General features: G+C 55.9%; 113 protein-coding genes, 4 tRNA genes, 1 pseudogene and 1 riboswitch (1 of these 119 only partly in view). Of the genes and pseudogenes, 65 read left to right on the top strand and 53 right to left on the bottom strand.

Going from position 1 to position 168,591, the window contains the following annotated elements; translation table 11 throughout:
- Window positions 1–512: 512 nt before the first annotated feature.
- Window positions 513–965 carry a hypothetical protein gene (locus tag J3U88_RS10735; protein WP_207858750.1) on the top strand — a complete coding sequence of 151 codons (453 nt, stop codon included), beginning with the start codon at window positions 513–515 and terminating at the stop codon, window positions 963–965.
- Window positions 966–1,208: 243 nt separating this feature from the next.
- Here J3U88_RS10735 and J3U88_RS10730 read toward each other — a convergent pair whose 3' ends face one another.
- Window positions 1,209–2,216, bottom strand: a complete 1,008-nt coding sequence (locus tag J3U88_RS10730; RefSeq protein WP_341535176.1) for an integrase core domain-containing protein — start codon at window positions 2,214–2,216, stop codon at window positions 1,209–1,211.
- On the opposite strand from J3U88_RS10730, the gene J3U88_RS10725 reads away from it, so the two are divergent.
- Both J3U88_RS10725 and J3U88_RS10720 read left to right on the top strand, forming a co-directional pair.
- On the top strand, window positions 2,099–2,743 hold the full coding sequence (locus tag J3U88_RS10725; RefSeq protein WP_207858748.1) for a hypothetical protein: 645 nt from the start codon (window positions 2,099–2,101) through the stop codon (window positions 2,741–2,743). The genes J3U88_RS10730 and J3U88_RS10725 overlap by 118 nt on opposite strands.
- Window positions 2,744–4,693: 1,950 nt before the next feature.
- Window positions 4,694–5,404 carry a JmjC domain-containing protein gene (locus tag J3U88_RS10720; protein WP_207858747.1) on the top strand — a complete coding sequence of 237 codons (711 nt, stop codon included), beginning with the start codon at window positions 4,694–4,696 and terminating at the stop codon, window positions 5,402–5,404.
- A gap of 54 nt (window positions 5,405–5,458) precedes the next feature.
- On the opposite strand, the gene J3U88_RS10715 is transcribed toward J3U88_RS10720, so the two are convergent.
- From J3U88_RS10715 to J3U88_RS10680, 8 genes are all read right to left on the bottom strand, one after another.
- The gene (locus J3U88_RS10715) at window positions 5,459–6,862 is read right to left on the bottom strand and encodes a glucodextranase DOMON-like domain-containing protein (RefSeq protein ID WP_207858753.1); all 1,404 of its coding nucleotides are present in this window, start codon (window positions 6,860–6,862) and stop codon (window positions 5,459–5,461) included.
- A 158-nt stretch (window positions 6,863–7,020) separates the two neighbouring features.
- Window positions 7,021–9,033, bottom strand: coding sequence for a hypothetical protein (locus tag J3U88_RS10710; RefSeq protein ID WP_207858746.1), 2,013 nt, complete (start codon window positions 9,031–9,033; stop codon window positions 7,021–7,023).
- A gap of 36 nt (window positions 9,034–9,069) precedes the next feature.
- Window positions 9,070–9,861, bottom strand: a complete 792-nt coding sequence (locus J3U88_RS10705) for a glucodextranase DOMON-like domain-containing protein (protein ID WP_207858745.1) — start codon at window positions 9,859–9,861, stop codon at window positions 9,070–9,072.
- A 112-nt stretch (window positions 9,862–9,973) separates the two neighbouring features.
- Window positions 9,974–10,855, bottom strand: a complete 882-nt coding sequence (locus J3U88_RS10700; RefSeq protein ID WP_207858744.1) for a sugar ABC transporter permease — start codon at window positions 10,853–10,855, stop codon at window positions 9,974–9,976.
- A complete protein-coding gene (locus J3U88_RS10695) occupies window positions 10,852–12,840 on the bottom strand; it encodes a carbohydrate ABC transporter permease (protein WP_207858743.1) in 1,989 nt (662 codons plus the stop codon). The genes J3U88_RS10700 and J3U88_RS10695 overlap by 4 nt, the downstream gene beginning before the upstream one ends.
- A gap of 43 nt (window positions 12,841–12,883) precedes the next feature.
- Window positions 12,884–14,101, bottom strand: a complete 1,218-nt coding sequence (locus tag J3U88_RS10690) for an extracellular solute-binding protein (protein ID WP_207858742.1) — start codon at window positions 14,099–14,101, stop codon at window positions 12,884–12,886.
- An 87-nt stretch (window positions 14,102–14,188) separates the two neighbouring features.
- Window positions 14,189–15,277, bottom strand: coding sequence for an ABC transporter ATP-binding protein (locus J3U88_RS10685; RefSeq protein ID WP_207858741.1), 1,089 nt, complete (start codon window positions 15,275–15,277; stop codon window positions 14,189–14,191).
- Between the two features lie 115 nt (window positions 15,278–15,392).
- Window positions 15,393–16,940: an alpha-amylase family glycosyl hydrolase gene (locus J3U88_RS10680; protein WP_207858740.1), complete on the bottom strand. Its 1,548-nt coding sequence runs from the start codon at window positions 16,938–16,940 to the stop codon at window positions 15,393–15,395.
- 547 nt (window positions 16,941–17,487) lie between these two features.
- Between J3U88_RS10680 and J3U88_RS35295 the strand changes: the two are divergent.
- The 3 genes and pseudogenes from J3U88_RS35295 to J3U88_RS10665 all read left to right on the top strand — a co-directional run.
- Window positions 17,488–17,556: pseudogene (locus J3U88_RS35295) on the top strand (pentapeptide repeat-containing protein); the annotation flags it as partial.
- A 211-nt stretch (window positions 17,557–17,767) separates the two neighbouring features.
- A complete protein-coding gene (locus tag J3U88_RS10670) occupies window positions 17,768–19,219 on the top strand; it encodes a glycogen synthase (protein ID WP_207858739.1) in 1,452 nt (483 codons plus the stop codon).
- Window positions 19,220–19,261: 42 nt separating this feature from the next.
- Window positions 19,262–20,527: a sugar phosphate nucleotidyltransferase gene (locus J3U88_RS10665; RefSeq protein WP_207858738.1), complete on the top strand. Its 1,266-nt coding sequence runs from the start codon at window positions 19,262–19,264 to the stop codon at window positions 20,525–20,527.
- Window positions 20,528–20,986: 459 nt separating this feature from the next.
- Here the strand turns inward: J3U88_RS10665 and J3U88_RS10660 are convergent, their stop codons facing one another.
- On the bottom strand, window positions 20,987–22,486 hold the full coding sequence (locus J3U88_RS10660) for an endonuclease (protein WP_207858737.1): 1,500 nt from the start codon (window positions 22,484–22,486) through the stop codon (window positions 20,987–20,989).
- A gap of 1,102 nt (window positions 22,487–23,588) precedes the next feature.
- On the opposite strand from J3U88_RS10660, the gene J3U88_RS10655 reads away from it, so the two are divergent.
- The gene (locus tag J3U88_RS10655) at window positions 23,589–25,874 is read left to right on the top strand and encodes a hypothetical protein (RefSeq protein WP_207858736.1); all 2,286 of its coding nucleotides are present in this window, start codon (window positions 23,589–23,591) and stop codon (window positions 25,872–25,874) included.
- A gap of 116 nt (window positions 25,875–25,990) precedes the next feature.
- Here J3U88_RS10655 and J3U88_RS10650 read toward each other — a convergent pair whose 3' ends face one another.
- From J3U88_RS10650 to ybeY, 4 genes are all read right to left on the bottom strand, one after another.
- Complete coding sequence (locus J3U88_RS10650; protein WP_207858735.1) at window positions 25,991–27,763, bottom strand: acyl-CoA dehydrogenase family protein; 1,773 nt, start codon at window positions 27,761–27,763, stop codon at window positions 25,991–25,993.
- A 347-nt stretch (window positions 27,764–28,110) separates the two neighbouring features.
- A complete protein-coding gene (locus tag J3U88_RS10645) occupies window positions 28,111–29,211 on the bottom strand; it encodes an enolase C-terminal domain-like protein (RefSeq protein WP_207858734.1) in 1,101 nt (366 codons plus the stop codon).
- 207 nt (window positions 29,212–29,418) lie between these two features.
- Window positions 29,419–30,708 carry a transporter associated domain-containing protein gene (locus tag J3U88_RS34965; protein WP_207858733.1) on the bottom strand — a complete coding sequence of 430 codons (1,290 nt, stop codon included), beginning with the start codon at window positions 30,706–30,708 and terminating at the stop codon, window positions 29,419–29,421.
- 171 nt (window positions 30,709–30,879) lie between these two features.
- On the bottom strand, window positions 30,880–31,326 hold the full coding sequence (gene ybeY, locus J3U88_RS10635) for an rRNA maturation RNase YbeY (protein WP_207858732.1): 447 nt from the start codon (window positions 31,324–31,326) through the stop codon (window positions 30,880–30,882).
- Window positions 31,327–31,744: 418 nt separating this feature from the next.
- Here ybeY and J3U88_RS10630 point away from each other — a divergent pair, with 418 nt between their 5' ends.
- The 8 genes from J3U88_RS10630 to J3U88_RS10595 all read left to right on the top strand — a co-directional run bounded on the left by J3U88_RS10630 (window position 31,745) and on the right by J3U88_RS10595 (window position 41,273).
- A complete protein-coding gene (locus J3U88_RS10630; protein WP_207858731.1) occupies window positions 31,745–32,803 on the top strand; it encodes a PQQ-like beta-propeller repeat protein in 1,059 nt (352 codons plus the stop codon).
- A 473-nt stretch (window positions 32,804–33,276) separates the two neighbouring features.
- Complete coding sequence (locus J3U88_RS10625) at window positions 33,277–34,608, top strand: hypothetical protein (RefSeq protein ID WP_207858730.1); 1,332 nt, start codon at window positions 33,277–33,279, stop codon at window positions 34,606–34,608.
- Between the two features lie 536 nt (window positions 34,609–35,144).
- On the top strand, window positions 35,145–35,537 hold the full coding sequence (locus J3U88_RS10620; RefSeq protein WP_207858729.1) for a PTS sugar transporter subunit IIA: 393 nt from the start codon (window positions 35,145–35,147) through the stop codon (window positions 35,535–35,537).
- Window positions 35,538–35,545: 8 nt separating this feature from the next.
- Entirely contained in the window at window positions 35,546–35,815 is a 270-nt protein-coding gene (locus tag J3U88_RS10615) for an HPr family phosphocarrier protein (protein WP_207858728.1), read from the top strand.
- Between the two features lie 3 nt (window positions 35,816–35,818).
- A complete protein-coding gene (gene ptsP, locus J3U88_RS10610) occupies window positions 35,819–37,615 on the top strand; it encodes a phosphoenolpyruvate--protein phosphotransferase (protein WP_207858727.1) in 1,797 nt (598 codons plus the stop codon).
- A gap of 197 nt (window positions 37,616–37,812) precedes the next feature.
- On the top strand, window positions 37,813–39,054 hold the full coding sequence (locus J3U88_RS10605; protein ID WP_207858726.1) for an alkaline phosphatase family protein: 1,242 nt from the start codon (window positions 37,813–37,815) through the stop codon (window positions 39,052–39,054).
- Window positions 39,047–39,925 carry a prepilin peptidase gene (locus J3U88_RS10600; RefSeq protein WP_207858725.1) on the top strand — a complete coding sequence of 293 codons (879 nt, stop codon included), beginning with the start codon at window positions 39,047–39,049 and terminating at the stop codon, window positions 39,923–39,925. Before J3U88_RS10605 ends, J3U88_RS10600 begins: the two co-directional genes overlap by 8 nt.
- Before the next feature lies 1 nt (window position 39,926).
- On the top strand, window positions 39,927–41,273 hold the full coding sequence (locus tag J3U88_RS10595) for an MATE family efflux transporter (protein WP_207858724.1): 1,347 nt from the start codon (window positions 39,927–39,929) through the stop codon (window positions 41,271–41,273).
- A gap of 135 nt (window positions 41,274–41,408) precedes the next feature.
- Here the strand turns inward: J3U88_RS10595 and J3U88_RS10590 are convergent, their stop codons facing one another.
- Complete coding sequence (locus tag J3U88_RS10590; protein WP_207858723.1) at window positions 41,409–42,242, bottom strand: class I SAM-dependent methyltransferase; 834 nt, start codon at window positions 42,240–42,242, stop codon at window positions 41,409–41,411.
- A gap of 700 nt (window positions 42,243–42,942) precedes the next feature.
- Here J3U88_RS10590 and J3U88_RS10585 point away from each other — a divergent pair.
- A complete protein-coding gene (locus J3U88_RS10585; RefSeq protein WP_207858722.1) occupies window positions 42,943–43,404 on the top strand; it encodes a hypothetical protein in 462 nt (153 codons plus the stop codon).
- A 19-nt stretch (window positions 43,405–43,423) separates the two neighbouring features.
- Here the strand turns inward: J3U88_RS10585 and J3U88_RS10580 are convergent, their stop codons facing one another.
- Together J3U88_RS10580 and J3U88_RS10575 are read right to left on the bottom strand one after the other, a co-directional pair.
- Entirely contained in the window at window positions 43,424–48,202 is a 4,779-nt protein-coding gene (locus J3U88_RS10580) for an ATP-binding protein (protein WP_207858721.1), read from the bottom strand.
- A gap of 273 nt (window positions 48,203–48,475) precedes the next feature.
- Window positions 48,476–51,787 carry a WD40/YVTN/BNR-like repeat-containing protein gene (locus J3U88_RS10575; RefSeq protein ID WP_207858720.1) on the bottom strand — a complete coding sequence of 1,104 codons (3,312 nt, stop codon included), beginning with the start codon at window positions 51,785–51,787 and terminating at the stop codon, window positions 48,476–48,478.
- Window positions 51,788–52,375: 588 nt separating this feature from the next.
- Between J3U88_RS10575 and J3U88_RS10570 the strand changes: the two genes are divergently transcribed.
- From J3U88_RS10570 to J3U88_RS10555, 4 genes are read left to right on the top strand one after another with little or no spacing between them, the layout of a single operon-like run.
- Complete coding sequence (locus J3U88_RS10570; protein ID WP_207858719.1) at window positions 52,376–53,875, top strand: hypothetical protein; 1,500 nt, start codon at window positions 52,376–52,378, stop codon at window positions 53,873–53,875.
- 8 nt (window positions 53,876–53,883) lie between these two features.
- Complete coding sequence (locus tag J3U88_RS10565; RefSeq protein ID WP_207858718.1) at window positions 53,884–54,672, top strand: hypothetical protein; 789 nt, start codon at window positions 53,884–53,886, stop codon at window positions 54,670–54,672.
- A 33-nt stretch (window positions 54,673–54,705) separates the two neighbouring features.
- Window positions 54,706–59,169 carry a hypothetical protein gene (locus tag J3U88_RS10560; protein WP_207858717.1) on the top strand — a complete coding sequence of 1,488 codons (4,464 nt, stop codon included), beginning with the start codon at window positions 54,706–54,708 and terminating at the stop codon, window positions 59,167–59,169.
- 6 nt (window positions 59,170–59,175) lie between these two features.
- Window positions 59,176–59,457, top strand: a complete 282-nt coding sequence (locus J3U88_RS10555) for a hypothetical protein (RefSeq protein WP_207858716.1) — start codon at window positions 59,176–59,178, stop codon at window positions 59,455–59,457.
- 469 nt (window positions 59,458–59,926) lie between these two features.
- Here J3U88_RS10555 and J3U88_RS10550 read toward each other — a convergent pair whose 3' ends face one another.
- From J3U88_RS10550 to J3U88_RS10540, 3 genes are all read right to left on the bottom strand, one after another.
- Complete coding sequence (locus tag J3U88_RS10550) at window positions 59,927–60,214, bottom strand: hypothetical protein (RefSeq protein ID WP_207858715.1); 288 nt, start codon at window positions 60,212–60,214, stop codon at window positions 59,927–59,929.
- Window positions 60,215–60,684: 470 nt separating this feature from the next.
- Window positions 60,685–61,656 (bottom strand): SDR family oxidoreductase, encoded by a 972-nt coding sequence (locus J3U88_RS10545; RefSeq protein ID WP_207858714.1) that lies wholly within the window; start codon window positions 61,654–61,656, stop codon window positions 60,685–60,687.
- Window positions 61,653–62,468: a lysophospholipid acyltransferase family protein gene (locus tag J3U88_RS10540; RefSeq protein WP_207858713.1), complete on the bottom strand. Its 816-nt coding sequence runs from the start codon at window positions 62,466–62,468 to the stop codon at window positions 61,653–61,655. Before J3U88_RS10540 ends, J3U88_RS10545 begins: the two co-directional genes overlap by 4 nt.
- A gap of 893 nt (window positions 62,469–63,361) precedes the next feature.
- On the opposite strand from J3U88_RS10540, the gene J3U88_RS10535 reads away from it, so the two are divergent.
- Window positions 63,362–63,754, top strand: a complete 393-nt coding sequence (locus tag J3U88_RS10535) for a response regulator (protein ID WP_207858712.1) — start codon at window positions 63,362–63,364, stop codon at window positions 63,752–63,754.
- A gap of 75 nt (window positions 63,755–63,829) precedes the next feature.
- Complete coding sequence (locus J3U88_RS10530) at window positions 63,830–64,849, top strand: hypothetical protein (protein WP_207858711.1); 1,020 nt, start codon at window positions 63,830–63,832, stop codon at window positions 64,847–64,849.
- 489 nt (window positions 64,850–65,338) lie between these two features.
- Here J3U88_RS10530 and J3U88_RS10525 read toward each other — a convergent pair whose 3' ends face one another.
- Window positions 65,339–66,928: a 2-isopropylmalate synthase gene (locus tag J3U88_RS10525; RefSeq protein WP_207858710.1), complete on the bottom strand. Its 1,590-nt coding sequence runs from the start codon at window positions 66,926–66,928 to the stop codon at window positions 65,339–65,341.
- Between the two features lie 1,286 nt (window positions 66,929–68,214).
- On the opposite strand from J3U88_RS10525, the gene leuC reads away from it, so the two are divergent.
- The 6 genes from leuC (at window position 68,215) to J3U88_RS10495 (ending at window position 75,233) form a co-directional block, all read left to right on the top strand.
- Window positions 68,215–69,663, top strand: coding sequence for a 3-isopropylmalate dehydratase large subunit (gene leuC, locus J3U88_RS10520; protein ID WP_243435872.1), 1,449 nt, complete (start codon window positions 68,215–68,217; stop codon window positions 69,661–69,663).
- Window positions 69,663–70,241: a 3-isopropylmalate dehydratase small subunit gene (leuD, locus tag J3U88_RS10515; protein ID WP_207858708.1), complete on the top strand. Its 579-nt coding sequence runs from the start codon at window positions 69,663–69,665 to the stop codon at window positions 70,239–70,241. The genes leuC and leuD overlap by 1 nt, the downstream gene beginning before the upstream one ends.
- Entirely contained in the window at window positions 70,238–71,350 is a 1,113-nt protein-coding gene (gene leuB / locus J3U88_RS10510; RefSeq protein ID WP_207858707.1) for a 3-isopropylmalate dehydrogenase, read from the top strand. The genes leuD and leuB overlap by 4 nt, the downstream gene beginning before the upstream one ends.
- 140 nt (window positions 71,351–71,490) lie before the next feature.
- The gene (locus tag J3U88_RS10505; protein ID WP_207858706.1) at window positions 71,491–72,324 is read left to right on the top strand and encodes a hypothetical protein; all 834 of its coding nucleotides are present in this window, start codon (window positions 71,491–71,493) and stop codon (window positions 72,322–72,324) included.
- A 149-nt stretch (window positions 72,325–72,473) separates the two neighbouring features.
- On the top strand, window positions 72,474–74,033 hold the full coding sequence (locus tag J3U88_RS10500) for a peptide ligase PGM1-related protein (protein WP_207858705.1): 1,560 nt from the start codon (window positions 72,474–72,476) through the stop codon (window positions 74,031–74,033).
- A 222-nt stretch (window positions 74,034–74,255) separates the two neighbouring features.
- On the top strand, window positions 74,256–75,233 hold the full coding sequence (locus J3U88_RS10495) for an RpnC/YadD family protein (RefSeq protein WP_207858704.1): 978 nt from the start codon (window positions 74,256–74,258) through the stop codon (window positions 75,231–75,233).
- Between the two features lie 36 nt (window positions 75,234–75,269).
- Here the strand turns inward: J3U88_RS10495 and J3U88_RS10490 are convergent, their stop codons facing one another.
- The 4 genes from J3U88_RS10490 to J3U88_RS10475 are packed head-to-tail and all read right to left on the bottom strand — an operon-like array spanning window position 75,270 to window position 79,261.
- A complete protein-coding gene (locus tag J3U88_RS10490) occupies window positions 75,270–76,496 on the bottom strand; it encodes a beta-ketoacyl-ACP synthase (protein WP_207858703.1) in 1,227 nt (408 codons plus the stop codon).
- The gene (fabG, locus tag J3U88_RS10485; protein WP_207858702.1) at window positions 76,493–77,218 is read right to left on the bottom strand and encodes a 3-oxoacyl-ACP reductase FabG; all 726 of its coding nucleotides are present in this window, start codon (window positions 77,216–77,218) and stop codon (window positions 76,493–76,495) included. Before fabG ends, J3U88_RS10490 begins: the two co-directional genes overlap by 4 nt.
- Window positions 77,218–77,712, bottom strand: coding sequence for an acyl-CoA thioesterase (locus tag J3U88_RS10480; protein ID WP_207858701.1), 495 nt, complete (start codon window positions 77,710–77,712; stop codon window positions 77,218–77,220). The genes fabG and J3U88_RS10480 overlap by 1 nt, the downstream gene beginning before the upstream one ends.
- Window positions 77,705–79,261, bottom strand: coding sequence for an HAL/PAL/TAL family ammonia-lyase (locus tag J3U88_RS10475; protein WP_207858700.1), 1,557 nt, complete (start codon window positions 79,259–79,261; stop codon window positions 77,705–77,707). Before J3U88_RS10475 ends, J3U88_RS10480 begins: the two co-directional genes overlap by 8 nt.
- Before the next feature lie 271 nt (window positions 79,262–79,532).
- Between J3U88_RS10475 and J3U88_RS10470 the strand changes: the two genes are divergently transcribed.
- A complete protein-coding gene (locus J3U88_RS10470; RefSeq protein ID WP_207858699.1) occupies window positions 79,533–79,961 on the top strand; it encodes a response regulator in 429 nt (142 codons plus the stop codon).
- A gap of 24 nt (window positions 79,962–79,985) precedes the next feature.
- Here J3U88_RS10470 and J3U88_RS10465 read toward each other — a convergent pair whose 3' ends face one another.
- Window positions 79,986–80,795 carry a lysophospholipid acyltransferase family protein gene (locus J3U88_RS10465; protein WP_207858698.1) on the bottom strand — a complete coding sequence of 270 codons (810 nt, stop codon included), beginning with the start codon at window positions 80,793–80,795 and terminating at the stop codon, window positions 79,986–79,988.
- A gap of 42 nt (window positions 80,796–80,837) precedes the next feature.
- The gene (locus J3U88_RS34960; protein ID WP_207858697.1) at window positions 80,838–81,548 is read right to left on the bottom strand and encodes an alpha/beta fold hydrolase; all 711 of its coding nucleotides are present in this window, start codon (window positions 81,546–81,548) and stop codon (window positions 80,838–80,840) included.
- Between the two features lie 242 nt (window positions 81,549–81,790).
- Between J3U88_RS34960 and J3U88_RS10455 the strand changes: the two genes are divergently transcribed.
- The 7 genes from J3U88_RS10455 to J3U88_RS10425 all read left to right on the top strand — a co-directional run bounded on the left by J3U88_RS10455 (window position 81,791) and on the right by J3U88_RS10425 (window position 93,434).
- Window positions 81,791–83,482, top strand: a complete 1,692-nt coding sequence (locus J3U88_RS10455) for an ApeI family dehydratase (RefSeq protein ID WP_207858696.1) — start codon at window positions 81,791–81,793, stop codon at window positions 83,480–83,482.
- A 436-nt stretch (window positions 83,483–83,918) separates the two neighbouring features.
- The gene (locus J3U88_RS10450) at window positions 83,919–84,419 is read left to right on the top strand and encodes an Lrp/AsnC family transcriptional regulator (protein ID WP_207858695.1); all 501 of its coding nucleotides are present in this window, start codon (window positions 83,919–83,921) and stop codon (window positions 84,417–84,419) included.
- 153 nt (window positions 84,420–84,572) lie between these two features.
- Complete coding sequence (gene hppD, locus J3U88_RS10445) at window positions 84,573–85,667, top strand: 4-hydroxyphenylpyruvate dioxygenase (RefSeq protein WP_207858694.1); 1,095 nt, start codon at window positions 84,573–84,575, stop codon at window positions 85,665–85,667.
- A 9-nt stretch (window positions 85,668–85,676) separates the two neighbouring features.
- Window positions 85,677–86,831 carry a homogentisate 1,2-dioxygenase gene (locus J3U88_RS10440; RefSeq protein WP_207858693.1) on the top strand — a complete coding sequence of 385 codons (1,155 nt, stop codon included), beginning with the start codon at window positions 85,677–85,679 and terminating at the stop codon, window positions 86,829–86,831.
- 90 nt (window positions 86,832–86,921) lie between these two features.
- Window positions 86,922–88,961, top strand: coding sequence for an AMP-binding protein (locus J3U88_RS10435; protein WP_207858692.1), 2,040 nt, complete (start codon window positions 86,922–86,924; stop codon window positions 88,959–88,961).
- A gap of 532 nt (window positions 88,962–89,493) precedes the next feature.
- Entirely contained in the window at window positions 89,494–91,503 is a 2,010-nt protein-coding gene (locus J3U88_RS10430) for a DUF3858 domain-containing protein (RefSeq protein ID WP_207858691.1), read from the top strand.
- Window positions 91,503–93,434 (top strand): hypothetical protein, encoded by a 1,932-nt coding sequence (locus J3U88_RS10425; RefSeq protein ID WP_207858690.1) that lies wholly within the window; start codon window positions 91,503–91,505, stop codon window positions 93,432–93,434. Before J3U88_RS10430 ends, J3U88_RS10425 begins: the two co-directional genes overlap by 1 nt.
- A 221-nt stretch (window positions 93,435–93,655) precedes the next feature.
- Here the strand turns inward: J3U88_RS10425 and J3U88_RS10420 are convergent, their stop codons facing one another.
- On the bottom strand, window positions 93,656–93,895 hold the full coding sequence (locus tag J3U88_RS10420; protein WP_207858689.1) for a hypothetical protein: 240 nt from the start codon (window positions 93,893–93,895) through the stop codon (window positions 93,656–93,658).
- A 769-nt stretch (window positions 93,896–94,664) separates the two neighbouring features.
- On the opposite strand from J3U88_RS10420, the gene J3U88_RS10415 reads away from it, so the two are divergent.
- Window positions 94,665–98,765 carry a hybrid sensor histidine kinase/response regulator gene (locus tag J3U88_RS10415; protein WP_207858688.1) on the top strand — a complete coding sequence of 1,367 codons (4,101 nt, stop codon included), beginning with the start codon at window positions 94,665–94,667 and terminating at the stop codon, window positions 98,763–98,765.
- 184 nt (window positions 98,766–98,949) lie between these two features.
- On the opposite strand, the gene J3U88_RS10410 is transcribed toward J3U88_RS10415, so the two are convergent.
- Window positions 98,950–99,870, bottom strand: coding sequence for a serine/threonine protein kinase (locus tag J3U88_RS10410; RefSeq protein ID WP_207858687.1), 921 nt, complete (start codon window positions 99,868–99,870; stop codon window positions 98,950–98,952).
- A 256-nt stretch (window positions 99,871–100,126) separates the two neighbouring features.
- On the bottom strand, window positions 100,127–101,281 hold the full coding sequence (gene metX, locus J3U88_RS10405) for a homoserine O-acetyltransferase MetX (RefSeq protein ID WP_207858686.1): 1,155 nt from the start codon (window positions 101,279–101,281) through the stop codon (window positions 100,127–100,129).
- Window positions 101,282–101,683: 402 nt separating this feature from the next.
- Window positions 101,684–101,786, bottom strand: a riboswitch (SAM riboswitch).
- A 525-nt stretch (window positions 101,787–102,311) separates the two neighbouring features.
- Between metX (J3U88_RS10405) and J3U88_RS10400 the strand changes: the two genes are divergently transcribed.
- Entirely contained in the window at window positions 102,312–103,775 is a 1,464-nt protein-coding gene (locus tag J3U88_RS10400) for an aspartate kinase (RefSeq protein WP_207858685.1), read from the top strand.
- 25 nt (window positions 103,776–103,800) lie between these two features.
- Here the strand turns inward: J3U88_RS10400 and J3U88_RS10395 are convergent, their stop codons facing one another.
- Window positions 103,801–106,641: a SpoIIE family protein phosphatase gene (locus tag J3U88_RS10395; RefSeq protein WP_207858684.1), complete on the bottom strand. Its 2,841-nt coding sequence runs from the start codon at window positions 106,639–106,641 to the stop codon at window positions 103,801–103,803.
- A 4-nt stretch (window positions 106,642–106,645) separates the two neighbouring features.
- A complete protein-coding gene (gene ftcD / locus J3U88_RS10390) occupies window positions 106,646–107,677 on the bottom strand; it encodes a glutamate formimidoyltransferase (protein ID WP_207858683.1) in 1,032 nt (343 codons plus the stop codon).
- 452 nt (window positions 107,678–108,129) lie between these two features.
- Here ftcD and J3U88_RS10385 point away from each other — a divergent pair, with 452 nt between their 5' ends.
- Window positions 108,130–109,269, top strand: coding sequence for a S1C family serine protease (locus tag J3U88_RS10385; RefSeq protein WP_207858682.1), 1,140 nt, complete (start codon window positions 108,130–108,132; stop codon window positions 109,267–109,269).
- Between the two features lie 10 nt (window positions 109,270–109,279).
- Here the strand turns inward: J3U88_RS10385 and J3U88_RS10380 are convergent, their stop codons facing one another.
- Window positions 109,280–110,749, bottom strand: coding sequence for a hypothetical protein (locus tag J3U88_RS10380; protein WP_207858681.1), 1,470 nt, complete (start codon window positions 110,747–110,749; stop codon window positions 109,280–109,282).
- A 309-nt stretch (window positions 110,750–111,058) separates the two neighbouring features.
- Here J3U88_RS10380 and J3U88_RS10375 point away from each other — a divergent pair, with 309 nt between their 5' ends.
- Both J3U88_RS10375 and J3U88_RS10370 read left to right on the top strand, forming a co-directional pair.
- On the top strand, window positions 111,059–112,678 hold the full coding sequence (locus tag J3U88_RS10375) for a hypothetical protein (protein WP_207858680.1): 1,620 nt from the start codon (window positions 111,059–111,061) through the stop codon (window positions 112,676–112,678).
- 866 nt (window positions 112,679–113,544) lie between these two features.
- Complete coding sequence (locus J3U88_RS10370) at window positions 113,545–116,358, top strand: TonB-dependent receptor (RefSeq protein ID WP_207858679.1); 2,814 nt, start codon at window positions 113,545–113,547, stop codon at window positions 116,356–116,358.
- Window positions 116,359–116,446: 88 nt separating this feature from the next.
- On the opposite strand, the gene J3U88_RS10365 is transcribed toward J3U88_RS10370, so the two are convergent.
- From J3U88_RS10365 to J3U88_RS10350, 4 genes are all read right to left on the bottom strand, one after another.
- A complete protein-coding gene (locus J3U88_RS10365) occupies window positions 116,447–117,271 on the bottom strand; it encodes a DUF2797 domain-containing protein (protein WP_207858678.1) in 825 nt (274 codons plus the stop codon).
- Window positions 117,272–117,409: 138 nt separating this feature from the next.
- On the bottom strand, window positions 117,410–118,591 hold the full coding sequence (locus J3U88_RS10360) for a GNAT family N-acetyltransferase (RefSeq protein ID WP_207858677.1): 1,182 nt from the start codon (window positions 118,589–118,591) through the stop codon (window positions 117,410–117,412).
- 6 nt (window positions 118,592–118,597) lie between these two features.
- Window positions 118,598–119,191 carry a DUF938 domain-containing protein gene (locus tag J3U88_RS10355; protein WP_207858676.1) on the bottom strand — a complete coding sequence of 198 codons (594 nt, stop codon included), beginning with the start codon at window positions 119,189–119,191 and terminating at the stop codon, window positions 118,598–118,600.
- Between the two features lie 234 nt (window positions 119,192–119,425).
- A complete protein-coding gene (locus tag J3U88_RS10350; RefSeq protein ID WP_207858675.1) occupies window positions 119,426–120,070 on the bottom strand; it encodes a hypothetical protein in 645 nt (214 codons plus the stop codon).
- Window positions 120,071–120,825: 755 nt separating this feature from the next.
- Here J3U88_RS10350 and J3U88_RS10345 point away from each other — a divergent pair.
- On the top strand, window positions 120,826–122,454 hold the full coding sequence (locus J3U88_RS10345) for a S41 family peptidase (protein ID WP_207858674.1): 1,629 nt from the start codon (window positions 120,826–120,828) through the stop codon (window positions 122,452–122,454).
- Window positions 122,455–122,715: 261 nt separating this feature from the next.
- On the opposite strand, the gene J3U88_RS10340 is transcribed toward J3U88_RS10345, so the two are convergent.
- The 3 genes from J3U88_RS10340 to J3U88_RS10330 form a co-directional block, all read right to left on the bottom strand.
- Window positions 122,716–123,222, bottom strand: a complete 507-nt coding sequence (locus J3U88_RS10340) for a hypothetical protein (protein ID WP_207858673.1) — start codon at window positions 123,220–123,222, stop codon at window positions 122,716–122,718.
- A gap of 136 nt (window positions 123,223–123,358) precedes the next feature.
- Complete coding sequence (locus J3U88_RS10335) at window positions 123,359–124,177, bottom strand: hypothetical protein (protein ID WP_207858672.1); 819 nt, start codon at window positions 124,175–124,177, stop codon at window positions 123,359–123,361.
- A 52-nt stretch (window positions 124,178–124,229) separates the two neighbouring features.
- Window positions 124,230–126,794: a response regulator gene (locus J3U88_RS10330; RefSeq protein ID WP_207858671.1), complete on the bottom strand. Its 2,565-nt coding sequence runs from the start codon at window positions 126,792–126,794 to the stop codon at window positions 124,230–124,232.
- A gap of 1,042 nt (window positions 126,795–127,836) precedes the next feature.
- On the opposite strand from J3U88_RS10330, the gene J3U88_RS10325 reads away from it, so the two are divergent.
- From J3U88_RS10325 to J3U88_RS10295, 7 genes are all read left to right on the top strand, one after another.
- Entirely contained in the window at window positions 127,837–129,390 is a 1,554-nt protein-coding gene (locus J3U88_RS10325; RefSeq protein WP_207858670.1) for a tetratricopeptide repeat protein, read from the top strand.
- Between the two features lie 34 nt (window positions 129,391–129,424).
- The gene (locus tag J3U88_RS10320) at window positions 129,425–129,862 is read left to right on the top strand and encodes a hypothetical protein (protein WP_207858669.1); all 438 of its coding nucleotides are present in this window, start codon (window positions 129,425–129,427) and stop codon (window positions 129,860–129,862) included.
- Between the two features lie 22 nt (window positions 129,863–129,884).
- Window positions 129,885–130,928, top strand: coding sequence for a patatin-like phospholipase family protein (locus tag J3U88_RS10315; protein WP_207858668.1), 1,044 nt, complete (start codon window positions 129,885–129,887; stop codon window positions 130,926–130,928).
- 260 nt (window positions 130,929–131,188) lie between these two features.
- Window positions 131,189–131,264, top strand: a tRNA-Lys gene (locus J3U88_RS10310).
- Window positions 131,265–131,271: 7 nt separating this feature from the next.
- Window positions 131,272–131,344 (top strand) — tRNA-Glu (locus J3U88_RS10305).
- A gap of 27 nt (window positions 131,345–131,371) precedes the next feature.
- Window positions 131,372–131,444 (top strand) — tRNA-Glu (locus tag J3U88_RS10300).
- Between the two features lie 55 nt (window positions 131,445–131,499).
- A tRNA-Lys gene (locus J3U88_RS10295) sits at window positions 131,500–131,572 on the top strand.
- Window positions 131,573–132,146: 574 nt separating this feature from the next.
- Here the strand turns inward: J3U88_RS10295 and ileS are convergent.
- On the bottom strand, window positions 132,147–135,272 hold the full coding sequence (gene ileS, locus J3U88_RS10290; protein WP_207858667.1) for an isoleucine--tRNA ligase: 3,126 nt from the start codon (window positions 135,270–135,272) through the stop codon (window positions 132,147–132,149).
- Between the two features lie 448 nt (window positions 135,273–135,720).
- Between ileS and J3U88_RS10285 the strand changes: the two genes are divergently transcribed.
- A complete protein-coding gene (locus J3U88_RS10285; RefSeq protein ID WP_207858666.1) occupies window positions 135,721–139,212 on the top strand; it encodes a serine/threonine-protein kinase in 3,492 nt (1,163 codons plus the stop codon).
- 157 nt (window positions 139,213–139,369) lie between these two features.
- Window positions 139,370–140,008 (top strand): pentapeptide repeat-containing protein, encoded by a 639-nt coding sequence (locus J3U88_RS10280; protein WP_207858665.1) that lies wholly within the window; start codon window positions 139,370–139,372, stop codon window positions 140,006–140,008.
- A 333-nt stretch (window positions 140,009–140,341) separates the two neighbouring features.
- Here J3U88_RS10280 and J3U88_RS10275 read toward each other — a convergent pair whose 3' ends face one another.
- On the bottom strand, window positions 140,342–140,992 hold the full coding sequence (locus tag J3U88_RS10275) for a GNAT family N-acetyltransferase (RefSeq protein WP_341535179.1): 651 nt from the start codon (window positions 140,990–140,992) through the stop codon (window positions 140,342–140,344).
- Window positions 140,993–141,361: 369 nt separating this feature from the next.
- Here J3U88_RS10275 and J3U88_RS10270 point away from each other — a divergent pair, with 369 nt between their 5' ends.
- The gene (locus tag J3U88_RS10270) at window positions 141,362–143,536 is read left to right on the top strand and encodes a TonB-dependent receptor plug domain-containing protein (RefSeq protein ID WP_279382510.1); all 2,175 of its coding nucleotides are present in this window, start codon (window positions 141,362–141,364) and stop codon (window positions 143,534–143,536) included.
- An 80-nt stretch (window positions 143,537–143,616) separates the two neighbouring features.
- On the opposite strand, the gene J3U88_RS10265 is transcribed toward J3U88_RS10270, so the two are convergent.
- The 9 genes from J3U88_RS10265 to metX (J3U88_RS10225) all read right to left on the bottom strand — a co-directional run bounded on the left by J3U88_RS10265 (window position 143,617) and on the right by metX (J3U88_RS10225) (window position 153,376).
- Entirely contained in the window at window positions 143,617–144,933 is a 1,317-nt protein-coding gene (locus J3U88_RS10265) for a cytochrome P450 (protein ID WP_207858662.1), read from the bottom strand.
- Between the two features lie 280 nt (window positions 144,934–145,213).
- Window positions 145,214–145,834: a hypothetical protein gene (locus J3U88_RS10260; RefSeq protein WP_207858658.1), complete on the bottom strand. Its 621-nt coding sequence runs from the start codon at window positions 145,832–145,834 to the stop codon at window positions 145,214–145,216.
- 276 nt (window positions 145,835–146,110) lie between these two features.
- A complete protein-coding gene (locus tag J3U88_RS10255) occupies window positions 146,111–147,043 on the bottom strand; it encodes an FHA domain-containing protein (RefSeq protein ID WP_207858656.1) in 933 nt (310 codons plus the stop codon).
- 417 nt (window positions 147,044–147,460) lie between these two features.
- Entirely contained in the window at window positions 147,461–147,910 is a 450-nt protein-coding gene (locus tag J3U88_RS10250) for a hypothetical protein (protein ID WP_207858649.1), read from the bottom strand.
- Window positions 147,911–147,936: 26 nt separating this feature from the next.
- Window positions 147,937–148,947, bottom strand: a complete 1,011-nt coding sequence (gene floA, locus J3U88_RS10245) for a flotillin-like protein FloA (RefSeq protein WP_207858647.1) — start codon at window positions 148,945–148,947, stop codon at window positions 147,937–147,939.
- A gap of 157 nt (window positions 148,948–149,104) precedes the next feature.
- Window positions 149,105–149,566, bottom strand: a complete 462-nt coding sequence (locus J3U88_RS10240; RefSeq protein WP_207858639.1) for an NfeD family protein — start codon at window positions 149,564–149,566, stop codon at window positions 149,105–149,107.
- Window positions 149,567–149,888: 322 nt separating this feature from the next.
- A complete protein-coding gene (locus J3U88_RS10235) occupies window positions 149,889–151,403 on the bottom strand; it encodes an NfeD family protein (protein ID WP_207858637.1) in 1,515 nt (504 codons plus the stop codon).
- 396 nt (window positions 151,404–151,799) lie between these two features.
- Window positions 151,800–152,213 carry a hypothetical protein gene (locus tag J3U88_RS10230; RefSeq protein WP_207858635.1) on the bottom strand — a complete coding sequence of 138 codons (414 nt, stop codon included), beginning with the start codon at window positions 152,211–152,213 and terminating at the stop codon, window positions 151,800–151,802.
- Window positions 152,214–152,290: 77 nt separating this feature from the next.
- Window positions 152,291–153,376, bottom strand: a complete 1,086-nt coding sequence (gene metX, locus J3U88_RS10225; RefSeq protein ID WP_207858634.1) for a homoserine O-acetyltransferase MetX — start codon at window positions 153,374–153,376, stop codon at window positions 152,291–152,293.
- A 282-nt stretch (window positions 153,377–153,658) separates the two neighbouring features.
- Here metX (J3U88_RS10225) and J3U88_RS10220 point away from each other — a divergent pair, with 282 nt between their 5' ends.
- Window positions 153,659–154,906, top strand: coding sequence for a CCA tRNA nucleotidyltransferase (locus J3U88_RS10220; RefSeq protein ID WP_207858633.1), 1,248 nt, complete (start codon window positions 153,659–153,661; stop codon window positions 154,904–154,906).
- Between the two features lie 33 nt (window positions 154,907–154,939).
- Window positions 154,940–156,349 carry a glutamate-cysteine ligase family protein gene (locus J3U88_RS10215; RefSeq protein ID WP_207858631.1) on the top strand — a complete coding sequence of 470 codons (1,410 nt, stop codon included), beginning with the start codon at window positions 154,940–154,942 and terminating at the stop codon, window positions 156,347–156,349.
- Window positions 156,350–156,420: 71 nt separating this feature from the next.
- Here the strand turns inward: J3U88_RS10215 and J3U88_RS10210 are convergent, their stop codons facing one another.
- Window positions 156,421–157,407, bottom strand: coding sequence for a transglutaminase domain-containing protein (locus J3U88_RS10210; RefSeq protein ID WP_207858629.1), 987 nt, complete (start codon window positions 157,405–157,407; stop codon window positions 156,421–156,423).
- 395 nt (window positions 157,408–157,802) lie between these two features.
- Here J3U88_RS10210 and rpsT point away from each other — a divergent pair, with 395 nt between their 5' ends.
- The 11 genes from rpsT to J3U88_RS10155 all read left to right on the top strand — a co-directional run bounded on the left by rpsT (window position 157,803) and on the right by J3U88_RS10155 (window position 167,508).
- Window positions 157,803–158,054: a 30S ribosomal protein S20 gene (rpsT, locus tag J3U88_RS10205; protein WP_207858627.1), complete on the top strand. Its 252-nt coding sequence runs from the start codon at window positions 157,803–157,805 to the stop codon at window positions 158,052–158,054.
- A 93-nt stretch (window positions 158,055–158,147) separates the two neighbouring features.
- Window positions 158,148–158,897, top strand: a complete 750-nt coding sequence (locus J3U88_RS10200; protein ID WP_207858625.1) for a PASTA domain-containing protein — start codon at window positions 158,148–158,150, stop codon at window positions 158,895–158,897.
- A 46-nt stretch (window positions 158,898–158,943) separates the two neighbouring features.
- Window positions 158,944–159,612, top strand: coding sequence for a ribulose-phosphate 3-epimerase (gene rpe / locus J3U88_RS10195; RefSeq protein ID WP_207858624.1), 669 nt, complete (start codon window positions 158,944–158,946; stop codon window positions 159,610–159,612).
- The gene (locus tag J3U88_RS10190; RefSeq protein ID WP_207858622.1) at window positions 159,605–160,471 is read left to right on the top strand and encodes an outer membrane protein assembly factor BamD; all 867 of its coding nucleotides are present in this window, start codon (window positions 159,605–159,607) and stop codon (window positions 160,469–160,471) included. Before rpe ends, J3U88_RS10190 begins: the two co-directional genes overlap by 8 nt.
- Window positions 160,472–160,751: 280 nt before the next feature.
- Window positions 160,752–161,924 carry an acyl-CoA dehydrogenase family protein gene (locus J3U88_RS10185; RefSeq protein WP_207858618.1) on the top strand — a complete coding sequence of 391 codons (1,173 nt, stop codon included), beginning with the start codon at window positions 160,752–160,754 and terminating at the stop codon, window positions 161,922–161,924.
- A 78-nt stretch (window positions 161,925–162,002) separates the two neighbouring features.
- The gene (locus J3U88_RS10180) at window positions 162,003–162,755 is read left to right on the top strand and encodes a lipopolysaccharide kinase InaA family protein (protein WP_207858610.1); all 753 of its coding nucleotides are present in this window, start codon (window positions 162,003–162,005) and stop codon (window positions 162,753–162,755) included.
- A gap of 124 nt (window positions 162,756–162,879) precedes the next feature.
- A complete protein-coding gene (locus tag J3U88_RS10175) occupies window positions 162,880–163,719 on the top strand; it encodes a CheR family methyltransferase (protein ID WP_207858608.1) in 840 nt (279 codons plus the stop codon).
- A 37-nt stretch (window positions 163,720–163,756) separates the two neighbouring features.
- Window positions 163,757–164,617 (top strand): HDOD domain-containing protein, encoded by an 861-nt coding sequence (locus tag J3U88_RS10170; protein ID WP_207858607.1) that lies wholly within the window; start codon window positions 163,757–163,759, stop codon window positions 164,615–164,617.
- Between the two features lie 66 nt (window positions 164,618–164,683).
- Window positions 164,684–165,556 carry an HDOD domain-containing protein gene (locus J3U88_RS10165; protein ID WP_207858605.1) on the top strand — a complete coding sequence of 291 codons (873 nt, stop codon included), beginning with the start codon at window positions 164,684–164,686 and terminating at the stop codon, window positions 165,554–165,556.
- 1 nt (window position 165,557) lies between these two features.
- Window positions 165,558–166,067: a Z-ring associated ZapG family protein gene (locus J3U88_RS10160; RefSeq protein WP_207858603.1), complete on the top strand. Its 510-nt coding sequence runs from the start codon at window positions 165,558–165,560 to the stop codon at window positions 166,065–166,067.
- Window positions 166,068–166,071: 4 nt separating this feature from the next.
- Window positions 166,072–167,508: a tetratricopeptide repeat protein gene (locus J3U88_RS10155; protein WP_207858601.1), complete on the top strand. Its 1,437-nt coding sequence runs from the start codon at window positions 166,072–166,074 to the stop codon at window positions 167,506–167,508.
- Between the two features lie 780 nt (window positions 167,509–168,288).
- Here the strand turns inward: J3U88_RS10155 and J3U88_RS10150 are convergent.
- On the bottom strand, window positions 168,289–168,591 hold the final stretch of the coding sequence (locus J3U88_RS10150) for a hypothetical protein (protein WP_207858599.1). Its footprint extends 1,779 nt past the window's final position; only the last 303 of its 2,082 coding nucleotides appear in the window; its start codon lies off the right edge, out of view; it ends in the stop codon at window positions 168,289–168,291.

The raw sequence follows: 168,591 nt of genomic DNA, 5'->3' as shown, positions 1-168,591 counted from the left end.
AAAAAAGCTTGGAAAAACTGGTCGAGCTCGTCTTGGAGAGAGCCTTTTAAGAAGTTGGCAAGAAAAAGGACCAAAATCGGGAAGCTGAGTTTACGGCAGCGCGTGAAAGCCGTGGGGGAAAGCCGGTACTTTTCCTTAAAGTCCTGGGAAAAAATAACTTCCTTGGTTTGCTCGAGCAAAGCAACGTTGAACGACTTCGTCTATAAGAGAAGATTTCACGCGAGACGACTTTTTGACCTTTTCTGGTTTTAAATCAGCGATTAATTAACCTCTCCTCCTGTCATAAAAACCTCATTTGAGAATAAATTTCGGTGGGCTTATCAATCAAGCCCGCCAGAGCATGTCTCATGCCGCAATTTTACCATAAATACTTAGTTACAAACAGGTTAATCTGTAATTTTCTCTCTTAACTTAACGGCATTGACCATTTGCTATGGAGTCAATTTGGAGGCAGAAAGTGAGAATAGTCATTCACAACATGCAGCGCTATGAAATTCTGGAGGTCGGCCCAATTGAACAAAAACAAAGATAAGCCGCTGGGAACTATTGGATTCTACATCTCTCTAATGACACCAACCTTAATCATTGACTATTACTTAGTAGAGCAGTATACGACATATAAAAACCAGTTCATCTATCTATTCTTTCATGATCCTCTCATCTACATCTTCCATCCGGCAAAGATAATAGTCATTGCTATTTTAGCAATGCAGATAAAGAATGGTTCCAAACTGATCATCACGGGGAGTTTTCTGGAGCTAGGCCTTGCCTACTACTTCTTTGAGATAGCTTATTCGACAGGATTTAAAACCGCCGGAACATACAAAGGAATTAACATTATTCTGAATTGCACATGGATATTAGCTTGCCTCATCCTGCATCGCCGTAAATATTTCTCAACCCCTTTAAGTTACTACAAAAATAACCTGAAAAAATTCAATCACAAACCATCAAAAAAGTCGTAGTGTCCCAAAAATATACAGGCCGCCCAATCACCCTGAATTCCCGGTCGCGCAACAAGAACCCGTAGTGTCCCAAAAATAAACACGTCGCCCAATTCCCTCGAAACTCAAGCAGTGCAACAAGAACCGACCTTCCGTTTTCTGGATATTCGCCAAAAACTTTGCCCGAGAGAGGTATTTTTTTGATGCAAAGGCTTCATTTGGGCGTACTTTGGCCTTGGATTTCGCTCCGAATCCACCCTTTTCCTAACCAGAAACGCGATCATAGAAACTGAGCAAGCCGCCCAAACGGGTTCGTCGCCGGATTCTTCCCGCTGACTTCCCCTGCTTGCCGGAGATCAGCTGGTTTCCAAGGCTTTGATGGGGACGCTCCTCATGGTAATGCGCCACATATTCACGCAAAAGGTATTCAAGTTGTCCTTTCGAGAAAATCACAAATCGGTCCAAACATTCTTCACGAATGCTTCGAATCACACGCTCCACATGTGCGTTCAGGTTGGGCGAACGGGCCGGCAATTTGACCGTGGTCACACCAGTTGCCGCCAAGGTGGCCTTAAACGTTTCGCCAAAAACCGCCGCTCGATCATGAATCAAAAACGATCCCTCTTTCAAGAAGCCATGTTCCTCGTCCGTTTCGTTGCGTGCGATTTGAACCATCCATGCCTGCGTCGGCTCGTTCACAATGCCGGCAATGTGGATTCTTCGCGTTGCCAAGTGCATCATGACCAAAACATGCACCCGCTGAATCCCCCAACCACGTGTCAGTTCCACCGTAAAGAAATCGGCGGCGACCATGCTCGACCACTGCTGCTCCAAGAAACAACGCCATGAGCGCGTGCGTTTCGGGGCCGGAGGCAAACCCGCATCTTCCAAAATCCGAGCCACGGTATTTTTTGAAAGCGTTACCCCGAGATGCTTCAGCGCCCCGACAATCCGTCGGTAACCCCAACTTGGGTTGTCTTCGGCCAAACGCCGCACCAAGGCAACCGTCTCAGGAGAATTTGCCGGCCGTCCTTGCCCCCGACGCGGTTCGGGCGTATATTTTTGATGCACCAACCTTCGATACCAACGCAAAAACGTGTCCGGGCTGTAACTCAGCGCCGCGATGCTTTGCAAAAAATCATTAGGAACGGCCCTTGCCAGGATCGCAAGCCGGCGCCGCTGCTGATCGGTCAAACGTTTATCCCTACCTTTATTTAATGAATGAATCGTTTCCCGCTGAACCTGAATCAGACAAAAAAGAAAATCAAGCACGGCCTTTTGCCGCGTTTCCACCTTCCCCAAGAAACAGGACCAACCACAAAACGTTCAGCCAGGACATTGACATCACTCACTATGTCAATAGTAAATCCAGATCACAAATGCTATATGATTACGTTCACAAAAGAATCTACCTCAACAGACACCAAAAGGAAAGCATTATAATTGAGAACCTTAAAACAAAAATAATCTCATTTATCTCCGTCTTTTTGATAACCCCTTTGATAATTAGCTGCAATCAAGAACCTTTAGCAATCCGTTTCATCAACAACACAAAAGAAAGTATACTAATCACCAAGGTCGACAAAATCCATCTACCAGGAAACTCAGTAGCCTTGAATCCGGGACAACGCAGAATTTACGCTGATGCTATATTCACACCTCCGAAGGAGATCAACATTCAATGGATTGCAAACAATGCAAAAAACACAGAAACCATAACTATAAATCAAAAAAACAATAGCCAAATAGTGCTTTCAATCTGTGTGGATGAAAACAACGTCACTGCACAATGGGAATAAACGTGTAGTGTCCAAAAATAAACAGGTTGCTCAATCACCCAAAAATCCAAGTCGCGCAACAGTAGCCGAGCTTCCCTTTGCGGAAAGATGGCCAAAAACCTGGATGAAAAGAAGGCTTTTGATATAAACGCTTTATTTCGGCGCAACTCGGCCTTGGATTTCATCCCGAATCCACCGTGCTCTTAACCTGAAACGCGGTCATAGAAACTGAGCAAGCCGCCCAAACGGGCTCGTCGCCGAATTCTCCCCTCTGACATTCCCTGCTTGCCGGAGATCAGCCGATTTTAAAGACATTGGCGGGGAAGCTCCTCACCGATGTGCGCTACATATGCACGCAAAAGTTAATCGAGTTGTCTTTTCGCCGAAAATCACTACCCAATCACGAATCAAGTAGGTGTCTTCCAGAAAACCCTCCAAGCCAGACACATGCATCAGACTGCCCTCCTCCTCTTTGGTCAAGATAATAGGGTCGAATTTCCTTCATCGCAATTAGCATTCCGGGTTCTTTTGTTTTTTGAACGAAACGCAGAAGACATTGTACACTGGTATTACAACTTAAAACCCCAAAAGGCAGACGGAGATGAAAAGGTTCTTTTTTGAGATTGACTTGCAAAGAATTGTTCCAATTTTTGGCATCGTATTGCTAACATGGCCTTTTGAGTTAATTCGAAGGCCCGATGCAACTCTCTTTTTTGTGTGGCCTTTTTTTTTAATAGGCCAACCTATGATTCTCACAAAGGGATTCAGCAGGGAGATGAGAAAAAGAAGGTCAGTTTATCTTGTAACAAATGAGACAGCACTATTTATCGGTGTTTCAGTAATGTTATGGATCCAATATGGCTTTTATGTCGGCTTTAATTGAAGAAAAGTGAGAGCCAACCTTATCCAAGAAGCCTTGGTCCGTGGCGGTTTAACAGCAGTGTATGTCGATATATCCTTATCCCTGAAAATGTTTTTCTTCCACGGCGGTGTCTCAAAATCACCGAACAATTAACTCACCCTTAAACCTAAGAAGCGCGACAACTCACGGTGATTTTGGTTAAATCTCTGTGCTGCAACAGTTTGCAAAAATGTTCAACGCGCGCAACGGGTACGGTCGTACGCGACCTCGGCCCGCTCTCCCCAGGTCGTTTCGCTCCAGACCTTTAGCGCCCCCTCCTATTTCATTGCTTCTTTGGTTTAAATCAGATCTAATTCTTAGCCCGCATTTCACCCAAGGAATTCTGCTACGAAGCCAAAAGCCATGCGATTACTTCGGTCACTCGGTCGAGCCGCCTTCGCCTCAGCTGCTTCGCCGATAGGTCGGACCCCGAATGGTCGGATCCCTGCGCCGTGGCTTGGTTGTAATCTTCGTACTCACAAGGCTTTCAACTTCTCGCGACGAATCCTTGTGAGCAGTGCGGGTTAGAATAGGTTGATTTTGGATAGAAACCTGCTCCCCATGGGCGGTTCACCCACTCCCCCACTTCTCATTCCTCGTTTCCTTGCTTAAGCGCTCCTTGCGACTGGTCGGCTGCCGCAAATTAACGAAGCCCTCGTTTTTTTTACGAAATAAACCTTGCGGGAACCCTGTCCTCTACGCCAGAATTGTCGCAATACACCATAGATTCGGGTCCCAAATAGGCACAAGTGACCCATTTTCACTTTATGGTTTTGAGGCCCTTGGGCCATTGAGACGCATGATCGTTTGTCCCAACGCTTAAGCTGAATCAAAGCGAGCAATGCCCAGTCAAGCACCCAACCACCGCGCGGGCGGGTGTTTGCAGCCCGAGCCATTACCGGTCGGGCCGAGACCGTGAGTTCAGCCGCAACATCTGTATTAAAACGTGATCTCTATGCCCTATACGCCTCTTCCCTGCCGCTTACCGGCGGTTTCTTCCCGCACCTTTCCGGTCCAGGCTTCAGCAGAGCCCGTCGAAGGTGCCGCATCTTTCCGGTGGAGGTTTTTCCATGTCAACCCAAGTTACTGTCAATCGTTTTAGCGCCATGGTGGCGCCAACCGAGCTGGACGCCTTTCTCAATGACGTCTGGCCTTATCAATCCCACTTTTCCCAAGCGGTCGAACCACCCATGCAAGAGCTGATGACCCTGCCCGGCTTGCAAAGCATCGAAGGCTTGGTCGCGATTCCCCGCCGCGCCAAATGCCGGATTCACTACACCCACGAAAAAGGGCGTAACCCGGAGACCAACGTCCCCCACGATGAAATGGTCCGTGCGTTCAATGCTTCGCAGGCGACGATTTATGTGCAGCAACTGCAGGAGCCGACGATTCGCGCCTGGTGCCAGGACGTGGATGCGGCCCTCAAGATCACCCCGGGAACCGCGCGGGTCAATGCCTTCACATCACCTCCGGGCCGCGGTTTGGGCTGGCACTGGGACGATCACGAGATTTTTATCATTCAGGTACGCGGCACCAAACGCTGGTACCTGGCCCCGGAAGATTGGCCGCGTGGCAAAGGTTTGACCGCGGAGGGGGACGACCTGATTCTCACCCATGAAAACGGTGAACAGGCGCGGCGCGACATTGGGGAATGCCGTATTTTTGACTTAACCCCCGGCTCGGTGCTGTTTGTGCCCAGCGACGTGTGGCACACCACCGAAACCAAGGAAGAATCCCTGCACTTGGTGATGAATGTGGGTCGCAATGTTCCGATGAACTAAATGGTTAGGGGCCGGGCCGACCTAAGCCGGCCGGTCCCCCACCCTTTTGATTTTTTAGAGATCGGCGAGGATCTTTTTGCGTAAGTTGTTGTATTCGTCTTGGTCAATCAGGCCCTCGTCCAACAACTGCTTGAGTTCGCGCAAGCGTTCGGCCACGGAACGCGCCGGCTTTTCTTCTTCACCCGATTGGCTGTCCAAGAGGCGATCCACCTGGGTCTTGGGTTTTTCGGTGTCCTTCACAACGTGGTCGGAACGGGTATGCGGCGTTTTATCACCGGTAATCACGGGCTTAATGGGTTGCGGGGCCGGTGGCTTAATATTTTGTTTGACGACGTCGGAACGGGTGATGACGGGTTTGCCGGCGCCGCGTTCCGCTTGTTGGCTTTGGTTTTCACGGGTCTCGCGGGTCGGCGCCTCACCTGCCATGCGGTTGGCCACGGCGACCCGTTCTTTAACATGCAAGCTGATGGTTTCCCTTGCCGGCGTTGCGAGATAAGCGGCGGTCAGGCTTTGGTTCCAAGGGACCAGGGGTAAGGCGGGCAAAGCGGCGAACTGCTTTTCGTTGACATCGAAACTCGAAAGCATGCGCTTTTGGAAATCGACGGTGGGGTAAAGCACGTCCACGATGGGTGGCTGCTCGATGTCGGCGTCCAGTTCCAGGCCGAACTGTTCAATGGCGCGACCGCGGGCAAGGGGCATAATCATCAAACCGCCGGCGATGCCGTCGTAACCCATGAAACTCCAGTCCAAACGTTGCTCGGGATCGGCACCGCTGACAACGACGAGGTACCGCCAATCCGGTTGGGCTTTGCCGCCCAGGAAGAGGTTGGGTACCAGAAACTCAATCGAATTGCCGCGCACGCGGATGCGGCGAGGGAAGAAAAATTCGTTGTCGAGCAATTGCTCAACCTCGCCTTTGAGGGCGCGCGCGGCCTCGCGACTGAGGTTGCCGCTACGGCGACGCTCTTGTTTGCGGCGCGCTTTTAGCAGGTAATCTTTGAGCAGGGAACGTGCCTCGGGCGGGCGTGGGGTCAGGCAAATGGTTTTTTCCCAACGGGTATGGTCATGCAATTGAATGCGGCGACCGGGAAGCGTGGTCGCGCTGCCGGAGTTGGGCACGCCGTCGGTGTCGATGTAAATGTCGACGTTGAGGTTAAAGAAATCATGGCGCAGGAAGTTGCTCAGCGGTTCCGGCGAATCGCGCGAGGTGCGGTTGCCGACGGTACGCACTTTGTTGGCAAAGACGACGCGAAACAGGGTGCCCTTGCGGTCGGCACGCGCCTCAAAACGCACCAGGTCGAGATCGCCCTTGGCGAAATCGGCGTTGGCGGGGTAAAGAATCCCGCCGCTTCCGAAGTCGTCCCCGCGGGGATCGTTCACGGAAAAAAGCACATCTTTGGCGAACAATCCGCCGGCGGCAACCGACAACAAGCAAAAAAACAAAGCGAAACGCAGCATGCAACCACCTGAACTGTCTAATCTGTAATCTGTTAGCGGCAGTTTACCCCAGACCCGTCAAAAAGAGGTGAGACAAAACACGCCTGGAGAAAAACCCTCTCCAATCGAGGGGGGTCGATCAAAGAGGGTTTTCCGGGGGGGGTTCCAAGACACAAAGCTTAGAATTGGACCTTCATGAAGGCTTTCATGCGGTAGTGGTCGAAATCAACGGATGCGGTTGAGATCGGTACATGCACATGAGGCACATCGATTTGCGGGCTCGTGGGTGTGAACTCAACCACTTGGCCGTTTTCGCCGCGGTAGAAACGGGGATCGTAGTTGCCGTCAATCCACTGGGCGTTAAGGCCGAACTCCATACCGGACAAGAAGTACTTGAGGACAACAGCCACTTTGTCGCGCTCGTGGTCACCGGTCATGTAGTTGATCCAACCGAACTCGGGTTCCCAGGACTCCATCCACGCGGGGGTGACGTCGAGGGTGCCGTCGAACAGGTCAACCTCGTAACGCTCGAGCCATAGCTCGACGTAGAGGTCCTCGGTGGCTTGGGTGCCCAAGCTCAAGGACATGGTGGTGTAGTCGGCCTCGCGGTCGTCGTAGTTAACGCTGTCCACGGTGCTGATGCGGTAGGCGTCAGCCAAGAATTGCGCGTCGGTGACGCGTTTGTCCTCGTCGTCGATGGTTTTGTACTTGAACTTCAGTTCCAAACCTTCGCCGACATCAAAGATGTAGCTGCCTTTCACCAACATGATGGTGGTTTCTTTTTCCTGGTATGGCGAGAAAGGTGAGCGCCAGTCGCCGCCGACACCCCAGGAACGGACACCGTCCATGGTGGGGTACAAGCAAGGCTCGCCGCCGCAGTTCTGCCAGTTGGAGTTGTAGTCGACGTAGGTGTATTCGGCTTCCATTTCCAACTCACCGATGGACCACTTGGGCACAATGGTGAAACCCTTCCAGCCAACCACGGATTCAGCCATGGACTCGTCGAAGTCGGTGAAATCGTTGTCGGCCATGATGGACACAACCTGGTGGGCGTGACTGTCCCAACCACCGTAACCGATGCCGGCGCGGGAACTGCCGCGTCCGTTGGAACCAAGGTTGTAGTCGGGACGGCTCCAACCCCAGGCGCCGTCGTGACCCTCGGTCAGCAAGACGTCGGATTCGCGGCGGGCGGCCATGACGGATTGGTAACCGGCACCAAAGTCGAAGTATTCGATGTTGATGGTCACGGTGTCGAACAGATCGTTGAGATCGAGGTTCAACTTCATCGCGGTGTCGCTTTCGTCGTCGATCAGCGTGGGGGTGAAGCGAACGAAGTTGACGGAACCGTCGTCGTTGTTGGCGAAGGTGGTGGCAAAGTCGGAAGCATAGTAGGCACCGGCGAAGTCGACGGTGTCGTTGGGCGACCAGTTAAACTTCACACCCAAAACGGCGTTGCGGTAGCGCTGGGTCAGGTCGACGCCGTCGCGGTTGTCGATGTCCTGAACGTCGATTTCTTCATCACGGATGTACTGGGCAATCCCGGTGATGTTGAAGTTGCTGCCGGAATCGTAGTTGAGTTGCAATGCATAAGCGGCGTCCATCTGGTGCAGGTCGCCGGTAGAAAAGCCGGGACCGGCGTACAGCTTGGGCAAGCTCACGCGGGCGAAGTCCCAGCGGAACTTTTTCTCCTCGGGTTCGGAACCCTGCAGCAGAATGCCGCTGACGTTGTCGCGGTCGATGTAGCGGATTTTACCAATGGTGAAGGCGTCGAACTGGCCCCAGTCGTTGGAGCCAATGACGGCTGAGTCAAACCAGCGGTAGCCGGGCGTGACGCGAACATAAGCGCCGCGAAACTTCATGTACTGCGCGGCACGGGGTTCGTTTTCATCGTCGGCGAAACCGCCGCCGTTGGTCCAAAAGTTACGGTCGAAACGGGCCTTAAGACGGCCACCAATTTCAATTTGACGAGAGACTTTGGAGCGAAACATCAACTCGAATTCGGTACCTTGACCTTGGTCGCCGTTCCCGAACTCGGCGTTGTTATAAAGCGCGTCGTTGACACGGCGGTTGCCGTCCAAAAACTTGGTGTAAATGTTGCCAAAAAACTCAATACCCTTGTTGTCTTGGGCATGGCAAAGCGGCGCCGCGAGTACGACGATCAAAAAAACATAAAAAAGCCGGCGTCCATTCATGAACCTACTCCTTGCTGTTCGAAAAAAAAGAGGGAATTACTTCGCGCGCACCATGGTCAGAACGGCCTGTTTGCCGTTGCCTTCCTCGTCACACGCGTACTTGAGCATGTCGTACTGCGCCTGCTTCTCGCTGTCTTCACCTTTGCCGGCGCCGGCGAGAATGTCGGCCACGTGGGGATCACAATCGCCGTCGTTGCCGCCGCCAAAACGGTGCTGACCTTCAAACTCGTTGACCTTGCGGGTCAGGAGGTCGGTTTTGCCGGGGAAACCTTCGTTGGACTGAACCACAACTTGGTAACCCCAGGTGGTGGGATCGCCTTCGCCGAGGTCCTTGAGCTTTACGGAACCGCTGATGGACTTACCTTTGCCGTTGGTGCGGGTGGGCACCACAATGTCGCCGATGATGTCGGCGGCTTTCTCTTTGGCCTCGGAGGTAACGCGGGATTTGGATTGGGGTGAAAGAATCACCACCTTATCCCAAGCGCTGTCCTTTGCAAAAGTCACGTTGGTACCGGGCACGCCTTGGGTGTGGCCGCCTTCCTTGGTGTCGATGAAGATGAACACCATTTGCACGGAGAAACCGGTGCCCATGCCCCAAGGATCGTCCAATTTCTGGGCGACGCTGACTTCAAAATCGACTTTTTTGCCCTTGGCTTTGACGGTCAATTCGGTGAGGTCAAAGGAACCGGGACGGTACACGGCGTCGGTGGGATAGATATAACCGCCGGGACCGTCGTCGTCGCCGGAAGGATCTTTAAAGGTGACTTCGCCGGCCGTCGCCAGGCTGCATAGGCCTGCAAGCAACAGACCAAACCATTGATTTTTCATAGTCTTGATTCTCCTATCGTTGGGTCGTCCCGGCCGGTTGGGTCGCAAAAGGGCCGGGTTGTGGTGACGGTTCGCAACCGCCGTTCGGCAAAAACAAAATCGCGGGTACGAACTACCCTTTGACGCTGCCCGCCGTGAGTCCCGATACCAAATACTTTTGGGTGTACATAAACAGCAGCACCACCGGCACCGACACAATGATTGATCCGGCGGCGAAACTTCCCCATTGGGTGGCGTGTTCACCGACGAAAAACTTGAGCCCCACGGGGGCGGTGTACATTTTTTCTTCCTCCATCAGGAGCGAAGCGATGATGAATTCGTTCCACCCTGCCATGAATGAAAACAGGGCGGTAACTGAGATTGCAGGTTTAGCCAGCGGAAGGATGATTCGGAAAAAAATGACGGTGCGCGAGGCGCCGTCCATAATGGCCGATTCCTCAATTTCGATGGGAATCGTATCGAAGTACCCCTTGAGCATCCAGACACAGAATGGGATGGCAATGGTCGCGTAAACCAAAATCAAACCCCAGTAGGTATTGCCGAGGTTGAGCCACTGAACCACAATAATGTACAGCGGCACCATCATCAAGGTACCTGGAAACATTTGAGATACAAGAAAAGACATCAATCCGGCACGTTGACCGGGAAACTTGAAACGAGAGAAAGCGTAAGCGGCGGTGCAACTCAAAAACACGCCGAGGATGGTGGTCAACAAAGCCACAATGGCGGAGTTGCCCATCCAAATCAGAAAGTTCTGCTCCGTAACCACGTCAATGAAGTTTTTCAAGCTGACGGTTTCGGGAAAGGGAAGAACCGCACGCACCCGATCCAGGGTGGTGGGGTCCTCGGGCAGCAGCGAAATCGCGAGGGATTGCTTGCCGCTGAAGGCGATGGTGAACACCCACAACAAGGGGTAAATGGTCATCAAGGTGAACGCGATGAGCACGATGTGAATCAACACCGGGGAACTTTCGTCTTTGATCTTCTGGCTCATGAGTTGCTCTCCATAGCTCGGCTTACTTTGGTCTGGAAGACCCCATAAATCAGCAGGATCATGAAAATCACGGTTGAATAGGCGGCGGAATAACCGTAGCGATAGTCTTGGAAGGCGAGTTTGTAGGCTTTGGTAATTAAAATCTCGTTGGAGCCGCCTGGCTGACCACCACTCACCAGGTAAATGACGTTAAACATGTTGAAGGTCCATACGACGGACAGGATAATCGCGGGAATTAAGGTGGGTTTCAGCGAAGGTAAGGTAATGTAGCGGAACTGTTGCCAGCGGTTGGCACCGTCGAGGCGGGCGGCCTCGTACATGTCGGCGCTGATCGATTGCAAACCGCCCAAACAGATGACCATCATGAACGGAAAACTGAGCCAACCGTTGACGGTAATCCCGGTGAGAAAGGAGGTAAACACGGAATCGAACCAAGCGATGGGTTCCAAGCCTAAGATGCCCAGTGTGTGGTTGATCGGTCCGAATTCCCGGTTAAACATGCCTTTCCAAATCAAGGCGGTTACGTAGCTGGGAACGGCCCAAGGCAGGATCAGGAGGCCGCGGTAGACGGCCTTGAACTTGAGGTTTTTGTTGTTCAGCAACAGGGCAAGGACGAGACCGACGCTCACGCCGATGGTGACGTTCACGACGGTCCAGGCCACGGTAATGAACAAGGTCCAGTAGAAGTTTTCGTAGTTAAACGACCAACCCGCTTCGGTGGTTTGAATGAGGTTGAAGTCGCCGATGATTTCAATGTAGTTGCTGAGACCGGCCCAAATATCGAGCAAGGGTTTTTCGGTGTTGTACAGCGTTTGGTCGGTGAAACTCAGCGCGATGCCGTAGCTGAAGGGAAAAAACACCAGCACCAACATACCGATCATGGCAGGCAGGGTGTAAACGTAGGCCTCGCGGTAGTCGACGATGGTGCGCCACAAGCGCGCGGCCCCACCCAACCCGAAAAACACAAGCAGGGCGACGGCCAACAACGAACAGGCAAAAAAGGCCATGCCCAGTCGGTTGGCGACGGAGTCTTGGGCGGTGCCGACACCGATGTACAGTTCGCCGTCAAAGCTGATGAAGCGCAACGGCTGCCGGAATTCGTTAACGTCCCAATCGTTGCTAAACCCAATTTGGTAGTCCAGGTTGAATTCAGCGGCGCCTTCCTCGGCGGAAGTACGGGTCGCGGTGTAGAGTTCGGCCAGTTCTTGTTGGAAGCGTACGTTTTCTTGCCCGAGGTCTATTAAATAATAGTTACCAAAGCCGAGCAGGCCGAAGATGAGGAGCAGTACGGCGGTGGTCATGGAACTCCACACCACGGATTCGGGGTGTTCGAGCTTCACTACACGACCGAGGATCAAGCTTCCGAAGAAAAACAAAAGGGCGGGCACCAGGGCCAGAACCAGGACGGGCTGGAAGGCGGGATCCTTGGTTTGGATGGTCGGGGAAATTTCGAGTTGGACGAAACCGGCGGCCTTGTCCGGGCTTTTGGCGGTAAACCAAGGAACAGCGACCCGCAAGCGACCGTTGGCGAGTTCACCGCCCATGACCTCGGGCTCGCGGGGGTTGCCTTCCTCGCGATTGGTGTCGACGTTGGCGCGCAGCAATTGACCCATGTCGTAGATTGCTTTTTCGCTGCGCTTCAACCGCCGCGGCGGGGTGCCGTTTTCCAGGTCGTCGCTAAAGCTGGAAGCGAGGAGGCGCGCGCCGGAGAGGCGCATGACGCGAACGGCGTCGATGTCCTGATGGCGTTGTTGCCAGAACTGAATAAGGGCGCCGGGCGTTTGCTTGTCCTTTTCAGTGCGGCTCTGCTCGGCGTGAACGAGGTCGGCGAGGGCCATGGCGCGGATGGTGCCTTGCCGCATCCGGGTTTCGGCGACTTTCTCGCGCAGGGCGCCCTCGGCGAACCAATAGCCTAAAAAAGCTGAGATCAGTCCGCCGACAAAAAGCCCGAGCGTAACGCGAATGATGTTGTGGGAAATATGCATGAAAAACCCCAGTGCTGAGGGTGTGCGAACACACCCGGCGTGGTTACTGTTTGCGCAGCTTGGCGACGGCTTTTTCCACTTGAACCTGCGCCTTGTCGAGCGCGGCTTTGGGCGTGGCGGTACCGCGAATGATGGTGTTCATGGCGGTGGTGGCGGGCGACCAGAACATGGACATCTCGGCCAGGTTCGGCATGGGCACGGCCACCTTGCTCTGCGCAACAAAGGCCTGCATGACGGGGTCTTTTTTCACTTCGTCAATGGCATAAACGGCTTTGTTGGCAGGCAGTTGACGACCCTGAAGCGCCATTACTTTACCGGCTTCCAGGCTGGTCAGGTAGTTGACCAGGTCAAAAGCTTCGTCCTTGTTTTTGGAAGGCGCGGAAACGTAAACCCCTTCAATGGTCATCCAGGGTTTCATGGGGGTACCGCCGGCCTCGTCAAGGGTGGGCAGTGGGGCCAGGGCGTAGTCGATGGATGAATCGATTTCGCCGAGGAACCAGGGGCCGTTGAAGATCATGGCCGCTTTGCCTTTGTTGAACAGCGAGGTGATCAAGGCGGTAGAAGGTTCGGCGGGCACAATGCCGTCTTGCTTGTACCACTTGAGGATGAGTTCAATGGATTTTACGTTTTCGGCGCGGTTGAGGGTGGGTTTGGGGCCGGGCGCAAAGACGCCGCCGCCGAAACCGTTCATCAGGGCGGCGTGGAAGAAGAAATCGCTGTAGGAATATGCCAAACCGTACTGACCGGCGGCGGCGTTGGTGTGTTTCTTGGCAAGTGCCACCAACTCGCTCGAGGTTTTGGGCGGGGCATCGATCATCTTTTTGTTGTAGATCAAGGCAATGCATTTGAAGTTAAGCGGCAACCCGTAAACGATGTCGCGGTAGGTCAAGGCGTCGAGGGTGCGGTCCAAAAAGCGCGCGCGCATTTCGTCGTCGACGTAGAAGTCGATGGGTTCAACGGTGTTGCCGGCTTCGATCCAGCCGCCTAGGCGGTCTTGGGCGAAGATGAACACATCGGGGCCCTTGCCACGAGGCACGGCGGCGGTGATTTTATCGGCGTAGGCGTCGTAAGGAACGGCCAGCGTTTTGACGGTGATGCCGTCGGACTGTTTGCTGAACTGGTCAACGACGGCCTGGAACGCTTCTTTTTCGGCGCCGCGATAGGCGTGCCAAACCACCAATTCAGTTGCCGCGAGGGGCGCACTCATGCAGCAAGCGAGCGCGGCGAGCAGCAGCGAGCGCTTGATCCGGTTGTGTATCATGTTCGACTCTCCCAAGGTTTCCCTTTTCGTATGTTGTTGGGTTAAAAGGCCCGTACGAGTAGCGCGTATGCCGATTCGGCAACCACCTTAATCCAACCGAAGTTCGGTTTCGTGGTGGAATAAATGGAGCTTGTCACAACGACAATGAAGTTGTACCTCTTCACCGCTGCTAGGAATGTGGTGCGGATGAAGTTTGGCCACGATGCGGCTTTCACCGCTGCGACCGTGAAGAATAACCTCGTGACCCAAGGGCTCAACGACCTCAACGGTGGTCGCCAAGGGGGTGGTGGGTTTACCGGGTTCGGGTTCGGAGGTGATGTGTTCGGGGCGAATCCCCAGGACGACTTTTTTGCCGCGGTAGCGTTTCCCCAATTCCTCGACCTCACCGCTAAGGGGCAGGGTCAAAGCCGGGGTTTCGATCTGAGAACCGCTTTCGCTAATCTGTCCTTCGAGCACGTTCATGGGCGGGGTGCCGATGAACCTGGCCACAAACAGGTTGCGCGGCGTTTCGTAAAGTTCGAGTGGTGAGCCGACCTGCTGAACCACGCCGGCGTTAAGCACGGTAATGCGATGGCCCATGGTCATAGCTTCGACCTGGTCGTGGGTCACGTAGACGGAGGTGATCTCCAGCCGTTTCTGCAAGCTGCTGATTTCAGCGCGCATTTGCACACGCAGTTCGGCGTCGAGGTTGGAGAGGGGCTCGTCAAAAAGGAAGACGCTGGGTTGACGCACGATGGCACGACCCAGGGCGACGCGCTGGCGTTGACCACCGGACAAGGCCTTGGGTTTGCGTTCGAGCAAGTGGCTGAGTCCGAGGGATTGCGCGGCGTCGTTCACCAGTTTATCGATTTGATCCTTGGGCATTTTGCGAACCTTAAGCCCGAAGGAAATGTTTTCGCGCACGCTCATGTGGGGGTAAAGCGCGTAACTCTGGAAAACCATGGCCACATCGCGGTCCTTGGGATGGACCTCGTTGACGACGCGGTCGCCGATCTTCATTTCACCGTCGGAGATTTCCTCCAGACCGGCGATCATGCGGAGGATCGTCGATTTGCCGCAGCCGGAAGGCCCGACCAAAACCATGAATTCTTTGTCGCGAATTTCTAAATTCAAACCTTCGATAACGGACGTGGAACCGTAGCGTTTGCAAAGGTTGCTCATTGTGATGCCGGCCATAATTTCACCTGTCTTTGTCGTTCACCTGGGCATGAAGTTGCTGCCGGCAGGTGTTGGAAACCTGCCGAGGCGGCAAGGGCGGCGCGATGCCGAGCGCGTGGACACGCGGCATTGCTTAGGGTCGGGCGATAATCTGAACTGCTTGCCCGCCAACCACAAGCTGGACACCCGCGGCGGACGAAGCGACGGGGGCGTCGCCGAGCAAATCCTTCAAGGGACCCTCGCTCAGGCCCTTGGGGAAAGGCACGGTGACCTCGAGTGGTTCGGCGCCGCGGTTAACGGCGACGATCACGGTTTTCCCGGCGGCTGCGTGCCGCGCAAAAACCAGAAGTTCACCGTCGGTATGCAGTTCCTGATAATCGCCGAGGGCGAGCACAGGATGTTGTTTGCGAATTTGAATCAACTTACGGTAGTAAGCATACATCGCCTCGTCACGGGGCAGGCCTTTTCCCGGTGGAATCGGTCGATCACCCCAAGGCATGTCGGATCGGTTGTCGGGCCAGTCGCCGCCGAGGCGGCCGACCTCTTCACCGTAGTAAATGGTGGGAATACCGGCGCTGGTAAATTTCAGCGCGGCTGCCAACTTAAATTTGGTTTTGTCACCTTTTAATTGGTACAGAAAACCGGGCACATCGTGGCTTGAAAGGTAGTGGGCGAGGTGAAAACCGTCGCGAACCCGGTGGCGCTTCAAAAGATAGCGGCTGAAGGCAATGGTCCGGCCGCGGCCGTTGACAAAACCGAGCACGTTGCCGGCAAAACTAAAATCAAAGCCGGCATCCATTTCATCGTTTTCAAAATAGGGGTCGAGCACCTTGTAATCGCCGCCCCAGACTTCGCCCAGCAGGAAAAACGAGGGGCCGAGTTCTTTGTCGGCGCGGGCACGGTGTTTTTGCCAGAATTCATGCTCAACGTGTTTGACGGTATCGAGGCGAAACCCGTCAAGACCGACCCGTTTGGCCAAACCAAGGTGCGCCTTAAACAGGTATTCAACAACCTCGTCATTGTCGGTTTTGAAGTCGGGCAAACCGGAGAGACATTGGGTGATGGGATCGTCGCCACAAGGACTTTGACGACGCCCGGTACGAAACCATTCGTTGGCATGGTCTTGCTTGAGGTAGGCGGCGCCGTAACCGGCATGGTTGTAAACCACGTCGAGCAAAATCTTGATGCCGCGCTTGTGGGCTTCGTCGACCAAGGTTTTCAGCTCGGCCTCGGTACCGAAGCGATCATCGATTTTGTGAAAGTCGTCGGCCCAATAACCGTGGTAACCCCAGTCGGGAAAGCCGACACCGTCGACGTAATGGTCGATGTTTTTGACAACCGGGGTCAGCCATACGGCGGTAACACCCAGGTCTTGCAGATCGTCCAAACGCTGGGTCAGCCCAAGGAGATCGCCGCCGTGGAAGGTCCCCTTGGCCTTGATGTCCACGTCACGGTTGTTGCGTGGATCACCGTCGGCAAACCGATCCAGCACCACGAAGTAAAGCACCTCGTCGGCCCAATCGTCGGCACCGCGCTCTTTGGGTTCCAGGGCAAAAGCAAAACCACTGATGAGAAGGGTGATAAGGAATACTGCTCGGATAACGGCGGGAAAGGTAGGATGAGGAGAAACCACGTTCCGGTTCAACCCGGAATCCTCCCCGAGGTCGCAGGTACAAGTCATGTAGGGCGTCCAAACTTATGCTTGAAAAGCGTACGAATTCCGTTCACGGCGGAAGACCGTACGAAGCATTGTGAGATTGTCCAACCTGATTGAGAGAGCAGCATGTTCATCAATGAATGTAAAATAGGCCCAGAAAAAGAAAAGGAATAAGGGCGAATGTTGATGAACGTTCAAGTAACACTTGAATGAATTGGGCTAAGTTTTATCACGACCGACGGGGTTCCGCAACACTTTGATTTTGGTTTTTTTACGAAAATCGCATCTTTTCCCGGCCAAACAGCAAGCGTACCCCGGAAATTTTCAGAGGCGCCGCGGGTTTTTATCCGAGATCGGCCGGGCGCAACAAGATCGCAACCACAGCCCCTAAATACTTTGGGAATAAAGGAAAAACAGGGCGCGGGCCAAGCCCGAAGAACGCGGCATGGTTGCATTCGCCGTCCGATTGGCGCATGATGAACAACGATTCTCCAACCCGCATTTCTCACAAGGATTCCTCGTGAGAAGCTAAAAGCCTTGTGAGTACGAAGATTACGACCAAGCCACGGCGCAGGGGTCCGACCATTCGGGGTCCGACCTATCGGGGTCCGACCTATCGGGGTCCGACCTATCGGCGTAGCAGCTGAAGCGAAGGCGACTCGACCGAGTAAGGCGGAAGGCCGCCCCCTCGTAATCGCACGGCTTTTAGCTTCGCAGCAGAATTCCTCGTGAGAAATGCGGGCTAACCCCAATCGACGCTAACCGATGGTTGCCGGCTCTGGTGCCGCGACCTCGGCGGGTAGACCGAAGCCAACCCGGGCGGATTCGGTCGACCGGCTAGTGAGGCCTTCATGAACGTACTCATCGCAGCAGCAGAAGCTGTACCTTTTGTCAAAGTCGGCGGCATGGGCGATGTCATTGGATCGCTGCCCAAATCGCTGATTCGCGACGGCGTCTCTTGCCGTGTGATCCTCCCCGGCTATGGTTTTTTGGACCACGACCGCTTCGGCCTGCGCCAATGCACCCAGTTCACCTTTCCTTACCGAGAAGAACGGCTCACGGCAACGGTGTACCAAACCGAAAGTGAAGGCGTGCCCTTTTATTTCATCGTCGCCAAACCCTACTTCGGCGACCAAACCACGGTTTACTCGGCCGACGCCGAATGGGACGTGCCCCGCTTTACCCTGTTCAATAAGCTGGTCATGGAACTGGCGGTGTGGTTCAGCCGCGAGCAGGGCTGGACGCCGGAACTGTTGCAGGTCAACGACTGGCACATGGGTTTGCTCCCTTTTCTGCTCCATCAAGCGCGCCGCGACGGACGCCACCCACTGGCAAACACGGCGAGTTTGGTGACAATCCACAACTCGGCCTACCAAGGCGAAGGCGGCGGCGCCTATATCAAGGATCTGATCGAACCACGTCGCCAAATCGACCTGTTGGATTTGAATTTAGAAGATAACTTTTTGGCCGTCGCGGTAGCATACGCGACCCGGATCAATACGGTCAGTCCCGGTTTCGCACGACAAATCGTCGAGGAACCGAAGCCCACCCCGCTCGAAAAATTACTACAACGCAAGCAAGCCCGTTTCTCCGGGATCCTCAACGGTCTCGACTTTCAGAGCTGGGACCCGGAACAAGATCCCTGCTTAGATCGTAACTTCCACGTAAACAATGTCGTTCAACAACGAATCTTTAACAAACGCGCGCTACAATCCGAACTTGGTTTACCGGTAGACGATGGGGCGATGCTGATCGCCATGGTCACCCGCTTGGTTCCCCAAAAAGGCGTGGATCTCGCGCTGGAAGCCCTCGACCAATTGCCCTGTGACGGCAGTTGGCAGGCGGTGATCCTGGGGACCGGCTTCGAAGCGCTTGAGACCCAGCTCTCCGCCATCGCCGCGGCCAAACCCAGTCATGTTCATGCGTTGCTCACATTTAATGAACAGCGCGCCCGCCAGATTTACGCGAGTTGTGACGTATTCCTGATGCCCAGCCGCTTCGAACCCTGCGGCATGGGTCAACTGATGGCGATGCGTTACGGCGCCCTGCCTCTCGTTCATTTCACCGGCGGATTGGCCGACACGGTCACCCGCTTCGACCAAGATCCCGAACGCGCTACCGGTTTTGGATTCGACACCCCCAACGCCCAACCCCTGCATCAAACCCTCATCGATGCGAGCCGCCTCTTCCACGACGACACGGCCACCTGGCGACGCCTCCAGCAAAACGCGATGTCGGCCGACTTCTCTTGGCAACGCAGCGCGGCGGCCTACCGCGATCTCTACATGCAATGCCTCAACTAACCGGGCGCCCCACCCGGCCGGTCCTCTCTATCGGAGCCACTTGTGAAAGTTAAAACCATTCTACTCGCCGGCGGTCGCGGTACCCGATTGGCGCCACTCACGCTCAAACGTGCCAAACCGGCGGTCCCCTTTGCGGGCAAGTACCGCGTCATCGACTTCACGCTCAGCAATTGCGTGAATTCCAACCTGTTCGATATATTGGTCATCACCCAGTACCGCCCCCACAGCCTCAACGAACACATTCGCAACGGGCGCCCCTGGGATCTCGACCGCGGCTTCACCGGCGGCGTTCACCTGCTCCACCCGTTCCAAGGCGTCAAAAACACGGATTGGTTTTCAGGCACGGCCGACGCGGTACTGCGCAACATCAACTTCGTTCGCCACGGCTCACCCGACTTGGTGCTGGTTCTCTCAGGCGACCACGTCTACAAAATGGACTACAGCCATTTAATTAAGTACCACTGCAAAACGGGCGCGGACGCCACGCTATGTACAACGCGGGTCCCGATGGAACACGCCTGCCATTACGGTATTGTCAAAACCAACGAGAACCAGTCGATTACCGGTTTTCTTGAAAAACCCAAAAAGCCACCCAGCAATGTGGCCAGCATGGGTGTGTATATCTTTAATTATGAAGCGCTGGAACGCGTGCTTTCCGAGGACGCGATCAAAGATGTGGAAAAATTGGACTTCGGCCGTCACTTAATGCCCTACATGCTGGAGAAGGGTTATTCGCTGTTTGCGTATCCGTTCTCCGGTTACTGGGTCGACATCGGTTTGATCGATTCCTACTGGCAGGCCCACATGGATTTACTGCTTGAGAATCCCCCGATGGACCTCAACGACCGACGCTGGGTGATTCACACCCGAAGTGAGGAACGTCCCTCAACCCGGGTCCTGCAAAACGCCCACATCCACAACAGCCTGATCGCCAACGGGGTGGTCATCAGTGAGAACGCGGTGGTTGAGGATTCGGTGCTCTCGCCCGGGGTGTTTGTCGGGCCGGGCGCGCAAATCCGCCAATCGGTGATCCTCAATGATTCGGTGATTTGTCAAGGCAGCCGGATAAATCGGTGCTTGATTGACAAGATGGTGGTGGCCGGACGGCATTCGCAAATCGGGCGCGTGGAAGACCGTCACGATCTGGGGATTACCTGCGTCGGGAAAAACACCCACCTCACCGAAAACCTATCGGTCGGGCGCGGCGTCAAGCTGGGCACCGACCTGCGCGCGGAGGATTTCAATACATTCGGCAACCTAATCGTGCCGGACAACACCAGCTTCCGCGTGGACCTGAGTAAATATTAACAAGGCAACCCACCGACAGAAGGGTGCACCTTCAAGCCAGGCGAGGCCGCGGCCCAACCCGGCGCGCTTCAAACAATGTGGGTCGGCAATCTGACCCGGTTCGCATTAAATCCATGCAGGGATGCGATCTAACTCGCCTCGCATTCACACCCTGTTTGGATGCGACCTAACTCGCCTCGCATTAAATCCATGCGGGGATACGACCTAACTTGCCTCGCATTAAATCCATGCGGGGATGCGACCCGATCCGGCGAACCCCGAAGCGGGTCGCACAACCCCATTTATGGACCATGCTTTGAATGAACGCGAGGCGAAGCCGAGCCACTCTGGACGCACCCCACCGGGGTGCACTAATTCAGCCCCGGGTACGACCATTGAAAATGGTCGCACCCTGGGTGCCGGGCGTTCACGAAGGGTAAAACGCTGAAGGCGTTGACACCAGAGACGCCAAAAAAAAACCTAATTCCGATAGGCGGCACGGTCGATGCTAATGCCCCAATCGGTCACACTGTAATCGGTCACCAACTCAATGCGAATGGTATCCCCGTCAACCACGGCCCACCCGTCGTTGGCGCCGAAGGCATTCCCGGAACCACCGTTGATCAAGTTTCCAGACACGCTGAACACACGGGTGCCGCTCGCGTTGTAGATGTTGACAAAGTCGTAGTTGGTTTCGGTGTCGAGACGGTCAAAGTGAACCGAAACCTGAGAAGCGCCGGCTTTGGTGTAGGTGTAGCTGTAAGTTTGATTGTTGCTGTAGTTGTGCGGCGATTGCGCCGAAAACGTTTCCTCAACCCATTCAGAGCCACCGCCGCCGGTGCTCCAAGTCGCGGTAATCGTGCCGGTAGAAGCGTCGTAACCATTCACCAAAACGTTCCAAGTACCGGAGGCCGGGTTGGAAAAGGTAACGGATTCGGAAGAACCGTTCAGGTAAGGCGCTTTGAATTCAGCTTCGTTGTGGGAACCTTGATCGCTCGGCCAGTTAATCGCGGCACGCTTGACATACAGGTCGGCGTCGCCGCTGCCGCTCATCGCCACGGTCAAGGAAGTGACCCCACTGGGCAAAGAGATCGTCCAGGTTTGATTGGCCCCGGTCGCAACGGAATAAGCGGTGGCCACGCCGTTGGCGAGCACATCGCCGCCACTGCCACCGTCGCCGCCGTCACCGCCGTCACCACCATCGGTGCCGCCGCCGAAGCCCCAGGCACGACCTACCCAGGCGGGGTTGTCGATGTAGGGGTTGCGATTGCCTTGGTAGGATTCAATGGCCGCGTTACGCGCCAATTCTTCACTGTCGACGGGATCGTCCAGGTGCCACTGGTACAAGGTTGAAGCCTCGCCGACACGGGTAATGTCGTAGCTGGGATACATGGTGTAGAAGTAGAAAACAGCGCGCGCGATGTTGCCCTTGTGAGCTTCACGTGGCTCGAAGCGACCGTTGACCCCTTCGCTGTACGCGTCGATGTTGCTGGTGGGAATGCCGGACTGAACGCGATCTTGAATCATCCAATTGTCGGTGCTGCTGTCGGCAATTTCGTCAAAGGGATAGTTGGAACGACGGCTGTTGATGGTGTTGTAGGTAGGAAACAGGTGGTGAATGTCGGAACGCATGGGTTCGGACTTCCCAAAGAAGGACTGAGGCACCACGTGCTCGGCGTTAATCGGCCAAGGATTGGTGCCGGTGCCGCCGGCCTGCCAGGAAACAACAAAACCACCGTAAACACAGGTGATGCTGTTGTTTTGGTTGTCGATGTCGTTGTACATGTAACGACGGGCGGTGCTGTAGCCCAAGCCATTGTGTTGGCCGTCGTAGAAGTTATCTTTTAGCCAGGTACGAAAGGCGGCACCTTCGAGCCCGCCGGGGGGCGTTTGCGCTGATACAACGGTAAGCGAGCAAAGAAACAGAACAGAAATGGCCGCGGCGCCGCGACGAGCGCCGGCAAAGAAACGAGAAAACATGGTGTATCTCCTGAATGAACCATCGGTAGAACGAGGCACACACAACCACGCGAAGTCACGCCGAACCGAGCACAGTCCGGCCAGGCCCCAAAAACGGGACATCTCATATGAACGTGGCGGTGTAAAAACAAAATTCGGTCTGGATTAAGCCGCCCCGGAAAACACCAACACCCGCATCGCGAACGAAAACTGATAGCGATAAAAGGACAGGTCGCGCGCGGAGACCAACCGATACAGTTAGCACCACGGTAGAAAGGGCAAGCACCCATTCGTTAAAACGAAATCTGTTCGCGGCGTTAGATGCGTCAGCGGTGGGTTTAAAAACGGATCCAGTTCGACGCCTCGCGGCAATGCGATACCAGGCCGTGTGTGGACAGCGGCGACAACCTTACCAAACTTTTACAACAAACTTTGTTAAATTTCCATGACTTTCTCGGGCAAAAATTTTCTTAACCCAAACAAAACATTATCCAACACAGACCAAACAACGGATCACCAACAACTTACACCCAATTCATCATGATTCACTTTGCTCTGGCCGCGGCCGGGCAAAACCCATTCAAAACCAACCACACAACATTTCCTTAACATTACCTTTACAATCAACACACCGAACACGGACTTCACAAAACCCTCACACATACCACCAAACCAGCTCTAGCAGATTAAAAAGAAGACACCTTCAACTTTGGGTAAACAATGCCGCAACGCGGAACAACCCAGTAAAAAAACCGACCGAACAGGATTTACCCCATTTATGAAAACTTATTCAGTTTAGCCTGACATAATCGCTATTTTCCTCACACAAAGCTAACGTTACTTTTGAAAAGAGCGACCAAACACTTGGTAAAATTCCGAAAAACCAGACGCCAGTGGCATCATTTCAAACAACTTACCGCTCAACCAGGGTTTATCTCCACTTTTCTTGGGTTTCTCATTATTCCTCAATCTTTTCTCACACACTTCACACCCCACGAAAAAACACCAACCAACGTAAACACCTGGCTTCGCTCTGGTCTGACAAGTTGGCCCGACACTTGATTAACAGACGCCTGCCCATGATAGCCCTTCCGCTCTTGGGTAATTTCCGAGGAGTTCGTTAATGATCAGATCTAAGATCCTTTCGTTTTTGTTCATGTCTCTTTTTATGGCATCTTCCGCCACCGCCCTTTTCGCAGCCTCCCTTGCCGACCGCGTTCCCGCGGTTCAAGTCGGCGACCGCTGGGTGATTTCCGTCGCTCAGTACCACTTACAAGGCGCCGATTCCAACCTCAAAGCACCCACGTTCTTCCAGTTCCACGCCACCGCGGCCGCTCAAGTTGACGACCGCGCGGCGGTCGTTATCGCCATTCGCGAAAACGGCGAAAGCTACGGCACCCTGTTCCTTGACCGCGAAACCCGTCAGGTTCTGCGCTGGGAAAAACAAACCGGCCAACGCACCACCTTTAACTATGTCGCCACCGACGGCGGCGATCTGCTGGCCCCGATTCTGGCCGAAAACAGTCGCGCACCCTTCGACCTCCCCAATTTCGCGCAAGAATCCGACAAAGCCGCCTACCAATACGTCCCCGCCCTGGAAGGCGATTGGGGCTTCCCGCTGGCGGTTCAGCAAACCCAAGAACAGCACGGCGAAAACATCATCGTGCGTTTGACCCAAGGCAATCGCCGCATCAGCCAAACCTGGTCCAGCGAACACCCCTGGTGGAAAAACGCCCAACAGCCCGGCTTTTTCGTGGCGAAACTGGTGTCTTACGAGCACAACCACTTCGTTTCGAAACGCGCCAAATCCGCCAAAACCGTGGAACGTCGCGTCAACCGCCCCGTGGGTCGCTGGGCCTATCCCCTCAGCGGTAACGCCCAAAACCCCATGGCACCCGCGCCACAAGCACACCACAAGCTGGAAAGCCACAATGCCGAATCCGAACACTACGTTTGGTCCGGCTATTGGTGGCCCTCCGCCCGCGACGGTGAGCCCACCCCTGAAACACGCACTTATGCCGACGGCGGCCTGCTGGAGAAGTACGACCGCTACCACGAGATCGTAAACGGCGAACCCGCCAACCCCACTTCCAAGCAATGGGAACTGGACAACTACAGCACCGGCCAAGCCTGGTTCGGCCACTGCAACGGCTACGCTGCCGCGGCCGTTCTCCACAATGAACCCGTCCGCCCCATCACCGCCGAGGGCGTCACCTTCACCATCGGCGATCTCAAGGGTTTGCTTTCCGAGGCCTACTACGATATCGGCGTATCCGCCTTTGTCGGCGACCGCTACAACTACGAAAGCGATCCCGAGGAAGATCCCACCGCTTATGAAGTTCACCGCACCTTCGTCACCTACCTCGGCCAACAAAAACAACCCATGGTTCTGGATATCGACCGTCGCGCCGAGGTTTGGAACTTCCCCATGTACCGTTATGAAATGACGGTTACCCCCGACACGGCAAACGCCAACCGCGTCAACGTGGTTTGCGAAGCCTTCTTCGCTTCCGCTTCCGTGGGCGCCAATTTCACCGGCCGCAAAAGCTTCAAAGTCGTGTACCGTTACTGGTTGACCGTCGACGGCGACGGCAATCCCACCAACGGGCCCAGCGGCTGGACCAAGGTTTCCGGGCAGAACGACAAACAAGTCAACCCCGACTTCATCTGGATTCCCGAGGGCAATCCCCCCAGTGGCCGCCGTCGCTCTCACAACCCCGGGCTCGACTGGAACACGATCAGCAGCTTGTTCAACACCCGTCCCGCGGCAACCGCGATGTTCGTTGGCGAAACCTACCAAGAATCCCTGCCCGCGGGCGGCGAGGTGTGGTTCCGCTTTAACGTGACCGAAAGCGCTGCATACCGCTTAACCACGGCAGGTGGCGAGGTCACCGACACGACCCTCGAACTGTTCGCAAACCCCAACGATCGTCGCCTGGCCTTCAACGACGACGCCAACGACACCTACTACTCTGAAATCCGGCAGCAACTGACGCCGGGTACCTATTTCGCCCGTGTTGCCGGCTACGACAGTTCTCAGGCAGGCACCTTCAGCCTGACGGTCGCCTGCGACGGCTGCAACGGCACACCTGACTACCCACTGCTCGAACAGGACGCGGCACCCACCACCGGTTCCGTTAGCGCGGAACAACGCGAGGCGTGGTTCATGATCGAGATTCGCGAGGCAGGCACCTACAAGGTCGAAACCTTCCTGGGCAGCCTCAAGGACACGGTCCTGTCGCTCCACGACAACCCGAACGCCCCGGCACTTATCGAGAACGACGACAAACCCGCGGGCGGTTACGCCTCCGCGATCACCCGCCGTCTTGAAGCCGGCACCTACTTCGTCAAAGTCCGTGCGTACAACCGCGACCAACCGGGTGATTTCACCATTCAGTTCGGCCGCTAAAGACGCCCCCACCGGTCGCCCCCTTAGCGGGGCGGCCTTTTGGGTAAATAAAAAACCCCGGCAGATCATTCGATCTGCCGGGGTTTTTCTTTTTTAGGGTGCCAAGCCTTTTTGGATTAAACGAAAACGGCGTCGCCGCCGGGAAATTCGACCAGCTCGTAGTGGCTCAAGGAGGCTTGCGCTTGGACCATAATGTCGCGGATGAAGTAGTTCGCGGTGACCAACTTCTGCTCGTAAAAGACCTTGTCCGCGGTGCTCACTTCACCCGCTAATTTGTCTTGCGCGTAACCCGCTTGCGCGAGCAAGAAGTAGCCGGCCATGATGTGCCCGAAACTTTCTTGGAACTCGGTCGCGCGGTACTGAATTGCGTCGGCCTTGCCGCTCATCATCCAACCACCAAAGGTTTTCGCGGTTTGGGCAACGGTTTGCGCACCGGCCCCGACCAAATCGGCCAAACCTTCGAGTTTGGTACCTTTCAACTTACCAACCAAAGCGGCGACGTCGGCGAGCCAGTATTTGAGGTACGCACCTTGGTTGCTCAAAATCTTGCGGAACACCAAGTCCAAGGCTTGAATGCCGTTGGTGCCCTCGTAAAGGGAGGCAATTTTGAGATCACGCATGTACTGCTCAACCGGATATTCTTGACAGAAGCCGTAACCGCCATAGGTCTGGATCGCCATTTCGGCAACGCGGAACCCTTGGTCGGAACCGTAGCTTTTGCAAATCGGGGTCATGAGTTCGCACAAGGCGCTGTATTTCTCCACATCGTTTTTACCTTTGTGGGACAAATCGGTGTAAAGCGCCTGGGAATACACCATGGCGCGAGAAGCCTCGGACAAGGCACGCATACGCAACATCATGCGACGCACATCGGGGTGCTCGATGATTTTGGCGGCATGCACACCGGACGCATCCTTGCGCACACCTTGAACACGCTCTTGGGCATAAGCCAAAGCGGAACGGTAGGCGGCGGAGGCCTGGGCGGAGCCTTGCAAGCCCACTTCCAGACGCGCATCGTTCATCATCTGGAACATTTGCGCCATGCCCTGGTTCGGCTGACCGACCAACCAACCCGTGGATTCGTCAAAATTGATGACACAGGTCGGCGAGGCTTTAATACCCATCTTGTGCTCAATGTTGCTGCAAGAAACGGCGTTCTCGCGGACGAAGTTATCGTCGCCGTCGTAGATCTTTTTGGGAACAACAAACAACGAAAGACCTTTGCTGCCCTTGGGCGCATCGGGCGTGCGTGCGAGGACCAGGTGAATGATGTTCTCGGTCAGATCGTGGTCGCCCCAAGTGATAAAAATCTTGGTACCGGTAATTTTGTAGGCATCGCCGTCGGGAACGGCCTTGGTCAGACCCGCGCCCACATCGGAACCCGCGCCAGGCTCGGTCAAGCACATGGTCCCCGACCAATCGCCGGAATACATTTTCTCAAGGTAAAACTCTTTGAGCTCGGTGGTTCCAAAACTTTCGATCAAACGTGCGGAACCCCGGGTGAGCAACGGCAACATGGAAAACGCAACGTTGGCACCGCACTCCAACTCGGCAACGGGAATCGAAAAAAGGTGGGGCAAATTCGCGCCACCGTACTCGGAATCGGCGGTGATACCAACGACACCCAGCTCTTTGTATTGCGCCCACAATTCGTCAAAACCCGTCGGGGTCTGGACCTTGCCGTCTACCAGGGTGCACCCCTCGCGGTCACCCACGGCAAACAAAGCGGAAAGACGCTCAACCGCAAATTTCTTGGCCTGATCCCAAAGCAGATCAAAGGTCTCCTCGGAAGTATCTTCAAAACCTTCGGTATTTTCTAAATGGGCTAGGCCGGGGAATTCTTTTACATTGAACAAGATGTCGCGTTCGTCAATGTTGTAGTGGGTCATACAAAAGCTCCTTTCAAGGGTATGGCGTTTCTGAATCGTCATTCATTTATGACGCCTATTGTAACGCAAATGAAACCCTTTTGCACCGAGGAGGGCACCGAAAGAGCGATTTTTTGCCAAAGCGCGGCAAGACTTACTTGCGCAATTGCCGGCTATCTTGGTTATTTTCCAAGCGGAACCATTGCATGACGCGCGGCGCCGTTTCTCTTCGACACAAGCGCGGATTTGCTTGGGGAGAACTTCCCCCTGAGACCTCGTGACCGCCACCACCCATCAGGATCGCTATCTCGATTGATGAAAACGAAATGCCCTATCCAGTTGCATCCTTACAGGGTCGCCTGGGTTGCTTACCCGATGGTGGCAATGGGCCGTGCATCACCCTCGGTGGTCCCATTGAGCGCGCGCCATTCCAGGTTTTCCAAAATTTCCGGCTTAAGCGAAACGCCGAGACCCGGTTGATCGGAAAGTTGGATCTGGCTGTTTTTAAGCACAAGCCCCTCACAGGGATCCTCGGCCAATAAGAGGTTCCCGTCCAAATCGGTCCAATCCACCATGGGCGCCAGTTGTGCCGCGGCGGCAATACCGAGCCCGGATTCGATCATACATCCCAACATGGTTTGCATGCCGAGCAGGCGCGCGGTTTCCAGTGCGCGCCTGGCCTCGGCGAGACCGCCCACTTTCATGATTTTGACATTGATCCCGTGAAAGGCCTCGGCGAGCCGTACCACATCGCGAGGCTCGGTGAGTGATTCGTCCGCAAAAAGCGGCAGCGGGGAGCGTGGCTTTAACCAAACCAAATCCTCAAAGGATGCGGACGGCATCGGCTGTTCGATCAACATGACCCCCTGATCGGCCAGCCAATATATTTCGTTTAAAGCCGACTTGGGGTCGTTCCACGCCTCGTTCACATCGACCAAAAGCGGTTGTTGGGTCACTTGGCGCAGGGCCCGGACCATCTCACGGTCTTTTTCAACTTCACCGGATAATTTGATTTTTAGAAAGGGAAATTCGGAACCTTTGCGTGCTTTTTCTTGGATTTTGTCCGGCTCGGCAATACCGAGGGTGAAGCTGGTGGCGGGCACCATGGCGGGATCGAAACCAAAATAGCGATGCACCGGTAGCGACAAGGTTTTGCCCAACCAATCAAAAAGCGCCATGTCCAGGGCGGCTTTCACCGCGCCTTGCCCAGCCAAACAATGCTGCATCAATTCGAGGCGATGGTAAAAATGCTCAGGGCGGTCCCCCAGAGTTTTTGACAAAATCGGCAAGGCTTGCTGTGCCGATTGTAACGATTCGCCGTAACGTCGATTGGGTGCGGCTTCCCCGTAACCGACCACACCCTGGTGGCGAATACGCAGAACCAGATTCTCACGGGTTTCGTAATGCCAACGCGAAATGGCAAAGGTGTCCTCGAGATTCAAAGACAAAACAGCGTATTCAACGTGCACGACCACCTCCAGGAGCACAACGCGGTCAAGAACAGGGCAGCGACGCAAAAACGCAAAATAAGGTTATCCCATTAAACCAAGACCTAAAGCAAAGATAACTTTTATACTCTACCAGTTATTGGTAGCGCTAAGAAATTACTTTATCATCAATTCTCGCGGAACCCTCTATTTACAGGTAGTTATATAACGCGAAAATCTTGCTCGGTCTTAGGCTGACAAGGGCTTGGATTCGTACCCACTGCTATTCGGCGAAAATACAATGGGTTTTGGCGGGGTAATTTTTATTTTGTAAATCCGTCGATCATCGGCTTTATCAATTTCGGCCAAAATATCCCCAATCTTTAGCTTCTCACCAGGCTTGGGTATATGTCCTTCCCGGTAAAAAATAAAACCCCCCAAGGTGTCGATATCTTCCTGATCTACGTCAACAGCAAACATCTCGCAAAATTCCTCCAGCAAGAGCCGACCGTCAACCAGGTAGGTTCCTTGGCCCACGGGAACGATCCAATCTTCATCCGGTGTTTCGTGTTCGTCGTGGATCTCCCCGACCAACTCTTCCACCACGTCCTCCAGCGTGATCAAACCGCTGGTGCCGCCGTATTCGTCAATCACAATCGCCATCTGCATACGTGACATCAGCATTTCTTGGAGCAGTTCATTCAGCGGGCGACGGTCGTGGACGAACACCGGTTCCATGACCAGGGATTGCAGGGTTTGGGTGTCGTCGTCGATCACAGCCATGAGGTCCTTGAAGCGCAACACACCTTCGATGTGGTCGATGTTGCCGCGGTAGACCGGCAATCGCGAGAATTTCGTGCGCTTGAAGACTTCCAACACCGCGCTTTTATCCTGTGACATCTCCACACATTCCATGTCGGTGCGTGGGGTCATCACCTCTCGCACGATGGTTTCATCGAACTGCAACACGTTTTTGAGCAAACTGCTTTCGTCCTCGGTGATAATACCTTCGTCGGCGCCGGCCTTGATAAAGGCCGCGATATCCTCGGGCGCGTCTTCCTCGTCTTCCTCATTTTCCTCGGTCGCCTCAAAGGAACCGGCCGCATCCAAGGTCAGCTTGGTCACGATCCAAAAAGTAGAGTAGAAGGGGAACATCACCGGGAACAGGTAGGTGATGATCGATTCAGACCATCGCGCGGCGATCATGGTGGTCAAGACAGAGTCAAACAACACCAAATACACGATAAAAGCCGGGAATCCCCAGACAGGTAGCGGCATGGGCACCAGCGCAAGGAGGGCGCCGGCAACAATCACCAGAGAAACTTTGTCGAATATTTGAGCGGCAAGGGCGAGACGATGCGGCGGTGTGAGGTACGCCTGTAAGCGATTGTTTTCGCGTGATTTTTCGGTTAGGGCAAGCAGCGAGATACTGCCGAGCGAAATGAAAGCCGCTTTGAGCAAATTATTCAAAAAGCGCAGGACCATAAAAACAATCGCGGTGGCGATAAGCGAAATGCTCCAATAACTACCGTCTTCCACGGTGATCTATCCCCTTCGATGAAAAATGTGGCTGTCGCCGGGAGCGGCGAACCCAAGAACGGAACCAAACATCAAACAACAGAATGACAACCGATCCACAAGCCAACCGCGCATCGCCGCAAAGCGACGACACGGCCGGTAACCATGCATTGCAGTTGATCGATCGTCCTATCATGAGAAAAACTGCCCCAACTCACCTTTGAGTTGGTCCTGAAGGGCCAGCATTTCGCCGTCGTCGGTTTCGTGATCGTAACCGAGTAGGTGCAAAAAGCCGTGCAGGATAAGGAAACGCAATTCAACAGCCGCGGGTTGCCCAATTTCTTCGGCCTGGCGTTTACATTGACCGGCGGCAATCACGATATCGCCGTAATGGCGCGGGCCGTCGCCCAATGGGGCCGGCGCGGGAAAGGACAGAACATCGGTGGTACGGTCTTTGTTGCGGTATGCGACATTAAGGCGGTGTACGGACGCGTCGTCCGTCACGAGAATCGAAAGCTCTCCGGTGTCAAGAGACAACCGGTCAAAAAGGGCGTGGACAAAGGGTAAAACACGCGCATCGGGCGGTTCGGAATCGTCCGCCTCCCATTGGTAATCAATTTGTCTCGCTTCCGTGATCATGGGTTAAGTATCGCACCTTAAAAATAGCGCTTGAGCCGCGAATATATCAGTTTTGCCGAGCTATCTCCATTAAATATGTGGAACCGTGAGAAAATATGCAAGCGACGTACCCAATTCCCTGACAAACGGGCGGCGAAACGAGGCGGTCAACCGGCCACAAAGTGTCGCGAAAGGACAAACGGCAAAATTGCCCAAAGGACCGAACCCGCCCCCACCAAGCCACTCCATTTAAAAGACCTAACCACAGCCCAACCGCATCACACCCCCCGGTGCCTCTTTGTCAAAACCAGGCGGTGCCCGATCTTTGACAAAAATGATCCTCATGGTTCGAGCCTTTTAGGTATGATGCCCATGCGTTCACAACGCACTGACCCCGGCGAGGCGACAGCCCGCCCCACCGGCCATGGAGCTAGCCCCAATGACCCCCATTTCCCTGCTTTTGCTCGCCTTCCTGTTCCGTCCCGCGGAAAAATCGGCGCCGTTAACGGTTCCCGAACCGGTCAGTACTTGGGAATTGGCGTTCCAATCAAACCGCTCGCTCCTGCGCGAAAACGGGGAAAGCTTGGTCTTTCGCGGGGCCGGCGTCTTTATTTTCGACGCCAAGGGCAACCCGCTGGTCAACTATACCTTGGCCTTTGAACCGGTCTGGGCCTTCCTCGGGCCGGAACAAAAACTTTGGGTTCACGACGGCAAACAGCGCCTGGGACGGGTCGACGACCGGGGCGACTTCACCTGGCAACAAGAAGTACCGCCCCCGACCCTGGCCCCGGTGGTTTTTGGTGATTCGATGGTTTACGTGCGCGACGCACTCCTCGAACTGCGCGACGCTCAGGCCGGTGTTGCCGAATACAGCAGCAGCCGACCCAGCACCATCGCCCATACGGAACCCTGGGGTGACCGCATTTTGATCGCCCAGGAAAACGGCGAAATTATGCTGTGGAACCCCGCCAAGGAAAACAAACGCATTTTTCTAGAGCCGAAGCAGCGCATTCTCCAGGCGGTTAGCCTGGGACCGGGCGGCGAGTGGGCCCTGGCCTATCGCGGCGGGAACCTCACCATTCTCAGCAACGCACGCACCCAACAGTGGTCGCGCGAGTTCTACATCGACATCAACACCAAACCGCTGTGGCTGACCCAAAATTTCGCCAAACGCACGCGCGACCTCTTGGTCGTCGCCACCCAGGGCCGCCGCCTCTACGCTTACGGCCCAAGGGGCCGCCAGCTCAAGGCCTTGCGCCTTAAAGGCCGTCCCATGGCACTGGTTCGCTGGTCCGATCACGCCTGCCTGCTGGTCCCCTCCCTTACCGAAGACATTATTTACTTCGACAGCAACCGCAACCAGGTCGCCCGCCAAAACCTCGGCGAAGCCCAAAGTCAAGTCATTGAAGCCGGCGACTGGTTGCTCCTGGTTAGCAGCAACGGCATCATGCGCTTGTACAACCGAGGAATGGATCAAACACGCGCCTCAGAGGAATAGAGATTGCGATCTCAGATCCCCAAACCGTTCCGCACCAAAACATCCGGTCGTTCACCAATGCGCGAAATCAGGCCACACCGAGCAGCCCCCCCCCCATCGCTCCGCCCCGTATTGATCCCGTTTTCTAAAAAACGAGGGCCGTCACACGGCATCCCAGCATGGAAAAACCGGGTTCATCCTTACTCTCCACGGCTTGAAAGCAATGGTACCTCCATAAGTTCCTAGTGCTATAATGCGCCCACCCAACGCGCGACGAATGCTCTGCTCCAGTCCTGATCTTCAGAATTCCCCCTCCTCCGGCCGGTCGATTCGGCAAACGCCCGGAAGCGACAAGCCTCCGGTCCTAGGACGCCTGGAAAGCGTTCCCCCACCTTCCCGTGGTGTTCCATGGTGCGGCCAGACCGCGCAACTGCCAAAAAACCCGTCCCTGCTTCGTCCCGTTGATCACCCCAACTTTGCAGCGAGGACCTGTTATGAACCCATCTCACTTTGTGGCCGTCGTCGGCGGCGCTTGCGCGGGCTCCGAAATCGCCCACGGCTTGGCCGAACTCGGCATGGAAGTCGCCGTTTTTGAACAAAACCCTCTGCCCTACGGAAAAATTGAAGACGGCCTGCCCATTTGGCACGAGAAACTTCAAATCCGCGAGAAAAAGAACATCGACACCAAACTCAGCCATCCCAACATCCATTTCGTCCCCTCTTGCAAACTCGGCGAGGATGTCACCCTGGTGAAACTGCGCGGCGACCTCGGTTTACCCCTGGTCGTGCTCGCGACGGGCGCCTGGCGCGACCGCGGGCTGCGCGTCGACGGCATCGACGCGGTGACCGACGATTCCTTCCTCTACCAAAACCCTTTGGTTTATTGGTTTAACCACCAACACGAGGCCAATTTCTCCGGCAGAACCTACCGCATTGAACCCGGCGCGGCCGTCATCGGCGGCGGGCTCGCCTCCATCGATGTCGCCAAAATTTGCATGTTCGAACTCACCAAACGCGCCGCCGCCGAACACGGCGTGACCTGCGATTTGCTGCACATGGAGCACAAGGGCATTTTTTCCGAACTGGAACGCCACGGCCTTGATTTCGCGCAACTCGGCATCCAACCCGCGCGCCTGTTCTACCGCAAACGGATCATCGACATGCCGCTGGTCCCCATGCCCGACAACCCCAGCGAAGACAAGCTGGCCAAAGCCGAAAAAGTCCGCATCAAGCTGATCGACAACTGCCGCCGCAAATACGGCTTTGAGGTTCACGAACTGCGTTCACCTACCGCGGTCGAGGTCGTGGACGGCGGCATCCGCAAACTCACCCTGGGTGTGAACCAGTATAAAGACGGTCGTTTTTCGGCTACCGGCGAAACCGAAACCATCGCGTGCCGGCAAATCATCAGCAGTATCGGCAGCATCCCGGAAGAAATCAAGGGAGTGGCCATGCGGGGTGAGTTGTACGACACGGACAATGCCTTCACCGGTGAGTTGGCCGCCGATCCAGGCGTCTACTTGGTGGGCAACGCCATCACCGGACGCGGCAATATCAAGGATTCGATGAAAAACGCCCAGCGTTTATCGAAAGTGGTCACCGCGAATATCAACGGCGATGCCGTTGATTTCGAGCAGCTTTTTAAAAGCCAAGCGGAATTGGCCAAAGAAAGCGTCGCCAAACTGGAAGCTTACTTAAAAGGGATCAGCCCCCAAAGTGAGGAACAACAGGCGACAGCCCGAGACGCGGTGAAAAAACTGCAGGAAGAACGCGGCTACGGCGGCGACTTCGCTACCTGGCGCGACCAAGTACTGGCGGCCCGTTAAGCAGACTCATCCACCAATTCGGGGCGATCACAAGCGATGATCGCCCCACCTAGCTCACCCAAAAAGAGCGGAAACAGCGCTTTTCGCTAAAAAGCCGGCCCAGGGGATATGAAAACTTCACTTAAGAAAAGCGGCCCGCCTTGAACCCCCGTTTTTGGAAATTCCTCCCTTGCCGCCTCAGTATAAGCCGCCTCCTTCACAGGGGGACCCGACCGCGAAATCTGCGAAAAACAACGAAATTCGATCTTTTTCGGCCCAGACACCAACTCATCGGTTCAGAATTTGGACTGTATGACTTAGAATAAGGCGGGAAGCTGAGGCGTGCGGCCCCTTGACCGAGTAAATTGATCCCGTTATGATGCAGATTACTCATGTGTTCAACGCCATTCAAAAACTTGCCTCCTCCCTGCGTTTCAACGCAATCGGCCGCCGGGTCGAACTGCACCTGCACGAACACCCGGGATCCACGTTCTCACGCAACCTAAAAATTCGGAAACCAGACTCGAATTCCCCACAGAAAGGCACGAAATAGACATATGGTTAGTACGCTTGTGGTGACTCATGGCGAAGTCGCCAAACACTTAATTGAGGCTGCCGAAAAGATCATTGGCAAGTCCGACGCGGTTGGTTTTTTCTGCGTGGACTGGGATCAAGACTTAGAAGCGGCAAAACTCCACCTAAAGCAGCGGATTGAGCAAGTAGATCGCGGCGAAGGTGTTCTGTTGCTCACCGATATTTTCGGCGGCACGCCCACCAATATCGCGCTCACCTACCACAATCCCCACCATGTGGAGGTTGTAACCGGTGTCAATCTCCCGATGATTGTGAAGGCGATGACCTTGCCACAAGGCATTACCATTGCCGATGCCGGTCGCCAGTTGCGAAACCAGGCGCAGAAGTCGATTTACATTGCAAGCGAATTACTGTAGGTGGGTAAATGATTAGTCAACAAATCGAGATTACCAACAAAAAGGGGCTTCACGCTCGAGCCGCGGCCAAGTTGATCAACCTAACCCACCGTTTCGAAGCAGAAATCATGGTGGCCAAGGGGGACAACGAGGTAAACGGCAAAAGCATCCTCGGTTTGTTAATGTTGGCCGCCCATCAGGGTTCGTGGATTACGGTTAAGGCCCACGGCAAAGATGAAACCGAAGCCATTGACCGCATCAAACAATTGATTGAATCAAAATTTGAGGAATCGGAATAGCTTATGGAAACGCTCAAGGGTGTCGGTGTTTCCAACGGAATCGTCATCGGGAAAGCGCTGGTGATTCTGGATGAGGAAACGGTAACAATTGAGGAAACCATTTCCGCCGATCAGGTCGAGGAAGAGATCCAGCGTTTTTTAAGTGCGCTGGATAGCGCCAAAGGCCAGATCCGCACGATTAAGGATCAGATCAAAGATCGGATCGGCGAAGAACACGCGTTTATTTTCGACACCCACATCCTGCTGTTGGACGACGGCACCCTCAAAAATGAAACGATCAAATTCATTCGCACGAATTCCTGCAGTTGCGAATGGGCGTTCAGCCAAGTGCTGATGCGCGTCCTGCGCGAGTTCAGCTCGCTGGGCGACACCTATTTTGTCGAGCGCGGCAACGACCTCAAAGACGTCGGCAAACGCGTGCTTCAGGTGTTGATGGGCGAACGCAACAAACACTTTGGTTTTGACAACTTAAGCCAAGACGTCATCGTCATTGGCAGCGAGTTCGGGCCCAGCAACATCACCAATTTCGACAATCCCCGCATCCATGGGTTCGCCACCGACTTCGGCGGCCAAACCACCCATACGGCGATTATCGCCAAGGCGCTGGACTTACCCGCCGTGGTCGGCCTACACGACATTACCAAAAGAGTAAAAAGCGGTCAGACCGTCATTCTCGACAGCTTTAGCGGCAAGGTGATTGTGAACCCCAACGAGCAAACCCTCCAGAAGTACCGCAAGCTGATTCACCTCTACAAACAAGAAGAGGAAAACTACCGCGCCGAATTGAGCGAACCGGCCACCAGTGTCGACGGTTTGGAAATCGAACTGCTTGCCAACATCGAGCTGGCCACGGAAATGAACGGCGCCATCGCCAACGGCGCGCGCGGCGTCGGCCTGTACCGCACCGAATTCCTCTTTTTAGCCTGCGACCCCGCCCTCCCCACGGAAGAAACCCACTACGACACCTATTGTCAAATCGCCAAACAAGTCGGCGACGACATCGTCACCATCCGCACGCTGGACCTCGGCGGCGAGAAGTTCTTTAACCGCGCATTTGTGCGCGAGAAAGAAGTGAACCCGGTGATGGGCGTCCGTGGGGTGCGCTTGTGCTTGATCCGCAAGGATATATTCCGTACCCAGTTGCGCGCCATTTTGCGTGCCGCCAAAGAATACAAAAACATTCGCATTATGTTCCCGCTCATCAGCGGCGTACGCGAATGGCGCGTCACCCGCGACTTTTTGAACGAGGTCATGGATGAGTTACGCGCCGAGGGCATTCCCTTTGAAGAGAACCCCACCCTCGGTGTGATGATTGAGGTCCCCTCCGCCGCGATGGTCGCCGACCTCCTCGCCGAGGAGGTTTCCTTCTTCAGCATCGGCACCAACGACTTGATTCAGTACTTCCTAGCAATCGACCGGGCCAACGACGATGTCAGTTACCTTTACGATCCGCTCCACCCCGGCTTCGTGCGTTTGTTGTCCTCGGTCATTGAGGCCGCCAACAAAAAAGGCATCGACGTAAGCTGCTGCGGCGAAATGGCGTCGTCCCCACTTTACGCCTGTTTGTTAATCCTGCTGGGCCTGCGCAAGCTTTCCATGAACCCGTCTTCCCTGCCGATCATCCACCACATGATCCGTGTCATGGATTTCAAGAAGCTTTCCACCCTGATCAGCGACCCCGCCGGGGGACCCACGGGCGATCACACCCGCGAGGCCTTCCTCAAGGCATTCCGCCAACTGCTGCAACCCAATGATTACACCCATCTGATCGGCGAGGATGATGACGAGGACGAGGCTTAATCTCCGCCAAGCCGACCCCGAACCATTCCCAAAACCTGATCGGCGCGCTTTAAGCCGATCCGCCGCCCCCTGCTTGAACGGGCCTTGATTCCGTCGCCGCAACCATCGCCCGCCACAATCTCCTATCGCATCCCCGGTCGTTCTTGGCTAAGCTGGATGCGACCGCGAACCCGATCCCCTCGCGTAGGAGTACGTTTTTGAAGGTCCTAAAACTCTGTTTGCACCTTTTCCTTGTTTCAGCCCTCCCCTGTTTCGCCGCCAAAACCATCATCGTCAGCTTCGATGGTTTTCGCTGGGATTACCTGCAGCGTCATCCCACCCCCAATATGGACCGCGTCATTGCCGAGGGTTTTCGCGTTCACAAGGTACGTCCCGCCTATCCATCCCTGACCTTTCCCAACCACGTCACCCTCATCACCGGCCTGACGCCCGCCCAACACGGTATCGCGGCCAATCAAATGGTTGACCGGAAAAGCGGGAAAACCTTCGATACCTCGCCGCCCCAAGGGGTTGACGACCCTTATTGGTACCAGGCGCCCATGCTCTGGGAACTGGCCCGCAAGGACAACCGCAAAACCGCCGTCTATTACTGGGTTGGCTCAGAGGTGCGCGGCCGCCATCCCGACCGTTTTTTTAACTACAAAAGCAACACGCCCATCGAAACCCGCCTCAACCGACTCCGGCGTTGGCTCGATGAGAAACGCCACCCCAGCCCCGAGCTCATGCTGCTTTATTTCCCCAATGCCGACAAAGCGGGCCATATGCATGGACCCAACAGCAAAGAAGTCGCCGCGGAAATCGCGGTACTCGACAAGGTGGTCGGCGACATTCTGGCTCTGCCCCAAGTGAAAGCCAACCAGGTCAATTTTTTGATCGTGTCCGATCACGGCATGGCCGACCTCTTCGGCAAAGGCATCAACATCAAGGAAATCGAAAAAAGCATCGCGCCCGCGCTGCTGGAACACCTGGTTCATAACTGGACCCAAACCAATATTTTCCTCAAAAAAAACGATGCCACAACGGTGAAGCAGGTGATGGCCGGCCTGCCGAAACGGCCTTTTCTCACCTGGTACGCGCGCGCCGATTTCCCGCACCCTTTGCACCCCACGCGAACCGGCGACATCATCGGAATTTTTGACAAGGGTTACCAAGTGTTGGTGGACGGCGGCGCCCGTGTTTACGGCGCCCACGGTTACCCCATCGACGATCCCGACATGGCGACCATCTGTCTCGGTCGCGGGCCCGCGTTCAAACCCGGCACAACCATCGCCAAAACCGACATGGTCGATTTTTTCCCTTTGGTGGCATATCTCATGAAATTGGAGCATGGTCCGGTGGCCGGCAAACTCGAGGTATGGCAAGATATCCTGATTGACCCGCCGCCCAAGGCAGCCCCCGCCTCGGCCGACCCACCCAAGGAGACTTCTGCCCATGAATAACGTGGTTTTGATCGTCACGCTGATCGCCGGCGCCCTCGTCGGACACGGCATTCGTTACCTGGTCCCGCGTGCGCTCAAGCTCAAAGACAAGAAACCGGTTTTTATGTTTCCTTGGGTCGAACTGGTCACGGCCGGCTTGTTCCTGCTGGTCGCGTGGCGACTGGGTTACGGCATCGCCCAGCTCAAATGGTTTTTCCTAACCTCCGTATTTGTCGCGATCGCGGTCAGTGACTACGCCACCAAATACATTCCCGACAGCTTCACCCTTTACACCGCACCGGTCGGCATGGCCTGCACGATTTTGTTCCCGCAAGACGTCATCGCGATGTTGGGCCACGAACGGTTGCTGCTCATGTTCGGCGTACCGCCCCACCAGGAACTTACCGCGGGCATCATGCTGGCGATCACCGGCGCCGCCGCCGGTTTTATGATGATGGAAGTCATCCGGCGCATTTTTTCGAGCTTGCTCCAAATGGAGGCCATGGGCCTGGGCGACGCGTACCTCATGCTCACCGCCGGCGCCTTCCTCGGACCGCAAATGGTGTGTTTCTCCCTGTTGCCCGCCTGCCTGATCGGCGTCATCACCGGGCTGATCTGGAAGCTGTTGTTCAAAACGCCGCACGCGCCGTTTGGGCCGGCCCTGGGTATGGGTTGCTTTAGCATGCTGCTCTTCCGTGATGAGCTCATCAATGGGTTCATCCACTACAACGAAGCATTGTATGACCTGCCGCCACAAGCTCTGATGGCGATCTCCCTGGTCCTGATCGGCGTTGTGTTTTTCCTCGTGATTCGCATGAAACGCCGCGCGGCCCAATACGAGGCCGAAATCGAAGAGGACTACGACCAAATGAACGACAAATTCGAATCCTGACATGGCGCAACCCGAACCCGTGCTCGCCTTCGCCCGCCAGCGCAAGGTATGGCACCTGGCCGCCCCTATCATTCTCGCGCTCAGTTCCCAAAACCTCATGAACCTGGTCGATACGGCCATGGTCGGCACCTTAGGCAAAACAGCGCTGGCCGGTGTCGGCTTCGCGGGCATGATGTTGTGGGCGGTGGTCGCCGTCTTCCAGGGCTTAAGCCCGGCGGTCCAGACCCAAACGGCCCGACGGCTCGGCGAGGGCGATAGCGCACGCCTGCATCAATCCATGGTCAACAGTCTCTACCTCGCGGTTGGGTTCGGCATCCCCTACACCTGGCTCTTGTTTACATCGGCCGCTCCCCTCTTTCATTTTTTTAACGACGACCCCGCGGTCTGCACCCTCGGCGGCGAATACTTTCAAATCCGTGCGCTCAGCTTGGTGTTCATGGGTGTCAACTTTGGCTTCCGCGGTTTTTTCAACGGTATCAAGAAACCCAACCTCTACATGCAAACGCTGCTGATGATGCACCCAATCAACATCCTACTCAACTACTTGCTCATTTTCGGCATCGCGGGGCTACCGCGCCTCGAAACCAACGGGGCCGCTCTGGGCACGCTTATCGCGACCATCCTGGGCACGCTGAACTACATCCGCCTGTTCCTCAAGCACCGCGAGCCAGGAGCGACCTTGCATTGGAAAGCAGTTGATTTAGGCGGCATGAAAAGCTTGCTTCGCCAGGCGATTCCTAACTGTTTCCAGTCATTTAGCCTCGCCCTGGGCTTCATGCTGTACTTCGTCATCGCGGGCAAAATCAGCACGGACGCACTGGCCGCAACCAGCGTGCTCATCCGCTTGGCTCTGCTCTGCACCTTAATCGGGCTCGGCTTCGGCATTGCCACCCTCACCCTGGTGGGCCACGCCGTCGGCGAAGGACAACCCGATGAGGCTAGGCGTTGGGTACACACCGCTTTATTTATGACCTGCACCACCCTGACCCTCATCGGCGCCTGTTTCGCCCTTTTTCCCGCCTTTTTCCTGGATTGGTTCATCCAAGAACCGGCCGTCATTCACATTGCGCTGACACCGATGGTGCTGATGGGCCTCAGCCAGAGCTACGATGCGGCGGCCATCGTCCTGATGCACGCCCACCTGGGCGGCGGTAGCGCGCGCCGCGTGCTGGTCATTTCCTTCGTCAACCAATGGTTGCTTTTCCTGCCCGCGAGTTATGCCGCGGTTACTTGGGGCGGCTTCGACCTCACGGGTCTCTGGGTTTGCATGATCAGTTATCGGTTCTTACTGTTCCTCACCTTCGTGGCCAGCCTCACCCAAGGAAACTGGATCCGCGCCCAGGTTTAGCCCGCATTGCTCACGAGGATTCGTCGCGAGAAGCTGAAAGCCTTGTGAGCATTGCAGGCTGGATCCTCATCGCTCCAAAAACAGAAAACGCGCCGCCTCTTGCGAGACGACGCGCATTTCATGCTTCGTGTTTTCTTAGTTCGGTTTCACGAACTTGAGCGTCATGCGATCAGACTCGCCGATGGCTTTGTACTTGTCGGCGTCCTTTTCACCCAGCGCCAAGGTGGGCGGCAGCGTCCAAACACCTTGAGGGTGATCCGCTTTATCCTTGGCGTTGGCGTTCACCTCGGAAGAACCGGCCAACTTGAAACCAACTTTTTTGGCGATTTCAATCACGTAGTCTTGGTTCATGTAACCGTTTTCGGCCTTGGGATCTTGCTCGGCTTGGGTACGGTGCTCGACCACACCCAAAACCCCACCGGGTTTAAGGTTGTCGTAAAAAGCTTGGAACGACTTTTCCAGGCCGGGCATCCAGTTGTGAAGATTGCGGAAGGTCAGGATCATGTCGGTTTTGCCGGCGGGCCCCAACTCCCACAGATCGTTTTCGGGGAAGTACTGGGCCATGGTGACGTTGCCGTAAACCGCTTTGTCTTTTTCCAATTTTTCAGCCAGCTTCTTGTTGGCTTTTTTGAAGTATTCGGCGTATTTGTGCTCGGGATTTTTGGGGAAAGCAGCCGCGATGTACTGACCTTTGCCGTTGACATACGGTGCCAAAACCTCGGTGTACCAACCGCCGCCGGGCCAAATTTCGACCACGGTCATGTCGGGCTTTAACCCGAAAAAGGCCAGCGTTTCCGCGGGATTGCGGCTGTCGTTACGCGCTTTATTCGCATCGGAACGGTGTTCACCCTCGGCGATTTTTTTCAGCTTCTTTTCGCTTTGATGACCGTCGCCGGCCATTGCCGCGGCGGACAAGGCCGCGAGCACGCACAGGCAAAGGACCTTGGCGAACTTAGAGAATTGATTCATCACTACCCTACCTAAGTAAAAGATGGTTTTGAGTGCATTCAGGTGGTGCCAAAGCGAGATTTGGACGAATAGCCGGATCGAACACGTACGTGGGGAAAAGGCTGTATTGATTGCCGCCAAATCATGAAGGTATAGGTTTTCTTTGGGCACGCGACCACATTGAGTGCAGTATACATGCCTTTTTACGCCAATAAACACGGAAGGTTTCCCGGCAGATCCACGCCACCTCAAAATCGACACCCCCACCAATTCAAACAACCGCTATTTTGTGCCCGTCAAAATCTTTTCACACCGCACTTCAAATCCTCGCCGCTCCTTTAAAAAAGAAGATAGGACGACGATGGTCGCACCGGCCGTGATTTGTTAGAATCTTCAACAGATTTTGTCGGCCTATTTCCATCGATACCCTTTAACCTAAAAAGCGCGATAACTCGCGGAGATTTTGGCTAAACCTCTGGGCTGCAACGGCCTGTAAAAGTGCTTATCGCACCGACCGGGTGCGCGTCTTGCGCGACCCCGGTCCGCTTTTTCCAAGCCATTTCGCTCCAGATCTTTAGCCAAAATCTCCCACTCTTATCGCGCCGCTTAGGTTTAACTCTGAAAAATCACCTGCTTCCCCGTGAGTTCGTCCAGTCTTAACCTCCATGAGCAGGACCTACCGTCGACACAGAAACCCGCGTTCTCGTTGAGGAGGATACCGATGGCGAAAGCAAGCTCCGATTTAATTGCCGCGTTGCGCGAGACGGCCGAAAGGCTGATGACCGGCGACGCCTATGGCTGGACCCACATGGGCAAGTGCAACTGTGGGCATTTGGCCCAAACCGTCACCAAGCTGACCCATGCCGAAATTCATCAATACGCGCTCCAAAAACCCGGCGACTGGGCGGAGCAAGCGGTGGCCTATTGTCCCGGCAGCAAATACCCGATTGATGTGGTCATCGAGACGTTGCTCGGATTGGGCCTGAGCAAAGACGACCTGGTCCACTTGGAACGGTTGTCAGACCGCGCGGTGCAGGCCCAATTACCGATCCAAGATCGCAACCTCGATTACCGCCGCCGCGACGATGTGGTGTTGTATTTTCAATTGTGGGCCAACCATCTGGAAGCCGAATTGGAAACGCCGCCGACCGTCACCGTGAAACGAGCGGCGGCCGTCCTTTAACCCTGCTTGGTTGCAGCCCTTAAGGGTTTCCTATTTCCGCGGGTTGGTGTTCGGGTGTGTTTTCGCGAGCCTTATTTCGGCGAACCGGTCGCGCAACGGGGGGACCGTCTTCATGAAGACGTTGCTCCTCGTCCAAGGTACCCTCATCCGCGCCGTCGTCCACCGGTAACCAAAGGCGAACCCGCGCTCCACGTTCCACCCCGGGGCTGAAAATCTCAATGCGACCGCCTAATTCCTGCATGGTGTTGCCGCAGTAATGGAGCCCAAACCCCAGATGGTTCTCTTTGGTGGAGTAACCTTCCTGATAAATGTGCTGGAGTTGCTCGGCATCCATCCCGATACCGTTGTCCTCCACGGTAATCACACAGCCGTTTTCTTCCCGCTTGGTTTCCACCGAAATCCAACGGGTACTCAGCGAGGCGTGTTGCAGCAAGGCCTCGGCGGCGTTTTTCAAAACAAACAACAGCACGTGGCACAGGCGCGGTTTTTCGAGGGATAAGGCGGGAACGGGATTTAACGAACTCCGTACAAAAATGCCTTGGTTCTTAAAGTAGGTCTCTTCCATCTCGAGCATTTCGGACACGATTTGGTTGATGTCGGTTTGGGTTTTGAATCGCGGCACCTGCAGGAATTGTTCCTGGGCCCGCAGCACCTCGCCGAGGCGATCCACCTGGGTGGCCAATTGGGTTGATTCACCGTGAATTTCCTCACGCCATTCATCCAGGTGCTCGGCCAACTGTCGCAGGGCGTCGGGGAACTTGCGACCGCGCGGGTCCTCGCTCATAAAGGTACCCAGATCGTCACGATGTTGTTCTAACAATCCGTGGAGGCGGCGCAACAGATGGACGGGTTCGTCACCCCCGGCGAGGAGCACCACCTGTTCCGCGGAACTGACCATGTTGTTTAGGTTGTTGCCGACCTGATGCATGAGGTTGGCGGCCATCTCGGCCATGCCGGCGTCGTGCGCTTGATCCAACAAACGCCGCTGGGCCTCGACCAATTTCAGCAAGGTCTCGCGCAGTTCGGCGGTGCGGGTGCGCACCTTGCTCTCCAGCAGGCGCGAACCTTCTAGCAGGGAAAGGTGGTGTTTGACGCGTGCCAAGAGTTCGCTTTTGATAATGGGTTTGTTGAGGTAATCGCTGCCGCCGGCGTCGAACCCGGTTGCCAAATCCTTAGCCTGGTTGCGTGCCGACAAAAACAGAATAGGTAAGTCTTGTTCCGGGTGCACTTTGCGAATCTGACGACACACTTCGTAACCGGAAATGCCAGGCATCATGATGTCGAGAATAATGAGGTCGACATCGGGCGCCTCGCGGGTTTCCGGCGGGATGTCTTCGTGGTTCAGGTTAAAGCGGGCCAAGGTGTCCTGACCATTGGCCAGTTCCTCAATCTCGTAGCCGGCCAAAAGCAAATGACTGCCGAGCACCTGGCGGTTCACGGGTTCGTCGTCGATAATCAGAATCCGTCCGCGACGACCACCCCCCTGTTCCGCGGGGGTCGGCAAGGGAATATGGGGATCGCTTCCGTCGGGCTGGGTGGACGCCGGCACCGCCGCGGCAACGGGTTGGGAGCGCTGTGTGACCACGGGTTTGAGCGGTAGCGAAAAGCTAAAGGTCGAGCCGGCGCCCGGCGAGGAGTCCACCCAAATGGTGCCGCCGTGACGCTCGACAATTTCGCGACAAATGGCGAGACCCAACCCGGTGCCGCCCTGTCCCCCGTTTTCCGGCATGGACAACTGTTCGAACGACTCAAAAATCCGTTTCTGATCGGCGTCGGCGATACCGACCCCGGTATCGGCCACGGAAAGCGTGAGGAAGTTTTTGCGAATTTCGGCTCCCACCTCAATGCGGCCCTCGTCGGTAAATTTAACGGCATTCCCAATTAGGTTAAAAAGCACCTGCTCCAAACGTTGTTCGTCGCCCCAGATCAAGGGGGTTCGCGGTGATACATTATTAATGAGTTTGATTTTTTTGCGGTTAATCAGCGGCGCGGCTACTTGGAACACCTGGTCCACCAGAACATGTAAATCGACCGGCTGGCAATTGAGTTCCAGTTGGTGATGGCGTAATTTGGCGAAATCGAGAATGTCGTTGACCAGATTCGACAAGCGCCGTCCAAAGGCAACGATGGTTCCCAACTGTTTGTTGGCCTCGGCGGGAAGGGGGCCGGCCACGCCGTCACGCAGGGTTTCCGCCAGGCCGATGATCCCATTGAGCGGGGTGCGCAATTCGTGCGAGGTATTGGCCAAGAACTGATCCTTCAGGGCGTTAACCTGCAACAGCGATTCGTTTATTTGACGCTGTCGGTCGCTCAGGGCACGTGCCAAAGCCAGCTTGCGCCTTTGATTTTGGTACAACAACGCCAGCAGGGAAAGAAGCACAACGATGTAGAGGATCTGGGCCGGGTAGGAACGCCACCAAGGCGGTGCGATGTGGATGGGAATGGATTTCCCGGTCCGGTTCCAGACACCGTCGCGGTTGCCCGCGATGACGCGGAACCGATAACTGCCGGGATCCAAGTTGGTATAAGTGGCAAACCGCCGTGAGGCGTCGGTGTAGATCCAGCTTTCGTCGAGCCCTTCCAGCATGTAGGCATATTTGTTTTGGGTCGGGTCGGCGTAATCGAGGGCCGCGAATTCAAACGAAAAGACCCCGTCCTCGTAATCCAGGTTCAGGCTTTTCATGTGATCGATGGGCAGCAACAGGGGCGACGCCTCGCTCTGCCGTCGCAGCGGAACTTCCTGGTTGTAGCGCAAAAAGCGCGTCAACACGACCGGGGGTGCCAGCGGATTGTCCCGTATATCCGTCGGCTGAAAGAGGTTGAACCCGTTAATGCCGCCGAAAAACAGCTCGCCGGAAGGCAAGCGCGCGTAGGCCGTGTTGTTAAATTCATTGTTTTGCAAGCCGTCTTGGGCGCGGTAGTTGCGGAACACCTGGGTTTCGGGGTCAAAGCGCGAAATGCCCAGGTTGGTGCTCATCCACAGGTAGTGTTCGTCGTCCTCAAGAATGCCGTACACCACATCGTTGGCCATGCCGTGGCTTTCGTTGTAACGCACTGCCTTTCCGGTCTCGGGATCAAAGCGGTTGAGACCGCCGCCGAGGGTGCCCAACCAAAGCACCTTCCGTCCCGAATCCACGTAAACCGAAAAAATGCGGTTGTGGCTGATGCTCGCGGGATCGCCGGGCTCGTGATGATAGTTCACAAAGCGTTTGGTATCGGCCGACATGTGGGTTAGGCCGCTAAAGGTGGCGACCCAATAACGATCCTGCCAGTCCTGAACCATGCGCCACACAAAATCGCCCGCCAAAGAGTTGGGTTGATCTGGTCGATGGGTTAACCGCAAGAAGCGTTCGGTTTCGCGATCAAACTGATTCAAACCCTTGTCGGTGCAAATCCAGAACACACCGTTTTTGTCGGAAAATAAACCGCGGATGCGATCCGAACTGATGCTGCGCACATCGTTGGGATCGTGGCGAAAAGCGCGAAACACGCCCTTCTCACGGTCTAAAACATTGAGGCCGCCGCCAATGGTGCCGATCAACAACAACCCCTCGGGATCGAACAAAAGATCGGATACGCGACCGGAAGAAAGCGCACCGGCTCGATTTGGATCGGCGACAAAGCGTTTGACCTGGTCATTTTCACGATCAAAGCGCAACAAACCGGTATCGGTGCCGACCCACAACACCGCGTCCGGCGCATCGGGATCCACGGCGGGCGCCCGAATCCGGTTAATTTGGGCGGAGGTACTGTCGGCGTCACGCGCCGCAAGGAAGCGGTAATGGTTAAAGGCCCGCGATTCGGGATTGTGTTTGTTGAGTCCGCTAAAGGTACCGACCCACAACAAACCACCGCGGTCGATTTGCAGCGACCAAACCACATCGTGACACAAGCTGGTGGCCTCGGTGGGATCGTGGCGGAAAACGCGGCTCTTCCCGGTGGCCAAGTTGAGGTTAATCAAGCCGTCAAAGGTGCCGACCCACAAATCGTGAGGATGGCCGACGGCCAAGGCACGCACGCGGTTGAGACCTTGCCGCGCCGGGGCTAAGTTGATCGGCAGCGGTTCGCCTTTACCCAGCTCGGGATAAAAGCGAAACAAACCCGCGCCCTCGGTCCCCAAAATCAGGTTGCCGTCCGGCAAACGGGCCAAAGCATTGACGCCACCGCCCAGGGTGGCCTCGGGCACCACGACCTGAAAACCGGTACGGTCTTCGTCCAGCAAAGCCAAACCCGCCGGTGTTCCCACCCACAAACCGTGATCCTCATCCAACAGCAAGCTCGAAATGGAATCGGAGGGCAGGCTGTCGGGATCGAGCGACTGGCGACGGTAAAAAAGAAGCGAGTCGCTTTTAGGGCGCAGGTAAGCGAGGCCGGCCTCCTGGGTCGCAATCCACAAACCCCCGTCACGATCCGCCTGCAGCGCGGTAACACGGGGTTCGGCGACAAAATGGCTGTTGCGCAGGGGAACGGGGGTAAATTGTTCCAACCGTTCGTCGAAGTAACACAAACCCGCGTCGGTACCAATCCACAAGCGGCCTTGTTCATCCTCTTCCAGGGCGGTAATCCAGTTGTCGATCAGCCCCCCGGCTTCTGCCTGAGAGCGCTTGAAAATGGTAAAGCGGTAGCCGTCGAAGCGGTTGAGGCCGTCCTGGGTGCCGAACCACATGTAACCACGGCGGTCTTGGAAAATGGTCTGGACGGTACTTTGAGAAAGGCCGTTCTCGAGGGAAAAACGCTCCAAACGAATGTGTTTCTGTTGCGCGGGGAGGGGCGCCGCAAACAGAAACGAAAATAGCAAAACCTGAGTAACCATCCTTCTGAGAAAAACTTCCCAGTCGGGGGCACCCGTTGGAACACCCATGACAGCCTCGGCGTGAGGATTATTCAGCATTGATCGTAATGACTTTTTTAGCACAGATAATGGGCGATTACCAGTTGATCAGACGACTTTCGGTCGTCCCAGCGGGCTTGGTGCCGTCCTCGCCGGGCTGACGACACTGGAATTATTCGACTCCAGAAGAAAACTTTTAGAGCCGGGAAATTGCCCTTTCCCGGCTCGGGTTTTAGCGTTTTACTTTACCCGCTTGAATTGGAAGGCGGTTTCGAGTTGGTGCTTGCCGGCCTCAGCCACAAAAGCTTTCACCGGCCCATCCATAAAGGCCCGGTATTGCGGCAGCCATGCTTCGAATTCTTTTTCCGCCTGGTCCAAGAAACGCAATTGGGCGGGCGTGGGTTCCGACCAAGAACTGAAACACTTGCTCGCGGCTTTCTGAATGGCGGCCACAACATGGGTTCTCGGTTGGATCCCTTTCGAACCCGGCGCCACCCAGAGACCGCGCTCCAGTTCGGTCTGCGCCTCGCGCAGTTTTTTGGCGGCGGCGGTCAGCTCATGATCCTTCGTCTTACGCTGTCGAACCGGCTCAGGGTCGTCAACCCAAGTAGCGGCCAAACGATTTTCAACCAAGGCCACGTCCTTTTTCAGACGCTCGAGATTGCGCAACACGGCCACGGCACGGTTGTTCAGTTTGGTCCAGCGTTCCATCGCCGCGGCCCGTGCGGCCCAGTCGACCTCGCCCGCTTCCAGGTTGGAATCGGCTTCGATCTTTACCTGAGCCGAGGCGGTTTCCTCCACATAAAGCACCTTCACGGTGTAGGTTCCAGGCGCGACTTGGAAACGTCGCGGCTTTGAGGGGAACGGCGCCTCGGGATCAAAAGGCACGGCCGATACGGGATCCATTCGCAAATCCCAAATCACCCGATTCAATCCCTGATGGGCGTCGGCAAAAAACCGTCGAATACGCGTGTCACCGTCGAAGATGTGAATTTCCAGTTGTTTCTCATCATCGTTCGCTTTGTCCTTTGCCGCGGCCGTTTTATCGGGTTTCGCCGCTTTGGCCAACAAGCTGTCGCCTTGGCTCGCCTTGGCTTTCTCCCGTTGGTCACGGCGTTTTTCAGCCTGACGTTTCTTCTCAAGGGATTCATCGTACAAGGGCAAGCGTTCATCGTTGAGAAAGATATCAAACCAAACACCATAGGGTTCGTTGGTGCCCTGGAAATCCCCGTGTCCCATCGAGACACCGCTTTTCATGGGCTGGGGCTGATACTGGCGCGTGGGTTGGGGTTCCAACAGACGCAGGGTTTCCTTATTTTTGTTTTTAACCAGGGCGCGCAACGGATGCACGTCGTCAAGAATATAGATCCCGCGACCGTGGGTTCCGATGACGAGGTCACTTTCCCGTTCCTGAAAAGCCAAATCCATCACCGAGGCGGTGGGGACGCCAAAAGTCCACTTGAACCAAGACTTACCGGCGTCGAGTGAAATGTACAAACCGAATTCGGTGCCCAAATAAAGCAGTTCAGGTACGACGGGATCTTGAATCAGCGAAAGGGCGTACCCGCTCACACTGTCGCCGACAATCAACTCCCAGCGCGCACCGTAGTTGTCGGTACGGTAGACATAGGTCCCGAAATCGGAGCGGCGGTGGTTGTCAAACACGACAAAGGCGGTGCCGGGATCGTGGTTGGAAGCGTGAATGTGGGCGGTCCAGGGATGGGCGGGCAAGTTGCGAATATTGCCTTCCAGGGACTTCCAGGAAGCGCCGCCGTCCCGGGTGATCCACAACCGGCCGTCGTCGGTGCCGACCCACAGCAAACCTTCCTTGATCGGACTTGGCCGCACGGCGGTGATGGTGGTGTAGTTTTCGGCGGCGGTCACGTCCAGGGTCAAACCGCCGCTTTTGTGCTGTTGTTGCCATTCCGGCTTGTTGGTCGTCACGTCTTCGCTAATGGCTTTCCAGGAATGCCCGTAATCGTCCGATTGCATCAAAAATTGCGATCCGTAGTAGATGCGACCTGGCTTGAAGGGGTCGACTGCCACGCCAGCGCTCCAGTTGTAGCGCATTTTGGTGCCGTTCACGACCGGCTGGGGTTCGATCATGGTAGAACGGTTTTTGACCAAATCCCAGCGAATCAGGTTGCCACCTTGGGACATGGAGAAACCGGTGCCGGGATTGTGGGGATCGGGAACGGTGTCGAAACCGTCACCGAAACTCACCAGTTCCCAGAAGTGGTTGCGAATGCCGCCGTTGCGGCGTACTTCGCTCGGACCGCGCCAGGATCCGTTGTCCTGCAAGCCGCCGTAGACGTTGTAGGGTTCCGCGTTGTCGACCGCAATGTGGTAGAACTGCGCCAGCGGCAGGTTGGCCACAAAGCGGAAGGTTTGGCCGTGATCGTGGCTTTCGGCCACACCGCCGTCGTTGCCGAGGTAGAGGTGGCGCGGGTTATTGGGGTTAATCCAAATCGCGTGGTGGTCGACGTGAACCTTGGGCCAGACCGCGCCGCTCAAGGGCGACCAGGTACGCCCGCCGTCGGTGCTCAGGTTGACCAGGGTTTCTTTTTTATAGATGCGGTTGGGATCCTTGGGATCGACCTGAATGCGGCAATAGTAAAAAGGGCGGTCGGCAATATTGGGGTCGCTGTTCACGGTGGTGAAGGTAGTGCCCCCGTCGTCGGAACGCAGGAACACGCTTTGCGCCGCTTCAACCAAAACGTAAACCCGTTGGTTGTCGGAAGGTGCAATCGCCACCGACATGCGACCCAACGCGCCCTTGGGCAAACCGTCCTCGGGCTCAATGCGTTGCCAGGACGCGCCGCCGTCATGGCTGCGGAACAACCCGGAGCCGGGTCCGCCGGATTTGAAGAAGTAGGGCCGCCGTTGGAACTGCCACATGGTGGCGAAAAGTTTGTTGGGGTTGCGCGGGTCAATGTCGATATCGCTGCAACCCGTGCGGGGATCGCTGTAGAGGATGTTTTTCCAGGTTTTGCCACCGTCGGTGGTTTTGTAAAGCCCGCGCTCCTCGCTCTCGCCCCAGAGCTTGCCGAGCACGGCCACGTATACGACGTTGCTGTCGGTGGGGTCCACGACGATGGTGTTGATGCGCTCACTTTGCTTTAAACCCATGTGTTGCCACGTATTGCCACCGTCTTGAGAACGGTACACGCCGTTGCCGATGGAAACGCTGTTGCGCACGTTGCCTTCGCCGCTGCCGACCCAAATGGTTTCGGGCCGTTGCGGGTCAATCGCCAGCGCGCCGACGGCATGCACGGGCTGGTCGTCAAAAATGGGTTCAAAGTTGAGCCCGGCGTTGGTGCTTTTCCAAACACCACCGGTGGCGGTACCGACATAAACGACGCGCGGGTTGTCGGGAACAGCGGCGACGGCGGTTACCCGCCCACTCATACCGGCGGGGCCGATGTGACGGGCTTCAAGGCCGGCCAACTGTTGGGGATCAAACTCGGCGGCAAGGCCTGTGAAAAAAAACGAACAGAACGCGAACAAGACCAGGGCCGGCAAAACCCGTCGAGGAAACGAACCTAACATCATGTGATCATACCTCAATAGAAATTCGTGCCGCGGCACGGTGCTACGAGACGGACGACAATCGGTCATCCATAGAAGTGAGTGAACGAGCGACCCTTGGTAAAAAAAACCACGCTGGATAGTCGGTACCCGCTGAGAGACGATGCGGGTTAAAGGGCGGTTTCCATTTGATCCGGTACGGTTGGCGCGAGAACCTAAGGCGATCTCAACCGAAGCAAGACATCCCGGAGCATGGCGTGGGAACAGACGATACTCTGCATTCTAACGGGACAACGGGGTGTCCACAATGGTTGCCCGCCAGGGCGCTATTAAGAAGGCCGTTCCATTTTGGTAAAAGCGCGGTTTGGTAAGCAAACACACGGGGCAAAACCTTTCTCGACAAGTGCTTATCCTTCGACGCTCGCGACAGTCGGCCGGACCGGTTATAATAGCCGGCTTGAAGGCAGCCACAGGTTTTGGAACCGGGCTTGATCCGGGTCGATCCCGCCCCCTCGTGGGTGACACATACTTGTTTAGCCGCCTTTTCCGCGGGGTTTCGCATTTCCCGAACCGAGCGTTCAACGGCCCCCGACGTTATGCCAAGTGAACACCATGAGCGAACAGCAACAGCCCAGTTTATTCGAAACACGCACCGGCCCCGATCCCAAGGGCGAATCCTGGTCCCAAGTTTTTGCGCGCCGGATGCAAAGCCTGTTGATGGGTTTCCCCATCCACCAAATGGTCGCGCGCGGCGAGTCCGGGCACCGTCCCGATTGGGACAAGCAGAACTTTACCTTTTTGGCGCTTCAGGTGTTTGATTCGGTGTTTGCTCGTATGGCACCCGGTGTCGGCAGCGGCGCAACCCGCGAGGAACTGATCCACGATCTCAAGCCCTACATTATGGGCTTGCAGGCGGATCTGAACGACGATCAAATCGCCGAAATCGTCGACTTCCTGTTGGACAACCTGATGAACGAGGGCCGCGGCAGCTTCGAACGCCAAGCGATTTGGCTTTCGGAAGAAGAAGAGCCGAAACCCTACATGTTCCGCTTTGGCTTGCTCAAGTCCTACCACGATCCCGACAGCGACCAGTTCATCATCCGCGCGACAACCGAGGCCATTCACCTCTACCTGCGCATGCTGGACCAGCCCATCGAAGACGAACAAATTTCCAACCTGTTCATTTTGCACGAGCAGGTGCGGCGCGGGCGCATCAACCGCGCCCGCCGCGAGGTGGAACGCACCATGTTGCTGAGCCTGGAGTACGAACGCTACATCGAAGGCATGTTGCGCGCGGTGCGCCGCGATGTGCGCACGGTGGACTGGGTGCGCGAGGTTACGCCGAAGATTGAAGAAGCCCACCGCCACGTGCGTCGGCTGATCAAAGACCAGGGCACGGTTCTGGCCGAACTCAAAAAAGAGTTGGTGCGCAACAAAGACCGCGAATTGCAACAGGTCATTCGCGACCTGATCGATTATTTGGAAACCTGCCAACGGCGCCACATGGAACTGGAGCGCCACATCCTCGCCGCCGGCCCGGCCTTTCTGGAAGAACAGGCTTACCAGCGCTTCCGCAGCATGGCGCGCTCGCCGATGCCCGACCTCAACGAGCAGGTGTTCCTACCCGCGCTGGAATGTTCCGATACGGTGATGCGCCCCCAACTCAAGGACATCTACCACACCATGCTGGGTCCGCAAATCGAGCGCATCCTCGACCTAAACCTGTTTATCGACAAGCTATTGCGCGAGGAAGGCAACAACGAGGTGTTCCTCGACGCGGAAGAAGACGAAGATCGCCTGCCGATTATGAATTTGTTTAACCCCCTTGAAGACGTCTTCGAGGAGAAGCTCGCGCAAATCGTGAACCGCGTTGATGTGGCGCCGGTCCGCCTGTCCGAACTCCTTGAGGCGGGCCGCCAAATGGAACTGGACGACGAACAACTGGCGGTCCTGGGCGTGTCCTTTTTGCAGAGTTACCACGCCCGCGCCGACCTGCTCGGGCTGCGGGTTTACAAGGACGGCAAACCCCTCGAGGACCCTGATTTCATGGGCGACGATTTGTTGATTCGGCGCGCTTACGATCCCGAATCCCGCGCCGAGCCGCCATCCTAGGAGTGACCATGGCCGAAGAAACGAATTTGAACGAAACAGGATATGCGGCGGGGCGTTTGATTGCGTTCGCGCTCAAGTCGGCGAAACCCCATCGCGACAGCGAGTACAAGCAACTGATCGACCGCTACATTCACGACGAACCCTTCGCGGTGGGTGTCGATGCGGTGCTCGAGGGCATGAGCCTGCGCATTCTCAACGAAACGACCCAATCGCTGCGCGCGGGTTTGGTGCTGGCCTGTACGGCGAGCGCGAGCCCGTTCGCGCCCAACATCGAGAGCCACGCGCGCGGGCTCAACCGCGATCAGCAAATGGCCATGGGCGTGATTCACCTGGCGGTGATGAGTTTTTACTATCCCCAGGTTGACGACGATGACGACGACGAGTTTCGCTCGCGTTCCGGCACGCCCAGTGAAATCGCAAGCGAAATTCGCGAAATTTGCGAGGCGCTGCAAACGGCCCATCAACAGGACGATTCAGCCGGCGACGAGATGCCCAACCAAGTGCGCTTGGCCTACGAATATTACCTGAGCCTGCAGCCGGCGCCGACACGCGCGGGTTACTACGGCAAAACAACCCAAATCGGTTTGGTCCACCACGTGCTCAACGAATTGCACCGCAACGGTTTCCTCGGGTTGGACGGCGGCGACGGCCCCAACACCCGCTACGTCTCGCTGCCCAAGTACCGCATTTACGTGCGCCGCATGAGTTCTCACCACCTGGCCCAAAGCGTGCGTAAAGCACGCCGCGCGATGCACGGCCAAACAGACGCGAACGACGCCGCGGTGATTCAGCGCTAAGGCGCCCCGTTTTTTGAAAAAGAGGTTTTGATTATGGCTTCAGGTGCGAGTATTCCCCATCTTATGCGTGTCCACTTCGCGGGCGTCGGCCACCCCGATGCGCGGCTCTCGCCGCTCACCCTCGATTTCCATCGACGCGACGATCAAGACACCCCCGAAACACTCGACTCCATCATTTGGGCCGAGAACGGGGTTGGTAAATCCAGTATTCGCGCCCTGTTGTTCAGCCTGCTGCACCCCAGCATCAACGACGTCATGCGTTCCGCCAACGGACCGCTGGACAACCGCCGCTACGAGCTTTACTTCGGCGCCAAGGACAGCGGCTACGTGATCACCGAATGGTCGATGCCGCCGGCCCAACAGCAAACCCTGGTCGGCATGGACGAGGAACCCGCCACCTTGATCATCGGTTTTTGCGCCCACTGGCCACACGGGCAGCAGTCCAGCCTCGGCGACCTGGAACGCCACTACTTTATGTTCACGCCCTCCGGCCCGATCAATTTCAACACGCTGCCGATCCGCGGGTTGGCGGCGGGCAGCGAGCCGGCCGCCCACGCCAAGGAATTCATGGAGTGGTTCAAAGCCGAGGCCAAACCCCTCAACGGGCGCCACACCAGCGTCCACCGCGAATGGTCGAATTGGCTGGCCGAGGTCGGTCTCGACCCCATGATTTTCTCCTACCAGTTGCGCATGAACGGCGGGCAGGGCGGCATCCTCGGCCTGTTTAAAAACCGCATCAATACCCCCACCGATTTCGTCCACTTTTTCCTGGAAACCGTCATGAAACCCGATACCGCGGTGGATGTGATTGAGGTCTTGAACGAGAAACGCCGCCACATCGAAAAGCAACCCCAATGGGAAGCCGAGTGTACCTTTGTCGACGAAGCGCTGCCGCTGTTGACCCTGCTCAACGAGGAAAAGGTCGCCTTCCAAACCGCCGAAACCGATCTGCTGGCCGACCGCCAACGCACCGGCGCCATCATCGCCGGGCTGACCCAATCCGCGGCCGCCATTAAAGAAAAGCTGGCCCAGATTGAAATTGAACGGGACGAATTTGCGGCGCAACTGCAGGAACTGCAGGAACAATTTGTCATCCTCCAGGATTACCGTTCCTGGTTGCGGCTCCACGAATGCAAGCAGCGCTTGGCCCAGTGCGAAAAAGATTTGGAACTGAAACGCGCCGAACACAAAAAAGTACGCGCCGAACTGCGTTTGTTGCGCGCGGCGGGCGAATACGAGGTCTGGCGCGTCAAGCAGGACGAATGCAAGGCGATTGAAGAAGAACTGGCCAAACGCCGGGACAGCAACCTCGACGTGGAGAAAGAGCTGCGCGACGCGGGCACCATGTACGCCCAGGTGCTCAACCGCGAAATCAAAAAAGCCGAAAACGAGTTGGAGCAAGCCAAAATCAGCCTGGAAGCCGCGCGCGGCGAGTTGGCCGCCAACCAGGAAGCCTTTAACAATGCCAAGGCCGATTTAGCTCAGGTCAATGAGCAGGTACGCAACATCAACCTGCAAATGCAGAAACGCGAAAAGGCACTGCAACGGTTGATTCTCTCCAAGGCGGTGGGCGCGGAAGAACAACCGCGCGAGGCCTTAACCCGCTTGAAAACGCGCGTGCGCGAAATTAGCGGCGACACGGCGGGCGAACGGGAACAACGCGACCACTTCCAAATGGAACGCGCCGAACTGGACGAACAGGGCCGGGAACGGATCGCCGCCATGACCCGCCTTCAGGGCGAAAAAGCCCAGCTGGAGAAACGCTTCGACAGCGACAGCCAACGCAAGAACCATCTGGAAACCGACCGCGATCTACGGCTGTTGTTGGAACAAGAAAGCATTGATTTGGGCGAGGCCGATTTGGTGGCCCGCACCGCCGAGGGCATTGCCCGCGCCGAGCAGGAGCAGTTCCGCCTGAACCGCATCCTCAGCGAGGAGCGGGAAACGCTGGAAGCGTTAGAGCAAAGCAGCTCGCGTCTGTACCCGCCGCCAAAAGAAGTGGCCAACCTGCTGCGCAGCCTGCGCGAGGATTTGGGCGTACCCGCCTTCCTCGCGTTTGAAAGCTTGGACGAACGTTTTCCCGAGGATCCCGAGCAGGCCGCCAAACTGTGCGCCCAAGACCCGGCCAGGTATTCCGGCATTATGGTGCGCACAGCCGAGGCGCTGGAGCAGATTCGCGCCCAACAAGACAAAATCCAGAAACCCGCCTTCCCGGTACAGGTCTCTTTGGCCGAGGCGCCGGCCGCCGCGTCACCGAGCGATGCGGTCGTGTTGCGACCCGGCCACCACGCGGCCTACAACCGCAATGTCGCCGAATCCATGATTGAACCATTGCGCCGCGATATCAAAGCGAAGGAAATACGCATCACCGAAACGTCGCAGATGGTCGACCGTCTCAAACGCACCAAGGACCGCCTCGCCACCTTTTTGGAAGATTACCCAGACGGCACGCTGCGCGCTTTGGCCGAGCAAATCGACAGCCACCAAACCCTGTTGCAAACCATGGAGCATGAACAGGCCCAGGAAAAAGAGAAGGCGGCCTTTTTTGCGGCGGAAATCGAGCGACTCAGCGAGAGTATTCAGGCCGCGGACAAGGAACGCAACCAATGTGACGCGGCGCTCTCGCGCCTGCGCGATTTCATCGAAGACCACGAACTCCATTACGAGGAGTTAGTAGAAGAGCTGAAGCAGGCACGCGCGCGCTGCCACGATTTAGAGGACGAAAACCTGCGTTTGGAAGCGGTCCTGGAAGAGCAACAACTGGCCGTGGCCCAACGCCAGGAGGCGGTGTTTAACCGCAACGCCGCGCTCGAACACCGCCAGGAGAAACTGGACGCCGTCGCCTTTACCGGCGGGACCTTGGCCGATATCAGCCAAACCACCCTCGTTGGCGCGGAACAAGGTTACCGTCTGAGTTTGGACCGCTTCAACCAGGTCAACGAAAAGGACGAAACCCTGCGCGCCCGTTTGGAAGAAAAACAGGCGATGGCCAAACAGCAGGAAACCCGTTACCGACAATTGCTGGAAGGCGGCACCGAGAAGGATATTTTGGCGGTGCTCCAGGTGGGTCCGGTGGGTGAACGCCTCCAGGACGCGGAACAAGCGGAACAAAACGCGGGCAAGGCGGTCGGCGCGGCCGAGGGCGCCCTGGCCGCGGCGCGCAACGATTTACGCGAGGCGCCCACCTTTGACAACGATTACACGGTGCCGGGCGGCGAGCGCATGCCTGCGACAGTTGAGGAAACCCATGCACGACGCCACGAGTTGGCGGCAGAACTGGAACGGTTACAGGAACGCATCGACAGTACCAAGATGCAGTTGGAGCACGTCCGTGAGGACACGCGTGAATTGGCCGATTCCCGCGCCTACCGCGTGCAGAAATGCGAGGAACTGGCGCGCCACATCCCCGAGTTCACCGAAACGCCGGCGGAACCCCTGCCCGACGACATGCGCGACCTGGAAGATTTGCTAGAAGGTTTTTGGGACGATTACCGCACCCACCGCCACCGTTACTCACGCACCAAAATCAGCTTGGACGGGCGCTTGGACGACCTCAGGGATTTGGCGGGCGACACGCGCTTCCAAGACTTCCCCAACGACAAACGGGAGATCCTCAAGGTCCGCGAATCGCTGTTGAATCTGACCGAGGACATCATCAAAGAATTCACGATTTTCCGCAACGTGATCGCCACCAGCCTGCGCATGTCGGAAGAGTCGGTGGATGCGATTGTGACCCGCATGGACGCCGCGGTCAGCGATGCGTTGCAGATCATCAACATGGCCAAGGTTGCCAGTACCCTGCCGGATGCGATGGAGGGCTGGGCGGGCCGGGCCTTCCTAAAAATGGAAACCCTGGGTTCGATCAGCGACACCTTGGAAGGACGGCGCCCGATATACCAACGGGTGATTCAGGAAGTGCTCAAGGCGGGCAAACCGATTCGCGGCCTGGACTTGGTCAAGCGGGCGCTGGACGCGTTGGTCGGCGAACGCGGTTACCGCGTGGTGATCATGAAGCCGAGTTACAACCTGAAAACCAACTATTTCCCGATCACCGACGTGAAGGGTTGGAGCGACGGGGAGAAAATCACCTCGGTAATCCTGCTGTACTGCACCATGGTGCAGTTGCGAGCCGCCAGCACAGGCGCCGCGGGCGACGAGGCAAGCGAGGGACGCATCGCCTCCAACGGTATGTTGTTTTTGGACAACCCTTTCGGCGAGGCCAACAGCATGACATTTGTGAAAATGCAGTTATCGATGGCGCGTGCGCTGAACATTCAATTGGTCTACACCGCCAGCGGCAACCACAAGCACTTGATGGCGAGGTTCCCGCGGGTGTTGCGACTCAGCCAAGAAACGGGTCAAAACACCAACAAAACCTTCGTGAAGGCGACGGAGGTAAGCAACGAGTTGCGCGCCAACGTCAGCGTGACCCAGGTAACGGCGGCCTCATTCGGGCGTCGCGGCAAAAGCATCGCGGTCACGGGCGGCGTCGACTAGCCCGCATTGCCCGGCGGGTCCCTGACCCGCCCTCCCAACAATTGGCCGATCCTTGATCCTTCGCATCTCAATGCCTGGTCGGTCAACGACCCGGCGCATCTCAATGCCTGGTCGGTCAACGATCCTTCGCATCTCAATGCCTGGTCGGTCAACGATCCTTCGCATCTCAACGCCTGGTCGGTCAACGATCCTTCGCATCTCAATGCCTGGTCGGTCAACGATCCGCACCACCCCTATGCCTGGTCGGTCAACGACCCGGCGCACCTCGATGTGTTGGTCGATCCATGATCCGCACCACCCCTATGCCTGGTCGGTCAATGATCCGGCGCACCTCAATGGGTTGGTCGATTAATGATCCGTACCACCCTAATGCGTGGCCGGTCAATGATCCGGCGCACCCTGTAGGGGCGCGCACACCGCCATGCAGGGACCATAACTGGTTTAAAACGTGGGCCGAAGGCGCACATCTTCCTGTAACGCCGGCGGCGTTTTGGATTTCAGCCCTGATCAAATGGTTGTGGCACAACCATTTGCTCTGGGTCCCCGGGAGTTCCCGTCGTGTAGACGCCGGCGGCGTCGGCACCACAACCAACAAACCGTACCGTCACCCTTCCTTCGCCACCACAACCAACAAACCGTACCGTCACCCTTCCTTCGCCACCACAACCAATAAACCACCCGGCCACGATGAGGTCGTCGCCCCAGGCGTCAAAAGAGGACGGGTGAGCCGTGAGGCTTCACCCATTCCGGTTATTGGTTAGTCACGACAGGTGATGTGATTGGGTTGAACCAACCCGTCGGCGTCGGCCTGTTGCCGGAACAACGCCAATAAATCATTCGCCAAGGTACTCTGATGACTGCCCCGCACCTCAAGGGTCAGGCGCGAATGGGGCTCGGGAACCGTTTCGTCGGAAATGAAGAAGCGATCCAGAAGCTGCCATCGGTCGAGCATCGTGGCAAAAGGTTCGATGAGGTCACGGTGAATTCGTTGTAGGGCTGGATTAACGCCCTCGAAACCGTGATGAATATGAAAATCAATACGCATGCTGTAAACTCCGAAATCATGCCTTTCAATTCGGAATTGTCCTTAGCACGGTATCAAAGCAGATCGCAAAACTCGGAACCATGGCCTGGCTCACGTAAGCTTTAAAAAACGTTCGGCGCCGCTATTTTGCCGCGGCATTTTGATTGAAGACCCCGAAAAAAAATAGACCGTCCGATCAAGGTCATTGGAGGTGAGGGTACAATTCAAAGCTTCCACGAGGGTAAGTTTCGGCTCTGAATCTGTGACGGGCAACCTCGATCGGACGGACCCTACTTGGAGAGGGATTGGAGATGACCCCCGAGGGGGTCCGCGGAATGGCGCTGGGTCGGCGACATTCCATTGCGCGGTCGCTTTGGGTCTTCGTTCGCGCTTATTAGAAGTAGCGAGAAGGGCTTCGAAAACCGGACACGCCAAACCAAAAAAAAATAAAAAAATGTGAGCTATTAACTAAACCTTTTTCCGCAAGCGGTTTAGGCCTCGCGAAACATGCTCAAAAGATCCTCGCGGCGCTTTTTCTCGCGGTAGTAGCGGAAAATTTGATCCAACTTGAAGCGCGGTTTGAAACCGAACTGCTCGGCAAAGGCCGAGCCGTCAATGATGACCGGGTATTTGAAGTAGTTGACCAAATGGCTGGGAAAGGATTTGAGGTTGAGGATCTTGGCAATCTGGTGCGGGATCAAGCCGGGAATCGAAACCAGCGGCACGCGGGTACAGCCGCAAGCGAGCAAAGCATCTTGGTAGCCGACCCAATCCTTGGGTGCCACGTTAAAGATGCCGGGTTTCACCTTGTTCCAGGCCAAGAAAAGCGCCTCGGCCATGTCTTCGACATGGATAAATTGCATCATTGGCGAAAACCCGAGCAAGGTCGGCGCCAAGTGGCTGGAGAGCAAACGACTCATGCTGTTGCGTACACCGGGTCCGGCAATATGGCAGGGCCGCAATACGGTAATGTGCAGCTCGGGGTGCTTCCATAAATAAACGTTACACAGGTTTTCCAACTCAACGGTATCGATCAGATCGTGGGTTAAGCCGGACGCCTTGAGCGGGGCTTCTTCATCCAGCAGGGTCGGGTTTTGTGCGTGGGCACCGTAAACAAAAAACGTGGACAACACCACCACCTGGCGGACCTCGTATTTGACGCACAGATTGAGCAGGCGTTGGGTTCCCAAAACGTTGCTGTTGTAGCGCCCGGTCAGGTTGCTCTCATGGGTACCGATACGGCCGACATGAATCACCCCGTCGATTTGGTGGCGGCGGAACAGATCTTCAAAGCCGCGTTTGTTGAAATCGACCTTGTAGGTGTTGGTCAAACCTTCAATGTCGGCACGCTTGCGAAAGTCGACGGCAACGATGTCGTGATCCGGCAACAAACGGCGAATCACGGCCCGTGCCAGAGCCCCGGCCGCGCCGGTAACCAAAACGGTTTTGCGTTGTTCGCTCATACGAATACTCCCTTGCGTTTCACCAATCCTTTTTGGATGAGGCCGGTGATCGCGGTTTTAACTTGCTCGACTCGGGCGGTTACGGCATCCTCGTCCTCGGCGTCGTTTTCAAAAAAGAGGGGTTCCCCAAATTGGAGGTGCACCTTGGCCGGCAACACCACCGGCAGCGCCAGCGGGAAATACGGCAAGCCCAGCAAATTGGCAAGGGGCTTCAAATTGGCGGCCGAGGGAATGGTTTCCTCACAACCCACAACCCCAACGGGAATAATCGGGGTGCCGGTGGCCATGGCGATGTGCAGGAACCCATTGCCGAAGCGCTTGAGCTGGTAGCGATCCTGCCATAATTTACCGGACCCGCGAATGCCCTCGGGAAACACAATCACCGCTTCCTCGTTCTCAAGCATGCGCACACAGTTGATGGGATCGCCGATGACGGCGCCGGTTTGGTTAAGGAAGTTGCCGACAAAAGGCACGGTCGGGAAAAAACGCTCGACCATGGCACGCGCGAGGCGGGGATTGTCGGCGGTGGCCATGGCGGTTCCAATTAAAATGCCGTCAATCGGCAGTTGGCCGCTGTGGTTGGCGATAATCAGGGCGCGCCCTTCCTTGGGAATGTTCTCGATGCCCTCGGTTTCAACCCGAAAATAATAGTCGAAGAACTGTTTCACCACGGTGAGCGACACCACCGCCGTATCGGGGTGATAACCCCAAGGATCATAGCGGTAACTGCCTAAACTTTTGGGCGTCCGTTCAAACTTCTCTTCAATCTCACGGGGCACAACCCAATCTCGAAGGGTGGAGAAAATGTTCATAACCAATCCTTAAAAACATGGCAAAACCAACCACCCGCGCCTGGCCCAGGCTTGTTTTGCCGATGGGGTCGACCGCGCACCAAACGTCACAGCGCGGCAAAAACCAAACCGACCTTTCCCTAGGTTACCGTCGGGCGTCATGTCACACCGACGATTGTTCCGCACCCGTACCGCGCACCAAAGATCCCACGGCGGAACCCTTGGTGCGCGGCACGGACACGTAAACCAGAGGCGGTAGGCAGGGTAATTCTTTATCATACTCGATCCAACTGTTATTTAAGAGGAGGAAACCCGGAAGCAGCCCCAACTTGATCGCGGCAAAACGTCCAGCCTTGTACACGGAAACCAAGACGATGGGCAAGCCAAGCCCGGCCACCCAGGCAACACGCTTTCCAAAACAAGCGTTTTCTCACAGAAAAACATCTTTCCCGAGCGAACAAAACATCAACATTCAGCAACCCCATGATAAAGTGTCATATTAACGAGACCCCCCAAAACGCCGACAGAGGTGCACCATGCACCCTATTCAGCTAATTCCTCGCGGTTCCCGCGAGAAAAGAGCGCAACGCAAGCTGCGCTTGCCCGCATTTCTCACAAGAATTCGTCACGAGAAGCTGAACGCCTTGTGTGTACGAAGATTACGACCAAGCCACGGCACAGGGGTCCAACCTCCCGCGGGTCCGACCTCTTCCGGGGCCGACCTCTCCCGGGGCCGACCATTCGGCGTAGCAGCTGAGGCGAAGGCGGCTCGACCGAGTAATGCGGAAGGCCTTCCGCGGAAGGCAAACCATCGTAATCGCATGGGTTGCCCCGTAGCAGAATTCCTTGTGAGACATGCAGACTTACGTTAGGAGAGCGAGACGCAAACTGCGCTTGCGTTAGGAGGGACAGCCATGAGTCATCAAATCCTGATTGTCGACGATAACCGCGACCTTGCCGAAATGATCCAAATGGGCCTCAGCCTCAAAGGATTTAAGGTTTGCATCGCCACCAGTCGCAATGCCTACCAAAAGGCCCTGACGACCGATCCACCCGATTTAGTGGTTACTGATATTTTTATGCCGGACCACGAGGGCCTAGGCGTGATTCGTCACTTGCGCGTTTCTCATCCCAACACCAAGATTATTGCGATGAGCGGGACGTCGGCCTGGGGCAGCCACTCGGTCAACTTTTTGGAAATCGCCGCCAAAATCGGCGCGGATCGCGTGATCCCAAAGCCATTTGAAATGAAGGAAATGACCGCTTTGGTACGCGAGCTTCTCGAAGAGGAAGCCGTCGAATCCTAAAAAACCAGGACGGTCCCACCACGCCAAGCTTTTAATGTGTTTTTCAATAAAGTGTACTAGGATGATCGGTTACCCATGGATCAACTCACCAGCTTTACCCGATCACCTTTCCTCAAATTTTTTCCAGTCGCATGGGACTTCTTCTCAGGCGAACCCCCTGTTTACTCGATTACCCGTTCCCACGGGCTGAACGTGCGCTTCCGTTTGTTGCACTCGACGGACCCCATCAACCAGGAGCGAACGGAGGAGAACAAGGTCCTGATTCGTTACGAGGTCATGGGCCGTGAATACGACCTCTACACCCTGGGTGATTTGTTGTGTTCCACCTATCCATTTGATGAAACGGGCATCCCCAACATCAAAGGTGAGATCGCCGAGCGCATCGCGCGCCGGGTCATGAAGCGGTTTTTGCAGCGGTTCGACCAACACCGCGGCAAGTTGGGCGGCCTGTTCGACAAAAGCTTTGATCCCAAGAACTGCACCAACTTCGTGGTGGCCAATACCAAACGTTTCGTTTTAAAGATCGGGCGTTACCCCAACATGATCCTGCTCAAAAAGACCGGGCAGGGCAAGTGGGGTTACCAGCACGTCACCGATTTGGACGGGCTGTTTGATTTTCGTTACCTGGGCAAACGGCACCTGATTATTTTGGAGAGCAAAACCGGGCGCATTGATGTGCAGGCCGAATCGCTGTACGAGTCCTTGATCCTCCCCTTAAAACGTTTGTTCCCAGACGCCACCTTTTCCTACGTGGTTTTTGCCGACCGCCGTCATTTGTTGGACATGCGTTACCCGGAGTACCGCATTTTGCAGGAGGCCCCGGTCCGCATTCACGAGGCGCTGACCAAACACGGCATCGCCAATTTCTTTTTCGAATTCGACGAAAGCGAAAGCGATTTCCAGCAGATGTGCCGCCACCTAATCAACGCATACCGCAATTACCACCACGAGCGGGTTTCGTTTAACGGCAACATCTCAATCACGGATTCGCAGATCGCGATCTTCGAACCAAACCAGCGACGCCCCTATATCGAGCTGGAGCGCGACCCGGTCACGGGATTGTTTCGGGTGATCCGCTCGGTGCGCTCCTTTTAAAGGCGGACGGCGTCGCCCGGCCAAAACGTGGGTTTCTTTATTTCTCAGGAAAGCATGATGATTTGAGGATGCGGCCCTGCTCCTCGGCTCTTTTGCACCCCTACCCGACTTGGATCAAGCCGTTACTTCGTTGGGCTGTTTTTACAGGCGGGTTTGGGTTCCACAATTGGCCATCGATTGGGACGCGTTAGTTCTAACGATTTCAGGGGTGCAGGATGCGGCCCAACGCATAGGCCCTCGGTGACCCCATCCCGATCCGGGCAAAGCCGTTTCTTCGTTTTTGCAGGGCTGTAACCCCTGTCTCGAGGGTTCAATCTACAAACCGAAGTGACGGCACCATCCGCGTCGGGTACCGGCGAAAAAGAGAAAACCCGCTTACCCGCATCCTGATATCCGAATATCCTGAGAAATAAACGAATACCAAGCCCTGCCACAATCAAGATGCACCGTGACACCCGCCAAAAAGCAGGTGCCACGACGCCAATCCGTTTATCCTACACCGACAGCCTCAGCCGCCGTCCGATCCGCCGAGGTCAGATGGAAATTGACCGCATTCAGGAAAGCACGGGCGCTGGCCTGCATGATGTCGGTCCCAACCGCGCGGCCGCGGAAGGTCTGATCCTCAATCGATACCGCCACCGTAATTTCACCCTGGGCGTCTTTGCCACGCGTGACACCGCGGATTTGGTAATCCGTGAGGCGAACCCGAATGCCGACCGCGCGCTCAATTGCCTTGAACAGGGCGTCGACCGGACCGTCGCCACAAGCGGCTTCCTCAGCGCGGCGTTCTTCCGTTTCGTGGGCCAAGGCAACCGTGGCCGTGGCGATGGCGTTGGTACCGGAGCTGATTTGTACCGAATCGATCCGCCAGGGATGATCGTGGCGATGGATGTCGCCCAAAATCAAGGCTTCCAAGTCCGCGTCAAAAACTTCTTTCTTTTGGTCCGCCAGCTTCTTGAAGCGTGTAAACGCGTCTTCCAGACGCTCGTCGGAGAGACGGAAGCCGCGTTCTTCCACCCAGTTGCGGAAGGCATGACGGCCGCTGTGTTTGCCCAAAACCAATTGGGTACTTTTGACCCCGACGTCTTCCGGGCGCATGATTTCATAGGTCGAGGTGTGCTTCAACATGCCGTGTTGGTGAATGCCGGCCTCGTGGGCGAAGGCGTTTTGGCCGACAATCGCTTTGTTGCGCTGCACCTGCAGGCCGGTCACCTTGGAAACCAAACGACTCGCCGCAAAAATGCGTTCGGTTTGGATGCCGGTACTTAAGCCGAAATAGTCGCGGCGGGTGCGCATGGCCATCACCACTTCTTCCAACGAGGCGTTGCCGGCGCGTTCACCGATCCCGTTGATGGTGCATTCAATTTGACGGGCGCCGGCGTGTACCGCGGCCAAGCTGTTGGCGACGGCCAGACCCAGGTCATTGTGGCAATGGACGCTGAGCACGGCCTTATCAATGCCGCGAACGTTGCGGCGCAGATGGGTCATCAAATCGGCAAAAGCCTCGGGCATGGCGTAACCAACGGTGTCGGGAATGTTCACCGTGGTGGCACCGGCCTCAATCACGCGTTCCACCACCTCGGCCAGAAAGTCGGGTTCGGTGCGGGCCGCGTCCTCGGCCGAGAACTCAATGTTGTCGCAATAGGCTTTGGCCATGGCAACGCCTTCGACGGCGCGGCGGATGATTTCCTCCTTGGCCATGTTGAGCTTGAACTCGCGGTGAATCGCCGAGGTGGCCAGGAACACGTGGATGCGGGGGTTGGCCGCATCGCGCAAGGCTTCCCAAGCGCGGTCGATATCGCCGCGTTGGCAACGGGCCAGACCCGCGATTTGGGGACCTTGAATTTGGCGGGCGATGGACTGAACCGCTTCGAAATCGCCGGGTGACGCAATGGGGAAACCGGCTTCGATCACGTCGACGCCTAATTCGCGCAGTGCGCCGGCAATCAACACTTTTTCCTCTAAATTCATGCTGGCGCCGGGTGATTGCTCACCGTCGCGCAGGGTCGTGTCAAAAATGACAACGTGGTTGGGATCGATCGGGGCCTGAGACGGGGTCTTAGGTGCGTCATGCTTCATGGCTTTTGCTCCTCCATTTCGGTATGCAACGACACATGGGGTTGGGGTACACGCCGTGGTCCGGTCGGAAAAGGTGCAGGAAGGCGCCGGCGGCGTGGAAGGGGGTTTTTGGGGGAAAGCGAACCAAAACGTCTCGGGGTAAGACTCAAGAAGGAACGCCGAAAAAGAAAAAGGCCTCATGTTGCTTCGCGCTGAAACGACATGAGGCCCCCATTCGAGTGCGGTAACACTCAACTCGGGGGCCTTAGCGCTAGCAGTAGGTTGGCAAACGCGGGGTCGGAAAAAGAAAAGAAAGCGTTTAAGTGATGATTCACGGTAGGACTCCCTAAGAATGCGTTTGAACCTAAAGTACGGTGCTTCGCTTGAAAGACAGGATATAAAAACACCAAAAAAAGATGCAAGCTTTTTTTTCAAAAATCTACAACATCACTTAATGAGCAGCGTCTCAAAAATTTACGGTTCATCAATCCTATAGTTTAAAAAGAGTGATCTCGAGTCGCCCCTCGCCGACCCATGGCATAAAAAAGTTTTTTTTACTTGACGCATCCCGACCAAGGGTTTTACCATCGGGCAACCTTAAGCTTGGACGGGCTCCAACCGCCCGCAAGGACATCCCATGATTTCCCCAATTACCACCCTGCTAAGCATCAACCTAATTATTCTAGGAATGCCTCAAGGTGGCGTGGGATAGCCGTATACCAAATTTTAAGTTTCAAAAAAACCCGCGTCACTCCCCAAGAGTCGCGGGTTTTTTGTTTTCGGAGGTTCCCCCATGCGCTCCAATCCTTCCTTTTTCAGCCGCTTACACACCATCCCCCTACCCCTAATCCTCGGCAGCGGCTAGCAAAGAAGTCGTTCTCTGCCCTGCACGGCACCCAGGCGGCGGTATCCCCATCCACCGTCCAAGTGAGGTTCCCCGACCTCACGAGGTGAACCTATTAAGAGAACGGTCGAGGTGTATCTAGCCAAAGGAACCTGCTCTCAGAACGCCGTACCTTAGAAGAATCATAGGCGCTTTGGGCAAGATCCCTTTGTTTCTTAATACGCCACTCACTAGTGCCACAATCTATCTTCCCCCCATTTCGACACAAACATACCCCATTTGTGATTTTTCGGTGATAATACCAAAAGTTTTTCACCAAACCCACAATAAGACACCGATTTTGTGTTCGAATCATAGTGTCTCTTCATGAATCGCCCCTGTCCGCTTCAACCCATAGATGACACCCCAGGTTCCGTTTCCATCCCTTTTTGCTTTGCGACATATCCCCCACGGAGGTCTTCTTTTGGAACACCCGTCCCCCACCAATCAGGGTTCGTCCCCACCGAGCCGTCCCCGCACCCTGTTTGAGAAAATCTGGCAACAGCACGAGGTGAAGGCGGCCACCGCCGATCACCCCGCCGTCCTCTACATTGATTTACACCTCATCCACGAGGTCACCTCACCGCAGGCCTTTGACGAACTGCGTCGTCGAGGGTTAAAGGTGCGTCGCCCGGACCGCTGCCTGGCCACGATGGACCACAGCACACCGTCGCTCCCCGCCGATGCCGCGGGTGCGTTCCCCTACGTCGACGACCTGGCCCGCAAGCAGGTCGAAAAACTGGTCGAGAACTGCCGCGCCTTCGGCATTGAGCTCTACGACCTGAACAGCGAGCACCAAGGCATCGTTCACGTGATCGGTCCGGAAATGGGCGCCACCCAACCCGGTAAAACCATTGTCTGCGGTGACAGCCACACCAGCACCCACGGCGCCTTCGGTGCGCTGGCCTTTGGGATCGGCACCAGCGAGGTCGGCCACGTGATGGCCACCCAATGCTTGCTGCAACACCGCCCCAAAACCACCGCGGTTGAATTCACCGGTCGCCTCAAGCCCGGCGTCGGCGCCAAGGATATGATTTTGGCGTTAATCGCGGAAATCGGCGTCGGCGGCGGTACCGGCCAAGTCTTTGAATACCGCGGTGAAGCAGTTGAAGCGCTCTCAATGGAAGAACGCATGACCCTGTGCAACATGTCGATTGAAGCCGGCGCCCGCGCCGGTTTGGTCGCCCCGGATCAAAAAACCTTCGATTACCTGAAAGGCCGTCCCTGGTCACCGCAAGGCCAGGCGTGGGAAAAAGCGGTTGCGCGTTGGCGTGAACTGCCCACCGATGAGGGCGCCGCGTTTGACCGCGTCGTCCACATCGACGCGAGCCGAATCGAACCGATGATCACCTTCGGCACCCACCCCGGTATGGCAATGCCGATTGACGACACGGTCCCTGCCGAAATCCACGGTGAAGCCACGGACAAAGCCTTGAACTACATGCAGTTCAAGGCGGGTGAAACCCTGATCGGCAAAAAAGTGGACGTGGTGTTTATCGGAAGTTGCACCAACTCGCGCATCAGTGACCTGCGCGAGGCGGCGTCCATCTTCCGCGACCGCAACGTGGCCCCGGGTGTGCGGGCCCTGATCGTGCCCGGCTCGAAAAAAGTCAAAGCCATGGCCGAAGCCGAGGGTTTGGACCAAATCTTCCGCGCCGCCGGCGCCGAGTGGCGCGAGCCCAGTTGTTCGATGTGCATCGCCATGAACGGCGACCAAGTCGGTGCCGGCCAGCTGGCGGTCAGCACCAGCAACCGCAACTTCGAGGGTCGCCAAGGTAAAGGCAGTCGCACCCTGCTGGCAGGACCCGCCACCGCGGCGGCGGCAGCCGTGACCGGCGTGGTCACCGACGCGCGTCGTTTGGGAGGTACCTAATGGACGTTTTTCGCCAAGTCACATCACACACCGCGGTGTTGCCGCAAGCCAACATCGACACGGACCAAATCATCCCGGCCCGTTTCCTCAAAATCACCGACAAGCAGGGCTTGGGTGAAAACGCCTTTTACGATTGGCGCTACGACGAGCAAGGCAAACCCAACCCGGCGTTTGTACTCAACCAAAACCCCTTCGATCAAGCCGGGGTCTTGGTGGCAGGCGACAATTTTGGCTGTGGTTCCTCCCGTGAACACGCCCCGTGGGCGTTGCTTGGCAAAGGCTTTCGCGCGGTGATCAGCACGCGTATCGCCGACATTTTCAGCAACAACGCGCTAAAAAACGGCTTGCTCCCGATTGTGGTTGATTCTGCCTTCCATCAAAAACTAACCGCCCAACCGGGCGCCACCGTCAACATCGACCTCGAACAACAAACCGTCACCCTTGCCGAGGACGGCGCGCGCGTGGGCTTCACCATCGATCCCTTCGCCCGCTACTGCATGCTCCACGGTATCGACCATCTCGACTTCTTGCTGCAACAGGAAGAAGCGATCAAAGCCTATGAGGAGGCAGCAGCATGAAAGCCAAGATTGCGGTATTAGCCGGTGACGGCATCGGCCCGGAAGTCACCACCCAAGCCCAACGGGTATTGCAGGTGATCGCGGACAACTGGGACCATACCTTTGAATTTGAAGATGCGCTGGTGGGCGGCGCGGCCATCGACGCGGTCGGCGATCCGCTGCCCGACAGCACCTTAAAGACCTGTCGTGAATCAGACGCGGTTTTATTCGGCGCCATCGGCGGCCCCAAGTGGGACGACCCCAACGCCAAGATCCGCCCCGAGCAAGGCCTGTTGCGGCTGCGCCGCGGCCTGGACGCCTTTGCCAATATTCGTCCGGTCAAACCCCACCCGGACCTGCTGGAAGCGGCCCCCCTCAAGGCGGACCGCTTGGAGAATGTGGACCTGGTGGTGGTGCGCGAGTTAACCGGCGGCATTTACTTCGGAAAGAAAACCCGCGACGCGGATCGCGCCACCGACGAATGCGCTTATTCGGTTCCCGAAATCGAACGCATCGTGCGGGTGGCCGCGCGGATTGCCGCGGACCGGAGCGGGCAATTGACCTCGGTCGACAAAGCCAACGTGCTGGAAACCTCGCGCTTGTGGCGGGCGACCACGGAACGCGTGATTCGCGACGAGTTCCCCCAAGTACGCTTGGAACACGTGCTGGTCGACGCGGCCGCGATGCACTTGCTGCAGAAACCGGCCGCCTTCGACGTGATCGTCACGGAAAACATGTTTGGCGACATCCTCACCGATGAAGCCAGCGTTTTGGCAGGCTCGATGGGCCTGTTGCCCTCGGCGTCTTTGTCTGACGACGGCCCCGGCTTGTATGAGCCGATCCACGGTTCGGCCCCCGACATCGCCGGCCTGGGCATCGCCAATCCCTACGCGGCCATTCTCAGCGCATCCATGTTGCTGCGCCACTCCCTGAAGCTGGAAGAGGAAGCCGATGTGGTGGAACGCGCGGTGTGGCGTGTGATTCACGAGGGCGTGCTGACCACCGATCTCGCCGGCGAAGGCAAACGTTCGGTGAACACCCAAGCCGCCGGTGATGCGGTATGCGAAATCGTCGCCACCAGCACCCCCTGCATGAACATGTGCTCGCGCGAATTCGGCTACCGCTTCTAAGTGTGAAAAACCGAGCCGGTCTTGGCGGATGCCCCCGTCGAGACCGGCTCTTCTGCGTTTGGATTCCAAGCCCGGAACACGCGAACCTAAGTTATGATAACCGCCAAGGGAACAAGGCTCCTTGAAGGCGGTAACGCGGTATGGATCTCCCAGCACAAAAGCAGATCACGGTCGCGGTGGTGATCGAAGCCCTTCGCGGCCTCCTTGACGGCAGCCTGGCGCGCGATGCCGTCGCCGATTGGGCAGAGACCCACCATCCTGATGAACGCGCTTCTTTAACCACATGGGAAACCACTGACCAAAACCCCTGCCTTGAACGCCTCGCAAAAAGCACCTTCCGCCAGTTAAAACATGTCGCTTTGGAAGTTGAATTGAATGCTTCCCGACACTTCTTCCTTCGCGACCAGGACCTTCGGACATACCTAGAAAACCTGACTGATTTTCCCAAACAGCGTCACCTAGGCCCGTTCTCCGAATGGGATCCGCGGACTTCGGGCTCCGGTCGGTTCGCCCCGATCATTAAACTGGAACAAGGTAGGTTTCGCAAAGGTTGGCCCCGACTCTTTTCGGTTCGCTCGCTTTGTGACATGCCTTGTCTTGTCGAAACCGCGTGTTTCACGTATCAAGGGCAAGCCTACAGCCTGGTCAAAAACCTGGACCCAGGTCCAGATCACGGCAGTTTCCACATTGAAGCCGATATCGACCAGGTTTTCGACCAACAGAACCTCGTCTCCCTTTTGCGTCGGCTTGGTTTCGGCATGCAACATCTCACCTACTTCCATAAAGAGAACCAGCCACCTCAACCCCAAAATTTGTTCCGCTACGATGATAATGGCGGAGAATTCCTCATGGCTCAGTTTGACAACTACCTTGAAGCCGAGTTAACCCGCTTGATGTACGAGGATCGCGGGCACAAACAAATTTATTACCTCAAAAAAGGCAATGCGACTGAGAAGCAAAAGCCGGCACTTTAAGCAAAAAGCCTGAAACGACTTGCTTTATCACCGAGCTTCCCCTTAAATGGGATGCAATACCCCTTGCTTTTCGCAATCGGCCTATCATCATCGTCCTTTTTGCCAACCTCTGGATGCGCATCCCGCATCAGCTACCAGGAGGTCTAGCCATGGTTCATCCGTCGTTTCCCGCCCCCGGATCCCCTGCCGAAGCCACCGTCTTCTCCGCCTTGCAACGGCGCCTGACCGATCTCTACCACACCGTTTTCGCCGATCCGATGAAACCGCGCACGGTGCTGATTGTGCCCAGTTTGAGCATGGACGGCGACACCCTGGCCAAAATTACCGGGGTTCACCATTACGAGGAACGCATGCTGTGCATGCTGATGCTCCTGCGCTTGCCACGCACCAAAATTATTTACGTCTCCAGCCAGGCCATTGCACCGACAGTCATTGATTACTTTTTGAACCTGCTCCACGGCGTACCGTTTCACCATGCGCGCGGACGGCTGCGCCTGCTCAACTGCTACGACGCCTCGCCCACCCCGTTGGCCCAAAAGATTTTGCAACGACCGCGGCTTTTACAGCGCATCCGCGACGAAATCGGCGATCCCGGCACGGCACATCTCTCCTGCTTTAATGCGACGGAACTCGAACGCACCCTGGCAGTCCAACTCGGTATTCCCATTTACGGATGCGACCCGGACTTATTGCATTTCGGCTCCAAAAGCGGCGGTCGCGATTGTTTTAAAGAAGCCGGTATTCTTATGGCACGAGGCCACGAAAATTTGCGCGACGCCCAGGATATTTTTGAAGCGCTGGCCGATTTGCGCCGAAACCAACCCGGCCTGCGCAAGGCGGTGGTCAAACTGAACGAGGGTTTTTCCGGTGAAGGCAACGCCCTTTTTCGTTACCAGGACTGCCCAGAGAACGCGCCCGCCGCATGGTTCCGCGACACCGTACCGCAACGGCTCCAGTGCGAAGCAAAAAACGAACACTGGGATTCTTTTGCAGCCAAGTTCCAGCGCATGGGCGGCATTGTCGAGGCCTGGATTGAAGGCGAGGAAAAGTGTTCGCCCTCCGTTCAGTGCCGAATCAATCCACTCGGCGAGGTCGAGGTCGTTTCGACACACGACCAAGTGTTGGGCGGGCCGGGCGGTCAAATCTTCCTCGGTTGCACCTTCCCCGCCGGCGACGCCTACCGGCAATCCATCCAGGAGGCGGGCGCCAAGGTCGGTGCGGTCTTGGCCGAACGAGGTGTGATCGGCCGCTTCGCGTTGGATTTCATCACCGTCAAACAAGGTGATACTTGGTGTAATTACGCGATTGAAATCAACCTGCGCAAAGGCGGCACCACCCATCCATTTATGATGTTGGAATACCTGGCCGACGGCGCCTTCGATGCGGCGAGCGGTCTGTACCGAACCCAAGCCGGGCAGCCCCGGTATTACTACGCCACGGATAACTTGGAAAGCGACGGCTACATCGGCCTTTCACCGGAAGACCTAATCGATATTTCGGTCTGCCGTGATCTACACTTTCATGGGGTTCGTCAGGAAGGCGTGGTTTTCCACCTGATCGGCGCGCTCTCGGAATTCGGCAAATTAGGCGCGGTTTGTATTGGTTCAAGTCCCCAGGAAGCGCGTTCACTTTACGAACGCACCAAAAAGATACTGGCTGAAGAAACGCAACCGGTGACGGAGCCAAACCACGAGAAGGCTCCCGTATAAACGCGCTCCAGATCTGAATTCGTTCCGAACTGAAAAAATCACCCCCCTTGTAATCAATGCACGAAAAGTATCTTCATTTTTGATGTTTCAAATCTTGCGGGCGGCTTTATGGTTGGCCGAAACAGCCCGCTATCACGGCAGACAAAGCAACATCACCCGGTGTGATTTCTTCGCGAATCCACGCTGTCGGCGGCTGTTTTCATCCATTCCCGGAGGGAAAACATGCAAGCCTTCGACAGTCCTTGGAAATACATTGGCGAAACCTATCTCCAACACATGATCAAGTTCTACCATCCCAAAGCGCACAAGGCCATCGACTGGACTCAACCCGTGCGCTGCTTGGACAAAGAACTCCTTCAGCTCACGGCCGACGCCCCGACCGGCCGCCGTGAGGCCGATAAATTGTTCGAGGTCCATCGCAAAAACGGCGACAAACGTTTGGTTTACCTACACATTGAGTTTCAAAACCAGCGCGATCCCGAACTCGCCGAGCGCATGTTCATTTACTACTACCGCATTTTCGACAAGTACCGCACCCCGGTTTGGAGCATGGTCATTCTCGGCGACATGGATCGCCGCTACCGGCCCGATGTTTATCAAACCGAGCTTTGGGACTTAAGCTTGTCTCTGCGTTACCCAACCATTAAATTAAGAGACTACGAAGCGCGGTTGCCCAAACTTTTGCGTTCCCGCAACCCGTTTGCGCTCGTCACCGCCGCCCACTTAATCGCCCAACGGACGCGCCGCAAACCCCGCGAGCGCTTGGAGCAGAAACTTATTCTGACCAAACTGCTGTACAAAAAACGCTTTTCCAAGCAGCAGATCCTCGCCATTTTCAAGTTCATCGACTGGGTCCTACAACTTTCCACCACCCTCACCCAACAGTTCAACCAAGCTCTTGCCAAGTTCGAAGGAGACCAAAACATGACCTACATTACCAGCATCGAACAGCTCGGCTACGACCGCGGCAACAAAGACGGCCAAAAAACAGGTCGCAAGGAAGGCCGCGATGAGAGAGACCGAGAGCTGAAACGCTCAATGGCCCAAGACTTGTTGGAAGTGCTGAAGGAACGATTTGGTTCTCCATCGGCGGCTCAAATGAAAACCATTGATCAAGCTGATTTGGAACACATTCAGCAATGGTTCAAACAAATGTCCATGGGCCAAACCCCGCCAGGATTGTTCGGCGAGAACGACTAAGCCGACAACACACCAGGACGCCCGCTGAAAAGCGGGCTACACCCGCGCAAAAATCAGCGACGTATTTACCCCGCCAAAGGCAAAGTTATTGCTCATCGCGGTTCGCCCGTCAAAATCGCGGGTTTCGGTCAAATAATTCAAATCACCGCAGCGGGGATCCACCGTCGCCAGGTTCAGATTCCCCGCCAACCAACCTTCGTGTAAATGGTAAACCGCGGCCATGGCTTCCAGGGCGCCACAAGCTCCCAGGGTGTGGCCCATGTACCCTTTCAGCGACGACACCGGTGGACGCTTGCCGAACAAGCCGGCCGTCGCGGTGCTCTCGGCAATATCGCCTACTTCCGTCGCGGTCCCGTGGGCCGAGACATAATCGATCTCGCCGGGTTCCAGCGCCGCATCCCGCAGCGCACCCTCCATCACAGCCCGCATGGTCGCCGTGTTGGGATTAACCACATGGGCCCCGTCACAGTTGGTCGCAAAACCCACGACCTCGGCCAATATATTCGCCCCGCGCGCCACCGCATGTTCATAGGCCTCAAGCACCAACACGGCCGCGCCTTCACCAACCACCAACCCATCACGGTCTCGATCAAACGGGCGCGGTTGCTCGTGGGGCGCATCGTTTCGCGTGGATGTCGCATACAGAATATCGAAAACGGCGGTACAGATGACGTGCAACTCTTCCGCACCACCCGCGATCATCACATCCTGCAAACCATGGCGCACGGCTTCGTACGCGAAACCAATTCCCTGACTGCCGGAGGTACAGGCTGAGTTGGTAGGAATGATCCGACCACGCACCGAAAAAAAATGGGCCAGGTTGGCCGCGGTCGTGTGACTCATCAGACGCAAATACTCGCTGGAGGTGATGCCTTGCAGCGACCGGTCCACTGTAACTTTCTCCGCATACGTCTCAATCGCGGGTGGCGAACCGGAGGTCGAGCCAAAACTGATGCCACAACGACCGGACTGCAGTACCGCGTCCCCCAAGAGGCCGGCCTGGGTCAAAGCACCCTCGGCAGCTCGCGCGGACAACAAGGAAACACGACCCATGCCACGCACTTGTTTGCGGCTGTAATGCTTGGGGCGGCGAAAGTCGGGCACAGCCGCGGCCAGTCGTGTTTTTAACCCGCGCACACTCGCCCAGGCCTCCGCCCGGGACACGCCGGATCGCCGATTTTGTAAACCCTCGCGAATGGTCGGCCAATCCCGGCCGAGGGGACATAAGCCGGCCGCTCCGGTGACGACCACCCGTCGGGTCACACCAAACCACCGTTAATGGAAATCACTTGGCCGGTAATATAGGCGGCATCATCGGAAAACAGGAAGTTGACCAAACCGGCGACTTCCTCGGCGGTGCCGAACCGCCGCATGGGAATGTGTCTTTTGATCTCGTCAACCGGTAAGTCGGCCACCATGTCGGTGTGAATAAAACCCGGCGCAACGCTGTTGGCGGTAATTTTCCGTTTGGCCAACTCCTGGGCCAAAGCCTTGGTGGCGCCGATAATACCGGCTTTGGCGGCGGAATAATTGACCTGGCCGCGGTTTCCGGTAATGCCGGCGACGGACGACATACTCACCACGCGCCCGCCTTTTTTGGCGCGAATCATCGGCATCACCAAGGGATTCATGATGTTGTAAAAACCATCGAGATTGGTGTGGATCACGCGATCCCATTCCTCGCCTTTCATGCTGGGCAGCGGATTATCCGCGTGAACCCCGGCGTTAAGCACCACACCCCAATAAACCCCGTTTTCTTCTATGTCCTTTTCCAGCGTGGCGCGGACCAGCTCGCGGTCGCTGATGTCAAAAGGCAACACATACGCCTGCCCGCCGGCAGCTTCAATCTCAGCCAAACAGGATGCAGCGGCTTCTTCGTTACGGCGGTAGTTGATCGCGATGCGAAACCCCGCGCCCGCCAGCCGTAAGGCGACGGCCCTTCCAATGCCGCGCCCGGCACCGGTTACCAACACTGATCGTTCCATTAGCGGTTCCCCTTTGTTTGTTTTTCCCGGGCAACGGGATGGTTGATCGCCAAAGGCCCGACAACGGGTGGCTCCGCCTCGAGCGAACGCGGTTCACGGGCCAGACGTTCCAAAACGGGCTCGGGCGTCACCATACACAATTCACCATTTTCGGCTTTAACCGCTACCTGCACCGTGTGGCCCCGTGCCACCCGTTTCCCGTCACGCACCCGTTCCAGGGCGTAAGCGACCTTCAGCCGGTATTCGGTTTCAACGAACTTGGCGCGTATCAAGGCCTTAGAGCCGTAGAACAAGGGATGAATGTGGCGACATTGACTCTCGATCACCGGAAACACATACCCCAAGTCGCGCATGTCGGCGATATCCAACCAAGAGCCGCGGAACAGCGCGGTCCGCGCCAGTTCGAAATATTTGTAGTAATGGCCGTGCCACACCACATCGAGTGCATCGACATCGTGGAAGGGCACCTCATGAACGATCTCGACCTCATGCATGGTCCGGCCGACTCAAGGGAAACTTCCTTTGGCGCAACGCGGCCAGCAAACCACGCAACTCTTGATCCAGCGGACGATCCTGGGCGACAAAAGGCGAGTACGCGCGCATGGCGTTGGCAAGCTGACGGATTCCCGTCCCAACCTGTTGCGGTTGGTTGAGGTTTTTTTCGCGCAGTTCCAACGCTTGCACCCCGGCCAAGGCGGTCGCCACCAGAACCTGCTCGGTTAACTCGATCACACGCAAGCAATCGCGCGCGGCGATGGTGCCCATGCTGACCTTGTCCTGATTGTGCGATTCGGTGGAGCGCGAAAAGACCGAGGCGGGCATGGTCCCTTTCAAAGCTTCCGCGGCCCAAGCAGAACAGGCAATTTGCAGCGCCTTAAAGGCGTGATTCACGGGCAAGGCGTCTTGTGGCGCGCCACTCAAATTCAGGGGTAGGCCGTGGTTGCGATGGACGTTCAGCAACAACGCCATTTGGCGGTCGGCCAGATCAGCGAGGTTGGCCACCGCGGTTTTCAAGCTGTCGGCGACAAAGGCGGCGTGGCCGCCGTAAAAGTTGCCGCCGTGGAGCACATCGCCGGTCCCTGGATCAATCAAGGGGTTGTCGTTAACGCTGTTTATTTCGGTTTCCATCCAGTCCTTCATCCACGGCAAGGCATCAAGTACCACCCCAATCACGTGGGGCGCGCAACGCAAGGCGTAGGTATCCTGAACCCGTTCAGCGGCGGACCGGCGGTAGGCGTCGTCGAGTTGTAAATCTTCAGCAATCGCTTGCGCGGCACGACGTTGACCGGCGTGGGGCTTGGCGGCAAAAATACGGTCGTCGAAATGGGACTTGTTGCCCAGCAGCGCCGCGGAAACCAAAGCGGTCACCCGCGTGGCCAACATACTCAAGTACTCGGCCCGTTCAATCGCGAGGGCACAGAGCGCGGACATGACACTGGTCCCATTCATCAGCGCCAAACCTTCCTTCGGTTGCAACGCGATGGGATCGATACCGACGGCGTCCAAGGCGGCACGAGCAGGCATGATTTCACCGCGGAAGGTCACCTCTCGTTCGCCGATCATCGCGGCAACCACGTAGGAAAGCGGGGTCAAATCGCCACTGGCACCCACGGACCCCTCGGCGGGAATACGTGGCAAAATATCGTGGCCAAGCAGGGTGCATAAGTGATTGAGCATCGACCAGCGCACCCCTGACCACCCCTTCACCAGCGATGCCAGTCGTACGGCGACCACGGCCCGCGCGGTATGTTCATCAAAGATGCTCCCCAGACCACAACCGTGAAAGCGGCTGAGATTGACACTAAACTGAGGCACAAGTTCCTTGGGAATGCCGCGAGTGCACGATTCCCCCACCCCGGTCGTCACACCGTAAACCACTTCTTGGTTGCGCCATTTCTCGGCAAGCACCGCGGCACCTTGATCGATGGTGCGACGAAAGGCTTCATCGTCACACAGATGGAGGTCGGCTTGTCGGTAACTGATCAAACGAACGGCGCCGGTCGTTAATGAATCCCGACCCAAAACAAATACTGGAAGAGACATGAACACTCCGAAAACAAAGCGAATCGCCCGTGAACCAGCCAGGCGTCACCAAGCAAAAATCCTATTTTAAACAAAAGCCATGGCGAAACAAGCGATATCGCGGCGGGAGCGAGGCCGACGGACCACGGGGGTTCTGCACGGGGGCATAGATTCTTGGCTAAAAGCTGTTTTTCATATTTTAAGTTTTCTCAAACACCATCCGAAACGCATTGCATAACCATTCGACCTGACCATCAATACCCTTGCGGAATTTGCAGCAGACGAGGTTTCCATGGCTTCACTACCGAAAACCAAAGTGCTCATTGTTGACGACAGCCAAACAGAACGTTTTTGGGAAGAAAAAGTGCTTAAAGGCCTCGGCTGTGAGACCTTTACCGCCGGAGACGGAACCGAGGCACTCAAATTCATGTTCCAACAGGAATCAGTCGACCTGATCATGCTGGATCTAAAAATGCCACGTATGGACGGGCATGAATTTTTATCGGAAATCCGCAAAAACTCCGATTTCGACCACGTCAAAGTGATTGTGCTTTCGGCAAAAACGGAAGAAGAGGTCATCCCGGTGCTGGCGGAAGGCGCCACGGACTACTGGCTGAAAGGCTCGAGCGTTGCGGTCCTTAAATCGCGTATCCGCAACATCGTTTACACCATTCACCTGGAAAAGAAACTGGCGGCGTTTAAAGAAATCATAAACGGCTAACAGGTCCCACGACCAAGCTTACCCTCAGGAAGCGGCCGCCTCCGCGCCCTGAGCCCGCTGCCCTATGCCTAAGCGCTGTTCATACTCGGCTTGCAGAAGTTTGGTTAATGCGCGTACCTGTAAGGGGTAACCCTCACAGTTGGTGACCTCGGGTGGAATGGTCACGGGTCGACCGATTTCAATGCGGAAGTCAATCGCCCGATGGGGAATGCGATACCAAGGCTCTTCCTTAGTCAGGGTCGGTGGATCGCAGGTAATGACCACCGGCACAATCGGCACATCGCAACGCAGGGCGATCTGAGCGGCCCCGCGGGTGAACGGGCGCAACCCACCGTGCGGCGAGCGCGTCCCCTCGGGAAAAATGACCAGGGATCGACCGGCTTCAAAACCGGCACGACAGTTCGCCAACAGCGCTTCCGGGTGATTATTGGGAATTAAACCGGCGGCTCGGACGGCGACGGCGGTCACCGGATTCCACCACAAACCCCTTTTAACGACGCACCCGCAATGGGGCACCGCCCCCATGAGGTTCACGATATCGATGAGGGTGGGATGGTTGGCAATGAGCAGACAAGGACCGACCTCGGCCAGGTTCTCGCGGCCGACAACTTGGAACGAACGCATCCCGCCGAGCGCCACCGCCAAGGGCCCAAACAACCTGAAACACCGATGAATCACGGTCAAGGACCAAGCCTGCTTGCGGAGGCGGGCGGCCGGTGACAGGTAGATCAGGGGGAACAGGGTGAGGTTGAGTGCAAAACTCCAAACCATGAAGAGCACAAACATCGCGAGGGTGAGCAGCAGTCGGTAGAGGCGATTCAATCCAGACACCATAGAAAAACGTTATTCCTTCCACTTTAGGGGATGCATGCAAAACTAGGGTGCAACCCCACTTTCTTCGGCTCGCCGGCTGAGGTAATCGGCGAACATCGCACGCCAAACCCGCCACTTGTGACCGCCCGGCGCGGTCTCCACTTTAATCGACGGCGCCCGAGAACGCAAAAGTTCAATCGCGGGCAACAGGCGATCCCGCTCGCCAACGAGGATGGTGACCTTGGGACGCCCTTGCCGCGCGGCCTCGAGCAGAAAGCGCCAATTGGCCACCAGTTCGGCCTCACGCCGGTTTTTGGGTTGGTAACCCGCCGGCCCTTCGTCAATGAGGCGCTTGAGCAAAGCGCGTCGGCCCAAATAAGGCGCGAGCAGGACCACCTCGTCGACACGTTCGGGCACATGCCGCGCCAGGAACAGGGCCCCAAAGCCGCCAAAAGAGGCGCCCACCACGGTCACCGGCACATCGGGAAACTCGGCCAAAACCTCACTTTGGACCCGGCCGGGCATCTGCCCCGCCTGGTAATAACCGACGTGCGCATCCAAGGCCACCCACTGCCAACCCCGCGTCATTTCGCTTTGTCCGGCGGCGATCACGGGAAAGCCATGGGTTCGAAACAAGGTCTCATCGTCGATGTAACCGGGGAGCAATACCACCAAACGGGCAAGATCTTCATCCGAGGGCGGCGGCCAAGAATCGCGGGGAATCGGCGTCTCAAGCGGACGCCGCAAACAGGCGCAGGTTAAGAGAAGCCACACCAGGACCACAACACAAGAGAAACAGCGAGCCACACCGAAAGGAGCCCTGTTTTTCATCCACCGCCTCCGCAACATTTTTATAAAATGATACCTCGCTTCCACCCGCCCTACGTGCTCCGCTTATTGGCAGTGCCCCGATTTTCCCCTAGAATCAGCACGCAAAACCCAGACGGCCGCCGTGCGGACGGGTGGTTTGATTCGCAAAACCGGAGGCGGCATCGTTGATCCCTTTAAGTTTATGTTTGACGGAATCCTACCCCGCTCAGCGCGTTTCCCTTGAACCCGATACCACCTGGGCGGCCTTTCGGGCCGAAGTAGCCGGTTTCATGGATCAGCTCCCTCCCCACGCCGACCACCCGATTTTACTTGCGGTCGACCAGCCGACAACCTTCGCGGCGGCCCTTTTCGCCTGCCTACAACGGGGTCTTCCCGCGGTGGCCTCGACCGATTTACAACCGGGCACGGTAGCAACCCTGACCCCGCAACTCAGCGCGGTTGTCACGGACAAACCCAGCTTTGAAACCAAGCGCCCAATGATTCGCCCCCGTTCCGGTGATCCAAATCGACACTTCCAACCGCTAAACGGTAACCAAACGGCGCTTTACCTCTTCACGTCGGGCAGCAGCGGCACCCGCAAAATGATTGAAAAAAAAGTATGCCAACTGGAAGCGGAAATCGCCACGCTGCAAAAACTCTGGGGATCGGCGGCGGGAAATCGCCTTCGCCTGGCCACGGTCTCCCACCGCCACATCTACGGACTGCTCTTCCGCTTGTTATGGCCCTTGTGTGTTGGTGCACCTTTCAGCAACCGCACCTACTTTTTCTGGGAAGAGCTGGCGGCGGCATCACCGCCCGAAGGCGCGGTGGTTGTTTCCTCACCGACGCATCTCCACCACTTAGGTGCGGCCGCAACCGAACCCGCGCTCAAACCGGATTCACTCCTTTTCTCCTCGGGCGGACCCCTGGCCCAAGCAGCGGCCTTGGCGGTCGCACAAAACCTGGGTCAGGCACCCATCGAGGTATACGGCTCAACGGAAACCGGCGGCATCGGCTATCGTCGCCGCAACGCGGGGGAACCGGAGCCCTGCTGGACGCCCTTTCCCGGCATCGAAACCCGGCAAGATCACGGCCGCCTGTCCATCCGCTCGCCATTTTTAAATGAACCGAACAACTGGTTCGCCACGGATGATTTGGTCGAACGCACCAAAGCGGGTGGCTTTCATTTACGCGGGCGCGGGGATCGTCTGGTGAAAATCGGCGAAAAACGCGTCTCGCTCAACGAAATCGAACAACGCCTGGGGAACCACGAAGATCTTGAAAAGGTGAAATGCCTGCTCCTTGGCGAGGATCGCAAACAGTTGGTCTTGGCGGCGGCGCTAAAAGAAGCGGCCTACTTGCGGCTGCTCCAAGAAGGGCCGCGCCAACAACATCAGCGGCTCAAACGCGTGTTACAGGACTTTCTGGAACCGGCACTGTTGCCCAAACGGGGTCGGTATCCGCGTCAGCTCCCGATGAACAGCGAGAGCAAAACGCCACAATACCTGCTGGAACGTCTGTTCGCGCACGAGGCGGTCGACGCGAGCAAACCGGAAACCATGCCGATCATCACGAGCACCCAACCAACCGAACACGGCCGACAATTCACGGCGCGCGTTCCAGACCAACTTATTTACCTAGACGGCCACTTCCCCCAAGCCGCGGTGGTTGCGGGTGTCGTGCAAATCACCTGGATTGTGCGGCTGATCCAAAGCCTGACGGGTTTCCCACCGGATATCAGCCAAATGGAAGCGGTTAAATTCCGCAACCTGCTCAAACCCGGCGAACCCTTCACCTTGGATCTCATCTTCGACCAAGGCCGGTCAAAATGGCGTTTCAAAATCACAGGCGAAAGCGGCCTCATCTCCTCCGGCCGCTTGTGCCTCAGACAAACATGAAACGCGGCTCGCGCCATTGCTTCCTCTTTGTTCTAAGGATGCGCAGAGGCCGGCGATTTCGCGGCTTTCCCTTTTTGAAGCTGTCCGCCCCGGAGCGCGCCGTTTCATCCTCCTTTCCTGCGAAATAACGGATACCTAGCCCACCCAAAGGCTTCACCCCCATCCCAAAACGCAATTTTTCAGTCCATCCACACGGCCATCTGCGCTTTAATGAGAATGAACGCGCCACAACCAACCCCGTAGCAAACAAAAACAGGCTCACGGCCCCCATTGCTTCCGTAACAAAGAGAAACCCAGAACCAGTTTCAAAGAACACTTCGCGACCAAAAACAATTAGAACCTAATTTTATTTCAACATTCTTCAAGGATCAGAAATATTGTTTTGACAAGCGGGGAGATGATCTTTTATATTTGCTGACATAGAGGAGAATCCAGCATGCCTGCCAATAAGGACCGTGTCAAACTCGACGAAATCGACATCAAAATCCTGCAAATCCTTCAAGTGCGGGGACGCATTACGAATGCCAAATTGGCCTCAGAAGTCGGCTTGTCCGCACCACCCATGTTGGAACGGGTAAAAAAACTGGAACGCTCGGGCGTCATTAAATGCTACCGAGCCATCCTCGAAGCGAACTTGTTGGATCGCAATTTCTTTGTTTTTGTCACGTTGAACCTCAATGTACAACATCTATCCAACGTCGACGAGTTCGAGCTAGAACTGGCCGCCATGAAGGAAGTGCTGGAAGTCCATCACATCGCGGGCGACATCGACTTTCTCCTGAAAGTTAATGTCAAGGACCAGGAAGACTACAAACAATTCGTGGTCGATAACCTTGCGAAAATCAGGGGTATCAGCCGCATTCATTCATGGGTCGTGCTGAGCACCGTTAAAGACACAACCGAGTATCACATCGATGAAACATCGATCAGGAAGTAACAACCGAACGGCATGAAAGAGACAGGGAACCTTCTTTGCGAATGGGGGTTCCGTCCAAGCGGCCCGCACCAGGGCTCCCGTTGCCCGCCGCAATCCAATCGGTTCACACTTCCACCAAAAAAGCTGGGAAAAGACATCTTTTGGGAGGGTTTTATGGGTTACGCATCAACCGATATCAACGGGTTTGATTTCATCCACATGTACGTGGGCAACGCCAAGCACAGCGCGCAGGTTTTCGCCGCGCTTTTCGGCTTTAAAATCGTCGGCTACAAAGGACCGGAAACCGGCTGCCGCGACCACGTCTCTTACATTCTCAATCAGAACCAACTGACGTTCGTCGTATCGGCCGCGATTGTGCCGGAACACGCGATGCACAACTTCGTCAACAAACACGGCGACGGGGTCCACGAGTTAAGCATCCGCGTCAAAGATCCCAAAGAAGCCCTGGATTACGCGGTTGCCAAAGGCGCCAACACCGCGCGCGACTTCTCTGTTTCCGAGGACGAAAACGGCCGCTTTAGCAGCGCTTCCATCGACATCTACGGCGACACCATTATCACCTTCATCAACCGTGAGGAATACAAGGCCTTTTTGCCAGGTTATCAAGCTTATGAGGGTCCCCAGTTCGCGCGCAACGATGTCGGCTTGACCCACATCGACCACATCGTCGGCAACGTCGGCGAAGGCGAAATGAACAAATGGGCCGCGTTCTTCGAGCAAACCATGGACCTGGAAACCTATGTCCACTTCGACAAAGGCGATATCTCCACCCAGTATTCCTCCTTGGTCTCCAAGGTGGTTCGCTCCAAAAACTCCGCGGTGAAGTTCCCCATCAACGAACCCGCCGCGGGCCTCAAGAAATCGCAAATTGAAGAGTACCTGGAAGTGAACTACGACGCGGGTGTTCAGCACATCGCCATCGCCACCGACAACCTGATCCAGGCCATCAGCGCCATGGAGAGCAACGGTGTCACCTTTATCGAAACGCCCGACACCTATTACGAGGTGATCGGTGACCGCGCCGCCGGCATCCACGAGGCGGTGGAAGATCTAAAGAAACTCAACATCCTCATCGACCGCGACGAGGAAGGTTACCTGCTGCAACTGTTCACCCAACCCCTGGGCGACCGCCCCACCCTGTTCTTGGAGTTCATTCAGCGCGAGGGCTGCGAAGGTTTTGGTCAAAACAACTTCCAATCCCTTTTCGAATCCATCGAACGCGAACAAGCCAAACGCGGCAACCTCTAAGGAGCGGTCATGCCTTTTTACCAACAGCTAGGCACCATGCCGCAAAAAAAGCACGTCACCTACCGCAAGGAAGACGGCTCGCTTTACTGGGAAGAACTGTTCAGCACCCAAGGGTTTAGCGGGATCTACAGCACGCTGTACCACATTCACCAACCCCCGGCGGTGGAAAGCGCCAAAGAGCTGGATATCAAGTTGATCGAACCCTGGGCGGAAGCGCCGCGCGCGCCGGTCCACTTCTTCACGGAACGGGCGCCCAAGGGCGGCGACATCCTCAGCGCGCGCCAATACACGCTCTACAACAGCGATTGTGCCTTGGCCACGGCGAGTTTCAGCGAACTCGACGACACCTTTTACCGCAACGCCCGTGCCGACGAAATTTTGTTCGTCCACCACGGCAGCGGTGAACTGCACACGCCCTACGGCGTGATCCCTTTCTCTGATTGGGATTACCTGGTCATTCCGCGCGGTACCATCTACCGTATCGAAAACCTCAGCGAGGACAACCAGTTCTTTGTGATTGAGTGTTACGCACCGGTGGAAACCCCCAAACGCTACCGCAATGAATTCGGCCAGTTGCTGGAACACGCGCCCTTTAGCGAACGCGACTTCCGTCGCCCGCAATGGCGTGAGCCCGTCGACCAAACAGCATCACAGCGCCTTTTGATGAAAACCGGTGACCGCGTTTTTGAGTACGTGCTCAAAAACCATCCTTTTGATGTGGTCGGCTGGGACGGGTATGTTTATCCCTACGCCTTTAACATCAAAAGTTTTCAGCCGATTGTGGGCCAGATCCACCTGCCGCCGCCCATCCACCAGGTTTTCCAAACCTCGGGTCTGGTCGTGTGCAATTTCGTACCGCGCCTGTTTGATTTCCACCCCGACGCGGTTCCGGCCCCCTACTATCACCAAAACATCGACAGCGACGAGGTGTTGTACTACGTCGACGGCGACTTCATGAGCCGCAAGGGCATTGAATCCGGTTCGATCACCCTGCACCCCGGCGACGTGCCCCATGGGCCGCAGCCCGGGAAAACGGAAGCCAGCATCGGCGTGAAGGACTGCTACGAGTATGCCGTCATGGTTGACACCTTCAAGCCCCTACACAGCACGCGTTTGGTCGAGCGGATTTGGGACGAAAACTACATTCGATCCTGGCTCGGCTAACGCCGACGCACGTCCGCGCCGCCACGGTGCGGACGTTTCTTTTTGGGTTCGCCCACACCCCTGGCTTTTCCAGCCTTAGCGAGGTCCCCCATGACATCCTCACGCGTGCCGGCGCTGACGGAAGCCGGTTTATCTCCCGACCAGGCGGCGTCCTGGCAACACCGTCTTGATGTGGTCACCAACGCGGCCGACGCGGCCCTTTTATGGCAGGCATGGTTGTCCTTTGCCGCGCTTGAGAACCTTCCTTTTACCGCCCACGCGGCGATGTTCGCCGCCCTACAATCCTTTTATCCCGCGAGCGAAGGCCCCTTCCCCGTCTGGCAGCCGCAACCATCCGATTTGGAACGCGCCCACATTACGCGCCACATACGCCGCCTCGGTTTGGCCGATTACGCGGCCTTCCACCAATGGTCGGTGACCGAACGGGAAACCTTTTGGCGCGACATGATCGACGATCTGGGCATTATTTGGCGCGAACCCTTTTCCACCGTCTTGCATCCCGCGGGCAATGTCGCCGAACCTCACTGGTTCCCTAACGGCCGCCTCAACATTGCCGACAGCTGCTTCCAAGCCGCGCCGGACAGCCCGGCGATTGTGTTTCAACGGGCCGGTTCGAACCAATGTGAACAATGGACCGTCAGCCAACTCAAGCGCTTGGCGAGCCGTGTCGCCAACGGCCTCGTCGACGCCGGTTTTGAGCCCGGCGATGCGGTTGCGGTCAACATGGCGATGACACCCGAATCGGTGGCGATTTACCTGGGTATCGTCAAGGCGGGTTGCGTGGTGGTTTCCATCGCCGACAGCTTCTCGCCGGCCGAAATTGCAACCCGTTTGCGCATCAGCAACGCCAAGGGCATCTTCACCACCGACGTCAACCCACGGGGCACCAAACGCATGCCGATGTATGCCAAGGTCAAAGACGCCGAAGCGCCGACCGCCGTGGTCTTGCCAGGCACTTCCGATCCAATGGAACCAGCCGAGTTGCGCGGGGGCGACCTGCTATGGGAAAACTTCCTCAGCGACAACGAACACTTTGCATCCGTTGCCCGCGATGCACTTGACCCGGCCAACATCCTGTTTTCCAGCGGCACAACCGGCGATCCCAAGGCAATTCCCTGGAACCAATTGACCCCGATCAAATGTGGGGTAGACGGCATGTTGCACCACGACATTCACGCGGGCGACGTGGTCTGTTGGCCGACAAACCTGGGTTGGATGATGGGTCCCTGGCTGATCTTCGCAAGCCTGCTCAACCGCGCCACCATCGCCCTCTACTGCGATGCACCCACCAGCGCCGAATTCTGCAAATTCGTGGAACGCGCCGGGGTGACGATGCTGGGGGTGATACCCAGCATCGTGAAAGCTTGGCGCCAAAGCGACGCGGTCGCCGACGCGGATTGGAGCGGCATCCAAACCTACAGCAGCACGGGCGAGTGTTCCAACGTCGACGACATGTTTTGGCTGATGGCCGCGGCCGACTTCAAACCGGTCATCGAGTATTGCGGCGGCACGGAAATCGGCGGCGGTTACGTCACCGGTACCCGCGTGCAAAACGCTTCACCCGCGACCTTCTCAACCCCGGCCTTAGGCCTGGACCTGATCCTTTTGGACGAGGAACACCATCCCCAAGACACGGGCGAGGTCTTTTTGCTACCGCCTTCCATCGGCTTGTCCCTGTCGCTGCTCAATAAAGATCACTTCGCGGTGTATTACGGCGACACGCCGTTGGGTCCCAAGGGCGAAATCCTGCGCCGCCACGGTGATCAGTTGCAGCGCATCGGCGGCGGTTATTACCGCGCGTTGGGCCGCGCCGACGACACCATGAACTTGGGCGGCATCAAGGTGAGTTCGGCCGAGATCGAACGCACGCTGAACGGTTTGCCGGGGGTTAATGAAACCGCGGCGATTGCCGTACCACCTAGCGGCGGCGGCCCCAGCATGCTGGTAGTATTCGCGGTGCTCGCCGAAAGCCTGGACCACGACACCCTGGCGCGCGACATGCAAAAAGCCATCCGCGCCAAACTGAATCCACTGTTCAAAATCAGCGCGTTGCGGGTGGTCAACAGCCTACCGCGCACGGCGTCGGGCAAGGTGATGCGCCGCATGTTGCGCGCGGGTTTCACGCCTTAAACCGCACGACGGAAGACCCGTTTCATCAACTTCATGGAACAGCCCGCCTTGATAGGGGGCTGTTCGTTTTTTGCCGGGGTAACACAATGGGATTCGCCCCCGCGGTTGGTAAAAACCAGACCGGCCTACAACAAAAACACGAACGTTCTTTCCCCGCCTAAAATCATAACCCTCCAAAAGAAACTTGCTGCATTTCCACCGCTCTAGTATTTTTCTTGCTCTTGGCCGGCCTTTTTTCTGTAAAATTCCGCCCTGGTGACTGTTGATCACCACCGGAACTTATTTCTCGAAGGGAATATCACCACATCCGGTTCATCAGGAGGCCTACCACGCGCGGAGGCCGGCCAACTTTTTTAATTTTCATCACCGGATTACACCACATTTTTCGCTTAAGGATGTAATGCCGCTTTTTCCATGCTCGCCGAACGAACGGGCCTCAGGCGTCGTTCCGCATGTTTATGAGCACCCTCGCCTGAGACCGACAGGCATCCCCGCTTTATGTGCCTGATCACCACCCAATTAGGAGAATCGTGTGAATCGCTTCATATGCATTTTATGGTGTTTTGCTTTCGTCAGTTTTACCACGCTCGCTAAACCACCTTCTTACGGCGAAGCCATCCCGGAACGTGCTTGGGAGGTTGTCGACAACCCCGAGCTCGGTATCCGCGATGCCGCCTATTTGGACTACTACGTAAAATTTACCGACATCAATGTCACCCACTACCGCTTGATTCGCATTCTCAGCGAACACGGCAAGGCCGCGGCGGAGTTCGTCGCGCCAAAAGAATATCTGCGCAATGTGCGCGGCCGCGTCATCGACCGCAACGGCAGCATCACTGAATTTGATCGCAAAGAAGACTTTGTCGACATCATGACCTACCGTACCCGCTCGGAAAAGGTCAAAACCAAAATTCTGATCCCACCCGGCCTGACCGACGATTGCATCGTCGAAATCGAATGGACCATCAGCGGAAAAGGCGGTCTTGAAGGCGACAATTATGTGAACCGTCACCTCATTCCCGAACCTTTTTACTGTGTCAAGAAGGTGTTGGATCTGCCCAACTTCCAGCGCATGCAGCTTCAAGCAGGCCAAGATGATTGGCTGGTCACCCGCAGCCTGTGGAGTAACGTCAACCCCCCGATCAAATTCACCAAGACCAAGTACCGCGGCTCGGAAAAAACGCTGGTATACGAGAATGTGCCGCCGCGCAAGGCCTATCCCTACAGCAACAACTACTTTGATACCCAAATCCCCTACTTCCTGATTTTCCGCACCATCCCCAACATGGGCAAGGACACCGATACCTTTTGGAAATCCTTCGTCCGTGATTACATCAAACCCGACTACAACGCCTTTTCCATGGGCGGCGAGTACCGCAAATTTTTAAAAGATCTCAAAGGCCGACTCGGCGCGGACCCCAAGCTTGACCCCGCCCAAAACCCTCTTGGCGCCGCCCGTTTTGCGCTTGACGCCCTTCACCGTCGCCTCAGTGTCACCTACTTGCTCAAAGCGGACCAACTCGCGGCCTTCCGCATGCAGAAAGAACGCAAGGCACCCAAATTGGAAGATTGTTTCCGCGACGGCTGGGCCAACCCGAGTGAAATGACACGCATTTACGTCAAGACCCTTCGCGATTTAGGCATTCAGCACCAACTGCTGCTAACCACCAATCACAACGACCCCCCCTTCCGCGCCGGAGAGAACAATCCCTTCGCCATTAGCTGGCGGCCCCTTGTGTTGGTTGTTAACGGGGAACAACAAGCCATGTTTTGCCCATGGACACCCCAGTTCGCATCCGGCCACCTGCCGAGCTATTACCAGGGCCTGCCCGCCCTAGTCATCGACCCCGACAACAAATGGGCGATCAGCTACGGGGCAACGCTCCACTACGGCGCCGCGATCAACCAATGTCAAACCAACTACCAAGCCACCCTGGGTAAGGACGGCACCTTCTCAGTGGCCATGGAGCAATCCGGCAGCGGTGCTTTTAACGCCGAGATGACCGAGTCCATCTATAGCCTGACCGACCAGGAACGCGACGCGATGCTGGCGGAACGCTGGCAACGCCGCTTTGGCGACGACTACCTGGTCGAAAAAGTCACCACCCAAGGTGATCGCGATATCAAAGACATCTGCGTGGTTTCCGTCGAAGCAAGCATGGACTTAAGCGGTGACAGCCAATGGCTTTCGGTCAACCCCTTCCCCGGCAGCATGATCGACATGTACTCCCCGCCCATGTGGCCGAGTGATCGCACCCAGCCGATCTTCCTCAACCGCCCGTTTTACCAAGTCGACACCATGCGTTTGCAGGTGCCGCAAGGTTGGAAGTTAAAAGGCGAGCCAAGCTGGCAAAAAGCCAACAGCGTGGGCACGGTGAAGTTCGTTGCGCTACAGGAAGGCCAAACCATCACCATCCAACGCGCCATTACCCTCAACAACCACATGTTGGAAGCCAAAGCCGAACCTTCGCTGCGGGTTTTTCTCGCCTGGATTGAGGAAGTCGAAGCCCAACAAATCGCCGTATCCCAAGGAGGTGCTTAATGCGTTCCCTTTTTTCATTGCTCTGTTTGATCACGCTCTTTGCCCCACCTGCTTGGGCCCAACTCGGCAGCGGGCTGCCTGATTGGGCCAAAACCGCGCTCGCCGAAAAAGAGGGTGTCGCCCCGCCGGAAAAAGCCGATTTGTGGCGCCTGCTGGACGAAACCATCATTAGCCCGGACAACAAAGGGCGCATTACCGTTCAGCGCCGCGTGGTCCAAAAAGTGATCACCGAACACGGGGTCGACCTCGCATCCATCTTCGTCATCGACGGCGACCCCAACACCACCAAGGTCAAACGCCTGAAGGGTTGGCACCAAAACAGCCGGGGCAAAATCACCAAACTCGACAAAGCCAACGTTTTCACCGTCAGCCAGGCACAAATTAACCGGGTTTCTCACGATGCCAGCACCGCCGCCTACTTCGAAAAGGTCGGCCGCAATTCGATCATCGTGTTCGAGAGTAAAGAGCGACGAACTGAGGTGTTCAACCAAGATTTGGTATTCATGCTCAGCAATTTCCCCATCGCCAAACGCGTCATTGATGTGCGCCTGACCGGTGCCCAACTACAACCCGTCAATTTTGATAGCTGGCAATTGACCTATCAGCAAGAAGGCACGCGTTTGGTTGCCAAGCATTTGCCTGAAATCCAACGTGAGTGGATGACGGCCGACAGCGGTTACTTTTTCCCTTACCTGATTATCAACCACAGACAGGGCACCGAGTTTGATGTCACCTTCGACACTTGGTCCAGCTTGGGCAGTTGGTACTACCGCACCTTCGCCCAGTCCGCATCCTTCCAAGAGGGCGGCGAAGCCATCGACAACATCACCCAACTGGCGGGCATTTTTGAGCGCCAACAGAAGGACATTAGTTACCGACAGCGTTACCTGACACCGGGTCGCGGCTGGGTTCCCGCCTCGGGTGGTGATGTGCAGCGCCGCAAATACGGCGATTGTAAAGACATGGTTGCCTGCCTTGGTTTTGAGGCCACCAAACAAAAAATCGCGGTTTACCCGGCATTGGCCACGATCATCCGCGATTACTACCCGGACGAAACCAAACCGGTATCGCCCTTCGCCTTTAACCACGTGATCGCGGCCGTCCCACTGAAGCAAAGCCTGGGTCTCGCCGCGGAAGTGATGGTGGACAACCAACTGATGCTGCTGGTCGATCCCACATCCAAGGGCACCCCGTTGGGTTACCTGCCCGCCGATTACCGCGGTCGCCAGGTTTTCCTTTGCAACAAGGAAGGTGGTGCCTGGATCGAAATCCCCGAGAAGGCCTTGGAAAAAAGAGCAATCAAGGTTCAGGTTTTCGGGCGCCTCGACCAACATCACACCCTCGGCGGCAGTTTGATCATCTCGAGCCGAGGCAACGCGCTCGGCTTGCGCATGCTCCCCGACAATCGCGACCCGGAAGATGTCGAATGGTTGGTGCGCCGCGGCTTGGACATTCCAGGAACCGCCGTCTTGACCATTAACCATGTCGCGCCGGGAGAACCCGGTGAAATCCAAGTTACCTGTCAGGTCATGTGGCCGAGTTTCCTGCGTCACGATGTACACGGTTTCCGTTTGCCGGGCACCATTGTGCCGCACACCCGTTTGCAAATTGAAGATCGTGGCAAGGAACGCCAGCAGGCGATTCGCATCGCGCCACAAGTTGCAACCTCGTGGGTGATGTCGCTGAGCACGGTCCGGCCAATGGCACCGGGCGCCGAGGCAACGGAATGGTCGGACGACACGCGGCGTTTTGCGTGGAAGGCAAGCGGAGGCAAAACCCTCAAGGTGGAATACCATCGCGCGGGCAAAAAACGCCTCTTTCCCAAGTCCGATCTCCAAGCCGGGATCGACTACTGGGAAGGCTACCGCGAAAACTACAACGCGTTTTACCTGACGGACACGCTGTTCCAAGAGGTTCCTAGCGCAAATTAGCAGGCATCACAAAAAGTTCCGCCAAAGAAGCGGTCGGTTGATCCGGCCGCTTTTTTTTGGACCGATCGATAAAGGGTGAGCTGAAACCGCGCCAAGCCGGCGCGGAAAAAAGAGACAAGACACGGCGTGTCGGGGGTTTACCCGCTCAAGCGGCAACACGCCCGCTTGCAAGGTATCGAGGAACCCTCGATGGACGAGGATTTGCCTCGGTGTCCAAGGCGTTAACCTCGGTGTTTTTTCACTTTGCGGAACCGTTTGAGTTGTGGGTTGTGATCCTCATCAAGACGGACCCCGACGGCGTCAACACGAATGGCGCCTTTATCCACCAAGCGCGTTAGCTCAGCTTCAACAGGTGCTTGATCGGTGTCGAAAGCACGCGCGAGCGCGTCACAACATTCGGTCAAGGTACCGGGAAAGAAGCCACCGATCTGGGCCATTAACTCGAGAATCTTATCCTCCATAAACAATTCACCTCCTTCGTAAATTCAAAAAGAAAAATTAATCGCTAATGATTTATCCATGATCCATTTGTCTTTAAATAAAAATTCTAAAAACTCCTATCGACCATGCGGAATAGCAACCTAATTTTTTTTTGGAGCATCTTGTAACAAACCAGACGACCTAGCATACAAGACTCAAGCTAATTTTGACCACTCATTAAAACAAACACGGATAACTCAAGAGGTTTTACGAATGCGGGACCAAGGGTTATTGGTGCTTAGGCATGTCAAATACAGTACCTTCAGTTTGTTTCACCCTAGCCCGCATTTCTCACGAGGATTCGTCGCGAGAAGCAGAAAGCCTTGTGAGAAATGCGGGCTAGAGAGGTAATTTTCCGACAAAGGGCTCCTGGCAGAGTACTTGACTCACTGATCTGACCCCGGCGATGGGGCGAAAGCTCGCGAACCACGCGTGGTTTGGTATCGCGAAACAACCTCGACACATGACCAAGACACCGAACGATCAATGCTAAAATTCATTGATTTGTCACCTTCACCCGTAAGGTTTAATGACCGACCTCGGACACAACACCGCCTCGGCACTTTCGATCACGAGGAACCCAGGTTTGTCCTTGACGCTTTCTCGCCGCTTGATGGGAAGCGCCCATCCGCTTCACTCAGATGACACAGGAACCACGCTCACACCGCCTCGGTGGTTTCGGTTCACAACACTTTGAATCTCACCATGACCCCATGCGTACCCGGTTGATTGGGGCGCGGAGCCGCCGCGTTGAACCAGACGCGTTTTACCGAACTCATGAAGTTTTTCGCCACACACTTAATTCGCGCCATGCTCATGGTACCGATCTTGGTCGGTCTATTTGCCCATGCCGCCAACCCGACCTCGCCGCCCCTGATCGCGGAGCAGGCGGGCGAGCTTAAGTTCAAAACCTACACCAACCGCGACGGCCTCTCGCAAAATTCGGTTCTGGCGATTACCCAAGACACCCGCGGTTTCATGTGGTTCGGCACGCGGGACGGACTCAACCGCTTCGACGGTTACTCATTCAAAGTGTTTTATACCCAAACGGGAAATCCCAACAGCCTCGCCAATAATTACATCCGTTCGCTGTTGGCCGATCCCGACGGCGGTATTTGGGTCGGCACCCAAAACGGGGGACTCAGCAAATACGATCCCCGACGCGATCTTTTTCAGTCGTATGCCACCCAGTCCGCGCCGCCGATGCAACTCCCTGGTGATTTTGTCGCCGATCTGGCCTTCGACCATGACGGGGGTTTGCTGATTGCCACCGACGGCGGCTTGGCCAAGCTTTCCAAGGATCGCAAACGGATCGATCTCGTCGATCTATCCTCGGCAAACCTCACTGCCGTTCCTTTCGTGCGGGCCGTTCATTTAACCGACGACGGTACCCTGTGGATTGGCACCGATTTGGGCTTGCTTCGCCGCACCCCGGATGGAAGCCTGTCGCGTTTTCGCCTGTTACCCGAACACGCGCGATCCTACGCTTCCATTAACCGACTCGCCGGTGACGACTCGGGCGATGTTTGGATCGCTACCTTTGAGGGGGCCTTCCACTATTCGGCGGAGACGCGGCAAGTAACCCAATACCTGCCGAACGAAAACGATCCCGGCGGCCTCAGTCATCGGGAAATTTTCACGGCCCACCTCGACGGCGACGGCCGGGTATGGCTGGGCACCCAGAACGGACTCAACCGTTTTAATCGAGAAACCCAGACTTTTTCCGCCACCTACCACCGCAATTACCTTCCCGACAGCCTGGGCAGCAATGAGATCTGGTCGATGTTTTCCGACCAACAGGGCAACCTGTGGGTCGGCACCTACAACGGCGGCATCAGTCTCTACGCGCCGTTACGCCAGCGATTCACCCATTTCCAGCACGATCCCGAAAATCCAACCAGCTTGGGGGGACAGGAGGTTTGGTCGGTATTTGTGGACGATCAACGCCGCCTATGGGTGGGTTCCTACGACGGGGGCTTGTCCCGCTACCATTCCGAAAACAACCGGTTCAGCCACATCCGCCACGATCCAAACAAGGCGGACGGCCTCAGCGAAAACAGCATTTGGGCGTTAAATCAGGATAAGGACGGCCGTTTGTGGATCGGGACTCGCGCCACGGGCCTCAACGTGGGCACCCCGGAAGAAGGTTTCAAACACTACCGGCACCAACCCGACGCGCCCAACACCCTGCCCCACAATCGCATTTACGCCATTCTTCGCGACCATCGAGACCGAATGTGGGTCGGCACACGCAAGGGCCTGGCCCGTTACCGCCCCAACGGGGATGATTTTGTCACCTTCTACCACCAGCCCTCGTCACCCTCCTCCCTCGCCCACGACCGCATCTACAACCTTTACGAGGACCGGGAGCAACGTCTGTGGGCGGCAACCCTCAATGGGCTTAGCCGCCTGAAGGAGGACGAAACCGGCTTTACCAATTACCGCCGCCATGGGGACGCGGTCAACAGCCTCAGCAGCAATGTGGTCTCCAGTATGTACCACGACCAGGAGGGTAAGTTCTGGGTGGGCACCTACCAAGGCGGCCTCAACAAATGGCCGGCGGCCGATTTTAAACAGGGTCGGGCCCATTTCACCCATTACGGCCACAACCAAGGATTACCCAGTGAAGCAATCTACGCCCTGACGGGGGACAGGTTGGGGCGCATTTGGATGAGTACCAATCAGGGTTTGGCCTGCTTTGATCCGCAAAAAGAACGGTTTCAGAGCTACACCATCGCGGAGGGCACCCAGGACAACGAATTTAAAAACGGGTTCTTTCACGACTTTGAAACCAACACGGTCTTCTTTGGCGGCATTAACGGCCTTAACGGCTTCCAACCCGATCAAATGATGAAAAACACCTTCGTACCGCCCATTGTTATTTCCAATCTGACGGTTACCCGGTTCACCAAGCAGATCACGGTTCTTTTGGGAGATCAACGTCATCTGACTTTTGACTACGACGACCAAGCACTCAAATTGGAACTGGCGGCGCTGGATTATACCGATCCCAAACGCAACCGGTACGCCTACCACCTTGAGGGCCTTCAGGCCGAGACCATCCAATTGGGAAACCAACGTCATCTTTCTTTTGCCAACCTTCCCAGCGGTAAATACACCCTGCACGTGTTTGGCTCAAACAACGACGGGTTATGGAACGAGGTCGGAACCACCTTAAACATCACCATTCGGCCGCCCCCTTGGGCCTCGCGCGGCGCCGTCGCGGCGTATATGCTGTTGGCCCTCGTGGCGGTTTATTGCGTTTGGCGCTATCAAATCCGACGCATCGAAGACCAAGCTCAAATCGAAAGCTTGAAGCAGACGGACCAGGCAAAAAGTATGTTCATCGCCCATGTCTCTCACGAACTGCGCACCCCGATGAATGGGGTCATCGGCATGGCCGACATCCTCGGCAAAATGGATCTGGAACCCCGCGCGCGGGAATACATTGACATCATCCGACACAGTGGCGAATCACTTCTGGCCATCATCAACGACATCCTCGACCTTTCCAAAATGAATGAGAACAAGATGCTACTGGAAACCATCCCCTTCTTCCTCCGCCGGGAGTGTGACGCGGTGATCGACCTGTTTTCGGAACAAGCGCTAAAAAAGCAGGTCGCGCTGCGACAATGGATTGGACCAGACGTTCCCAACGAAATGCTGGGCGACCCTTTGCGTCTGCGGCAGGTGCTAACCAACCTGCTCAGCAACGCCTTAAAGTTCACGGAACACGGCCACATTGAGTTGCGGATCGCTCTTGGTGAACAGACCGAGGATCAGGCCCACCTGAACATTGAGGTAGAAGATACGGGCATCGGCATCCCACCGGATCGTTTGCAGCTCCTGTTCAAACCCTTCCAACAAGTGGATTCATCGACAACCCGCAAATACGGCGGTACCGGTCTGGGTCTGACCATCTGCGAGCGTTTGGTCAGGAAGATGGGCGGTCGAATTAGGGTCCATTCCCAAGTTAACCAGGGCAGTACCTTCCAGTTTAACGTCGTCTTAGGTATGCCAAAGGACTCAAAACCGAGCGCCCCCGCGGTGCAAACCAATCAGTGGATGCTTCTCTGGGAACCGGACCCGCGTGACCGTGACATCGCGGAAGCCCAGCTTCTTTATTTGGGCTTTGGCGTTCACCACCTTCACCAACCGGATCCGCGCGCACTGACGGTCAAGGAACCGCCGCTTCCCGGTGAGATCGTGGGACTGTGGTGGGGTTGTTCCGACCAAGAACCAGGAGTCTGGTCAGCTTGGCAAACCTTTTTTGACGACACCCCAGCCTCACCCGGGCCGCGAATCATTTTAAGCGGGGCGGTTGATCCGCGCGACCCGACAACCCCCGACGGGATCGCTTTTGTACCGCGCCCATTGCGTTTTAAAAATACCGAGGTACTGTTTGCGCCTCCCGCCGCACCCCGCGACCAAGAGCATCCGCGGGCCGGCTTGTCGGCACCCATGTGGCGGCTATTGCTGGTCGAAGACAATACCGTCAATCAAAAAGTGGCGATGCGCATGCTGGAGCAATTGGGTTTGCAGTGCGATTTAGCGGTCAATGGAAAACAAGCACTGATCGCTTGCGAGAAAACCCCTTACGACCTCATCCTGATGGACTGCCAGATGCCGGAAATGGACGGTCTCGAGGCCACACGCCAACTGAGGGCGCGGCACGAGGCCCACCAACCCATTATTGTGGCGTTAACGGCGAACGCATCCCAGGAAGATCGGGTGGCGTGCATCACGGCGGGAATGAATGATTTTCTAACCAAACCGCTGAAACGGGCGGACCTCATGGAAGTTCTCGAAAAGTGGGCGCCCGCGAAGGAACCGGTGATGCCGATTCGTTAACGCCGAGAGAAAGCTAAGGATTGCGTTTCTTGGGTTTAACCTAAGAGACGCTGAAGCGAGGGATTTTTGCTAAAGATCTGGAGCGAAATGGTTTGAATAAGCGAGCCGGGGTCGCGCCCGACCGTACCCACCGGGTGCGGTGAGCATTTTCACAGGCCGTTGTAGCCCAGAGGTTTAGCAAAAATCACCGCGAGTTATCGCGCTTCTTTGGTTTAAGCGCCGAAAACCAGCCGGACCGTGTTTTTCCGGGTGGGGTAGCAGCCGCGGGTTGCCCGGCAAGCGGCAAGCCGTTGCGGTAATTGTCCAAATCGGCGATGACATCGGAGAAGCTTTGATAGCGGTCCTCCAGGGACTTGGCCAAGGCACGGTCGACGATGTCGGAGAGAGCCTTGGGTACTTCTTCGTTAAGGCGAAAACAAGGAACCGGGGTCTCCATCAGGATTGCTTCGTAAATTTGTTGCTCGGTTTTGCCTTCAAACGGCTGCTTGCCGCTGAGTAATTCGTAAAGCACCACACCGAAGGACCAAATATCGGCTTGGTGGTTGACCGGTTCGCCCTCGGCCTGCTCGGGCGGCATGTAGGCCATGGTACCAAGCACGGTGCCGGGATTGGTCAAGGGCGGATGGTCGAGTAATTTGGCGATACCAAAATCCACAATTTTCACCACACCCTCGCCGTCAAACATAATATTGCCAGGCTTTATGTCGCGATGAATGATTTGGCGCTCGTGGGCGAAGAGAAGGCCGAGCGCCATTTCACGGGCAATTTTCATGATTTCAGACAGCGGCAAGCGACCTTTGATCATTTTGTCTTTGAGGTTGCCGCCGGAATAGTACGGCATGACCATAAACATCTGGCCGTCGTTGGTTTCGTTGATGGTGTGGATCGAACAGATGTGGGGATGGTCGATTTGGCCGGTGGCCTTGGCTTCCAGGAAAAAGCGTTGTCGACCGGTATCGTCGATATCAAAAAAGGGTTTGAAGCATTTTAGGGCGACAATCCGATCTTCGCGGGTATCGCGTGCGCGGTAGACGACCCCCATGCCGCCGTCACCGATTTCTTCAAGTACCAAAAAGTTACTTACCATGGAGTTCAACTGAAACATAAGCCGCCCAGGATTGAAGAAGCCTTCCCGGCAAATCGCATGGAATGGATGCCCGAGAAAAAGCGCGTCAAACCTGAACATTGTACCCCAAGCAGAAGTCAATTTCCCGGTGAAGATTCTCGCTACATTATATATATGTAGGGGGACGGCCGATTCGGGGCGCACAACCGGGTGCGATTCGTCTCAAAAGCGCAAAGGGAACCCACACGGATCGCGCGGGTTCCCGATGGCTATAGGGGATCGTTTAGAGGTTAGCTCAGGCAGCGTGCTCGAGTTCTTTGAGAAACTCACCGAGAATATTTTGCATTTGGTCAAATTCGATGAGGAACGCATCGTGTCCATGAATGGAGTTGATGCGGGCGTAGCGACCGCGCGGAAGGAGGTCCGCGAGGTTTCGCTGATCGGCGTCGGGATACAGCAAATCCGAGCTAATACCGACGCTAAGCGCGGGCACCTTGATGCGCGCCAAGGTGGTGCGCAGGCAGCCGCGACCCCGGGTGATGTCGTGTGCGTCCATGGCCCGGCTGATGGTGAGATAACAGTTCGCGTCAAAACGATTCACCAGTTTTTGCCCTTGGTAGCGCAGGTAACTTTCCACCGCGAAACGTCGTTTCCCTTCGAAGGGATCGTCAAAGGCTTTTTCGCCGGCGTCGGCCGAGCGGTCGAAGTTCTGATTGTAAGAATCGTAATGGCGATAGGACAGCATGGCCATCATGCGCGCCAGCGCTAGGCCGCGTTTGGGTTGCTCGCGGTAGCGACCGCCGAGCCATTCGGGGTCGGAGGTAATCGCCAACCGCGCGGCTTCGTTGAGGCCGATGGCCCAATCGGAATGGCGCACCGCGGTGGCGATGGTGGCGATGGCGCGAACGCGTTCAGGGAACAGGAGCGCCCACTCCAAAACCTGCATCCCGCCAAGCGATCCGCCAATCGCCAAGGCGAGCTGTCTGACCCCCAAATGGTCCAGCAACGCCTTTTGGACCCGGACCATGTCACGGATACCAACAGCAGGAAAATCAGGTCCGAAGGGACGCCCCGTAATCGGGTGGAGGCTGGAGGGACCGGTGGTCCCGTAGCAGCTTCCCAAAATATTGCTACAAATGATGAAGTATTTTCGGCTGTCAAGCGGGGCACCGGGGCCGAACAAATCTTGCCACCAGCCGGGGGGGCAATCGGCGCCGTCGGGTCGGGCGACGTAGGCGTCCCCGGTCATGGCGTGGCAAACCAGGACGGCGTTGGAGCCCTCGGGGTTGAGACGCCCGTAGGTATGGTAGGCGACATCGACGGGCGCCAGGGTTTGGCCGGACTCGAGTTCGAGGGGCCGAGATTCGTCGTAAACCCTTACAACAGAAGGCGTAGGCAACCCACGCCAAGCCAGGCTTCGACCCGCAAAATCACAAACAGCAGCATTCATGACAGCCACCAACGGAGCGGGAACAGGTAGGCGCGGCAAGAAAATGAATTTCCTGCATTTGTGGGCTTTCAAAACGGGGAAGTTTTTTGGTATCATACGTCGTCATGTTCGCCTCCGTGTACGTGGTTTTTATGTTCAGGGGGTGACTGCACATTGGGGAATTGAGAAGAGACCAGGGGGAACGGTCTCTTCTCTTCAATCGGCCTTAGGGGGAAACTAGGCCGAAGCGGTTGAGGCTTGCATATGCAAGCCTCAACAGCACCTATCTTACTCAAAGTGTGATCTGTGGCTTTAAGCTGTCAAACAACACGCGAAGAGCAGCGCAGAAATCAAAAAAGCTCTTCATGGAATATGATCCAGAAGAGCTTTATAAACGGCTTATTTTTTCGCGTTTTAGCTCGGAGATCATCTTTCCCGTAACGGGCAGGATGTAGCACCTGACGTGATCACTCACCGGTTGCTAAGGCTTCACAGGGCCTGACCCCTCCACCTTTCTTGATAAGTCCGATTGAATTGTCAATGCTTTCGGTTATCAACCCTAAGGCTGCCTAGTCACATATTGCTGCCCATTTAAAACGCTTCCGCGCCCCGTGTCAAACCCTTTTTTTATTTTTTTCAGATTCGCCCCCGCCACGGGCCGCCGCCGGCCCCCGTCCAGCACGGCTTCAACTTGCATTCTGCCCGTTTTTGTATTAAGTTCCGCGCCATGCAGGGTGTTCCCCCCTTTTTCGCCCGCATCCGTCGGCGGCACTGTTGACCCGCCGCAATGAATCATCCTATTTCATCTTGCTCCCCCTTTGATGCTGCGTCCTCCGCTTTAGGCAAACCCCTATCCGCCGGCCCGATGCAGCTTCAATCCATGGTCGCGCTCGCGCACGGCTTCGGGTATCCCCTACCCGTCGCCGAGAATGATGGTCGTCTGCCCGCCTCGCGTCGGGCTCCAGCCGATCCGTCCCCCGCGATCACCGCACGACCATCCCCTTCCCCCACCCGCGGTCACCACGCCTTGTTATCCCCCGGAGGTACGTTCATGCTTGAATCGCGCAAATGCGTTGTTTATAAATTCGGCGGCACATCGGTCGCCCATCCCGAAAATCTGGGACGCCTGGTCCAGTTGGTTCACGGTGAAGAACACCGTTGCGTCCTGCTCGTTGTTTCGGCCCTCGCCGGCGTGACCAACCTCTTGGTCGAAATGGGCGAACTTTTGGCGGCCAAACACACGCCCGACCAAAAGGCACAACTCAACCACCGCCTGCAGGCTGTCGAAGAAAAACACCTGACCCTGTTCACCCAATGCGCCCAAGACGCTTGGCTAAAAATTATCACCACCGATTTTCAGACGGAGTTTCGCGCTTTATCCGCCTGGATCCAAGAACTCGGAAAAAGGAACGCCGCGGGATCCCCCGCCCAAGCGGCCGATATCGATCAAATTCTGTTTTACGGCGAACGCTTCAGCTCCAAATTCATTCACAGCCTGCTCCTGGCCCATCAACCGCCGGGCCAAGCCGAAATCAATTGGGTTGACGCACGCCGGCTCATCGCCACCGATGAACGCCACGGCGACGCCTCCCCGCTCTGGGCGCGATCTCGGGAATGCATCGAACACCACCTCACCCCGATTCTGGCTCACAGCCAAGTGGTCATTACCCAGGGCTTTACCGGTGCTAACAAGGACGGTCGCACAACCACGCTCGGCCGCGGCGGCTCCGATTTCAGCGCCACCTTTCTGGCCGCGGCCCTAGAAGCCGACGAAGCCCAAATTTGGTCGGACGTGGACGGCATCCTTACCGCCGACCCCAGAACGGTCGATCACGTCACCACGATTCACCATCTGTCTTACAACCAGGCCGAATCGGTAGCCAGGCTCGGCGCAAAAGTACTGCACCCCCGCTGCATCGCCCCCGTCAAAAAAGCCAACATTCCCCTGCGCGTGCGCAACACGGCCCGCCCCGAACACCCCGGCACCTCCATCAACCAAAGCCTGCCGGCCGAACGCCGCACCCTCATTACCGGCAAGGAAGAAGCCCTGCTGTTCCACCAAGAACGCCCCCTGGACCAAGGTGTAGGCTGGCCGAGCGGTGAATGGCAAAAACTGCCGTCGGGTCATCCCCCTCTGGCGATGAGCTACGCGGGCCACGAATGGACGATTGTCAGCGAGGACCTACCGGACTGGCGCCACTGGTGGAACCACGCGCGCCACCGCGAAGCCGCGGCTGAAGCCGGCCGTCACCGCGCCCCGGCCGGCATCACGCCCTGTGCGTTCATTTACGTGATGTGTACCCGCGCGGGCGAGGCCTCACCCACCGCCCGCGCACTGCATATCCTGCAAAACCAGACACTGCTGTTCCACAGCCGCAGCGCGGATGAGACCAGCTTGGCCCTCGCGGTACCGCGCGCGGATTTCGACAGCACGGTGCAATTACTGCACTTGGCCCTCGTCCAAAGCGAAGACCCCGAAACCGAACCACTCACGGCGGAACTATCAAGCGTTTAACCCGTTTCTAGCAAACTAAAACGGGTTAGCCATCCGCCACCGAGGGCGCCGAGGGCAATACTTTCACGACGACCACGGTTTGGTCGTCGTGACGATCCAAACCGGCGGCATAATGATCGGTCTCGTGAAGGATCACATCCCGCAAGGCCGCCGCTGAGGCGTCGGCATGGTGGCGAATAATATGGCACACCCGCTCCAGGCCAAATTCTTGATGGGCGTGGTTGTGGGTTTCGTTAATCCCGTCTGAGATCAACACAAAAATATCCCGCTCGTCGAAATTGTGCCGGCTACACTCAAGCACACGCTCAAATAAGGGGCCAGGGTCTACCCCCAAGGCAATACCGCCCGGTTTGATTTGATGCACTTCCTTGTCCGCCGCCCGATACCACAACAAGGGTAAATGCCCGGCACGAACCGTTTGCAGCCGGGGTCCCTGCAAATCAATGCGAATGCCGAGCGCGGAAATAAAGGCGTTTTTGTCCAGTTGCGCATACAGCAAGTGGTTCAAACGCACAAATAAATCTTGGAGGTCGCGGTCGTCGGAGGCAAGGGTCGAAAAAATCCCCTGAAAACGCGACATATGCAAAGCGGCGGAAGTTCCCTTGCCGCTCACATCACCGAGCACCACCGAGAAAAAGTCGTCACCCGCCCGGTTGTAACCGTAAAAATCACCGCCGACCTCAAGCGCGGGCAAGGAAACCCCGGCAATATCAAAACCAGGAAGCTCGGGGTCCTGTTGCGGCAACGAAGAAAGCTGGATCTGCCGCGCAAGAGCCAACTCGTGTTTCATGCGCTCCTGGGCACCAACCAGTTCGTAAAGGAAGGCGTTTTCAACCGCAATGGCGGCCTGCTTGGCCGTGGCGGCAAGGAACTGAAAGTCCTTGGGCTCAAAAGTGGTTTCCGATAATTTTTCTCCGATTAACAGAAAGCCGAGAAAACGCGATTTGGAATAAATCGGATAGACATACTTAAACCCTTGCGCGACCAAGGCTTCTTTCCCGACCGGCTCGAGGTAATCCACACAGAGTTCGGCGCGATACTGCCTCAAATTCTTGCCGAGTAACTGCACCTGCTCGGGCGTCAAGGGCGACTCGGAACCGCCCCGCGGTTTGTGACTCCAAGCCTGGCAGGCACACTCCTGCTCATCGCGAAAAATGATTAACCCCAGTTGTTTCACACGCATAAACGCGGCCATTTTCGCGACCATCCCACCGGCCAATTCGTCGAGAGAAACCACACTGGTCATCAAATGGACGAGCTCATTTGAGGCGCCTTGGTGGTCGTAATCTTGGCGGTGAAATCGGCGCCGAATGCCGTTCAACCCCAGTCGACCGGCGTAGAAAAAGACGAAGGCGACACCGATCCCGCAGAACATCAACACCATGTTGTGACCGGCCATGTTTTCATGCGGTCCGACAGCCTGGCTGATCTCCAGAAAACGCGAGGTCAGACGAACGCGAGGCAGATCCGCGGCCACTCTTGCCAACCACAACAAGCAGGAAATAAAGGTCGTTACCAGCGCCACCAACCAGAAGGTCGTCACAAAACTGAATTGGGTCACCCGGCCGATCCGAATCCCGAGCAGGCGGTACCGCATCATGGTGTAGCTGTAGGCAAACAGCAGTAAAAACAGGCCCAGGGCAATTAAGCTGTAGAAGAAACGCGCAGAAAGGTGCGAGGAGAAAAAAGCACCGGCAACGGTCATCAGCGAAACAAAAATTCCGGTATAACGAATGCCGCTTTCCAAACGGGCATGCTCTCGCGAGGCACCTTTGCGAAAGATAAAACGAATGCAAAAGTGAAGGCTGAACATGATCGGCACAAACAGAATCATCGACTGCATGCCCATCGTCGATATGGCAACCCAGGTCGCCGCGAGGGAAACGAGGTAATAAGCGTAACGCAAAAAAGGAACCGCGAGCAGATCGCGACGCTCGCGTGGGAAGTAATAACTCCCGTGAAAAAGGGCACCCAACCCAAAATAAAAGCTCGGCCACAGGGTGTACTCGCGCCATACCTGTAACATCTGCCCGTCAAGGTGGCCGCGATTGGGAATAAGCAGACAGGCAACCCCGATTAGGAAAAAACCAAAGGAAAGCGGTCGGGTTGCCCGCAAATGGCCGCGCATGCCGGCCAAGGTCAGGCCGGCCAAAATCCAAGCCAAGCCGCTCAGTTGAAAAACAACATCGAGGAAAACGATGTTGAAGCGGGTCATAACCACGTGGGTTTGTTTCATTTCCCCATTGCGAATGAATTGGTAGGGAACCCGTTCGCCGACAATGCTGCGACGCACCAAAAAGTCGGCGTGCCCCAAACCGCGGATGGCCTCACCATTGATGGAGAGAATCAAATCACCGCGGCGAATGCCGGCGCGGTCCGAGGCACCCTCGGGCAAAATATCGTAAACGTTGACGGTAAGGGGGATGTCGCGCAAAAAATCGCGACGCAAAGCACCGACCCGCACGCGGTAACGCACCAAGGCCCGTCGGAACTCGGGTTTTTGCACCTCAAGCACCACTTTTTGCCAGGGCTGTAAGCGGTCCAACACCGCGTAGGCATCGCGGGCCCGGGCCACGCGGCGGTCATTCACCGCCACCAATAAGTCACCCTGCCGAATGGTGCGCAAATCGTCGGGCGAGAAAAAGTCGTAGGTGTTGTCGATGGGTTCGGCCTGAATCGGCTGGAGAATGTAAATGCGGCCGACGGACAGTTCAAAGAGGTTGTCGTCGATCCCCGAGTTCAATTTGTTGTAACCGTTTTTGAGGGAAAGCGGTAACAAAAACAAAACAGCGGCGCCGAAAGTAATTCGAAACAACCACAGACGTTGCACGCGGCTATTGGGTTTGAGTTCCCCGGTTGGATTCATAGGCCTACCCAGACAAAGAGAAACGCAAGGGCAAGGTTGCGGAAAGTCCCAAGGCTTCTTCCAAAATCAGACGTTTCGTGTCAAAGGGTTTTACGGAATTCAAACCGATCCGTTCCACCGCGAGCGCAACCTTCTCTTCGGGTGTTGCGGTATCCCCCCCCGGCATGTGCTTCAAAACGGCGTCGGCAACCTGCAGCAACACGCCGCGCGGCAACAAACCGATACATTCCGAACCGGCAACCCCGCCACCGCGGGCCTCGGCCAATTTCTGAATTTCTCGGTAAACCGACCAGAGTGGCGCGGCTTCCAAGTCCATCACATTCATCGAAACCTGCGCACAGCCAAATTCTTCGATGGTCCAACCGATGGCTTTTAAGCCGGGAAAAGGACCGGGAAAAAAGCGCCCTTTGTGGCGCCGGCCGGCACCGCGCACCCGCCTGGCAATATAGGCGGCGGCTTTTTGATCGTTACCCTTGAGGTTCACATTCCAAGCCGCCATCAAACGACGCACCCCGACGGCGGTCACGCCGCTATTGGGCGTCAAGCGGTTGGGGCCGAAATCCGGTGCAAACTCGGGGCGCGTCAGCTTCTCCGCCAAACCCTCGTACTCGCCGCGGCGAATTTCGGCAAGCGAAACACGGTCCGTTGATTCAGCGGCCAACCCGTAAAGGTAGGTCGGCACGGCCAAATCACGGCCAATCCGCTGGGCCAAACGACGAGACAAGGTCACCGCTTCCACGGCACGAATGCCCTGAAGCGGGATCAAGGGGCACACATCGGTGGCGCCCATGCGGGGATGGGTCCCCCGGTGTTCGCGCATGTCGATAACCTCACTCGCACGGCGCACGGCGCGGAAGGCGGCCTCCAGCACGGCCGCGGGTGGACCGGCAAAGGTCATCACGGTACGGTTCACGGACCGCCCAATATCCGATCCCAAAAATAAAACCCCGGGCACTTCGCGGATCGCATCTTCAATGCTTTTAATTTTCTCGAGATCCCGACCCTCGCTGAAGTTCGGCACACATTCTAAAATCATGGATCGCCTCATCAATGTAACCTAAGCGGCGCTGAAGCGAGGGATTTTGGCTAAAAACCTGGCGTGAAACGGCTTGGAAAAAGCGGGCCGGAGTCGCGCACGACCGCACTCATTGGGTGGGGTGAGCATGTTCACTGGCCGTTACAGTCCACAGGTTTAGCTAAAATTACCGCGAGTTATCGCGCTTCTTAGGTTTAAATGCAGGAATGCTTCGGTAACCGGGTCTCCAGGTCACACCACGCCACGAAACGAATCCCATTCTACCCCAACAAGGGGTTTCCGCGCCCCACCCATGACGACACCACAAGGCGAATACCAAGAGGGGCGGCGGCAATGGAACCGGGAAGGTTGCCGACTTGGAAAACCTGGGGCGGCGAGCTATAGTGAAGAACATACCCACACCCGACCGGGAACGCAAAAGAAAGCAGCATCGATAATGGAAGGAACTGTATATGGACCCCCTGATGAATCAAGCGAACTGGTTGAAACGACAAGGCATCCCCTCGTTAACCCTGCTGGCGGGGATCATTATGGGCGTGGTCTTTTTCCAATACTTCGCGAATTACAAAAATGCCGTGGTACTGGATCGGCAAGTTGCCGCGCGCGGCGCGCTCACCGACGATGAACAGAACACAATCAAGGTGTTCGAAGAAGCCGCATCCTCGGTGGTCTTTATCACCACCAAACGCCGCGGCTACGACTTTTTCCGCAATGTCACCGAACAACCGGCAGGCACGGGTTCCGGGTTTGTGTGGGACCACAACGGCCACATCGTCACCAATTTCCACGTGCTCCAGGGCGGCAATGCGTTTGAGGTCGTTCTGCTCGACCAATCCATTCACGAGGCCAAGGTCGTCGGGCTGTATCCCGACAAGGACATGGCCATTCTCAAAATCGACGCACCCAAAGAACTGTTGCGCCCCATCCCGCTGGGCACCAGCGGCGAGTTAATCGTCGGCCAAAAAGTGCTGGCCATCGGCAACCCCTTTGGTTTGGACCATTCCCTTTCCACCGGGGTGGTCAGCGCCTTGGATCGCACCATCGAATCGGTCAACGGTCGCCAGATAAAAGAGGTGATTCAAACCGACGCGGCCATCAACCCGGGCAATTCAGGCGGCCCGTTGCTGGACAGTTCGGGACGGTTGATCGGGATAAACACCCAAATTTTGTCGCGCAGCGGGGCCAGCGCGGGCATCGGTTTCGCGATACCGGTTGATGCGGTCCGCCGCGCCGCGCCGCAACTGATCCGTTTCGGCCAGGTCCGCCGCGCCGGTCTCGGCGTCTCGGTGAACCGCAATCAACGCATTCGCCGCCAATTGGCCTCGCGCGGCATCGAGGGCGTGCTGATTATGGCGGTCCAACCGGGCAGCGCCGCCGACCGGGCGGGCTTGCGCGGTACCACCCGCATCGGGCGCCGGTTCCAGGTCGGCGATATTCTGGTGGGCGTCAATCAGGAAAAGATTCGCAACAACAACGATCTCTACAACGCGTTGGATCAGTTGGAAGTCGGCCAGGAAGTGACCATCGAATACCTGCGCGAGGGCGAGGTTTTCAAAACCCAACTCACGCTAGAAGCGATTACGGCCCAATAGCTTGGCGCGATTAGCGCGCGATGGGTTCGGCCGTTTCCGGTGCTATAGGTTCCAATTGAATTTGGTCGGCTTGCAACCAAATCCACTGCCGCGATAAAGCGTCGGGATCCAGTTGCCAGTTAAACAGCAAACGGTAATGTTGCTCTTCCACAACCTTTTTGCCTTTGATCCTGCGCGGCACTTTGTAGGTTTTTTCAACCCACTGGTCCACGGGAAACGCCCGCGAAAGAAAACGTGGCTTGATTTCCAAGGGCAGCGCCACGCGAATCTTTTGGTTCAAAACCTCGACGGTCGCGTGGCCTTCCAGTTGGAGGGTTTCCTGTTCAAAGGCGATCTCAAGCAAACCATCCCGCTCTTCCAAACGGATCGGCACCCGCTGGGTCAGCTTGGGTTCGGCTTCGACGCGATTGTTGAGGGGAATCCCGTACATTTTACCAACCAGGGTGCCACTCGCCTGACCGGAAACGTTGAGGAAAAGCCAAAGGCGCCCGTCGGAAAATTCAAGCGCGGCCTCATGAACATCCAAGTTCGCCTGAAAATCCTTGATGTCCAGTTGGTTTCGGGTTTTGATGCCCAACACCTTCTTCTCGCGGTTAATCACGTTGGTCATGCGCGCCGCGTGCAAGGTGACATCCACCTGGGGTTCGACCACCGCGGCGATGGTTTGGTTCAGCAGCGACAGCGAAAGCGCCACGCCCAAGGTATCGGGCCGGGCACAATCGGGTTGGGCAAAAGCCGGCGGCACCGTGGGTTCGACACTGCCGGGAAAAAGCAGAGAAGCTCCACGCAGGCAATAATTGGCAACAACCAGGCGCGGCATTTCGGCTTGCAGGTCAAGGGTGCGCGCGGGCACGGCGACCGTCAAATTGCGTTTTTTTACCAAACGTTCCATACCGGAAAACGGCAACTCGGTTTTAAAGTGGAGGGGCAGCATCAGTTCCGGCAAAGGCATGCGGTGCTGCAAGGTAACCGACAGCCAGGCCTCAAACCATCGACGGGCGAGCACGGGAAGGTTTTCGATCTCCAATCGTTCAATGACAAACGACATCACGCAACGGCCGTTTTCGTCGACATCGGAAAAAGCGAGGTATTTGATAGCCAGAGGACTGCGATAAAAGAGGAACGGCGATTCGAACTCGGCCTCGGCGTTCACCCGCATCACCCCGCGATCAAAGCGCGTTTCCAAGCGATGCATGGTCACCTTGTGGCCCCCCGCCGCGGAGATCTCAAGGCCTTCAACGGCCTGAAACAAAGGCCGCAGGGCCTCTTGGCCCAAACCAAAACGGATGTTATCCGAATCACGAAACGAAAATTCGGGCACCGATTTAGCCTCGGCATGGAGAGCTTCAACCAAGGCCTGGTGTTCCGCCCACCGGGTGGTCACCATGGAACGGTGGATCGCGCCGGCGACGCCCACCCCCAGCAGCAGAAGCCCGAAAAAAAGAAGGACCAACAAGACCCGTTTTCTAACGCGAACCATTGGACGACTCCCCCACCGGTGACGGTGACCGCGCTAACAAGCCGGGATCGGTCGGCTATGTTAGGATGACAGTGCTTGGTTTCAGGCGCTTGCGGGCGCCCTGGAGAATACTGTGCAGGAAGGCCCGGCCGCGGCAATGGTTTTATTGTCCCAACACCACCGGCGGCATCCGAACGAACCCGCCCAGGATTTTTTCTCGTTGCATGAGCCACCCGGCTGGTTTCAATCCAAACCCACATCTCTGGTTAAATTGCAACCACCGACGCCCATCATGCGTTTTACCTTTTACCTCGTTCTCTCAAGGTTGTTATGAACTTCGCGCTCGTTTTGCTATGCCTTACGGGTCTGCTGCAAAAGCCGACCACCAACCGCGAATTGCCGGTGCGTCAGGCCTCAACCCTGCGTCTGATTAAAACAGACCACTTCCAGCTTTTTCACCACAAACGCTACCTCCAGGAGGCACAGGCGTTGGCGCTGGAAGGCGAACGCTTCATTGAAGACCTGGAGCGGCAATGGGCGGTGGTCCTGCCCGATGAGCGCATCACGGTTTCTCTCCTGACACAAACAGACCCGGAGCGAAGTTTCCACCACCTTGCCGATAACGGCATGCTCAACGTGATCTACCGCAAACGCGCGCGCCGCATTGAACTGCATGTGACCCGAGCGGGTATGGAACACATTACCCAGGAACAACTCAACCAAAACCTGCGCCATTACCTGGTGCATGTCTACCTGGACCAATGGGAACCGGACCGGCTACCGTTTTTCCTCGCCGAGGGTTTGGCCCATTTTTACGATCAAAACCCCTTGCCGACCTACACCTACAACCTAATCCTGGGTTTTAACCACCTCAAGAAAAACACGGCGCCGGCGGACCTGACCGAGGCCGGCTTTTTTCAAAACAACCAAGGCCCCACCTACACGGCGATGGCCAATTTATTTGTGACCGAATTGTGGCGCGATTACCCCGAGTCGGAAGTTGTTTTTATGCAGCGCCATTTGGTAGGGCAACCGCTCAACCTAACCTTAATGAACGCCAGGCTTCAAGATTTCCCCACCTTACTCAATCGCTTCATTGAAACCAACAGCGACTTGTACCCCATGGCACGGTTGGTAAAAACGGCGGATTTCTGGGCGATTATTTTCGGCATCATGTTTTTAATCGCGGCAACCATTCACGTGGTTATTTCAGCCCGCGAGGCGATGATGCAGCACGTGGAGCTGGTCGAAGAAGTGGTGCCGGAGATTTTACCGGCGAGCGAGCGCGCCCCGATACCACCAACCCGGCGCCAAATGACCCCGCCGCGGCGAGACCCCGAAACGGGAACAGCGCGGTATCCCTTACCGGATACCGCCCAGGGCGGGACAGCGGGCGCGGACCAGGACCAGGACCAGGATCCCTATCCCACGCCGCCAACCGCTCACCCCGAGGACGACCTATTTGCGGCCCAAAGTGCCGAGGCGATTGTGTTCCTTGACGAGCCGGACCGGCGCGTCCCCGAGAGAACCGCGCCGCCCGTCGCCCCGGTCACGGAGCCGGAAGCGCCCATGGTCATCGATGAAGCGGAAGGCGCCCTCCCGCCGGTGCCCTCCTTGCCGCCGAGAATGAAACCTACCGCGCCACAAGCGCAACCACCACGCGCGAAACCCGCGCCGCGTCGTTCGGCCGCGCCAAAACCGGAAACCACCCCGGCCAAGGTCGCCCCACCACCGAAAGGACAACCCCGCGCCGCGACACCGGGTGCGGCGCCGATCACCCCGCCGGCACGCGCCTCGGCCTCAGATGCCCGCGGGGTCACCCCACCGCCGCCCACGCGACCGCCGGCAACAGCACCGCCGGCCGCCGATGCCGAATTCACATGGGACTTGGATGAACTCGAAGACGACTTAGACAGCGCCTTCGATCTGTTGGGCGGAAAAGATTCTTAAGCCATACGCCTCTACAAAAACGCGCCGCGAAAAACGCGGACTGAACCGATATAAACGGAACACTTGCTAACCCAACAAAAGGTTGCCGAAGCGCTATTCTTGCGGTAATGGAAAACGAGCGAAAGATAACAGACACGTCAAAAAATCACACGCATCCCACATTTCCCCAGGTAAGAAACCGGCACGCCATGTTCCTTATGTAAAATTTTCATTTTTTTCGCCAAACAGTAAACTTTTTCAGATTCCCTACAACACACTCATTTTAAATACCTTATTATCGCTAAATCGGCAAAAACATCGACATTTCAATCGCGCCACGTCCATGACACGAAGAAAATCTGGTTGGCGAAGTACCGACGGCTTCCCTAGAATGGCGTTAATTTATCACTAGCCATGGATGCCTCGCACTTGCCTGCTTGGATCATCCTGCTTCCAATGCTCTTTCGTTCATTCACACAGGCCGACCAACAACGATAAACGAATCGACCGCCCTTGACCTTTCCCGCGATCAGCATCTTTACCTGATCCCGATTCAAACCAACCGGTTCGTTGTTGTGACGTCACCCGGCAAGGGATCCACGGATTACCGGCCCCCGAATCATGCGGCATCTACCGCGGTTGTGGCGGCTTGGTATGCACGGGCGGAGCTATGCCTTCCCTAAGGACCGCCCGGCGTTGTCGTGCCCCATTTTCCATTCATTTTGTTTCCGACGTATGTCGGTTTTCCAACGGACCACCAGCCACCGCGACGATTTACCGTGCCTTACTCAGGATTTGGCACCGCAGGGAGCCGGCGCGGTTCGGTCCGCTGCACCATCATTGTTCTGTCCCCGGCCCGTTGAGGCCCCACTCTGGAGGAGAAAAATATGCGTTTTCAAACCAAAGCGCTGCTATTGGTGTGCATGCTTGCGCCCGCATTATTTGGACAAAGTCAAACCAGCGTGCTTTACGGCACCATCACCAACGAAGATTTACCCTTGCCCGGCGCCACGGTGACCTTGCAAGGCAAGGTGCTGCAAGGCACGCGTCAGGTCAACGTTGGTGAAGACGGCACCTACCGTTTCACGCTACTGCCGCCCGGCGACGGTTACCAACTCACGGTCACCATGATGGGTTTTGGCACGGTTGTTCGCAAAAATCTGCGTCTGTCCCTGGGCAAATCGATCAAAATGGACGTCGCCCTGAAACCTGAATCAATTCAAGACAGCCTGGTCGTGACCGCCGAAACACCGATGGTCGACACCAGCACCAACCAGATCAGCAGCAACTTTAGCGGCGATTTTTTGGACAACATCACCAATGACCGCTCGATGTCCACGGTCATGGCGATGGCGCCCGGGGTTTTGGAAGGCAACAACCCCAACATGCTGGGCGGTTCCAGCACCGACAACGTCTACCTCATCGACGGCGCCGACAACACCGATCCCTCCTCCAAAACCTGGGGGACCCAAATCAACTTCGACGCCATTCAGGATGTTCAGGTGATCACCGGCGGTATTTCCGCGGAGCACGGTCGCGGCCAAGGCGGCCTGGTGAACCTGGTCACCAAATCCGGCGGCAACACCTTTGAGGGCAACTTCCGCTTCATTAAATCCGACGTGGACTGGAACGAGGAAGCCGAAGGCAAACCCTTCGACGAAAGCACCCGCTACACCACGGAAAACCGCTTCGCGATGACGTTGGGCGGCCCGATCATGAAAGACAAATTGTGGTTTTTCGCGGCCTTTGAAACCCGCGGCAAGGAAAACCAAACCTTCCACTACCCCACCATGGAACTCTTTGAAGGCCAGGACACCAACACCCAGGTTTCCCACACGCCCAAATACGAGGGTCATTACCTGAACCTGAAACTGACTTGGCAGGCGGCAATCAACCACCGCTTCGTGGTGGCATACAACGAAGACCCGATTGAGTTCCCCCTGCGTTCTTACCTGAACTACGAAAACTATGGTGACCCGTTCAACACCCGGCGCGAGCAAGGCGGCGAAACGGCGATGTTGGAGTGGAACTGGAATATCAGCGACGCCTCCTACTTAACGGCCAAAATCCAGCAGTTCGATTCACCGCTCAACAACATCCCCGCGGACAGTGCCGAACGATCCTCCGCGCTGCGCCCTGTGCAACAATTCGTAACCACCGAAGCCGGTTCGTACTACCCCTCCTTTTCCGCGCCCAACAGCCACTACACCTCCACGCGGGAATTTCAATCCAACGTGGTGACCTACAACCATTTCATCAACGGCGGCATCGGCAGCCACGACATCAAAGCCGGTCTGGAATTCCGTGATTCGGAATACGGCAGCAAAACCGATCTGTACAACGGCGGCTACCGCATGTACTGGAGTGAACGAAGCGACTGGGGCGCACTGCTGGTTTACGACGACCAACGCCCCGCGGTCAATACCCACGAGGACTACCGCGCCCTGTTCATCCAAGATGAATGGCGCATGAACGACAAACTCACGCTGAACCTGGGTGTTCGCGCCGAGAACCTGATCCTCAAAAACGCGGACCAAACGGAAATCGTAAACCAAAAGTTCGGCGACATGCTGAGCCCGCGCATCGGTTTCGCCTATGAAATCAACAAGGGTTCTCTGCACGGCTCTTTCGCCCGATACTACGACGCCATCGGCGACTGGATCGTCGACAACAGCCAGCCCAACCAACGCTACAACCGCGACTGGTACTGGCTCAACCCCGACATCTCCGCGCTGATCGCACAGGGCCTGCGTCCCTGGGAAAACCCCGATGACTGGGCCCAAATCAACCCCGAAGACCACCCCGACATGTGGACGTACCGCAACACCAGCACCTTTGGGCCCGACAACAACCTCGAGGTGTTCGGCACCATCGATCCCTCCCATATGGATGAGTTCACCTTGGGCTATGACTGGCAGCTGACGCGCATGTTCGCAGCCTCGGTAAACGCCTACCACCGCACCTGGAAAGACACCTATGAGGACACGGATTTTGACCAAGATGGTCAGTGGAGTTTCTTGACGAACGAAGGTACCTGGCGGAAATACCGCGCGGTGATGCTGAACCTGCAAAAACGGCTTGGCCCCGACGGGTTCCAGTTCACCACCTCCTACACTTGGTCGCAAACCCGCGGTGTTTCCACCAACGACAACTCCACGGCCTACCTGGACTCGCCTTACCAGGTGCACAACTGGCGCGGCAAACTGCTGGACGTGCCCCACAACTTCAAATTCAACGGTTCCTACACCACCGATTTTGGTTTCATCGTGGGTATTAACTACGTGCTGCAAAGTGGTTACGCCTGGACACCCCAAATCGACATCACCAACGTCATCCCCGGCGGCGTCAACGAGGACACCACCGAGGAAGTCTATTTCGAGTCACGTGGCAGTCGCCGTTTACCCAACTACACCCGCACCGACTTGCACCTCGAATACGAGTTCAAACTGCTCAACGGTCGCCTCAAACCCTCCATCTACGTGGATGTGTTTAACGTGCTGGATCAGCGCCGCATCATTGATGTGGACGAGGACATCGGTTTTGGTACCTATCAAACCGATGCGGAACCCGGTTCTCAAGAATACATCGATTTCGTAACCACCAACTCACCCGTGCTTGAAGATGCGGCCGCCAATTTCGGCGAGCCCACCCTCTACAGCTTCCCGCGCAGCTACTACGTGGGCATCAACGTCGCATTCTAAAATCCTTAATCGGACCACCAAATTGAGAAAGGAGCGCCAGGTGCGCTCCTTTTTTTGCTTGGGTCGACTGACTTTAAACGACTTAGGTTTAAGCTTCGAATTCGACGTGGTAACCGCCAAACTTGCGGATGTTGAGCACGCCGCTGTCCAACAACAAATACTGACCTTTAATGCCGTGCAGCGTCCCACTGATTTCCGGCGTTTTGTCGAAGTTGTGCGATTTGATTTTGGTGGGATGTTGTTCCACCGGGAAACGCAGGTCAACCGGCACCTCGTCCGTCAACAGGGTCACCGCATCTTCGCCGTGTTCAGCCTGTAGCTCGGCAATAAGGCCTTGGCTCTTTGCGAAGAGTTCATCGCGAAACGCGGGCAAATCGCGCGGCTCCACTTCCCCTTTGAGCATCTGGCGCCAATTGGTCTTATCGGCCACATGTTTTTTAAACAAGACCTCCACCAAACCGGAGAGCAAGCGGGTGCCGACCTTAAGAATCGGCAAGGCTTGAATCGCACCTTGATCAATCCAACGGGTGGGAATTTGCGTTTCGCGCGTGATGCCCACTTTCATGCCGGATGAATTGGCCAAGTAAACGTAATGCGGTTTCATGCAGCGCGACAAACCCCAATCCGGCTGGCGACAGGTGCCCGCCGCGAAGTGACACTGCTCCGGCTTTAGAATGCACATATCGCATTCCGCCAGTGTTTGGGTGCAGGGGAAGCAGTAGCCCTGTTGGTAACTTTTTTTGATCTTTTTGCCGCAGCCGAAGCATTCGATGCGCCCGGTAAAACGAAGATGAATCTCACCCCCGATGAAGCCGTTAAGCGGAACCTTTAATTCATCGAGCCGCAGTTCGTATTGAATCGGATCGCCCAAGGTGGCCGCCATCTTACTGAGGTGCCCTGAATACAGTTGCACGTGTGAACCTCCCAAAACCTTAAACCCGCACCTTAGCGCGAAACCCGGGTGAACACAATCACCGCCACCGCCGCCCCGTGGTGGGCGGCGCTCACAAAGGGTCTACCTTATGGCACAGCTCTATTTGAAAACAGCAAGTTAGCGCTCGATCAGGCCTGATTTCTCCAGGCGGGCGACGGTTTTTTTGTAATCGTTAATCAATTCGATTTGAATCATTTCGCCGGAATTCAGATGTTCGATATTGTCGGCCCAAATCCGTTGCATGATCGGTGAATGAAAGCGGTGCAGGCTCGGCTTCAGTTGCGCCGGAAAACCGCGGCTTTTTTTCTGGCGGCCACCGCCCGAGCCGGCGTCGTAATAGCGAAATCCTTGTTGAATCGCCCATTCGATGGGTTGGTAATAACAGGTTTCAAAATGGAGAAAGTCGAATTCTTCCAGGGAACCCCAATAACGGCCGAACACCCAATCGCCCTCATGAATCAGGAAGGACATGGCGATGGGTGATTCAATGCCCGCCACATAAGCGCAAACAAAGGCGGTGTGCTCGCGAAAATCCGCGGCCAACCCGCGAAAGAATTCCTGCTTAAGGTAATGGCTGTAACCCCAGTATTTCACGCAGGTCGCGGCGTAGAACTGGTACATTTTGTCAAAATATTCGTCGGGAATATCGCGTCCTGAAAACACGCGAAAGGCAACGCCCTGCTCCTTGATTTTGCGGCGCTCCCTCCTGATGTTTTTGCGTTGGTGGCTGCGAAAAGAGGCGAGGTAATCGTCAAAGGTTTGAAAATCGTGGTTTTCCCAAACCAGGCCGTGGTGGTACCAGGGGTTCATGCCCAGTTCGACCATCATCTCAACCCAGGCGGCGTCGCCGTGGAGGAACGAAAAACCGGACAGGCCCTTGGCCTGGGTGAAACGGTTAATTTCGCGCAGTAGCGCGCGGTTGAGGTCGCGGGTGTCGCGGTCGGCGGCGGTAAGGAAACGGTAGCCGACGGCCGGGGTAAAAGGACTCATGCCCAGGAGCTTCGGGTAATAGGTGACGCCGACCTGGTGGGCGACCCGAGCCCATTCGGAATCAAAGACGAACTCGCCGCGGCTGTGGCTTTTGAGGTAGAGGGGCGCGATGCCGATTAAGCGATCCTGATCAAAACAGAGCAAATGTTGGGTTTGCCAGCCCTCGGAGATCACGGCGCTCCCCGATGCCTCCAGGTGGTGCAGCCACGTCCAGCGCAGGAAGGGGTAGTCGTGGGCGGCGGCGAGTGCGTCCCAAGCCGCGGGCGCCACCTCGTTCATGGACTGAATCCAGCGAAAGCTAAGCGTCATTTCAGGCTAACCTTGGCGAACAAAAGTCAGGATTCGGTTATCGGCGGGCATGGCCACCTCCTCGAAAAAGGCGAGGCCGTGCGCTTGTGCATGATCGCGGACGGCTTCAAAATCGCGGATCCCGGAAAGCGGATCGCTTGCGCGCAGCATGGCGTCGAAGCGTTCGTTGCCGACGCCGGTGGGGGCACCCTCGAAATGGAAGGGACCATAAAGTGCCATTTTACCGCCGGGCGGTAACAGCGCGGCGGCTTTCTCAATCATGCGCCAACCTTGGGCTTGGCTCATGATGTGCAAGGTATTGGCGGAAAAAAGCGCATCACAGGTCACCCGCGGCCAGGGGTCCATTTCGACATCAAGGTAGATCGGCGCCAAAAAGTTGGCCGCTTCTGATTCGGCATGCCAGGCCAAGATACCGGCGTGATGCTCGCGTCGATCACTGGTTTGCCAGGTCAGGAAAGGCAGGCGCGGTGCAAAAAAAGCCGCGTGTTGGCCCGTCCCCGAGCCAATTTCGAGGACCCGTTTTCGGTCGGCGAAGAAATCGGCGAGAACCGCGAGAATGGGTTCTTGATTGCGTTCGCATGCAGGGGAGAAGGGTTTCACGGGCGGTACCTACCGGGATAAAGGGTGCGCACGGAATAGAGCGGTTTTATCCTAGCATGGTGTCAGCGGCGGCCGTTCCCTTGTTCAGGGCGCCGGAAATTCCGGTATGAACCAACCAGAGGGCGCGGGCCGGGGCGCCAAGGGCTGCCGGCCGAACAGACGGGTGCGTCGCCGAAAAAAATGAGGCGGAGCAACCTCGGATAAACCAGGACAAGACCTGTGAATTTATGGCTTTTAGGGTTTGGGCCGGACCGAGCGCAACACATCCAACTGGGTTTCCAGTCCAAAATCGCGCATGATCCCCAGGGTTTGAAAACGGACCGGTCCCTCGGGGGTGACCACGATGCGGAAACAACTGGCGGCTTCCTCGCGGCGCTCTTCAACTTGGGCGACGCCCACAAAACGAAACAGCCTGCCGTTTTCAAAAGGAACCACGGCCTTGGAGCGCACGTGAAACTCGTTGCGGGCAAGCATTTTTTCCATTTCCGATTCAATCTCGGCTTCAAGTTCCTCAACCGAACGTTGGTCCCAGGACGGTTCGCGGTACATGGAAATCAAGCTGGTGGTGCGACCGTCCTCGCGCAGCACCGACTGATCCCAGAACGCAATCGATTCGTTGCCGAAAATGGCGGTGCGCCGGTGGGGGGCAAAGTTTTCGGGGAGGGTGATGTGCACCAGTTCTTCGACCCGAGCGCGCACTTTGGCGGGGTCGTCCTCGACGCGGGAACGGATAAACACCATAAAACCAATGACCAGGAACATTAGGCCAAACCAGCCGCCCAGCAAGCGTAAAAAACAACCGCGGCGATCTCGATGACGGCGCTCGGCCAGAAATTCTTCCGCGCTTTGTACCGTCTCGTTTTGTCCAGGCTCGCTCAAAAGGCCCCCTCCAACGCGTTTCACCTTATCGGGATGTGAAACCCGCGATCAACAGCGCGAAATCATACCTGAATCCCCCCAATAGGAACAGGATGTTTTGAGAAAGGGATGGATTTGCAACACTTGGCTGCTTAATTTCTCAGGATCTCTCGATAGATACAGGATTGGCGGGCGGCCCTTTGCTACCACCGAGCAAAGAGGCGCCGCGGATGGCTGGGTCCACCTGGCTCCCTGTTTTTTGAACGTGGCTCATTCACCAACCAGATCCCTCGAGATCGCTCGTAAAAACAACCCAAGCACCCACCCTAAACCCCTCAATTTATGCATGTTGCGCAACACACATCAAGTAGAACGAAATGAAAATCATCGAAGCGACGGCCTCATCCGCATGCGCCAGGAGGCCCAACAGGGCACTACCGCCGATCACTCATCCTCTTTTCATCCTTTTATCCTGAGAAATATCGAATCCCAAGCCAACCCCACCGGAACCCACATCCCCCATAACCAAACCATCCCCAAGACATCCCAACCAAAAACGGCAACCCGAAATCAGGCCGCGTTTCCTGTATGCGTCAGGGGTTTAGGGCAATCCCAAAGAAAAGTTTGAGATTTCCTTTACATAGGCCGACATTTCTCGAAAGGGCTTCATTAACTGTATTAGTATGTGAAGATGCGGGTTTTCCCCATCCCGACCACCTGTCGGGAACACGCGTTGACCCCGAACCCGCCATGGGCCTACTTCGGAGGAGGGTTGTATGACAACGACAAAATGGACGCTTTTGTGGCTATTCACCATCTTTGGAAGCGGTTTTGTCGACTCTCCCGAAAATGATGCGCACGTGGTCTACGACTCGCTAGACACCTTGGCCGAAATCATGATCACCGTTGAGGCCAACGCCGCCTCGCAGGCGCCCCCCGCCAAGGTGGTGGAAGGCGCCATTGACGGCCTCTTGTCACAACTGGATCCCCACTCCAACTTTTATAACGCCAAGCGTTACCGCACCCTGCGCGAGGATCAAGCCGGTTCTTTTTACGGCATTGGCATCATGGTCGGCTATCAAAACAAACAACTCACGGTGATATCACCGCTGGAAGGCACCCCCGCGGCCGCGGCCGGCATTCAGGCCGGCGACGTGATCCGCAAGATCGACACCCAAAAAACCGCCGATATGGACCTGTACGACGCCATCCGTTTGTTACGCGGCGCGGAGGGTTCGCGGGTAAGGATCACCTTGTCCCGACCCCGTTTGGAGAAGGAAGTCGAGGTCGAGGTGTTTCGCGCGGAAATCCCGTCAAACAATGTGCGCGCCTCGTTCATGCTCGACGAAAAAACCGGTTACGTCGCACTCAAGGATTTTGGCGAATCAGCCGCCGCCGAGGTTGAAAGTGCCATTCTTCAACTTCAAAGCGCCGGCATGGCGCAGCTGGTACTCGACCTGCGCGGCAACCCCGGCGGCCTGCTCCCTCAGGCCATCGCGGTCAGCAGCCTGTTTGTCCCTGGCGAAAAGTTGGTCGTCAGCACCGAGGGCCGCCTCACCAGTGCCAACCAAAAGTACTTTTCGGAAAAAAGTTCCATCGTCAAACAAACGCCCTTGGTCGTGCTTATTGACCGTGGCAGCGCCAGTGCTTCCGAAATTGTTGCGGGCGCCATTCAGGACCATGACCGCGGCCTGATCATCGGCGTGAACTCCTGGGGGAAAGGTTTGGTTCAAAGCGTGTTCCCCATCGCCGACGGCAAAAAAGGGTTGGCCCTGACAACGGCCCGCTACTTCACCCCGTCTGGTCGCAATATCCAGGGCAGCTTTGAATCACTCGAAGCCTATTACAATCCCAAGTCTTCGCAAAAAGACTACTTTGAGGAAGGCGAACCCTCTCAGTTCCGCACCGTCCACGGCCGCACGGTGGTCGAGGTTCGCGGCATTACCCCGGATGTTTACTTGGCGTTCAAAGAAACACCGTCCGAGGTGGACGCCCTCACCGACGACCACAACGCCTTTTTTAATTTCGCGACCACCCGCCCGGAACTCTACGAAAACCCCGCCATTGATTGGGAGGCGGACGATGCGCTCATTGACGACTTTTTCACCTATCTCCAGCAGGAAAAAATCCCCCATGATGAAGCGGCAAAACACCGCACGGAAATTCAACGCAAGCTGACCCACCAGGTTTTGTACATCAAGGACGGCAAGCTGGCGTGGCGTTATTTGATGAAACACGACCGCCACACACGGTCGGCCCTGGAACTTTTCCCCAAGGCCGAAAAACTGTTTCAGGTGTACCTGGGTAACGAAGCGCTCGACAGCGAGTACACCCATTCTCTTAAAAACTACGCCAAGCTCAAGTTATCCAAAGAGAAGGAAACAACCAAGTCGTTGCGCCCCTGAAGGGTCCTCGCCGCTTTTTTGGGTTAACCCGTATTTCTCACAAGGATTCGTCGCGAGAAGCTGAAAGCCGTGTGAGTCCGAAGATTACGACCGAGAGACGGCGCAGGGGTCCGACCTTTCGCGGGGCCGACCATTCGCGGGGCCGACCATTCGGCGTAGCAGCTGAGGCGAAGGCGGCTCGACCGAGTAATGCGGAAGGCCGCCCCCTCGTAATCGCATGGATTTCGGCTTCGTAGCAGAATTCCTTGTGAGAGATACGGGTTAAGCGCGGTTCTTTAAGAACTGGGCGATGATGTCTTCGACATCGTCGACTTTTGAGTCGGGATCAACCGCATCGCGGTCCAAGATGTCTTTACCCGAGGGTGGAATATGGGCCAAGCGGGTAACATCCGGCACCAACTTGCGGCGAATGTACTCGGAAACATCGATCAGTTGGTGGCCGACTTTCTCCAGCTTTTGACGGGTAATGTCTTGATATTGGTAAAGATCGAGAATCCCGTCGAGGTTCTCCAAACCGTTTTCCGAATAACTGAGAATATCCTCGAGGCGGCCGATGATTTCGTCCGTGGACATCACCCCTTCTTCCGAACGAACCAGCGCCGAAAGCATTTCGGCGGAAATCCGTTTGATTTCCTCAAAATTGTTAATGGAGATCTCAACCTGATCCATCACACGGGCCGCACCGCCCTCGGACTCTTCCGCAATCTTGTAGAGTTGGTCGGGAATCGTTTTCTCTTCATCAGGATCTTCAGGGCGTTTCTTTCCCATGAACAAAACTCCTGCGCTTTCTTGGGGGGCGGATCGTTCAGTATTCTATCGAATTTCCCAGGAACGTGCGAAAAAATCGTGCCTAAGACATGGAAAAAGCCAGGGCGCGACCTGTGTTAAAAAACCAGGCCGAGGGTTATCTCATCCAACTCAGCCCAAATTTTAGACCACTGTGATCAAACTGATTACGGCCGGCCACGGTCGTTTCGTAACCCACCCGCACATCAAGCCGACCGATTTTTCGTTCGAGTGACAAACCCAGGATTTGGCTGCCTCGGTCCAAGGGGTAGGCGGTCACGGGGTAGTCGGTGGTCGTGCGATCTTTGCTTTCGACCACATGGTAGTGAACACGCAGGGATCCGATAAGGGGCACGTTTAACCGAAGCGCGGTATCAAAGAAGTATTCGTCGTCGGGCGCCTCGTTGCGAAACCGGTAGCCCAGATCCATTTCGAAGCCACCGGAAGTGGGAAAAAAATCTTGGTTATAACTGGCGACAAAAACCCAATTCAAGGCTTCGTATTCAAAGGCAAAGGCTTCGTCCTGATCGGCCTCAACGGGATACCACACCCCGGTTTCCGCCATAAAACGCGTGCCGTCGCGGGTGCCGGACAAGGTTTGGCGCATCGCCAGATAAACGCCGGTAACCCCCGAGGCCGTGGGTGAATCGGCAGCACCCGATAGTTCTTGGTCCCGCCAGGTCGTTTCACTGACAAGGGTAATGCCTTCGCCCCAACCGTAATTCACCGTGAACTTGCCCTCACGCGCCTCGAATTCGTCGTAAGGCGACAGGGTACTGATCGGGGTTTTTATTTTGCGACGGTCCAGGTATTCGTCCGCATCGAACAGGGAAAAATCCAGTTTAAATTGGATGCGACCGGGGGGTAAGGTCGGCTCAAGCGCCCACAAGGGCGCGCACAAAACCAAGCCGCACAAAAAGCATTTGATGGCATTCATAAAAACTCACACCTTTATAGTGGATCCCCATAAAGCCGGCGGGGTTGGGTGTCTACTCGTCGTCGACACTCTGCTCCAATTGGTAGATCCGTTTTTTAATCATCGCCTCGGCCAACTCGGGAACCACCTGCCATACGATCTCACGGATACTTTGCGGTACATCGGTATTGAGCAGGCGCTCGGCGACCTTATCCGCCAGAAGATCGAGCTGTTTTTCATCCAGTGAGGCAGCCGAAAGCGCCGGTGCCGCGGCGGGCGCGGGCTCAGCGGGCGCGGTAACGGCGACGGGTTCCGGTGCAACCGGCTCAGGCGCGGGCGCCTCCGTGGACGCTTCATCCAGATCCAACAGGTCTTCGTCTTCTTCTAAAGAGGCATCAAGGGGCCCCTCATCAAGCGCCGCATCGAGCGGTGCTTCATCCAATAGACCGTTGGTGTCCGGCTCGGCGAGGGCCGAAACATCCTCGACCGCGTCGCTCATTAACGGGGGTTCGATTTCTTCAACCGCGAGCACGTCATCCTCGTTGGGGTCCTCAAGCACCGACTCGGTTACTTCAACCGGCGTGGCATCGGCACCGAGATCAAGGGGCGCGGCCACAAAAGGATCGCTGTCGCGGGTATCCAGTTCAAGCGACTCATCAGCTTGATCTAGGGAAGCGGCTAAAGCATCGCCGGGGTCAAGTTCGTCAGACGCATCGGTTTCTTCTGTTTCATCAATCTCATCGAGTTCGTCCAGTTCGTCCAAGCCCTCAATATCGTCGATTTCATCGAGCGAATCCAAACCCTCGGCATCGACTGACTCATCCAATGTACCGGCCAGCGCGTCCTCTTCGTCGTCTTCCGCAATCTCGGACTCCGAAGCCATGGGCTCATCCAAGGCAACCATCGGCAAGTCGTCCTCGTCGTTCGCTGCCGGGGACTCGGCGGCAACCGGCGCGGTGTCATAATCTTCACCACCCCGCTCAACCGGCTGGGTTTCTTCCTGATCAACCGCGGACGCCTCATCGACCAAATCAGCATCGTCCAGTTCAATGGCTTCTTCATTCGGCGCCGATAAGGACGGCAGTGGTTCGGGTTCGATATCCTGAAGTTCCGTTTCCGCCAAATCATCCAGGCCGGCTTCTTCCAAATCAGCCGTGGTGAGCTCCATGGTGTCTTCTTCGCTAAAATCACGAACCGGAAGGTATTCACGCTCGGACTCGGGGGGCGGAACATAATCGTCCATGGGCGAGGGTTGCTCAAGCGGCAAGAAACGATCCTCGTCCGGCGGTGTGCCACCTTCGGTCGCAACCGGCGGGGCGGCTTCGCCCTCATCAGGCGGGGCGGCTTCGCGCTCATCAGGCGGGGCGGCTTCGCGCTCATCAGGCGGGGCGGCTTCGCGCTCATCCGTTTCCACGGGAGCATCCAAGTCGTCGGCGGACTCCAGATCGTCATAAGCAATCATTTCGTCTTCTAATTCTTCGATCTCGTCGAGTTCATCAAGCGCCTCAAGCGAATCATCGGGGGGCATGGACGCGTCCAGCACGGCGTCTTCGGCATCCTCGGGCGCTTCCTCAGACGCAACGGCCTCATCCGCCACAACCGGAATGGGTTCGGTAACCGGCATTTCGCGGGGTAAAAAGTCATCTTCTTCAAAACCGAGCCCAGGTTCCTCCTCGGCCTCGCTCTCGTCGAGGTCGAGGCTTTTGTCTTGCGAATCGTCCAGCAGCGACGCCTCGTGCTCTTCCGCCAAAGCGGGTTCCTCCGGCGCATCCTCAAGCGCCGTTTCATCGAGCGGTGCATCCTCAAGCGCCGTTTCATCGAGCGGTGCATCCTCAAGCGCCGTTTCATCGAGCGGCGGCGCGGGCGTTTCTTCAACCAAATCGGACTCAGCCGAAAAATCGCCGAACGAACCAACATCGCCGAAGGGTTCGTCCGTTTCATCAGCGTCGGCAGGTTCTCCCGGTGTTAACTCATCCGTATCGTCGACACTTCCTTCCTCGTGGTGCACGCTATTTCGCAACGCCTCAGCCTCGGCCCGCAGCGTTTCGGGGTTAATGCGCAAAGTGCTGTCGACACCTTCGCCCCCCATGTCGGCAAGGCCACCCATAGCCTCGGGCGCGTCCTCGGCAACCGGGTCCATACTCCCGACATCTAAATCAGCAAAGGAAATTTCGGCGCGGTCAATGACCGAATCCTCCTCACCCTCGGCAAGGCTGAGGTCACCGGGCGGCGGGGCCACCGACAATTCGCCGTCTTGCTCTGCAGGCGCATCGCTGGTGACATAGCGCTCAATCAGCGCGATCAGTTGCTCCTGGGAAAAAGGTTTTACCACCCGCTCGTCGATCTTGACCTGCTGGGCCAACGCCTCATTAAAAGGCTGGAATCGACCGGTTAACAGCACGACCGGGATGTGCTCAAATCGCGGGTCGCTTTTGATTCGTTCGCACACCTGGTATCCATCCAGAAACGGCATGATCGCATCCGCAAGCACCAAGTGAGGCTCAACTTGCGGCAGTTGGTTGACCGCGGCCTGACCATCCGACACACAGGTCAGTTGGTAATCGGTATCATCCAAAGCCATCTCCACCAACTTCTGGATGGTGGCGCTGTCATCAGCGAGAAGAATTCGTTTCCCCATGTGCCGGACTCCTGATTCATGCTTTCTGTGCCATCGACAATGTGCGGTTTGTTAGTAATATGCCGTTTCCAGACATCTTAATCGTAAGCAATTCTTTTGTTCAAGTTAAAAGGCTGTAACGAAAGGGGATTCTTGATCAAGCTCGCATTTTGAGAACCTTTTTCGACCCGAAACATGGAAATATACCATGAAAAGGTGGGCGCTCATTCCAACAGACCGAGGAACCAACAAAACCCACGCAATGCACTGATTTACATCACATGTTTCAACATTTTCAACACAGGGGGTATCAATTTCGCACCACGCGCGCATGCGATGATCCCCGATGCAACCACGCTCCCGTCAAGGGAACTCTAGATGCCTATCGGCAAAGCGCAGAAACCCTTAAACCTAAGAGACGCGATAAGAGCGAGGGATTTTGGCTAAGAATCTGGAGCGAAATGGCTTGGAAAAAGCGAGCCTAGGTCGCGCCCGACCGCACCCCCCGGGTGCGGCGAGCATTTTCACAAGCCGTTGCAGCCCGGATACTTAGCTAAAATCACCGCGAGTTACCGCGCTTCTTTAGGTTAAACACAGGACAAGGAACCCCGACATTCACACCCAAAAAGACACCGAAACGCGGCACCCACAAGGGCTGATCGGCCGCTTTCACAGAGACGGGGCACCCCATGCCGGCGGGATATTTGGAATTTGGAAAATTTGTCAGCGCGAATCTCAAATGCTTAATGGTAAGATCATGAAGCTTCAACGCTCGGTCCAGCTCATTGGGCGCTTCTCGCCCTATGAAAACATGTGCAGCACTTTGAATTCAGGAAACTTGGCCACTACCTCGTTTCACTTGATTGATCGTGAGCCCATCGACCAAGCGAGCGGCCGTGCCGTTCGCCCTTCCCAATGTGTCGCGATCTTGCCGTACACCACCTTCCGAGCGCACCATCGCACGATTCGATCAACGGCCTTCCGGGCGCGGGTCTCACCCCCCCTCCCAAACGTGGATCGACGGGCAACAAAAAACGAGCAATACACAAAACGAGGGACATGCATGGGCTTGGATTTGCGGCATTTCGACGACGATCTCCAACAACTTCTTTTAGAATTAAAAGAAAACCCTGAAAACGTGGAGCTGTTATCCCAGGTTTGTTATGCATTCAACATCCGGTCTTACCACCAGTTGTGCATCACCTATGCCCGCCGCGGCCTCGCCAAAGATCCCAACCACGCCAACCTTTATTACGAACTTATCATCGCCAGCAGCCTCGACACGGCGCACATCCTTGAAGAAATACTCAAGGAACTGGAACGCATTTTGACCGAGCGCCCCGGCGACTACGGCGCGCAACGCAACCTCGCCCTGGTTCACTACTTCCTCGAACACGACGAGGACGGCGAAAAAATTCTCCTCAACCTAGTGCAACATAACGAGGAAGAACAGATTGATCGCCAGACCTATGAGGTTTTGGCCCAAATCGAACACGCCCAAGGCAACTTCCCAGCCTGTCTCGAATACTGTGACAAAGCCATCGCAAAGCCTGGCCAAACCGGCCGTGCGATTCGGCTTAAGGGTATGTGCCATCAAGAGGTTGGCGAACTAGACGAGGCGATGAACAGCTACAATCAAGCCCTCGAACTTGAGCCTTATTTCGTGTGGGCCTGCCATTCTTACGCCTCCCTTCATTTCGAACGCGGCGACTTCAAACAAGCCCTGCGTTACTTCGGCAAAGCCACCTTTGTGAACCCCAACGATCCAGGCAATCTGTTCCTCATGGCCGAGGCCTACATGGACATGGAAGCCTACGACCTCGCCATGGCCGAACTCACCAAGCTGCTCATGTGCAAACCCATCAAACGCATCCAAGCCGAGGTCTACAACGCACTGGGTTACCTTTGGATCAAAAAAGGCGACCACGACCAAGCCCGTCAAAACCTGACCACCGCGATCGAGCTGGAACCAGAACTCGCGGTTGCTTACTTCAACATGGGTCTGCTCGCCCAAAAAGAACACAACTTCCCGCTGGCCGACCGCCACTTCAAAAACGCCATCGCCATCGACGATCACAACCTCGACGCCTGGATTGAGCTGGGTTTCCTCAACATCCAACAGAAAAAACTCGAACAAGCCGAGGAATGCTTCAACACCGCGCTGGAACTGGACGATGAGGAAGCACAAGCCCATCTCGGCCTCTCCAAACTCGCGCAACGCGAAAAAGACGTCGACGAGCAACTCAATCACGCACAGAAGGCTTTCGAACTCGACTCGGAACACCCGGAAATCTGCAACAACCTCGGCATCGCCTACGAGTGCAACATGGATTTTGAACTTGCCGAGGATGCCTACCAACGCGCCCTGGAGTTGGACCCCTTCCACTCGCCCGCGGCCAACAATCTGGGCTACCTCTACGAAAAGAAGATGAAACTGCTTCCCTCCGAGGAAGACAACTATCGCAACAAGGCAATTCGCGCCTGGACCAAACGTTTGCAGATCTGCGTGCTCAAAAAGAAATCAATCAAAGGTGCCACCACCCACCTGCTCAAGCTGGGTTTGACCCAACAAGAAATCGAAAACATTGCCGAGGCCCCTTACCATCCCGAAGCATGACGACACCCTAGCTTGCCCCCTTTGCCAGGGGCGGATGATTGAAATTCAGAGCACGCAAACCCAACATTTTATTCGCCACCAATGCAACCAATGCGGGGCGGAACTGCGCCAGTACTTCGGCGCAACCAAACGGGACGCCGCAACGAGCGAACCCCACGCCCACGGGGATTGCCCGGAATGTGCCTTCGGCGATATCGCATGCACCCAGTGCGGCGACACCCTCTGCCCACAACACGTGCGCACCTTGGCGAAATACGCCGATTATCTAGATCCCGAAATGCGCGCGGACCTGAAAGCCCGCTATGGAACCCAGGTCTTCTGCCCGCTGTGTTTTCAAAACATCTTGCGCACGCCGCCCTCGCGGCGCCCCCCATCGGCACAGTCCTATTTCAATGTGCCCGTGGTTTTAGGGCTAAGCAGTGTGTTCCTCATCATCGTGCTGGGTTTGCGTAGCTGCCCGGCCGCGTTTTAATCCCTAACGGAGGTTACCCGTCATGACGGCTCCCTTGACGCATCACGAAGGCATCTACCTCGCCTTGGGCGGCGGAGCCGCGCGTGGTTTTGCCCACCTCGGTATCATTCGCGCCTTGCAAGAGCACCAAATCCCGATTGCGGGCATCTGCGGCACCAGCATGGGGGCCGTGGTCGGCGCCTGCTTCTCTCTCAACCAGAACGCGGACCAGGTCACCCGCGATTTTGCCTCACACCTCAAAAGCGACAAGTTCAACAACGCCCGATTTAAGGTAATCCAGGCCGCCGAACGGGGTAACGACGACGGACGCACCTCTTTTGCCGCCAGAATGCGTCACGGCATCCTTGTCGGCCGCTCTCTCACCACCGGTGCGATCCTGCCCTTTGACGAGTTCCGCTCGGAAATCAGCGCGGTCATTCCCGACCGAACCTTCAAACAAACCCAAATCCCATTTTTCGCCCTAGCCTGCGACCTCCTACAGGCACGCGAGGTCGTTTTTAACGACGGTTACCTTCGCTCCGCGATCATGGCCTCCGCGGCGATTCCCGGCGTATTCCCTGGCGTTTTGGCGAGTGATCGAATCTACATCGACGGCGGCTGGATCAACAAAATTCCCGTGCGCCCACTGCTTCATATGGGCGCCAAACACGTCATCGCCGTGGACGTTTCGGACGACTACACCACTGACTTCAACCCCAAACGGGGTTTTTCGATGATCAACCAGGCCAACAAGGTTGCGCAATTGCGTTTGCTCGAATTGCAAACCGAACCGGCGACGCTTCACTGGCGCCCCCCGGTAAAGGAAATCCACTGGTCGGCCTTCACCCAAATCGAGCGCGCCGTGGAGATCGGGTATGAATACGCGGTCGCCCACATGGATCAGGTCAAAAAACTCTTAGAACCCCCACCAAAACCCACCTGGTGGCAAAAACTCAAAATCCGTCTTGCCGATCAACCACAACAAGAACCGCCGGAACCGCGGCCAACCGGATTCGACGTGCGCGGTATTTGGGACATTCGCGCGGCGGACGACGACTACATCGCCACCCACCTCCAGGAACTCTAGCCCGCATTTCTCACCCAAATCAGTTGGCGGCGGACCGCGGGGGTGATCAAAACAAGCCGGCCGATGGGTGCCAAACACGACCCCTTAAGGACGACTCACAGCAGTCATTCGGTCTACACGATGCCGCAAACGGTTGGTAGCCAAGGGCTCCGAACAACGCCGACAAAAACCTATTTTTTTCTAAAAAAAGAGGTTGACGCCTTACCGGCCTTCCATTATTATTACGTCTCGTTGCTCGGGGAGAGCGCTAAAAATGGTATGACCCGTTAGCTCAGTTGGTAGAGCATCTGCCTTTTAAGCAGGGTGTCGATGGTTCGAGCCCATCACGGGTCACCACTTTTAAGCCCCCATCGTCTAGAGGCCTAGGACACCGCCCTTTCACGGCGGCGACAGGGGTTCGAATCCCCTTGGGGGTACTCTCGAGTCAACATGTTAAACCTTAGGCCCCCATCGTCTAGAGGCCTAGGACACCGCCCTTTCACGGCGGCGACAGGGGTTCGAATCCCCTTGGGGGTACTTAAGTTCAAAGCCGCTTCGGCGGCTTTTTCTTATTTCTTGGCCGTTTTGTGATGACCCGTTAGCTCAGTTGGTAGAGCATCTGCCTTTTAAGCAGGGTGTCGATGGTTCGAGCCCATCACGGGTCACTTTCTTTTTTTTGATCGGAACGCGGACGAAAGGTGCGTCGCGTACCCAAAAACGGTCACACCAAGCCGGACCGCCCAGCGCGCAAAAAGCCCGGCCACCACAATACCCTCCGTCGCACCGGCGATCTCACGCACACCGTCATGCACGGCCCACAAATGCGCGGCGGCCTCGCGCACACCGCCACCGGTTACCCATGATTGATCCGGTGCCCCTAACCCGCATTTCTCACAAGGAATTCTGCTACGAAGCTAAAAGCCTTGCGATTACGAGGGGGCGGCCTTCCGCATTACTCGGTCGCGCCGCCTTCGGCGTAGCGCTGCTACGCCAAAAGGTCGGACCCCTGCGCCGTCTCTCGGTCGTAATCTTCGCACTCACAAGGCTTTTAGCTTCTCGCGACGAATCCTTGTGAGAAATGCGGGCTAACGGCTTTCCCACCGCCACGGGTTACCCACAATTGACCCGGCGACCCCCAACCGGATTGGTCACCACAGCCCAACCACAACCCCGAAAACAAAAAACCGCCCTCACGAAGGAGGGCGGCGTTCAAAACCATGGGTAACGGCGATTCGGCGGCTAGGCCTTAACCAGGCCAATCCAAACTTTTTTGCCGTTAATCTCGCGCTCGTGTGCTTCCGCGGTCGCATCGCCCTCGTTAAGGGCCACGGCCAAGGTTTCTTCCTGGATATAGGCGGCGTGCTGTGCCAAACAACCCGCGACGCCTTCACCGCGGATCGCCAGCTTAATCCGGTCCTCTACATTCAAACCAACCTCTTTTCTGAGGTTTTGGATGCGGTTCACCAGTTCACGGGCCTCACCTTCCAACAGGAGCGATTCGGTCAGATGGGTGTCCAAGGCGATGGTCAAATCACGTTCCGTCGCCACCACCCGATCCTCGCGGGTGTTGCGGTCGATAAGGAAATCGTCCACGGTCAAGGTGTGGCCTTCCAGCTCAATGCTTCCACGGTCCAGAAGCCCCTGAATGGCGGCATGTTCCAAACCACGAATGGCCGGGTTCAACACCTTCATGGATTTACCCAATCGCGGCCCCAGGGCTTTGAGGTTCGGACGCGCGGAATAGTGGACCAAGGTGGTCTCGTCCTCCAGCACATTCACCGTGCGAACGTTGAGTTCTTCTTTGATGATCGCGGCCATGGCATCAATGACCGCGCCTTCCCCTTGCGGCGGAACCACGCTAATCTCGGCCAGGGGCTGTCGCACCTTCAAATCGTGGGCGACCCGCAAGGAGCGACCCATCTCAACGACGCGACGCGCTAAAGCCATGCGTTCTTCGTTGACGGTATCGATCAAGGATTGGTCGGCAACCGGATAATCACAAAGGTGGACACTTTCGGGGCCTTGACCCATCGCCAAGTTGCGATAAATCGCCTCACAGAGGAACGGCATCAGCGGCGCCAAAGCTTTGGCGTAGTTCACCAAGATGTAGTAGAGCGTGTTAAACGCGTGGCGCTGTTCGGTCGGATCGTCGGAGCGCCAGAAGCGACGACGGGACCGGCGAATGTACCAATTGGTAAGTTCATCGACAAAATTTTCCAGTTCGGGCACCACGTTGTAGAGCAGATTGTTCTCCATGTGGCGGGTCACGTCGGCGACCACACTTTGGAACCGGGAAATAATCCAGCGGTCCAACTCGTGCGGTGAACCGGTCAAATCGCCCTCGGGCTGGTAATCGTCGAGGTTGGCATAGGTTACAAAAAAGCTGTAGGCATTCCACAGCGGGGAAACAACGCCGCGGTAGATTTGGGTCAAGCCTTTTTCGGAGAATTTAAGCGGCTCCGCCCGAACCACCGGCGAATTGATTAAATAAGAACGCAGGCAGTCGGCACCGTAATTGTTGATGATCAACATCGGATCGGGATAGTTGCGCTTGGACTTGGACAACTTCTTGCCGTCCTCGGCCAGAATCAACCCGTTCACCACCACGTTCTTGAAGGCGGGTTTGTCAAACAAGGCGGTGGACAGTACCGTGAGCGTGTAAAACCAACCACGGGTTTGGTCCAAACCCTCGGCAATAAAGTCGGCCGGGAAATTCGCTTCCATTTGTTCTTTGTTTTCAAAAGGATAGTGTTTTTGCGCATAAGGCATGGAGCCGGATTCAAACCAGCAATCGAAGACCTCGGGGATACGGCGATAGGTTTTGCCGTCTTTTTCGATGGTGAGTTTGTCGATGAAATGCGAGTGGAGATCGTCCACCTGGGCACCGGTCAATCGCTCCAGTTCCTCCACGGAACCCACCGCGATGAAGTCACTTCCGTCCTCGCTTTCCCATACCGGCAGCGGGGTGCCCCAGTAGCGGTTGCGGGAAATATTCCAGTCACGGGCCTCGTTGAGCCAGTTATGGAAACGGCGTGTGCCGATCGCCTCGGGCACCCAGGTGATTTGGGCGTTGGAAGCGAGGAGGCGATCTTTGATGGCCTCGACTTTGACGAACCAGGTATCAATCGCTTTGTAGATCAGCGGGGTATCGGTACGCCAACAGAAGGGATAGCTGTGATTCAACACGCCTTGGTGGAACAACAACCCACGGTCTTTGAGCGCGCGGATGATGTGGCGGTCCGCTTCTTTGACATTCATGCCCTCAAAATCGGAAACCGGCGCGGTGAATTTACCTTCCACGTCGACGGGGTCGACCATGCGAATACCGGCCGCCTTACAGGCGTGGAAATCGTCTTCACCGAAGGCGGGCGCCATGTGAACCACCCCGGTCCCGTCCTTGGTGGTGACGTGGCCGGATTCGATGATCTGAAATGCGTTGTAGTCGCCTTCCTCGGCGAAAAAATCGAACAAGGGCTGGTATTTCGAGCCCAGCAAGTCGCGCCCCTCGTGTGTTTTCACCACCTCGAGCGATTTCTTGGTTACCTTGCGATAGTGGGCCAGACGCGCCTCGGCCAAAATCAAGTGCCCGCCGTCTTCTTCGTCGACAACCTCGACATATTGGATGTCGGGGCCGACCGCGAGGGCTAGGTTGGAGGGCAAGGTCCATGGGGTGGTCGTCCACGCCAACACCGCCGTGTTTTCGCGATCCACGAGACGGAAGCGAACCGTTACCGCCGGATCCTGCACGTCTTTGTAATTCATTTTGGCTTCGAAGTTGGAAAGCGGTGTGGAGAGTTTCCAAGAGAAGGGCATCACACGATAACCCTTGTAAACCAGATCTTTGTCCCAAAGCTGCTTAAATACCCACCAGATCGATTCCATAAAAGAGGGATCCATGGTGCGGTAATTGTTTTCAAAATCGACCCAACGCCCCATGCGTTTGACCACAATTTCCCATTCTTTGGTGTAACGCAACACGATGGAACGGCAGTATTCATTAAACTTATCAACGCCGTATTGCTCGATATCGTATTTACCGGAAAGGCTCAGGCCCTGTTTTTCCTGAAGATCTTTGAGCGCTTCGTTCTCAACCGGCAGCCCGTGACAATCCCAGCCGAAGCGGCGCTCGACACGGCGGCCTTGCATCGTCCAATAGCGGGGCACAATGTCTTTGATGGTTCCGGCCAAAAGGTGTCCGTAGTGGGGTAAACCGGTGGCAAAGGGAGGTCCGTCATAGAAGACATACTCCGGCGCCCCCTCGCGATTGGCAACGGACTTTTCAAAAATGCCTTCCGCCGCCCAAAACGCGAGAATGGCTTCTTCGAGCTCCGCGAAATTGGTTTTTGGCGAGACCGCTTCAAACATAGAAAACCACCCTTCGGACCTTTGTCCTGTATTCGTGAAAGTTACAACGTGCTGAGCGACGGCGGCGAGGTTCCATACCAAAGATTCGGGGAGGTGCCGGGCTCCCGGGAAACACAAACCGCGTCGCGGCGAACCATATAATAAGGATGGACGCCGATAAGAGAAAAAACGTAGTTGATTTTCAGCGCAAAGTAAAGCCGGAATCCACCCACCCAAGGCATGGCGACAAGGGAACAACCGCGTTTGCCGTTCCTTTGGGACCCGCAAAACTTCACGCGAGCGTCAAACAAACCTGGTAAGATATGAATTGTTCAACCCTTTAGCGAAACACAGCAACCCGTGCCCCAAGCGGCCTTGGCCCGAACCCATCCGCGGCACACGCCTCCCCCAATGCCACATCCCGCGTATCCCATTTCACATAACCCTCGGCAGTTCAGGTTTATCTTCTATGGCCACGGTCACAGAACCCGACAAGTTATTACACTACAACATTATCGAGATTCTCGGTTCCGGGGGTAACGGTACGGTGTACCGTGCCGTGGACACACGTAATGAAACCGTGGTCGCCATCAAAACGCTCAAAACCGTTACAGAGCTCACCCTCAATCGGTTCAAGCGCGAATACCTGGCCCTCAAAAAAATGGACAACCCCGGGATTGTCAAAGTCTACGAGGGTTTTTTTGAACATTCGCCGCCCTTTTTCTCGATGGAATGGGTGCGCGGCAAAACGCTGAGCAACGTCATCGAAGACATGGAACACAACCCCTTGATCTTCAGCGTCGCCGACCGGGAAAATTTTGCCATTCGCGTCGCCCTTCAGGTTTGCAACATCCTGACCTATATCCACGATTTCCAAGAAGTCCACCGTGATCTTAAACCGGACAATCTGTTTATCACGCTCCAAGAGGGCAATATTTTGGCCGATTTCGACGTCAAAATGCTCGACTTTGGCTTGCTGAAACAGCTAAGTCAAAAAGAAGACGAGGATACCCAATCCGGTATGATCGTGGGCACCGTGCATTACCTCAGCCCGGAGCAGGCGCGCGGCACCTCGTTGGACCCACGCTCCGACCTCTACAGCCTCGGCGTCATTATTTACCGCATTATCAGCCTCAAGCTGCCTTACGTGGCCAAGGACGTGGTGGGTTACATTTTCAAAACCGTTTTTGAAGAACCCATTCCCATCGAGCAGCAAACCGAGGAATGTTCCAAGCAAATGCAGGTCCTGCTCAAAGATTTGCTGGCTAAGGAACCGGGCAAACGACCCCCCTCGGCCGCGGCGCTCAAAAAAAGGCTCAAGGGTTTTCTGGTCAAGGAATCGATCACCATCGACATCAGCGCCGCCGATTTGGATTTCACGTCCGGCATTGAAGGCTGGGGCGGCCCGTTATTACCGCCACCCTTGGTCGGTCGCGACGACGCGCTCAAAAAGCTGGAGCAATTAATCGACTCCTTGGAGACCCAGCACCCCCTCGCGGCCGTGTTCCTCGGCGAACCCGGCATGGGCCGCACCGCGGTGATCAAGGAATGGCGCAGCCGTATTCAGTTCCGCAATCCCGTCTTCATGCAAGTCCACTTCGCCGACGAGGCGGTACCGGCCCAAGATCCCATCGGAACCCTCACCGATTCACTCATCCGCGGCATGAAACCCGAGGAAGTGAAACGGATTTTTAAAGATGTTTACCCCACCCTTTGTAGCGTATCGCGCTACCTCAGTCGTTATTTCGACACCAAATCTGTCAGCAAGTTCGACCACCTTTCCCCTGGTCGCAAACTTCAACTGCTGGCCATGAACTTCATTAAGCTGGTTCAAACCCTCACCGCGGACGGCCCGGTCATCATGGTGCTGGAAAACTTGCACAATGCGCCGGAACGCTTTCTCGGCTGGTTAACCCTTTTTTGGGAACAAATCGGCTCCAAGAAATGCCTGCTGATGGTTTCCGCCACACCCGGCCCCGGTCCCTCCGGTTACAATCAATTCATCTCCCGCCTCAACAGTTTTCCCGACCTGCTCAGTCTTGAACTCAAAGCACTGGATGAAAAACAAATCATCCACCTGGTTCAGGAAATGCTGCCGATCGCCACCCGTCTCCCCTTCTCCGACGCCCTCAAACGCCTGCTCCTGGAACGCGCCTCGGGCAATCCCTTTTACACGATTGAACTTTTTTCGCGGCTTTATGAAGACGACCATATCTACGTCAACAAAGGTTCGATTGACGTGCGCTCGGTGGAAGACGTGGATGTTCCGGTTTCCATCCACCAGGCACTTTTGAAAAAAATTAACCGCCTCGACGACGGCGCGCGTCGTTTGCTGCAAGCCGCCGCGGTCGTGGGCACCGATATCACCTATCAAATGCTCATCGGCACCCTGATTTGGCCCGAGGAATCCGTGCTAACCACGGTCAACACCTTACTGGGGCAAGGATTACTCTCAGAGGTAGAGGAAACCGGCAACAAATTGTGCTTCAACGCGCCCACCTTGCAGCGCTTGGTTTACGAACAAATTCCCGTCCCTCAGCGCAACAGATTGCACCAAAACGCGGCCAAAACCATCGAAAAACACAAAGACGCCAATGATGTGTTGGCCCTAGAACAAATCGCATACCACTACGCCAACAGCGCCAACCACGTGCGCGCCGTCAAATTCGCCTACCTCGCGGGCAACAGCTCTCTGGAAGCCAAGGACATCGACAAAGCGATTTACTTCTACGAACTCAGCCTCGACATGATGAGCCAGATGGAGAACAACCAAGCCCGCAATCTGGTCAATCTCAAACTGGCCGAGGTGCATCTCGCCGGCGGCCAGCCCGCACAAGCCTTGCGCTACTACAATCACAGTTTATCCCTCAACGAGATCTCCAAAATGGAGGAACTCCGCTCCCTGCGCGGTAGGATGCTGTGTTTCGAGAACCTCGGCCAAATCGACAACGCCTACGCCGACGCGGAAAAACTCTACAGGCTCGGGGAGACGTGTTCCGCCCGCATTAAAGCCGAAACCAAACGCGCTTACGGCCGTTTGTCCTGGGCCTATCAGGGGCAAGGCAAGCGGTACTACGAAGAATATGAAGAAGCCTGTAAAATTTACCCCAAACTCAAGCATCAACAGAGTGAACTACCACTGGCGCAAATACTCGCCAACGATCCCCTGGGCGCCAACAAACGGCTGCTCCGCCATCTAAAAAACCAAAGCGCGCCCAGACGCGCCGTCCACTGCCTGATGATGTTCATCCGCTACTTCATGGGTGACTTTGTCAAAGCACGGGATTTGATGACGGCCCTGCAAAACAACGGAGAAAAAGAAGATTTCGCCGATCCAGCCTTCCTCATTTTCCAAGCCCTGCTCACCTACAAAATCAAAAACACCCTGTCGCCCGACCACTCCTCGGATGAATACCTCAGCATCGCCCGACGCTACATCGAACGGTTTGACCTGGGCCAATACCTCACCAAAGTTACCCTCGTCCAATTGGAACACTTGCTGATGAATGGGCGTTACGAGGATGCCTGGCAAATGAGCCGACAACTGGCCGATCAATCCTTCAACCTCCCTGTCAGTTACCACGACCGCCACCTCTTCCTGTCCCTGGCGATGCGCGCCGCCTGGGAGAAAGGCGAACGACCACCGCGCGGTTGGTTGATCGAATTTCAAAAATTCCAGCCAAAAGAAGACGACTGCTTTATCCTGCGCACCCACTGGGCGCTGGCCAGGGCAACGGAGGCCCAGCTGCCACTTTCAATGAGCGCCCCTCAAGCACTCAAGAACCTGCGCATCGTCGAGAGCCTTCTGGTCGAGATGAAACTGAAGTACTACTTCCGCGCCATACTCAATAAACAAATCAAACTCTACCGCCGTTTAGAAAATGAAGAGCAGGTCGCGGAACTCACCAAACTCCAAGACCAAATGGATCAACTGTTGGCGGTTCCCCTGCCGGCGGAATAACAAGAGTCAAAAAGTCGTTTTTTTTACATCATTTAGAGTTTTTTACACAACTCCCTTAAAAATTCCCGTAAGATAGGACAGGTCTGAAACCTCGATGGTGATCGTGATCACACCATCTTGGCTGAGAAGGGACGACATTGAGCATGAGGTCGGTTAGATGAAGATTGAAGAGATTCTCCAAGAACGCGATTTGAGCGGTCAAAACTTTTCAGGCGTGAGTCTGGGTGGGTGCGATCTTTCCGGCAAGAATCTCCGCGGCGCCGATTTCTCTTACGCCCACTTGGGCGGCGCCAACTTGCGCGGTGCGGATCTGCGCAACGCCAACCTCCATCAAGCCAACATGGGTGCGGCCGATTTAACCGGCGCGGATCTCCGTTATGCCGATCTACGCGAGGCCAACATGAAAGGCGCAACCCTCATCGGCGCCGACTTACGCGAGTGTATGGGCCTCAAACAATACCCGGTCATGCCCCATTACAGCGAGCTGTACCCCGAGCCCAAGCTGGAAGAAACCGAGGATTTCGCCAACGCGCAAGAAGACGGCTATTTTCCGATCTCCCATTGGGGCAAAGAGTTCGCCCTGGTCAACAACAACCGCGAACTCCAGGCCAACGACACCATTTGGTGCAACATCAAAGACCATTTGGGTGAACTGATTTTCGGCGACCGCAACACCTACAAAGAGGTTCGCCTGGTTCGCCAGTACAAGCACTACTCCCAGTGGGCCTACATGATTTCCAAAAAAGGGTTCGAAGAAATGGTGCGCAAACTGGGTCTAAGCGTCAAACCCAAGTAGCCGTCTACGCCTTGCACGCTTCAGCTTAACAAGCACAGCACACGCGTCTTACAGCCCTTGTGATCGCAAGACGGCCTCCCACGGTCGCTCCGTTTTCGACCAAGCGTTTTTAGCCCACATTTCTAGCCCGCCATTCTCACCAGCATCCTGCTTCGCGCGCCAAAAAGCTAGCTATCACCGCGTTTGCTCGGTCAACCGGCCTTCGACGCAGCGCTGCTACGCGGAAAGGTCGGACCCCTGTGCCCGGTTTCGGTCGCAAGCCTTGTACTACCAAACTTTTTGACACACTCGCGACGAAAACTGGTGAGAATGGCGGGCTAGCCAAAATGCGGGCTAGGATTCTTCTGAGAAATAACGCACCATCAGTCGGCAACAGGCTTCATTTAATCCGGCGAACACCTTGCGATCCTCAAATTCAAATTCGCTGTAATTGATTTTATAGACCTCTCTAAAGCCGACTTTCTCGGTTAGGCGCGCGGAGGCTTCGGAAGTCGTCTCTCCAATCGCGGCCTCATACCCTAACTTTTTCGCCAGCTCCATATTTTCGGCCATCATCTCGAAGGCCACCGACCTTTTTTTAAAACCGGGCTTCACCCCAACCATAAACACATGGACGTATTTCCCAGGCGCCAAAACATGGCTCTGGCAAAAGTGGGCCACCAGTTGATCGAGTAAACCCACAATGGGCCCAAACTTTGCCGAGATATGCGCGGCTTCCTCGGGTTCCGGGTTCCCAAGATCCTCTGAAATCGAAAAGCCAACGAGCGCACCCGTTTGCGTATCCCTCGCGACAATGGGAAGCCCTTCATTGAGCGCTTTTCGCGTAAAGATGGTCGCAAAAAAACGAAACTCATCTTCGGTTACCCCCATCAAAGCCGTCATCGGCTCACCAACCGAAAAGACGCTTGCCATCAATTCGATACATTCATCGAAACTACGTTCAGTTAATCGTTCAAATGCCAAACCATCTTTTTCCACAAGCACTGTCAACGCCTTCCTCCAGTCGTTCACAAAGGGTACCGGTTGTTTGTTATTAATTTTGTATGTAATGGATTGATTCCAGTTTTTCACAACCCGAAAGTGGGATCAAGCCAAAACCCATTAAGAGGGTGCCTTGCCTAATTAACAGCAGTGAATAGGCAAGCGGGGCCGTTTCATAAACCAGATCCGCCCACGCCCCACAAAAACACAAAACCCTACGTAACTTCACACACTTACGTAAAACACCTTCTCACATGTGGATAATCAGTGAATATAACCAGGTTTTTCAAGAATTCTCTCTGGCAGCCAGGTGCGCTGTGCTATTCTTTACGCAATCTTCCAAAAACCCTAGTGAGACAGAGGCAGGTTGGTATGCGCAAATGCAGACAGCTTGGTGCATGGTTCCTCGTACTATGGACCCTCCCGTTGTTGGCCCAACAACCCCAGGTCCCCGCGCAAGGGGATCTTAGCTTAGAGGCCTTGCTTAACCTCCGCATCTCATTGGCATCTCGAACAGAGCAATCACTTTCGGAAGCGCCCTCCATCGTGTCGGTCATTACCGCGCAGGAAATCAGCCAAATGGGCGCGAAGAACCTGGAGGAAGTCCTGCGCACGGTCCCCGGATTTGACGTCGTTCTCAACCCCACGGGAAGTAATTTAATGTTTGGGGTTCGGGGTGTTCTCTCCCTTAACTTCAGCAGCAATTCCATCAAATACCTGCTCAATGGGCACACGCTTAACAGCTTAACAGGCTCGCCGCTTCACTATTTTGACTACTTACCCATCGAGTTCATCAAGAAAATCGAAATTATCCGCGGGCCGGGCTCCGCCCTTTATGGTGCAAACGCCTTTATGGGCGTTATCAACATCATCACCAAAACTTCGGATGATGAACGTTTCGTTTCTCTGAGAGGCGGCTCCTTCAGCAGTGCGCGTCCCGGATTCCTCTACACAAGCAACCATTCATTGATAGAGTGGTCGCTGGCCGGTAGCTTCTACGAAACCGACGGCGAATCGGAAGAGGTGCGGGAGGATTTCGCCTCAAATGTATTTCAATTCGGCTCGGCCGCGCCGGGAAACACAACCTTGGACGCCGACAGCAGCACCTTTAATTTCGAAGCAAAGTACGGCGATTTCAACCTAAACGTCTTCGCTACCGACCTTAACCGAAATTACGCCATTGGCATCGCGGCGGCGCTCACGGACGAAAACGAACTCAAAGTTAACTCGAATTTCGCGGTATTGGGCTACGAAAAAACCTTTCTCAATGACAAGCTCAAGCTGGAAAGCAAGGTGTACTACGACAAGTACAACTTCTTCCATTCTCTGGAGATCTTCTCGGAAGAATTTAACATCCAACGCAATCTCGAGACCCCTTTCCCCGACGGCGAGGGTATTCGCGGCATCCCCGCGGTGAAGTTTGAGTTATACGGCACCGAGACCACCTTCAACTGGAATATCCGCGAGGGCTTCGATCTGTTAAGCGGTATTTTGTATGACCGCTCTCGCATCTTTGACCCAACGCACTTTGCCAACACCAATGTCAACGACGCACCCGTCACGGTGGATGGTGTTGTGTACCAACCCGGTCAATTTCTGCCTTTTGGTCACATCGCCGACCTGACCAACGTGCAAGACGGAAACTGGATAAATGAAGCTGATCGAACCAATGGCGCGGCTTTTGCCCAAGCGACTTTGGACGTCAAGACCTTAGCCGATTTGAACTTGGAAAGCTTGGTTTTAACCATCGGTATTCGCCACGATGATTACGACGACATCGGCAGCACCACCAACCCTCGTGCGGGCTTGGTTCTGGCACCCAACGAATCAATCTTCATGAAGGCCTTGTACGGCGAAGCATTTCGCGCCCCCACCTTTGATGAACTCCACCAGATTAACAACCCCACCAATGTAGGTAATCCAGATTTGCTTCCTGAAGAGCTAAAGACCTTTGAATTTCAGTTCGGTGCACAATTCGGAGAAAAAGCCTACGCCACCATTTCCTATTTCGACATTGAGGTGGAACAAAATATTCAGCTTGTAGGGCGCGACTACAAGAACGTCGGTCGCGTCACTTCATCAGGCATCGAACTCGACGCCAAAATGTTGTTCGGCGAAAGACGTTATCTCTACGCCAACGCAACCTACAGCGATGTCAAAAACCACGACATCAACGCATTAAACCAAGAAATTGAACGCGGCAATTCGCCCGATTTCATGAGCAATATCGGTTTCAACTGGCAGTTTAATCCCCTCATCCATTTCAACGCCCATGTAAATTACACGACGGAGCGTAACCGGAACGGCACGCGAATCGCAATCGACACGGGCGAGGTCATCCCCCAAGATTCGCGCCCGGCAACCCCGGATCGAACTCTGGTCAACTTTTCAGTGGGCTTCCAAATCAACGACGGCTTTTCCATTCAGGCTTCCGGTCATAACGTCTTTGACGAGGACCAACTTGATCCCGATAACACAAGAACCGTCACCTTCGATGTACCACGGGCCGGCGCGAATTTCAGCATGTTTGCAAATTACCGATTTTAAACAACCGCACCACACATAGCTTAACGAAGAAGCGCCGACAACCCGGGTTATCGGCGCTTTTCAATTCACTTATTTCAAGGCTAGCGTCGCTTTTCGCCCACCGTCACCAACGGCCCACCGTCCGGTGCGACAAACCACCCCTGCCGGGTAGGGACAAAGGCTTTATTCTCAAGCGAAAGCGATACCTCACGCAATGCGGTGGCAACCAAAACCGTGGTCTCTTGAAGGGCAAACGCCATTCCCGGACATTTCCGCTGCCCACCCCCAAAGGGCGCCCACTGGTAGGGATCGATCTTTTTCCCGAAATAACGCATGGGGTCAAATTGGTCTGGGTTTTCATACAACTCAGGTCGCCGCTGCAGGATGTAAGAACAACTCGCCACCATGGTGTCCTTGGGAAGCCTGTACCCACCGATCTCCCACTCGGCATCTAACTGGCGGGCACCGGCCACTAAAAACAAGGGTCGTAAACGGAAGGTTTCCTTAATCACCGCATCAAGATAAGGCAACTGGTTGAGGTGCTCCTGCTCAAAGGGTCCATCACCCAACACTTCGTCGAGTTCGGCAAGAACCCGCGCGTAAACCTCGGGATGACTCAATATGGAATGAAAGACCCAAGCAATCATGGTGGAAGTTGAGCCAAAACCGGCATGGAGCAGCGTCCAGAGTTCATCGTGAACTTCTTGATCGGTTAACCCACTACCGTCACCCTCAACATCTTTAGCCCGTAGCAAAATCGAGAAAATATCTTCACCTGTCTTGTAGTCGCCGGATTCCTTGCGCCGTTTGGTTTCCTCAAGGATCACATCATCTAGAATCTTAAAAGCTCCCAACTTTTCTTCTTCAGTAGCTTGCTGATCTTCAAGCTTGGAAATTTCCGAACAGAGATGGCTAAATTTATTACCTTCTTTAATACCAAAGACAGTCTTCAAAATCGTTTCGATAGTAATTAAATGTATTTGTTTGAGCATATTTACTTTCTGGCCCACCTCCCAACTTCGCGCCAATCCAAGCGTAAACTGATAAATATACGGAACAAAGGGTTTAATACGCTTGCCGTTTAAAGGTGGCGCAACCAACCGTTTCCGCTTTTTAAAGGTTTCTCCCGAAATAGCAAAAGTCCCTTCTTTCGGCAGGTGTTCTCCAAACAAAACCACATTGGCACGACTCGCTGACAGAACCTCTAAATCGCCTTGAAAAAAAGCCTTTACGTGATCCGGTCGCGTCAGCATGACCCACGTCATCGGTTCATCATCAGATTGCCAGGCACCGACTTTTACCGAGAAAATATCGCCATACTCGGCATGATAGGCGTCAAGTAAATCAAGCGCCTTTTGACTGGGATAATTCGATAGTAGGTCAACAGGGTTATCTTTCGGCCCGGGAGGCAGAGTCATAGAAACGCTCCTTTTTGGTATATTCAACTAATCCAGTATAACCAATTTAATAGCGCTTGAAAACGGCGAGTCGCCGGAGGACACACCTCACTCAATCAAAAAGGATACCGCCAAATGAAAAGACACCCTCCCTCAAACACTGACACCAACGATCTACCTTAATGAAAAAAATGGAGCCAGTCGGTACAAACCAAAAAAAATGGCGAATCTAACATCTTGCCCCGGGTGCTAAAAGGCCCCTGACTGAGACCAAAAGGGTTACTTCGCCTCACGGTGGGTGTCAAAAATCTTGGTAGGAGGTTTCGAATTCGAGCGTGGCCGGATCGATGCCGCTTTTGCGAACTTGCCAGTAGCCCTCGATATTGGTTTTCTTGAAGACCACGTCGACTTCCACGTTTTTGAGCTGATTACGGGGAACAGGATTGCCGGTACCGCCGATGGTCACCTCGTAAACCGTGCCCCAGGGTTCACCTGGAATTAAAACGCGGGTGCCGTCTTCAAATTTAGAGAAGGCGATGTTTTTGTCGTAGTTGAAGTTGATCGAGACACGCATCTTGGCCTCATTCCCCGATGCATCGAGCTCATAGGAAAGCACCTGGTAGCGGTGATGCGCCAAACCCAAGAAACGGCACAAAACCACCCCTTGTTCATCGAATTCGATCAGCTGATCCGGGTCACTTGTCTGGCGGATGTATTTGAGCAGCACCTCTTTGACGTGCTCTTTGTAGTTGGTAACCCCAGGGAAATAAACAGAAATTTCCAGACCTTCCTCATGGAGTTCGTCGACAGAATGTATGAAGTTGTTGTAACTCCGCATCAACTCGAACTTCAGTGATTCATCTTTGCGGCAAGCGGCTGTCACCAACAACACACAGACACACAATCCAAAAGCTCGCACCACGAACGCCCCCTTAGTTAGTCGAAACTGTCGGTTCAACCACGCCTATTGTAACCAAGTCGGTGGGTCGACCCAAGACCCAGTCGTCAACCTTTTGCCGGAATGCAAAAACGGTCCTGTTTGCCATTATTAGCGGCAAACAGAACCGTTAGGTTGCATTCTAAATCACGTCAGGCGCGTGGAAGAATCCACCAAAAAGCGCCGAATGGGAAAACCGCAGAAGCGCGGCAAGTCGCGTCGTTTTCTACTAAGCCCCTGCTCTCAAATAGCTTAAATAAATCAAAAGGGGAACAAACCGAGATGCCATAGCAAATAACCGGCACCGGTCAGACTCACCGCCGCGGCAAACATGAGCCAGGAATTGCGATTGGGAACACGGGCGGCGTGGGTATCTCCGCCCACCGCGTCGTCCATGCTCAATGAGATCGGACGGAACAAGGTTTTGGCGGCCACATCGTCGGCGCTTGCATTCTGTCGGGCGGCAATCACGGGGTTCTCAATGCGTTCAGTCGGCGCCTCGTGAAGGGTTTCAGCAGCGGCCTCGTCCTGCCAGCGGTGCGTGGCAGCGGTACTAATTACCTGGGTCGCTTCCTCACGCTCAAAGCGCAGGCTCACCCGCCCAACCTGAACCACATCACCATCGTAAATCCGGCTTCGTTTGACGGCCTGTCCGTTGACCTTGGTTCCATTGGAACTGTCGTGATCAAGTAAGGTATAGCCGTCTGCGTCTCGTACCATCTCGGCATGCACGGTGGAAACGGTTTCGTCGGAAATACTAATTTCACACTGGTTACCGCGACCAATTCGCACAAAGCCGCTTAGGGCAAACCGGCGAACCGGGGTTTCGTTTTCCAACAAATGAAGACAAGCACCGTCTTCGCGCATCGAATCGCCAAGCACAATTCGCATCGTCTCCGTGTCGGAAACGGTGCTGTCGAGAAAAAATACCGCGGTGAGGCTTCCGCCCAATTGCAAGCAATCACCATGGGAAAGTGCGACCTCGTTAACCGGTTTGCGATTCACGAACGTGTGGTTGACAAAATCGCGCAAAACGTAGCGATCTTCAACCAGGCGAATTTCGCAATGCTCCTTGGCAACCGGACTCCGCGGCAAGGGGAGATCGTTTTCAAGACCGCGACCAATGCGAAAAACTTCTTTGTCAAAAGAGAATTCTTCCCATTCGTTGTCAAACATAATGCGTAACTTGGGCATAACTGGAGACTCCACAAAGGGTAAGACATCTCGTTCGGTGGTTCGGCACAAGGGAACCTTACAACCAGAGACATCATTTAAGGCCATGCAAATTTTCGGCCGGTTTCAATCTTCTTCCTCAGGGCGTGGCGAGGACAACCATGTTTGGTAAAGAGCCAAGGTCCACGCCGGGTGGAAACACCTTGGTGATGCATTGAAAGAAACATACAGGGCGGCGTAAACAAACCGCCCCGAATTGATGCCTCAGTTTATCCGCGAACCCTTCTCAAAAAAAGGAAGCAGATCACAGAAACTGACCGACCCAGCCGACACGGCCGCGGGGATACGGATCGAAAATAACCAGCGACCAAAAGAAAAAGGACCTCTATGCCGTGAGCACGAGATCCTTCTTCTCTCAAACCTTTCAGTTAAGCAGCTTTAACGCCGCAACCCCTTCGGCTTGCCCAGAATTTCTTGCGCCAGCACCAATTGCACCAAGGCATTCTGACCTGGCAGTTGGAACGCCTGCTGTTGCGCTTGGGCATGACCTGGCTCATTGATATAGGCATCGACATGGCGATCAACATCGTTGAATAGGTAAGCGGTGGCAACGCTGTGCTGGTCGAAGGTTTCGTCTGATCGAGCCATGATGGGAGCCGGAACCGGCGGCGCGGGTCGCGACGGCTGCCGTGTTTCGGGCAATTCGTCATCAACCAAGTCCTCAATCCAAGCGTCCAGATCACGGTTTTTGCTTTTCGGTCGCGTACCGCCCTGCCCCTTCTTTGGAACGGGCGGCGGCTTTTGCTGTTGTCGGCGACGGCGTTCCTCGGCGTCTTTCTCGAAAATCGCCTGAAAGATATCGAGGATTAAACGAACGATGACATTCACGGGTTAACCCCCTTTAAGCCACCAGATTATTGAAGATCGGTTTTCTTTGGCGTTCCGGTTGAATCGGCAATGCTCTGGCGCATCATGGTATCGGACTCGACGTTTTTGTATTTGACGTAATCCATAATACCCATGTTGCCCTTGCGGAAGGCCTCGGCCATGGCCAGCGGGACTTCAGCTTCGGCCAATATGACCTTGGCGCGGTTCTCCTGGACCTTGGCTTTTTGCTCCTGCTCCATCGCGACGGCCATCGCGCGACGTTCCTCCGCGCGCGCCTGGGCAACGCGTTTGTCGGCCTCGGCTTGGTCGGCCTGTAACTTGGCGCCGATGTTGGTGCCGACGTCCACGTCGGCAATATCAATCGAGAGAATCTCAAAGGCGGTGCCGGCGTCGAGCTGTTTGTTCAAAACGAATTTGGAGATAATGTCGGGATTCTCGAGCACATCCTTGTGAGAATCGGCAGAACCGATGGCGGAAACAATGCCTTCACCAACCCGTGCTACGACGGTTTCTTCCGTGGCACCACCAATCAGACGCGGCAAGTAGGTGCGCACCGTGACCCGCGCCCGCGCGCGAAGCTGAATCCCGTCCTTCGCAACGGCGTCGATGGAGACTTTATCGCCACCCCGCATGGGGACGTCAATAACCTTGGGGTATACCGAGGTATTGATGGCGTCCAAAATATCGCGGCCCGCAAGATCAATCGCGGTCGCTTGGTTAAACCCCAGTTGGATGTTGGCTTTACTGGCGGCAACCAAGGATTGCACGACCCGGGTCACATGACCCTGGGCGAGAAAGTGGGTTTCCAGGTCCTCAACGGTAATGCTCAGACCGGCTTTTTTGGCAAAGATGTAGTTGTTGACGATCAGCGCGGGCCGAATCTGCCGCCAGGGCATCATCACGATGCGAACCAATGAGATGGAAGCACCGGACACAACCGATTGAAACCAAAGTTTAAGGGCGCTGGCGGCCATAAAAAAGATCACGAGACCGGCAATTCCAAGGAAGCCAAGGAACCCGGTAATAATTAAATCCATGACGTTACTCCGTAACATGCCTTGGTGTTTCGCAAGGGAATTATGTGTGAGCAAGAATGGGGCTCATTCTAGCATAAATCCGAGTTGTCCAGAGGGTTACCCCTTCCGTTAAACACGGGTTGGGGCGTGCTGGGTTTAAAAAAGGGTCAGGTTCGCGTTAGCGACGTTTCGCCACCACCAAACTGGGCCCGCGTTCCTCCACCACAACCACCTCGGTGCCCGCCTCGATAAAAGAACTCTCGGCGATGCAGTCCAGATCCACCGATTTGCCGTCAAGCTCCATACGCACTTTGCCGGCGGGGCGAAGGTCGGAAAAGGCCACGCCGGAAGAGCCGATAAGGTCGGAGTGGGAATCAACCCCGACAAAACCTTCCTCAGCGTTCATTTCACCTTTCAGGGCGTACCGCTTCAACAAGCGCAACACGATCACGGGGATCACGGAGGCACACACAACAAAATGCACCCCGGCGGAAACCGGGCCGTGCGCCATGAAATTCAGATATACACTGTAACCAATCATGCCGATACCCAGCGCCACAAAAATGCTGCCGGGAAGCGCAATCACATCAAGCACAATAAAACCAAAGCCTGCTAGCGTTAGTAAAACGATCCACACCATGTTCTACGCCTCCGCGTGATTTGAATTCGCCGCCCTTGCATCTTGCCATGATTTTGCCGGAAAAGGCGCGGTGGCACCTCGTTTTTGAGAATGAGGCTTACATGGGGGCCACCAACACCCGGCCCCCTTCAGTATCACGAATCACGTCCCTTAATCCATCCTCAACAAAGCCCGGATCACAGCTGCTTCCCAACAAGCCGCCGGTGGCGAACGATGGGGCCGCTCAGAGCCGGCTGACGCACCAAAGTCATCATCACCGCTCGCGGCCCGATGGCAAACCACGCCCAAAAAGTCCAAACGCGCCTCCTTGTTGCCTACCCCTCTAAACGGGACGGACCACGACCCGGTTTCCATCGAGTTTATCGACCACCACCCGTTGGCCGTCGTCGATAAAACCAACCTCGCTCACCACGTCGATCAGCTTACCTTGGTCCAAGCGCATTTTCCCGCCGGGACGCAAACCACCTTCAATGACGCCTTCCCGACCCAAAATCGCGGCAGCCTCTTCGACCACGGCGGCAACCACCCCTTCATTGCTGGTGAGTTCATGGGCCAAAACCAAGGGACTTTTAACGGGTGATTTCAAGATCAGTGTCACCAGTCCCCCGAATAGGAGAAAAGACAGGAGAAAACTGGACGCGGTCAACCAAAGCAAGGAGCGCAACCACTCCCACTGCATCTCAAAACGCGGGATCGGCAAGGGGCCGCCAAAGTCGGGAAGCGAGGCAAACACAAGCGAAGCAAACATCAGCACCATACCGGTGATGCCGGCCACGCCGAATCCCGGCAAGACAAAAATCTCGGCCAGACAGCACAAAATACCGGCGACAAACACGGCCAACTCAAGGGGCGAGGCGGTACCCAGCAAAAAACGTGAACCAAACACAATGGTAAAACAAACCACCGCGGTCAGGCCGGGCGCCCCAAAACCCGGCATTTTGATTTCCATGTAGATGCCGTTGAGCCCCACCATGGTAAGGATCAAGAAGACCCAAGAATTGGCGCCCAGAAACCGCAAAATGTTTTGGGAGAAGGTCATCTGCTGTTCTTCCAAATCGGCCGCCCGCAAGCCTTCGCTTTTCAAAAAAGCCTCAAAGCTGCTTGCCTCGGTGGCAATGCCCAACGCCTGGGCTTCCTTGGCGAAGAGGGTCAAAAGCTCGCCTTTTTTGACCACAATTTTGATAATCGGCGGGCGGTCTTTCTCGGCGAGGAATTCGTAATCTTCGCGCGTCATAAAACGCAGGTCCTCGGGTTTACCGACCTGCAACACCTCGACATCGATCTCGAAGAAACCACGGGCCAAGGCAAAGGAGCGGTTTTTTATGTCGCACGCCTTGCGCCAGTCGGCGCGAAACACGGTGACCGCCTTTTCCGGCGCCTCTTTGATGCCCTCGGTGGTCTGCATGATCATCTGAGCGTCACCCAGGGTGGTGTTGCTTTCCATCACAATGGTGTCACAGGCGTAGGCGATGAAGGTCCCGGCCGAAATGGCTTTGGTGGTGACATAAGCGGTCGTGGGAATTTTGAGCCGCAACAGCCGCTCGGTAATGGTACGGGCGTGCATCACCACGCCACCGTAGGTGTCAATCTTCAGGATGATGCGGGTGAACCCCTCGGCCTCGGCCTTGTCGAGCTGGGCGATAATGAAATCGGCCTGCACCTCGTCGACCATGTAACGGCCCTCGTCACTCAGGTGCAACACCATGATCTTTTCTCGTTTGGCAGGGGTTTCGGTCGCTGTGTCAAAGGTTTCGCTTTCAGGATCTTGCCCAAAAGCGCCAAAAAACAGGCCCGCAACCAGGGCGCTCACAATCCAATAAACCGGCTGTTTCGCCACGTTGTCACCTCATGTGTTTGATCCTAAGTTACACCGACCCAGAGCTACGAGCAAGCATCCAGCAAGAAGGAAGGCACGACCGGCGCCGGTGAACAGAGACCTTGCTGGTTAAGACGATTTTTCCGGCGTGGACGGGACAAGATTTTTTTGGGCGTGGATGTGTTCCATTGAGGACCCGACGACGCTTGCTAAGGATTTGGGGAAACGAGGATGCGCATGAACCGCTTCCCCTTTTTCATGGATACCCACCGCGGATAGAGCCGCGGCTCCAATCACCGTTAATGGAAAGGGAGACTGATTGGATCTTCTTTAATTCCAGGCGGAAAAGGCGAAAACACCTTGGGTAGGTCCCAACCCCAGCCGGTTTGTGCATAACGGGGAGGGGCAAATCGCGGGTTAGTTCGGTTGGGATTCCTCAATGTGCCAATGGTAACCGGCCGACATCATCATAATTTCCATTTCGCGCAGCAAGACGTCGTCCGCGTCGCGATCAAAAGACAGCACCATAAAGCTGTCGTCCCACAGTTCTAGGTCGCAGCGGTTTTCATCGATGAGGCGCATGCTGCCGATCAAAGCAGGCTGACGCCGCAGTCGTTGCCATACCGACAAACCCGGCGTCTTGCCCATGCGCACGCCGCGGTCGGCCATGTCGTGATAGAAGGTAAATTGCGTGGTTTCGCCCAGCGCGATTTCAATCCCTTGGATCTGGAACACAACCTCGGTGACCCCCGGCGCATTGCGTGCCTCGGGCCGTTCCACCACGATCCGCCGTTGCGCGGCATCAATAAACCGCATGAACTTTTTACCCATGGTTACCTCGTTACGCCGACCGGGACGACCCCGGCTGCAATGGGTGATGCGCGTGGCCAGGCCGCGCGCAAGCCTGCTTACGACTCCAAAAAGTCTCGCACCACCGGTCGGAACCAGTCAACCTCCACCAGGAAGGCGTCGTGACCGGCCTTTGATTCCAGCAACTTAAAGGAAACATCGCGACCCACTTTTTGCAGGATACGCACCACGGCTTCCTGCTCATCGGGCGGAAACAACATGTCGGTGGAAACACCAATCATCAAACTTTTGGCTTTAATTCGCAGCACCCCTTCCTCGTAGGAAGAGAATTCGTAGCCCAAGGAATAAAGATCCATGGCTTTGGTTAGGAACAGGAAACTATTGGGATCAAAATCGCTGGAAAGCTTGCGGCCCATGTGATTGAGGTAAGATTCCACCTGAAAGTCGGGGCCGAAATTATAGCCGTTGGCGGTACGCGAACGCCCAAAACGCTCGTTAAATTCCTCGCGGGAACGGTAGGTAATGTTGCCAATCTCACGCGCGACGGCCAAGGATTCGCTGGGTTTGTTGGGTTCGTCGTAGTAGCGGCCGCCCGCAAAAAAGGGATCGGCCAGAATGACGCGGCGCTGCAGGTAACGGAAGGCGATGGATTGGGGGCCGGGACGACCCGAGGCGGAAATCGAAATCAGGCGTTGCACACGGTGGGCGTGGCGCGCGGCCAGCTCCATCGCCAACATACCGCCCATGGAGGTGCCGACGGAGGCATACACCTGTTGGATACCGAGCATATCCAGCACCAGCACCGCGGCGTCAACCAAATCTTGAATCAGCAACGGCGGGAAGTCGGGGCCGTAATGCGTTTGGGTTTCGGGCGAAATCGAAGAAGGCCCGGTCGATCCGAAGCAGCCGCCGAGGTGGTTGATGCAAAGCACAAAAAAACGGTCGGTATCGATGGCCTGACCTGGACCAATCATGGCTTCCCACCAGCCCGGTACATCGTCACGGGCGTGAGATTTGGCGTGAGAGGAAGCGGAAAGTCCGGTAAACAAAATAACGGCGTTGCCGCGGTCCGCGTCGAGTCGGCCCCAGGTTTCGTAGGCCAGTTGAAAACTTGGTAACACCCCGCCTAAGGTCAAGGAAAACGGTTGCTCTCGCTTGAATAAGGAATAGGGATGTTGCGCCATGAAACCAGCCTTGCCACCGGAATTTGAAAACCGCCTCACGTTACCACAGCCGAGCGGGGAATCCCATGCCAAATGGGGGATTGAAGCGGTTCCAGTGGAAAATGAACCCAAACCAGGATGAAAATTTGGGCAATAACCCTTTTTCATCAGTGTTTTACAACCTCGAATCCATGGGAACCGATCCGCGCCGACCGGCGCCGGTAAAAAGGCTTATAATCAAAGGCTGCCCGCGCCACACCGCGACAAAAACGACCGGGGCGACGGAGAAGAGGATTTCTGGTTATGGACTCATTCACGGAAGACCACCGCGAGGCATTGGCCTTATGTCGCGCGTTAAGCGAGGCCGGTTACCCCGCGATGCTGGCCGGCGGTTGTGTTCGGGATTTGTTGCTGGGGCGAACCCCCAAGGATTTCGATATCGCCTGCGCGGCGCCCCCCGAAACCACCATGGTGCTGTGTAAGGCGCGCGGGTTTCGCGTGGTACCGGTTGGCATTGAACACGGTACGGTGTGCGTGGTCACCCCACGCCAAACCATCGAGGTCACTACCTTACGCGAGGACGTGGTCTGTCACGGCCGCCACGCCGAGGTCGCCTTCACCACCGACTTCGCCAAGGACGCCACCCGCCGTGATTTCACCATCAACGCGCTTTACCAAGACGCGGACGGCACCATCCATGATTTCGTGGCGGGCCGTCCCGACCTAGCCGCAAAACGCCTGCGCTTCGTCGGCGAAGCCCAGGACCGCATCCACGAGGATTACCTGCGTATCTTGCGCTATTTCCGTTTCTTGGCGCGTTTCGGTTGGCAGGCCGAACCCGATCAACTGCAGGCGGTCACGGCCTCGGTCACCGGGTTACGGCAGCTTTCCTTCGAACGCATTCACAAGGAAATGGACGAACTCCTCAAGGCCCCCCGGGCCGCCGCGGTCCTGCGTTTGATGAACCAAAGCAAGGTGCTCGTCACCCTTATGCCCGAATTACACGAAAGCAAGCTGGACAACGCGATTAACCACTTCGAACACTGTCGCCCGCTCTCGGTAGACGCCGCCTGGTTCTTGCTGCTGGCCTTGGGCGGCATGCCTTTGGCCGCCAAAGCGCTGCCGGAACGATTGCAGGAGCTGCGTTTCACCCGTGCCCAAATGAAAACCATCAAAACAGCGTCCCGTATAACCCATCACCACGGCAATCCGGCGGTCGTCGCGGAAGGGGTGTTCCAACTGCTAAAAACGACCGCGATGAAACCCGATGAAATGATTCGCATCGTTCGTGGTGTTCCTCTTCTGTGGCACCCCGACAGCCACGAATGGGTGATCGCCCTGATCAACGGATTTGTCGCCAAGGAAGAACCCAAAATCCCCAAACAACGCTTGCTGGCCTTGCCGGCACCGTCGCGGGGCACGGCCGTTCTCGCCACCAAGATCCACTGGTATTTGGGAAGATTGAATGATAAAAACCAGATCGAGCGGTTTTTCCAGCAGGAACAACCGCCCCAGCCGCCGGCCGCTTGGTCCGACCTGTCCAGCCCATAACCCGATTTTCATTTCCACCACGGGAGCAACACGATGCCAAGACCCGAAGCGACCTTAGACACGGCCCAACTCCAAGCCAAAGTCGAAAACGCTTTTTTTCCGTCGAATCACAGCAACAGCCAAGACCACGTGGGTCTCGAACTCGAACTTTGGCCGTTTCGAACCACCCCGGAGCGAGGCCACGCGCTGGTACCTTTTCAGAACGAGGAAGGCACGGGTTTAATCCAGTTGTTGCAACAACTGGTAGGCACCCTCGAGGGTTTTACCTATGAACCGAAACCCGACGGCACCCATATCTTTAAATTCGCCGACGGCGGCAATTTGACCTTTGAACCAGGACGACAGCTTGAATACAGCGGCCCCCCTTTCGCCACCCTGACGGCGGCCATCCAGAACCTCAACCACGTCATCGAAACCCTGCGCTGCCAGCTAAAAAATTACGACATTTGGTTTTTCCACAGCGGTCTCAATCCCTGGTACACGGTCGACGAGGTCGGTTTGCACCTAACCGCGCCGCGCTACATTAATATGGACCGGTATTTCCACACCATCGGCCACTACGGCCGCAAGATGATGCGGCTCTCAACCTCACTGCAAATCAATCTCGACGCCGGCGACAAAGCCACGGCGCAACGCCGCTGGTTGGCGGCCAACCTGGTGCCCCCGTTTTTTGTGGCCCTGTTCGCCAATTCACCCTTTATTCACCGCAAGGCCGGCGGCGCTTATTCCTACCGCTCTCTGATCTGGCAAAACTTGGACCCCAGCCGTACCGGCATTCAAAAAGGCTTCTTGACCCCGGAATACAAACCTTGCCCGGTCCAGCAATACACCGAGTTCGCCCTTGACGCCAACGTGATGCGCCTCCCCCAACCCAACGGCGAGGCTTCCTTCGACGGCCGTTTTATCAACTTTCGTCAATGGATGAAAGACGGCTACAACGGGCAATTCCCCGACATGGAAGACTGGGTCAACCACTTGAGCACCTTGTTCCCCGAGGTCCGTGCCCGCGGATTTTTTGAATGCCGTTTCCTCGACGCCCAGTCCAAGGTTTGGTGCGCCGTACCCGGAATCCTGCTCACCTTCCTTCTCTACAATACCGAAGCACGCGAAAAAACCATCGACATGCTGCTGCCCTACCGCACCCAACTCCCGGGGCTGCTCCAGCAGGCCGCGGTCCAGGGCCTTGAGGACGAACAAATCGCCGCTTTGTCAAACCAGTTGTTCCAATTGGCACTCAAACATGCGGGCTCCGAGGATCGCTCCTTGGTCGCCTTGGCCGAGAAGTTTTACGAAAACTACACCCACCGCGGTTTAAACCCGGCCGCCGAGTTGCTGCAACTCAACGACGGCAAGGTGTTTACCCCGGAACAGTACCGCAACTTCGAAAAGAAGCAGGTCGACCACGCGGGCGAATTGCTGGAAACCATCTGCGAGTTCTGTTAGCCCAACCCTAACCACAAAACGAAAAAGGCGGCATCCCAAGGGACGCCGCCTTTTTCGTTGGTGTGAACGAACTAACGACCGGCGGTCAAAAACCAACTGTTCTCGGAATCCAACACCATTTTGGGTTCATAAACGGCGGTTTCGTGTTTGCCGAGGAAACTGGTCAAGTCGACGACCTCACCCTCGTAGGCCACCCAGGCATGGTTGCGCACCGCGCGGGGCTGCTCGCCCGACAAAAACAAGGTACCGACAACCATTTTGGTGCCCAGACCATAGTGCTCGGCGACGGCCTGAAACAGAACGGCCAAATCCTCGGCGTCACCACTCCCGCTGGAAAGCGTTTCAAACGGGGTTTGCCAAAAGTCTTCATTGTAGGATTCATCGCTGTAGACAACCTGCTCGCGCACAAAACGGCCGAGCACGGCTACTTTTTGCGCATTGGGCAAGTTGCCGGCGAGTTGACGGCGTAAACGGCGCGGCAACAGTTCACCAAGCCCTTTGGTATTGATGAGGCCGCGACGGTCGGCCCAACGTTCATCCAGGCGACAGTCAAAGCATAAGGCGGCGGGTGGTACGGCTTGTTTCACCCACAAATCGTAATAACCCGTTAAATCGGGTGCGTCCAATCGCCCGTCAAGAACCCCGTCCAATCGGTCGGCCAAGACGAAAAAAACAGCGAGGGAAACAGGATTGTCATGTTCAAAGCGAACCACGGGGTCGCTTCCGACACTCAATAGTTGATAGACACGCAACAGGCCGTCCGCCAACAGGTGGGCGGTCACGGGTGTCGACGGCCCTGTATCTTTATAAAGTGGTACTTCGCCATGAACCAAGGCGTCGGCCAATAAATCGACCGCCGGCGAATCATCGCGAAAAGCCCCGTTCTCGAATGAGGAGAAGTAGGGCGCCAATGAGGGCGACGGGTCGGTCGCCAATTGATCAAAAAGTTCGAGGGCTGCCAAGCGCAGATCTTGATCGGAATAGCGGCTCAGATCGCGTTGCGCGAGAAGGTTGACACCAATCGAAAGCAGAAAAACCGGTAATAGAATTCGAATCATTTGACCTCCATGAAAAATGACCCCGGCCCTGCCGGGAGCAGCACGTGATTGGCAGTCGAAAAGGCACTTTTCTAACATTTTCCCAACAATTGATTAACACTTTGCTAACAAATATAGGTTGCCCGTTTCAAAAATGCAACACAATCAGCTGTTTGAGCCGGCAGGTTCTCACCTACAAAAAAAGCGGAACATCATAATAGAGAAGGAGCGTATGAAAGGGATCGGCGCGCAACTCGGATTTCTTAAACCAAAGGCTTGCGTTCACCGCGAGCACTCCTCTATACTGTGTCGATCTGCGGTTTGATGTCGCCCACAGGGGAGACCCCCATCGGCGGCCGGAAATCCGAGGGTTCCACGGTCATCAAACCCACCCACGACAATAAGGAGACAACTTAATGGCAAGTCACAAGTCAGCGGCCAAAAAATCCAAGCAAGACATCAGCCGCCGCGACCGCAATCGTTCTGGGAGAAGCCGCCTGAGAACGGAACTGAAAAAGATCCGCGCATTGATCGCCGAAGGGTCGAGCGAAGCAAAAGACAAGCTCCCCGCGATTTACTCATTGATCGATGTTTCTGCAAAAAAAGGCTTTATTCACGATAACGCCGCCGCTCGCCTGAAGTCCCGCCTGACCCAAGCAGCCAACTAATCATTGCCTAACCTTTTTTTGGTTAGATCGGTCGGTTGAGCCCGTCTCACCGTCCGCACCAACGCCCAAACGACAAGGACCCAACGAACGTTTATGGCTTTTCGAAAAACACTGACGAAATTGCTGCTGAAAACGTTCCTTGTCGTTTTGGGCTGTTGTTTTTTTGGGGTCGGCGCCGTTGCCGGAACCTGGTTTTATTTGCGCCACATGGTGGCCGGTCGCGTGGTTGAAGTCCCCGACCTCTACGATTTGCCCCGCGACGAGGCGGTACAAATCCTCAAAGATCACCGTTTGGTGGTCGTCGTCGACGAGGATGCCGGTATTCACAGCAGCGCGGTTAAAGCCGGGCGGGTGCTGTTGCAAATCCCCCGCCCCGGGCAACGCGTCAAAGAAGGGCGCGAGATCGAAATGATTCTGTCCGCCGGCGAAGAGGTCAAAGCCATCCCGCAACTGGTCGGCGAAAGCCTGGGTTTCTCACAAACCCTGCTGGAACGCGCCGACAGCAAGGTGGCCTTGATCTCCCGCATTCCGACGAACTCGAATAATCGCGGCCGGATATTGGCCCAACATCCCGAACCCGGCGGCGATCTCGGCATCCGCTCAGGTGTGTCGCTGTTGGTTTCCGACGGGCAACAGGCGGAATGGTATGTGATGCCGGATTTGGCCCACCGCGATTACGCCGAGGTCAAAACCTTTTTGGACAAACACGAGTTCCGCGTGGTCACCAAATACAAATCCTTTGACCGCGGCCTCGGCCAAGTGGTGCTTGAACAACGGCCGCATCCCGGCTACCCGATTAACAAGAACCAGAATATTACCTTGGTGGTCAACAGGGATCACTGAGATGTGATAAGGTGCAGGGATTGTTTGATTGCCTGAGGTCTACCCTATGAAATTTAAACTGGCCCCCTCCCTGCTGGCCGCCGATTTCTGGAATCTGGAAAAAGCGATTTTGCCGGCGGTTGAAGCGGGTGCCGACGTATTACATATTGACGTCATGGACGGACATTTTGTCCCCAATTTGACCATGGGTCCCATCGTCCCCAAAGCACTCGCGGGCAAAACGGATGCAATCCTGGACGTTCATTTAATGGTGACCAACCCCGAGAATTTCATCACCGATTTTGCCAAGGCGGGCGCCCACTGGATTTCGTTCCACGTTGAAGCGGCGACCCACGCCCACCGCGTCAGCCAACAAATTCGTGACGCGGGCTGCAAGCCGGGGATCGCCATCAATCCCGGCACGCCGATTGCTCACCTCGAAGCCATGATCGACCATGTCGACTTCGTGCTGCTCATGAGTGTGAACCCCGGCTTTGGTGGTCAAAAGTTCATTGAGGCAACCTACCAACGCCTCGCCCAACTCAATGCCTTGATCGAAAAAAGCGACAACACCCCGTTCATCCAAGTAGACGGTGGTGTCGGGGTCGCCAACATCGGCCGACTTTACCAAGCGGGCGTCCGCTGCGCCGTCGCCGGCTCCAGCGTTTTCGGCAAAGGCGATCCGGGTCAAGCGGTACGCGAACTGCTGGCCGAAGTGGAGAAACACGATGCTTAACTCGATTTACCGTCGCGGTCCCCTGCTCTTTTTGCTGGGTGCCGCCCTGCTGATTACAGCCTGCGGCGGTCCTAAAAAAGAAACCCTGGCCGACCGACTCCAAAAAGGCGACGTCACCACCCAGGAACTGTTCAACCGCGCCACCACCCTTTTCCAGAAGCGCAAGTTCGTCGACGCCCGCCGCTGGTTGCGCGTTATTGAAACCTACGCACCCGACAGCAAACTTTTACCCGATGTCAAACTGTCCATCGCCGACAGCTACTTTTTCGACAAAATGGCCACCTACATCGAAGCCTCGGTGGAGTACAAGTCTTTCTTGACCCACTTCCCCACCCATCCCAAGTCGGATTACGCGCAGTACCAATACGCCATGTGTTTTTTCACCGAAATTGAAAGCGCCGACCGCGACCAAACCAGTACCTTAACCGCCTACACCGAGTTCAAGAATCTGATCGACCGCTACCCGGTCAGCCCCTACGCCGAAAAAGCCAAGGACAAAATTGACCTGTGTTTGTTGCGCATGGCCGAACACGAGTTCACCGTGGGTTATTACTACTTCCGCCGCGGTCGCGGTTTCGAGAAGTCGGCCGAGTCACGCCTCAAAGGCATCATCAACAACTACGAGGGTCAGTACGATCCCGAAAAAACCTACTTCTACCTGGCCGAAACCCTTTGGCGCCGCGAGAAGTACAAAGAAGCCATTTTCTATTACAATAACCTTGCGAACAATTTCGCCGACAGCGATTACATGCCTTTTGTGCAAGATAAATTGACACGCTGGCAGCGTATTAAGGAAGAAGGCCGTGACCCGGGCGAAATCACCGATGCCGTCCCCACGGATCCTTTGAATACCTTTTAACGGACACGCCCTCCAGGTTGAACCCGTCGGCATTCGCCGCGCCACAACCGGGAGCGTGCCCCGCCGCGCACACCACGACGGAGGACGGAGCGGGAAGCAACCGTTACCCACATCAGGGCGCACCCCATTTTTTGGATAACCTGAATCGCGCCGACGGGTAAACGACGACCTTACATTCATGAGCCGAACCCATCATCCGGCTCACCCGCCCCGACCCAACCGCCGCCGCGGTGTGCACCCTGTCCTGACAGGCCCAACCACACCTTTGGAAGGAGTAACTATGAAAAAAGGGGTTAACACTGCCGATTTCTTCGGCATCGACCACCTGCTGACCGAAGAAGAGCTAATGGTCCGCGACAGCGTGAAAAACTGGGTGAGCAAACGGTTTTTACCCGTCATCAACCAGCACAACCGCGACGCGACCTTTCCCATGAACCTCGTACCCGAATTGGCGGAACTCAACGTCTTCGGCGCCAACATCGACGGCTACGGCTGTCCCGGCCTGAACAACGTGGCCTACGGGCTGATCATGCAAGAACTAGAGCGCGGCGATTCCGGCCTGCGTTCCTTTGTTTCCGTTCAAGGCGCCTTGGTGATGTACCCGATCCTGGCGTACGGCAGCGAAGAACAGAAAAACGAATTTTTGCCCAAACTGGCCACCGCCGAAATGATCGGTTGCTTCGGTTTGACCGAACCCGACCACGGCTCCGACCCCGGCAGCATGAAAACCAACGCCAAACGCGACGGTGACAATTGGATCCTCAACGGCGCCAAGATGTGGATCACCAACGGCAGCATCGCCCAAATCGCGATTGTCTGGGCCCGAGATGAAGAAGGCGTCGTGCGCGGCTTCATCGTCGACACCGACAGCAAAGGCTTTAGTGCCCCCGAAATGAAGGGCAAATACTCGCTGCGCGCCAGCGTCACCTCCGAGCTGGTGTTGGACGACGTGGTGGTTCCCGACAGCCGTCGCCTGCCCAACGTCGAAGGCCTGAAAGGCCCCCTCGGCTGCTTGACCCAAGCGCGTTACGGCATTTCTTGGGGTGCCCTGGGTGCCGCCATGGCCTGTTACGACGCCACCGTCGACTACACCAAAAGCCGCATTCAGTTCGACCGTCCGCTGGCCTCGTTCCAGTTGGTACAAGGAAAACTGGCCGACATGTTGACCGAAATCGTGAAAGGTCAGTTAATGTCGCTGCACCTGGGTCGCATGAAAGACGACGGCACCTACAACTTCGCCCAAGTCTCCATGGCCAAAATGAACAACGTCGCCATCGCGCTCGACATCGCCCGTCAAGCGCGCGACATGCACGGCGCCAACGGCATTACCGACGAATACCCGGTGATTCGCCACATGCTCAACCTCGAAACGGTAAAAACCTACGAGGGCACCCATGACATTCACCGCTTGATCATCGGTCAGGCGATCACCGGCATTCCGGCCTTTGCCTAAGCGCCAGGAAGCCCGTTAACCATCATCAGGAGCACCCGATTCGGCACCCGAAGCGGGTGCTCTTTTCGTTGAGGAACCATGATCGAATTGGCCGAAGCCTGGCAACATCCCGACTGGGACAACCTACCGCGGCGCCCGCTCGACCGCCGCGCGGGTCGTGGGGACGTGATGCTCATCGACCACCCGCGCGGCCCCGTCGTCGCCCGCGATTACCGCCACGGTGGTTTGCGCCGGCTGGTATTGGCACGTCATTTCGCGGCGGGCCAACGCGCCGCCGAGGAATACCGCATCCACCGCCACGCCTTTGAACGGGGCCTGGCCACACCGGAACCCATCGGTTGGGCACGGCAACCCACCGGCCTGCCAGGCCTGTTCACCATGACCTACTACAGCGCTTGGTTGCCCGACAGCATCGGGCTGGCGTCGGCCCTGCGCCAACCCGGCGGCGCCCGGCGCTGGACCCGACCCGTCGCCGCCTTGCTGAAGCAATTATGCGACAGCGACATTTGGCACAGCGATCTCAACCTCAACAACTGGTTAATTGGCGACGGCCGGGTTTGGCTGATCGATTTTGATCGCGGCCGTTTACCCCATCAACTCGACGGCGAGGTTTTTTTGGTCAAAGCCCTCAACCGCATGTCCCGCTCCGCCGGAAAACTGGGTTTGCGCCTTTCGCCCCGTGCGTTACACCGCTTTGTCCTCGAATGTTGCGTTCAATTCGGCTGCGAACCACGCGCCGTTTTGGCCCAGGTCAAGCCGCCGCCCGTCGATCCCGGTTTCTTTCGGGAAATCCGTTGGAAAATCTTCGGTGGCTGGCGGAAAATAGGTTAGAGTATGATATTCATTAGGCACGACCAATCCCCCCTCACAACCTGATCGGTTCTCTTAAGACGACCTTTTCGTCCGAGCCTGGGTTGGTAACCATTCAGATGGGGCGCTTTTCGAGGAAGACCGCATGGAAACCGTCGAAAAATTACGGACGGAAGACTACAAGGCGATACGTGAGTTCGTTTACGAAAAAAGCGGCTTGTTTTTCTCCGACGCCAAACTTTACTTCATCGAAAACCGTGTTTCCAAACGCCTGATTGCGCACAAGATGACGCGCTACGGGGACTACCTTCGCTACATCAAGAACCCCACCAACGAACGCGAGTTACGCCACCTGTTCGACGCCGTCACCACCAACGAAACCTCCTTCTACCGCAACCCGCCGCAGGTCGACGCCTTTGCCGATCACATTCTGCCCAAGGTCGTCGAATCCATTCGTGCCCGGGGCCAGCGCACTTTAAAAATCTGGTCGGCGGCCTGCTCCTCGGGCGAAGAACCCTACACCCTGGCGATGATCCTGCTCGAGAAAAAAGATTTGCTGCGCGGCCTGATGCCGCGCATCTACGGCTGTGACATTAGCGAAGAAGTCTTGGCAAAAGCCCGCCAAGCGACCTATGCACCCTATACCATGCGTAATTTGTCCGACAGCTTCAAAAAGAATTACTTCGAGCCCAACGGCAAAGAGTTCACCGTCTCCCGTGCAGCGCGTACCTTAGTCACCCTTAGCCATTTCAACCTGGTAGACTACAAGAATTACAGCAAATTCCGCGGCATGGACATTATCTTCTGCCGCAACGTGCTGATTTACTTTGACACCAAGGTCAAACGTAAGATCATCAGTGGTTTTCACGATAACCTAAACACCAACAGCTACTTACTCATCGGACATTCCGAAAGTCTTCACAACATAAACCGCGATTTCAAACTGGAGCACTTCTCACGTGCCTTGGCTTACCTGAAATCCTGAGTAATCTATGCGAATCATGTTCAGTTAGGAGAATCCTATGCCCATTACCCCCGAAGATATCGTAAAAAAAACAGGGGACTTGCCGACCCTGCCCCACGTCGCCACCAAGGTGATGACGTTGGTTTCCGATCCCGGTACCTCGGCCAAGGATTTGCAGGACGCCATCATCACCGACCAGGGGATGACCGCCCAGATTCTCAAAATTTCCAATTCGGCAATGTTCGGCCTCAAACGCGAGGTGCGTACCCTGACCCACGCCATCATGATCCTGGGCTTCAACACCATCCGCTCCATCGTTCTTGCCGCCGCAGGTAAAAAAATGTACGCCAACAAAGGCGCCGCGAACACCGGCTTTAAAGAAAAGCTGATTTGGGAGAACTCGATTGGTTCCGCCCTCGTCGCCCGCGGTCTGGCCGAACAGTTTAAAGGCATGGATAAAGAAGAAGCCTTCATCGGCGGATTGATGCACAACCTCGGCAAAACCGTGCTCAACGCGAAACTCCCGCAGAAGTACAGCGAAATCATGGTGGCCGCCTACAACGAAGGGCAACCCATCCACTTGTTAGAACGCCAGCACCTCGGTTTCGACCACGCCGAGCTGGGTTATTGCATCGTCAAACAATGGAACCTCAGCGAAAGCTTGGCCGAATCCATTCGCCATTACCTGGCCCCGGAAAACGCCCCGGCCGAATACCGCGTGCAAACCGCCATCATCAGCTTGGCCACCCATTACTGCCTGGACCTCGGACTCGGCGTGGCCACGGCGGTGCCGCTGGAAGAACAAGAACTCGGCGAAGTACCCAAAATTCTCAAGCTTGATGAGGCGCGTTTGATGCGCTGGAAAGAAATCATCACCGAGAAAATGGAACAGGATAAAGCCATTATCAACAGTTTCTAAATCCTTCGGGCGCCGCCCACGGCGAAACGACGCCCGTCAACAAACAAACGCGCCGGGGGGATGGTGATGACAGGAACAGTCAGCCAATACGTAGCGAACATCGACAACTTGCCTGTCCTCCCGGAAATTGCGCAAAAAGTCATCGCGCTCGCTGACGCCCCGCGGCCGAACATCGCCGAATTAGCCGATCTCATCCAAAAAGATCTTTCGATTACCGCCAATATTTTTAAGCTCATCAACTCCGGTTACTTCAGCTTGCGTCGTGAAATCGCCGATGTCCGTCAAGCCGTGGTGTTGCTCGGTTTACAGCAGGTACGCAACCTGGTCGTCACCATGGTAAGCGTCAATCATTTTGAAGAGCCCCCGGGTAGCCCCCTCAAGTTGGCCAACTTCTGGGATCATTGTCTGGGCGTCGCCACCATCACCCAGAGCTTGGCCCAACGCTTTAAGTTCGGGGAGGCGCCCAATCTATACCTCGCCGCCCTGCTCCACGACGTCGGAAAAATCATCATTCAGTGTCACTACCCCGACGATCTGTCGCAAATCGTGGATTACATGGAGCAAAACCATTGCGCCATGGTGCAAGCCGAGCAGGCAATCCTCGGTTTCACCCACGCCGAAATCGGCGGCGTCCTCGCCGAGAAGTGGCAGCTCCCGTCCTCCGTTTGTGAGGCGATCACCTACCATCATCAATGCCAAAAAGCCAACGACCACGTTTTCGCCGCCATTCTTCAGTTCGCCGACTTCATTACCAAGGGCCGACTTCAAGCCGTCTACGGCGACCAATTCACCGACGTGGTTTTTGACGATGAACCCTGCTGGAAAATCCTCAAGCAGCGTTTCGCCGCCCAAAATATTGATTTTGAACGGCTTCTTTTAGAAATGGACGATGAAATCGACAAGGCCCGCGAGTTGGTTCGCCAAGCACGAGGGAGTTGATTTGACCGTTCTCAACGCCGTTGCTTGGTTGCTTCTCGCGGCTGTGATCGGCCTGCTCCACCGCCGCATCACCCAGCGTCAAGGCGCCGACCGACAACTCCTCCAACATCTCAGCCGTCAACAGGAACAGCTCGAACGCGAACTTGCCGATTGCCAAGAGGCCCTCAAGGCCGAACGCGAAACCACGGCCGGTTTGCGCCGTGAATGCCAACAGCAGCAACAGCAACTGGCCGCGTTGCAAGAGACCTTCACGCCATGGGGCGACCGCCTCGAAGCCTTGGAGGCCAAAGCCGCCGCGGCGAAGGCGCCCGTCCAAGAAGCACCGGCCACACCCGTCGCCGACAGCGTGGCCGACAAAATCCTGGGCAGTTTTCAATCACCCCTCGTCAAAGACATCATGCAACGCTTGGCGGACGGCACCACGGTGCAACAGATCGCCCGCGACAAAGGGATGCAGGTTGGTGAAGTCGAACTCATCAAAGCCCTCAATAAATTCGCACCGAAGGCGTGAGCCCATGAGCGAACTTTTGGCCGAATTGGCGCCCTACCACCCGATCAACCTCACTTTTGATCCGCCTCCGCGGCAAACCTTCGTGATGCGCCCGTTCAAAGGGCGGCTCGGCGCGCTGTTCGGGTTGCTCGACCACATGCGCAACCCCCACTGGCGCGAGGCCGAGAAGTTCTACAACGACGGCTTGCGCGCCCACAGCATCGGCATGTTGATCGAGGCGGAAAACGCCTACCGCCAAGCGCTTGACCTGGAGCCGGAACACGAACCGGCCCATATCAATTTGGCCGCGGTTTACATTCAACAAGGGCATTTGGAAGACGCCGAGCTCCACCTACGCACCGCCATCGAAATTCGCCCCGGTTTTTACCGCGGTTACTACAACCTCGGCCTCGTGTTCGCCCACATGGAAGCCGAGGACGAGGCCCTGCTTTGGTTTCAAAAAGCGCTGGAGCGCAAGGCCGACCACTTTTGGTCGCTGGTCAACAGCGCGGAAATCTACGTAAACCAAAACAACTTGGAAGAGGCGTTGACCCATTACCAAATCGCGCTGGCGACGGGGCACGACCACACCGCGGTCAGCCTGCGCCTCGCCGACCTACAGCAACGCCAAGGCGACTTCAAACAGGTTGAAGAATTCCTCACCGAAGCCCTTTCGCGCAGAAAATCGCCGGAGACGATCTACAACCTGGCCTGGTCGCAATTGGCGCAGGGCAAGTTCTCCGAGGCCGTCGAGAACCTAAAAACCGCGCTGCAACACCAGGCGATTTTTCCCGAGGCCCAACTGAACTTGGCCTTGGCGCTTTCGGCCAAAGGGGACAACGACACCTCGGTTGAGCAGATGAACAAGTACATGGAGGAGTACCTCGACAAAAAGTCGCCCACCTACCTCCCCCACTTGCGCCTGCTCACCAAGGTCAACCCCAACAACTACGCCGCCCTGTTGCGTTTGGCCGAGATCCACCTCAACGAAAGCCGTATCAACGATGCGGTGGAGGAATTGGAATGGCTGTTGTCAGAGAACCCGAAGGTACCTGATGCATTAAAGATGCTGGGCAACATCTTCGCGGACCAGGGCAACTTCAAGCAGGCTTTACGCACCTACCGACGGCTGGTCGAGGTGGCCCCGGACCAAGTGGACGGGTACTTGGGGATCGCCCGTTCTTACGGCGCGATGGAAAACTACGCGGCGGCGACCCCGGTCATCCGCAAGGTCTTGGAAATGGACCCCAACAACGTGGAGCTCCATTATTTGTTCGGAACCTTATTGGCGCAGGAGGGCCAGCTCCGCGAGGCGGCCAAACATTACAAAATCGTCGCCAAACTGCGGCCGAACTACCCGCGCATCGAAAAACGGATCCGCATGGTCGACGACGAGCTAAGCGACTTTGAGCGCATGAAACCCAAGGCCTGGCCGGCGGGCCGAACGGTGCGCGGCCGCTAACGTCGGCCCTGCCCCGTTTGCGCTTGATCATCATCTTCGAACACAAGGCTTTCAACTTCTCGCAACAAATCCTCGCAAGCAATACGGGCAAAACCGAGACAAACAGAAGAAAAAACGGAGGGACCCCACTGAACGAAACGACCAAAATATCCAGGGTTCCAAGCAGAGGCGGAAAACGTCCGTCTTAAACCGAGGTAAACGGAAGGAAAAATGGGAGGGACCCACCAAGCGAAGCGGCGGTGGGAGGGGCCCAATTTTCCTGGAGTGCTCCTTGAGGAATTGGTCAAGGATACCGTAGCACCCGTGGGCCCAACCCCTCGGTCATCATCGCGGGGCGGCACCGATCTGCCCCGGATAAACCTACCAAAAACGAAAAGACCCCACTAAACGGAACGACCAAAATATCCAGGGTTCCAAGCAGAGGCGGAAAACGCCCGTCTTAAACCGAGGTAAACGGAAGGAAAATTGGGAGGGACCCACAAAGCGAAGCGGCGGTGGGAGGGGCCCAAATTTCCTGGAGTGGTCCTTGAGGAATTGGTTTATGGCGCTATCATGAGGCAGCCCGACGAGAACCTGTGTTGTCTATCCAGTAATTCCTCGTCGGCGTAAGCCCTTACAGCGCCATCAACCAATTGGTCAAGGATACCGTTGTACCCGTGGGCCCAACCCCTCGGTCATCGTCGCGGGGCGGCACCGATCTGTCCCGGATAAACCAACCAAAAACGGCCGAACCATCACAAACCGCAACAGCCCAGCCGTTTCAGCAATGGAACAAGGCACTTAACGCGGCGGTGGAACCACATTAAAGTTCATCACACCAACCGGCGTGTACAACCCATCCCCGACATCCACGGTTTTTTTACCGGGACCAAAGGGATTAATAACCGTCGGGCTCCCCTGCAAGCCAAGCAAGAGAAAGGTCACCGCTTGCACCTGCATTTCCACCGTGGACCCTTCGCTGGGGTCCAACAACGAACCGTGGCCCGCGTTGTCGAACTGGAACAAAGCCGAGCCCACATAAGGCGCGGACGCGGAAGCCAAACCGTCAACCGCGGTGCCGTCAACCTTGGTTACGCCGATCGC

The sequence above is a fragment of the Acanthopleuribacter pedis genome (assembly GCF_017377855.1).
Classification (GTDB): Bacteria; Acidobacteriota; Holophagae; order Acanthopleuribacterales; family Acanthopleuribacteraceae; genus Acanthopleuribacter; species Acanthopleuribacter pedis.
The sequence above is the reverse complement of the archived record's forward strand: the minus strand, read 5'-3'. Positions and strand labels throughout refer to the sequence as shown.

Bases quoted from the DNA above. Each gene is read 5' to 3' on its own strand.
- J3U88_RS10680 (WP_207858740.1), bottom strand. From the start codon at position 16,940: ATGACTTGTACCTGCGACCTCGGGGAGGATTCCGGGTTGAACCGGAAC.
- J3U88_RS10715 (WP_207858753.1), bottom strand. From the start codon at position 6,862: ATGCTGCGTTTCGCTTTGTTTTTTTGCTTGTTGTCGGTTGCCGCCGGC.
- J3U88_RS10495 (WP_207858704.1), top strand. From the start codon at position 74,256: ATGCAAGCCTTCGACAGTCCTTGGAAATACATTGGCGAAACCTATCTC.
- J3U88_RS10400 (WP_207858685.1), top strand. From the start codon at position 102,312: ATGCTTGAATCGCGCAAATGCGTTGTTTATAAATTCGGCGGCACATCG.
- J3U88_RS10325 (WP_207858670.1), top strand. From the start codon at position 127,837: ATGGGCTTGGATTTGCGGCATTTCGACGACGATCTCCAACAACTTCTT.
- J3U88_RS10570 (WP_207858719.1), top strand. From the start codon at position 52,376: ATGAGCGAACAGCAACAGCCCAGTTTATTCGAAACACGCACCGGCCCC.
- J3U88_RS10190 (WP_207858622.1), top strand. From the start codon at position 159,605: ATGCTTAACTCGATTTACCGTCGCGGTCCCCTGCTCTTTTTGCTGGGT.
- J3U88_RS10360 (WP_207858677.1), bottom strand. From the start codon at position 118,591: ATGACGCTTAGCTTTCGCTGGATTCAGTCCATGAACGAGGTGGCGCCC.
- ileS (WP_207858667.1), bottom strand. From the start codon at position 135,272: ATGTTTGAAGCGGTCTCGCCAAAAACCAATTTCGCGGAGCTCGAAGAA.
- J3U88_RS10595 (WP_207858724.1), top strand. From the start codon at position 39,927: ATGGCGCAACCCGAACCCGTGCTCGCCTTCGCCCGCCAGCGCAAGGTA.
- J3U88_RS10320 (WP_207858669.1), top strand. From the start codon at position 129,425: ATGATTGAAATTCAGAGCACGCAAACCCAACATTTTATTCGCCACCAA.
- hppD (WP_207858694.1), top strand. From the start codon at position 84,573: ATGGGTTACGCATCAACCGATATCAACGGGTTTGATTTCATCCACATG.
- leuD (WP_207858708.1), top strand. From the start codon at position 69,663: ATGGACGTTTTTCGCCAAGTCACATCACACACCGCGGTGTTGCCGCAA.
- J3U88_RS10530 (WP_207858711.1), top strand. From the start codon at position 63,830: ATGGATCAACTCACCAGCTTTACCCGATCACCTTTCCTCAAATTTTTT.
- J3U88_RS10345 (WP_207858674.1), top strand. From the start codon at position 120,826: ATGACAACGACAAAATGGACGCTTTTGTGGCTATTCACCATCTTTGGA.
- J3U88_RS10420 (WP_207858689.1), bottom strand. From the start codon at position 93,895: ATGGAGGATAAGATTCTCGAGTTAATGGCCCAGATCGGTGGCTTCTTT.
- ybeY (WP_207858732.1), bottom strand. From the start codon at position 31,326: ATGATCACGGAAGCGAGACAAATTGATTACCAATGGGAGGCGGACGAT.
- J3U88_RS10690 (WP_207858742.1), bottom strand. From the start codon at position 14,101: ATGATACACAACCGGATCAAGCGCTCGCTGCTGCTCGCCGCGCTCGCT.
- J3U88_RS10655 (WP_207858736.1), top strand. From the start codon at position 23,589: ATGATCAGATCTAAGATCCTTTCGTTTTTGTTCATGTCTCTTTTTATG.
- J3U88_RS10340 (WP_207858673.1), bottom strand. From the start codon at position 123,222: ATGGGAAAGAAACGCCCTGAAGATCCTGATGAAGAGAAAACGATTCCC.
- J3U88_RS10600 (WP_207858725.1), top strand. From the start codon at position 39,047: ATGAATAACGTGGTTTTGATCGTCACGCTGATCGCCGGCGCCCTCGTC.
- J3U88_RS10540 (WP_207858713.1), bottom strand. From the start codon at position 62,468: ATGAACATTTTCTCCACCCTTCGAGATTGGGTTGTGCCCCGTGAGATT.
- J3U88_RS10625 (WP_207858730.1), top strand. From the start codon at position 33,277: ATGAACCCATCTCACTTTGTGGCCGTCGTCGGCGGCGCTTGCGCGGGC.
- rpe (WP_207858624.1), top strand. From the start codon at position 158,944: ATGAAATTTAAACTGGCCCCCTCCCTGCTGGCCGCCGATTTCTGGAAT.
- J3U88_RS10505 (WP_207858706.1), top strand. From the start codon at position 71,491: ATGGATCTCCCAGCACAAAAGCAGATCACGGTCGCGGTGGTGATCGAA.
- J3U88_RS10695 (WP_207858743.1), bottom strand. From the start codon at position 12,840: ATGCATATTTCCCACAACATCATTCGCGTTACGCTCGGGCTTTTTGTC.
- J3U88_RS10440 (WP_207858693.1), top strand. From the start codon at position 85,677: ATGCCTTTTTACCAACAGCTAGGCACCATGCCGCAAAAAAAGCACGTC.
- J3U88_RS10170 (WP_207858607.1), top strand. From the start codon at position 163,757: ATGCCCATTACCCCCGAAGATATCGTAAAAAAAACAGGGGACTTGCCG.
- J3U88_RS10545 (WP_207858714.1), bottom strand. From the start codon at position 61,656: ATGAGCGAACAACGCAAAACCGTTTTGGTTACCGGCGCGGCCGGGGCT.
- J3U88_RS10475 (WP_207858700.1), bottom strand. From the start codon at position 79,261: ATGTCTCTTCCAGTATTTGTTTTGGGTCGGGATTCATTAACGACCGGC.
- J3U88_RS10700 (WP_207858744.1), bottom strand. From the start codon at position 10,855: ATGAGCCAGAAGATCAAAGACGAAAGTTCCCCGGTGTTGATTCACATC.
- J3U88_RS10380 (WP_207858681.1), bottom strand. From the start codon at position 110,749: ATGGTTCGCGTTAGAAAACGGGTCTTGTTGGTCCTTCTTTTTTTCGGG.
- floA (WP_207858647.1), bottom strand. From the start codon at position 148,947: ATGGATTTAATTATTACCGGGTTCCTTGGCTTCCTTGGAATTGCCGGT.
- metX (WP_207858634.1), bottom strand. From the start codon at position 153,376: ATGGCGCAACATCCCTATTCCTTATTCAAGCGAGAGCAACCGTTTTCC.
- J3U88_RS10240 (WP_207858639.1), bottom strand. From the start codon at position 149,566: ATGGTGTGGATCGTTTTACTAACGCTAGCAGGCTTTGGTTTTATTGTG.
- rpsT (WP_207858627.1), top strand. From the start codon at position 157,803: ATGGCAAGTCACAAGTCAGCGGCCAAAAAATCCAAGCAAGACATCAGC.
- J3U88_RS10370 (WP_207858679.1), top strand. From the start codon at position 113,545: ATGCGTTTTCAAACCAAAGCGCTGCTATTGGTGTGCATGCTTGCGCCC.
- J3U88_RS10210 (WP_207858629.1), bottom strand. From the start codon at position 157,407: ATGATTCGAATTCTATTACCGGTTTTTCTGCTTTCGATTGGTGTCAAC.
- J3U88_RS10335 (WP_207858672.1), bottom strand. From the start codon at position 124,177: ATGAATGCCATCAAATGCTTTTTGTGCGGCTTGGTTTTGTGCGCGCCC.
- J3U88_RS10535 (WP_207858712.1), top strand. From the start codon at position 63,362: ATGAGTCATCAAATCCTGATTGTCGACGATAACCGCGACCTTGCCGAA.
- J3U88_RS10435 (WP_207858692.1), top strand. From the start codon at position 86,922: ATGACATCCTCACGCGTGCCGGCGCTGACGGAAGCCGGTTTATCTCCC.
- J3U88_RS10615 (WP_207858728.1), top strand. From the start codon at position 35,546: ATGATTAGTCAACAAATCGAGATTACCAACAAAAAGGGGCTTCACGCT.
- J3U88_RS10575 (WP_207858720.1), bottom strand. From the start codon at position 51,787: ATGATGTTAGGTTCGTTTCCTCGACGGGTTTTGCCGGCCCTGGTCTTG.
- J3U88_RS10330 (WP_207858671.1), bottom strand. From the start codon at position 126,794: ATGGGGAAACGAATTCTTCTCGCTGATGACAGCGCCACCATCCAGAAG.
- J3U88_RS10705 (WP_207858745.1), bottom strand. From the start codon at position 9,861: ATGAAAAATCAATGGTTTGGTCTGTTGCTTGCAGGCCTATGCAGCCTG.
- ptsP (WP_207858727.1), top strand. From the start codon at position 35,819: ATGGAAACGCTCAAGGGTGTCGGTGTTTCCAACGGAATCGTCATCGGG.
- J3U88_RS10650 (WP_207858735.1), bottom strand. From the start codon at position 27,763: ATGACCCACTACAACATTGACGAACGCGACATCTTGTTCAATGTAAAA.
- J3U88_RS10660 (WP_207858737.1), bottom strand. From the start codon at position 22,486: ATGTTTTCTCGTTTCTTTGCCGGCGCTCGTCGCGGCGCCGCGGCCATT.
- J3U88_RS10255 (WP_207858656.1), bottom strand. From the start codon at position 147,043: ATGCCCAAGTTACGCATTATGTTTGACAACGAATGGGAAGAATTCTCT.
- J3U88_RS10585 (WP_207858722.1), top strand. From the start codon at position 42,943: ATGGCGAAAGCAAGCTCCGATTTAATTGCCGCGTTGCGCGAGACGGCC.
- J3U88_RS10285 (WP_207858666.1), top strand. From the start codon at position 135,721: ATGGCCACGGTCACAGAACCCGACAAGTTATTACACTACAACATTATC.
- J3U88_RS10395 (WP_207858684.1), bottom strand. From the start codon at position 106,641: ATGAATCCAACCGGGGAACTCAAACCCAATAGCCGCGTGCAACGTCTG.
- J3U88_RS10280 (WP_207858665.1), top strand. From the start codon at position 139,370: ATGAAGATTGAAGAGATTCTCCAAGAACGCGATTTGAGCGGTCAAAAC.
- J3U88_RS10465 (WP_207858698.1), bottom strand. From the start codon at position 80,795: ATGGTGTCTGGATTGAATCGCCTCTACCGACTGCTGCTCACCCTCGCG.
- J3U88_RS10550 (WP_207858715.1), bottom strand. From the start codon at position 60,214: ATGCGTATTGATTTTCATATTCATCACGGTTTCGAGGGCGTTAATCCA.
- J3U88_RS10375 (WP_207858680.1), top strand. From the start codon at position 111,059: ATGAACTTCGCGCTCGTTTTGCTATGCCTTACGGGTCTGCTGCAAAAG.
- fabG (WP_207858702.1), bottom strand. From the start codon at position 77,218: ATGGAACGATCAGTGTTGGTAACCGGTGCCGGGCGCGGCATTGGAAGG.
- J3U88_RS10710 (WP_207858746.1), bottom strand. From the start codon at position 9,033: ATGAATGGACGCCGGCTTTTTTATGTTTTTTTGATCGTCGTACTCGCG.
- J3U88_RS10590 (WP_207858723.1), bottom strand. From the start codon at position 42,242: ATGAATCAATTCTCTAAGTTCGCCAAGGTCCTTTGCCTGTGCGTGCTC.
- J3U88_RS10385 (WP_207858682.1), top strand. From the start codon at position 108,130: ATGGACCCCCTGATGAATCAAGCGAACTGGTTGAAACGACAAGGCATC.
- J3U88_RS10470 (WP_207858699.1), top strand. From the start codon at position 79,533: ATGGCTTCACTACCGAAAACCAAAGTGCTCATTGTTGACGACAGCCAA.
- J3U88_RS10220 (WP_207858633.1), top strand. From the start codon at position 153,659: ATGGACTCATTCACGGAAGACCACCGCGAGGCATTGGCCTTATGTCGC.
- J3U88_RS10500 (WP_207858705.1), top strand. From the start codon at position 72,474: ATGGTTCATCCGTCGTTTCCCGCCCCCGGATCCCCTGCCGAAGCCACC.
- ftcD (WP_207858683.1), bottom strand. From the start codon at position 107,677: ATGATTTTAGAATGTGTGCCGAACTTCAGCGAGGGTCGGGATCTCGAG.
- J3U88_RS10480 (WP_207858701.1), bottom strand. From the start codon at position 77,712: ATGCATGAGGTCGAGATCGTTCATGAGGTGCCCTTCCACGATGTCGAT.
- J3U88_RS10620 (WP_207858729.1), top strand. From the start codon at position 35,145: ATGGTTAGTACGCTTGTGGTGACTCATGGCGAAGTCGCCAAACACTTA.
- J3U88_RS10450 (WP_207858695.1), top strand. From the start codon at position 83,919: ATGCCTGCCAATAAGGACCGTGTCAAACTCGACGAAATCGACATCAAA.
- J3U88_RS10230 (WP_207858635.1), bottom strand. From the start codon at position 152,213: ATGGGTAAAAAGTTCATGCGGTTTATTGATGCCGCGCAACGGCGGATC.
- J3U88_RS10315 (WP_207858668.1), top strand. From the start codon at position 129,885: ATGACGGCTCCCTTGACGCATCACGAAGGCATCTACCTCGCCTTGGGC.
- J3U88_RS10265 (WP_207858662.1), bottom strand. From the start codon at position 144,933: ATGACTCTGCCTCCCGGGCCGAAAGATAACCCTGTTGACCTACTATCG.
- J3U88_RS10525 (WP_207858710.1), bottom strand. From the start codon at position 66,928: ATGAAGCATGACGCACCTAAGACCCCGTCTCAGGCCCCGATCGATCCC.
- J3U88_RS10425 (WP_207858690.1), top strand. From the start codon at position 91,503: ATGCGTTCCCTTTTTTCATTGCTCTGTTTGATCACGCTCTTTGCCCCA.
- J3U88_RS10200 (WP_207858625.1), top strand. From the start codon at position 158,148: ATGGCTTTTCGAAAAACACTGACGAAATTGCTGCTGAAAACGTTCCTT.
- J3U88_RS10630 (WP_207858731.1), top strand. From the start codon at position 31,745: ATGACCCCCATTTCCCTGCTTTTGCTCGCCTTCCTGTTCCGTCCCGCG.
- J3U88_RS10165 (WP_207858605.1), top strand. From the start codon at position 164,684: ATGACAGGAACAGTCAGCCAATACGTAGCGAACATCGACAACTTGCCT.
- J3U88_RS10215 (WP_207858631.1), top strand. From the start codon at position 154,940: ATGCCAAGACCCGAAGCGACCTTAGACACGGCCCAACTCCAAGCCAAA.
- J3U88_RS10565 (WP_207858718.1), top strand. From the start codon at position 53,884: ATGGCCGAAGAAACGAATTTGAACGAAACAGGATATGCGGCGGGGCGT.
- J3U88_RS10175 (WP_207858608.1), top strand. From the start codon at position 162,880: ATGGAAACCGTCGAAAAATTACGGACGGAAGACTACAAGGCGATACGT.
- J3U88_RS10155 (WP_207858601.1), top strand. From the start codon at position 166,072: ATGAGCGAACTTTTGGCCGAATTGGCGCCCTACCACCCGATCAACCTC.
- leuB (WP_207858707.1), top strand. From the start codon at position 70,238: ATGAAAGCCAAGATTGCGGTATTAGCCGGTGACGGCATCGGCCCGGAA.
- J3U88_RS10720 (WP_207858747.1), top strand. From the start codon at position 4,694: ATGTCAACCCAAGTTACTGTCAATCGTTTTAGCGCCATGGTGGCGCCA.
- J3U88_RS10180 (WP_207858610.1), top strand. From the start codon at position 162,003: ATGATCGAATTGGCCGAAGCCTGGCAACATCCCGACTGGGACAACCTA.
- J3U88_RS10270 (WP_279382510.1), top strand. From the start codon at position 141,362: ATGCGCAAATGCAGACAGCTTGGTGCATGGTTCCTCGTACTATGGACC.
- J3U88_RS10410 (WP_207858687.1), bottom strand. From the start codon at position 99,870: ATGTTTCAGTTGAACTCCATGGTAAGTAACTTTTTGGTACTTGAAGAA.
- J3U88_RS10560 (WP_207858717.1), top strand. From the start codon at position 54,706: ATGGCTTCAGGTGCGAGTATTCCCCATCTTATGCGTGTCCACTTCGCG.
- J3U88_RS10185 (WP_207858618.1), top strand. From the start codon at position 160,752: ATGAAAAAAGGGGTTAACACTGCCGATTTCTTCGGCATCGACCACCTG.
- J3U88_RS10685 (WP_207858741.1), bottom strand. From the start codon at position 15,277: ATGGCCGGCATCACAATGAGCAACCTTTGCAAACGCTACGGTTCCACG.
- J3U88_RS10670 (WP_207858739.1), top strand. From the start codon at position 17,768: ATGAACGTACTCATCGCAGCAGCAGAAGCTGTACCTTTTGTCAAAGTC.
- metX (WP_207858686.1), bottom strand. From the start codon at position 101,281: ATGAATGCTGCTGTTTGTGATTTTGCGGGTCGAAGCCTGGCTTGGCGT.